Annotated in this window: 141 protein-coding genes, 1 tRNA gene and 5 pseudogenes (1 of these 147 only partly in view); 80 read left to right on the top strand and 67 right to left on the bottom strand. The window is 58.9% G+C overall.

Annotated features, from left to right (window positions below; translation table 11 throughout):
- Nucleotides 1-217: hypothetical protein (locus AC07W5_RS03530; RefSeq protein ID WP_495022790.1), on the top strand; the 217-nt coding region annotated here is incomplete at its 5' end.
- A gap of 4 nt (nt 218-221) precedes the next feature.
- Here the strand turns inward: AC07W5_RS03530 and tyrS are convergent.
- The gene (gene tyrS / locus AC07W5_RS03525) at nt 222-1,421 is read right to left on the bottom strand and encodes a tyrosine--tRNA ligase (RefSeq protein ID WP_495022795.1); all 1,200 of its coding nucleotides are present in this window, start codon (nt 1,419-1,421) and stop codon (nt 222-224) included.
- A 210-nt stretch (nt 1,422-1,631) separates the two neighbouring features.
- On the opposite strand from tyrS, the gene AC07W5_RS03520 reads away from it, so the two are divergent.
- Entirely contained in the window at nt 1,632-3,053 is a 1,422-nt protein-coding gene (locus AC07W5_RS03520) for a peptidoglycan DD-metalloendopeptidase family protein (RefSeq protein WP_495022789.1), read from the top strand.
- A gap of 3 nt (nt 3,054-3,056) precedes the next feature.
- The gene (locus AC07W5_RS03515) at nt 3,057-4,148 is read left to right on the top strand and encodes an anhydro-N-acetylmuramic acid kinase (RefSeq protein WP_495022788.1); all 1,092 of its coding nucleotides are present in this window, start codon (nt 3,057-3,059) and stop codon (nt 4,146-4,148) included.
- 73 nt (nt 4,149-4,221) lie between these two features.
- Here AC07W5_RS03515 and erpA read toward each other — a convergent pair whose 3' ends face one another.
- Nucleotides 4,222-4,572: an iron-sulfur cluster insertion protein ErpA gene (gene erpA / locus AC07W5_RS03510; protein ID WP_007906865.1), complete on the bottom strand. Its 351-nt coding sequence runs from the start codon at nt 4,570-4,572 to the stop codon at nt 4,222-4,224.
- Nucleotides 4,573-4,781: 209 nt separating this feature from the next.
- A complete protein-coding gene (gene argC, locus AC07W5_RS03505; RefSeq protein WP_495022787.1) occupies nt 4,782-5,816 on the bottom strand; it encodes an N-acetyl-gamma-glutamyl-phosphate reductase in 1,035 nt (344 codons plus the stop codon).
- A 134-nt stretch (nt 5,817-5,950) separates the two neighbouring features.
- On the opposite strand from argC, the gene hemJ reads away from it, so the two are divergent.
- The 5 genes from hemJ (at nt 5,951) to coq7 (ending at nt 9,635) form a co-directional block, all read left to right on the top strand.
- Nucleotides 5,951-6,382 carry a protoporphyrinogen oxidase HemJ gene (gene hemJ / locus AC07W5_RS03500; protein ID WP_494990528.1) on the top strand — a complete coding sequence of 144 codons (432 nt, stop codon included), beginning with the start codon at nt 5,951-5,953 and terminating at the stop codon, nt 6,380-6,382.
- 34 nt (nt 6,383-6,416) lie between these two features.
- Nucleotides 6,417-7,385 carry an NAD(P)H-dependent flavin oxidoreductase gene (locus tag AC07W5_RS03495; protein WP_495022786.1) on the top strand — a complete coding sequence of 323 codons (969 nt, stop codon included), beginning with the start codon at nt 6,417-6,419 and terminating at the stop codon, nt 7,383-7,385.
- A gap of 267 nt (nt 7,386-7,652) precedes the next feature.
- The gene (locus AC07W5_RS03490; protein ID WP_494990530.1) at nt 7,653-8,441 is read left to right on the top strand and encodes an SDR family NAD(P)-dependent oxidoreductase; all 789 of its coding nucleotides are present in this window, start codon (nt 7,653-7,655) and stop codon (nt 8,439-8,441) included.
- A gap of 80 nt (nt 8,442-8,521) precedes the next feature.
- A complete protein-coding gene (locus tag AC07W5_RS03485) occupies nt 8,522-8,860 on the top strand; it encodes a histidine triad nucleotide-binding protein (RefSeq protein WP_494990531.1) in 339 nt (112 codons plus the stop codon).
- A gap of 127 nt (nt 8,861-8,987) precedes the next feature.
- A complete protein-coding gene (gene coq7, locus AC07W5_RS03480) occupies nt 8,988-9,635 on the top strand; it encodes a 2-polyprenyl-3-methyl-6-methoxy-1,4-benzoquinone monooxygenase (protein WP_494990532.1) in 648 nt (215 codons plus the stop codon).
- 65 nt (nt 9,636-9,700) lie between these two features.
- Here coq7 and speD read toward each other — a convergent pair whose 3' ends face one another.
- Nucleotides 9,701-10,495, bottom strand: a complete 795-nt coding sequence (speD, locus tag AC07W5_RS03475; RefSeq protein WP_494990533.1) for an adenosylmethionine decarboxylase — start codon at nt 10,493-10,495, stop codon at nt 9,701-9,703.
- Between the two features lie 238 nt (nt 10,496-10,733).
- Entirely contained in the window at nt 10,734-11,156 is a 423-nt protein-coding gene (locus tag AC07W5_RS03470) for an OsmC family protein (protein WP_495011949.1), read from the bottom strand.
- A gap of 238 nt (nt 11,157-11,394) precedes the next feature.
- Here AC07W5_RS03470 and crp point away from each other — a divergent pair, with 238 nt between their 5' ends.
- Complete coding sequence (gene crp / locus AC07W5_RS03465; RefSeq protein ID WP_494990535.1) at nt 11,395-12,039, top strand: cAMP-activated global transcriptional regulator CRP; 645 nt, start codon at nt 11,395-11,397, stop codon at nt 12,037-12,039.
- On the opposite strand, the gene AC07W5_RS03460 is transcribed toward crp, so the two are convergent.
- The 4 genes from AC07W5_RS03460 to AC07W5_RS03445 all read right to left on the bottom strand — a co-directional run bounded on the left by AC07W5_RS03460 (nt 12,036) and on the right by AC07W5_RS03445 (nt 15,300).
- Nucleotides 12,036-12,737: a lipoate--protein ligase family protein gene (locus AC07W5_RS03460; RefSeq protein ID WP_495022785.1), complete on the bottom strand. Its 702-nt coding sequence runs from the start codon at nt 12,735-12,737 to the stop codon at nt 12,036-12,038. The two genes, crp and AC07W5_RS03460, sit on opposite strands and share 4 nt — an antisense overlap.
- A gap of 77 nt (nt 12,738-12,814) precedes the next feature.
- Nucleotides 12,815-13,651, bottom strand: coding sequence for an indole-3-glycerol phosphate synthase TrpC (trpC, locus tag AC07W5_RS03455; protein WP_494990537.1), 837 nt, complete (start codon nt 13,649-13,651; stop codon nt 12,815-12,817).
- Entirely contained in the window at nt 13,648-14,697 is a 1,050-nt protein-coding gene (gene trpD, locus AC07W5_RS03450) for an anthranilate phosphoribosyltransferase (RefSeq protein ID WP_494990538.1), read from the bottom strand. The genes trpC and trpD overlap by 4 nt, the downstream gene beginning before the upstream one ends.
- A 9-nt stretch (nt 14,698-14,706) precedes the next feature.
- Complete coding sequence (locus tag AC07W5_RS03445) at nt 14,707-15,300, bottom strand: aminodeoxychorismate/anthranilate synthase component II (protein ID WP_495022784.1); 594 nt, start codon at nt 15,298-15,300, stop codon at nt 14,707-14,709.
- Nucleotides 15,301-15,710: 410 nt separating this feature from the next.
- On the opposite strand from AC07W5_RS03445, the gene estP reads away from it, so the two are divergent.
- Entirely contained in the window at nt 15,711-17,621 is a 1,911-nt protein-coding gene (gene estP / locus AC07W5_RS03440) for an esterase EstP (RefSeq protein WP_495022783.1), read from the top strand.
- Nucleotides 17,622-17,770: 149 nt separating this feature from the next.
- Here the strand turns inward: estP and trpE are convergent, their stop codons facing one another.
- The 10 genes from trpE to AC07W5_RS03390 all read right to left on the bottom strand — a co-directional run bounded on the left by trpE (nt 17,771) and on the right by AC07W5_RS03390 (nt 30,137).
- The gene (gene trpE, locus AC07W5_RS03435) at nt 17,771-19,246 is read right to left on the bottom strand and encodes an anthranilate synthase component I (RefSeq protein WP_495022782.1); all 1,476 of its coding nucleotides are present in this window, start codon (nt 19,244-19,246) and stop codon (nt 17,771-17,773) included.
- Nucleotides 19,247-19,316: 70 nt separating this feature from the next.
- The gene (locus tag AC07W5_RS03430; protein WP_495011952.1) at nt 19,317-20,135 is read right to left on the bottom strand and encodes a phosphoglycolate phosphatase; all 819 of its coding nucleotides are present in this window, start codon (nt 20,133-20,135) and stop codon (nt 19,317-19,319) included.
- The gene (rpe, locus tag AC07W5_RS03425) at nt 20,132-20,806 is read right to left on the bottom strand and encodes a ribulose-phosphate 3-epimerase (protein ID WP_494990543.1); all 675 of its coding nucleotides are present in this window, start codon (nt 20,804-20,806) and stop codon (nt 20,132-20,134) included. Before rpe ends, AC07W5_RS03430 begins: the two co-directional genes overlap by 4 nt.
- A gap of 81 nt (nt 20,807-20,887) precedes the next feature.
- Nucleotides 20,888-22,036, bottom strand: a complete 1,149-nt coding sequence (locus tag AC07W5_RS03420) for an iron-containing alcohol dehydrogenase (RefSeq protein ID WP_495022781.1) — start codon at nt 22,034-22,036, stop codon at nt 20,888-20,890.
- Between the two features lie 192 nt (nt 22,037-22,228).
- The gene (locus AC07W5_RS03415; protein WP_494990545.1) at nt 22,229-23,053 is read right to left on the bottom strand and encodes an ABC transporter permease; all 825 of its coding nucleotides are present in this window, start codon (nt 23,051-23,053) and stop codon (nt 22,229-22,231) included.
- Nucleotides 23,054-23,066: 13 nt separating this feature from the next.
- Nucleotides 23,067-24,314, bottom strand: coding sequence for an ABC transporter permease (locus tag AC07W5_RS03410; RefSeq protein WP_494990546.1), 1,248 nt, complete (start codon nt 24,312-24,314; stop codon nt 23,067-23,069).
- A 185-nt stretch (nt 24,315-24,499) separates the two neighbouring features.
- A complete protein-coding gene (locus AC07W5_RS03405) occupies nt 24,500-25,540 on the bottom strand; it encodes an ABC transporter substrate-binding protein (RefSeq protein ID WP_494990547.1) in 1,041 nt (346 codons plus the stop codon).
- A 50-nt stretch (nt 25,541-25,590) separates the two neighbouring features.
- Entirely contained in the window at nt 25,591-26,715 is a 1,125-nt protein-coding gene (locus AC07W5_RS03400) for an ABC transporter ATP-binding protein (protein WP_494990548.1), read from the bottom strand.
- A 404-nt stretch (nt 26,716-27,119) separates the two neighbouring features.
- The gene (locus AC07W5_RS03395) at nt 27,120-27,749 is read right to left on the bottom strand and encodes a response regulator (RefSeq protein WP_494990549.1); all 630 of its coding nucleotides are present in this window, start codon (nt 27,747-27,749) and stop codon (nt 27,120-27,122) included.
- 9 nt (nt 27,750-27,758) lie between these two features.
- Entirely contained in the window at nt 27,759-30,137 is a 2,379-nt protein-coding gene (locus tag AC07W5_RS03390) for a PAS domain-containing sensor histidine kinase (protein ID WP_495011954.1), read from the bottom strand.
- Between the two features lie 74 nt (nt 30,138-30,211).
- Here AC07W5_RS03390 and AC07W5_RS03385 point away from each other — a divergent pair, with 74 nt between their 5' ends.
- On the top strand, nt 30,212-31,207 hold the full coding sequence (locus AC07W5_RS03385; RefSeq protein WP_495022780.1) for an alpha/beta hydrolase family protein: 996 nt from the start codon (nt 30,212-30,214) through the stop codon (nt 31,205-31,207).
- A 156-nt stretch (nt 31,208-31,363) separates the two neighbouring features.
- On the opposite strand, the gene AC07W5_RS03380 is transcribed toward AC07W5_RS03385, so the two are convergent.
- Genes AC07W5_RS03380 through AC07W5_RS03370 form a run of 3 tightly spaced genes read right to left on the bottom strand, consistent with a single transcriptional unit; the run spans nt 31,364 to nt 33,829 of the window.
- On the bottom strand, nt 31,364-32,131 hold the full coding sequence (locus tag AC07W5_RS03380) for a TerB family tellurite resistance protein (RefSeq protein WP_495011956.1): 768 nt from the start codon (nt 32,129-32,131) through the stop codon (nt 31,364-31,366).
- 1 nt (nt 32,132) lies between these two features.
- Nucleotides 32,133-32,807 carry an N-acetylmuramate alpha-1-phosphate uridylyltransferase MurU gene (murU, locus tag AC07W5_RS03375; protein WP_495022779.1) on the bottom strand — a complete coding sequence of 225 codons (675 nt, stop codon included), beginning with the start codon at nt 32,805-32,807 and terminating at the stop codon, nt 32,133-32,135.
- Nucleotides 32,804-33,829: an aminoglycoside phosphotransferase family protein gene (locus AC07W5_RS03370; RefSeq protein ID WP_495022778.1), complete on the bottom strand. Its 1,026-nt coding sequence runs from the start codon at nt 33,827-33,829 to the stop codon at nt 32,804-32,806. The genes murU and AC07W5_RS03370 overlap by 4 nt, the downstream gene beginning before the upstream one ends.
- Nucleotides 33,830-33,959: 130 nt before the next feature.
- On the opposite strand from AC07W5_RS03370, the gene AC07W5_RS03365 reads away from it, so the two are divergent.
- The 11 genes from AC07W5_RS03365 (at nt 33,960) to AC07W5_RS03315 (ending at nt 48,167) form a co-directional block, all read left to right on the top strand.
- Complete coding sequence (locus AC07W5_RS03365) at nt 33,960-36,773, top strand: LPS-assembly protein LptD (protein ID WP_495022777.1); 2,814 nt, start codon at nt 33,960-33,962, stop codon at nt 36,771-36,773.
- The gene (surA, locus tag AC07W5_RS03360) at nt 36,754-38,070 is read left to right on the top strand and encodes a peptidylprolyl isomerase SurA (RefSeq protein WP_495011959.1); all 1,317 of its coding nucleotides are present in this window, start codon (nt 36,754-36,756) and stop codon (nt 38,068-38,070) included. Before AC07W5_RS03365 ends, surA begins: the two co-directional genes overlap by 20 nt.
- Nucleotides 38,067-39,056: a 4-hydroxythreonine-4-phosphate dehydrogenase PdxA gene (gene pdxA, locus AC07W5_RS03355; protein ID WP_494990557.1), complete on the top strand. Its 990-nt coding sequence runs from the start codon at nt 38,067-38,069 to the stop codon at nt 39,054-39,056. The genes surA and pdxA overlap by 4 nt, the downstream gene beginning before the upstream one ends.
- Nucleotides 39,053-39,871, top strand: coding sequence for a 16S rRNA (adenine(1518)-N(6)/adenine(1519)-N(6))-dimethyltransferase RsmA (gene rsmA / locus AC07W5_RS03350; protein WP_495011960.1), 819 nt, complete (start codon nt 39,053-39,055; stop codon nt 39,869-39,871). The genes pdxA and rsmA overlap by 4 nt, the downstream gene beginning before the upstream one ends.
- A 123-nt stretch (nt 39,872-39,994) precedes the next feature.
- The gene (gene apaG, locus AC07W5_RS03345; protein ID WP_494990559.1) at nt 39,995-40,375 is read left to right on the top strand and encodes a Co2+/Mg2+ efflux facilitator ApaG/CorD; all 381 of its coding nucleotides are present in this window, start codon (nt 39,995-39,997) and stop codon (nt 40,373-40,375) included.
- Nucleotides 40,375-41,256, top strand: a complete 882-nt coding sequence (locus tag AC07W5_RS03340; RefSeq protein WP_494990560.1) for a symmetrical bis(5'-nucleosyl)-tetraphosphatase — start codon at nt 40,375-40,377, stop codon at nt 41,254-41,256. Before apaG ends, AC07W5_RS03340 begins: the two co-directional genes overlap by 1 nt.
- 33 nt (nt 41,257-41,289) lie before the next feature.
- Complete coding sequence (gene glpE / locus AC07W5_RS03335) at nt 41,290-41,619, top strand: thiosulfate sulfurtransferase GlpE (RefSeq protein ID WP_494990561.1); 330 nt, start codon at nt 41,290-41,292, stop codon at nt 41,617-41,619.
- A 297-nt stretch (nt 41,620-41,916) separates the two neighbouring features.
- A complete protein-coding gene (locus tag AC07W5_RS03330; RefSeq protein WP_494990562.1) occupies nt 41,917-43,839 on the top strand; it encodes a PrkA family serine protein kinase in 1,923 nt (640 codons plus the stop codon).
- A 209-nt stretch (nt 43,840-44,048) separates the two neighbouring features.
- Nucleotides 44,049-45,320, top strand: a complete 1,272-nt coding sequence (locus tag AC07W5_RS03325; RefSeq protein ID WP_494990563.1) for a YeaH/YhbH family protein — start codon at nt 44,049-44,051, stop codon at nt 45,318-45,320.
- Nucleotides 45,317-46,879 carry a SpoVR family protein gene (locus AC07W5_RS03320; protein WP_495022776.1) on the top strand — a complete coding sequence of 521 codons (1,563 nt, stop codon included), beginning with the start codon at nt 45,317-45,319 and terminating at the stop codon, nt 46,877-46,879. The genes AC07W5_RS03325 and AC07W5_RS03320 overlap by 4 nt, the downstream gene beginning before the upstream one ends.
- A 64-nt stretch (nt 46,880-46,943) precedes the next feature.
- Complete coding sequence (locus AC07W5_RS03315; protein WP_494990565.1) at nt 46,944-48,167, top strand: multifunctional CCA addition/repair protein; 1,224 nt, start codon at nt 46,944-46,946, stop codon at nt 48,165-48,167.
- A gap of 112 nt (nt 48,168-48,279) precedes the next feature.
- On the opposite strand, the gene folK is transcribed toward AC07W5_RS03315, so the two are convergent.
- Both folK and folB read right to left on the bottom strand, forming a co-directional pair.
- On the bottom strand, nt 48,280-48,798 hold the full coding sequence (gene folK, locus AC07W5_RS03310; protein ID WP_494990566.1) for a 2-amino-4-hydroxy-6-hydroxymethyldihydropteridine diphosphokinase: 519 nt from the start codon (nt 48,796-48,798) through the stop codon (nt 48,280-48,282).
- The gene (gene folB / locus AC07W5_RS03305) at nt 48,789-49,142 is read right to left on the bottom strand and encodes a dihydroneopterin aldolase (RefSeq protein WP_494990567.1); all 354 of its coding nucleotides are present in this window, start codon (nt 49,140-49,142) and stop codon (nt 48,789-48,791) included. Before folB ends, folK begins: the two co-directional genes overlap by 10 nt.
- A gap of 74 nt (nt 49,143-49,216) precedes the next feature.
- Here folB and plsY point away from each other — a divergent pair, with 74 nt between their 5' ends.
- Nucleotides 49,217-49,786, top strand: coding sequence for a glycerol-3-phosphate 1-O-acyltransferase PlsY (plsY, locus tag AC07W5_RS03300; RefSeq protein WP_494990568.1), 570 nt, complete (start codon nt 49,217-49,219; stop codon nt 49,784-49,786).
- Between the two features lie 54 nt (nt 49,787-49,840).
- On the opposite strand, the gene tsaD is transcribed toward plsY, so the two are convergent.
- Nucleotides 49,841-50,866, bottom strand: coding sequence for a tRNA (adenosine(37)-N6)-threonylcarbamoyltransferase complex transferase subunit TsaD (gene tsaD, locus AC07W5_RS03295; protein WP_494990569.1), 1,026 nt, complete (start codon nt 50,864-50,866; stop codon nt 49,841-49,843).
- Nucleotides 50,867-51,065: 199 nt separating this feature from the next.
- Here tsaD and rpsU point away from each other — a divergent pair, with 199 nt between their 5' ends.
- The 16 genes from rpsU to AC07W5_RS03215 all read left to right on the top strand — a co-directional run bounded on the left by rpsU (nt 51,066) and on the right by AC07W5_RS03215 (nt 71,878).
- Nucleotides 51,066-51,281: a 30S ribosomal protein S21 gene (gene rpsU / locus AC07W5_RS03290; RefSeq protein ID WP_002551877.1), complete on the top strand. Its 216-nt coding sequence runs from the start codon at nt 51,066-51,068 to the stop codon at nt 51,279-51,281.
- 486 nt (nt 51,282-51,767) lie between these two features.
- Nucleotides 51,768-53,729: a DNA primase gene (dnaG, locus tag AC07W5_RS03285; RefSeq protein ID WP_495022775.1), complete on the top strand. Its 1,962-nt coding sequence runs from the start codon at nt 51,768-51,770 to the stop codon at nt 53,727-53,729.
- A gap of 67 nt (nt 53,730-53,796) precedes the next feature.
- Nucleotides 53,797-55,647 (top strand): RNA polymerase sigma factor RpoD, encoded by a 1,851-nt coding sequence (gene rpoD / locus AC07W5_RS03280; RefSeq protein WP_494990571.1) that lies wholly within the window; start codon nt 53,797-53,799, stop codon nt 55,645-55,647.
- Nucleotides 55,648-55,769: 122 nt separating this feature from the next.
- On the top strand, nt 55,770-59,513 hold the full coding sequence (locus AC07W5_RS03275; RefSeq protein ID WP_495011963.1) for an EAL domain-containing protein: 3,744 nt from the start codon (nt 55,770-55,772) through the stop codon (nt 59,511-59,513).
- Between the two features lie 15 nt (nt 59,514-59,528).
- A tRNA-Ile gene (locus AC07W5_RS03270) sits at nt 59,529-59,605 on the top strand.
- Nucleotides 59,606-59,886: 281 nt separating this feature from the next.
- Nucleotides 59,887-60,798, top strand: coding sequence for a sugar ABC transporter substrate-binding protein (locus AC07W5_RS03265; protein ID WP_495011964.1), 912 nt, complete (start codon nt 59,887-59,889; stop codon nt 60,796-60,798).
- Between the two features lie 78 nt (nt 60,799-60,876).
- Nucleotides 60,877-61,338, top strand: coding sequence for an Lrp/AsnC family transcriptional regulator (locus AC07W5_RS03260; RefSeq protein ID WP_008067391.1), 462 nt, complete (start codon nt 60,877-60,879; stop codon nt 61,336-61,338).
- A 208-nt stretch (nt 61,339-61,546) separates the two neighbouring features.
- A complete protein-coding gene (locus AC07W5_RS03255) occupies nt 61,547-63,229 on the top strand; it encodes a flavin monoamine oxidase family protein (RefSeq protein ID WP_495022774.1) in 1,683 nt (560 codons plus the stop codon).
- Nucleotides 63,230-63,241: 12 nt separating this feature from the next.
- Nucleotides 63,242-64,036, top strand: a complete 795-nt coding sequence (locus AC07W5_RS03250; protein ID WP_494990575.1) for a carbon-nitrogen hydrolase family protein — start codon at nt 63,242-63,244, stop codon at nt 64,034-64,036.
- Nucleotides 64,037-64,084: 48 nt separating this feature from the next.
- On the top strand, nt 64,085-66,559 hold the full coding sequence (gene pqqF / locus AC07W5_RS03245; protein WP_495022773.1) for a pyrroloquinoline quinone biosynthesis protein PqqF: 2,475 nt from the start codon (nt 64,085-64,087) through the stop codon (nt 66,557-66,559).
- Between the two features lie 154 nt (nt 66,560-66,713).
- On the top strand, nt 66,714-66,788 hold the full coding sequence (gene pqqA / locus AC07W5_RS03240; RefSeq protein ID WP_020295432.1) for a pyrroloquinoline quinone precursor peptide PqqA: 75 nt from the start codon (nt 66,714-66,716) through the stop codon (nt 66,786-66,788).
- A 71-nt stretch (nt 66,789-66,859) separates the two neighbouring features.
- Complete coding sequence (pqqB, locus tag AC07W5_RS03235; protein WP_495022772.1) at nt 66,860-67,771, top strand: pyrroloquinoline quinone biosynthesis protein PqqB; 912 nt, start codon at nt 66,860-66,862, stop codon at nt 67,769-67,771.
- A gap of 137 nt (nt 67,772-67,908) precedes the next feature.
- Complete coding sequence (gene pqqC, locus AC07W5_RS03230) at nt 67,909-68,661, top strand: pyrroloquinoline-quinone synthase PqqC (protein ID WP_495022771.1); 753 nt, start codon at nt 67,909-67,911, stop codon at nt 68,659-68,661.
- Nucleotides 68,658-68,933: a pyrroloquinoline quinone biosynthesis peptide chaperone PqqD gene (pqqD, locus tag AC07W5_RS03225; RefSeq protein WP_495022770.1), complete on the top strand. Its 276-nt coding sequence runs from the start codon at nt 68,658-68,660 to the stop codon at nt 68,931-68,933. The genes pqqC and pqqD overlap by 4 nt, the downstream gene beginning before the upstream one ends.
- Nucleotides 68,905-70,077 (top strand): pyrroloquinoline quinone biosynthesis protein PqqE, encoded by a 1,173-nt coding sequence (gene pqqE / locus AC07W5_RS03220; protein WP_494990580.1) that lies wholly within the window; start codon nt 68,905-68,907, stop codon nt 70,075-70,077. Before pqqD ends, pqqE begins: the two co-directional genes overlap by 29 nt.
- Entirely contained in the window at nt 70,043-71,878 is a 1,836-nt protein-coding gene (locus AC07W5_RS03215) for a S9 family peptidase (protein WP_495022769.1), read from the top strand. Before pqqE ends, AC07W5_RS03215 begins: the two co-directional genes overlap by 35 nt.
- 50 nt (nt 71,879-71,928) lie before the next feature.
- Here AC07W5_RS03215 and AC07W5_RS03210 read toward each other — a convergent pair whose 3' ends face one another.
- The 4 genes and pseudogenes from AC07W5_RS03210 to AC07W5_RS03195 form a co-directional block, all read right to left on the bottom strand.
- A complete protein-coding gene (locus tag AC07W5_RS03210; protein ID WP_494990582.1) occupies nt 71,929-72,249 on the bottom strand; it encodes a helix-turn-helix domain-containing protein in 321 nt (106 codons plus the stop codon).
- A pseudogene (locus tag AC07W5_RS03205) lies at nt 72,242-72,597 on the bottom strand (type II toxin-antitoxin system RelE/ParE family toxin). The gene AC07W5_RS03210 and the pseudogene AC07W5_RS03205 overlap by 8 nt, the downstream one beginning before the upstream one ends.
- A 240-nt stretch (nt 72,598-72,837) precedes the next feature.
- Nucleotides 72,838-73,158 (bottom strand): annotated as a pseudogene (locus AC07W5_RS03200) (aspartate aminotransferase family protein); the annotation flags it as partial.
- Nucleotides 73,155-73,853: an MOSC domain-containing protein gene (locus AC07W5_RS03195; RefSeq protein ID WP_495011972.1), complete on the bottom strand. Its 699-nt coding sequence runs from the start codon at nt 73,851-73,853 to the stop codon at nt 73,155-73,157. The pseudogene AC07W5_RS03200 and the gene AC07W5_RS03195, both read right to left, overlap by 4 nt.
- Nucleotides 73,854-73,954: 101 nt before the next feature.
- On the opposite strand from AC07W5_RS03195, the gene AC07W5_RS03190 reads away from it, so the two are divergent.
- Nucleotides 73,955-74,884 carry a LysR family transcriptional regulator gene (locus tag AC07W5_RS03190; RefSeq protein WP_494990584.1) on the top strand — a complete coding sequence of 310 codons (930 nt, stop codon included), beginning with the start codon at nt 73,955-73,957 and terminating at the stop codon, nt 74,882-74,884.
- A gap of 249 nt (nt 74,885-75,133) precedes the next feature.
- On the opposite strand, the gene AC07W5_RS03185 is transcribed toward AC07W5_RS03190, so the two are convergent.
- The 4 genes from AC07W5_RS03185 to AC07W5_RS03170 all read right to left on the bottom strand — a co-directional run bounded on the left by AC07W5_RS03185 (nt 75,134) and on the right by AC07W5_RS03170 (nt 81,973).
- Nucleotides 75,134-76,912, bottom strand: coding sequence for an acyl-CoA dehydrogenase C-terminal domain-containing protein (locus AC07W5_RS03185; protein ID WP_495011973.1), 1,779 nt, complete (start codon nt 76,910-76,912; stop codon nt 75,134-75,136).
- Between the two features lie 193 nt (nt 76,913-77,105).
- Complete coding sequence (locus tag AC07W5_RS03180; protein WP_495022768.1) at nt 77,106-78,395, bottom strand: GGDEF domain-containing protein; 1,290 nt, start codon at nt 78,393-78,395, stop codon at nt 77,106-77,108.
- A 387-nt stretch (nt 78,396-78,782) separates the two neighbouring features.
- The gene (locus AC07W5_RS03175) at nt 78,783-80,924 is read right to left on the bottom strand and encodes a cytochrome-c peroxidase (RefSeq protein ID WP_495022767.1); all 2,142 of its coding nucleotides are present in this window, start codon (nt 80,922-80,924) and stop codon (nt 78,783-78,785) included.
- Between the two features lie 656 nt (nt 80,925-81,580).
- A complete protein-coding gene (locus tag AC07W5_RS03170; RefSeq protein ID WP_495022766.1) occupies nt 81,581-81,973 on the bottom strand; it encodes a hypothetical protein in 393 nt (130 codons plus the stop codon).
- Between the two features lie 297 nt (nt 81,974-82,270).
- Here AC07W5_RS03170 and AC07W5_RS03165 point away from each other — a divergent pair, with 297 nt between their 5' ends.
- A complete protein-coding gene (locus AC07W5_RS03165; protein ID WP_495022765.1) occupies nt 82,271-84,025 on the top strand; it encodes a hypothetical protein in 1,755 nt (584 codons plus the stop codon).
- 123 nt (nt 84,026-84,148) lie between these two features.
- Here the strand turns inward: AC07W5_RS03165 and AC07W5_RS03160 are convergent, their stop codons facing one another.
- From AC07W5_RS03160 to bioB, 7 genes are all read right to left on the bottom strand, one after another.
- On the bottom strand, nt 84,149-85,954 hold the full coding sequence (locus AC07W5_RS03160; RefSeq protein WP_495022764.1) for a phenylacyl-CoA dehydrogenase: 1,806 nt from the start codon (nt 85,952-85,954) through the stop codon (nt 84,149-84,151).
- A gap of 274 nt (nt 85,955-86,228) precedes the next feature.
- Nucleotides 86,229-86,525, bottom strand: a complete 297-nt coding sequence (locus AC07W5_RS03155) for a pyrroloquinoline quinone biosynthesis protein PqqE (RefSeq protein WP_495022763.1) — start codon at nt 86,523-86,525, stop codon at nt 86,229-86,231.
- A 107-nt stretch (nt 86,526-86,632) separates the two neighbouring features.
- The gene (bioD, locus tag AC07W5_RS03150) at nt 86,633-87,313 is read right to left on the bottom strand and encodes a dethiobiotin synthase (RefSeq protein WP_495022762.1); all 681 of its coding nucleotides are present in this window, start codon (nt 87,311-87,313) and stop codon (nt 86,633-86,635) included.
- Nucleotides 87,310-88,122 carry a malonyl-ACP O-methyltransferase BioC gene (bioC, locus tag AC07W5_RS03145; protein ID WP_495022761.1) on the bottom strand — a complete coding sequence of 271 codons (813 nt, stop codon included), beginning with the start codon at nt 88,120-88,122 and terminating at the stop codon, nt 87,310-87,312. The genes bioD and bioC overlap by 4 nt, the downstream gene beginning before the upstream one ends.
- Nucleotides 88,115-88,846, bottom strand: a complete 732-nt coding sequence (locus AC07W5_RS03140; protein WP_494990593.1) for an alpha/beta fold hydrolase — start codon at nt 88,844-88,846, stop codon at nt 88,115-88,117. Before AC07W5_RS03140 ends, bioC begins: the two co-directional genes overlap by 8 nt.
- Nucleotides 88,839-90,017 carry an 8-amino-7-oxononanoate synthase gene (gene bioF, locus AC07W5_RS03135; protein ID WP_495022760.1) on the bottom strand — a complete coding sequence of 393 codons (1,179 nt, stop codon included), beginning with the start codon at nt 90,015-90,017 and terminating at the stop codon, nt 88,839-88,841. The genes AC07W5_RS03140 and bioF overlap by 8 nt, the downstream gene beginning before the upstream one ends.
- A 151-nt stretch (nt 90,018-90,168) precedes the next feature.
- A complete protein-coding gene (bioB, locus tag AC07W5_RS03130) occupies nt 90,169-91,224 on the bottom strand; it encodes a biotin synthase BioB (RefSeq protein WP_495011980.1) in 1,056 nt (351 codons plus the stop codon).
- Nucleotides 91,225-91,314: 90 nt separating this feature from the next.
- Here bioB and AC07W5_RS03125 point away from each other — a divergent pair, with 90 nt between their 5' ends.
- The 5 genes from AC07W5_RS03125 to rarD all read left to right on the top strand — a co-directional run bounded on the left by AC07W5_RS03125 (nt 91,315) and on the right by rarD (nt 97,296).
- Nucleotides 91,315-92,055 (top strand): ComFC family protein, encoded by a 741-nt coding sequence (locus AC07W5_RS03125; RefSeq protein ID WP_495022759.1) that lies wholly within the window; start codon nt 91,315-91,317, stop codon nt 92,053-92,055.
- Nucleotides 92,056-92,119: 64 nt separating this feature from the next.
- Nucleotides 92,120-92,884 carry a TOBE domain-containing protein gene (locus AC07W5_RS03120; protein WP_495022758.1) on the top strand — a complete coding sequence of 255 codons (765 nt, stop codon included), beginning with the start codon at nt 92,120-92,122 and terminating at the stop codon, nt 92,882-92,884.
- Between the two features lie 280 nt (nt 92,885-93,164).
- Nucleotides 93,165-95,066: a PhoX family protein gene (locus tag AC07W5_RS03115; RefSeq protein WP_495022757.1), complete on the top strand. Its 1,902-nt coding sequence runs from the start codon at nt 93,165-93,167 to the stop codon at nt 95,064-95,066.
- 184 nt (nt 95,067-95,250) lie between these two features.
- Entirely contained in the window at nt 95,251-96,225 is a 975-nt protein-coding gene (locus AC07W5_RS03110) for a serine/threonine protein kinase (protein WP_494990599.1), read from the top strand.
- Between the two features lie 183 nt (nt 96,226-96,408).
- A complete protein-coding gene (rarD, locus tag AC07W5_RS03105; RefSeq protein WP_495022756.1) occupies nt 96,409-97,296 on the top strand; it encodes an EamA family transporter RarD in 888 nt (295 codons plus the stop codon).
- Nucleotides 97,297-97,520: 224 nt separating this feature from the next.
- On the opposite strand, the gene AC07W5_RS03100 is transcribed toward rarD, so the two are convergent.
- Nucleotides 97,521-98,039, bottom strand: a complete 519-nt coding sequence (locus AC07W5_RS03100; protein WP_494990601.1) for a glycine cleavage system transcriptional repressor — start codon at nt 98,037-98,039, stop codon at nt 97,521-97,523.
- Nucleotides 98,040-98,601: 562 nt separating this feature from the next.
- Here AC07W5_RS03100 and AC07W5_RS03095 point away from each other — a divergent pair.
- A complete protein-coding gene (locus AC07W5_RS03095; protein ID WP_495022755.1) occupies nt 98,602-100,779 on the top strand; it encodes a malate synthase G in 2,178 nt (725 codons plus the stop codon).
- A gap of 191 nt (nt 100,780-100,970) precedes the next feature.
- Here AC07W5_RS03095 and AC07W5_RS03090 read toward each other — a convergent pair whose 3' ends face one another.
- A complete protein-coding gene (locus AC07W5_RS03090; RefSeq protein WP_494990603.1) occupies nt 100,971-101,417 on the bottom strand; it encodes a response regulator in 447 nt (148 codons plus the stop codon).
- A 245-nt stretch (nt 101,418-101,662) separates the two neighbouring features.
- Here AC07W5_RS03090 and AC07W5_RS03085 point away from each other — a divergent pair, with 245 nt between their 5' ends.
- The 4 genes from AC07W5_RS03085 (at nt 101,663) to AC07W5_RS03070 (ending at nt 106,349) form a co-directional block, all read left to right on the top strand.
- Nucleotides 101,663-103,603 (top strand): putative nucleotidyltransferase substrate binding domain-containing protein, encoded by a 1,941-nt coding sequence (locus tag AC07W5_RS03085; RefSeq protein ID WP_495011985.1) that lies wholly within the window; start codon nt 101,663-101,665, stop codon nt 103,601-103,603.
- A complete protein-coding gene (locus AC07W5_RS03080) occupies nt 103,600-104,307 on the top strand; it encodes a 3'-5' exonuclease (protein WP_495022754.1) in 708 nt (235 codons plus the stop codon). Before AC07W5_RS03085 ends, AC07W5_RS03080 begins: the two co-directional genes overlap by 4 nt.
- Before the next feature lie 163 nt (nt 104,308-104,470).
- Nucleotides 104,471-105,100 (top strand): glutathione S-transferase, encoded by a 630-nt coding sequence (locus tag AC07W5_RS03075; RefSeq protein WP_495022753.1) that lies wholly within the window; start codon nt 104,471-104,473, stop codon nt 105,098-105,100.
- Nucleotides 105,101-105,203: 103 nt separating this feature from the next.
- On the top strand, nt 105,204-106,349 hold the full coding sequence (locus AC07W5_RS03070) for an RHS repeat-associated core domain-containing protein (protein ID WP_495022752.1): 1,146 nt from the start codon (nt 105,204-105,206) through the stop codon (nt 106,347-106,349).
- Nucleotides 106,350-106,402: 53 nt separating this feature from the next.
- Here the strand turns inward: AC07W5_RS03070 and rloA2 are convergent, their stop codons facing one another.
- The gene (gene rloA2, locus AC07W5_RS03065; RefSeq protein ID WP_495022751.1) at nt 106,403-106,900 is read right to left on the bottom strand and encodes a retropepsin-like aspartic peptidase RloA2; all 498 of its coding nucleotides are present in this window, start codon (nt 106,898-106,900) and stop codon (nt 106,403-106,405) included.
- A 312-nt stretch (nt 106,901-107,212) separates the two neighbouring features.
- Here rloA2 and yihG point away from each other — a divergent pair, with 312 nt between their 5' ends.
- Nucleotides 107,213-108,100, top strand: coding sequence for a 1-acylglycerol-3-phosphate O-acyltransferase, YihG family (gene yihG / locus AC07W5_RS03060; RefSeq protein ID WP_494990608.1), 888 nt, complete (start codon nt 107,213-107,215; stop codon nt 108,098-108,100).
- A gap of 1 nt (nt 108,101) precedes the next feature.
- Here the strand turns inward: yihG and AC07W5_RS03055 are convergent, their stop codons facing one another.
- Nucleotides 108,102-108,668, bottom strand: coding sequence for a DUF2780 domain-containing protein (locus AC07W5_RS03055; RefSeq protein ID WP_495011990.1), 567 nt, complete (start codon nt 108,666-108,668; stop codon nt 108,102-108,104).
- Nucleotides 108,669-108,903: 235 nt separating this feature from the next.
- Here AC07W5_RS03055 and AC07W5_RS03050 point away from each other — a divergent pair, with 235 nt between their 5' ends.
- From AC07W5_RS03050 to AC07W5_RS03025, 6 genes are all read left to right on the top strand, one after another.
- Nucleotides 108,904-109,497, top strand: coding sequence for a fasciclin domain-containing protein (locus AC07W5_RS03050; RefSeq protein ID WP_495011991.1), 594 nt, complete (start codon nt 108,904-108,906; stop codon nt 109,495-109,497).
- Nucleotides 109,498-109,552: 55 nt separating this feature from the next.
- The gene (locus AC07W5_RS03045; RefSeq protein WP_495011992.1) at nt 109,553-110,197 is read left to right on the top strand and encodes a sigma-70 family RNA polymerase sigma factor; all 645 of its coding nucleotides are present in this window, start codon (nt 109,553-109,555) and stop codon (nt 110,195-110,197) included.
- A complete protein-coding gene (locus AC07W5_RS03040; protein ID WP_494990612.1) occupies nt 110,194-110,868 on the top strand; it encodes an anti-sigma factor in 675 nt (224 codons plus the stop codon). The genes AC07W5_RS03045 and AC07W5_RS03040 overlap by 4 nt, the downstream gene beginning before the upstream one ends.
- A 489-nt stretch (nt 110,869-111,357) precedes the next feature.
- On the top strand, nt 111,358-111,630 hold the full coding sequence (locus AC07W5_RS03035) for a hypothetical protein (RefSeq protein ID WP_494990613.1): 273 nt from the start codon (nt 111,358-111,360) through the stop codon (nt 111,628-111,630).
- Between the two features lie 298 nt (nt 111,631-111,928).
- Nucleotides 111,929-112,108, top strand: coding sequence for a hypothetical protein (locus tag AC07W5_RS03030; RefSeq protein WP_495011994.1), 180 nt, complete (start codon nt 111,929-111,931; stop codon nt 112,106-112,108).
- 164 nt (nt 112,109-112,272) lie between these two features.
- Nucleotides 112,273-113,361: an RHS repeat-associated core domain-containing protein gene (locus tag AC07W5_RS03025; protein WP_495022750.1), complete on the top strand. Its 1,089-nt coding sequence runs from the start codon at nt 112,273-112,275 to the stop codon at nt 113,359-113,361.
- Between the two features lie 120 nt (nt 113,362-113,481).
- Here AC07W5_RS03025 and fdhA read toward each other — a convergent pair whose 3' ends face one another.
- From fdhA to glyA, 7 genes are all read right to left on the bottom strand, one after another.
- Nucleotides 113,482-114,681: a formaldehyde dehydrogenase, glutathione-independent gene (gene fdhA / locus AC07W5_RS03020; protein WP_123581242.1), complete on the bottom strand. Its 1,200-nt coding sequence runs from the start codon at nt 114,679-114,681 to the stop codon at nt 113,482-113,484.
- 199 nt (nt 114,682-114,880) lie between these two features.
- Nucleotides 114,881-115,738, bottom strand: coding sequence for a formyltetrahydrofolate deformylase (gene purU / locus AC07W5_RS03015; protein ID WP_494990616.1), 858 nt, complete (start codon nt 115,736-115,738; stop codon nt 114,881-114,883).
- A 139-nt stretch (nt 115,739-115,877) separates the two neighbouring features.
- Nucleotides 115,878-116,510 carry a sarcosine oxidase subunit gamma gene (locus tag AC07W5_RS03010; protein WP_494990617.1) on the bottom strand — a complete coding sequence of 211 codons (633 nt, stop codon included), beginning with the start codon at nt 116,508-116,510 and terminating at the stop codon, nt 115,878-115,880.
- Between the two features lie 139 nt (nt 116,511-116,649).
- Complete coding sequence (locus tag AC07W5_RS03005; RefSeq protein WP_495022749.1) at nt 116,650-119,667, bottom strand: sarcosine oxidase subunit alpha; 3,018 nt, start codon at nt 119,665-119,667, stop codon at nt 116,650-116,652.
- The gene (locus AC07W5_RS03000) at nt 119,664-119,993 is read right to left on the bottom strand and encodes a sarcosine oxidase subunit delta (protein WP_494990619.1); all 330 of its coding nucleotides are present in this window, start codon (nt 119,991-119,993) and stop codon (nt 119,664-119,666) included. Before AC07W5_RS03000 ends, AC07W5_RS03005 begins: the two co-directional genes overlap by 4 nt.
- Before the next feature lie 14 nt (nt 119,994-120,007).
- Nucleotides 120,008-121,258, bottom strand: coding sequence for a sarcosine oxidase subunit beta (locus AC07W5_RS02995; RefSeq protein ID WP_489362507.1), 1,251 nt, complete (start codon nt 121,256-121,258; stop codon nt 120,008-120,010).
- Between the two features lie 23 nt (nt 121,259-121,281).
- Nucleotides 121,282-122,535, bottom strand: a complete 1,254-nt coding sequence (gene glyA, locus AC07W5_RS02990) for a serine hydroxymethyltransferase (RefSeq protein ID WP_494990620.1) — start codon at nt 122,533-122,535, stop codon at nt 121,282-121,284.
- A 433-nt stretch (nt 122,536-122,968) separates the two neighbouring features.
- Here glyA and AC07W5_RS02985 point away from each other — a divergent pair, with 433 nt between their 5' ends.
- Complete coding sequence (locus AC07W5_RS02985; protein ID WP_495022748.1) at nt 122,969-124,009, top strand: threonine aldolase family protein; 1,041 nt, start codon at nt 122,969-122,971, stop codon at nt 124,007-124,009.
- A 255-nt stretch (nt 124,010-124,264) separates the two neighbouring features.
- Nucleotides 124,265-124,792 (top strand): annotated as a pseudogene (locus AC07W5_RS02980) (REP-associated tyrosine transposase); the annotation flags it as partial.
- 190 nt (nt 124,793-124,982) lie between these two features.
- Here AC07W5_RS02980 and gbcB read toward each other — a convergent pair.
- A complete protein-coding gene (gene gbcB / locus AC07W5_RS02975) occupies nt 124,983-126,083 on the bottom strand; it encodes a glycine betaine monooxygenase reductase subunit (RefSeq protein ID WP_494990623.1) in 1,101 nt (366 codons plus the stop codon).
- 438 nt (nt 126,084-126,521) lie between these two features.
- Here gbcB and gbca point away from each other — a divergent pair, with 438 nt between their 5' ends.
- The gene (gene gbca / locus AC07W5_RS02970) at nt 126,522-127,817 is read left to right on the top strand and encodes a glycine betaine monooxygenase oxygenase subunit (protein WP_494990624.1); all 1,296 of its coding nucleotides are present in this window, start codon (nt 126,522-126,524) and stop codon (nt 127,815-127,817) included.
- Between the two features lie 68 nt (nt 127,818-127,885).
- Here gbca and AC07W5_RS02965 read toward each other — a convergent pair whose 3' ends face one another.
- The 11 genes and pseudogenes from AC07W5_RS02965 to AC07W5_RS02915 all read right to left on the bottom strand — a co-directional run bounded on the left by AC07W5_RS02965 (nt 127,886) and on the right by AC07W5_RS02915 (nt 139,942).
- Nucleotides 127,886-128,662 carry a hypothetical protein gene (locus AC07W5_RS02965; protein ID WP_495022747.1) on the bottom strand — a complete coding sequence of 259 codons (777 nt, stop codon included), beginning with the start codon at nt 128,660-128,662 and terminating at the stop codon, nt 127,886-127,888.
- 76 nt (nt 128,663-128,738) lie between these two features.
- Nucleotides 128,739-129,509: a hypothetical protein gene (locus tag AC07W5_RS02960; protein ID WP_495022746.1), complete on the bottom strand. Its 771-nt coding sequence runs from the start codon at nt 129,507-129,509 to the stop codon at nt 128,739-128,741.
- Between the two features lie 465 nt (nt 129,510-129,974).
- Nucleotides 129,975-130,124 (bottom strand): annotated as a pseudogene (locus AC07W5_RS02955) (metallophosphoesterase); the annotation flags it as partial.
- Between the two features lie 54 nt (nt 130,125-130,178).
- Nucleotides 130,179-130,376, bottom strand: a pseudogene (locus AC07W5_RS02950) (hypothetical protein); the annotation flags it as partial.
- A gap of 1,033 nt (nt 130,377-131,409) precedes the next feature.
- Nucleotides 131,410-131,976 (bottom strand): GNAT family N-acetyltransferase, encoded by a 567-nt coding sequence (locus AC07W5_RS02945; protein ID WP_495022745.1) that lies wholly within the window; start codon nt 131,974-131,976, stop codon nt 131,410-131,412.
- A gap of 159 nt (nt 131,977-132,135) precedes the next feature.
- Nucleotides 132,136-132,906, bottom strand: coding sequence for an electron transfer flavoprotein subunit beta (gene etfB, locus AC07W5_RS02940; RefSeq protein ID WP_495022744.1), 771 nt, complete (start codon nt 132,904-132,906; stop codon nt 132,136-132,138).
- A 16-nt stretch (nt 132,907-132,922) separates the two neighbouring features.
- Nucleotides 132,923-134,143, bottom strand: a complete 1,221-nt coding sequence (gene etfA, locus AC07W5_RS02935; protein WP_495012000.1) for an electron transfer flavoprotein subunit alpha — start codon at nt 134,141-134,143, stop codon at nt 132,923-132,925.
- A complete protein-coding gene (gene dgcB / locus AC07W5_RS02930) occupies nt 134,143-136,107 on the bottom strand; it encodes a dimethylglycine demethylation protein DgcB (protein WP_495012001.1) in 1,965 nt (654 codons plus the stop codon). Before dgcB ends, etfA begins: the two co-directional genes overlap by 1 nt.
- Nucleotides 136,108-136,279: 172 nt before the next feature.
- Nucleotides 136,280-138,340, bottom strand: a complete 2,061-nt coding sequence (gene dgcA / locus AC07W5_RS02925) for a dimethylglycine demethylation protein DgcA (RefSeq protein WP_258698727.1) — start codon at nt 138,338-138,340, stop codon at nt 136,280-136,282.
- A 15-nt stretch (nt 138,341-138,355) separates the two neighbouring features.
- Entirely contained in the window at nt 138,356-138,886 is a 531-nt protein-coding gene (locus AC07W5_RS02920) for a DUF5943 domain-containing protein (RefSeq protein ID WP_007907543.1), read from the bottom strand.
- A gap of 78 nt (nt 138,887-138,964) precedes the next feature.
- Nucleotides 138,965-139,942, bottom strand: coding sequence for a dipeptidase (locus AC07W5_RS02915; protein ID WP_123426508.1), 978 nt, complete (start codon nt 139,940-139,942; stop codon nt 138,965-138,967).
- A gap of 221 nt (nt 139,943-140,163) precedes the next feature.
- Between AC07W5_RS02915 and AC07W5_RS02910 the strand changes: the two genes are divergently transcribed.
- Nucleotides 140,164-140,565 (top strand): lysozyme inhibitor LprI family protein, encoded by a 402-nt coding sequence (locus AC07W5_RS02910; protein WP_494990630.1) that lies wholly within the window; start codon nt 140,164-140,166, stop codon nt 140,563-140,565.
- Between the two features lie 164 nt (nt 140,566-140,729).
- The gene (locus AC07W5_RS02905) at nt 140,730-141,152 is read left to right on the top strand and encodes a DUF3010 family protein (protein WP_495012003.1); all 423 of its coding nucleotides are present in this window, start codon (nt 140,730-140,732) and stop codon (nt 141,150-141,152) included.
- Nucleotides 141,153-141,160: 8 nt separating this feature from the next.
- Here AC07W5_RS02905 and AC07W5_RS02900 read toward each other — a convergent pair whose 3' ends face one another.
- Nucleotides 141,161-142,108: a GlxA family transcriptional regulator gene (locus AC07W5_RS02900; protein ID WP_494990632.1), complete on the bottom strand. Its 948-nt coding sequence runs from the start codon at nt 142,106-142,108 to the stop codon at nt 141,161-141,163.
- 194 nt (nt 142,109-142,302) lie between these two features.
- Here AC07W5_RS02900 and choX point away from each other — a divergent pair, with 194 nt between their 5' ends.
- From choX to AC07W5_RS02870, 6 genes are all read left to right on the top strand, one after another.
- Complete coding sequence (choX, locus tag AC07W5_RS02895; RefSeq protein ID WP_495012004.1) at nt 142,303-143,247, top strand: choline ABC transporter substrate-binding protein; 945 nt, start codon at nt 142,303-142,305, stop codon at nt 143,245-143,247.
- A gap of 101 nt (nt 143,248-143,348) precedes the next feature.
- Entirely contained in the window at nt 143,349-144,236 is an 888-nt protein-coding gene (gene cdhC, locus AC07W5_RS02890; RefSeq protein WP_494990634.1) for a 3-dehydrocarnitine:acetyl-CoA trimethylamine transferase CdhC, read from the top strand.
- A gap of 142 nt (nt 144,237-144,378) precedes the next feature.
- Nucleotides 144,379-145,344, top strand: a complete 966-nt coding sequence (locus tag AC07W5_RS02885; RefSeq protein WP_494990635.1) for an L-carnitine dehydrogenase — start codon at nt 144,379-144,381, stop codon at nt 145,342-145,344.
- A 128-nt stretch (nt 145,345-145,472) separates the two neighbouring features.
- A complete protein-coding gene (locus AC07W5_RS02880) occupies nt 145,473-145,949 on the top strand; it encodes a thioesterase family protein (RefSeq protein WP_494990636.1) in 477 nt (158 codons plus the stop codon).
- Between the two features lie 24 nt (nt 145,950-145,973).
- Nucleotides 145,974-147,137, top strand: coding sequence for a gamma-butyrobetaine dioxygenase (locus tag AC07W5_RS02875; RefSeq protein ID WP_494990637.1), 1,164 nt, complete (start codon nt 145,974-145,976; stop codon nt 147,135-147,137).
- Between the two features lie 384 nt (nt 147,138-147,521).
- The gene (locus AC07W5_RS02870; RefSeq protein WP_347902423.1) at nt 147,522-147,785 is read left to right on the top strand and encodes a hypothetical protein; all 264 of its coding nucleotides are present in this window, start codon (nt 147,522-147,524) and stop codon (nt 147,783-147,785) included.
- 127 nt (nt 147,786-147,912) lie between these two features.
- On the opposite strand, the gene gbdR is transcribed toward AC07W5_RS02870, so the two are convergent.
- Together gbdR and AC07W5_RS02860 are read right to left on the bottom strand one after the other, a co-directional pair.
- Nucleotides 147,913-149,016, bottom strand: coding sequence for a choline metabolism transcriptional regulator GbdR (gene gbdR, locus AC07W5_RS02865; protein WP_494990638.1), 1,104 nt, complete (start codon nt 149,014-149,016; stop codon nt 147,913-147,915).
- A 474-nt stretch (nt 149,017-149,490) separates the two neighbouring features.
- Nucleotides 149,491-150,867 (bottom strand): L-serine ammonia-lyase, encoded by a 1,377-nt coding sequence (locus AC07W5_RS02860; RefSeq protein WP_495012006.1) that lies wholly within the window; start codon nt 150,865-150,867, stop codon nt 149,491-149,493.
- Between the two features lie 445 nt (nt 150,868-151,312).
- Here AC07W5_RS02860 and AC07W5_RS02855 point away from each other — a divergent pair, with 445 nt between their 5' ends.
- From AC07W5_RS02855 to choV, 3 genes are all read left to right on the top strand, one after another.
- Nucleotides 151,313-152,260: a choline ABC transporter substrate-binding protein gene (locus AC07W5_RS02855; protein ID WP_494990640.1), complete on the top strand. Its 948-nt coding sequence runs from the start codon at nt 151,313-151,315 to the stop codon at nt 152,258-152,260.
- 66 nt (nt 152,261-152,326) lie between these two features.
- On the top strand, nt 152,327-153,172 hold the full coding sequence (gene choW, locus AC07W5_RS02850) for a choline ABC transporter permease subunit (RefSeq protein ID WP_494990641.1): 846 nt from the start codon (nt 152,327-152,329) through the stop codon (nt 153,170-153,172).
- Complete coding sequence (choV, locus tag AC07W5_RS02845) at nt 153,169-154,347, top strand: choline ABC transporter ATP-binding protein (RefSeq protein WP_495012007.1); 1,179 nt, start codon at nt 153,169-153,171, stop codon at nt 154,345-154,347. The genes choW and choV overlap by 4 nt, the downstream gene beginning before the upstream one ends.
- A gap of 210 nt (nt 154,348-154,557) precedes the next feature.
- Here choV and AC07W5_RS02840 read toward each other — a convergent pair whose 3' ends face one another.
- Entirely contained in the window at nt 154,558-156,516 is a 1,959-nt protein-coding gene (locus AC07W5_RS02840) for a BCCT family transporter (protein ID WP_495022794.1), read from the bottom strand.
- 470 nt (nt 156,517-156,986) lie between these two features.
- On the opposite strand from AC07W5_RS02840, the gene betI reads away from it, so the two are divergent.
- The 8 genes from betI to dbpA form a co-directional block, all read left to right on the top strand.
- A complete protein-coding gene (betI, locus tag AC07W5_RS02835; RefSeq protein WP_494990643.1) occupies nt 156,987-157,580 on the top strand; it encodes a transcriptional regulator BetI in 594 nt (197 codons plus the stop codon).
- A gap of 107 nt (nt 157,581-157,687) precedes the next feature.
- Nucleotides 157,688-159,160 carry a betaine-aldehyde dehydrogenase gene (gene betB / locus AC07W5_RS02830; RefSeq protein WP_495012008.1) on the top strand — a complete coding sequence of 491 codons (1,473 nt, stop codon included), beginning with the start codon at nt 157,688-157,690 and terminating at the stop codon, nt 159,158-159,160.
- Nucleotides 159,161-159,313: 153 nt separating this feature from the next.
- Complete coding sequence (gene betA / locus AC07W5_RS02825) at nt 159,314-161,017, top strand: choline dehydrogenase (protein WP_495012009.1); 1,704 nt, start codon at nt 159,314-159,316, stop codon at nt 161,015-161,017.
- Nucleotides 161,018-161,323: 306 nt separating this feature from the next.
- Nucleotides 161,324-162,019: an RraA family protein gene (locus AC07W5_RS02820; protein WP_029297314.1), complete on the top strand. Its 696-nt coding sequence runs from the start codon at nt 161,324-161,326 to the stop codon at nt 162,017-162,019.
- Nucleotides 162,020-162,162: 143 nt separating this feature from the next.
- A complete protein-coding gene (locus tag AC07W5_RS02815; protein ID WP_495022743.1) occupies nt 162,163-163,605 on the top strand; it encodes a TldD/PmbA family protein in 1,443 nt (480 codons plus the stop codon).
- Nucleotides 163,605-164,942, top strand: a complete 1,338-nt coding sequence (locus AC07W5_RS02810; RefSeq protein WP_495012011.1) for a TldD/PmbA family protein — start codon at nt 163,605-163,607, stop codon at nt 164,940-164,942. The genes AC07W5_RS02815 and AC07W5_RS02810 overlap by 1 nt, the downstream gene beginning before the upstream one ends.
- A 142-nt stretch (nt 164,943-165,084) precedes the next feature.
- Complete coding sequence (gene mdtD, locus AC07W5_RS02805) at nt 165,085-166,512, top strand: multidrug transporter subunit MdtD (RefSeq protein ID WP_494990648.1); 1,428 nt, start codon at nt 165,085-165,087, stop codon at nt 166,510-166,512.
- 154 nt (nt 166,513-166,666) lie between these two features.
- Nucleotides 166,667-167,680: the 5' portion of an ATP-dependent RNA helicase DbpA gene (dbpA, locus tag AC07W5_RS02800; protein WP_494991171.1), read on the top strand. The gene runs 324 nt beyond the window's last position; only the first 1,014 of its 1,338 coding nucleotides appear in the window; the start codon lies at nt 166,667-166,669; its stop codon lies off the right edge, out of view.

Below are 167,680 nucleotides of genomic sequence, written 5' to 3'. Positions count from 1 at the left end.
CAACACCTCTTTTACACCGCTTTCGACCGAGTGGATCGAACCGTTATTAGAGCAAAACCTCACTGCCCCAGTAACTCCTTCCGGCTTCGCTGAACTGAAGCTCAAGCGCTGTCGAAAACCGCGTAACTCTTTGTTTACCAAGGAGTTTTCCGTTTCGACTGCGCCGGAAGTGGGGCGAATTATAGGCTTCCAGATTCTGTCGTCAAGGGTTAATTGACGCTTTATTCAGGCTTTAGCGTAATACGCGCAAAAGCCTTCTTACCAGCCTGACAAACATGGGTCGCACCCAATGCATATATATAGGTACGATCAACCACCTCACCATCTATACGCACACCACCAGAACCAAGAAGGTCGCGCGCCACTGCCGAATTCTTCACCAGGCCCGCCTTATTAAGGACGGCGGCAATCGGCATATCTTCGGTAGCAGTCAATTCGATCTCAGGCAGATCATCCGGCAACTCACCATCCTTCATGCGATTGCCAGCCGCGCGATGAGCATTCGCCGCAGCCTCTTCACCATGGAAGCGCGCTACGATTTCTTCAGCCAGCTTGATCTTTATGTCACGAGGATTGGCGCCAGCCTCTACATCAGCCTTAAATACGGCAATCTCATCCATCGAGCGGAAGCTCAGCAACTCGAAGTAGCGCCACATCAGCACATCCGGAATAGACACCAGCTTGCCATACATCACGCCTGGCGCTTCCTGAATCCCGACGTAGTTGCCCAGAGACTTGGACATCTTCTTCACGCCATCCAGGCCTTCAAGCAAAGGCATGGTGAGGATGCACTGCGCCTCCTGCCCATAAGAACGCTGCAACTCGCGCCCCATCAGCAGATTGAACTTCTGATCTGTACCGCCCAGCTCGACATCGGCACGCAGCGCCACCGAGTCATACCCCTGAACCAGCGGATAAAGGAACTCATGGATCGCGATCGGCTGATTGGTCGAGTAACGATTGTTGAAGTCGTCGCGCTCAAGCATGCGCGCTACGGTGTACTGCGAGGTGAGACGAATGAAATCCGCCGGCCCCATCTTGTCCATCCAGGTGGAGTTGAACGCCACCTCGGTCTTGGCCGGATCAAGAATCTTGAATACCTGACTCTTGTAAGTCTCGGCATTTTCGAGGACCTGCTCACGAGTCAACGGAGGACGCGTTACGCTCTTGCCGCTCGGATCACCAATCATTCCGGTGAAGTCGCCTATCAGGAAAATCACCTGATGCCCCAAGTCCTGGAACTGACGCAGCTTATTAATAAGCACCGTATGACCCAGGTGCAAATCCGGCGCGGTCGGATCGAAACCAGCCTTAATACGTAGTGGCTGACCACGCTTGAGCTTTTCGACCAGCTCGGACTCGACCAACACCTCTTCCGCACCACGTTTGATCAGCGCTAGCTGTTCTTCAACCGACTTCATAACAGACCCGCAAGGCTCAGATTCAAAGGGAACCAACCATACAAGATCGCGGACTAATTACAAGTTTTGCCCGGCGTACGGAGGCCAATCCACGAACAGAGTGTCCGCGGGCTTGCTTCACAGATGATTTGGTTATATTTTATACAGTTATTTCATCTTCATCATGTCATTCATCTTTTCCAATTCATCTTTATCAAAGTCAAATTACCTATGCTCACAGAACCGACTAAGGCGCCGCCGCTTTATCCGAAGACCCACCTGCTCGCCGCAAGTGGTATTGCCGCTCTTCTCAGCCTGGCGCTCCTGGTATTCCCTTCAAGCGATGTAGAAGCCAAAAGAACGACTCTGAGTCTTGACCTGGAAAGCCCGGTTCAGCAACTGACACAAGATCAAGACGCTTCCGATGCGGAACAAGCCACAAATGAAGCGCTAGCGCCCCCATTTGCACAAATCGAAAACAGCCCCGAAGACAGCAAGGAAACCGCTCAGGCACGGCCTGTTCCAGCGGTTGTAGAAGAGAAAAAAACCCCTCTTCACAGGGAAGTTATTGTTGCCAAAGGCGACACGCTCTCCACACTGTTCGAGAAAGTCGGTCTGCCAACGACATCGGTGCATGAAGTCCTGGCCAGCGACAAACAGGCCAAACTGTTTACTCAGCTCAAGCACGGCCAGAAACTCGAGTTCGAATTGAGCCCCAATGGCCAGTTGAACAACTTGCACAGCAAGGTCAGCGACCTGGAAAGCATTAGCCTGACCAAAGGTGCCAAGGGCTTTGCTTTCAACCGTGTCACCACCAAGCCCACAGTACGCTCCGCCTACGTTCATGGCGTGATCAACAGCTCGCTCTCGCAATCCGCCGCACGTGCCGGTCTGTCTCATAGTCTGACCATGGATATGGCCAGCGTGTTCGGCTATGACGTCGACTTCGCCCAGGATATTCGTCAGGGTGACGAATTCGATGTGATCTACGAACAAAAGGTCATCAACGGTAAAACCGTCGGCACCGGCCCGATCCTTTCCGCACGCTTCACCAACCGCGGCAAGACGTACACCGCCGTGCGCTACACCAACAAGCAAGGCTCCAGCAGCTACTACACCGCTGATGGCAACAGCATGCGCAAAGCCTTTATCCGTACTCCCGTGGACTTCGCCCGCATCAGCTCGCGCTTCTCCATGGGGCGTAAGCACCCGATCCTGAACAAGATCCGCGCCCACAAAGGTGTCGACTATGCAGCCCCTCGCGGTACGCCGATCAAGGCCGCCGGTGATGGCAAGGTTCTATTGGCCGGCCGCCGCGGTGGCTACGGCAACACCGTGATCATCCAGCACGGCAATACCTATCGCACGCTTTATGGCCACATGCAGGGCTTCGCCAAAGGCATCCAGACTGGCGGCAACGTCAAGCAGGGCCAGGTTATCGGTTATATCGGCACCACCGGGCTCTCCACTGGTCCACACTTGCACTATGAGTTCCAGGTCAACGGTGTACACGTCGACCCGCTGGGCCAGAAGCTGCCAATGGCCGACCCGATCGCCAAAGCGGAACGTGTGCGCTTCCTGCAGCAAAGTCAGCCGCTGATGGCGCGGATGGAGCAAGAGAAAGCCACCATGCTGGCTTCGAGTAAACGCTAAGTCATGGCGCTCTATATAGGTGTGATGTCCGGGACCAGCCTTGATGGCCTGGATATCGCGCTGATCGAGCAAGCACCGGCGATCAAGCTGATCGCCACGCATTACATCCCCATGCCTGAAACCCTGCGCGCCGAGATGCTTGGCTTGTGTGCCAGCGGCCCGGACGAGATTGCCCGCTCCGCCATCGCCCAACAGCACTGGGTGCAACTGGCCGCTCAGGGCATCCGCACCCTCCTCGCTCAACAGAAACTGAAGCCTGAAGATATTCGAGCGATTGGCAGCCACGGGCAAACCATTCGCCATGAGCCTGCACGGGGCTTCACTGTCCAGATCGGCAATCCAGCCCTGCTGACCGAGCTCACCGGCATCACCGTCGTCAGCGACTTCCGCAGCCGTGACGTTGCCGCTGGCGGGCAGGGTGCTCCGCTGGTTCCAGCCTTCCACGAAGCGCTGTTTGATGAGCGTGCAGGCAATCGCGCAGTGCTGAATGTCGGCGGATTCAGCAATCTCAGCCTGATCGAGACTGGCAAGCCCGTCGCAGGCTTTGACTGCGGCCCCGGAAACGTTTTGCTTGATGCCTGGATTCACTCGCAGCGCGGCGACAACTTTGATCGCGATGGCCAATGGGCCGCCAGTGGGAAGGTAGAGCCCGCGCTGCTGAAAGCCTTGCTCAGCGACCCCTTCTTCCTGGCGAAAGGCCCAAAGAGCACCGGTCGTGAAGTATTCAATCTTGAATGGCTCCAGCAGCATCTGCTCTGCCTGCCAGAGTTTTCCGCCGAAGACGTGCAAGCGACACTGCTTGAATTGACCGCACTGACCATCGTCGAGTCATTACAAGCAGCGCAAAGCGGGACGCAAGAGCTGCTGGTCTGCGGCGGTGGCGCCCACAACGCAGCATTGATGAGCCGCCTCGCCGCCCTGCTGCCAAACACCAAAGTCAGCAGCACCGCTGCTTACGGCGTAGACCCGGACTGGGTCGAAGCCATGGCGTTTGCCTGGCTGGCCCATTGCTGCCTGGAAGGCATTGCAGCCAATCGCCCCAGCGTCACCGGTGCTCAAGGCTTGCGTGTACTCGGTGCCATCTATCCCGCTTGATCGATAGACAGCAAAACGCCGCAGAGCTCTGAAGCCATGCGGCGTTGAGTGAAACGGGTACTGCGCTGATCGATCAGATCGAGAACGAAGAACCGCAACCACACGTCGTAGTGGCATTCGGGTTCTTGATTACGAAACGAGAACCTTCCAGACCTTCCTGATAATCCACCTCGGCGCCTGCCAGGTACTGGAAGCTCATCGGATCGACTACCAGACTGACGCCTTCGCGCTCAACGATGGTGTCGTCATCGGCCACTTCTTCATCGAAGGTGAAGCCGTATTGAAACCCTGAACAACCGCCGCCCGTAACGAATACGCGCAGCTTCAAGCGATCATTACCCTCTTCATCGACCAGGCTCTTTACCTTGTGCGCGGCACCGTGGGTAAATTGCAAAGCCGTGGGGGTGAAGGATTCGACGCTCATGCTGACTATCTCCCGGCGTTACGCCGCCATAATGCGTGATGACGCGCATTATCCGCTTCTCCTAGAAAAGCGGTCAACTATTGTTATGGTATAGCAAGTAGGAGCGAGCTTGCTCGCGATGGTCGTTAACGGTGACACGTACTTCCTGGATAAACGTGGCGCCTTGGAATCCATCGCGAGCAAGCTCGCTCCTACAGGAGATAACTCCCTTACGGCAGCATCCCGGCGTGGGACAGGCCCAAGCGCTCATCCAGACCGAACAGGATGTTCAGGTTCTGTACCGCCTGACCCGACGCTCCTTTGACCAGGTTATCGATCACCGACAACACCACCACCAGATCACCGTCTTGTGGACGATGAACGGCGATACGGCAGACATTGGCGCCGCGTACGCTACGGGTTTCCGGATGACTGCCCGCTGGCATGACATCGACGAATGGCTCATTGGCATAGCGTTTTTCAAATAACGCCTGCAGATCCACCGACCTGTCCACAACGGTCGCGTAGAGCGTCGAGTGAATACCACGAATCATTGGCGTCAGATGCGGGACGAAGGTCAGGCCGACATCCTTGCCGGCTGCGCGACGCAGTCCCTGGCGAATCTCAGGCAAATGACGATGCCCTTTGACCGCATAGGCCTTCATGCTTTCGGAGGTCTCGGAATACAGCGAACCAACGCTGGCACCGCGACCGGCGCCGCTGACACCCGACTTGCAGTCAGCGATCAAGCGTGTGGTATCTGCCAGCCCAGCCTCAAGCAATGGCAGGAAGCCCAATTGCGTGGCCGTTGGATAGCAACCCGGCACCGCAATCAGGCGCGCCTGTTTGATTTGCTCGCGATTGACTTCAGGTAAACCGTAAACGGCTTCCTCCAGCAGCTGTGGCGCGCCATGAGGCTGGCCGTACCACTTGGCCCATTCATCAGCATCCCGCAAACGGAAGTCTGCCGACAGGTCGATAACCTTGGTGCCCGCTGCCAGCAACTCGCCCGCCAATGCATGAGCAACACCGTGCGGTGTGGCGAAGAACACCACATCACAGGCAGCCAATGTCTCGATGTCCGGCACGCTGAACGCCAGGCCGTCGTAATGGCCTCGCAGGTTCGGGTACATGTCGGCAACGGCCAGGCCCGCCTCGGATCGGGAAGTGATCACTACCACTTCAGCTTGCGGATGCTGTGCCAACAGACGCAACAGTTCGACACCGGTGTAACCCGTGCCGCCGACGATACCGACCTTGACCATATACCTGCCCTCAACGAACCACTGGAAAGCCGTCGATAATAGGGGCCGCGCAGGCCTGCGACAACCGTCAAGGTGACGTACGGAGGCTCAAGCCTCTACTATTCGGACTACCGTGAACCTGGGAATAACTAAAAATGCTGTATCTGTGGCTCAAAGCTTTTCACATTATCAGTCTGGTCTGCTGGTTTGCCGGCCTGTTTTACCTGCCGCGACTATTCGTCTACCACGCGCAAAGTGAAGACAGCGTTAGCAAAGAGCGCTTCAGCATCATGGAGCGCAAGCTATACCGCGGGATCATGGGCCCGGCGATGATCGCCACGCTGGCATTCGGGATCTGGCTGATCAGTCTCAACCCGAGCACCTACTTCGGCCAAGGCGCCTGGATGCACGCTAAGTTGACCCTCGTGGTAATCCTGATTGGCTACCATCATATGTGCGGCGCACAGGTAAAACGCTTTGCCCGCGGCGAAAACACCCGCAGCCACGTTTTTTATCGCTGGTTCAATGAAGTGCCTGTTCTGATATTGCTGGCAATCGTAATTCTGGTCGTTGTGCGGCCGTTCTAAATCCTACTAGTCGCAACTATTCGGGGTACTTTCAATGTCGCTGCCCGCCCTGCTAGAAGAACGCTTGCGTCTGCCTGTCGTGGCAGCGCCGATGTTCCTGATTTCCAACCCGCAGTTGGTACTGGCTTGCTGTCGTAACGGCGTGGTCGGGAGCTTTCCCGCTCTCAACCAACGTGAAAGCAGCGGTTTCAAAGCCTGGCTCGAGGAAATTGAAGCAGGACTGGCGGCGCTGGAAAATACTGCGCCCTATGCCGTGAATTTGATCGTTCACCATAGCAACCCGCGGCTTGAGGCGGATCTGGCGATCTGTATCGAACACAAAGTGCCGATTGTCATCACCAGCCTCGGCGCGGTGAAAGAGCTCGTCGATGCGGTACACAGTTATGGAGGGCTGGTGTTTCACGATGTCACAACTCGTCGCCACGCTGAAAAAGCCGCTGAAGCTGGCGTGGACGGATTGATTGCGGTCGCCGCCGGTGCTGGCGGACATGCCGGGACCTGGAGTCCGTTCTCACTGATTGCCGAAATCCGCCAGTTCTTCGACAAGACCCTTCTACTGGCCGGTTGCTTGAACCACGGCCACGAGATTCTTGCCGCACAACTGCTCGGTGCGGATCTGGCGTATTTCGGCACACGCTTTATTGGCACAACCGAAAGCCACGCACCTGAAGCTTATAAAGAGATGCTACTGAGCTCCAAGGCCGCCGACATCATTCACACCCCAGCGGTGTCCGGCGTCCCCGCAAGCTTCATGCGCCAGAGCCTGGTAAATGCCGGTTTCGATTTGGGGGTGCTGCAGGGCAAGGGTGAAGTCAACTTCGGGTCGAAACTCAAACCCCTCAGCGACGAAGCCAAAGCCTGGAAAACCGTTTGGTCGGCTGGCCAGGGGGTAGGTGAAATTGATGATCTGCCCAGCGTCGATCAATTGGTGGCACGCCTGGACGCCGAATACCGCAGCGCGCAAGAGCTTGCCACGCGATTGCCAAAACGCTGGCCGCGCTGAGGCCGTTGGACAGCACAACAGCCAAAGCGCTGTCTTCACTCTGGCTGGTCTTGCTTGCCGCGGTGCTCATCGACGCAATCGCTGGCGGCCTTACACTCTCAAAGATGAGTACGAGAGCAGCTCGCTGAGGAGCTACGAAAACATCGAACCAGCGACAGATGCAGCCCAATCAGCTCAGCCCCCTGTAGACTCTGCGCAAGAATGAAAAGCGCTCTGCGCCTGTGACACCTTTGTCCCAGGTGCGAAGCCGTTGCGATGGAGATTTGCATGACCCGTTACGCTCTGATCACTGGTGCTTCCAGCGGCATTGGCCTGGCCATGGCCGAAGCGCTGGCAAGACGTGGCCGCAGCCTGATTCTGGTGGCCCGCCAACGTGATCAGTTGGAAAGCATTGCGATAGAACTGACCCAGCGCTTTGGCGTGGAAGTATTGTTCCGTGCCTGCGACCTCGGAGAGCCGCTGCGCCTCTCCGGCTTTTTGCTGGAGCTTGAAGAAGGTGACCGTCAGATTGATTTGCTGGTCAATTGCGCCGGCATCGGCACCTGCGGTCCGTTTCTGGCCCAGGACTGGATGACGGAACAAGACCTGATCGAAGTGAACATTCTCGCCCTCACCCGTTTGTGCCATGCCGTTGGCAACACCATGGCTCTTTATGGTGGCGGGCAGATTCTGAATGTCGCATCGATCGCGGCCTTTCACCCAGGCCCCTGGATGAGTACGTACTACGCCAGCAAGGCATATGTCCTGCATTTCTCGGAAGGTCTGCGCGAAGAGCTGAAAAAATGCGCGGTAAAGGTATCGGTGCTCTGCCCTGGGCCGACGCGCACTGCCTTCTTCCGCACCGCTCAGCTCGACGCAAGCAAGCTGGAAAGCAGCAAGCTGCTGATGAGCCCCGAGGAGGTTGCGCTCTACACCGTACGCGCTTTGGAAAAGAACCGCGCAATCATTATTCCCGGGCGTCGCAACCGCTGGCGCGCCTTTGTTCCACGCCTTGGCTCACGCTGGCTCATACGAAAAATTGCCGGTGTCATCAACAAGACTTACTGCCCGCGTTAACTCACAACCATGTAAAGGGCTGGGCGCAGGCAGGTCACCTGAGTACACTCAGCCCGGACCAACACAACGGAGCAACAGCTGTGGATACTCTGTTCACCAAGATCATCAACAGAGAAATACCCGCGAAGATCATCTACGAGGATGACCAGGTACTGGCCTTCCACGATATTGCCCCACAGGCACCGGTGCACTTTCTGGTCATTCCGAAGAAACCGGTCCGCACGCTTAACGACCTCACAGAGGATGACAAGGCGCTGGCTGGACATATGCTGTTCACCGCCCAACGTCTGGCCAAAGAACTTGGCTGCGAAGCAGGCTTTCGTGTGGTCATGAACTGCAATGAGCTGGGCGGGCAGACCGTCTATCACATTCATATGCACGTGCTCGGCCAGCGTCAGATGCACTGGCCTCCGGGCTGATTGCTCTAGAACCCACCTTTGCCGCACACCCTTCGCACCATTGCAGCCAAGGGTGTGCTGATCCAGCGCAGGCTTCGCCTCATCGATTGGGGTAAACTGGCCACCGTGATTCTTCCCGGAGGTAAGCATGACTACCCAACGTCACTACTCGCCGATTGACCGTCTTTTGCTGCAAGCCGACGCGGCCATGCGCACCCTGCTGCCTTTCAGCGGCCAGCCCTATCGCCCTTCACCGGCCATCGTGCAGCCTGACGCGCAGTTGAGCGATGCGGACGCCCGGCACGTTGCCGGCCTGATGCGCATCAACCATACCGGCGAAGTCTGTGCCCAGGCGCTGTATCAGGGCCAGGCCCTGACCGCCAAGCTGCCGCAGGTGCGGGCCGCGATGGAGCATGCCGCCGAAGAAGAGATCGACCACCTGGTCTGGTGCGAACAACGCATCCGCCAATTGGGAAGCCATACCAGCCTATTGAACCCGTTGTTCTACGGCATGTCGTTCGGCATTGGCGCGGTTGCCGGGCTGATCAGCGACAAAGTCAGCCTCGGCTTCGTGGCCGCGACTGAAGATCAGGTATGCAAACATTTGAATGAACACCTGGAGCAACTGCCTGCCGAAGACGAGAAGTCCCGGGCAATTCTCGAGCAGATGCGCATCGATGAAGAGCTGCACGCCGAAAGCGCCCTGGATGCCGGTGGTTTCCGCTTCCCGGCGCCAGTCAAGTTCGGCATGAGTCTGATGGCCAAGGTCATGACCAAGAGCACCTATCGGATCTAGTCTGTAACCAAAACTGCGGGCACAAAAAAGGGCGCTGAATAAGCGCCCTTTTTTTGCTTGGCAGATCAGCTCGACATGTTGCGAGCGTAGAAGATCTCCAGCATTTCGTGCTTCACCCGCTCAGTAACCTGAGCGCGCTGTTCGACCGACAAGTTGCTGGTGGCGTCGCCGAACAGGTAGTTATCCAGTTCGAAGTTCTTGAGCAGCATCTTGGTGTGGAACAGGTTCTCTTGGTACACATTCACGTCGGTCATCTGGTAACCGTCGCGGGTGTCCTCGGAGAGGTAATTCTGAATCGAGTTGATCTCGTGATCGATGAAGTGCTTCTTGCCTTCAACATCACGGGTGAAACCGCGCACGCGGTAATCCACGGTAACGATATCCGAGTCGAACTGGTGAATCAGATAGTTGAGCGCTTTAAGCGGTGAAATAACCCCGCACGTCGACACATCGATATCCACACGGAAAGTCGCGATACCGTCCACCGGATGAATCTCCGGATAGGTATGTACGGTGATGTGGCTTTTGTCGAGGTGAGCCAGGATGGTCTCGGGCAGTGGCCCCGGGGATTCTTCGATCTGGCTGTCGGTAGGTGTCACCGGCTGCTCGGAAATCAGAATGGTCACGCTGGCGCCTTGCGGATCGTAATCCTGACGGGCGATGTTCAGGATGTTGGCACCAATGATATCGACAACATCGGTAAGAATCTGCGTCAGGCGTTCGGCGTCGTACTCTTGGTTGATGTACTCGACGTAAGCCTGTTGGTCCTGCGGGGTTTCCGCGTAGCAGATGTCATAGATGTTGAAGCTCAAGGTCTTTGTCAGGTTATTGAACCCGTGGAGCTTGAGTTTGCTTTTCACCGTTAAAAACTCTCTTTGTATTGCGGCCCGGCCGCGTGATCAAGCATGCCCGTCAGATGCGAACGACGCACCTGCGTAGGACGGTTAACACCTCTTCGCGATGGCGATTTTGGTTGTCTGCTCGGGCAAGTGACCTGCCTTGAAAGCGATCACTGCCCTGAAAAAAGTGGCGCATTATGCAGACCTCGGCCAATGATCGCCAGAGTCTGCACTGCTTTTATGATACTTGAATGTCGATTCAACCGAGTTCGACAATCTCATAGTCGTGAGTAATGGCGACGCCGGCGGCACCGAGCATGATCGACGCCGAGCAATACTTCTCGGCCGACAGCTCGATCGCGCGTTTGACCTGAGCTTCTTTGAGGGCCCGCCCCTTGACCACGAAATGCAGGTGAATTTTGGTGAAGACTTTAGGGTCTTCAGTGGCGCGCTCAGCCTCAAGGAAGGCTTCGCAGCTTTCCACTGCCTGGCGAGACTTCTTCAAGATGCTGACCACATCGAAATTGCTGCAACCGCCAAGGCCCAGCAGGAGCATTTCCATGGGCCGCACACCCAGGTTGCGACCGCCGCTTTCTGGCGGACCATCCATTACGACCACATGACCGCTGCCCGATTCACCGAGGAACATGGCTTCGCCAGCCCATTGGATGCGTGCCTTCATCGCCAAGACTCCACTGCTAAAAAAGGGTCGCCAGCTTAGCACAGGGCTCAGAAAGGACAGCGTTTTGCATCCAGGTCAGAGACTGCCGCTTCCGATAGGTAAATTCCCGAATCTCTACAGAATGCGTCTGTTAAGCTGGCGCCAAATCAATGGCGTTTGGCCAGCTATTTGCAGCATCTTGCGCTCGATAAAAAAGCTAAAACGAAACCACACCGTGCAGTCTTTTCGGGATTCAACCATGGTTGCTATTACCCCCACACCCAAGATCAAGAACCTCGACAAGTTGTTGATGCACTGCCAGCGCCGACGCTATCAGGCCAAAAGCAACATCATCTGCGCTGGCGATCGTTCGGACACGCTGTTTTTCATCATCAAAGGTTCAGTCACCATCCTGATCGAGGACGACGATGGCCGGGAAATGATCATCGCCTACCTCAACTCAGGTGACTTCTTCGGTGAGCTGGGCTTATTTGAACAAGCCGGTCATGAACAGCAACGCAGCGCCTGGGTACGGGCCAAGATCGAATGTGACGTGGCGGAGATCAGCTACAGCAAGTTCCGCGAACTGTCCCGGCAGGACCCGGATATTCTCAACGTCGTCAGCGGCCAGATTGCCCAGCGCCTGCGCGATACCACGCGCAAGGTCGGCGACCTGGCGTTCTTCGACGTCACCGGCCGGGTAGCCCGTTGCCTGCTGGAGTTGTGCAAACAACCGGATGCCATGACCCATCCAGACGGTATGCAGATCAAAGTGACCCGTCAGGAAATCGGTCGGATCGTCGGCTGTTCACGAGAAATGGTCGGGCGCGTACTCAAGGACCTGGAAGAGAGCAACCTGGTAAATGTCAAAGGCAAGACCATGGTGGTATTCGGCACTCGTTAAGCCGGCAGCAACTTCGCCAGTAGCTGTCGATACAGGGTATCCAGCCGCTTGATTGCATCCGGGGCGGCGAATTGCTCATGTAAGGCGATGTGGCTCTGAGCACGAACACGCTGTTCAAGACCACAAGCTTCATTGAAACGGTTGACCGCCGCGACCATTGACTCGCGCTCGTTGTCCAGTAACAGCGCACCGTGCACCAACCCCACCGGACGCTGGCCGCCCTTGCTCTGACGCCAACGCTGAGCGGTGCCCACCATCTTGCGACCATCGAGATTGACGTTAAAACGCCCGTCGCAGAATGCGCCGTCGACTTCTCCCAGAGAAGGTGTGCCGCCGAGTTCAGCGAGCAGCTCACAGATCGGATCGCACAACCGGCGATAGGCGATTTCGATCCGGCCCTGATCACCTTCACTGCGTGGCGGCGCGTAGACCAGTGCAATATTGATGGTTGCCGAAGATTGCGGCACCGGCTCACCACCGGTCTCGCGCAACAACACCGGCCAGCCGCTGGCGGCCAGCTCAATACTTGCCGCCTCAAAGCCTGGCAAGCGGCTCAAACGCCTGGGCATAACCAGCGCTCGATCACTCGGCTGCCAGAACAACAGGCCAAACTCGAGTTCGCCAGCGCAAACAGAGGTCAGCAAATCCTGCTCGGCGCGCAAACCGGCTTCAACGGTCAAGGCAATGGGCTGAGTCATGGCAGTACGAATCCTTTGCAATGGCGCACGTATGTATAAAAAAAGCCGGCATCGCCGGCTTTTTCACTCAATCAGGTTTAGTCGAGAGTGGAGCCGCTCACCGGCACACCACGCTCAGGGAAAAACAACCGTTGCAGCTCAGTCCCTGGATTCTCCGCGCGCATGAACGCCTCGCCAACCAGGAACGAATACACTTCGCTGATTTCCATCAGCTCGACATCGGCACGATTGAAGATACCACTCTCGGTAATCACCAGGCGATCACGCGGGATACGCGGCAGTAGATCCAGGGTGGTTTCCAGGTTGACGTCGAAAGTATGCAGATTGCGGTTGTTAACGCCCACCAGCGGTGTGTCGAGGGTTTTCAAGGCCCGCTCCAGTTCGTCACCGTCGTGCACTTCAACCAGCACATCGAGGCCAACGCTTTTCGCCACGGAGGCCAGCTCGGCCATTTTCACGTCATCCAGAGCGGAAACGATCAACAACACGCAATCAGCGCCCAGCGCCCGGGCCTCAACGATCTGATACGGATCGACCATGAAATCCTTGCGGATAACCGGCAACTTGCACGCTGCCCGCGCCTGTTGCAGATAAGCGTCGGCACCCTGGAAGAAATCGATATCAGTGAGCACTGACAGGCAAGTCGCGCCGCCTTTCTCGTAGCTCCTGGCGATATCTGCCGGCACGAAGTTCTCGCGGATCACGCCTTTGCTTGGCGAGGCCTTTTTGATCTCGGCAATCACTGCCGGGTGTTTGAGCTTGGCCTGGGCGATCAGCGCCTTGGCAAAACCGCGAGGCGCATCAGCTACCTTGGCCAGTGCTTCCAGCTCGGCAAGCGTCACGCGAGCGCTGCGCTCAGCGACTTCTTCAACCTTGCGCGCGAGAATCTTTTCCAGAACCGTCGGCACACTCATCCTTCATTCTCCATCTTGAATACCGCGGTGAACGCGCCCAACTCTTCGAGCTTCTCCCGAGCCAGCCCGGTGTGCAGTGCATCGTGAGCCAGGGCAACACCCTCTTTGAGGCTACTCGCATGATCGGCGGCATACAGCGCGGCGCCGGCATTGAGCACGATCATTTCTGCAGCTTTGTGGCCGTTCTCGGTTTTACGACGCCCAAGGGCATCGCGAATCAATTCAAGCGACGCCGCCGGGCTTTCGACCACCAGGCCGAACAGACTCTGACTTTTTATACCAAGGTCTTCCGGCTGGACCCAGTACTCGGTTATTTCGCCATCTTTCAGTTCAGCAACAAAGGTCGGTGCCGCGAGGCTGAATTCGTCCAGACCATCCTGGGAATGCACCACCAGCACATGCTTGCTGCCCATACGCTGCAACACTTCGGCCAATGGACGGCACAACGCCTGAGTAAACACGCCAACCACCTGATGCTTCACGCCGGCCGGATTCGTAAGCGGGCCAAGCATGTTGAACAGCGTACGCAGGCCCAAATCGCGGCGTGGCCCGGCGGCGTACTTCATTGCGCCGTGATGGGACTGAGCGAACATGAAGCCGATGCCGACATTATCGATGCAACGGGCTACTTGAACGGGTGTCAGGTTCAGGTAGATGCCGGCTGCCTCCAGCAAATCGGCACTGCCGCTTTTTCCGGAAACCGCACGGTTACCGTGCTTGGCCACAGTACAACCGGCCGCGGCGACCACGAACGAGGCCGCTGTCGACACGTTGAAAATGTTCGCGCCGTCACCGCCGGTGCCGACCACATCGACCACGCCATCGAGGGTTTTCAGTTCGACCTTGTCCGCCAGCTCACGCATGACCGACACCGCCCCGACGATTTCGTCGATGCTCTCGCTTTTCATGCGCATGGCCATCATAAAGGCGCCGATCTGCGCGTCAGTGCATTGCCCGGTCATGATCTCGCGCATGACATCGCGCATCTCATCAGTACTCAGGTCCAGGTGGCCGACGATACGGCTCAGGGCAGTCTTGATATCCATGGAAAGTCCTTAGCGCGTGCCGCCGCTCTGTTTGAGGAAATTGGCGAACAGCTCGTGGCCCTGCTCGGTGAGGATCGACTCTGGGTGAAATTGCACACCCTCAATGTTCAGCGTTTTGTGGCGAAGGCCCATGATCTCGTCGATGGAGCCGTCTTCACATTGCGTCCAGGCAGTCAGTTCCAGGCAATCGGGCAGGGTTTCGCGCTTGACGATCAGCGAGTGATAACGCGTAACCGTCAGCGGATGATTCAAGCCTTCGAACACACCCTTGTCCTCGTGGAATACCGGGCTAGTCTTACCATGCATGACTTGACGGGCGCGCACCACATCGCCGCCAAAGGCCTGGCCGATGGACTGATGTCCAAGGCACACACCCAGAATGGGCAACTTGCCGGCGAAGTGCTTGATGACTTCCAGGGAAATGCCGGCTTCAGTTGGAGTGCACGGGCCTGGGGAGACAACGATGCGCTCGGGTTTGAGGGCTTCGACTTCGGCAATGGTGAGTTCATCGTTACGCACCACTTTGACGTCTGAACCCAGCTCGCCGAGGTACTGCACAACGTTGTAGGTAAAAGAGTCGTAGTTATCGATCATCAGCAACATGTGGGTTACAACCTCTTGAATTCACTGACTTTTAATACGGCCTTCGTATGATTTACCCGCAGCGTCTCCCGCTCTGTCAGTCGCTGGACTTCAACCAGCACAAGCGGTGTTTTACACGGGCAAAGAAGGCAAATCGGTACAGGTCCGGCCGGGCCGGCAGAGAAAAGTTAGGCGCGCCAACGCCAACGGGCGTGGGCCTTAACAACTCGCATCAAGAGTTTGCTGACGATCAACACAGGGAAGGTCTCATTCATACGTCCCGGCACAGTAACTTAGCTGAGCAGAGGGTGCAATATGGCGCAGCCCAAGCCTGAACAAACAATCGATGCGGCCTTTGGCCATAGCTTAAGCGCAAAAGTTTTTGGTACTGTCGTTTCGTTCTCTACAACAATAAATAAATGGACTTGCTCATGATCAAACAGACGTTGTTCGTACCGCTCGCCGGCTGTCTTCTCGCGCTGGCTTGCGCTCAAGCGATAGCGGCTCCCTCCCCCTATTCCAAATTCATCGTGTTCGGCGACAGCCTGAACGATGCCGGGCAGTTCACCGATCCGGGTGGCCCGGCCGGTGCGACGTTGCGCTTCACCAACCGCACCGGCCCGATCTACCTGGATGGCAGCGGTGAAATTCGCGCCGCCAATTCGACGCAGCTGCTGGGGGGAAAACTGGGGTTTTCGCCTGACCAGACGGCTGCCTCGACCTCGGCAGTACGCGCCAACCAGGGCCTGCCTGACGGCAACAACTGGGCTGTCGGCGGCTACCGCACCGACCAGATCCTCGACTCGATCACCACCACATCAGACACAGGCGAACGCAGCCGCGCGGGTTACCTGCCGACGAATAGCTTCCGCGCCGACCCGAATGCACTGTATTACCTCTCGGGCGGTGGCAACGACTTTCTCCAGGGTCGAGTGACCAGCCTTGACGGGGCTAACGCCGCCGCCGATCGCCTGGTCAGCAGCGTGCAAACCCTGCAACAGGCCGGTGCCCGCTACATCATGGTCTGGCTGCTGCCAGACATCGGACTGACCCCGGCTATCAACGGCACACCGCTGCAAGCGTTCACCTCCCAGCTCAGCGCCCAGTTCAACACCGAACTGGTGAGCCGACTGCAGAGCGTCAACGCCGAGATCATCCCGCTCAACATTCCGCTGCTGCTTAAAGAGACGTTCGCCAACCCGGCACAGTTCGGCTTGGCCACCGACCAGAACCTGACCGCCACCTGCTTCAGCGGCGACAGCTGCACCGAGAACGCCCGGTACGGCATCAACAGTGCCACCCCTGACCCGACCAAGCTGATCTACAACGACTCGGTCCACCCGACCGAAACGGGGCAACGCCTGATTGCCGATTACGCCTACTCCCTGCTGGCCGCGCCATGGGAGCTGACGTTGCTGCCGGAAATGGCCCAGGGCACCCTACGCGCGCATCAGGATGAATTGCGCAACCAGTGGCTGGCTGACTGGGAAAACTGGCAAGGCGTTGGCCAATGGCGAGCAATTGTCGCTGGTGGCGGCCAACACCAGGACTTCGACACCCAAAGCAGCGGCGCAAGCGCCGACGGCAACGGCTACAACCTGAACATCGGCGGCAGCTACCGTCTCGATGAAGCCTGGCGCGTCGGTGTGGCTGCCGGTTTCTACCATCAGAAGCTTGATGCAGGTCAGGACGACTCGGAATACAAACTCAACACGTACATGGGCACAGCGTTCGCCCAGTACCAGCAGAACCGCTGGTGGGCTGACGCCGCAATGACCGCCGGGCATCTGGACTACGACAGCCTCAAGCGCAAGTTCGACCTTGGCGTTAACGAACGCGGGGAAAAAGGCGATACCAGCGGCTATGTGCTGGGCATCAGCGGTCGCCTGGGTTACGACATCGCGCAACAGGCAAGCAGCCCATGGCACCTTTCGCCGTTCGTGAGCGCCGATTTCGCCAAGGTAAAAGTCGATGGTTACTCGGAAAATGGCACCGACGCTACTGCGCTGACGTTCGATGACCAGTCCCGCAACTCCAGGCGCCTTGGCGTCGGTATCCAGGGCAAGTATCAGGTTACCCCGCAGACGCAAGTGTTTGGCGAGTTTGCCCACGAACGCGAGTACAACGACGACACCCAGCACCTGACCATCAGCCTTAACAGCCTGCCGAACAACCGGTTCACCCTGGCCGGTTACACCCCGCAGACCAACCTGAACCGCCTCAACCTGGGCGTGAGTCACAAACTCACTCAGGACCTGGCACTGCGGGCCAGCTACAACATCCGCAAGGATGACGACTTCACCCAACAAGGCATCAACGTGGGTGTCAGCCTGGACTTCTAAAGGGCAAACGAAGGTTGTTGCCTGGACGGTCGACAAGATCAAAAGATCGTCCGAACGCGGCCCGAACCTCCGGCAGCTCCTACATGGGGAATTGAAGGCAATAAAAAACGCGGCGCCCTCGCAGGCACCGCGTTTTTTATGGATCAGCGTTAAGGCGTCTGTTCGGCGAGGGCAACAGCGCGGAACATTGCGCGGCGCTTGTTCAGCGTCTCTTCCCACTCCAGCGCAGGCACTGAGTCAGCGACGATACCGCCACCGGCCTGCACATGCAGTTCGCCGTTTTTGATCACCGCCGTGCGAATCGCAATCGCGGTGTCCATGTTGCCGTTCCAGGCGAAATAACCCACCGCGCCGCCGTAAACGCCGCGCTTGACCGGTTCCAGTTCATCGATGATTTCCATCGCACGGATCTTCGGCGCGCCGGACAAGGTGCCCGCCGGCAGAATCGCCCGCAGCGCGTCCATTGCCGTCAGGCCGGCTTTCAGTTGGCCGGTAACGTTGGAGACGATATGCATGACGTTGGAATAACGTTCGATGACCATTTTCTCGGTGAGCTTCACTGAACCGATTTCCGAGACCCGGCCAGTGTCGTTGCGACCCAGGTCGATCAGCATCAGGTGCTCGGCGATTTCCTTGTCATCGGACAGCAAGTCTTCTTCCAGCGCCAGGTCGGCCTCTTCATTGGCCCCGCGTGGGCGGGTGCCAGCGATTGGCCGGACGGTGATCAGATTGTCTTCGACCCGTACCAACACTTCCGGCGAGCTACCGACGACATGGAAGTCGCCGAAGTTGAAGAAGTACATATAAGGCGTCGGGTTGAAGCAACGCAGCGCCCGATACAGATCAATCGGCGCCGCCTTGAAGTCGATGGACATGCGTTGCGACGGCACGACCTGCATGCAGTCACCGGCGAGGATGTATTCCTTGATGGTGTCCACCGCCCGCTCGTAATCGTCCTGGGTGAAGCTGGAACGGAATACGGGATCTGCGGCCTGTTGCTTGCTGAAGTCCAGACCGCGACGCGGGGTGATCGGCTGGCGGAGTTTTTCCAGCAGCTCTTGCAGGCGCGCCTGCCCATTATCGTAAGCGTTTTCCTGGGAAGGATCAGCCAGGACAATCGCATGCATCTTGCCAGCGAGGTTGTCGAACACCACCACGGCATCGGAAACCATCAGCAGAATGTCCGGTACGCCCAGTGGATCCGGGTTCGGGCATTTACCCAAACGCTTCTCCACATAACGCACGCAGTCATAGCCGAAGTACCCCACCAGCCCGCCGTTGAAACGCGGCAATCCAGCGATGCTCGGCACGTTGTAGCGTGCCTTGAACGCTTCAACGAATGTCAGCGGATCTTCGGATTCATGGCTTTCGATCTCCACACCATCGTGGGTGACACTGATGTGATGATCATGGACACGCAACACGGTGCGGCATGGCAGGCCGATGATCGAATAACGCCCCCACTTCTCACCGCCCTGCACGGACTCCAATAGATAGGAGTTCGGCTGATCGGCCAGTTTCAGGTAGATCGACAGCGGTGTGTCGAAGTCGGCAAGGGTTTCACAGGCAAGCGGGATGCGGTTGTAGCCGGCAGCGGCCAAACGCAGGAATTCTTCGCGGATCATGAGTAGCCTCGTGGCTTGAGGGTCTAACGGTCAGTAATGCAAACACGCCGGATAGCCGGCCAGAATCAAGTCAGGCGCGCCAACGCCAGCGGGCCAGGGCCTTGATGACTTTCATCCAGAGCTTGCGAGTGACCACCACGATGGAATCTCTTGGAGGGGGTTGAGCAACGTCGGGCAACGTTATCTCAGCGGCAGGATCCAGGCAACCGGGAATTAAAAAGCGCAGATCATCGATCACCAGCGCCGGCGACTCTTCGGCAATCGGTCGACCGTGATTGTAGCCATAGCTAAGCGCGACACACTTCACACCTGCCGCTTTCGCCGCCAGTACATCGCTGCGCGAATCACCGATGAACAGCGATTGGGAGGCTGGCACGTTGGCCATTTTCATCACGAAAAACAGCGCCGCAGGATCGGGTTTCTTCTGCGCCAAGGTGTCGCCGCCGATGATCCAGCGGAAATACCGGCCGATCTTCATCTGATCCAGCAGCGGCGCGACAAAACGCTCAGGCTTGTTGGTGATCAGGGCCATTTCCACGCCCTGTTTGTGCAGCCATTTCAAGGTTTCGCGCGCGCCGGGGTAGACCACGGTCAGTTCATGACCGTCCGCATAGGCCTCCATGAAAATCTCCAAAGCCTGTTCGGCTTCGGCATCGTCGACGTCAGCATGATCAATGCTTTCGGCAAGCGCGCGACGAACCAGCACTTGCACGCCGTTACCGACCCACTCACGCACAGGCTCAATACCGACGGGCGAGCGTCCCAGTTTGAGCAGCATGTTATCCACAGCCACCGCGAGGTCAGGGACCGAATCGATCAACGTGCCATCCAGATCGAACATCACCAGCCGTGGCAAACGCCCGGGAAACAGCTGCTCAAAGCCATTCATGGGCGAGCCAGTGCCAGTTCGGAACGCATCTTTTCAATTACCTCCTGGTAATTCGGAGCATTGAAGATCGCCGAGCCAGCGACGAAGGTGTCAGCACCCGCCTCGGCGATTTCGCGGATGTTGTTGACGTTCACCCCACCGTCGATTTCCAGACGAATGTCACGCCCGGACGCATCGATCAGCGCCCGCACTTCACGCAGTTTGTCGAGGGTGGCGGGAATGAACTTCTGCCCGCCAAAGCCCGGGTTGACGCTCATCAGCAGGATCATGTCGACCTTGTCCATCACGTACTTGAGTACGTCCAGCGGGGTCGCCGGGTTGAACACCAGACCCGCCTTGCAACCGCCTTCGCGGATCATTTGCAAGGAACGGTCGACATGCAGTGTGGCTTCCGGGTGGAAGGTGATGTAGGTCGCACCGGCTTCGATGAAGTCGCCGATAATGCGATCCACCGGGTTGACCATCAGATGCGCGTCGATTGGCGCGGTGATGCCGTATTTGCGCAGCGCGGAACAGACCATCGGGCCGATGGTCAGGTTCGGCACGTAGTGGTTGTCCATGACATCAAAGTGGACGATGTCGGCGCCAGAGGCGAGAACGTTATCCACTTCCTCACCCAGACGGGCGAAATCGGCGGAGAGAATCGACGGAGCAATAGCGAAGGGCTGCATGACGCACCTTTTCTGAGCAGAATCACGATGGCGCGCATTGTATACCTCATGCTTTCCAACGCGCACTGTGGCCTCAATGATCTAGTACGCGGTGCGATAGATTTTCTCGATATCGACAGCGCTCAGTTTACGCGGATTGTTGCGCATCAAACGCTCGATCCCCGCGGCCTCCACAGCCATGGCCGGTATCGCCTCCTCAGGCACCCCGAAACTACGTAACCCTTGGGGTATCTCCACGGTGGCACACAACTCGGCCATCGCCTCCACGGCCCTATCGGCCGCTTGATTGGCACTCAGCCCGGCGGTTTTCACGCCCATGGCCTGGGCAATATCCTGCATGCGCTCGACGCAGGCCATCTTGTTCCAGGTCATGACATGCGCAAGCAACAAGGCATTGCTGACGCCGTGGGCGATATTGAACCGCCCGCCCAGCGGATAGGCCAACGCATGCACCGCGCCGACTCCGGCATTACCGAACGCCATACCGGCCATCAGGCTGGCGGTGGCCATGTCTTCGCGGGCCTGCAGATTGGAAGGATTGGCGTAGGCCTTGGGCAGCGCTTTGGTGATGAGTTTTATCGCGCCGATGGCCAGTGAGTCGGTGATCGGCGAAGCGTTCAGCGACAGGTAGGACTCAATGGCGTGAACCAGCGCATCCATACCGCTGGCGGCGGTGACGCTGCGCGGACAGGTCAGGGTCATCTGCGGGCTGACCAGCGCCACATCCGGCAGCAGGTAATCACTGATGATGCCTTTCTTCAATTGCGCGACCTTGTCGGAAAGAATCGCCACATTGGTGACTTCCGACCCCGTACCGGCGGTGGTCGGGATCGCGATCAGCGGCGGGCCTTTGCGCGGCACTTGATCAATGCCGAACAGATCCTCGAGGGCACCGTGGTAGCCGGCGTACGCGGCGACACTTTTGGCAATATCAATGGCACTGCCGCCGCCCAGGCCGATCAGACCGTCGTGCCCGCCTTCGCGGTAAACGCGCATGCAGTCTTCGACAATGGCGATTTCCGGGTCAGGCAGAACCCGGTCGAAAATTTCATAAGAGCGTTCACCCAGTTGCGCCAACGCAAGCTCCACCGTGCCGGATCTCACCAGCGCGGCATCGGTGACAATCAATGGGTGGTCAATGTCCAGGCGGGTCAGCTCGGCGGCCAATTGCTCGATGGCGCCAGCGCCGGTGATTAGCTTGTGGGCGATTTTGAAGGAAGACAGACTCATCGGCTCGGCCTCTTATAGTTTTGGGGGCTGGGCACAAGAGTAGCTGGGGATTGGGGTTTGTCTGCTATTGATCCGGTGAATGTAACAAAGATCCAATGCGGGGACTTGCTCGCTATGACGGCGGAACATTCGACATTTATGCCGACCGACAGACCGCTGTCGCGAGCAAGCCCGCTTGAAAAACTTCTACCTTCAGACTGGCGCCGTACGCAGCTTCTCGCTGCGCCCACGCAACCATTCCAGGGTCAGCAGCAGGATCACCGAAAAAGCAATCAGCAGCGTCGCGGCGGCGGCGATGGTCGGGCTAAGGTTTTCGCGGATGCCGCTGAACATCTGCCGAGGCAACGTTGCTTGCTCGGGGCCGGCGAGGAACAGCGTTACCACCACCTCATCGAACGATGTCGCGAAGGCAAACAGTGCCCCGCTGATCACCCCAGGCGCGATCAACGGCAACGTCACCCGACGGAAAGCCGTCAGCGGTGATGCGCCCAGACTGGCGGCAGCACGCACCAGGTTTTGATTGAAACCTTGCAAAGTAGCCGACACGGTAATGATCACGAACGGCACACCCAACACCGAATGCACGACGATCAGCGAGGTATAGCTGTTGCCAAATCCCAGCGGGGCGAAGCACAGATAGCTGGCAACACCAATGATCACCACCGGCACCACCATCGGCGAAATCACCAACGCCATCACCAACGGTTTGCCGGGGAAGTCGCCGCGCGTCAGGCCGATGGCTGCCAGCGTGCCGAAAACCATCGCCAATACAGTTGCCGCCGGGGCGACGATGATGCTGTTCTTCAGGGAGCGCATCCACTCCGCCGAGGCGAAGAAATCCTGGTACCAATGCAGCGAGAAACCTTGCAGCGGGTAAACCAGGAAGCTGCCCGAGTTGAACGACAGCGGAATGATCACCAATACCGGCAAGATCAGGAACAACAGAACCAGCCCGCAGAGAATGCGCAAGCTGTAGAACCAGACCCGCTCAACGGGCGACTTGTAAGGGCTCAACATTTCGATTCTCTCCTTAGCTCAGGCGCAGGCGACTGGCGCCCACCAGCCAGCTGTAAATCAGGTAGAGCACGATGGTCGCCAATAGCAGCAAGCCACCGAGCGCAGTCGCCATCCCCCAGTTGATACTGGTGTTGGTGTAGAAGGCGACGAAGTAACTGACCATCTGATCGTTCGGGCTGCCGAGCAGCGCCGGGGTGATGTAGTAACCAATTGCCAGGATGAACACCAACAGGCAACCGGCGCCGACACCGGCATAGGTCTGCGGGAAGTACACTCGCCAGAAGCTGGCAAACGGATGGCAACCGAGGGAAATCGCCGCCCGCATATAGGTTGGCGAGATGCCTTTCATCACGCTGTAGATCGGCAGAATCATGAACGGCAGCAGGATGTGCACCATGGAGATGTAAACCCCGGTACGGTTGAACACCAGCGCCAGCGGTTTATCAATCACACCCATCGCCATCAGCGCGCTGTTGATCAGGCCACCCGACTGCAGCAAGACAATCCACGCCGCGACTCGCACCAGAATCGAGGTCCAGAACGGCAACAGCACTAGAATCATCAACAGGTTGCTTTGCCGGGACGGCAGATTGGCCAACAGATAAGCCAGCGGATAAGCCAGCACCAGGCAGATCGCGGTAATGATCAGGCCCATCCAGAAGGTGCGGGCGAAGATATCGAGGTAAATAGCCTGGTCTGGTGTGGCCGGGGCCACTTCGCCCAGGTCGTCGATGCGGTGATCGACAGCCGCCAGCAGGTAATAGGGTGTAATGCTGCTGGTGTTGCGGCGGATCGCCTGCCAGTACGCCGGATCGCCCCAACGCTCGTCGAGACTTTCCATCGCGTCTTTATAAGAGGCCGGTTCAGTCTTGAACGGCAGCGCTCGCGCGGTTTTGGTCAGCAGGCTGCGATAGCCGGCCAACTCCATGTTCAGTCGCTTGGACAGATCGCCCAAGGTTTGATTCTTGCGGGCTTCGGCCAGGTCTTCGCTGACGGCCTTGTAAACCGGCTCAGCCGGCAAACCTCGACCATCCCAGGCAGTCACCGCCGCCACAGTGCGCGGCATACCACCGACCACTTCCGGGTTACCGACGCTCTTATAGAGCAGCGCCACAATCGGCACCAGGAACACCAGCAACAGAAACAGCACCAAGGGCGCGATCAAAGCCTGGGCCTTCCAGCGGTTGACCCGCTCGGCATGTGCCAGACGCTGCTTCAAGGTGGGGCTGGTGACCTCGTTCAGGGGAACGGTGATGGCCATAGCAAACTCCGGAAATCTTTAAACGTTTCAGAGGGCGGCATCCCGTTTCGGAATGCCCCCCCTGCTCATCTGAAAATACACAACTGTTGCAGGAGCAAGGCTAACTCGCGATCGAGATGATGCGGTCTTTCAGCAAAACCGCGTGTACCTCATCGCGGGCAAGCCCGGCTCCCACAGGAGCGTGATTACTTCGCAGCCCACGAGTTGAAGCGCTGCTCCAGTTGCTCACCGTTATCAGCCCAGAAGCTGACGTCGATCTGCACCTGGTTGGCGATGTTTTCCGGAGTGGTCGGCATGTCTTTCAGAACATCTTTGGCCAACAGCGGTACGGCTTGGGTATTAGCCGGGCCGTAGGCAATGTTTTCCGAATAAGTCTTCTGCTGCTGCGGCATGACCGAGAACGCGATGAATTTCTTCGCAGCTTCGGCACGGGCTTTATCCAGACCTTTTGGGATCGCCCAGGCGTCGAAGTCGTAGATACCGCCGTTCCATACGACTTTCAGGTTGCTTTCTTTCTGCACGGCAGCGATCCGGCCGTTGTAGGCCGAGCTCATCACGACGTCACCAGAGGCCAGATATTGCGGCGGCTGAGCGCCCGCTTCCCACCACTGAATGCTTGGCTTGAGCTCATCGAGCTTCTTGAAGGCGCGGTCCTGACCATCTTTGCCGGCCAGCACTTTGTAGACATCTTTGGGCGCGACGCCGTCGGCCATCAAAGCGAACTCCAGGGTGTACTTGGCGCCTTTACGCAGGCCACGCTTGCCCGGGAATTTCTTGGTGTCCCAGAAATCCGCCCAACTGGTCGGTGCGCTTTTCAGCTTGTCGGCGTTGTAGGCGAGCACGGTCGACCAGACGAAGAAGCCAACGCCGCAAGGCTGAATAGCACCTTTGACGTAGTCTTCGGATTTGCCGAACAGGGCTGGATCGAGCTGCTCGAACATGTCTTCGTCACAGCCGCGGGACAGCTCTGGCGACTCCACTTCCACCAGGTCCCAGGACACGCTCTTGGTGTCGACCATGGCTTTGACCTTGGCCATTTCACCGTTGTATTCGCCGGCGACGATCTTGCCGTGGCCCGCGGCTTCCCAAGGTGCGTAGAAGGCTTTGGCCTGAGCCGCCTTGTTCGCCCCGCCGAAGGACACCACCGTCAGGTCCGCGGCCGCCATTGCGTGTGCCGCACCCATCATGCCCAAAGCCAGGGCGGTGAATTTCAGGGATCTCAACATTTATTGTTCTCTCCACGTGCAGGGTTTGTGTTGGTGAAGCAAGGGGGCGATCAGTTCGCCTCTAGAAGTGGGTCGAGCGCGCGAACGTGTTCGACCTGCCAGCCAAGCGGTACCACATCACCAACCGCCAGAGCCGGATCCAGCTCGGCGATCGGTTGTTTCACGAAGAAGTCGGTCTTGCCGCAGACTTCCAGGCGAACGCGGACGTGGTCGCCCAGATAGATGAATTCCGCCACGCGCCCCGAGAAGCGGTTGACGCAGGATTCGCTGGAGCCATTGAGGCTCACGCGCTCCGGACGAATGGACAGGGTCACTGGCTCGCCGGTCTTGCCGACATTCACCGCCAGCGCTTCGACCTTTTCACCACGACCCAGCTCAACCACGCAGCGATCGCCGTTGTGGCTGTGCAAACGGCCGTTGAGACGGTTGTTCTCGCCGATGAAGTTGGCGACGAAGGTATTTTTTGGCTTTTCATAGAGCTCGCGCGGTGGCGCAATCTGCTGGATTTCGCCTTGATGGAATACCGCCACGCGGTCGGACATGGTCAGGGCTTCGCCCTGGTCGTGGGTCACGTAGACCACGGTCACGCCCAGGCGTTGGTGCAGGTGTTTGATCTCCATCTGCATGTGTTCACGCAGTTGCTTATCCAGTGCCCCCAGTGGTTCGTCCATCAGCACCAGTTGCGGTTCGAACACCAACGCCCGGGCCAGCGCCACACGCTGCTGCTGACCACCGGAAAGCTGCGCCGGATAACGCTTGGCGAATGCATCGAGCTGAACCATGCTCAGCACGCGCTTGACCCGGTCACTGACGTCGCTTTTGTTCAGGCCACGCACGGTCAGCGGGAACGCCAGGTTCTCGGCCACCGTCATGTGCGGGAACAACGCGTAGTTCTGAAACACCATGCCGATGTCGCGCTTATGCGGCGGCACGTTGTTGATCGAACGCCCGGCCAGCTGGATTTCACCGGCGGTCGGGGTTTCGAAACCGGCCAGCATCATCAGACTGGTGGTCTTGCCGGAGCCGGAAGGCCCGAGCAGTGTGAGGAATTCGCCTTTGCGAATCTCCAGGTTGAGGTCTTTGACGATCAGGTTCTCGCCGTCGTAGCTCTTTTGCACTCCACGAAAGCTGACCAGAACATCATTTGCCCCAGCACTTGAATCGACCTCGCTCATACCCACACCTTTTGTTTTTGACTGCCGTGGACTAAGCCTAGTGGAGCCTCACAACCACGCAAATCGGGGGGTATGAGAGATTCGCCTAAGCCGGATGGAAGGTTCGGGGTAGGGATTGCCCTACACAAATGGCGTGATTGGGCATGTCACGAGGGAATGGGCTCGATGACCTGCATTGGAAGCCATATAACGCGGGAATCGGACCTTACAGGCATGTCGTAAATGGGTATGGCTACACGCACTTCGTAGCAGCTGCCGAAGGCTGCGTTCGAGTGCGAAGCGCTCGCAAGTCAGGCAATCGAGATTTATCCGGGTAAATCGCGTTTGGAAGTTTTACGACCGCTTCGCGGCCGAACGCAGCCTTTGGCAGCTGCTACGGTTATGTGGCGTCCAAAGGAGACGCGTTACAGGAGCTTGTGTTTCATTGCGTATTTCACCAGCTCGGCCAGCGAAGTGATATTGAGTTTTTGCATCAGCCGCGCCTTGTGGGTGCTGATGGTTTTGCTGCTCAATGCCAATTGCTGGGCAATGTCGTTAACGTTCGCGCCTTGGGCCAGCCGTTCGAACACCGAAAACTCGCGTTCAGACAGCAACGAGTGCAACGGCCGCGAGTCAGTCAGCCCCACTTCAAACACCATCCGGTCGGCCAGATCCGGGTCGATATAACGCCCACCTGCCGCGACCTTGCGGATCGCGGTCAGCAGCAGTGCCGGATCGCTGTCCTTGGTGGCATAACCGGCAGCCCCGACTTTCAACGCACGAGCGGCCATTTGCGCCTCGTCATGCATCGACAGCACCAGAATCGCCGGAGGATTGTTCAGCGCGCGAATCCGCGGGATTGCCTCCAGGCCATTGACGCCGGGCATGGAGATATCCAGCAACACCACTTCACAAGGGACATGTCGCAAAACGTCCAATAGCTGCTCGCCATTGCACGCCTCACCCACCACCAACAGGTCCTTGGCCAGGCCAATCAACTGTTTGATGCCTTCGCGGACGATGGTGTGGTCTTCGGCTACCAGTACACGGATCACGCATCTCTCCTAATCCAACGGCACTCGCACGCTCAGTGTCGTGCCTTCGCCCAGCTCACTTTCCAGCGACAGACTGCCGCCCATGATCAACACCCGCTCGCGCATGCCCACCAGACCAAACGAAGTCGGGCGGCCTGTCGCCGGGACAAATCCCTGACCATCGTCGCTGACAGTCAGGCATAAATCGCCACCTTCGCGGGTCAGTGTCAATTCAACAGTATGCGCCTGAGCGTGGCGCATGACATTGGTCAGCGCCTCCTGAAGGATACGGAACAGGCCAATGGCCTTGGCGTCGCTAAGGACCGGCAAATTTTCCGGTACCTGGACCAGACACGGAATCTGCGTACGCGCCTCGAAACGTCGCGCCTGCCACTCGATGGCCGAGGCGATGCCTGCATCAAGAATCGGTGGGCGCAGCGCCGTGGCAACATCGCGCACCAACTGGAACAGCTGCGCGATCAGACGCTTCATGCTGTTGAGCCGTTCGTTCAAACCCGGGTCAAGATGAGCGTAAGCCAGCTCGCACATAGAGGTTTCCAGTTTGAGCACGGTCAGCATCTGCCCCAGCTCATCGTGAACCTCCCGGGCAATGCGGGCCTTTTCCTCTTCCCGCACACTTTCCAGGTGAGCGGACAACTCGCGCAGTTGCTCGCGAGAACCGGCCAACTCCAGCTCGATACGCTTGCTTTCGCTGATGTCCCACACAATCCCGTCCCAGACCGCCGCGCCATCCTCGAGACGACGGGTGATCGCCTTGATTTCCGCCCAACGCTGCTCGCCCTGACGCGTCACAATCCGCCCTTGCCAGGACCAGTCGCTATCCGTATCCAGCGCTTGATCCTGGGTCTGGTGATAGCTGGCTTTGTCGTCGGGATGGACCAGGCTGCGCAAGCCTTTGTCGCGATGGCTCAACGTCGCCGGCGAATAGCCCACCAGGTTTTCACTGCCTTCACTGATATAGGCGAAGTCGATCTGCCCGGTGACCGGCGCCCGCTCCAGGCGAAACACCAGTCCCGGTACGTTGGCGGCGATGCCTTGTAGTCGCGCCTCGCTTTCCTGCAAGGCGGCCAGGGCACGTCGACGCTCAGTGACGTCGTTGAGATAGACCACCAGATACTCACTATCGCGAAAGCGCAGGAAGCTCAGCGACACGTCAGCAGGCAGGATGCTGCCATCGGCACGAACACAGCTGGTTTCGAAGCTCTGCGGTCCATCGTCACTGGCACGGGCGCGCTTCCAAAGCGTCAGCCAACGGTCCATATGCAGGTCAGGCTCGAAGTCGATCAAGGGTCGGTCGATGACGCCGCCCGGTGCATAACCGAGCATTTCTTCGGCCGCCCGATTGGCGTAGCGGACATGGCTGTCCCAGTTGACCCAGAGGATCCCCACGGTGCTTTGGTCGATGGAAAACTGCGTCAGGCGCAAGGCTTCTTCGCTGGCCTCACGATGGGCGATGTCCTCTCTGGCTGCCAACAAACGCTGCTCAAGGCATCGTCGCTGGCGACGCAGCCAGGTGACGATGGCCATGCTGCTGAGCAACAACACCGCCAGCAATAGACAGAGGTTCTGCCAAAAACCCGGCGACTCGACCAGACGCGGGTATTTGGGTTGCAGCCAGCGACTGTGTAGCTGTTCCAGATCTCGCGCCGGAATCGCATGCAGCGCCCTTTCAACGATCCCCGCCAGCTCAGGCCAGTCACGTCGCGTGGCGACCCGCAGCAATTGCGGCAGGCCGATATCACCGACCACCGCCAGACCGGTGAACTCCGGCTCGGCCGACAAACGACTGAGCTGCGCTTCATCCACCACGGCATACCGGGCTTGCTGGCTCAAAAGCAACTGCAAGGCCTGGCGCTCCATCGGTACCCCCTGCAAATTGAGATGGCCGTAAGTGCTGCGCAGGTAGTCGGCAACCGCACTGGGCATGCGTACAGCGACACGGGACTGGCTGTCGAGCTTCTCCAGGTCCACCGCACCGGCGCCTTTACGCTCACTGACTACCAGTTGTGGTACACGCATATAAGGATCGGAAAACTGCCAGAGTCGCAGCCCCGCCGGGGTTTGAGTCAGGCCGGGGGCAATGTCGACTTCACCGTCACGCACGGCGGCCTCCAACTGTTCCTGATCTGCAAAGTTGCGCCAACTCAGCTCGACCTTGAGGGCTTGGGCCAGCCACTGCATGAGCTCGACATTGGCCCCGGACAATCGCTGCAAGCGGCGATCAAATTGGGCGTATGGCGCTTGCATCACTAGCCCGACACGCAGCTCGGCGTGTTGCTCAAGCCATTGACGCTGATCGACATTCAACTGCGCGGGCGCAGGGGCCGCCAACGCGATCAAGGGAAGGCAAAAACAGCCGATAACCAACAGGCAGCGAAAACGCATCATCTGAAGTCTCACACACTGACAAATACTGACCAACCCATTAGGCTGCCGGGATTACTTCTGGCCTGGAATATCCGATGCCCCCTGTCTACCGCTTGGCACTGCACGCATTGTGCCTGTCGCTGATCCTGCCTTGTGCCTTTTCAGTCGAAGCCGCCGATCCTCCCGGCGCCACGGCAAAAACCGCAGAAGAAAAACCGGTAGAGCGCCAGCTGCTGCTTGAGCGTAGTCAGGAAGAAGCGACGGCCCTTGAGCGACAAATCCCACAGCAGGAGCAGCAACAGTTGCAGGCCGGCAGCGACAGCTTCCTCACACTCTGGAAACCGGCCAATGCCAGTGAACCCAGCGGTGCGGTCATTATCATCCCCGGCGCCGGCGAAACCGCTAACTGGCCTCAAGCAATCGGTCCATTGCGGCAAAAATTGCCAAACGCCAACTGGGGCAGCCTGAGTATTACCTTGCCCGACCTGCAGAGCGACGCCAGCCAGCCGCGCATTGTCGAAGCCGCACCCGCGCCTGCCCCTGTGGACACTAGCAGCAAAGATGCCAGCACCGCTGCACCCAAACCCATCGAACAAGCGGCTGGCGGTGAGGCTGACATCACTGATCGTGCCGCCGCCGATAGTTCTGAGGAGAAAATCAAGGCTGACGCCGAGCGGATCTTCGCCCGAATCGATGCGGCAATTGCCTTTGCGCGGCAGCAAAACGCTCGCAGCATTGTCCTGCTGGGACATGGCACCGGGGCTTATTGGACCGCGCGTTACCTGAGCGAGAAACAACCGCCGCACGTAGAGACGTTCGTAATGGTCGCCGCGCAAACGCCACTTAACGGAAAACCTGAGCTGGCACAACTGACGCCGACCTTGAAAGTCGCAACTGCCGACTTTTTCTATAATGACAAGGAGCTGGCACGCAGCGCCGCTTTGGCACGTCTGCAGGCGAGTAAACGCTTGAAGAGCGCACGCTTCACTCAGGTGTCTTTGAAGGCGTTACCTGGAAACAGCGCCGCCGAACAAGAGCAACTGTTTCGGCGCGTTCGCGGCTGGTTAAGCCCACGGAACACCGGCAACTGAACGGCCCTATTCGCGGGCAACCCGCCAGGATCGCAGCCAGCGGCAGCTCTTGCGCCGAGCGGATCTCGACCTGGCACCGAGGATATACACCGAACCGTAGGCGATGCCAAAGGTTCGGGTCGTGCTCGGATGATCTTTTCAGGGTCACCTGAATGCCTAACGAAAATCCCGCCGCTCACGGATCAACGCATAAGCGTTGTGCAGCTCGCGAGTTTTCTCGGTTGCCTCGCGCACTTGAAACGGGGTCGCGCCAGTGCCGGCAATCTTGTCCGGGTGATGGCGGCTGAGCAGGCGCCGGTAAGCACGCTTGATCTGCAATGGCTCGCTGGTGGCCGTCACACCCAGCACCTGCAAAGCCTCTTGATAAGCCCTGCCACTGTTGGCCAGGCTTTTTTTATGCGGCTCGTAGTCACTGGCCAGCGCTTGCACCTGTTGAGGTGTCCAGCCCAGCCATTTACCCCATAGATTAATCAGCTCTCGTTCGGCGCTGCTGGCTCGACCATCAGCCCAGACCATACGCCAGCAGGCGCGCAAAACGCCCTCGGCTGCATGCGGTTGGGTACTCAAGCGGCGCAAATACCCATGCAAGCGATCATGCCCGGACTTACCCCGATTGAACGCAGCGATGGCTCGCTTTTGCGCAGGCCCACTCATATCGAGTGAACGCATTTCCTGACGAGCCTGCTGGATATGCCCCTCAACCACCTGGCCATCGCTCTTGGCCAGTCGCCCTAACAATACGAACAACAGCTCATCATTGCGCAGCGCCGAACGCCCGCTCAAACGTTGGCGCAGATGGTCCCAACTCTGCAGTTGCAAGCGCCGATCCAGCGCCTGCCCCAACAATGCACCTAACATGGCCCCCGGAATGCTGGCTATGGCAAAGCCCGCTCCGGCTCCGATCAGAGTCCCTGGCCACAACATATCAGCGGCTCGCTTCCAGCAATTGTTCTACTTGCGCCAGACGTTCAAGGGTTCCGACATCAATCCAGCATCCATGCATGTGTTCGCCCGTGACCTGCCCTTGAGCCATGGCTTCGCGCAACAGCGGCGCCAATTTGAAGGAACCGGCGACGCACGTAGAGAACAGCCTTGGATGCAAAACCGAAATACCACTGTAAGTCAGCGCGGCTGAACCCGTCCCGGCGTCGTGTATCTGACCGTCCACCAGACAAAAGTCCCCCCCTGTCGGGTGATGCGCCGGGTTGTCGACCATCACCAGATGAGCAAGTCCGGCAATCGGTTGGCGCAAAGCCGTGAAGTCGTAATCAGTCCAGATGTCACCATTGACCACCAGGAACGGTTCACCACCCAACAGCGGCAATGCCCGAAAAATACCGCCTCCGGTCTCCAGCGGTTCCCCCTCCGGCGAATACTGAATGCTCACACCAAACTGCGATCCATCGCCCAGATAGTCCTCAATTTGCTGACCCAGCCAGGCATGGTTGATGACGATCTCGGTAAAACCTGCCACCGCCAATGCCCGAATGTGGTACTCGATCAATGGCACACCCGCGGCACGAATCAATGGCTTGGGCGTCGCCAGGGTCAGCGGACGCATGCGCTCACCTTTACCGGCCGCGAGAATCATTGCTTTCATACGGGCGCTCCAACCGGCTGGCGCAGGCTCGCCAACAGCTCACCCAACTCCGCCAGCTCTGGCCTGCGGGCCAGCACCGCTTCTATATAGGCAAAGAAACGCGGTACATCGCCCAGATAACGCGGCTTACCGTCACGGTGGCAGATGCGGGCAAAGATCCCGATCACCTTCAAATGACGCTGCACGCCCATCAGATCGCTGGCACGCAGGAAGTCTTCAAAATCAGACTGTACCGGGATACCCAATTTACCCGCCTGGTGCCAATAATCTTTCAGCCAGCCATGCACGCGAGCGTCAGGCCAACTGAGGAATGCATCCTTGAACAGGCAGGTCACGTCATAAGTGACCGGGCCGTAGACTGCATCCTGGAAGTCCAGCACGCCCGGGTTCGGCTCGCTCAACATCAGGTTGCGCGGCATGTAGTCGCGATGTACCAGCACCTTGGGTTGGGCCAGAGCGCTGTCGATCAATAGATCGCTGACCCGTTGCCAGAGCGCCAGTTGTTCCTGGTCAAGCTTGATACCCAGCTCACGGCCCACGTACCACTCGGGGAAGAGTTCCAGTTCGCGGCGCAGCAACGCCACGTCATAACTGGGAAGCACGGCATCCATTGGCAACTGCTGGAAGGCCAGCAATGCCTGCAGCGCGTCCTTGAACAAATCGTCGGCATTTTCGCCGTCGATCACGTCCAGATAGGTCTTGTTGCCCAGGTCATTGAGCAAAAGAAATCCGCGCTCGAGGTCCTCGGCATAAATTATCGGGACGTTTATTCCGGATTTCGCCAGCAATAAAGCGATATCCACGAAGGGTTTACAGTTTTCCTGGGGCGGTGGAGCGTCCATCACGACGAAGCTACGACCCTCCCCTTCCCAGCGATAATACCGCCGAAAACTCGCGTCGCTGCTGGCCGCAGTCAACGTAGCCGGGGGCACGGCGCCCCAGCCGCGTGCTGTAAACAGAGTTGCCAATTGCTCATCGAGCCAAACTTTCAGGTGTTGCAAGCGTACATCTTGGTCAGGCATTGCAAGGGTCTCCGACGGCGCTAGCCGTCAAGCGGGTCATGCTTTATTATCCAGCATCTTTTTCAGACCATCGAGAGGCGTGCGGCCCACACCGCGGGCAGATGGCACGCAGGAAGCCCGGACTAATAAGATGGCATTGAAATCCCCCGCGTTTCGTAAAAAATTTCCGTTGTTGGTTACCGGCAGTTTGCTGGCCCTGCAACCTTTAGCCACTCAGTACGTGGTCGCCGCGGAACAGTATGACTGCTCAGTGTCTGCTTCGGGTGCCTGGGACTGCGCACCAAAATCCAACGCTGCTCAATTGCCTCCGCGCCCTGTGCATGACGCGAATGCAGTCAGTTCCAACGGCGAGAGCCCGGCAGCCAACAGCGCCAGCAACGAAACCGCTACCAAGACCATGCTCGTCACCGAGGCCAAGGGCCGCGGCCTGCAGTCGCGCAGTGCCGACTACAGCCACCTTGACTGGGTGCCTCGTGAGAAGCTGACTGCTGCGCAATTGGCCGAGACCGGTCCTTATTGCTCTGGTTCCTATATCGAACCGATTCGTCCGGGCATGAATGACACGACGAATAAAAGTGACGCTCCAACGTTTATCGGCGCCAAAGCATCGCGCTATGAGCAAGAGCAACAGGTCGCGACCCTGGCCGGTGACGTGGTCATGCGTCAGGGCAGCATGCAGGCCGAGGCCGACGAAGCCAGCCTGTATCAAGCTGAAAGCCGTGGCGAGCTGAGCGGCAATGTCCGCATTCGCGACAACGGCGCGCTGCTCGTCGGCGATCACGCCGATGTGCAGCTCGATACCGGCGAAGCCAAAGTCGATAACGCTGAGTACGTGATGCACAAGTCGCGCGTGCGCGGCAGTGCGCTGTACGCCAAACGTGCCGAGAACGCCATCATCCGCCTCAAGGATGGTACGTACACCACGTGCGAACCGAACAGCAACGCCTGGCAGCTCAAGGGTAACAACATCACCTTGAACCCGGCGACCGGCTTCGGCACCGCGACCAACGTGACGCTGCGGGTCAAAGACATTCCGGTGTTCTACACCCCGTACATCTACTTCCCGATCGATAACCGTCGCCAGTCCGGCTTCCTGCCACCGACCATTGGCAGCGGTACCAAAACCGGCCTGTTGCTGGTCACCCCGTACTACTTCAACCTGGCACCCAACTACGATGCCACGTTGTATCCGCGCTACATGAGCAAGCGCGGGATGTTGATGGAAGGCGAGTTCCGCTACCTGACCAAGAGCAGTGAAGGTCAGTTTGGTGCTGCTTACTTGAATGACGACGACACTGAACGCAGCAAGCAGACCGGTTACGAAAAAACCCGCTACATGCTCAACTGGCAGCACAAGGGCGGACTTGATTCGCGCACACTGACAGAAGTCGACTACACCAAGATCAGCGATCCGTATTATTTCCAGGATCTGGAAACCGATCAGATTGGTGTCAGAACTGCCGACTACGTGAACCAGCAGGGTGTCGTCACCTACCGCGGCGACGATTACGTCGCGCGAATCAACGCACAGGCCTATCAGCTGGCAACCGTCTCCAACATCACACCGTACAACCGCTTGCCGCAGATCACCTTCAACGGTGCGCTGCCGTACCATCCAGGCGGGCTGAATTTCGCGTACAACACCGAAATCGTACGCTTTGACCGTAATTTGAAAAACGGCGACTTTATCGATGAAAACGGCAATGCCTCGCCACGGCTAGATACAAACGTTGTGGGTCTGGCGCGTGCAAACGGTGACCGCCTCGATCTTGAGCCGGCTGTCAGTCTGCCGCTCAACTGGACTTACGGCTTCCTGAAACCATCGCTCAAGTACAAGTTCACCCAGTACGATCTGAGTCTCGACGGAACAGGCAAGAGCCAGATCGTTGCGCAACAGCAAGCAGCGGCAGCGGCCGGTACCGATAACATCAATGGCGACTTCAACAACAATCAGAACCGCGGCGTGCCTATCGCTAGCATCGACAGCGGTCTGTACTTCGATCGCAACACTCAATGGTTCGGCAAAAACTACCGCCAGACCCTTGAGCCGCGCCTGTTCTATCTCTATGTCCCAGAGAAAGACCAGACCGACATCCCGGTCTTCGACACTGGCGAGTACACGTTCAACTACGCTTCGCTGTTTCGCGACAACCGCTTCTCTGGCTCTGATCGTGTCGGCGACGAGAACAAGCTGTCGCTGGGCGTGACCAACCGCTGGATCGAAGACAATGGCTTTGAGCGCCAACGCATCAGCGTCGGCCAGGCCGTTTACTTCAAGGATCGCGAAGTCCAGTTGCCGGGCATCGATGCAACCACCCGCAACGATGCACACTCCAAGGTTTCGCCTTACGCGCTTGAGTACGAATACCGCTTCAACCGTGACTGGCGCACCACCGCCGACTACAACTGGGACCCGGACAGCCGCAGCCCTCGCTCCGGCAGCGCGATGTTCCATTACCAGCCGGAAGACAACCCGAACAAGGTCATCAACGCCGGTTATCGCTATCGCAATGATCAGGTCCGTTATGACCAGACCACCGGTAAGTGGACAGTGGGTGGTGGCGACTACGGCACTCCAGGCACTCCGGGATTCGTGAAAGACTATTACAAGATCAAGCAGCACGATTTCTCGGTGATCTGGCCGGTCGTGCCGCAATGGAACGCCATCAGCCGCTGGCAGTATGACTACAACCGCAACCGCACTCTGGAAGCCTTCGGTGGTTTCGAGTACGACAACTGCTGCTGGAAACTGCGCCTGATCAACCGTTACTGGGTTTCCTATGACGAGTTCAGTCAAGAAGCCCCGCAAAACGAAAAAGGCGACCATGGCATCTTCCTCCAAATTGTTCTGAAGGGTCTCGGTGGCGTTACTGGCACCAAAGTAGAGAGCTTCCTTAACAAAGGCATTCAAGGTTATCGTGAACGTGAAGACCAAGCTTTCTGATTGTCTGCGCCCGCTGATGCTGGGCGCGCTGTTACTGGGTACCGCAGCGAACGCTGCGGTGCAGTCCATCGATAAAGTGGTGGCCATCGTCGATAACGACGTAGTCATGCAGAGCCAACTGGACCAACGGGTTCATGAAGTTCAACAAACCATCGCCAAGCGCGGTGGCGGCATGCCGCCAACCGGCGTGCTGAACCAGCAGGTGCTCGAACGCCTGATCGTCGAAAACCTGCAACTGCAGATCGGCGAACGTTCCGGCATCCGTATCACTGATGAAGAGCTGAACCAGGCGATCGGCACCATTGCCCAGCGCAACAATATGACCGTGGACCAGTTCCGCGCCGCCCTGACCCACGACGGCCTGTCTTATGAAGACGCTCGTGATCAGGTTCGCCGCGAGATGATCATCAGCCGTGTACGTCAGCGCCGTGTGGCTGAGCGTGTTCAGGTATCAGAGCAGGAAGTGAAGAACTTCCTGGCCTCGGACCTGGGCAAAATGCAGCTGTCCGAAGAGTTCCGTCTGGCCAATATCCTGATTCCTACTCCGGAAAGCGCAAACTCTGAAGCGATTCAGAATGCCGGACGCCAGGCTGCCGATGTCTATAGGCAACTCAAGCAAGGCGCCGATTTCGGTCAGTTGGCAATCGCCAGGTCCGCCAGTGAAACCGCGCTGGAAGGCGGCGAGATGGGCTGGCGTAAAGCCGCGCAACTGCCACCACCGTTTGATCGCATGCTGAGTTCGATGTCTGTCGGCGAAGTGACCGAGCCGATGCGTACTCCAGGCGGCTTCATCATTCTGAAGATCCTGGAAAAGCGTGGCGGCCAGACTCAGGTGCGCGACGAAGTGCACGTGCGCCACATCCTGATCAAACCAAGCGAAATTCGTAGCGAAGAAGAAACCAAGCGTCTTGCCCAGAAACTCTACGACCGGATTGAAGCCGGCGAAGACTTTGCTGAACTGGCGAAAAGATATTCGGAAGACCCGGGCTCCGCGCTTAACGGCGGCGACCTGAACTGGATCGACCCGAACGCCCTGGTGCCCGAGTTCCGCGCAGTGATGGCCAAAACCCAACAGGGCCAACTGTCCAAACCGTTCAAGAGCCCTTACGGCTGGCACGTCCTGGAAGTCCTTGGCCGCCGCGCCACCGACAGCACCACCCAGGCCCGCGAGCAGCAAGCGATGACTGTACTGCGTAACCGCAAATACGACGAAGAGCTGCAAACCTGGTTGCGTCAGATCCGTGACGAAGCCTACGTAGAGATCAAACTCCCTGGCGCTGACCGGGCATCGCAGTGAAACCCAAACGTTTCGCGCTGACACCGGGCGAGCCTGCCGGTATAGGTCCCGACCTGTGCCTGCTGCTCGCCGCGCACCCCCAGCCGCATCCCCTGATTGCCATTACCAGCCGCGACCTGCTCCTTGAGCGGGCCGTGCAGCTGGGTGTGGTTGTCGACCTGCTACCGGTTACCCCGGATAGCTGGCCGGATCAACCCGCCCCAGCTGACAGCCTGTATGTCTGGGACACCCCACTGCAGAGCAAGGTCATCGCCGGTCAGCTGGATAAATCCAATGCATCGTTTGTACTGGAAACCCTGACCCGCGCCGGCCAAGGCTGTCTGGACGGGCACTTTGCCGGAATGATCACCGCACCTGTGCATAAGGGCGTGATCAATGAATCGGGAATCGCTTTCTCCGGCCACACCGAGTTTCTCGCAGACCTGACCCACACCCCTCAAGTGGTGATGATGCTCGCCACACACGGCTTGCGGGTCGCGCTGGTCACCACGCACCTGCCATTGCGGGAGATTGCCGATGCAATCACCCCTGAACGCCTGGAGCGGGTCACGCGGATTCTGCACACCGACCTGCAACAAAAATTCGGCATCGCCCAGCCACGCATCCTCGTCTGCGGACTCAACCCGCATGCCGGCGAAGGCGGACACCTGGGCCACGAAGAAATCGACATCATTGAACCAACCCTGGAGCGTCTGCGCGCTGAAGGCATGGACCTGCGTGGTCCCTTGCCCGCCGACACTCTGTTTACCCCCAAGTATCTGGAGCACTGCGACGCGGTGCTGGCGATGTACCACGACCAGGGCCTGCCCGTGCTGAAATACAAAGGCTTCGGCGCGGCAGTCAACGTGACCCTCGGTTTGCCGATCATCCGCACTTCAGTCGACCACGGCACCGCCCTGGACCTGGCTGGTAGCGGAAAAATCGACACCGGCAGCCTGCAAGTCGCCCTGGAAACCGCCTACCAGATGGCCGAGACCCGTTTATGACCGAGCATTACCAACACCGGGCGCGCAAGCGTTTCGGCCAGAACTTCCTGCACGATGCCGGCGTTATCGACCGCATCCTGCGCTCTATACACGCCAAAGCCGAAGACCGCCTGCTGGAAATCGGCCCGGGTCAGGGTGCGCTCACCGAAGGCCTGCTCAACAGCGGCGCCCAACTGGACGTGGTTGAACTGGACAAGGACCTGATCCCGATCCTCAACCAGCAATTCGCCGGCAAGAGCAATTTCAACCTTCACCAGGGCGATGCACTGAAGTTCGACTTCAGCAGCCTGAATGCCGCCCCCAACAGCCTGCGCGTCGTCGGCAACCTGCCGTACAACATCTCCACGCCGCTGATCTTCCACCTGCTGAACAATTCAAGCCTGATCCGCGACATGCACTTCATGCTGCAAAAGGAAGTGGTCGAGCGTCTGGCGGCAGGTCCCGGCGGTGGCGATTGGGGCCGTCTGTCGATTATGGTTCAGTACCACTGCCGGGTCGAACACCTGTTCAACGTCGGCCCCGGCGCGTTCAACCCGCCACCAAAAGTTGACTCGGCGATCGTCCGCCTGGTGCCGCACGCCGTGCTGCCGCACCCGGCTAAAGACCATCGTTTGCTGGAGCGCGTCGTTCGCGAAGCCTTCAACCAGCGCCGCAAGACCCTGCGCAACACCCTCAAAGCCTTGCTGAGCAATGCTGAAATCGAAGCCGCCGGCGTTGATGGCAGCCTGCGCCCAGAGCAGCTCGATCTGGCGGCCTTTGTCCGTCTGGCCGACAAGCTCAGCGAACAAGTCGCCGAGCAACCTGCCGACATCTGACAGGCCAGAAGCGTTATCGGGTAGGACACCGGCCCTCATGTCTGGTTTACTACCCGATACTTGGCCTAGACTGACCTCAATCAGTTACGCCCCGCGTCCCGCTTTGCTTTTAAGGCCTTTTGCATGTCCGATCCTCGTTATCAGGTCGACGTCAGCGTCGTCACTCGCTATCTGGCAGAACAGTCACAGCCCGAGCAAGACCGCTTTGCCTTCGCCTACACCATTACCGTAAAGAACAATGGCCTGCTACCGGCCAAGTTGCTCTCTCGGCACTGGGTCATTACCGATGGCGACGGGCATGTCGAAGAGGTTCGCGGTGCAGGTGTGGTTGGCCAGCAACCGCTGATCGACGTCGGCCAGAGCCACACCTACAGCAGCGGCACCGTGATGACTACCCGCGTGGGCAACATGCAGGGGACTTATCAGATGCTCGCCGAAGACGGTAAACACTTCGACGCCATCATCGCGCCTTTCCGCCTGGCGGTGCCCGGAGCCCTGCACTGATGGCGACGTACGCCGTCGGCGACCTGCAAGGCTGCCTCGAACCACTGCAATGCCTGCTCAAGCGGGTCGCCTTCGATCCCGCCAAAGATCGCCTCTGGCTGGTGGGTGACCTGGTCAACCGCGGCCCGCAGTCGCTGGAAACCCTGCGTTTTCTCTACAGCATCCGCGAATCGCTGGTTTGCGTTCTCGGCAATCATGACCTGCACTTGCTGGCCGTCTGGCAGGACATCGAGCGCCTGAAGAAAGCCGATACCTTGCGCGAGATTCTCGAAGCGCCGGATCGCAAAGAGCTGCTTGAGTGGTTGCGCCAGCAAAAGCTGATGCACTACGACGAACAGCGCGAAATAGTACTGGTCCACGCCGGCATACCGCCACAATGGACGCTGAAGAAAGCCCTGAAGTGCGCAGCCGAAGTCGAAGAAGCGTTACATGACGACAACCTCTTCGCCCCTTATCTGGATGGCATGTACGGCAACGAACCGGTGAAATGGGACAGCGACCTCAAAGGCACTGCTCGCCTACGGGTGATCACCAACTATTTCACTCGCATGCGCTTCTGCACCAGCGAAGGCAAACTCGATCTCAAAGGCAAGGAAGGCATAGATACAGCCCCGCCAGGTTATGCACCCTGGTTCCAGCACAAGGAACGCAAGACCAAAGGCCTGAAGATCGTCTTCGGTCATTGGGCCGCCCTCGCAGGCCAATGCAATGAGCCAGGCCTCTTCGCCCTCGACACCGGCTGTGTCTGGGGCGGCGCCATGACGCTGCTGAATATCGACACCGGTGAACGCCTGGAGTGCAAGTGCGATGCTCAAGGCCACGTCAAACCGCCTGCCACCGACTCCACCCCCGAACAATTACTGACCACCGAAAAGCGCTGAACCGCGCTTTTAGCCAGGCCACAGGAGCCCGCCATGAGCGAATTCAAACGCATCCCCCCCGAACAAGCCCATGCCCTGCGTGAGCAAGGTGCAGTGGTGGTCGACATCCGCGACCCGCAGACCTATGCCCTGAACCACATTAGCGGCTCACTGCATTTGGACAACCACTCCATCTCCGACTTTATCCGCGCTGCGGACCTGGATGCACCACTGGTCGTAGTCTGCTACCACGGCAACTCCAGTCAAAGCGCGGCCGCGTATTTGATCAGCCAAGGCTTCTCCGACGTCTACAGCCTGGACGGCGGCTTTGAGCTATGGCGCACAATTTACCCCTCGGAAATCGCGCAAGGCGTTTCTGAATAATTTTTTTCTAAAGCTCTAGCCCGCGCCCCCCGTGGGCTTGCGCCCTTGCTGACGAACGGTCGACCAGAACTAATTGCGCATTGCGCCTTGACCTCTCTGATTCCGAACTATCCTTAGGCACAGGCCATCCAAATTAGGGGAGAGCCGGTACACCGGCGTTCGGGTCATCGGTATTAGCTTTCAAGGTCAATAGCTTTGAAAGTGTTCTGGGGGGGTACAAGGCAACTGGATTTCAGTTGCACCAGCACTCGACTGACTGATCCGGCGTCGGCTCCACGTATCGAGCGAGGTGACGTCATGAGCATTTTTAGCCACTTCCAACAACGTTTCGAGTCCACACGCCAGGAAGAACTTACGCTGCAAGAGTATCTAGAGCTCTGCAAAAAGGATCGCAGCGCCTATGCCTCTTCAGCCGAACGCCTGCTACTGGCAATCGGCGAGCCGGAATTGCTGGATACTTCTGCCAACTCGCGGCTGTCTCGAATCTTTTCCAACAAGGTGATCCGCCGCTATCCGGCCTTTGAAGACTTTCATGGCATGGAAGAGTGCATCGATCAGATCGTCTCCTACTTCCGCCACGCCGCTCAGGGCCTGGAAGAGAAGAAGCAGATCCTCTATCTGCTTGGCCCCGTCGGTGGCGGTAAATCGTCCCTGGCCGAGAAGCTGAAACAGCTGATAGAGAAAGTGCCCTTCTACGCAATCAAGGGCTCGCCTGTTTTCGAGTCACCTCTTGGGCTGTTCAACTCCACAGAAGATGGCCAGATCCTCGAAGAAGACTTCGGTATCCCACGGCGCTACCTCAGTACCATCATGTCGCCTTGGGCAACCAAGCGCCTGGCCGAATTTGGCGGTGACATCAGTCAGTTCAGGGTGGTCAAGCTCTACCCATCGATCCTCAATCAGATCGCCGTTGCCAAGACCGAGCCTGGGGATGAAAACAACCAGGACATTTCTGCCTTGGTGGGCAAGGTCGATATCCGCAAACTGGAAGAGTTCCCGCAGAACGACGCAGACGCCTACAGCTACTCTGGAGCTCTGTGCCGGTCCAACCAGGGCCTGATGGAGTTTGTCGAAATGTTCAAGGCACCGATCAAGGTGCTGCACCCATTGCTGACGGCAACTCAGGAAGGCAACTACAACAGTACCGAAGGCTTGGGCGCCATTCCGTTTACCGGCATCTTGCTGGCGCACTCCAACGAATCGGAATGGCACACCTTCCGCAACAACAAGAACAACGAAGCGTTCATCGACCGGATCTACATCGTCAAAGTGCCATATTGCTTGCGCGTCAGCGATGAAGTGAAGATCTACGACAAGTTGCTGTTCAACAGCTCTCTGGCCAAGGCCCATTGCGCGCCCGACACCCTGAAAATGCTTGCGCAATTCACCGTTCTTTCGCGACTCAAGGAGCCGGAGAACTCCAATATCTACTCGAAAATGCGCGTGTATGACGGCGAAAACCTCAAAGACACGGACCCGAAAGCCAAGTCGATTCAGGAGTACCGCGATAACGCAGGGGTCGATGAGGGTATGAATGGGCTCTCGACCCGATTTGCGTTCAAGATCCTGTCCAAGGTCTTTAACTTCGACCCCCACGAGATCGCCGCCAACCCCGTACACCTGCTCTATGTGCTTGAACAACAGATTGAACAGGAGCAATTCCAGGCGGAAACCCGCGAGCGCTACCTGCGCTTCCTCAAGGAGTATCTGGCACCACGTTATATCGAGTTCATCGGCAAGGAGATTCAGACCGCCTACCTCGAGTCCTACAGCGAGTATGGCCAGAACATCTTCGACCGGTACGTGCTCTACGCTGACTTCTGGATTCAGGATCAGGAGTACCGCGATCCGGAAACCGGAGAAATTCTCAACCGCGTAGCCCTGAACGAAGAACTGGAGAAAATCGAGAAACCGGCCGGCATCAGCAATCCCAAGGATTTCCGTAACGAAATCGTCAACTTCGTGTTGCGCGCCCGGGCCAACAACAACGGCAAGAATCCAACCTGGCTCAGCTACGAGAAGCTACGGGTGGTGATCGAGAAGAAAATGTTTTCGAACACCGAGGATCTGCTGCCGGTTATCAGTTTCAACGCCAAGGCCAGCAAAGAGGACCAGCAAAAACACAACGACTTCGTCACACGGATGGTCGAGCGCGGCTACACCGACAAACAGGTACGACTGCTCTCCGAGTGGTACCTGCGGGTCAGAAAATCACAGTAACCCGCTGCCGGTCGCACCGGTTGTCGTTAGCCAGAGGCCTGTGTCAACGATTTCTGTTACACAGGCTTCAGGGAGGTGTTTGAAAGTCGGTAGCGAGGCTCAGACAGAGAACGGGTGGCCCGCACGACGCAGAAATGCGCGTGGCGCCACCCCACTCGACACAGCCCGACCCGCTCTCGGCTTTTCAAGACAGCTTCTAAGGAGCAGTCATGAGCTATGTGATCGACCGACGTCTCAATGGCAAGAACAAGAGCACGGTTAACCGCCAACGGTTTCTGCGGCGTTACCGTGATCACATCAAAAAGGCAGTTGAAGAAGCCGTCAGCCGTCGCTCCATCACCGACATGGAGCATGGCGAACAGATCAGTATTCCCGGCCGCGATATCGACGAGCCGGTGCTTCACCATGGGCGCGGCGGCAAGCAAACGGTGGTTCACCCCGGAAACAAAGAGTTCAGCAGCGGTCAGCATATCCCTCGCCCACCTGGTGGAGGTGGCGGAAAAGGTCCTGGCAAGGCCGGTAATTCCGGCGAAGGCATGGACGAATTTGTCTTCCAGATCACCCAGGAAGAGTTTCTCGAATTCATGTTCGAGGACCTGGAACTGCCCAACCTGGTCAAACGCAACCTGGCCGGAACCGACACGTTTAAAACCGTCCGCGCCGGCATCAGCAATGAAGGCAACCCTTCGCGGATCAATATCATCCGCACGCTGCGCTCGGCCCACGCGAGACGTATTGCGCTGTCCGGCAGCAGTCGGGCAAAACTGCGTGAGGTAAAGGACGAGCTGGAGCGCCTAAGACGCGAAGAGCCAGATAATTTCGGCGATATTCAGGAAATGGAAGCGGAAATCGAGCGTCTTAGCGCCCGCATCAATCGTGTGCCATTTCTCGACACCTTCGACCTCAAGTACAACCTGTTGATCAAACAGCCCAACCCCAGCTCAAAAGCCGTCATGTTTTGTCTGATGGACGTCTCCGGCTCCATGACACAAGCGACCAAGGACATCGCCAAACGCTTCTTTATCCTGCTGTACCTGTTCCTCAAGCGAAATTACGAAAAGATCGACGTGGTGTTCATCCGCCACCACACCAGCGCCCGGGAAGTCGACGAGGAAGAGTTTTTCTATTCCCGCGAAACGGGCGGCACCATCGTTTCCAGCGCCTTGAAGCTGATGCAGGAAATCATGGCCGAACGCTATCCAAGTAATGAATGGAACATCTACGCGGCCCAGGCTTCCGACGGCGACAACTGGAACGATGATTCGCCGATTTGCCGCGACATCCTGATCAACCAGATCATGCCATTCGTGCAGTACTACACTTATGTTGAGATTACCCCGCGCGAACATCAGGCTCTATGGTTCGAATACGAACGGATCGCCGAAGCCTTTGTCGACACTTTCGCCCAGCAACAATTGGTCTCGGCCGGAGATATCTATCCGGTCTTTCGTGAACTCTTCCAGCGCAGGTTAGTGACATGACCGCCAGAGAGCAGAAACGTATCCCTATATCCACCGGCTCAGAATGGACGTTTGAGCTGATTCAGGCCTACGACCGCGAAATCAGTCGTATCGCGAATCGCTACGCGCTCGATACCTATCCCAATCAGATCGAAGTGATTACCGCCGAGCAAATGATGGATGCCTACGCCTCTGTCGGCATGCCACTGGGCTATCACCATTGGTCCTATGGCAAACACTTTCTCAGCACTGAAAAGTCCTACACTCGCGGCCAGATGGGGCTGGCCTACGAAATCGTGATCAACTCAGACCCGTGCATCGCCTACCTGATGGAAGAAAACACCATCTGCATGCAAGCACTGGTGGTTGCCCATGCCTGCTACGGACACAACAGTTTTTTCAAAGGCAATTACCTGTTCCGCACCTGGACCGATGCCAGCTCAATCATCGATTATCTGGTGTTCGCCAAGCAGTACATCATGCAATGCGAAGAACGCCACGGGATCGATGCGGTAGAAGACCTGCTGGACTCCTGCCACGCTCTGATGAACTACGGCGTCGACCGCTACAAACGCCCGTATCCGATCTCGGCGGAGGAAGAACGGCGCCGGCAGAAAGACCGGGAAGAACACCTGCAAAAGCAGATCAACGACCTCTGGCGCACAATTCCCAAAGGGGCGGACAAATTCAGCGACAAGGATAATGCGCGCTTCCCCGCCGAACCTCAGGAAAACATCCTCTATTTCATCGAAAAACACGCGCCATTACTGGAGCCATGGCAGCGGGAAATCGTGCGCATCGTGCGCAAGATAGCGCAGTACTTCTACCCACAACGCCAAACCCAGGTGATGAACGAAGGCTGGGCTACGTTCTGGCATTACACCTTGATGAACGACCTGTATGACGAGGGGCTGGTCACCGACGGGTTCATGATGGAGTTCCTGTCCTCCCATACCAGCGTGGTCTTTCAACCTGGATTCGACAGCCCCTATTACAACGGGATCAACCCCTACACCCTGGGTTTTTCCATGTACCGCGATATCCGGCGGATGTGCGAAGAGCCCACCGAAGAAGACTACCGCTGGTTCCCGGAAATCGCCGGTACCGACTGGCTCTCCAGCATCAAATTCGCCATGAGCAGCTTCAAGGACGAGAGCTTCATCCTGCAGTACTTGTCACCCAAGGTGATCCGCGATCTGAAGCTGTTCAGCATCCTGGATGACGATCAGAAGGAAGACCTGCTGGTTCCGGCGATACACGACGAAGACGGCTATCGGATCATCCGCGAAACCCTGGCGGCGCAATACAACCTGGGCAATCGCGAACCCAACATACAGATCTACAGTATCGACCGGAGGGGAGACCGCTCGCTTACCTTGCGTCACCAGCAGCACGACCGTAAACCGCTGGGAGATTCCACCGACGAAGTGCTCAAGCATCTGCACCGGCTCTGGGGCTTCGATATCCACCTGGAAACCCTGCAAGGCGACCAGGTGATGAAAACCCATCACGTACCGCCGAAAGGCGAGCATAGCGAGGGCGATTACGGCCGACTGGACCTGGCAGTCATCCACCTTTGATTCCCCCAAAACCTCCGTAAGTTCGACGCAAGGGTTATCCTGTCGAGCTAACGGAGGTTTTTTTATGCAGATTTATAAAGTCGGCGGCGCAGTGCGTGATCGCTTGTTGGGCAGGCCTGTCACCGACATCGACTGGGTTGTGGTGGGCGCCACCACGGAAGAAATGCTCGCGAAGGGATATCGCCCGGTAGGCGCCGACTTCCCGGTATTTCTGCATCCGCAGAGCGGTGAGGAATACGCGCTCGCCCGGACCGAACGCAAAAGTGGTCACGGCTATTGCGGCTTCACTTTTCACGCAAGCCCGGAAGTCACGCTTGAAGAAGACCTGATCCGCCGCGACCTGACAATCAACGCCATGGCCGAAGATGACCAAGGCGCCTTGACCGACCCCTATCATGGTCAGCAAGATCTTGATGCCCGCGTACTTCGTCATGTTTCACCCGCATTCGCCGAAGATCCACTCCGGGTCCTGCGGGTAGCCCGCTTTGCCGCACGCTATGCCGAGCTTGGTTTCAGCGTCGCCCCCGAAACCCTCGAACTGATGCGCCAGCTCAGCGAATCAGGCGAGCTTGAAGCACTGACGGCGGAGCGCAGCTGGAAAGAAATTTCCCGCGCCCTGATGGAAAACCAGCCTCAGGTGTTCATTCAAGTGCTGCGCGATTGCGACGCACTTAAAGTATTGCTTCCCGAAGTTGATGCCCTGTTCGGCGTGCCGCAACCAGAAGCTCATCACCCGGAAATCGACAGCGGCGCGCACACCCTGAGCGTCCTCAAACAAGCTGCTCTGTATGCTCAACCACTGACAGTACGCTGGGCGTGCCTGCTACACGACCTTGGAAAAGGGCTGACACCAGAAAGTCAGTGGCCGAAACACATCGCCCATGAACACAAGGGATTGCGCCTGATCAAGGCGGTGAACGAACGCTTCAAAGCGCCAAGGGATTGCCAGGAGCTGGCCTTGCTGGTCGGCGAGTACCACACTCACGGGCATCGCGCCCTTGAACTCAAGCCCTCGACATTACTGGAGCTGCTGCAGAGCTTTGATGTCTATCGTCGACCGCAGCGCTTTGAAGAGTTCATCGCAGCCTGCGAAATGGATGCACGGGGTCGCAACGGCTTCGAGCAGAGAAGTTACCCACAGGCGCAATATTTGAGAGGCGCAGCGAACGCAGCGCGGAACGTGGCGGTTCAGCCGTTATTGGAGCAAGGTTTCAAAGGGCCGGAACTGGGCGAAGCTTTGAAACAAGAACGCCTTAAGGCGCTGAAGAATTACAAAGAGCAGCAATAAGCAAAATCAAAAGATCATCCGAACGCGACCCTAACCTTCGGTAGCCCCTACACGGATCAGCGTAGGAGCTGCTGAGGGCTGTGATCTTGTCGACCCTGCCTTGCACACCCCGTCACAACAGATTCGAAGGCGTTAGCTGCTCACCACGCCACTCAAATGCCACTGGCGCCAAAACCTGATCTATTCGCGCTTCGCTCCACAGTGAAGCAAAGCTCTTGCCGACACCCGGATGCAGTCTGTCGGGCGCGATCAACGACAACGGCCACAGTACAAACGCGTTTTTCAGGATTTCTGCGCGAGGCAGGATCAAACCGTCGAAATTGCCCACCAGATCGCCATAAAGCAGCACATCGATGTCCAGCGGCAAGCCCTTGCGATCCGGTGCATAACGACCGTTGTCCGCCTCGATGAATTTCAGTCGACGATCCAGCTCCACGAGTGGCAGATCGGTGTAGGCCGATACCACCAGATTGAAGAACGGACCGCTCTTGATGCCCACCGGCTGGCTTTCAAACACCGCCGAACAGCGCACATCCACCAGAAAACCGGCTAGAGCATCCAGCCCCGCCTGCAAATGAGGTTCGCGCGCGATATTGCTACCGAGACCTAGAAACACCTGAATTAGCGACATCCGCGCTCGATCTCCACACCCACACCCGCGGCGGCGGCAACTGCGCCTGGCTTGGTCAGCTTGAGGTGCAGCCAAGGGATTTGAAACTCACTCATCAGCACTTGCGCAAGACGCTCGGCAAAGGTTTCCACCAGCTGGAACTGCGCCTCTTCGGCAAACGCCTGAATGCGCGAGGACACACTCGCATAATCCAGCGCCAGAGTCAGGTCATCGCCTGCGGCTGCCGGGCGGTTATCCCAGGCGAAGCTCAGATCAAGACGCAGGCACTGTCGGATACCCCGCTCCCAGTCGTAGGCACCGATCACCGTGTCGACTTCCAGGCCCTCGATAAATACTCTGTCCAAGCACTCTTCTCCGCAGCACGACAAGGGCGCAATGCGCCGTTAGAATCAGGGCGTCCTCGCCCGGAATAGTTAGCATGTTTTGGTTACTGGCAATCCTCGCCTACCTGCTTGGCTCTCTGTCCTTTGCCATTTTGCTCAGCCGCCTGACCGGTAACCCCGATCCGCGAATGAGTGGCTCGGGTAATGCCGGCGCAACCAACATGCTGCGCCTGGCCGGTAAAAAGCTGGCCGTCCTGACCCTGCTCGGTGACCTCTGCAAGGGCCTGCTGCCGGTACTGATCGCCAATCTGGCCGGCTTGCCGCTACAGCAACAGGCCTGGGTCGGATTATGCGCCGTCATCGGCCACTTGCTCCCGCTGTACTTCCGCTTTCGCGGCGGTAAAGGCGTCGCCACTGCCGCCGGGATGCTGCTGGGGCTGTACCCGCCTGCTGCACTCCTGGCCATCACTGCCTGGCTGCTGACCTTCTACCTCACCCGCACCAGCTCGCTGGCCGCCTTGATCGCGACACCGCTGAGCCTGCCGCTGCTCGCCTGGCGTGAGCCTGCCGCCTTGCTGCCCATGAGCGTGCTCACAGTGCTGATCGTCTGGCGTCATCGGGGCAATCTACGCGACCTGCTTGCCGGGCGCGAACGGCATTTTTAAATCCCGATGGTGAAGCGACCCAGGATCATCGGCCGCTCCCAACAGGACACAAGCTTACAAAGGCGACAATTGCTCCATCGGCCAGCGGGCCTGCACGCTGATTGCCAGACTTTCCCGCTGTCCGGCCTGTAAACGCTGACAACCGGCAAATGCGATCATCGCGCCGTTATCCGTGCAGAACTCCGGGCGTGCGTAGTAAACATCGCCCTTCATGTCGCCGAGCATTTTTTCCAGTGAAACCCGCAACGCCGTGTTGGCACTTACGCCACCCGCGATGACCAGGCGCTTGAGACCGGTCTGCTTCAAGGCTCGCTTGCACTTGATGGTCAAAGTCTCCACCACTGCCTGCTGGAAGGCCAGCGAGATGTCGCAACGGGTTTGCTCACCGTCGTCCCCAGCGCTGACAAACTGTTGCCAGGTGTTCAAGGCAAAGGTTTTCAAGCCGCTGAAACTGAAATCCAGACCCGGGCGATCGCACATCGGGCGCGGGAACACGAAACGTCCGGCAACGCCTTGCGCCGCCAATCGAGCGATCTCCGGTCCACCCGGATAATTGAGCCCCATCATCTTCGCCGTTTTGTCGAAAGCCTCACCGGCGGCATCATCGAGCGTCTCGCCCAATAGTGCGTATTGGCCGATCCCGTCGACCCGAACCAGCTGGGTATGCCCTCCAGAAACCAACAAAGCGACGAACGGAAACTCCGGAGGCTGCTCCTCCAGCATCGGCGCCAGCAAATGACCTTCCATGTGATGCACGCCAAGGGCTGGAATACCCCAGGCAAACGCTAGCGCCTGAGCGCATGAGGCGCCGACCAGCAACGCCCCGACAAGCCCGGGCCCCGCGGTGTAGGCGATGGCATCGATCTCGGTCGGCACGCAATCGGCCTCTGCCAAAACCTGACGAATCAAGGGCAGCATGCGCTTGACGTGATCGCGTGAAGCCAGCTCTGGCACCACGCCACCATAGGCACGGTGCAGGTCGATTTGACTGAACAGCGCATCGGCCAGCAGGCCGCGTTCACTGTCGTAAAGTGCGACGCCGGTTTCATCGCAGGAGGTTTCTAATCCCAGTACTAGCATGGGTTTGCGCCTTGTAGAGGCTAAATTCGAAGGCGCGCATAATAGTCGTCACTTCCGGCCCCTACCAGCGGTTTTCGATCAGAGGCTTTGCATTCCTAGCGATGAGGGGTTAACATCCGCAACCCTTAAAAACCGACGTCTTCAAGTGCACTTTTGCCGCGAGGATGTTGACCCCGGTAATGAATGAAGGTAGCTCTGGATGCCAGCCGTCAAAGTTAAAGAGAACGAACCCTTCGACGTAGCTCTGCGTCGTTTCAAGCGCTCCTGCGAAAAAGCCGGTGTTCTGGCTGAAGTTCGTAGCCGCGAATTTTACGAGAAGCCGACTTCTGAGCGTAAACGTAAGGCAGCAGCCGCTGTTAAGCGTCACGCCAAGAAAGTTCAGCGCGAGCAGCGCCGCGCCGTTCGTCTGTACTAATACGCAGACGTTCGTAGCAAGCTTCTGCCAAGCCCGGCCCTCAGCCGGGCTATTGGCATTTGCGGATATCGCTTGATGCTTCACCGTCAAAGCCGCCGATGCGACCGAGACAAATCTGCTTCATCACGTCAGGCCTGGCTTTTTGCCAGCGGTGCACGTCTTTTCTGACGAGCCTTACAAGGCTACCGACGAGCACACCTTATCTGATTCCTCGACAGACGATCAGCCCAAGGCACGCTCTCCTGTGCCCGCTTATGAGCTATCCGAGGCCTGCCATTGGCCGCTGCCGGACTCAGAGCAACACATTCAAGTAGTCGAATACTGATTGGAACTAACGTCAGTGGATTTTCGGCAGATACACTTCCCGACAGCGATCACGCAGACGACATCCGGTCGAGCCGCATACTGTTGCGCCTCGAAACAACGACCAGACATCGACCGCCCTTCGCTTGGGTTTAATTTCCGCGCAGTGATGACGAGCACGCCATGGCCGGGCTAATTCCCCAGAGCTTTATTGACGACCTTCTGAACCGCACCGACATCGTCGACGTGGTCAGCTCGCGCTTGCAAATGAAAAAGGCCGGCAAGAATTACACCGCCTGCTGCCCGTTCCACAAAGAAAAAACCCCCTCCTTCAGCGTCAGCCCCGACAAGCAGTTCTACTACTGCTTCGGCTGCGGCGCTGGTGGCAACGCCCTCGGCTTCATCATGGACCACGATAACCTGGACTTCCCCCAGGCCGTCGAAGAGCTGGCCAAAGCCGCTGGCATGGAAATACCCCGAGAAGAAAGTGGCCGACCACACAAACCCCGGCAACCGACCGACTCACCGCTCTACCCGTTGCTCAGCGCTGCTGCCGATTTCTACCGCCAGGCGCTGAAAAGCCATCCCGCGCGCAAAGCCGCCGTCGATTACCTCAAGGGCCGCGGCCTGACTGGTGAAATTGCCCGGGACTTTGGCCTCGGATTCGCCCCGCCCGGCTGGGACAATCTGTTCAAGCATCTGAGCAGCGACACACTGCAACAGAAAGCCATGATCGATGCCGGCCTGCTGATCGAGAATGCTGAAACCGGCAAGCGCTACGACCGCTTCCGTGATCGCGTCATGTTTCCGATCCGCGACAGTCGCGGACGGATCATCGCTTTCGGCGGTCGAGTACTGGGCGACGACAAACCCAAGTACCTGAACTCACCGGAAACTCCGGTATTCCATAAAGGCCAGGAACTCTACGGCCTGTTCGAGGCGCGCAAGAACAATCGCAACCTCGATGAAATCATCGTCGTCGAAGGCTACATGGATGTCATCGCTCTCGCCCAACAAGGCTTGCGCAATGCCGTCGCCACGCTAGGCACCGCCACCAGCGAAGAACACCTGAAACGACTGTTTCGCGTTGTCCCCAGCGTATTGTTCTGTTTTGACGGCGATCAGGCGGGACGCAATGCCGCCTGGCGCGCGCTTGAAGCTGCCTTGCCGAGCCTGCAGGACGGACGGCGTGCGCGCTTTCTGTTCCTGCCTGAAGGTGAAGACCCGGACACTCTGGTCCGCTCCGAAGGCACTGACGCCTTCCGGGCGCGCATCAACCAGCACGCACAGCCTTTGGCCGATTATTTTTTTCAGCAGTTGACCGAAGAATCCGATCCGCGCTCCCTGGAAGGCAAGGCCCATATGGCCACCCTCGCAGCGCCGCTGATCGACAAGGTTCCCGGCGCCAACCTGCGCACGTTAATGCGTCAGCGACTCACTGAAATCACCGGACTCAACAGCGAGGCGGTCAGCCAATTGGTGCACAGCGCACCACAGGAAGCTCCGCCCGCCTACGACCCTGGCATTGACTATGACGCCATGCCTGATTACGCCGATTACCACCAACCTCAAGAGGCATATACACCTCAACAGGAGTGGACGCCGAAAAAATCAGGGACTGGCGGCAAGAAATGGGAAAACAAACCCTGGGACAAAAAGGGCAAGCGTCAGGACGATCGCGACCAGCCTCGCGGCCCACGTACCCCGGCAGCCGTGGAGCCGCCAACGCTGGCAGCACTGCGCACGCTGCTTCATCACCCGCAACTGGCCGAAAAAGTTGAAGACGCCGGGCACTTTGCTGCCGAGGACCACACTAATACACAACTGTTGGTAGCACTGCTCGAAGCCGTACAAAAGAATCCTAAGCTAAACTCATTTCAACTGATTGCGCGTTGGCATGGCACCGAACAGGGGCGCCTGCTCAAAGCGCTGGCAGAAAAGGAATGGCTGATTGAGGGCGATAACCTTGAACAACAGTTTTTCGACACCATTACTAGGCTATCTGCACGTCAACGCGAACGAAACCTGGAACAACTTATCAAAAAAGCGAACCAATCTGGGCTAAGTCCAGAAGAAGCAAACCAGATGCGCGACCTGCTCCGTCAAAAGGTTTCCGCATCAAACCCGACCTCAACTGGCGCGTGAGGTCATAGCTCAGGTATAATCCTCGGCTTGTTTTTTGCCCGCCAAGACCTTCAGTGGATAGGGTGTTATGTCCGGAAAAGCGCAACAGCAGTCTCGTATCAAAGAGTTGATCACCCTGGGTCGTGAGCAGAAGTATCTGACTTACGCAGAGGTCAACGACCACCTGCCGGAGGATATTTCAGATCCGGAACAGGTGGAAGACATCATCCGCATGATTAATGACATGGGGATTCCCGTACACGAGAGTGCTCCGGATGCGGACGCCCTTATGCTGGCCGACGCCGATACCGACGAGGCAGCCGCTGAAGAAGCGGCCGCAGCGTTGGCAGCGGTTGAGACCGACATTGGCCGCACCACTGACCCCGTGCGCATGTATATGCGTGAAATGGGTACAGTTGAGCTCCTCACACGGGAAGGCGAAATCGAAATCGCCAAACGTATCGAAGAGGGCATCCGTGAAGTGATGGGCGCAATCGCGCACTTCCCTGGCACGGTTGACCACATACTCTCCGAGTACACTCGCGTCACCACCGAAGGTGGCCGCCTGTCCGACGTTCTGAGCGGTTATATCGACCCGGACGACGGCATTGCGCCGCCTGCCGCCGAAGTTCCGCCGCCTGTCGATTCGAAAACCGTGAAAGCGGATGACGATTCCGACGACGACGACGCCGAAGCCAGCGCTGATGACGAAGAAGAAGCCGAAAGCGGTCCGGATCCGATCATCGCTGCACAGCGTTTCGGCGCAGTGTCCGATCAGATGGAAGTCACTCGCAAGGCGCTGAAGAAGCACGGTCGCGACAACAAGCTGGCAATCGCCGAAATGTTGCTCCTGGCTGAGCTGTTCATGCCGATCAAACTGGTTCCGAAGCAATTCGAAGGCCTGGTTGAGCGTGTGCGTAGTGCTCTCGATCGTCTGCGTCAGCAAGAGCGCGCGATCATGCAGCTCTGCGTTCGTGATGCACGCATGCCGCGTGCCGACTTCCTGCGCCAGTTCCCGGGCAACGAAGTTGACGAAAGCTGGACCGACGCACTGGCCAAAGGCAAAAGCAAATACGCTGAAGCCATTGGTCGCTTTCAAGCCGATATCGTTCGTTGCCAGCAGAAGCTGACTGCGCTCGAGGTAGAAACCGGTTTGAAGATTGCCGAGATCAAGGACATCAACCGTCGCATGTCGATCGGTGAGGCCAAGGCCCGCCGCGCGAAGAAAGAGATGGTTGAAGCGAACTTGCGTCTGGTGATCTCCATCGCCAAGAAGTACACCAACCGTGGCCTGCAATTCCTCGATCTGATCCAGGAAGGCAACATCGGCTTGATGAAAGCGGTGGACAAGTTCGAATACCGTCGCGGCTACAAGTTCTCGACTTATGCCACCTGGTGGATCCGTCAGGCGATCACTCGCTCGATCGCCGACCAGGCCCGCACCATCCGTATTCCGGTGCACATGATCGAGACGATCAACAAACTCAACCGTATTTCCCGGCAGATGCTGCAGGAAATGGGTCGCGAGCCGACTCCGGAAGAGCTGGGCGAACGCATGGAAATGCCTGAGGACAAAATCCGCAAGGTATTGAAGATCGCTAAAGAGCCGATCTCCATGGAAACCCCGATCGGTGATGACGAAGACTCCCACCTGGGTGACTTTATCGAAGACTCGACCATGCAGTCGCCAATCGATGTCGCCACTGTTGAGAGCCTTAAAGAAGCGACTCGCGAAGTACTGTCCGGCCTCACTGCCCGTGAAGCCAAGGTTCTGCGCATGCGCTTCGGCATCGACATGAATACCGACCACACCCTTGAGGAAGTCGGTAAACAGTTCGACGTTACCCGCGAGCGGATTCGTCAGATTGAAGCCAAGGCGTTGCGCAAGCTGCGCCACCCGACGAGAAGCGAGCATTTGCGCTCCTTCCTCGACGAGTGATCAAAAAACCCCCAGCCCTGCTGGGGGTTTTGCTTTCAACAGATTAAATCCCCCGCACTTCACTCCCGCCAAAATGCCCGTCTACACTCGAAACAATCCCCCCGAGCCATAACGAGACCGTTATGCCCAGAATGCTGGCCGTGCTTTTGCTGTCACTGCTTGCCTGGACCTCAACGGCCGGCGCGTTGACGCTCACCGACGAAGAACGTAGCTGGCTTACGACCCACCCGGAACTGCGTCTGGGTGTCGATGCGTCCTGGCCACCTTTCGAGTATCGCGATGAAGAGGGCCGCTACCAGGGGCTGGCGGCGGACTACATCAAGCTGATCAAGGAACGCTTGGGCATCAAAGTCATCCCCATTGAGCCAGTCAGCTGGACCGAGGTGCTGGAACAGGCCAAACAAGGCAAGCTGGACCTCTTGCCAGGGATCATGTCGACGCCTGAGCGCCAGCGCTACCTGTCCTTCACCCGCCCCTATCTGGACTTTCCGATCGTGATTCTTGCTCACGAACGTGGGGCACAACCACAAAAAATCGAAGATCTGTACGGCCTGAAAATTGCCGTGGTGGAGAACTACGCCCCTCATGAACTATTGCGCGCACACCATCCAGACCTGAATCTGGTCGCTTTGCCAAATGTCAGTTCAGCGTTGGAGGCGCTCGCTACCGATCAGGTGGATGCGGTCGTGGGCGATCTCGCCTCCAGTATCTGGAGTCTGCGGCAGCTCAAACTCGATGGGCTCTACGTCAGCGGCGAAACGCCTTATCGCTATCAATTGGCGATGGCCGTACCACAAGGCAATAAGATTCTGATCGGCATCCTCGATAAAGTAATGGCGGATATGAGCCCTGCAGAAATCAACGCCATTCAGGAACATTGGGTGGGGAACGTCCTCGACCACCGCACTTTCTGGTCCGACCTTTTGCTCTACGGCCTGCCCGGCGTCCTTCTGCTGTTCACCGTGTTGGCGGTAGTGATCCGCATCAATCACCGACTCAGCTCGGAGATCTCCCGCCGGGTTGCGCTGGAACAAGAGCTGCGCAGCAGCGAATACCATTACCGCGGGCTGGTAGAGAGCCTTTCAGCGATTGCCTGGGAAGCCCGTATCAGCGACTTCACTTATAGCTATGTATCACCCCATGCCGAAGACTTGCTCGGCTATCCCCTGTATCAATGGCTGATTCCAGGCTTTTGGCGCAACATCATTCATCCCGCCGACCTGACTCGAGCCCAGGCCTTTTGCGACCATGAGGTATTGCTTGGCCGTGATCACAGCCTCGACTACCGCGTCATCACCGCCGACGGCCGCTGCCTGTGGGTTCGCGATATCGTCAGCCTGATTGAACATGGCCATGAACCGGTTCTGCGCGGCTTGATGATCGATATCAGTGAAACCAAGAGAACCGAAGAGGCCTTGCGTCTGTCCGAGCAGAAGTTCGCGTCGGTATTTCAGCAATGTCCGGACATTCTGGTGATCGCACGGCTGTCCGACGGCTGTTTGCTGGAGGTCAATGAAGCCTTTGAGGAGCAGATAGGCCTGAGTGCCGAGGAAGTCATCGGCCAATCCGCCACCGACCTGAATATCTGGGGGATAGAGGGCGTCGGCCCCGTTCTCTTGCAGCGTTTGCAGGGCGGTAGTCTTCGCAATCTGGAGATGCCATTCAGACGTAACAATGGGCAGGTGTTCACCGGTTTGATCTCCGCCGAACCGTTCGAACTCGACACTACCCCCGCACTGGTGGTGGTGGTGCGCGACATCAGTCAACTCAAAGAAACCCAGCAACAACTGCAAACCTCCGAAGAGAAATTCGCCAAAGCCTTCCATGCATCGCCCGACGGCCTGCTGCTGAGCCGCCAGCGCGATGGCCGGTTGATTGAAGTCAATGAGGGTTTCAGTCGCATTACCGGCTTCAATAGTGCGACGTCCCTGGACCGTTCCACACTGGAACTGGGTATCTGGGTGAACCTGAACGAACGCAAACAGTTGCTGGAGATGCTGCAACGAGACGGCTTTGTACGCGACTTCAGCTGCCACATCCGCCGAAACGACGGGCAGATCCGTTTATGCGAGCTTTCCAGTCGCCCACTGCCTATTGCCGGCGAGGACTGCATGCTGACGATTGCCCGAGACATCACCGATCGCCACCTGATGCAGGAAAAACTGCAACAAGCCGCCACGGTGTTCGAGAGCACCGCCGAAGGGGTTTTGATCACCGATACGCAACAACACATCAGCGCGGTCAACCGGGCCTTCACGCAAATCACCGGCTACAGCGAAACCGAAGCCCTGGGCCATACCCCCAGGCTACTTGCCTCAGGCTTGCACGACAGCGCCTTCTATGCGGCCATGTGGCATCAACTGACCGCCGAAGGTCATTGGCAGGGGGAGATTTCCAACCGACGCAAAAATGGTGAGCTGTATCCAAGCTGGCTGACCATCAGCGCCGTGCGCAACCGGGACAGACTCATCACCCATTTCGTTGCGGTGTTCGCGGACATATCCAGTTTGAAGCACGCCCAGGCGCGTCTCGACTACCAGGCCCACCATGACCCGCTGACCGGTCTACCCAACCGCACCTTGTTCGAAAGTCGCTTGCTGACGGCGCTGAACGGCCAGCAAGAGCACGGCGGCCAGGGCGCCGTGCTGTTCCTCGACCTGGACCGTTTCAAGCATATCAATGACAGCCTTGGTCACCCGGTCGGCGACCTGCTGCTCAAAGGCATTGCCGTGCGCTTGAAAGAGCAATTGCGCGACATCGACACCGTGGCCCGACTAGGGGGCGATGAGTTCATCATCCTGCTTCCCGGCCTGCAGCAAGCCAGTGACGCTGAACACATCGCCACCAAGCTGCTCAATTGCTTTGCTGCGCCCTTCCAGGCCGGCGAGCACGAGTTTTTCATCAGTGCCAGCATTGGTACCAGCCTCTACCCCAAGGACGGCTGTGACGTCGCCACACTGGTCAAGAATGCCGACGCAGCCATGTACCGATCCAAAGCCAAGGGCCGCAACCGGGTTGAAAGCTACACTCGTGACCTCACCGCCCAGGCCAGTGAACGCATAGCGCTGGAACATGAACTGCGCCGCGCCATCGAGCGCAATGAGCTATGTCTCTATTACCAGCCAAAAATCAGCCTGAAGGACCGGTGTGTAGTGGGTGCCGAAGCCTTGATTCGCTGGCGTCACCCAAACTTCGGCGACGTACCGCCCGAGCACTTCATCCCTTTGGCCGAAGAAAACGGCATGATCCTGCAAATTGGCGATTGGGTACTGGAGCAGGCCTGTCAGCAGATGTTCGCGTGGAATAGGGACTACGACGGCTTCGGCCCGCTATCGGTCAACCTGGCCGGCGCTCAACTGCGTCAACCGAACCTGCTCAGCCGGATCGAACAGCTGCTTAAAGATAACCGCCTTAAACCCGGTTTCCTGCAACTGGAAATCACCGAAAGCTTCATCATGAGCCAGGCCGAAGAAGCGCTTGAAGTCCTGCATCAACTCAAACGACTGGGCGTGCAACTGGCTATCGACGACTTTGGAACTGGCTACTCCTCCCTGAGCTACCTCAAGCGCCTGCCGCTGGACTTCCTGAAAATTGACCAATCCTTCGTCCGCGGCCTGCCTGACGACCCCCATGATGCGGCCATCGTCCGCGCCATCATCGCGTTGGGTCGCAGCATGCAATTCACCATCATCGCCGAGGGTGTCGAGTCTCTGGCGCAGCAGGAATTCCTCGCCGCCGAGGGCTGCGAACAGATCCAGGGCTACATCGTCAGCGTTCCCCTCCCTGCCGACGAATTCGCCACAAGCTTTCTTCATATAAACGTTTCGGATTTTTCGGATAGCACAGCCGAGAAACCATCGCTATAATCCGCGGCCTACCAAGGGCCTATAGCTCAGTTGGTTAGAGCAGGGGACTCATAATCCCTTGGTCGCAGGTTCGAGTCCTGCTGGGCCCACCAAACAAAAAAGCCGCGCACTGCGCGGCTTTTGCGTTTCTGCGATTCAGCGTTTACTCAGGCAACGCATAAGCAATCACATCATGCCGACCGGGACTTGCCGCAGTCCAATTGCTGCAAGAAATCTCATGGACGGTTCCGAGATCAGCCGCAGGCACGCTCCTCACTAAAAACATAAAATTCCAGCCCGTATTGATCTGGAATATTTATTTAAATAGTGTGAGACCCATAACTCCTGAGCGCAGCTTTTCTGCACCACCCGACAATAAAAAGGATCAAACGACATGATGCGTTTTCTCGGCTGTGTATGCGCACTGCTGCTGTCCGTTTCTGCCCAGGCCGAGTTACGCATCGGAGTCACCGTGGGTCAGTACGACAATTACATTTCCTATCTGGTGCAGGCCATGCAGGACCGCGCCAAACAGGTGCCGGGCGGTGCCAGGTTGCAAATTGAAGATTCCGGCAGTGATGTGGTGCGCCAACTGAGTCAGGTCGAGAGCTTTATCAGCCAGAAGGTCGACGCGATCATCGTCAACCCCGCCGATACCTCGGCCACCAGGAAGATCAGCGAGAAAGTCATCGCTGCCGGCATCCCGCTGGTATACATGAATAGCCGTCCTGAAGTGGAAACCTTGCCGGCCGGCGTAGTTTTCGTCGGCACCGACGAGCACGCCATCGGTCGCATGCAAATGCAATACCTCGCCGAGAAGATGGGCGGCAAAGGCAACCTCGCGGTGATACTCGGGCGCCTCGCCCACAGCGATACCGGCAAGCGCACCAGCGGGGTCAAGGAGGTACTGGCCAAGTACCCGCAGATCAACATCGTCGAAGAACAATCCGGCGATTGGCAGCGCGAGAAAGGCATGGACCTGATGAACGAATGGCTGACCAAAGGCCAGACCATCAATGCCGTGGCCGCCAACAATGACGAGATGGGCATCGGCGCGGCCATGGCCCTGCGTCAGGCCGGGCGCGATGACATTCTGGTGGGTGGCATCGACGGTACGCCTGATGGTTTGCAGGCGCTGAAAAAAGGCCAACTCGCTGTCAGTGTGTTCCGCGACCCGGTGGCGATTGGCGCAGGCTCCCTCGACGCGGCCGTGAAGCTGATCAACCACGAAGCCCTGCAAGGTGATGTGTGGATCGCTACGCAACTGGTCACACCACAAAACTACGCACAATTGCAGCGCAAGTAAGCGATTCGCTCCTGTGAGCATCGGTGCGTGCGAGTCTGTAACATGCTCGTCCACTGATGCATGCTGCCGGAGAAGACCTTGCCTGACACCCGCCCTCCCGTTCTCGACGAGATCGACCGCCAATTGATCGCTGCGCTGCAGATCAACGCCCGTGAAAGCGTCGCCATGCTCGCCCGGCAGCTGGGCATTGCCCGCACCACCGTAACCTCACGGCTGGCGCGGTTGGAAAAGGCTCGGGTGATTACCGGCTACGGCGTACGTCTCGGTCAGCGGGTGGTCGATGGCGGGTTGCAGGCGTACGTCGGGATCACCGTGCAACCGCGCTCCGGCAAGGAAGTGCTGCGACGGCTCAGCGCCATGGCTCAGGTCCAGCAACTGTGTGCGGTCAGCGGTGAGTTCGATTACGTGGCGTGGCTGCGCACCGATTCGCCGGAACAGCTCGACCAGTTGCTCGACCAGATCGGCAGCGTCGATGGCGTAGAGAAAACCACGACCTCGATCATCCTCAGCAGCAAGATTGATCGTGGGCAGCCAGTTTAAGGGTTTAACCGAGCCTTTGGGGACGGCGATTATCCCCTGCGCACATTGAGCCAAACATTCATTTAGCTCAACATTCTCGTCATATTGCTAAATTAGCATCCAGATTGACGACACATTGCGTCTTATTAACGTGCTCCAGGCTCCCTAGAATGGCTGTCATCTTTTCCTATACTCAGCGCTCAACGCCGAGTCGACAGCAAGGTCAGCCATGAACAAGAAAAATCGCCATCCTGCAGACGGTAAAAAACCAGTCACTATTTTCGGCCCGGACTTCCCCTTCGCTTTCGATGACTGGATCGAGCATCCGGCAGGCCTGGGTAGCATTCCGGTGCAAAACCACGGCGCCGAAGTGGCGATCGTCGGTGCCGGGATCGCCGGGCTGGTGGCGGCTTACGAGCTGATGAAGCTGGGCCTGAAACCCGTGGTGTATGAAGCCTCGAAAATGGGTGGCCGTTTGCGCTCTCAGGCCTTTGAAGGAGCTGAAGGAGTCATCGCCGAACTGGGCGGCATGCGCTTCCCGGTGTCGTCCACCGCGTTTTACCACTATGTCGACAAACTCGGCCTGGAAACCAAACCCTTCCCCAACCCACTGACGCCCGCCTCGGGCAGCACAGTGATCGACCTCGAAGGCCAGACCCACTACGCACAAAAACTCGCCGACCTGCCGACGCTGTTCCAGGAAGTCGCCGACGCCTGGGCTGATGCACTGGAGGAAGGTTCGCGCTTCGGCGAGATCCAGCAAGCGATCCGCGACCGCGATGTGCCACGTCTCAAAGAGTTGTGGAACACGTTGGTCCCACTGTGGGATGACCGCACGTTCTACGATTTCGTCGCCACCTCCAAAGCCTTCGCCAGGTTGTCGTTCCATCACCGCGAAGTGTTCGGCCAGGTGGGCTTCGGCACCGGTGGCTGGGATTCGGACTTCCCCAACTCGATGCTGGAAATCTTCCGCGTGGTCATGACCAACTGCGATGACCACCAGCACCTGGTGGTCGGTGGTGTCGAGCAAGTGCCGCTGGGCATCTGGCGCCATGCACCCGAGCGTTGTGCTCATTGGCCGGAAGGCACCAGCCTGAGCTCGCTGCACAGCGGCGCACCGCGTACCGGGGTGAAACGCATTGCCCGCGCCGCCGATGGCCGCTTCAGCGTCACCGATAACTGGGGCGACACCCGCGAATACGCTGCGGTGCTGACCACCTGCCAGAGCTGGTTGCTGACCACCCAGATCGAGTGCGAAGAGTCGCTGTTCTCACAGAAAATGTGGATGGCACTGGACCGCACGCGCTACATGCAGTCGTCGAAAACCTTCGTGATGGTCGACCGGCCATTCTGGAAGGACAAGGACCCGCAAACCGGTCGCGACCTGATGAGCATGACCCTCACCGATCGCCTGACCCGTGGCACCTACCTGTTCGACAACGGCGACGATAAGCCGGGGGTTATTTGCCTGTCGTACTCGTGGATGAGCGACGCACTGAAAATGCTTCCGCAACCGATCGAAAAACGCGTGAAGCTGGCGCTTGACGCGTTGAAGAAGATCTACCCCAAAGTCGACATCGCGGCGCGCATCATCGGCGATCCGATCACTGTGTCCTGGGAAGCCGATCCGCATTTCCTCGGCGCCTTCAAGGGTGCACTGCCGGGTCACTATCGCTACAACCAGCGTATGTACGCGCACTTCATGCAGCAAGACATGCCCGTTGAGCAGCGCGGGATCTTTATCGCGGGCGACGATGTTTCATGGACGCCGGCGTGGGTTGAAGGCGCGGTACAGACGTCGTTGAATGCGGTGTGGGGCATCATGAAACACTTCGGTGGCGAAACTCATGCGCAAAACCCGGGCCCGGGCGACGTGTTCCATGAAATCGGCCCGATCGCACTGGCCGAGTAACGGGAGTCCGATATGCGCGTAGCTCTCTACCAATGCCCGCCGCTACCGCTGGATGTCGCGGGTAATCTGCAACGTCTGCAAAAACTGGCGATGAAAGCCAAGGACGCTGATTTGCTGGTGCTGCCGGAGATGTTCCTGACCGGCTACAACATCGGTGTCGAGGCGGTCGGCGCTCTGGCCGAGGCGCGAGACGGGGCCTCGGCGCAACACATTGCGGGCATCGCCAAGGCTTCGGGTATCGCCATTCTCTATGGCTACCCGGAGCGGGCCGACGACGGTCAGATCTACAACGCCGTGCAAGTGATCGATGCCAAGGGCCAAAGCCTGTGCAACTACCGAAAGACGCACTTGTTCGGCGAACTCGATCACTCGATGTTCAGCGCCGGCCCGGATGAATTTCCATTGGTGGAATTGAACGGCTGGAAACTCGGCTTTTTGATCTGCTATGACCTGGAGTTCCCGGAAAACGCCCGCCGCCTGGCCTTGGCCGGTGCCGAGCTGATTCTGGTGCCAACGGCGAATATGGTGCCATATGACTTTATTGCCGACGTCACCGTCCGCGCTCGCGCCTTCGAAAACCAGTGTTATGTGGCCTACGCCAATTACTGCGGCGATGAAGGTGACATCCACTACTGCGGCCAAAGCAGCATTGCCGCGCCAGATGGCACTCGCATCGCCCAGGCCGGTCTCGATGAAATGCTGATCGCCGGAACGCTGGATCGTCAGTTGATGCTCGACTCCCGCGCTGCCAATCGCTATTTCCTTGACCGCCGCCCCGAGCTTTATGGCGACCTGAACAAGCGCTGATCGGACGTTATCCGCTAGCATGAGTGCTTCTCTGTCCTGGAAGTGCTCATGCCCGCGCTGAACCACCCCCACCATCACACTGAAACCCTGGCCAACGGGCTGCAGGTTTCACTGCGTCACGCACCACATTTGAAGCGCTGCGCAGCCGCGTTGCGAGTTGCCGCTGGCAGCCACGACGTGCCGCTCGCCTGGCCCGGGCTCGCGCACTTCCTCGAACATCTGTTATTTCTTGGTACCGCGCGTTTTCCCGCAGACCAAGGATTGATGGCCTACGTGCAAGGTCACGGCGGACAAGTGAATGCGCGCACCAGCGAGCGCACCACGGATTTTTTCTTCGAATTGCCTGCACAGGTGTTTGAAGGTGGAGTCGAGCGTTTGAGCGACATGCTTGCCCACCCACGCCTGCACCAGGCCGATCAACTGCGCGAACGGGAAGTGCTGCACGCCGAGTTTATCGCCTGGTCTCGGAATGCATCGGCGCAACAACAGTTCAGCCTGTTCAATGGCCTCTCTGCGGCCCATCCGCTGCGGGCCTTTCATGCCGGGAATCGCTATAGCCTGCCGGTACCGCACCCGGCTTTCCAGCAGGCATTGAGCGCGTTCTATCAACGCTTCTATCAGACCGGTCAAATGACCCTGAGCCTGGCTGGGCCACAGCCTGTTAGCGAGTTGAAGGCCCTGGCGGAGGCGTTCAGCGCTACCCTCGCCACCGGCCAGAAGGTGATGCAGAGTGCGCCCCCTGCATTGATGGCGACCGCCGACACCCGTTATCAACAAGCTGGCGAGCACTGTCTGAACCTGCTGTTTGCCTTCGAGCAGCTACCCGACTCATCACCAGAGGCGCTGGACTTTCTGTGTACGTGGCTAAACGCCTCAAAACCCGGCGGGTTGCTCGCCGGGTTACAAGGTCGCCAACTGATCGATACCCTGAAAACCGCGCCGCTGTACCAGTTCGCCGGGCAAGCGTTGTTGAACATTGAATTCACACTCACCGCCAGCGGATCGAAACAACATCCGTTGATTCATGAGCTGTTTTTCGACTGGCTCAGCTTCTTCAACGAGAACGCTGACTGGCCTCAATTGCGCGAGGAATATGCCTTGCTGCAACAGCGCAAACAGCAGGTCAGCGGCGCACTGGAGCTGGCCCGTCTGGACAAAGAGCAATGGGAGCCGGGCTTGAGCGAACAAGGTGTCGCCGCACTCAAAGCACTCTTGAAGCAGATGCAGCCAACCTCTGTAGATAAACCAGCAGGCGCCTGGCAGCTGCCACCGCCCAACCCCTTTCTACGCCAAGTCACTGCACCCGCCCGGGCCGGGCTGATTCGCGGGCAAACCAGCGCTCACCGCGGCCTGCGGACCTTTGCCCAGGATCGCTCGCGCGGGCGGCGTGATAATTCGAGCATGCTTTTCAGCCAGCAACTGCCAGACAATACCGGCGAAGCCGCTGTTTACCTGCGCTGGCGCCTGGACTCTGCGATGCAGGCCAGCCTTCAGCCGAAGCTCGAAAGCAGCCTGTCGGACTTGCGAGAAGACGCCCGTCAGGCCGGTGTCGATTTTTCCTTCAGCGCGCAGGGCAATGAATGGCTGCTGAAACTGTCCGGCGTTCATGGGCCGATGCCGGCGATTCTCGAACAGGCGTTGCAGCGTCTGACAAAACCCGACGCCGACTTCTGGCAAGAACATGGCGAGCCAACCAGGACTCCCCCGCTGATCCCCATTCGGCAGTTGCTAAAAGCGCTGCCCGAGCATTGCCTGGGATATTCCCAGCAGCCAGCGCAGCAGGCAGTCACTGTGACCGAACTGCAACAACTCTGGTCGAGCGCTCGCTGGGATGGGTTGGCACTAGGTTTGCCTGCCCACACACAGACCGCGATCAGTGGCGCACTGAACCGAATGCCGGGCATCCCCGACAACCAGGTATCACCTGCGCGATCGATTCGCTCACAGCGTCTATGGAGTGAGGTGCCAACCGAGTCCAGCGAACACGCGCTGTTGCTGTTCTGCCCGACACCCACCCAGGACATTGCCGACGAAGCCGCCTGGCGTTTACTCGCGCAGGTTTGCCAGTCACCTTTCTACCAGCGCCTGCGGGTGGAGTTGCAACTGGGTTATGCGGTCTTCAACGCGGTGCGGCAGATCAATGGGCAAACCGGGCTAGTGTTCGGCGTGCAGTCACCAGGCACTTCATTGCGCGACATCCTCGAACACATCGAAATCTTCCTTCAGCGGATTCCTGAACTAATCTTGGCTATTGATGATTCGTCTTTCATTCACCAGCGTCAGACACTCGCGGCACAATTGGACAGCAGCGCCCTGCCCGTCGCCCAAGCCGCTGAACTGCTGTGGCAAGGCAGATTGGCCGGCCATCCGCTGGATTACCTGGAGCCATTGCAAAAGGCTGTTTTGACGCTGGACCGACGCACAGTGCTGGACGCCGCTCACCGACTGAATCAGGCCGAAGGCGGCTGGAGGTGTCTAGCCAACGGGCCGTCCCCGGATGACTCCTGGCAAGTGGCAAAATGATCATTACCGGGCTGCAATAAGCTTGCTTCAAGAGCAGAGGCTAATCACCAGCTGGAACTTGCCAAGATAGCCACCTGAGCATCTGAAATCTCCCACTGGAGGTGGACTCTATGTGTAGGTGTCAACCGTCCCACCCACCTGAAGGAGCAACACCATGTCCTGGTCCAAACCCGCTTACACCGACCTGCGTATCGGCTTTGAAGTCACCATGTACTTCGCAAACCGTTAATTTGTAGCGCAGTGCAACGCCTCGGCCAGCCGGGGCGTTTTTATGTTCAGCTTCTGTGTGAAGGAGCGGTCATGTTTGTCCGGATTCTGGGTTCCGCTGCCGGCGGTGGTTTCCCGCAGTGGAACTGCAACTGCGTGAACTGTGCAGGCTTTCGCGACGGCAGCCTGAGGGCCGAGGCGCGTACTCAATCATCCATCGCGATCTCCGATGATGGCGTGAACTGGGTGCTGTGCAACGCCTCGCCGGACATCCGCGCACAGTTGCAGAGTTTCGATCCGATGCAACCGGGCCGCGCCCTGCGCGATACCGGGATCAGCGCGATCATCCTGATGGACAGCCAGATCGATCACACCACCGGCCTGCTCAGCCTGCGCGAAGGTTGCCCGCATCAGGTCTGGTGCACCGACATGGTCCATGAAGACCTGAGCACCGGCTTCCCGCTGTTCACCATGCTCACTCACTGGAACGGCGGGCTGAGCTGGAATCGTATCGAGCTCGACGGCACACTCACCATCCCGGCCTGCCCGAACCTGCGCTTCACCCCCCTGCCACTACGCAGCGCCGCGCCGCCCTATTCGCCGCATCGCTTCGACCCGCACCCCGGCGACAACATCGGACTGATCATCGAAGACCTGCGCACCGGCGGCAAGCTGTTCTACGCCCCTGGCCTGGGCAAGGTCGACGCACCGCTGCTGGAAATCATGGCTGGCAGCGACTGCCTGCTGGTGGACGGCACGATGTGGGATGACGACGAAATGCAGCGTCGTGGCGTCGGCACCCGAACCGGTCGGGAAATGGGACATCTGGCACAGAACGGCCCCGGCGGCATGCTGGACGTGCTGGAGCGGTTGCCCAAGCAGCGCAAAGTGCTTATCCACATCAACAACACCAACCCGATACTCGATGAAGACTCGGCCGAACGTGCCGAACTTGTACGACGAAATGTCGAGGTGGCTTACGACGGAATGAGTATTGAGCTGTAACAGGGATCGTCTCACGATCAATCGCGGGCAAGCCTCGCACCTCCTGAGACCGCAATTCCCTGTGGGAGCGAGCTTGCTCGCGATGGCGCCCGACCAGACGACATAAAAATTCACGGTTGTTCCGCTGGAGAACCGAAATGCCTGACACACCGCTGTCCCCCGCCGAATTCGAACAGGCGCTACGCGCCAAGGGCGCCTACTACCACATTTATCACCCCTACCATGTGGCGATGTATGAAGGTCGGGCGACCCGCGAGCAGATCCAGGGTTGGGTCGCCAATCGCTTTTACTATCAGGTGAACATCCCGCTCAAGGACGCCGCGATCCTGGCCAACTGCCCGGATCGGGAAGTGCGCCGCGAATGGATTCAGCGTCTGCTCGACCACGACGGCGCGCCCGGTGAAGAGGGCGGCATCGAAGCCTGGCTACGTCTCGGCCAAGCCGTCGGTCTGGACCCGGATCAGCTGCGCTCCCAGGAACTGGTCTTGCCCGGCGTGCGCTTTGCCGTGGACGCCTACGTCAACTTCGCCCGCCGGGCCCGTTGGCAGGAAGCTGCCAGCAGCTCGCTGACTGAACTGTTCGCCCCGCAAATCCACCAGTCGCGACTCGACAGTTGGCCGCAGCATTACCCGTGGATCGACCCGGCCGGTTATGAGTATTTCCGCACTCGCCTGGGCCAGGCTCGACGTGATGTAGAACATGGTATGGCGATCACTCTGCAGCACTACACTACTCGGGAAGGCCAGGAGCGCATGCTGGAAATTCTCCAGTTCAAACTGGACATCCTTTGGAGCATGCTCGATGCCATGAGCATGGCCTACGAACTGAACCGCCCGCCTTATCACAGCGTGACCGGGCAACGGGTCTGGCATAAGGGAATCACCCTATGAGCTTCGATCGCGGCAAGATCCCGAGCTGGCGGGCCGGCTACCGTTACCAGTACGAACCAGCGCAAAAGGGCCACGTGCTGCTGTACCCCGAAGGCATGATCAAACTCAACGAGAGTGCCGCGCTGATAGGCGGCCTGATCGACGGTGGGCGCGATGTCGCGGCAATTATTGCCGAACTGGACGCCCGGTTCCCCGGAGTACCCGAGCTCGGTGACGACATCGAACAATTCATGGAGGTCGCCCGTGCCAAGCACTGGATCGAACTCGCCTGAGCAGGCTCAGCCGCTACCGCCCAGGCCTGAGATCGGCCTGCCATTGTGGCTGCTGGCCGAGCTGACGTACCGCTGCCCGCTGCAATGCCCCTACTGCTCAAACCCGCTGGATTTCGCTGAGCAAGGCAAGGAGCTGAGTACCGAACAGTGGATCAAGGTGTTCCGCGAAGCACGGGATATGGGCGCCGCGCAGTTGGGCTTTTCCGGTGGCGAACCGCTGGTGCGTCAGGACCTGGCCGAGCTGATCGGTGAAGCCCGTAAACTCGGTTTCTACACCAACCTGATCACCTCGGGCATCGGCCTCACCGAGCAGAAAATCAGCGACTTCAAGAAAGCCGGGCTGGACCATATCCAGATCAGTTTCCAGGCCAGCGACGAGCAGGTGAACAACCTGCTGGCCGGCTCGAAAAAAGCCTTCGCGCAAAAACTCGAAATGGCCCGTGCGGTGAAAGCCCACGGCTATCCGATGGTGCTGAACTTCGTCACCCATCGGCACAACATCGACAAAATCGACCGCATCATTGAACTGTGCATCGCGCTGGAAGCGGACTTTGTCGAGCTTGCCACCTGCCAGTTCTACGGCTGGGCGCAGCTCAACCGCGTCGGACTGTTACCGACCAAAGAGCAACTGGTTCGTGCCGAGCGCATCACCAATGAGTACCGCGCCAGACTGGAAGCCGAAGGGCATCCCTGCAAGCTGATTTTCGTCACCCCGGACTACTACGAAGAACGCCCCAAAGCCTGCATGAACGGCTGGGGCAGCCTCTTTCTCACCGTGACCCCGGACGGCACCGCCCTGCCGTGCCACGGCGCGCGGCAGATGCCGGTGCAGTTCCCGAATGTTCGCGACCACAGCATGCAGCACATCTGGTACGACTCGTTCGGCTTCAACCGCTTTCGCGGCTACGACTGGATGCCCGAGCCGTGCCGCTCCTGCGATGAAAAGGAAAAGGACTTCGGCGGCTGCCGCTGCCAGGCATTCATGCTCACGGGTGACGCCAGCAACGCTGACCCGGTGTGCAGCAAGTCAGAACATCACGGCGTGATCCTTCAGGCCCGCGAAGAAGCCGAACACGCTACCCAGACCATCGAACAACTGGCCTTTCGCAATGAACGAAACTCACACCTCATCATTAAAGGTTGAACCCATCAGCGCCGCCGAAGCCGTTGCTGCCGGTATCGACTTCGCTGAATTGCGCGTCGGCCCGCACGGCCTGTTCTGGAATGAATACCGTCCCGAAGACGCTACCTGCCGAATCTGGTACCGGCACGACGGCCAGGCCAACTGCCTGACGCCGTCGGGGTTCAGCGTACGCAGTCGAGTCTATGAATATGGCGGCAGTTCGTTCTGCCTGAGCGTTGACGGGCTGGTGTTCGTCAACGAAGCGGATCAACAGCTTTATCGGCAATCGCTGCAAGGTGAGACGCCCCAGGCGTTGACCCAGGGCGAGTGCCGCTATGGCGATTTGCAGTTCGCTGACGGCCAGGTTCTGGCCGTCGAGGAAAACCACAATCAACACCGACTGATCGCTATCGATGTCGCCAGTGGACAACGCCGGTTACTGGTTGAAGGCGCCGACTTCTATGCCGCGCCGACCCTGAGCCCAAACGGTCAGCGACTGGCGTGGATCGAATGGAGTCGCCCGCACCAGCCGTGGACCTCTACGCGATTGATGGTCGCCGAGCGTCAGGCCGACAGCAGTTGGAGCGCGCCGCGCTGTGTAGCCGGTGATGGCACTGAAGAATCCCTGCAACAACCTCGCTTTGATGAGGCCAATCGCCTGTATTGCCTGACCGATCGCGGCGGTTTCTGGCAGCCATGGATCGAATCCGAATCAGGCTTGAACCCGCTCTCCAGCGCTGAAGCGGATCACGCACCCGCGCCTTGGCAACTGGGTAGCAGCACATGGCTGCCGCTGGGTGAAGGTGCCTATCTGGCGAGCTGGACCGAGAATGGTTTTGGCCGACTCGGACTGTGCCAAGGCGATGGTTCGCTACAGGATTTCACCGGCGACTACAGCCGCTTTCGCAATCTGGCGCTGGATGAACAGTTTATTTACTGCATCGCTGCGTCACCAGTCAGCCCATCAGCGGTGGTCGCCATCAACCGCGACACTCATCGAGTCGAGGTGTTGGCTGGCGGCGTTGCGCCGTTGCCCGCCGACCAGATCAGCTGTCCGCGAACCTTGCGCTACCCAAGTGGCAAGGGTGAAGCTCATGGTTTTTTCTACCCCGCCATGAACGGCGCCACTAAACCGCCTCTGGTGGTGTTTATCCATGGGGGCCCAACCTCCGCCTGCTATCCGATGCTCGATCCACGCATCCAGTATTGGGTGCAACGGGGCTTTGCCATCGCCGACCTCAACTATCGCGGCAGCACCGGCTACGGTCGTGCCTATCGACAGGCGTTGCATTTGAGTTGGGGCGCAGTGGATGTCGAGGACGCTTGTTCGGTCGTCGCCTACCTCGCTGGACAAGGGTTGATCGACGGCGAAAAAGCCTTCATTCGCGGTGGCAGTGCTGGCGGTTACACCACCCTGTGTGCACTGGCATTTCAGAATGTATTTCGTGCCGGCGCCAGTCTGTACGGCGTCAGCGATCCGACCGCCCTGGTCCGCACCACCCACAAATTCGAGGGTGATTACCTCGACTGGCTGATCGGCGACCCCGAACAGGACGCCGAACGTTACAACGCCCGGAGTCCACTCCTGCACGCAGGCAATATCCGCGTGCCGGTGATTTTCTTCCAGGGTGAGCTCGACGCAGTGGTCGTGCCGCAACAGACCCGCGACATGATCAAGGCCTTGCAGGACAACGGCCTCCCGGCCGAAGCGCATTACTACCCCGATGAACGTCATGGCTTTCGCAAGGCCAGCAATCTGGCCCATGCGCTAGAGCAGGAGTGGTTGTTTTATCAGCGGGTGATGGAGCTGATGGATTTGTAATCAGTCGATGCCACCCAGGCGTCCCGAAAAAATCGTTCGAACGCGCCGCTTCAAGCGAGTATTTCGATACCGTACTTCTGCACGATACTCAGTAGCTTGAGCGCCATGCCACTGGGGTGCTTGTCACCCGACTCCCACTGTTTGACGGTGGAGGCGCTGGTATTCAGATAGCGCGCGAACACTGGCTGGCTGACATTGCTGCGCTCGCGCAATTGTTTGATTTGCTCCGCTGGAATTTCAGCAGGCACCGTCGCCAGGCATGATTCATCGAATTGGCGCATGGTGGTCTTGCTGATAGCCCCGACCGAAAGCAGAGCACTGGCCGAATCATGGATCGACTCAAGTGCTTCACTCTTGAATTTCCTACTCATGGTTTATCTCCACAAACTCTTTCATGTCCAACAACTGCTGGACTTGCCTGTCACTCAGGCCCTCATAGGCCTTGGCCAACTCCCGGAAAGCAACCAGCTCCGACCTGCTGATGTTGCTTTGGTTCTGCTTGGCAAACAAAAACTGAAAATCCAGTAACAACTACCCTTAGCCAAGACAATCGAGCGTTGGCGATATGCGTCCAAGCGTTTCTTCCACACTCCGCCGCCGAGATTGTCAGCCTGTCCGCTGAGCATTTCGCTGAATGCAGCAATCGGGGCTGCGTCGCAAATCAACGCTTTGCTGGCTTTAGTCGCAAAGCGTTTGGTCTTGAATAACCTGAACATCATAGACATCCATTTCAAAAACATACCACTCAGTGGTATATATCTCCAATGTCAGCCACTGTGGAAACTTTCGCAGTGGCAGCAGCCGTCCATGCCGATCCCGTTAAAAAGCCATTGTTCTAACAATCGCTCAAGCACGAGGTGGTGTTTCGCAAAACGCGGAGACAAAAAAACGCCCCATGCCAAAAGAATCAGGCATGAGGCGACGCGTTATACCGCGAGACGGTTCGGGAGTCAGAGAGGGGCCAAATTGAGCTGAGCGCGATGGTGCAGACCGGCACCCGGATTGATCAGCGCCTGGGCCTGAGAGGCAATGGCATTCACTAACACCGAAGGGCTGTGACCAAGACTGTTGGCCGCACCAGCTTGAGTGAAATCCAGATACGCGCGGTCTGCGCTGTCCCACAGCCAGGAACCCTGGCCACGAACAAAAATCTGCCGGGGTCGTTCGACACTGGGCATCAGGCACTCGCTGGAAAGGTTATCGCACCGGGATGACCAACACTGATCCGCCGTTAAATCATCAAGGCTTGGGGAATTGCGACGCAGGTTGAACAGACTCATGCACGCAGCCCCTCAAGCGGTAGGCCGAGCAAACGTGAAGACCAGTCTTCGACCCGGCCAGTGCGCATGCGCTTGATCGCAATATCGCGCCAGCGTGAGGACAGCGTCGGGCAATCCACCAGTTTCTTCAAACCTGCATGCTCCAGAGGCTCCTGATAAAAACAGCGTAAGGCCCAGGCCACGGTCAGCCCGGGGTAGCTGCGCTGGATCAGCTCGAATGGCTGATCGGCACTGACGAAACCAGGCTTGAGCACTCGATAGAACCAGCCGCAACGACCTGTGTCCTGCGCCTGTTGCGGCAGAGACTGCAACCCCCAGCGATGGCTCAGGCGATAACACGGCGAACGCGGCTGGCTGATCTGCAGCAAAGAGCCGCCCCAGCGGAACATGTCGCCCAGACACACCTGCTCCTCCGTCAAACCATGGGTCGAGAGGTTTTCGCCGAACGCCGGTGCACACCAACCGATCTGTGGATAACGTTTGCGCCAATAGACATAGTGCTCGGCCGGGTAATGATGCAGAGCGCGTTCCGGGCCGGTGTGAAAACGCGGATCGCCATGCTCATCGCTGCCCAGGCCTTGCGGCCACAGCCAGAGTCGATTTTCAACCCGGTGCTTATCCGTATCGCTGATTAAACCTTGCCCGAGGTTTTTTGCCTTGCCTATGTAAACACCATCAACGTAAACGGTATTCATCGCGCTCTATGGCCCTGTAAGCCTTGTGAAGGCGGTTAGACTAGGCTTCTGAACGGCCATGGGCCATTTCGATTTTCCAGCTTCTTCGATAAGAATTACTTATGGATTTCAAACAACTGCGTTATTTCGTCGCGGTGTATGAAGAAGGCCATGTGGGACGGGCCGCAGAGCGCTTGTCAATCTCCCAGCCGGCGCTCTCGCAACAGATTCGCCAACTGGAACAGAACCTCGACGTCAGCCTGTTCGAGCGCAGCAGCAAACGCCTATTGCCGACCCTGGCCGCCCACACCTTGTATAACCACGCCCTGCCCTTACTCGATGGCATGCAGCGGGCCCGTGAGGCGCTGCGCAACTTCAAGGGGCAGGCGCTGCGAACGCTGGCCATCGGCGTACTGCAGACCGTACACACCAGCCTGGTGCCACAAATGCTGGAGCGGGTGCGCAAAGCGCAACCGCACCTGGTGGTGCAGATCTATGAGCTGACGGGACTTGAAATCGAAAAACGGCTGCTTAACGGTTCACTGGACATTGGCATCAGCTATCTACCGCCGCGCCAACCGGGGCTGCAGGGTGTGCTGTTGTATGAGGATGAGTTGACCCTTGTCATCCCGGCCGAGCATCCGCTGCGCGAATTCAAGAAAGTCTCAATGAGCCAGGCTGCAGAATTACCAATGTTATTGCTGGGAGAGGAGTTCCAGGTGCGGCAGATCTGGCAGGCGCAATTGGCCAATCTCGGACGACGCCCGCAGGTGCAGGCAGAACTGAACAACATGGCCGGGATTCTCGACAGCCTGCCCCACACAAAACTGGCCACCGTATTGCCCGGCCGCTCCCGGCAGGAACACAGCAACAAGGCGTTGCTATGGAAACCGTTGAGTGAGCCGCGGGTACCGCTGAAAGTCGGTCTGGTGTGTCGCGATGTACAACGTCAGCAAGCCACGCTCGAACTACTGCGCACTTTGCTGGAAGAGGTGATGAATGGCCCGGACGGACGGATGGCGAGCCCGGCAACACTGGATGTGCTGGGCTGAGAGCAGGTTCCTTGCCACAACAACTTTTCTCGCCACAAAAAGAAAACCCCGCCGAAGCGGGGCTTTGCAGACTGTTTCCCTGACATCCATTTCACTCCGCCATCCTGGCAGAATCCTACGTGTCCGTGTTGTTGCTTTGCGCTTCCTGCGCGACGTCCATGTGAAGTAGATTAGCTGTGGATCCAATCCTAGGCTATGGGAGAACGACAGTACGTAATGTAAGAGAATGCTTACATTAAGTAACATTCTTCAGAACTGCGCCGCATCCAGCAGAAACAGCGATTCACTGCCCGCCTTGACCGAAGCGCTCAGCGAGTGAATCCGCGGCAACAGGCGGGCGAAGTAGAAACGTGCCGTGCCCAGTTTGCTGGCGTAGAAGTCATCCTGCGCTTCCTTTCCGAATGCCGCCTTGGCCATCAATGCCCACATGTAGGCGTAGGCCATATAGCCGAATGCCTGCAGATACTCGACCGACGCGGCACCAATCTCGTTTGGATTGTTCTTCGCGCGGTCCAGCAGCCAGGCCGTCAGCTCGTCGAGGGTATCGACGGCATCATTCAACGGTTTGCTGAACTCGGCCAGGTCGGCACTGGCGGTCGCAGTGAAATGACGAATCTCGTCGGCGAACAGTTTATAGAACGCCCCGCCACTACCGACGATCTTGCGACCCACCAGGTCCAGCGCCTGAATACCGTTGGTACCTTCGTAAATCTGGGTAATGCGCACGTCACGAACCAATTGCTCCTGGCCCCACTCGCGGATATAGCCATGGCCGCCGAAGATCTGCTGGCCATGAACGGTGGTTTCCAGCCCCAGGTCGGTGAGGAATGCCTTGGCGACCGGCGTCAGCAAGGCCACCAGATCATCAGCGCGCTTACGGGTAGCGGCGTCTTCGCTGAACTTGGCGGTGTCCAGTTGCATCGCCACGTAAGTGGAGAACGCACGGCCGCCTTCATTCGAGGCTTTCATGGTCAGCAACATGCGACGCACGTCAGGGTGGACGATGATCGGATCAGCAACTTTGTCCTTGGCTTGTGGACCGGTTGGCGAACGGCTTTGCAGCCGATCACGGGCGTACTCGACCGCGTTCTGGTAAGAGCGCTCGCCAGACGCCAGGCCTTGAATGCCGACGCCCAGACGTTCGTAGTTCATCATGGTGAACATCGCCGCGAGGCCTTTGTTCGGCTCGCCGACGATGTAACCCACCGCCTCATCGAAGTTCATCACGCAGGTGGCGGAAGCCTGGATGCCCATCTTGTGTTCGATCGAACCGCAGGTCACCGGGTTACGCTCACCCAGGCTGCCATCGGCATTGACCATGAATTTCGGCACCAGGAACAGCGAGATACCTTTAGGCCCGGCCGGTGCGTCCGGCAGCTTGGCCAGCACCAGATGAATGATGTTTTCGGTCAGGTCGTGCTCACCGCCGGTAATGAAGATCTTGGTTCCGCTGACCTTGTAGGAACCGTCGGTCTGCGGCTCAGCCTTGGTGCGGATGATCCCCAGATCGGTCCCGGCATGAGGTTCGGTCAGGCACATGGAGCCCGCCCAGACGCCGGCGTACATGTTTGGCAGGTACGTAGCTTTGAGCTCTTCGCTGGCATGGGTGTTGATCGACACACAGGCGCCAGAGGTCAGCATCGGATACAAACCGAAGGCCAGGCTGGACGAGTTGATCATCTCTTCGACCTGGGCCGAGACCGCCTTAGGCATGCCCATGCCGCCGAAAGCAGGATCGCCACCGACACCCACCCAGCCACCTTCAGCGTAGGTCTGATATGCCTGTGGGAAACCTTGCGGCGTGGTGACCACACCGTCGCTCCAACGGCAGCCTTCTTCGTCAGCATTACGGCTCAGCGGCGCGATGCTTTTGCTGGTGACTTTGCCGGCTTCTTCGAGAATCGCCTCGACGGTTTCAGCATCAACTGTGTCAGCCAGAGCAGGCAGTTCGGCCCAGAGTTTGGCGACCTCGAAAACTTCATTGAGGACGAAGCGCATATCGCGCAGGGGCGCTTTGTAGTCAGCCATGGCAAACCTCGTGAGAACTTGACAAGTGATTCGTAGGATCGGTTTTACGCTAGATCCCGAGTGTAACCGAACAACTTTTAAGACACATAGGGTCAGCTAGTGACTATTTTGTAAAGTTTAGTCATCAAGACCAGGCTATAGATTTTCAGTGTAGGTGCGTATGTTTCGCGGGCAAGCCTTGCGGCGCCGACACTCAACCCGCTGCGGCGTCCATACGCACTGCGCCACGGCGGTTTTGACCGAATGCCATGACGCAGTTACGCCCCGCACCCTTGGCACTGTACAGCGCCTGATCCGCCGATTTGAGCACTTCTTCCGGGGTTCGTTGCTCGATCCGCTCGGCCACCCCGATGCTGACCGTTACCGAAACGCTGGAGGCCGAGGCGCCGGCCCGGCGCTGTCGCCCCTGCTGATCGTCCTGAGGGCGGCTGTCCTGGTTGCGCAAATGGATGTCGTAGGTAGCAATCGATTCGCGGATGACCTCAAGGTGCGGCATGCACTCTTCCAGGGTCTTGCCGGCGAATACCAGAGCGAACTCTTCACCACCGTAGCGATAGGCGCGTCCACCGCCGCTGATTTTCGACAGTTTGCTGGCCACCAGACGCAGCACCTGGTCGCCGACGTCGTGGCCGTGGGTGTCATTGAATTTCTTGAAATGATCGACGTCACCCATCGCCAACACATAGTTGCGGCCCAGGCGCTGCAAGCGTTCGTTCAGGGCGCGGCGTCCGGGCAGGCCGGTCAGCTCGTCGCGGAAGGCCATTTGATAGGCTTCGTGAGCGACCGCCGCAGCGATCATCAACATCACCTGGCTGCACATGATGTTCAGGGTGAACGGCAAAATGAAGGTCTTTGGCAACATCCAGAACAGCCCGAGCAAACCCACCAATTGCGCCGCATGCAGCGGCCTTGGGTTGCTCCAGTACTGCACGGCCAGCAGCAGGAACGCGGCGAAGAACACCGGGTAAGACAACTGGATCAGACTTATCCAGCTGCCATACAACGCTGGCCAGCGGATCTCCGCCAACCAGGCCAGCAGCGCTTGCGGAAAACTTTGCTCCAGGCTCAGCGCGACACTGCCAAACACCAGCAACACGGCGAAGCGCGCCACCATGTCCTGAAACAAATGAGTGCGCTCCTGCCAGGCGGCGAACAATCCATACAGCAAAGGCAGCAGCAGGCAACACAGATGGAACACTACCGCAGCGTCTTCACGGACTTTTCCGTTGTCGCGGTAATAGTCGGTCTGGGTGTCGAGCAGAAAATAGGCGGTGTACACCGTGACCATCAGAAACAGTTCACGCTGACGTCGATAAACCGCGCAGTAAGAACCGCCAAGCAACAGTACCAAGGTCGGCAGCACGTTGAACAACGAGGTGAAGAAGACGTTGAGATCCTTGACGTAGGCAGCCGCAAGCCCCGCGAGCAACAACAGTAATGAGGGCAAAAAATGACTGAAACGTACAGCGCTGGAACGCGGCAAGGGTAAAACTCCGACCCGGCAAATCAATAGATGGCATTGTGCCTGCATTTCTCGCAATTAAGCACACACAGAGTGACGCGCATCACACTGCACACCCTTTAACGGCAGCAAAAGCGTTCTACTTAGCGTTTTAGTCGGGAATTTTTTGCGATTAAGTCGGTGCTGCTGGGTCCTGCAGGAGCGAGCGGTGCGGCGATCCGACTTGCCCGCGAAACAGACGCTGCGGTCCTGCAGATGGACCGCATGGTCTTTCATCGCGGGGCAAGCCGCCTTGGAACGCCGGTTTCCCGAGGTACCTCCTGACCCGGTTTCAGCTTGTCCCTGGGCCGCTGGCTCTGCCCGCAGACCTGCACGACGTGAGATCCAGCAGCACGGAGGTCATCCAGATCAAAGGTCGTTGTTGAACGGCTGCAAAGGCCCCTCTTTGATGGTGCGACCTTTTGCACCGACGGCTTTGAGCGACAACCGCGCATCTACCGCCTGCGAGCTCGTAATCTTGGGATTAAGCGGCCGTGCCACCACGGAGTTTTCGTCACCCAACTCGCCTTGTGGAATCACAAGCGACGGATGATCGAATGGCGCTCGCTCCCAGGCGACCCGCGGATCGGTCAACCCGACCTCCAGGAACTTGACCAGTGCGTCCATTTCCGTGGGGGTAAAGTTTATAGGGGCAATATCCGGATCGAGGTTCGAGGTGTTGTGCTGATTCGCGCCGGGATTATCGAATCCACTGGTGTTGTTCGCATCCTGGCCACGCCGATCACCGCCGCGGTTGTAGAACTCTACGACCTGTTGGAGCGTCGCCCGGCTGCCATTGTGGAAATACGGCCCGGTCAAAGCGATGTTGCGCAGCGTCGGCACCTTGAAGGCGCCATCGACGGCATCACGGAAGCCGATTTTGGGCGTGAGCGTCGGGTCACAGGGTATCGCCGAACTCAATGGCACTGCGAACAAGCACACGTCGACAGTAAAAGGGTCAGGCACCTGGCCGCCTTGCAGCTGGGTGTTGTATTGGCGAGTGAATGACAGCGGGTTACCCCATGGATCCTTATCGCCGACCCCCACGTCCTCAGAGGTCGGGCGCACACCTATGTTGTAGAAGGAGTTGTCATAGAGTGTGGTCAGGCCGTCAGCCATCACCATACGTTCGACGCGCTCATGGGGCGAGAGGCGCAAACGGGTGGCTGCGCCGGTCAATTCCGGCCCGCCGTGGCAATTGATGCACCTGCCCTTGCCGGTGAAAAGATTCATACCCTCGACTTGCTGGGCATTCAATGCCTGACTATTACCTTGCAAGTAGGTATCCAGCGGCGTCTGATCCGAGACCAGGGTGGATTCGTACATCTGGATCGCGAGCCCGAAGAAGAGCGGGAAATTGGCCTCCATCTGGCTATACGGCGCGCCACCCAGCGAAACCTGCTGCGTCGCGTTCCACAGCCGTGGCTGGAAGGCCTTCTGGACCAGTGCACGATAGGAAGGTCGGTGGCCGACAGTGGGGGCCAATACCGAATCGGTTAATGAGATCTGCTGCTGCTTGAGTATCAGATTGTCGAGCATGCGTCGACCGATGTCCGCGAAGGTGCGCCCGCCGCAGGACATTTCGACTGGGCTGCCGGGAGGTCCCACGGCCTGCGAGGCGGCAGAGGCATCGTTGAGTGCTAGTCGCACCTTGGTCGCAACCCCGCTGGCATCGTTGGTGACGAAGATGCCAGCATCAGGATCGCGATTGCCGAACGGCGAGAAGCCATTGAAGACGTTGTTGGCCCGACCATCCCAGAAATTGCGCACGTTGAAGGCGGCGTTGATCACCGTAGGTGCGTTGCGCCCGGTACTACGACGGACATTGATGCCATTGACCTGGAAGATACCGTCCGGCTGCCGCGTGCAATCGTCGAAACGCGATTGACGCGGCCTGACGAAGTTGGCGTCGAACACGCCTTGTGAGCCGGTCACATCGTCGGTCGAATAGAGGATCGGTGAATTGCGATCGAGCGGATCGGCCAGCACATGGGTCGGAAAGTCGGTTTTCTTGAGCGTGTAGTTCGGGCCGCCCTTGCCACCGGATCTGGTCGTGTATGAGGCCACGTCGCCAGGAATGTCGGCCGCTGCGAACGGCTTGTTGAAGAGCGACGCGACGTTCGCATTGGTGTTTCTCTGGCCGGGGTTGATCTGGTTGGTGATCCGGTGATCGGCCCCGGCGTGAAAGTGGCAAGTCGCGCAAGCGGTGGAGCCATCGCTGCCGACCTCCATGTCCCAGAAAAGGGCCTTGCCCAATTGGATCACCGCTGTGCGATTTTGCACGTAGTCGCCCATCAGAGTGACTTCACGTCCGCCTTCGGTTCCCGAGGGGTCGGGCGGTGTGATACCGCGCAACGACTGCAGGGTGGGTAGTACATCCAGCGCCGGTGGCACTGCAGGGACGATCTGTGGCACTGCTGTAGCGGCGAGGGTACTCTTGAAGGGCAGACTGACTGCAACCAGGCCGCCTGCGATCGCGCAGGTCAAACGGACAGTTCGAAAGATGTTCATGTGCTTCATCATGATCACACTCCGGGTTCGGGGGTTGTCCCGTTGCGAGATGAACTCCTGGCCAGAAATCTTGCTGCTCGCGCGAGTTATAACACCGACCCTAAGTTGGCTGGCGTGAGGCGTAGTCGAACTGGCAAAGTGCTCTCTTTCCCTAGGCTAAATTAAAACGCTCTTTGTCGCCCCGTGGCGGGCGTCTAGGTGGACTGTAGCTGTAATGGAAAATTTTAGTAGTCGAATTTCAAATATTTTTTTTGTCGAGCGAGCAATTCGTTAGTTTAAACAACAACCGAGCGCAGATGAACAGCAACAAGCAGAAAGAGCGGTTACCCCCCCTCAACTTCGGTGTGAAATTCCCCACTATTGGGTGCAATCCCCCAGTAGCATCCGCGTCTTGATTCACCCAGGATCTCAGCCAACAGCCAATGTTTACGGAGCCTTCATGGCAAATTAAATATTTTTCATACGGCTGGCAGAGTAAATGCAAAGTGGGTTCACCCATCCATAAAAGTTGGAGAGTCGGGAAATAGCAAGTGCCCAATATGCGTGATGATATGGACCGTTGGTTTGCGCCATGAATACCCTGAACATACGAGCGCCCAGGTCGCACTACATTGGTTATCGGCATTGATTATTCTATGATCATTGAGTGCCGATTCTTACGCTGCCTTATTCAATGTATCGGCAGACGTCAAACTAACCATTACCACATTGAATATTTCGATAACGACATTGCTCATACTGTTTTTTATGGCGCGTGTATGTTTGCGCTTTAACCATTTACGCAAACACTCGTCCAGGCCGGGTGAATTACCGGTCGCCTTTGTCCTGCTCTCGAGCCCGCGAGAAAGGCTTAATCGACAACTCACGACGGCCAGCGACATCAGACGGGCTATCCAAGCCAATCCCTGTACTCCCCTCCCCCACACAAAATCACAAAAAACACTGCGAGAAAAAATCACTGCTTGCTCGGTACCGGTACGAGCGATCTGCGGATGACGGTTGAGGCCGTTCGCCTGGGTTGTGGCCTGGCACAGCAGGCCTGCCCCCATCCTCAACTTCGCGCCACACTCCCCGTGTCTGGGGACATCTCCCCCCACTTCTGCGCTTCGAACAGGCCTGTGCGGAGTGCAAAAAAAAACGCCACAGCCAGCATTTCCGCGCGTTAGCGACTGATTGTGCAATTAGGCACGACAACTGCTTTACACGCTCCAGGCTCAGGGAAATATCTCTCGCGAGCCCCAATTCGACGCTGCTCTGCTCCGTATTTTTTGCGCAAGCCTTAGTGCATCACCGGGTAGGCGAGTCGATTGACCGGCAACTGGCCCAGCAAGATATTGGAGAGGACCATGAGCATACGTGAAAAAGCAAAAACGCTAGCCACACCACCGTTTCACAAACGATTCAACGGCATCATCGCTCGTCCCACACTGATCGCCGGTGCGGTCGCCTTCGCACTGGTCCTTGGGGGGGGAGGTTATGCACTTGCCAAGGGTGGGACCGCCAGGCCCCCCGCCCCGGGCGCAACAACGCAGTTCCCAACGCCCACGCTCCCTGACCCGCTATTCGCGAACCCGAATGCGGTTCACCAATTCGACGTCGTTGGCTTTATCCAGAACATGACCCTGGACACCAGCAATGCGGGCTGCCCTAACACCAGCGCCCCTGGCCGCTTTGGTGGTACGGTCCAACTGAATGGCGTCACGTATACAGTCCCTTGCAACACTGTTATCCAGATGCCGGCCAATACCCTGACGTGGGCCCAATTCGTCAACGGCGGATCGCTGGCGCTCAATAAAGTCCCGCCTGCTTACCCATCGTTCGAGATCCATGTGGTTGGCAATACCGTCGGCACCAAGCAAATCGCCGGGCTGATCACTGTCTCCCAGCAATCAGTCAACGCCGGCAGCGGCGTCATCACCAACATCGACTACGCCACTGGCAACATCCAGGTTGACAGCGGCAACCCGCTGCAGCCGACGATCATCCAGATCAACGATCCGAATGGACGCTTTGGCCGTCCCCAGAGCCCTGACCCTCGCTTCTCCGTCGATGACGCCAACCCGACTATCTACGCCGGCACCGGCTACCCGATGTGCGTGCCACGCACGGCAGGTGGGAGCGACGCACTCTGCCCAGAGAAAAACCGGCCAAAGGTCGTTTCCGCGACCAGCTCTAACAACTGCCGAAACTTCAGCCAGGCCGGCGTAGTTCCCCCTGCAAGCGGAGAGCTTCCCCCGCCGATTTTGGGCCAGCTCTATTGCAGCCAGTACGTCATGAAGAGCTTCAGCGATCCTACACGCACGGCGACGGACCCCGACCCGACCCAGCAAGCGCCGTTCGAAGTCGGCGACTTTATCAAATACGCTGGCACGCTGTTCAAGTCGACTACAGTGGGTGCCCCGGACTTCATCTCGGCGCACACGATAGAGGCCAGCATCGGGATCTACACTCAGCCTGGTACGCAGCCCAGCTACCTGGCTATCGGAGGGTTTGGCATCGGCAGCGCCGACCCCGCGGCGACGGCTATCAACGGTGCGGCGCAGGAGACGGCGAATCGGATTTTCCTCGAAGCATTGACTACCGACGTCAAGACTCCGGTCGACATTTACCTGATGGACGTCGATCCCTCGACCGGCGCGCAAACCAACCGCTGGGTGACACCTTATGAGATGACGGGTGAGTGCAACCCTGCACTGACCCTTCCAACGAGCTGTTTCGGTGCCTCGGGTGGCATCACGACCCAGAACGTTGGCCCTCAGCCGCAACGTGCCAGGATTCGGGCGACCAAGGCGCCGCTTGGGCTCCTCAGCCAGCCAACTCGTACCCTGCGCGTCATGGTGCGCTCACTCTGCGTTCCGACGGCGACCGCCAGCCAGACTGTAGTGGACAGTTGCTTGCAAAATGCCAGTAAGGTAACAGTGGCCAACGGTCTGATTGCGGGACAGTATGTGGCGCCGGTGTTTGAGTTCATCTTTCCGGAAAACATCAGACCGGGCGACCCCATCGTCCCGAACGACTTCTGGCACCTGCCGTTCCTGCGCAATGGGGAAGGTGCAAGCACCCCGACTGGCGTCGGCCCGCTGGAGCCTACCCCGTGGTGAGCATGGTCTGACTACTCAGGAGCAAAGCCTTACAAGCCCGGATGCAAGGTCCGGGCTTTTTTCATTCAAAAAAAAACCGCGGCTCCCGGAGGAGCAGCGGCTTTTGAAGGACTGCGTCAGGGCTTAGTAACCCAGACCGAAGTCTTCCTCTTTCATGCCCATCAGGTTGTTGGCACCCGACAGCATGGTTGCTACGTGAGTGCGGGTACGCGGCAGGATGCGCTGGAAGTAGAAGCGCGCAGTCTGCAGCTTGGCGGTGTAGAACGCCTCTTCGGTGGTGCCGGCAGCCAGTTTTTCCGCCGCCAGACGCGCCATGTCAGCCCAGAAGTAAGCCAGGCAGGCATAACCGGAGTACATCAGGTAATCCACCGAAGCGGCACCGACTTCTTCGCGATCTTTCATGGCAGCCATACCGACCTTCATGGTCAGCTCGCCCCACTCTTTGTTCAGCGCAGCCAGAGGTTCGACGAACTCTTTGAGCGCTTCGTTGCCTTCGTTGGTCTGGCAGAACTTGTGGACGATCCTGGTGAAGCCCTTCAGCGCCTCGCCTTGAGTCATCAACACTTTACGGCCCAGCAGGTCCAGCGCCTGAATACCGGTGGTGCCTTCGTACAGCATGGAAATACGGCTGTCGCGAACGTTCTGCTCCATGCCCCACTCGGCGATGAAGCCGTGGCCGCCGTAGATTTGCACGCCGTGGTTGGCAGATTCGAAGCCCACTTCAGTCATGAAGGCTTTGGCGATCGGCGTCATGAAGGCCAGCAGTGCGTCGGCTTTCTTCTTCTCTTCCTCGTCCACACCGTACTTGACGATGTCGACCTGTTTGGCAGTGAAGTACACCATTGCACGGTTGCCTTCGGCGAAGGCCTTCATGGTCAACAGCATGCGGCGTACGTCAGGGTGCACGATGATCGGGTCAGCGGCTTTGTCCGGCGCTTTCGGGCCAGTCAGGGAGCGCATTTGCAGGCGATCGCGAGCGTATTTCAGGCCGCCCTGGAAACCGATCTCGGCGTGAGCCAGACCTTGCAGAGCAGTGCCCAGACGCGCGGTGTTCATAAAGGTGAACATGCAGTTCAGGCCTTTGTTCGCCGGGCCGATCAGGAAACCGGTGGCCGCGTCGAAGTTCATCACGCACGTCGCGTTACCGTGGATACCCATCTTGTGTTCCAGGGAACCGCAGGTCACAGCGTTGCGCGAACCGACCGAACCGTCAGCGTTTGGCAGGAACTTGGGAACGATGAACAGGGAAATGCCTTTGGTGCCGGCCGGTGCATCCGGCAGACGTGCCAGAACGATGTGGACGATATTGTCGGCCATATCGTGCTCACCGGCCGAGATGAAGATCTTGGTGCCGGTGACTTTGTAGGAACCGTCAGCCTGAGGTTCGGCCTTGGTGCGCAACATGCCCAGGTCGGTGCCGCAGTGCGGTTCGGTCAGGCACATGGTGCCGGTCCATTCGCCGGAGACCAGCTTGGTCAGGTAAGCCTCTTGTTGCTCAGGTGTACCGTGTTCGGAAATGGTGTTCATCGCGCCATGGGACAGGCCTGGGTACATGCCCCACGACCAGTTGGCTTCGCCAACCATTTCGCTGACTGCCAGCCCCAGCGACTCCGGCAAGCCTTGGCCGCCATGCTCTAGGTCATGGGCCAGACTCGGCCAGCCACCTTCGACGAATTGCTTGTAGGCTTCTTTGAAGCCCGTCGGGGTCTTAACGCCGGTTTCGCTCCAGGTGCAGCCTTCGGTGTCACCCACACGGTTCAGCGGAGCCAACACCTGCTCACAAAACTTGGCGCCTTCCTCGAGAATGGCGTCAACCATATCCTTCGTTGCGTCCTGGCAAGCCGGCAGGCTCTGATAGTGCGCTTCGTAACCGAGCAGTTCGTCACGAACGAAGCGAATATCACGCAAGGGGGCCTTGTAGTCAGGCATAGCGATAAACCTCTGCTGATGAAACCGGGAATGAACGACCGCGTTGGTTTGTCGTGGCGGTCAAACAGTTGTTTGAAACATACGTTTACGACCAAACCTTGTCAAGCGTCGATCATTTGCCGTTCGTCATCGCCTGCCGCAACGCCACGCACGCAAAGGCCCACAGCCATTACCTGCGCAAAGACGGTGTAGAAAATATTAGTTGAAAGAGAAGGACATGCCCGACAGAACGCCATGCAACGCACGGCGCAGGAGCAGAAAAATCAGCGAGCGATCACGCGTAGGTATTGATCAGCGTACCGAGCATTTCATCGGACGCCTTGGCGACTTTGACGCCCAGTTCCGCCTGAATCTTGCCCATGGACATATCGACCATGCTGCTCGCCAGATCCGATTGCTGGCTGCGATCTAACGAGCGCAGGCGATCGACCTGGGCTTCGGAAGACTGGCTGGTGAGCGCGCGTTCGACAGTTGTGTTGGCGATCTGGCCGGCGGCCTGATCGACACGATTCTGCCCTGTCTGGAGAGTGCTCAGACCAGCGTAGAAAGCGGTATTCCCTGAGATTTCCATGGAAGAACTCGATCCTGCAGAGGATAAACAGCGTCCATTGAAGCAGACCCACCCGGAAAAGGCCCGACAAAAACACTAATGGCATAGTGCCTTATCATAGGCAAAATCTAGTCTAGAAGGTCCAGCTGCAAATACTCGGCCACCGCTTCTGCTGTGACAACCTTGAGCTTGGGCACTCGACCGAGACACGGCGCCGGCAACCGTTCGGCCAGAGTCGCGAGATTCTCCTCCAGACGCGAAGTCTTGGGGTCGATGATGTTGGCCACCCAACCCACCAACTGCAGACCGTCCCGGGCAATCGCCTCGGCCGTCAGCAACGCATGACTGATGCAACCCAGGCGCACACCCACTACCAGAATCACCGGCAAAGCCAGGGCCATCGCCAGGTCCGACAGGTTGTCCTGATCGGCCAACGGCACTCGCCAACCGCCAGCGCCTTCGATCAACGTGAAGTCGGCCTGCTTGCCCAGAATATGCCGCATCGGCGCCAACAACGACTGAACAGTGAGCGCCACACCCGCCTCGCGGGCCGCCAGATGGGGTGCGATCGCCGGCTCGAACGCCACCGGGTTGACCTCGGCGTAACTCAGCGGCAATGAGCATTCAGCCAGCAACGCCAGTGCATCGGCGTTGCGCAGCCCCTTGGGCGTCAGCTCACAGCCGGAGGCCACCGGTTTACCCGCCGCCGTGCTCAATCCCGCCGAGCGTGCAGCATGCAACAGACCTGCGGCGATGGTGGTCTTGCCGACATCGGTATCAGTGCCGGTGATGAAATAGGCTGCACTCATAAAGGTTTCTCCAATATGGCATAGACCACCTGGTAAGTCGCAGGCAGCCCTTGTGCCTGACGAAACTGTTCATAGGCCTGGATCAAACCGAGTATCCGCGCCCGGCCCGTCAAACCACCCGGCCGACCGGGGTTCAGATTGTGCGCACCCAAGGCTTTGAGCTCGTGAGTCAGGCTGCGCACGTCCGGGTAATGCAACACATGCGGGCGAGTTTCCAGGCTGACTACACGCAAACCGCTGGCAGCACACAGCTGCTGATAAGTGCTGAACTGGCGGAAGCGATTGACGTGAACCATGCCATCCACCTGGCTCCAGCTATCGCGCAATTCATACAACGTACCGACGCACAGACTGGCAAACGCCAACACGCCGCCAGGCTTCAGTACGCGATGCGCCTCACTCAGCACCGAGGTGAAGTCCGCACACCACTGCACCGCCAGGCTGGAAAAAACAAGCTCGCAACTCTGCGCCTGCAACGGTAAACGCTCGGCATCGCCGGCGATGAAATGTACTGCACCACCCAACGGCCGAGCGTGGTTGAGCATGCCTTCGGCAATGTCCAGCGCCAGCCCTTCGCTCTCGGGGAATGTCTGACCCAGAACGCGACTGAAATAACCCGTGCCGCAGCCCATATCCAGCCAGCGATCGGGGGAGAAGTCACCCGGCAAGCGGCTCAGCAATTCACCGCCAACCGCCCGCTGCAACTCGGCCACGCTGTCATAACTGGCCGCCGCGCGGGAAAAGGACGCCGCTACCTGACGCTTGTCGGGCAGGCCGCCGGGAAGATTGGGAAAGGACAAATCAGTCATCACCGGACTCATGCAAAAAGGCCTGGATCGCCCCCGCCACACCGTGGGGATCTTCCAGAAGAAACGCGTGGCTGGCCTGTTCAATCAGACCGATTTCGACATCCGGCAACAACGCCAGCAACGCCCCCGCCGCTTCGGCCGGGACCAGGCCGTCGAGCCCGGCAAACAGATGCAACTGCGGGCCACGGAAGGATTGCAAGGCCTGGCGGGTATCCAGTTGCGCGAGCAACTCCAACCCGCTCAACAGGGCTGAAGGCGGTGTATTCGGCGCACCACCGAGCAACAGACGCGCTATGCCGCGCGGGTCATTGGCGCCTTGGGCGCAGAGCAGGCCGAAGCGCTTAAGCGTCCCCCGCGGGTCGGCACCGCACCCGGCAAGAAACGCATCAAAGGTTTCCCCCTGCATCGCGCTCGGCCATTCGTCATGGGCAACAAAACAAGGATTACTGGCCATCGTCAGCAAACCGCAGCAACGATCGCCACGTCGGGCGGCCAGTTCCGAGGCGAGCATGCCACCCAGTGACCAACCACCCAGCCAGGCATTATCCGGCAGGATTGCGTCGAGTTCGTCGAGCCACTCATCCAGGTCACCCGATTCAAGCTCCGGCAACGGTTCGATATCGACCCGCAGGTGTTCGTCCAGCCCCTGCAAAGCAGCCGCCAGCGGTTCCAGCGGCGAAATGCCGAGGCCCCAACCGGGCAGCAGAATCAGTCGATCACGCATGGCTTGGCTCCGGTCCCAATTCGCTAAAGCAGTCTGCCAGTCCATTTAACAATAGCTGGACCTGAGCCTCGCTGTGGGCCGCGGACAAAGTCACGCGCAAACGTGCGCTGCCGGCCGGCACGGTCGGCGGACGAATCGCAGTGACCATCAAGCCGCGCTCGCGCAACATCTGCGAAAAGCGAACGGCGCGCCCGCTATCGCCGATCATGATCGGCTGGATCGGCGTAAAACTGTCCATCAGTTCCAGACCAATCTGCTCGGCGCCTTGGCGGAACTGGCGGATCAGCGCATTCAGGTGCTCACGTCGCCAATGCTCGCTGCGCAGCAGTTCGAGGCTTTTGAGCGTGGCACAAGCCAGTGCCGGCGGTTGGCTGGTGGTGTAGATGTACGGCCGGGCGAACTGGATCAGGCTTTCGATCAGCTCTTCGCTACCGGCGACGAACGCCCCCGCCGTGCCGAAGGCCTTACCCAGCGTGCCGACTAATACCGGCACATCCTCCTGACTCAAACCAAAGTGCTCGACGATCCCGCCGCCGTTGGCACCCAACGGACCAAAGCCGTGGGCGTCATCGACCATCAACCAGGCGCCTTTGGCTTTGGCCACCCGGGCCAGCGCGGGCAAATCGGCGAGGTCGCCGTCCATGCTGAACACGCCATCGGTCACCACCAGCGTGTTGCCGGTGGCTTTTTCCAGACGCTTGGCCAGGCTGATCGCATCGTTATGCAGATAGCGGTTGAAGCGAGCGCCGGACAACAGCCCGGCATCCAGCAACGATGCATGATTGAGCCGGTCTTCCAGCACCGTATCGCCCTGCCCGACCAGCGCCGTGACCGCGCCGAGGTTGGCCATGTAACCGGTGGTGAACAGCAGCGCCCGCGGGCGGCCGGTCAAATCGGCCAAGGCTTCTTCCAGCGCATGGTGCGGGGCGCTGTGGCCGATCACCAGATGTGAAGCGCCACCGCCCACGCCCCAACGAGCCGCCCCGGCGCGCCACGCTTCAATCACTTGCGGGTGATTGGCCAGGCCCAGGTAATCGTTGTTGCAGAACGCCAGCAACGGCTGACCGTCGACCACCACTTCCGGACCTTGGGGGCTTTCAAGCAGAGGACGATGGCGATAAAGGTTTTCGGCACGACGAGCAGCAAGGCGTGCGGCGAGATCGAAAGACATGCAGGCCTCGGGGGCAGATCACAGGATGTGGGTAATTGCCCAATCCCAATGTAGGAGCGAGCTTGCTCGCGATGACGGTCTGACATTCAACATTGATGTTGACTGTGCCACCGCTATCGCGAGCAAGCTCGCTCCTACAGGGGGGCGAGGTTCAAACAGCGGCGTTATAAAACTGCTCGCTGCTCTTCTGTTCCACCAGCGCCTGCTCGATGGCCGCCTGATGCACTTCGTCAGCATGCTCTTCGCGAGCTTCCGGCAGGATGCCCAGGCGCGAGAACAGTTGCATGTCCTTGTCAGCCTGCGGGTTGGCGGTGGTCAGCAATTTATCGCCGTAGAAAATCGAGTTGGCACCGGCAAAGAAGGCCAAAGCCTGCATCTGCTCGTTCATCGCCTCACGGCCAGCGGACAGACGCACGTGGGACTGCGGCATCAGGATTCGCGCAACCGCCAGCATGCGGATGAAGTCGAACGGGTCGACGTCATCGGCGTTTTCCAGCGGCGTACCGGCGACTTTTACCAGCATGTTGATCGGCACCGACTCCGGATGCTCTGGCAAGTTGGCCAGCTGGATCAGCAGATTGGCGCGGTCATCGAGGGACTCACCCATGCCGAGGATGCCGCCGGAGCAGATTTTCATTCCGGAATCACGCACGTACGCCAGCGTTTGCAGGCGCTCGCCGTAAGTACGAGTCGTGATGATGCTGCCGTAGAACTCGGGCGAGGTATCCAGGTTGTGGTTGTAGTAGTCCAGACCGGCCTGGGCCAGGGCTGCGGTCTGGTCCTGATCGAGACGGCCAAGAGTCATGCAGGTTTCCAGGCCCATGGCCTTCACGCCTTTGACCATTTCCAGCACGTAGGGCATGTCTTTGGCCGACGGATGTTTCCAGGCTGCACCCATGCAGAAACGGGTCGAACCAATGGCCTTGGCGCGAGCGGCCTCTTCGAGGACCTTCTGCACTTCCAGCAGTTTTTCTTTTTCCAGACCGGTGTTGTAGTGACCGGACTGCGGACAATATTTGCAATCTTCCGGGCAAGCACCGGTTTTGATCGACAGCAGCGTCGAGACTTGCACGCGATTGGCGTCGAAATGCGCGCGGTGCACCGTCTGCGCCTGGAACAGCAGGTCATTGAAGGGCTGAACGAACAGCGCTTTGACTTCGGCTAAAGACCAGTCATGACGCAGGTTGGCAGTGGTGCTGGCGCTCATTGGCAATTCCTTGTTTATGCTTGGCAAGCGGCTGCGGCATGTAATACCCACAGACGCGACACGGATGTTCGGCATATTTAAGGAAGAGACATGCACTGTCAACCACAATACAAAGGACCGGTTTACATCTGGTTAAAAAACAAACAGACCTGTTTGCTCTGTGACGAACTCACCGACACCCCTCACCCCATCTGCACACCTTGTGAAAGTGAGCTGCCCTGGCTCGGTGATCACTGCCAGGTTTGCGCCCTGCCCTTGCCCATGGCCGGTTTGACTTGCGGCCAATGTCTGAAAAAGCCCCCGGCCTTTCAACAAGTCGTGACACCCTTTACTTACGGCTTTCCGATCGACAGCTTGATTACCCGTTTCAAGCACAACGCAAAGTGGCCGTTTGGGCGCTTGCTGGCCGAACTACTCAGCCAATCGCTGCAACATCGCTTTGATGAGGACCTCGCACGGCCCGACGCCCTGGTCCCTGTGCCCTTGGCCAACAAGCGCCTGCGCGAGCGCGGCTACAACCAGGCGGCGATGCTCGCTCACTGGCTCGGCGACAGCCTGAACCTCCCCTGCGATGAACGCCTGCTGCTGCGGACTCAGGACACTGCCGCGCAACAGGACCTGGATGCCAAGGCGCGCAAACTCAACCTGCGAAGGGCATTCACCCTGCTGCCCGATGCGCAGATCAAAGGCCGGCACCTGGCTTTGATCGACGATGTACTGACCACCGGCGCCACCGCCGAAAGCCTCGCCCGCTTGTTAATGAACGCGGGAGCCCGACGGGTCGACGTCTACTGCCTGGCCAGAACCCCCAAACCCGGCGAGTTGACCTGACTTGACTCTCACGCGCCAAGGCGCCAACGTCCAACCCCATCAATACAGCCCGTAGCGCGCCGCCATGTCCTTGCCCACGCTTTTGACTCAACACATCGTCCGTCGTCCACAGCGCATCGCCTTGCTGCAACACATTGCCGAGCAAGGCTCGATCACACGCGCCGCAAAAAGCGCGGGATTGAGTTACAAGGCGGCCTGGGATGCCATCGATGAGTTGAACAACCTCGCACAGAAGCCTTTGGTCGAACGCAGCGTCGGTGGCAAGGGCGGCGGTGGCGCGAAGTTATCCACAGAGGGTGAGCGGGTATTGCGGCTCTATCAACGTCTGCAAGCCTTGCAAGCTCAGGTGCTGGAGGCCGCGGAGGATGCCAGCGACCTGGACCTGCTCGGCCGTTTGATGCTCAGGACCAGCGCGCGTAATCAACTGCACGGCAAGGTCGTGGCCATCGACAGTCAGGGGCGCAATGATCTGGTCCGCCTGGAGCTGGCCGAAGGACTGACGATCCAGGCGCAGATCACCCACGACAGCACCCTGCGATTAGAGCTGGAAATGAGCACTGAAGTGGTCGCATTGATCAAGGCTGGCTGGCTCGATTTGCTGGCCATCGATCAAGCTGCAACACCTGGACACAATTGCCTGAGCGGGATTATCGAAGAAATTCTCGACGCCGAAGACGGCCCCAGCGAGGTACGGATCGCCCTGCCTAACGGGCAAACCTTATGTGCGTTGGCCGAGCCGTTACACCTTAGAACCTTGGTGCTGACGGCTGGAAAACCCGTCCTGGTGCAGTTCGCACCGTCCAACGTATTGCTCGGCACACCGCTATAACCAAGGGCGGACGCATATCCCGTAGCAGCTGCCGAAGGCTGCGTCCGGCTGCGTGTAGCAGCTGTCGAGCCTGCGAGGCTGCGTTCGGCTGCGCAGCAGTCGTAAATTCAGGCACTGCAATTCTGACCTTTTATTGAGTTAACCGGATTGCGAGTGCTTCGCCCTCGGACGCAGCCTTCGGCAGCTGCTACGGGGGCTCGGCGCAGCTTGAAAAATTATTGAAACATTTCCTTCATCGGCGCTCGTTAAGGTGCCTGCAAAAACCTGCAGGGAGCTTGATGTGAATCTATTGGAAGAAAACCAGCCCACCGACCTCGAAAAAATTGTCGGCCTCAGCCGCCGCGGCTTTATCAGTGCCGGCGCCTTGTGTGGCGCGGCAATGTTTCTGGGCGGCAACCTGCTGAGCCGCAGCGTTCTGGCAGCCAGCGTCAGCACCGGCTCAAGCGAACTGCTGGGTTTCAACAGCATTGCCACCGCCACCAGCGACACCATCACCCTGCCGCCGGGCTACACATCGTCGGTACTGATCAGTTGGGGCCAGGCGCTGCAAAAGAACGGCCCGGCCTTCGACCCGAGCGGCAATGGCACAGCCCAGGCCCAGGAAGTCCAGTTTGGCGACAACAATGACGGCATGAGCCTGTTTGCCTTCCCCGGCGACCACGACCGCGCGCTGATGGCGATTAACAACGAATACACCAACTACCGCTACCTCTACCCCCATGGCGGCATGCCGCAGTCGGCGGAAGATGTGCGCAAGGCTCTGGCCAGCGAAGGCGTCTCGGTGATCGAAGTGCAACGCAAAAACGGCCAGTGGCAATTCGTCCAGGGCTCGCGCTACAACCGCCGCATCCACGGCAACTCGCCGCTGCGCCTGAGCGGCCCGGCCGCCGGGCATGACCTGTTGAAAACCAGCAATGACAAGCACGGCAAAAAAGTCCTCGGCACATTCCAGAACTGCGCCAACGGCAAAACGCCGTGGGGGACCTATCTGACCTGTGAAGAGAACTTCACCGACTGCTTCGGCAGCAGCAATCCCGAGCAGAAATTCGACACCGCGCAGAAACGCTATGGCGCGGTAGCGACCAGCAAAGAAATCAACTGGCATCAACACGACCCGCGTTTCGACCTGGCGAAAAACCCCAACGAACTCAACCGTCACGGCTGGGTCGTGGAGATTGACCCGTTCGACCCACAGTCAACCCCGGTCAAACGCACCGCCCTTGGCCGCTTCAAACATGAAAACGCTGCACTGGCCGAAACCAGCGACGGTCGCGCCGTGGTGTACATGGGCGACGATGAGCGCGGCGAGTTCATTTACAAGTTCATCAGCCGCGACAAAATCAATCACCGCGACCCGAAAGCCAACCGCGACCTGCTGGATCACGGCACGCTGTATGTTGCGCGTTTCGATGCCGGCGACGGCAACCCGGATCATCCAAAAGGCCAGGGCCAGTGGCTTGAGTTGACCCACGGTAAAAACGGTATCGATGCCGGCAGCGGCTTTGCCGACCAGGCGCAAGTGTTGATCCACGCGCGCCTTGCCGCCAGCGTGGTCAACGCCACGCGCATGGACCGTCCGGAATGGATCGTCGTCAGCCCCAAAGACGGCCAGGTCTATTGCACCTTGACCAACAACGCCAAGCGCGGCGAAGACGGCCAACCGGTCGGCGGCCCGAACCCGCGGGAGAAGAACGTCTATGGGCAGATTCTGCGCTGGCAGGAAAACCGTGACGACCACGCGGCCATGAGCTTTTCCTGGGATCTGTTTGTAGTGGCGGGAAATCCTGCCGTACATGCCGGTAAACCCAAAGGCGGCTCGTCGAACATCACCCCGCAGAATATGTTCAACAGCCCGGACGGCCTGGGTTTCGACAATGCTGGCCGACTGTGGATTCTCACCGACGGCGACGCCAGCAACAGTGGAGACTTCGCTGGCATGGGCAACAATCAGATGCTCTGCGCCGATCCGGCCAGCGGTGAGATCCGTCGGTTCATGGTCGGCCCGGTGGGTTGTGAAGTAACCGGTATCAGCTTCTCGCCGGATCACAAAACCCTGTTCGTCGGTATTCAGCACCCGGGCGAGAACGGCGGTTCGACCTTCCCGGAGCACTTGCCCAACGGCAAGCCGAGGTCGTCGGTAATGGCGATCACCCGTGAAGATGGCGGAATCATTGGCGCGTAACGATCGTTCCCTACGCTCTGCGTGGGAATGCAGCCAGTGAGCTCTGCGTCACTGCCGAAGCGATTGCTGCGCGTCCAGTGGGACATACCCACGCAGAGCGTGGGAACGATCAACCACTAAAGACGCTCCGTCTGCGCTACCATGTCTGGCCGGACGCGGCAGCCTGCTGCGCGCAGGAGTCAGCATGGCCCATCCGTTTGAAACCCTTACACCCGACCTGGTGCTCGATGCTGTTGAAAGCATCGGCTTTCACAGTGACGCCCGTATTCTGGCGCTCAACAGCTACGAAAACCGCGTTTACCAGGTCGGCATCGAAGACTCGGAGCCGCTGATCGCCAAGTTCTACCGCCCACAGCGCTGGACCAACGAGGCGATCCTCGAAGAACACCGCTTTACCTACGAACTCGCCGAATGCGATGTTCCAGTGGTAGCCCCCATTGTGCACAACGGCGAAAGCCTGTTCGAACACGCGGGTTTTCGTTTCACCCTGTTCCCACGCCGTGGCGGCCGTGCGCCAGAGCCGGGCAACCTGGATCAGCTGTATCGCCTCGGGCAATTGCTTGGCCGTTTGCATGCGGTCGGTGCCACCCGTCCATTCGAACACCGCGAAGCCCTCGGGGTGAAAAACTTTGGCCAAGATTCACTGACGACCTTGCTCGAAGGCAATTTCATTCCTCGCAGCTTGCTTCCTGCCTACGAGTCGGTCGCCCGCGATCTGCTCAAGCGGGTGCAAGAGGTCTACCAGGCCACGCCCCATCAGAACATCCGCATGCACGGTGACTGCCACCCCGGCAACATGATGTGCCGCGATGAAATGTTCCACATCGTCGACCTTGACGACTGCCGCATGGGCCCGGCGGTGCAGGATGTGTGGATGATGCTCGCCGGCAACCGTCAGGAATGTCTCGGTCAGCTGTCCGAATTGATGGACGGCTACAGCGAGTTCCATGACTTCGACTCGCGTGAGCTGGCGCTTATCGAACCGTTGCGCGCGCTGCGTCTGATGCACTACAGCGCCTGGCTGGCCCGACGTTGGGATGATCCGGCATTCCCCCGCAGCTTCCCGTGGTTCGGTACAGAGCGTTATTGGGGCGATCAGGTATTGGCATTGCGCGAGCAGCTTGCCGCACTCAATGAAGAACCTTTGAAGTTGTTCTGATCCCTTGTAGGAGCGAGCTTGCTCGCGATATGGACGTTAACGATAACGCGTGTTTTCTGAATAAACGCGTCGCCCTTGAGTCCATCGCGAGCGAGCTCGCTCCTACAAAAAAAGCGAACACGACACATCTATACAACCACCCTACAATCACTGCTTTGTTAGCTGCCTAAGCAAGGATTCTGCATGCAAGCCGCCAACCCGCGTCGCGGGTACACTCTGGGTCTGACCGCCTACATCATTTGGGGACTGTTCCCGCTCTACTTCAAAGCCATCGCCAGCGTGCCCGCTGTGGAAATCATCGTCCACCGGGTGCTCTGGTCTGCGCTGTTTGGCTCACTGCTGCTATTGGTCTGGAAGCACCCTGGCTGGTGGCGCGAACTGCGCGAAAACCCGCGGCGACTGGCGATTCTGGCCTTGAGCGGCATGCTGATCGCGGCCAACTGGCTGACCTATGTGTGGTCGGTGAATAACGGCCGCATGCTCGAAGCCAGTCTCGGCTATTACATCAATCCGCTGGTGAACGTGCTGCTGGGCATGCTGTTGCTGGGCGAGCGTCTGCGGCGCATGCAGTGGTTGGCAGTGAGCCTGGCGACCATTGGTGTGGCGCAGCAAGTCTGGCAAGTCGGCAGCCTGCCGTGGGTATCGCTGATACTGGCGCTGACCTTTGGTTTCTATGGACTGATCCGCAAGCAGGCACCGGTCAAGGCGTTGCCCGGGCTGGTGGTGGAAACCTGGATGCTGGTACCGATTGCCCTTGCGTGGTTGCTGCTCAACCCGGTAGCGACCAGCGCTCAGGTTGAGTTCTGGGGGACTTCCCAAGCGTGGTGGCTGGTGGCCGCAGGGCCAATCACCCTGGTGCCGCTGGTGTGTTTCAACGCGGCGGCACGACACTTGCCCTACACCACCCTGGGCTTCCTGCAATACATAGCGCCGACCCTGGTGCTATCGCAGGCAGTGCTGTTGTTTGGCGAGCATTTGTCTTCAAGCACCTTGATCGCATTCGTGTTTATTTGGGCAGGTCTGGCAATTTACAGCGTGGATGCCTGGATCAGCCTGCGCCGGCGCGCCTGATCAAAAAACACACAAAGCTCTGCAGGCCACGATTGACGTGGCCTGCAAGCATCCTTCCCAAGGTTATCCACAGCGTGATCCCCGCCGTTTGTGCACAAGCCCTTGAAACTGTTCGTTTTTTGCTCAGTTCCTGAAGAACCCCGGCCGGCCCGGGCTTGCGGTGCATCTCTACAGGTTATCCACAGGCAGGTGCACGTTTTACTTGGATAACCTTTGCCTCTGGCTTACACCTCGCTACGCAGCACCAATTCGACCATCAAGTCATCCGCCAGAGTTTCCAGGCGCGCCTGCAATACATCCAGGGACAAGGTCAACGGCACCGCCAGAATGGCTTCGGCATGGAACAGCGGTTCGCTACTCATGGGTGCCGGCCGCACATCAGTGACCAGCCGCTCCAGGTTCACACCCTGCTCGGTCAACAGCCGCGTGATATCGCGCACAATCCCCGGCCGGTCATTGCCCACCAGCTCCATAGCGATCGGCTTCCAGGTGCAGGATTGCTCGATACTGCTTTCGGCAATCATCACGCGGATACCTTGCTCTGACAGCCCTTGCAGCGCATCCACCAATTCATCATAGGCTTCGGCCGGCACGCCGACCCGCAGGATCCCGGCGAATTGCCCAGCCATGCGCGACATACGACTTTCCAGCCAGTTGCCGCCGTGCTCGGCAATACACTGGGCGATGCGCTCGACCTGACCGGCTTTATCCGGGGCGAATACGGTAAGTACGAGGTGGTCCATGGCGCAGCCCTCTTGTCATGACTTTTATTATAGAAGGGCAAGTATAGGCAAGCCTTGCATCCATGCGGTCAAACTGCCTTGCTCCTTACCCTGTAGGAGCGAGCTTGCTCGCGATGCTGTCAGAGGCGCCGCCACATTGAACTCTGCTTGTGTCTGTCCGGGCCTCATCGCGAGCAAGCTCGCTCCTGCAGAAAACTAATCGTGTACTGTTTTTATATTTATCTGGAACAATCCAATAGTTTTTTGAGAACATCCTGTCCCCCAGCGTGACCGGATAGCTGGCTTAAGTCGCTAAACGACGTATTTAGTCTAATTTTCACAACCGCAATTCATCATGTAGTATGCCGTAGCGCGCACTACATAACGTTGGATCGATGTCTGCCAAGGCGCCATCGCAACCCCGAAAAGCCCTATCAGCAAGGCTTGGAGCCGTTGATTGGACCCACCCAGCCGCCAGCAATGGCATGTACTGGTGCGGGGGTTTGTGGTTTAAATGGCCAGAGGCTTCATTGTTAAATTGAAGAGCTGAAAAGCGAAATAGCTGAGCAGAGTGAGGCAAGCAATGACTGAACACGTTCAAGTCGGTGGCCTGCAGGTCGCCAAAGTCCTGTTCGACTTCGTGAACAACGAAGCCATTCCCGGTACCGGCCTCACCGCCGATAAGTTCTGGGCCGGTGCTGACAAGGTCATTCATGACCTGGCACCGAAGAACAAAGCCCTACTCGCCAAACGCGACGACCTCCAGGCGCGAATCGATGCCTGGCACCAGTCCCGAGCAGGCCAGGCCCATGACGCCGTGGCCTACAAAGCCTTTCTGCAAGACATCGGTTATCTGCTGCCAGAAGCGGCCGATTTCCAGGCAACGACGCAAAACGTCGACGACGAAATCGCTCGCATGGCCGGTCCACAACTGGTCGTACCGGTGATGAACGCCCGCTTCGCCCTCAACGCCTCGAACGCTCGCTGGGGCTCGCTGTACGACGCGTTGTATGGCACTGACGCCATCAGCGAGGCCGACGGCGCAGAGAAAGGCAAAGGCTACAACAAGGTCCGTGGCGACAAGGTCATTGCCTTCGCCCGCGCCTTCCTCGACGAAGCCGTGCCATTGGCGGCCGGCTCCCACGTCGACTCCACCGGCTACAAGATCGTCGACGGCAAACTGGTGGTCAGCCTTAAAGGTGGCAGTAACAGCGGCCTGCGCAACGACGCACAGCTGATCGCCTTCCAGGGCGACGCCGCGGCGCCGTCCGCGATCCTGCTGAAAAACAATGGTCTGCACTTCGAAATCCAGATCGACGCCAGCTCCCCCGTCGGCCAGACCGACCCTGCCGGCGTCAAAGACCTGCTGATGGAAGCTGCGTTGACCACCATCATGGACTGCGAAGACTCGGTCGCCGCTGTCGATGCCGATGACAAAGTGGTGATCTACCGCAACTGGCTCGGCCTGATGAAGGGCGACCTGTGTGAAGAAGTGTCCAAGGGCGGCAAGACTTTTACTCGCACCATGAATGCCGACCGCCGCTACACCGCGCTCGACGGTAGCGAACTGAGCCTGCACGGCCGTTCCCTGCTGTTCGTGCGTAACGTTGGCCATTTGATGACCATCGACGCGATTCTCGACAAAGACGGCAACGAAGTGCCGGAAGGGATTCTCGACGGTCTGGTCACCAGTCTCGCAGCGATTCACAGCCTCAACGGCAATAGCTCGCGCAAAAACAGCCGCACCGGCTCGGTCTACATCGTTAAACCGAAAATGCACGGCCCGGAAGAAGCGGCGTTCACCAACGAGCTGTTCGGTCGCATCGAAGAGGTTCTCGACCTGCCACGCAACACCCTCAAAGTCGGCATCATGGACGAAGAGCGGCGTACCACGGTCAACCTCAAGGCCTGCATCAAAGCGGCCAGCGAGCGTGTGGTGTTCATCAACACCGGTTTCCTCGACCGCACCGGCGATGAAATCCACACCTCCATGGAAGCGGGCGCGATGGTGCGCAAAGCGGCCATGAAGTCAGAGAAGTGGATCGGCGCCTACGAGGACTGGAACGTCGATATCGGTTTGAGCACCGGCCTGCAAGGTCGCGCCCAGATCGGTAAAGGCATGTGGGCCATGCCCGACCTGATGGCCGCGATGCTCGAGCAGAAAATCGCTCATCCGCTGGCCGGCGCCAACACTGCCTGGGTGCCATCGCCGACCGCCGCTGCACTGCACGCGCTGCACTACCACAAGGTCGACGTGTTCGCCCGTCAGGCCGAGCTGGCCAAGCGTGGTCGCGCGTCGATCGACGATATCCTGACCATCCCGTTGGCGAGCAACACCCACTGGTCGGCCGAAGAAGTCCAGAACGAACTGGATAACAATGCCCAGGGCATCCTCGGTTATGTGGTGCGCTGGATCGACCAAGGCGTGGGTTGCTCGAAAGTACCGGACATCAACGACGTCGGCCTGATGGAAGACCGTGCCACGCTGCGTATTTCCAGCCAGCACATCGCCAACTGGTTACGTCACGGCATCGTCAATGAGGCCCAGGTACTGGAAAGCCTCAAGCGCATGGCGCCGGTGGTTGATCGCCAGAACGCCAACGACGCGCTGTACCGTCCGCTGGCACCGGACTTCGACAGCAACATCGCCTTCCAGGCGGCCGTCGAACTGGTAATCGAAGGCACCCAACAGCCGAACGGTTACACCGAGCCGGTCCTGCACCGTCGTCGCCGCGAGTTCAAGGCCAGGAATGGTCTGTGAATAAGCGTTAGCGGTAGATAACAAAAAGCCCTGATCGCAAGATCAGGGCTTTTTTGTGTTCGCTTGGATTGTGCAGTGAGTCCATCGCGGGCAAGAACTAGGCGTCCCCCCTGCTCCTACGGATTGCATGTACCTGTAGGAGCGAGGCTTGTCCGCGATGGCGATATGACAGGCAACCTAAATTTCGCCCCCTACGGCACCACTCCCAACTCATGCTTCACCAGCGCCAATAACTGGCCAGCATCGATCGGCTTGAGCAGGAAATCCACCACACTCAAGTGCATCGCATCAATGGCATCGCGGACATCGGCGTCCCCGGAAATGATGATTATTGGCAGCTCCGCCCGCTCCGACTCGCGCACCTTGCGTATCAAATCCAGACCATTGCACGGTGCCATCCGCAGATCGGTGATGAGCAGACCAATCGATTTATTCGAGTCCAATAGTTCCAGCGCCGCTTTGCCGCTGGCTGCGGTCATGCAGCGAATGCCATCCAGACCAAGAATTTCCGCCAACAGCTCGCGCGCGTCCTTATCGTCATCGGCGATCAACACGCGCTGCGGCGGCAGATCCGGTTCCAGCATGACGGCGCTCAGCGCCTCGCGCTCGGCATCACTCAAAATATCGTGGTCAGACATACGTTTCTCTACGTTTTCTAATCAATCCCCTAGCACAGTGGTCTGACATCGCTAAGCCAGCCTCCAATGTGCACTTCGTCGGATAATTTTCCAAGAGGGCTTATGAAAGGTTTTTCGCACTTATTGCGTAAGACAACTCCCACTAGTACAGCGGCTACATAGACTTACGTCCAATGGGCACCCTGCGCAGAGGGGCCGACCATGGCTAATGATCTGACAACGACAATTCAAAAAAGACTGCGGTAATGGTTATGAGTAAAGCGGATGCCTTCACCCAGGCAGGGAAAACCGCCGTGTTGCAGAACATCCACGGCACCATGCAATTCCTTCAGCGGTTCCCGCCGTTCAATCAAATGGAAAACGCTCACCTGGCTTACCTGGTCGAGCAATGCCGGCTGCGCTTCTATGCGCCGGGCGACAGCATCATCAAACCCGCCGACGGGCCGGTTGAGCACTTTTATATCGTCAAGCAAGGGCGAGTGGTCGGTGAACGCCCGCACACCGCCAAGGGCGGTACCGAAACCACCTTCGAAATCACCACTGGCGAGTGTTTCCCGCTTGCCGCACTGCTCGGCGAACGTGCGACCCGCACCGAACACCTGGCGGGGGAAGACACCTTTTGCCTGCAACTGAACAAGTTAGCCTTTATCAAGTTGTTCGCACTATCGAGCCCGTTCCGCGACTTCGCTCTGCGCGGGGTCAGCAGCCTGCTTGATCAGGTCAACCAGCAAGTTCAGCAAAAAGCCGTGGAAACCCTCGGCACCCAGTATTCGCTCAACACCCGCCTGGGCGAGTTGGCCATGCGCCACCCGGTGTCCTGCAGTCCGATGACGCCATTGCGCGAAGCGGTGACGCTGATGCACGAGCAGCAGGTCGGCAGCATCGTCGTGGTCGATGAACAAAAAGCCCCAATCGGCATTTTCACCCTGCGCGACCTGCGCCAGGTGGTCGCCGATGGCACCAGCGATTTCAACCAGGCCATCGAACAGCACATGACTCAGGCGCCGTTTTTCCTGACGCCGGATCACAGTGCCTTCGATGCTGCAATTGCCATGACCGAACGGCATATCGCGCATGTCTGCCTGGTCAAGGATCAACGCCTGTGCGGCGTGGTCTCGGAGCGTGATCTGTTTTCCCTGCAACGGGTCGATCTGGTGCACCTGGCGCGGACCATCCGCAACGCGCCTCGGGTGGAAAACCTGGTGGCGATTCGCGGCGAAATCGGCCAACTGGTGGAGCGCATGCTCGCCCACGGCGCATCCTCGACCCAGATCACCCACATCATCACCTTGCTCAACGACCATACGGTGTGCCGCGTTATCGAGTTGACGCTTGCGGACAAGGGCGACCCCGGTGTGCCGTTCAGTTGGCTGTGTTTCGGTAGCGAAGGTCGTCGCGAGCAGACGCTGCATACCGATCAGGACAACGGCATTCTCTTCGAAGCGAAAGACGCCGCACACGCCGCCGAGATCCGTAGCAAGTTGCTGCCACTGGCACAGCAGATCAATCAGAGCCTGGCGCTGTGCGGTTTCACGCGGTGCAAGGGCAACATCATGGCCGGCAACCCCGAGCTGTGTTTGTCCCGTGCCGAGTGGGCCCGGCGTTTTGCAGCGTTCATCCGTGAAGCGACACCGGAGAACCTGCTGGGTTCGAGCATCTATTTCGACTTGCGGGTGGTCTGGGGTGATGAGCAGGGCTGTGAGCAATTGCGCCGTAACATTCTCCTGCAGGTTGCCGACAACCCTCTGTTCCAGCGCATGATGGCGCAAAACGCCTTGCGCCATCGCCCGCCCGTGGGGCGTTTGCGCGAGTTCGTCCTGGCCCGCAAAGGCAACGAAAAAGCCACACTGGATCTGAAAGTTCAAGGGCTGACCCCCTTCGTCGACGGCGCACGACTGTTGGCTCTGGCCAACGGCATTGAAGCCAACAACACCCTGGAACGCTTGCGCCAACTGGTGGCCAAGGAGGTTATCGAACGGCTGGACGGTGCTGCCTATGAGGAGGCCTACCACTTCATCCAGCAAACCCGCATGCAGCAACATCAGCTGCAATCGCGCGAAAACCTGCCCTACTCCAACCGGGTCGATCCCGACAGCCTCAATCACCTGGATCGGCGAATCCTGCGTGAGTCATTGCGCCAGGCCCAACGCCTGCAAAGCAGTCTGATGCATAGGTATCAGCTATGAACCTGTTCTCCTGGCTACGTCTCAACAGCCCGACACTGACCGCCGAACAGAAACTGCGACTGGAACGCTTGGCGGTCCCCCCGGAGCCGGGCGAATGCAGCCTGCGCGAGCAGCGTTGGGTGGTGCTCGATCTGGAAACCACCGGGCTGAACCTGAACAAGGATCTGGTGCTGTCCATCGGCGCGGTGGTGATTGAGGACGGCGCTATCGATTTCAGCCAGCAATTCGAGCGAACCCTGCAGCGCCCTGAGCACAAACTCAGCCCCAGTGTGCTGATCCACGGTCTGGGTCCCAGCGCCATCGCCGCCGGGAGCGATCCGGTCGAAGCCTTGCTGGACTTCATGGAGTTCGTCGGCGACAGCCCGTTGCTGGCCTTCCATGCGCCGTTCGATCAGCACATGCTCGGGCGAGCCTTGAAGGACAGCCTGGGTTATCGCTTGCAGCATCCATTTCTGGACATCGCGGACATGGCGCCGCTGCTCTGTCCCCAGGTGCACATCCGCGAAGCCGGACTGGATGACTGGCTCAAGCATTTCAAATTGCAGGTCGGCGAACGCCACCACGCCAGCGCCGACGCCCTGGCCACCGCCGAACTGGCGCTGATCCTGTTCAGCCGTGCCCGGCAGCAGCAGATTCATAGCCCGCTGAATCTGCAACAGCGCCTGAGCCAGTGGAAACGCCGGCAACAAGCGCATTCGTTTTAACAAATAATCGCCGGCCCCTATGGGGAGGTGGTCACCCCAGGATGAAGGTGCAGGAGCGAAGCTTGCCCGCGAAGCGATTCCACCAGCGACACAGAACCCTCGCCAGCAGCCCCGGAACTTACTAGGCTAAGCCCCTGTTCCCTGATCACCGCCGAGGAAAGCCATGTTCACCCCCAGCATGACCTTGTTCCACAACCCTGCCTCGCCCTACGTTCGCAAAGTCATGGTGCTGCTCCACGAAACCGGTCAACTGAACCGTGTGGCTCTGCAAAACAGCCAACTCAGCCCGGTCAGCCCGGACGCCGCCCTCAATCAGGACAACCCGCTGGGCAAAATCCCGGCCCTGCGCCTGGCCGACGGCAACGTGCTGCACGACAGCCGGGTGATTCTCGATTACCTCGACCATCAACACGTCGGCAATCCACTGATCCCCCGTGATGGCTCGGCCCGTTGGCGGCGCCTGACCCTGGCCTCGATGGCCGATGGAATCATGGATGCCTCGGTGCTGGTGCGCTATGAAGTCGCCCTGCGCGCCCCGGAAAAACACTGGGACGAGTGGCTCGAAGCCCAACGCGACAAAATCCGCCGCGCCCTGGCCGTTCTTGAGCAAGACGCCATCGCCGAACTCACCTGCCATTTCGACGTCGCCGCCATCAGCGTCGCCTGCGCCCTCGGCTACCTGGACTTCCGCCACCCGGACCTGAACTGGCGTGAAGCCAATCCAAAACTCGATGCCTGGTATGCCGAAGTCAGCCAGCGACCGTCGATGATCGAAACTCAGCCGCCGGTTTGAAACGAGCAAGGCCAAAACCCTAGCAGTTCTGCTAGTAGGCAACGCCTGAAAAAGCTCCGATGCTGAGGGTCCGGATTTTTGGACCCTGCACGGAGCTCAATCGATGTCTGCTTCCTCTCGCGAAACCGTATTGTGTCGCTACCACTACGACCCGCTGGACCGCTTGGCCGACTGCACGCTATCCGCTCAGGCCGACATCCAGCGCTTTTACTGCAAAAGTCGATTGGCCACCGAGATACAGGGGGCGGTGCAAACTAGCGTCTTCCAGCATGACGACCAGTTGTTGGCGCAACTACAGCGCCAAAGTGCAAAGGTCGACACCACCCTGCTGGCGACCGATCAACAGCGTTCGGTGCTGCACATCCTCAGCCCCACTCAACTCAAACCCATCGTCTATTCACCCTACGGCCATCGCCCACCGGAAAACGGCTTGCTCAGCCTGCTCGGGTTTAATGGCGAACGGCCGGATCCGGTGACCGGGCATTATTTATTGGGCAATGGGTATCGGGCGTTTAACCCGGTGTTGATGCGATTTAACAGTCCGGACAGTTGGAGTCCATTTGGTGAGGGGGGGATTAATGCGTATACGTATTGCGCGGGGGATCCGGTTAATCGGAGTGATCCCACGGGACATATAATTTCGGGGCTCCTAAAACTTGCTCCGCCTCCCCCACCCAGGCCCGTGAGCCGAGGATTTGAAGGAGTAAGAAGGGTCGCAGTGCCTGTAGCGCCTATACAGGCTCCTATACCTCCGGCGAAAACGAGCCGCACTTTGACGGAAAGAAGACAATCTGATTCATTCGACTCGTTATTTGCCACTGAGCGAAAAGTTAACGACCCCATTATCAATGACACTCAAAAACATGACCTAATTGGATATCACGGATCAACAAAAGAACACACAAAGAGCTTGATGACAGGATTAAGCGCGCAACATATGGGATCAAGGAATGGCATCGATAGTGGGCGGGGATTCTACATAACTCCAGACTACAAATCGGCGGTAGGGTGGGCCAATGTCTCAAAACGAGCAGAAACCAGCACTCCACAAGTATTTGGCGTTTACGCCAAGAATTTTAGTGTCCTTAAGCTGGGCCGTGATTACAGCGCCAACACCGAACTTAATTCCGCACTAAAGGATCATATCCAAATTATTATCAAAGAATCCGCCTATCGTTCAGTTTCAATAAAAACCATCCAAAATAGACAGAAAGTCATTCGGATTAACTCATATGAGGCTCCATTTTAACCTGGGGCATTGCGTCCAAGCACAACAGCGCTGGACGCCTTAGCTCTCGTCAATCAGCAATCCGGCTTATCCGCCGTAAACCGTCGAGCCGGGTTCACCGCCGCGCCGAACTCACGCAACGCCTTGGCGCCGATCAGTAGCGGGTAGTTGAAGCTGCTGCGGTCGGTCAGGTTGACCTCGACGGTGCGTTTGACGTTGCCCAGGCACAGTTCCAGATCGACGACCGGGCGCTTGCTGACTTCGCTCACGCCGTCGTCTTCTTCATCAGCGCGGTTTTTGATTTTGCTGATCCGCGCGATCTTGTGCTCATAGACCTTGCTGCTTGCGCCCTTGGTCGCCAGGCGGAAACGCACCCAGTTTTCGCCATCACGGGTAAAGGTCTCGATGTCCTTGGCCGACAGCGATGCGGTCAGGGCCCCGGTGTCCATTTTGGCTTGAAGGGTCTCACCGAGCTCCGGCAGCTTGATGTATTCGTAGCGCCCGTAAAGGGTCGGCTCGGAGGCCATGACCGGCAGGGCCAGGAGGGACAACAGAACAAGAACGGATTTCACGGTGGGAGGGTTCCTTGGGGGAATGGGGCGATGACGTCGAATTCTAGACCGCAAAAAGCACAGTAAGTTAGATCGTTCCCACGCTCTGCGTGGTAACGCAGCCCGTGACGCTCTGCGTCACAAGAGCGGACGCAGAGCGTCCAGCGAGGCATTCCCACCCAGAGCGCGGGAACGATCATCTAAGGGATCTGCGTTGCGATTCGAAAACCACCCTACCCAACCAAAGGTGAAACATTCGTCAGTGCGTCAGCATTTGGCCTCTGACCCCAAGCTGCTTATCATGGCGCGCCCTGATGATCTCAAGAGTTATTTATGCGCCGCCTGCTCACCGGCAGTTTCGTTACCCTGCTGCTGTTGCTCAACACCCTGGCCCTGTTCGGACCGCTGATGGTGTTTGCCCTGTTCAAACTGATCCTGCCCGGCCGCTTGCGCGATTACGCTTCCTGGGCGGTGATGTGGATCGCCGAAACCTGGGCCGAAATCGACAAGCTGATCTTCGCCCGGTGCATCCCCACCCAATGGGACATTCGCGGCGGTGAAGGTCTGCGGCAGGACACCTCCTACCTGGTGATCAGCAACCACCAGTCCTGGGTCGACATCCCGGCGCTGATCCAGACCCTCAACCGACGCACGCCGTTCTTCAAATTCTTCCTCAAGAAAGAATTGATCTGGGTGCCGTTTCTCGGACTCGCCTGGTGGGCGCTCGACTACCCGTTCATGAAGCGCTACTCCAAGGCGTTTCTGGCCAGACACCCGGAGCTGCACGGCAAGGATCTGGAGATCACCAAAGTCGCCTGCGAGCTGTTCAAGCGTCAGCCGGTGACCGTGGTCAACTACCTGGAAGGGACCCGTTTCACCCCGACCAAACGGGCGCAGCAACATTCACCGTTCACCCATTTGCTCAACCCCAAGGCTGGCGGCGTGGCCTTCGTGCTGGCGGCCATGGGCGAACAACTGGATGCGGTTTTGGATGTTACTGTGGTTTACCCGCAGGAAAAGATCCCGGGGTTTTGGAGTTTGATCAGCGGTGATGTGCCCAAGGTGATCATCGACATCCAGACCCGAGAGCTGACTCCTGCGTTATGGCAGGGTGATTACGAAAACGATCCGGTGTTTCGCCAGACCGTCCAGAACTGGGTCAACCAGCTCTGGACCGAGAAGGACCAGCGCATCGACGCCTTGCGCGCCGAGCGTCGTTGAATCAGCTACCGGCGCCCCAGATCCCGCCCAGGCTTTGCAGCAGCGAACCACCAACGCCCTGCTGACCGAGGAATTGCAAAATCACCGGGGCAAACAGGCCGACCATTCCGCTGTCCATGCCCAAGGCGCCGAAGGCGTTGTTCAGGTCGTTGGTGTCTTTGACATTGCCCAGCAGGCCGTCCAGCAATGGAGATTGGCCAGACTGGCCGCCGAGCATTGTGCTCAAACCACCCAAGCCGCCCAATGCACCGTTACCCGTGAGCTGATCCAGGCCCGGCACGCTTTTGCCCAGCAGCGAATAATCACCGCTGCTCAGCTGATTTCTCGCCAGCCCGAGCATTGCGCCGGTACCGCCGATCGCCTGTTCCGGAGTGATGTTGAGCTGCGAACCGAGCGTGTCGAGCAAACCGGCCGCTTGCGGTATTGCCGCGACCGCTGCGTCGCCGCTCTGATTGCCTTGCGCACCGGAGACTGCGTTGGCCACATCGCTCAGGTTGAAAGCGGCAAAAACCGGGCTTGCCGCCAGGGTCATGAGCGAAGCCAGTGCAATACCGCGTGAAATCTTCATCGAGACAACCTCTTGGGCCATGAATGCCACCCAACGGGTGGCGCAAAACAGTCCGTTGGACTGGCAAGGACCAGGATTGTTCCCCGCGTCCGCTGCGTTGCGCCAGCCGTTCGGCAAGCCTTGTGGAATCCAGCCGAAATAAATTTTCCGCGCACCGCATCCAGTGTTCGCCCGCCTGCGTATATCAAGCACGGACAGACATTCCTGGCCGATTCTCCTAATAAGGATCATCACCATGAAACGCACTTCGATTAAAACCCCGTTGATCGCCAGCCTGCTGACCCTGGCCCTTTCCAGCGGCCTGACGATGACCATCGCACAAGCAGCCGACATGAGCCACGACAGCGTGATGGTCGGTGGCCAAAGCATGATGCCGAGCAAAGACATCATCGATAACGCCGTCAACTCAGCCGACCACACCACCCTGGTCACCGCCGTGAAAGCCGCCGGGCTGGTCGACACGCTCAAAGGCAAAGGTCCGTTTACCGTGTTCGCGCCGGTCAACTCGGCGTTCGCCGCCCTGCCCGCCGGCACCGTCGACACCCTGCTCAAACCGGAAAACAAAGCCACCCTCACCCATATCCTTACCTACCACGTGGTCGCCGGTAAGCTCGACATGACGGAGCTGACCAAACGCATCAAGGCCGGTGGCGGCAAGGCCGAACTGACCACTGTCAGCGGCGGCAAGCTGTGGATCATGATGAACGGCCCGCACAACATCGTGCTCAAGGATGAGAAAGGCGTCACTGCCGACATCACCACCTACGACGTTAACCAGTCCAACGGCGTGATCCAGGTCATCGACAAAGTGCTGCTGCCTAAAAGCTGAGCATTGATGCCGGCCCTGCGCATCAGGGCCGGCGTTTGCTTTGAGGGACCTGCCCGTGAATGGAACAACGGCGCACCGTGAACTAACCTCTGCCTGCAACCGGCACAGTGCGCAGCCAACCGTCCCTATATCGTCCACCTGGAGAACCGTCATTTCCACCGACGACGCCGATCAGCTCAAACAGCTTCTGGCTCAGTGTTCACTGGGCGATCGAGGCGCGTTTGAAACCCTCTACCGCCGCGTTGCCCCGCGTTTGCACGGCGTGGCGTTGCGCTTCATGGGACATCGCGATCTGGCTGAAGATGTGCTGCAAGAGAGCTTCGTGCGGATCTGGAACAACGCGTCACGCTACCAGGCGCACCTGTCGGCGCCACTGACCTGGATGATCAACATCACCCGCAATCAGGCCATCGACCAGTTGCGCAGGCATCGTGACCGGGCTCTGAGCAAATTCGCGGAGCAATCGCTGGTCGACGACGCCCCTTCTGCCCAGGAACTGCTGAGCAATGCGCGCGACGTCAGAGCCTTGAACCGCTGCCTGGAAAACCTCGAAGGCATGCAGCGTCAATCGATCACTGTCGCCTACTTTCAGGGCTTGTCGTGCTCTGAGCTGGCCGAACAGTTGGCCGCGCCATTGGGCTCGGTCAAATCCTGGATTCGCCGCGGTATGGAGCGCCTGCGCAGGTGCCTTGAAGCATGAACGACCTGACCCCCCGCCTGCGCCGCGCGCTGGCCGCCGATTACGCCATTGGCCTGATGCCCGCTGCGGCCCGCCGGCGTTTCGAACAACTGCTGCGCGAGGATGCCGCGCTGCGCGCTGAACTGGCCCGGTGGCAGGAAACCCTCGTCAGCCTGAACGAGCCGCTGGTCGAAGAGCCGGTGCCGGATCGCGTGTGGCGGGCCATCACCGCGCGCATCGAACCGCAGCGATTACATGTGCCCGAGAAACGCCCGTTCTGGAATTGGCTACGCGTCACGGCTGCGGTGTGCTCGCTGCTGGTGGCCGTGACCCTGGGCATTCTCTACACCCGCGACGACGCCCGTTACAGCGCGACACTGCTCAGTGCTACCGAACAACCTGCGCTGCGGATCAAGGCCCATGACGACTACCTGCAAGTCGAGCCGCTGACCCTCGCCGCCGTTACGCCTGGGCGCAGCCTGGAATTGTGGGCCATTCCGGCTGATGGCAAACCCATCTCCCTTGGCCTGCTGCCGGCTGACGGCAAAGGCCGGATCAACCTGAGCGAAGAGCAGCAAATCCTGCTCGGCACACCGATTGCGTTGGCCGTCAGCCTTGAACCCCAAGGCGGCTCGCCGACCGGACAACCGACCGGGCCAGTGTTGTATCAGGGGCCGTTGGCGGCATTGTAAGATTGATCGTTCACTCCGTGTTGATCGCGCTTGATCGTTCCCACGCTCCGCGTGGGAATGCAGCCCGTGACGCTCTGCGTCACATCCAAGAGCAGACGCAGAGCGTCCAGTGAGGCATTCCCACGCGGAGCGTGGGAACGATCAGGCCGCTCCGCGTGGGAACGATCAGGCAGCTCAGGTCTTACACCTTTCTCGGAAATCCCCTCACGCGCGCGCCTTGCACCGCCCGAAGCATGAAGCTTATAGTCCGCCCGTCGCCCACATGGCGATTCAGGTTTGGCGACCTGACATCAGAGAGAATGCAAAAAGTTGTCTGCTTGCAGGTACTTTTGCACCCGCAAAGCCGCTTGTTTTATGGCGGCTGTGCGCGGGAGACTTTCGAGTCTGCCGGTTTTCTCTGTTGCCGGTTCGCCAACCCGCGTACAGCCGCCACCCTTCGTTTGGCGACGAATAGTGACGGCATTCAGCGAACAAAATAGAGAGCAAATCATGAACCGATACATGCCCATCACCGGCATCGACAACGACTTCCACTCCCTGCTCATCGACACCCAGGCCCCCCTCGACGTGCTCCACGACACGGCCGCCTACCGCATCCGCGCCGTGACCCAGCTGCTGGAAAACCTTGCCCTGCGCGAAGAAATCAGCAGCGACGCGCTGGTCCTCCACGACTTCGCCCGAGTCCTCGCCATCCCCCTGCGCGACGGCTGCGACTTGATGGACGTGATCGGACGGCGATTGCAGGCGCAAGCTTCGGCATAAAAAACTCACGCCGATCGTTCCCACGCTCCCGCGTGGGAATGCAGCCCGTGACGCTCTGCGTCACATCCAAGAGCGGACGCAGAGCGTCCAGTGAGGCATTCCTTTGCGGTGCGTGGGAACGATCAACCCGCTTTTGAGACAGTCAACCGCCCGTCCGAAACACCAGACTCGTCGATGCAACCTGTAATTTCTGACAGTAGACGAAACATCATCCAGGACTTACAAATTTATCAACAGGGTTTCACCCCTACAGACGGACACCTTGCACATCACTGTCTAACTAATAAAAGGAACTTAAATGATTACTTACATCTACACCGCCCGCGCGGTTAATGGCACTCACAGTAACCAATATGGATCAGTGGACGCAGACACCGCCAAAGAAGCAAAAAAGAAAGTCAAAGGCAAATTCACTTATCCAGTGAAGGTCGAAGTTATAGTGTTCCCAGAAGCGGCGACAAAAAACAGACTTATTTAAAGCACTCACCTCAAACCTCGATTTAACCTCGCGGCCCATCGTCGATGGTTGATGATTTCGGCCTCTTGCGTCCCCCAACCCTAGCAGTTCTGCTAGTAGGCAGCCTTGGCCAATTCAGGGAGAGTAATAACCTGAATCGACGCACCTCTCAGGGAACTCATCCCATGCCGATGAACCGCGAAACCCTGCTCTGCCGCTACCACTACGACCCACTGGATCGCCTCGCCGCTTGCACGCCATCGGCGCAGGCCAGCACCCAACGCTTCTATCTGAAAGCCCGCCTGGCCACCGAGATTCAGGGCTCGATGCAGCGCTCGATTTTTCAGCAGGGAGATCAGCTGCTGGCGCAACAACAGCGCCAGGGCGGCACCGTTCAAACCACCCTGCTCGCCACCGATCAACAGCGCTCGGTATTGAACGCACTCGACGCAACGCAGCCGCACCCCATCGCCTACACACCCTACGGCCATCGTCCGCCGGAAGGCGGTTTGCTCAGCCTGCTCGGCTTCAACGGCGAACGACCGGACCCGGTGACCGGGCATTATGTGTTGGGCAATGGCTACCGGACGTTTAACCCGGTGTTGATGCGGTTCAACAGCCCGGACAGTTGGAGTCCGTTTGGGAAGGGTGGGTTGAATGCGTATGCGTATTGCGTGGGGGATCCGATTAATCGGAACGATCCAACGGGGCACGTCCCATCACTATTTTCGAAACTTTTTGGCCTCCTGGATGACTTTAAGCTCCCGGCAAACAAGAAAATAATTACAACTGAAGTCACTACTAATAATTCGACCTACAGCGCTGTAGAGGGAAGCGAGTCGAGTTTTATCAATGGCATTTGGACGACTATCAAGCAATCACTTCGAAGAAACTCGACAACGACACACGAATCAATGTCACCACCAAGGCAACATATACACGACGTGGTTAGTAAAGTAACTGACCCTCAACCTTTCGTTAAAAGGCTTGGGGCAGTCAACACGAATTTAGCCAGCCACGGGGATAACACCCTTCCCATGGAGCATGCCATGAAGTATGAACAGCTCGTTCAGGAAGTAAGCTCCGGAAACCTTAGTAATACCGGTGCCCATGTTGAAGCAGCGGCTATGTGGGCAGCGAAATATGCTCAAGACCGAAGACCTGGCGACTTGGTCGGCATCGCCTTCAATGGAGTTGGGGGTACTCTTTTGAGTGGTGCGCAAGACCATGCCCTCCAAAAGTCCGGGGCGGCGTTACGCCGAGCATCGCCTTAAAGCTGATTCTGGAGGAATTAACTTTTCAAGGGGTCAAATTGAGCGTTCTCATCATTACCCGCCAGATGCTATAAGAAAAAAGGGCGACATCACGTCGCCCTTTTCTCACGTCAAAACTTCTTACGCCGCACTAAACAACTTATGCGGATCGATCACAAACTTCTTCGGCACGCCGGCATCGAACTCGCCGTAACCGCGTGGCGCGTCATCAAGGCTGATAACTTCAACACCCACGATGTCGGCGATTTTGATGCGGTCCCACATGATGGCTTGCATCAGTTGGCGGTTGTACTTCATGACCGGGGTCTGGCCGGTGTGGAAGCTGTGGGATTTGGCCCAGCCCAGACCGAAGCGAATGCTCAGGCTGCCCATTTTCGCGGCGGCGTCGACTGCACCCGGATCTTCGGTGACGTAGAGGCCAGGGATGCCGATTTTGCCAGCAACACGAACCACGCCCATCAACGAGTTGAGCACGGTGGCCGGTGCTTCGTGTTTCACGCCGGCATGGCCGTGACCACGGGCTTCGAAACCGACCGCATCGACGGCGCAGTCCACTTCCGGTTCGCCCAACAGTGCAGCGATCTGCTCGTGCAGCGGGGTGTCCTGGGACAGGTCGGCGATTTCAAAACCCTGGGCCTTGGCGTGAGCCAGGCGGATCGGATTGACGTCACCGATGATCACCACTGCCGCGCCTAACAGGCGAGCGGAAGCGGCAGCGGCCAGACCGACCGGACCGGCACCGGCGATGTACACCGTGCTACCCGGGCCAACACCAGCGGTCACTGCACCGTGGTAACCGGTGGGCAGAATGTCGGAGAGGCAGGTCAGGTCACGGATTTTTTCCATGGCCCGGTCGCGATCCGGCAGTTTCAGCAGGTTGAAGTCGGCATACGGCACCATCGCGTATTCGGCCTGGCCGCCGGTCCAGTCACCCATGTCGACATAGCCATAGGCACCGCCGGGACGCGCAGGGTTAACGCTCAGGCAAACACCAGTGTGCATCTCTTTGCAGGAACGGCAACGGCCACAGGCGACGTTGAACGGCACCGACACCAGGTCGCCGATCTTCAGGTTCTCGACATCACTGCCTTTCTCGATCACTTCACCAGTGATCTCGTGGCCCAGAACCAGACCGGTCTGGGCCGTGGTACGGCCACGCACCATGTGCTGGTCCGAACCACAGATATTGGTAGACACCACACGCAGGATGACACCGTGTTCGATCTTCCTGCCGCGCGGGTCCTGCATTTTGGGATAGTCGATTTTTTGTACTTCGACCTTGCCATTGCCCAGATACACCACACCACGATTACCAGACATGCTTTCACCTCGCTGTTGTTTTTATGTAGCGCTCGCGTCGCCAATGGGAGGCAGCGCGTTGATTGCTCGGGTTTATTGCCTGTGTGTTTCTGTATTGTTTGAGAGGACGCCTCGCGGGCAAGCCTCGCTCCTACAGGGGTACGCGCTCGTCGTAGGAGCGAGGCTTGCCCGCGATGGGTCGCGAAGCAGCCCCCAAAATCTAGAGAACGACGGTTCTATTGGCGTTTAGAAATACGCGTCTTTCTATGTGATACCCAACCGCCCGCGCCAACGTCAGCCCTTCGATATCACGCCCCTTGGCGATCAGGTCTTCGGGATAGTGGCTGTGGTCCACCGCTTCCACACCCTGGGCGATGATCGGGCCTTCGTCCAGGTCGTTGTTGATGTAGTGCGCAGTCGCGCCGACCAGTTTCACGCCTTTGTTGTACGCCTGGTGATACGGCTTGGCGCCTTTGAAACCCGGCAGCAAGGAGTGATGAATATTGATCGCCTTGCCATCGAGTTTGCGGCACAGCTCCGGCGACAGCACTTGCATGTAGCGGGCAAGGATCACCAGTTCGGCACCAGACTCTTCAATGACTTGCCACACCTGACGCTCTTGCGCCGGCTTGTCGTTCGGGTCCAGCGGGAAGTGGTAGTAGGGAATTCCATGCCAGTCGGCCAGGGGCTTGAGGTCCGGGTGATTGGAAACCACCGCAGCCACGTCCATGGACAACTGGCCGATGCGTTGGCGGTAGAGCAAGTCGTTGAGGCAGTGATCGGCCTTGGAAACCATGATCACTACTTTTGGCCGGTGGTGCGGCGGTGTCAGTTCGAAAATCATCCCGAAAGCGTCGGTCCGCTCGGCCAGACCTGCGCGGAACGCCTGTTCGTCGAAGTCGTCGGGCTGACGGAATTCCACACGAATGAAGAAGCGGCCGGAAAGCCGATCATCGAAGGAGTGGTGCTCGGTGACGTAGCAACCCTGTTCGAACAGAAAACGGGTCACCGCATCCACCGTGCCCAGGACGCTGGGGCAATCGGCGGTCAAAATCCATGTGTCTGGGGCGCGGCTCATAGTGCGGTGACTCCTGTAGCGAACTGATCGTTCCCACGCTCCGCGTGGGAACGCCGCCATGGACGCTCTGCGTCCGTTTTTGTGACGCAGAGCGTCACGGGATGCATTCCCACGTGGAGCGTGGGAACGATCATCCGTATCAGGCCTGAACGCTAAGGCCGTATTCCGCAGCTGCATCCTGCAACCACAGCCACCAGTAATCGGAGAAGCTGCGGCGGATCAGCAGTTCCCAGGTGTCTTCGGCGGTGTGGCGGATCACCAGTTGCGACTTGGCGAACACGGTGCCGACGGCTTTGCCCACCGGGAAGTTGTTGGGGTGCACGTCGTAGCTGGTGGACTTCATCAGCACTTCGCGGACTTTCGGGCCACTGAGTTCGAGAATCTGTTGGCCGCCGCTGACGTTGACGATGGAGATGTGCAGAGCACCCAGCGCTTCACGCAGTTTTTTCTCGGCAGCAAATTCTTCACCACCCGGCACGATCAGCAGCCATTCGTCCGGCCCCATCCATTGCAGACTGGTTTCGCCTTTGGCGATGACGGTCAGAGCCACTGGCAATTCCAGGCCCAGGGCCTTGTGCACGCCAGCGGCGAACGCTGGGTCATGGCCGTCGCCACGAATGGTCAGATGGCCGAGGAGTTTCTTTTCACGCACGGTGACACCGGCGTTTTTACGGCCCTTGCCCACCAGGCTTTGCAGGGCTGCGTGATGCAGCGACGACTCGGCCTTTGCCCCGGTGGTTGGGCGCTGTTGGTAAACGTTGGCTGTGGTCATGTGGGACACCTGTCTGAATTCTGTATGTTGATCGTTCCCACGCTCTGCGTGGGAATGCCGCCATGGACGCTCTGCGTCCGCTCTTGTGACGCGGAGCGTCACGGGATGCATTCCCACGCGGAGCGTGGGAACGATCGACTTACACGTTCTGGCGATCGCCTTTCGGATCGAAGAACACCGAAGAAACGATTTCCGCTTCGATCACGCTGCCGTCGGCCAGAGGTGCGAAGACTCGCTCGCCCAGACGCTTGAGGCCGCCTTTGACCACAGCCAGGGCAAACGAGTAGCCCAGGGAGTTGTGGGCATAGCTGGAGGTCACGTGACCGACCATGCTCATCGGAATCGCTTGCTTGGTGTTGAACACCAGTTGCGCACCTTCCGGCAGCCATTTGGTCGGGTCGATCGGCTTCAGACCAACCAACTGTTTGCGTTGATCACGCACGCAGTCTTCCCGGTTCATGCCGCGCCAGCCGATCCAGGAGAACGGTTTGGTGCGGCCAACACACCAGCCCATGTTCAGGTCGTCCGGGGTCATCGAGCTGTCGGTATCCTGACCGACGATGATGAAGCCCTTCTCGGCCCGCAGTACGTGCATGGTTTCGGTGCCGTACGGGGTCAGGTTGTACTTTTTGCCGGCCTCGACGATTTTTTCCAGTACGCCCATGGCGTAGTCGGCCTGCACGTTAACCTCGTAGGACAGCTCACCGGTGAACGAAATACGGAACACCCGCGCCGGTACACCGCCTACCAGGCCTTCTTTCCAGGTCATGAACGGGAAGCCGTCCCGGTCCAGATCGATGTCGGTGACTTCGCTGAGCAGCTTGCGGCTGTTCGGCCCGGACAGGGTCATCGTCGCCCAGTGGTCGGTGACCGAGGTGAAGTACACCTTGAGCTCTGGCCATTCGGTCTGTTGGTAGATTTCCAGCCATTGCAGCACGCGTGCAGCGCCGCCGGTGGTGGTGGTCATCAGGAAGTGGTTGTCCGCCAGACAGGCCGTAACGCCGTCGTCGAACACCATGCCGTCTTCTTTGCACATCAGGCCGTAACGGGCCTTGCCCACATCGAGCTTGGTCCAGGCGTTGGTGTAAACGCGGTTGAGGAACTCCCGCGCATCCGGGCCCTGGATATCGATTTTGCCCAGTGTCGACGCATCGAGCAGGCCGACGCTGTCGCGCACGGCTTTACATTCGCGTTTGACGGCGGCGTGCAGGTCTTCGCCGTTTTTCGGGAAGTACCAAGGACGCTTCCATTGACCGACGTCTTCGAATTCGGCGCCGTTCTTCACGTGCCAGGCTTGCAGGGCGGTGTAACGCACCGGCTCGAAGATATGGCCACAGTGACGACCGGCTACCGCACCGAAGGTCACCGGCGTGTAGTTCGGGCGGAACATGGTGGTGCCCATTTGCGGGATGGTCACGTTCAGGGAACGCGCCGCAATGGCCAGACCGTTGACGTTGCCGAGTTTGCCCTGGTCGGTACCGAAACCCAGTGCGGTGTAGCGTTTGACGTGCTCGACCGATTCGAAACCTTCGCGGGTCGCCAGTTCGATGGCGGCGGCGGTGACGTCGTTCTGCAGGTCGACGAATTGCTTCGGCGCCCGTGCAGTGGCTTTTTCATGAGGCACCTGGTACAGCGCCAGGGTTGGCTCTTCCAGACGGGTCAGGGCTTTTGGCAACACGCCCTGGACCGATTTGAACCCGGCTTCGCTGGCAGCACGCACGCCACCTTCAAAACCATCGGCCAGCGTGTCGCCAAGGCTGTACACGCCATTCACACCACCGACGCACACGCGTTTTTGCGGTGCTTCGCCCGGTACGAAACCGAGGATGTCTTCACGCCAGATCGGCTTGCCGCCCAGGTGCGAAGCGAGGTGAACGACTGGGCTGTAGCCGCCGGAGCTGGCCACCAGATCGCACTCCAGCCATTCGCCAGGGCTGGTCACGGTGTGGGCCTTGACGTCGATGGCCGCAACGCGAGCCGCGGTCACATGTTTGCTGCCACGAGCTTCGACCACTGCGCTGCCGGTCAGAATACGGATGCCTTTGGCCCGTGCTTCTTCTACCAGCGCACCGCGTGGATTGCTCCGTGCGTCAGCGATGGCCACCACTTGCAGGCTGGCATCGAGCCAGTCCAGCGCCACGCGATAGGCGTGATCGTTGTTGGTGGAAAGCACCAGTTTCTTGCCCGGCGCTACGCCATAACGACGGACGTAAGTCGAGACTGCGCCGGCCAGCATGTTGCCCGGCACGTCATTGTTGCCGTAGACCAATGGACGCTCGTGAGCGCCGGTCGCCAGCACCACACGCTTGGCGCGGACCCGGTGGATACGCTGACGCACTTGACCGATCGGTGCGCGGTCGCCGAGGTGATCGGTGAGGCGCTCGTGAATGGTCAGGAAGTTATGGTCGTGGTAGCCGTTGACCGTGGCGCGCGGCAACAGCAGCACGTCCGGCAGGGATTTCAGTTCAGCAATGACGCTGGCGATCCATTCGGCGGCTGGTTTGCCGTCGAGGCTTTCGCGGGTGTCGAGCAGGCTGCCGCCGAACTCTTCCTGTTCGTCCGCCAGAATCACCCGGGCACCGCTGCGCGCGGCTGCCAGAGCGGCTGCCAGACCAGCAGGGCCAGCGCCGACGATCAGCACGTCGCAGTGCTGGTTCATGTAGTCGTAGGTATCCGGATCGTTCTCGGTCGGCGAACGGCCTAAACCTGCGGCCTTACGAATGTATTTTTCGTAGGTCATCCAGAACGATTGCGGGTACATGAAGGTTTTGTAGTAGAAGCCCGGCGGCATCAGCTTGCCGCCGACCTTGCCGAGAATCCCCATCATGTCGTTGTTGACGCTCGGCCAGCCGTTGGTGCTGCTGGCGACCAGGCCCTGGTACAGCGCCTGTTGAGTGGCGCGCACGTTAGGGATCTGCGTGGCTTCAGTGGCGCCGATCTGCAGCACTGCGTTCGGCTCTTCGGCACCGGCGGCGAAGATGCCCCGCGGGCGAGAGTATTTGAAGCTGCGACCGATGATATCCACACCGTTGGCCAGCAAGGCTGCGGCCAGGGTGTCGCCTTCGAAGCCTTTGTAGCTCTGGCCGTTGAAGGTGAAGCTCAAGACTTTATTGCGGTCGATCCGGCCGCCGTTGGACAGACGATTGATCTGGCTCATACCTTCTCTCCCAGAGCCGTCGCGGCCGCTTTCGGACTGTCTGCTTTACCGGTGAATTGCGGCTTGGCGCCGATCTTGTAGGTTTCGAGAATCTCGTAGGTCACGGTGTCACGGGTGGCGTTGAAGTACTGACGGCAGCCGGCGACGTGATCCCACAGTTCGTGGTGCAACCCGCGTGGGTTGTCACGGAAGAACATGTAATCGCCCCACTGCTCGTCAGTGCAAGCGTTCGGGTCCAGTGGGCGCGGGATGTGCGCCTGGCCGGATGCATGGAATTCCTCTTCGGAGCGCAGTTCGCCGCAGTGAGGACAGAAGATGTGCAACATAGGGATTTCTCCTGTTAGTGGGCGACAGCTGCAGCGCCGTGTTCATCGATCAACGCACCGCTGTGGAAACGGTCGATGGAGAATGGAGCGGCCAACGGGTGCATTTCACCCTTGGCCAGGCTTGCGGCAAACACGTTGCCCGAGCCAGGTGTCGCTTTGAAGCCACCGGTACCCCAACCGCAGTTGAAGAACATGTTCGGAACCGGGGTTTTCGAGATGATCGGGCAAGCGTCCGGAGTGGTGTCGACGATGCCGCCCCACTGACGGTTCATACGTACGCGGGACAACACCGGGAACATCTCGACGATGGCCTGAACAGTGTGTTCGATCACCGGGTACGAACCACGCTGGCCGTAGCCGTTGTAGCCGTCGATACCGGCGCCGATCACCAGGTCGCCCTTGTCGGACTGGCTGATGTAACCGTGTACGGCGTTGGACATGATCACGCTGTCGATAATCGGCTTGATCGGCTCGGACACCAGCGCTTGCAGCGGGTGGGATTCGATCGGCAGACGGAAACCGGCGAGTTTGGCCATGTGCCCGGAGTTACCTGCGGTGACCACACCGACGCGCTTGGCGCCGATAAAGCCCTTGTTGGTTTCCACACCGATGCACACACCGTTTTCCTTACGGAAACCGATCACTTCGGTCTGTTGAATCAGGTCCACGCCCAAGGCGTCGGCGGCACGGGCAAAGCCCCAGGCCACGGCATCGTGACGCGCCACGCCGCCGCGACGCTGGACGGTAGCGCCCATCACCGGGTAGCGAGTGTTTTTCGAGCAGTCGAGGTATGGGATCTCGTCCGCCACTTGCTTGGCATCGAGCAGTTCGCCGTCCACGCCGTTGAGGCGGTTGGCGCTGACCCGACGCTCGGAATCACGGATGTCCTGCAGGGTGTGGCACAGGTTGTAAACGCCACGCTGGGAGAACATCACGTTGTAGTTCAGGTCCTGGGACAGGCCTTCCCAGAGTTTCATCGCGTGTTCGTACAGGTGCGCCGATTCGTCCCACAGGTAGTTGGAGCGAACGATGGTGGTGTTGCGCGCGGTGTTACCGCCGCCCAGCCAGCCTTTCTCGACCACGGCCACGTTGGTGATGCCGTGCTCCTTGGCCAGGTAGTAGGCGGTCGCCAGACCATGCCCGCCACCGCCGACGATGACCACGTCATAGACCTTTTTCGGGGTCGGCGTGCGCCACATCTTCTGCCAGTTTTCATGGTGGCTGAGGGAGTGCTTGAAGAGGCCGAAGCCCGAGTAGCGTTGCATAGTCATTTACTCCAAAACTGCTCTCAGCGGTAAACCGGGAAGTCCGCGCACAGGGCTGCCACATTCTTCGCCACATCGGCCTCGACATCGGCATCGCCGAGGTTGTCGAGAATGTCGCAGATCCAGCCGGCCAGCTCGACGCACTGAGTGACCTTGAAGCCGCGAGTGGTGACCGCCGGGGTGCCGATTCGCAGGCCCGAGGTGACGAACGGCGACTGTGGGTCGTTCGGTACGGCGTTCTTGTTCACGGTGATGTGAGCGCGACCCAAAGCGGCGTCAGCTTCCTTACCGGTGAGGCCCTGACGGATCAGGCTGACCAGGAACAGGTGATTGTCGGTGCCGCCGGACACTACATCGTAGCCGCGTTTGATAAAGATGCTGGCCATGGCCTGGGCGTTGTCGATCACTTGTTGCTGATAAACCTTGAAGCCAGGCTCCAGCGCTTCCTTGAAGCACACCGCTTTAGCGGCGATCACGTGCATCAGCGGGCCGCCCTGACCACCAGGGAATACGGCAGCGTTGAGTTTCTTTTCCAGCTCTTCGTTGGCACGGGCCAGGATCAGACCGCCACGTGGACCGCGCAGGGTTTTGTGAGTGGTGGTGGTGACCACGTCAGCGTACGGCAGCGGGTTCGGGTACAGACCGGCAGCGACCAGACCGGCGACGTGAGCCATGTCGACGAACAGATAAGCGCCGACTTTGTCCGCGATCTGACGGAAGCGTGGGAAATCCAGGGTTTTCGAGTAGGCCGAGAAACCGGCGATGATCATTTTTGGCTTGTGCTCGACCGCCATGCGCTCGACTTCGTCGTAGTCGATCAAGCCAGTGTTGGTGTCGATGCCGTACTGCACAGCGTTATAGAGCTTGCCGGAGAAGCTGACCTTGGCGCCGTGGGTCAGGTGACCGCCGTGAGCCAGGCTCATCCCCAGTACGGTGTCGCCGGCCTGCAACAGGGCAAGGAACACCGCTGCGTTGGCCTGGCTGCCAGAGTGCGGCTGGACGTTGGCGTAGTCGGCACCGAACAGCTGCTTGGCGCGTTCGATGGCCAGGGCTTCAACCTTGTCCACGTGCTCGCAACCGCCGTAGTAGCGCTTGCCCGGATAGCCTTCAGCGTATTTGTTGGTCAGGCCGCTGCCTTGCGCTTCCATGACGCGTTTGCTGGTGTAGTTCTCCGACGCGATCAGCTCGATGTGATCTTCCTGACGTAGCTCCTCGGCATTCATGGCCGCCAGCAGTGCATCGTCATAACCCTGGATTTGGTCTTGCTTGCTGAACATCGCGTCTCTCCCAGCGGCGGCGGTGCGCCATTCGTCTCGGTGAGGCCTCTGTCCTTGGACAGTGCCCTTTGGATGCGATGGTATGACCGGCGCAGACAGGCCAAATGCCTATGGACGCCACGTAAAGGTGCGTTTACGACATAGGCTGGCGCGCAGGGATCATTGGTAGCTGATCGTTTATGCACGCAAGCCTTGCGTAGCAGCTGCCGAAGGCTGCGTTCGACCGAGAATCGGTCGCAAATCCGGTATCCACGATTTACCTGCAAGACCGCGTTTTGAGCGTTTTACGACCGCTTCGCGGCCGGACGCAGGCTTCGCCAGCTGCTACAGGGGACCGCTCGCGCATCGGGAATTATTCCTACAGAATCAGCAGATGTGCGCTTCCTGCGATTCTGGTTAAAGTGCGCACCATCATCGACCACAGGATCCGGCCATGACCGATAAGAGCCAACAATTCGCCAGCGACAACTATTCCGGCATCTGCCCTGAAGCCTGGGCGGCCATGGAACAGGCCAATCAAGGCCACCAACGCGCCTACGGCGACGATGAGTGGACCGCACGCGCTTCGGACGACTTCCGCAAACTGTTCGAAACCGACTGCGAAGTGTTCTTCGCCTTCAACGGCACCGCAGCCAACTCGCTGGCACTGTCGTCGTTGTGCCAGAGTTACCACAGCGTAATCTGCTCGGAAACCGCCCACGTCGAAACCGACGAATGCGGCGCACCAGAATTCTTTTCCAACGGCTCCAAGCTGCTCATCGCAGGCACCGAAAACGGCAAACTGACCCCGGAATCGATCCGCGAAATCGCCCTCAAGCGCCAGGACATCCACTACCCGAAACCACGCGTCGTGACCCTGACCCAGGCGACCGAAGTCGGTAGCGTCTACACCCCGGAAGAAATCCGCGCCATCAGCGCCACCTGCAAAGAGCTGGGCCTGAACCTGCACATGGACGGTGCGCGCTTCTCCAACGCTTGCGCGTTCCTCAATTGCTCGCCCGCCGACCTGACCTGGAAAGCCGGCGTTGACGTGCTGTGCTTCGGCGGGACGAAAAACGGCATGGCAGTGGGTGAAGCGATTCTGTTCTTCAACCAGAAACTCGCTGAAGACTTCGACTACCGCTGCAAACAGGCCGGGCAACTGGCTTCGAAAATGCGTTTTCTCTCGGCGCCGTGGGTCGGTCTGCTGGAAAACGACGCCTGGCTCAAACACGCCCGCCACGCCAACTACTGCGCGCAGTTGCTGAGCGAGCTGGTGAGCGACATTCCAGGGGTTGAACTGATGTTCCCGGTGCAAGCCAACGGCGTGTTCCTGCAACTGTCGGAATCGGCCGTCGCGGCGCTGACCGCCAAGAGCTGGCGTTTTTACACCTTCATAGGCAAAGGCGGCGCCCGCTTCATGTGCTCGTGGGATACCGAGGAAGAGCGGGTACGAGAACTGGCGGCGGATATTCGAGAAGTGATGTCCCGCTAACCCCCGTCACCCTGATCATTCCCACGCTCCGCGTGGGAATGCCTCTAGGGACGCTCCGCGTTCCTGCCTCACCGCCTACGTAGAGCCGGACACCGTTGTGACGCAGAGCGTCACGGGCTGCGTTCCCACGCAGAGCGTGGGAACGATTATTAGAGGCGCGTCGCAATTTCCCACTAACTCCGCGGCGCTGTCCTCTAGCACCACCCCACAACCCCGCTCACCCTGATCATTTCCACGCAGCAAAGGAATGCACCCATGGGCCGCAGCCGCTACACCATCACCGAGCCCGACAAGCCCCACTTCCTGACCTGCACCATCATGGAGTGGCTCCCGTTGTTCATCCGCCCCTACATTGTCGATCACCTGCTCAATTGCTGGCGCTATCAACAATCCCATCAGAACTTACAGCTGTATGGCTACGTCATCCTGGAAAACCACCTGCACTTTGTTGCCGAAGCTCCGGACCTGAGCAAATGCCTCAGTCAGTTCAAATCTTTCACCGCACGGAAAATCATCGACGATCTGCAAAGCAAAGGCGCAGAACGAGCCCTGCAACGCCTGCGTTTCAGCAAGCGCGCCCATAAGCTCGATCGGGTGTATCAGCTGTGGCAGGAAGGTTCACACGCGGAGTTGGTTTACAGCGAAACAGTAATGCGCCAGAAACTGGACTACATCCATCACAACCCGGTGAAACGCGGGTATGTGGATCTGGCAGAGCACTGGCGGTACTCAAGCGCTCGGAACTATGCAGGGATGGAAGGGCTTATCGAGATTCAGCGCTGGTTATTGAAACGTACTCCCCGGACGACGGCGGCGAGACAGGAACGCAGAGCGTCCCGAGAGGCATTCCCACGCAGAGCGTGGGAACGATCATGGTTGGGGGGCTCCACGTGAGCTCGTTGAGCTCATTCCCACGCTCTGCGTGGGAATGCAGCCCGGGACGCTCTGCGTCCCTTCCCCCCGGAGTAACGGGTTAAAACTCGATCCGCACATCCCCTTTCGGCACGCTGCAGCACGACAGAATGTAGCCCTCGGCTTCGTCTTCTTCGGTGATGCCGCCGTTGTGCTCCATCTCGACCTCCCCGCCCAGTTTCATCACTTTGCAGGTGCCGCAGATGCCCATGCCGCAGGCTTTGGGGATCAGCAGGCCGAGTTTGGCGGCGGCTGCGTGGACGGTTTCGCCCGGTGCGACGCGAATGCTTTTGCCGGAGGCGGTGAATTCCACCTGGTGCAGGTCGGCGGCATCGATTGGCGGCGCGTCGGCCGCTTGTTCGGCGTGTTCGACGGCGTCAGCGCGCGCTTCCGGCGGGGTCGCGCCGAAGGACTCTTCGTGATATCGCGACATGTCGAAGCCAGCGCCTTCCAGCAAGCGCTTGACCGCGTTCATATACGGCGTCGGGCCGCAGCAGAACACTTCGCGCTCCAGGAAGTCCGGCGCCATCAACTCGAGCATTTTGTGGTTCAGGTAACCGCGATAACCGGCCCACGGCTCACCCATGCCATGCTTCTCGCAGATCAGGTGCAAGCTGAAGTTGTCGATCCGCGATGCCATATGTTCCAGCTCGCGGTGATAGATGATGTCTTTGGGCGAGCGGGCGCTGTGGATAAACACCATGTCGACATTGCCGTTGGTGTCGTAGAACCAACGGGCCATGGACATCACCGGGGTGATCCCGACGCCACCGCTGAGGTAGAGCACTTTCGGCGCGGTGAAATCCATGGCGTTGAACAGCCCGACCGGGCCGTGCACCGCCAGCTCCTGGCCTTCATGCAGGGTGTCGTGAAGCCAGTTGGACACCTTGCCGCCCGGAACGCGCTTGATGGTCACCGAAAAGCTGTACGGCACCGAAGGCGAGCTGGAAATGGTGTAGGAGCGCATGATCGGCACACCGTCGATTTCCAGCTCCAGGGTGACGAACTGCCCGGGCTTGAAGAAGAACAGAATCGGCTGATCGGCCATAAAGCAGAAGGTGCGCACATCCCAGGTTTCCTGGATGACTTTGACACAACGGACGATGTGCCGACCATTGGCCCAGGTCTGGGTTGTTACCGGATTCAGGAAACTATTGGACATGCTGATCTCCACGGCCGACTGTCGGCCTCATGTTGCCGATTCTGCTCAAGGCGTGCAGTGGCCACTTACCTATCTACGACATTCACGTACTTATCGCGACCAGCCCCCAACCGCCGGGGGTTGCGCGTCGGGAACAGATTTGGCCATGTCGCCCATGGATAAGGTTCTGGCCTGCGCCGGCCCCACACTCGCTTCAACAGATAAACGCTGTTTTCTGCCTTGCGTAGCAACCGTGGCCAGTGTCACGGGGTTGTACGGAGCAAGCCCGGATGCATGAAGTTCTGAGCCAAGGCGCCGCGACGAGTCATAGCCCGCTATGGCGAGGAGCGGCAACGCAGGATCAGGACTTCAGGCGCCGGACTTGACCGTACAACCCCGTTACACTGGCCATACAGCCACTATTCGCCGGCCACACAGATGGCCATGAGGACTTAAACGATGGACGTCACCACTACCCTGAGCTTGGGCGATCCACTGGAACCCGCACGCAAGGCCACCGCGCAGATGCTGCAAGAGCGCGAGCGTACGTTCTCGCTGCCGCAGCCGTTTTACTCTGATGAGCGGCTGTTTGATATCGACATGCAGGAGATCTTCCAGAAAGAGTGGCTGATCGCCGGCATGACCTGCGAAATCCCGACCAAGGGCAACTACCTGACCCTGCAAATCGGCAAGAACCCGATCATCGTGATTCGCGGCGCAGAAGGCGTGGTTCATGCCTTCCATAACGTCTGCCGCCACCGTGGTTCGCGTCTGTGCACCAGCGAAAAAGGCAAAGTTGCCAAACTGGTCTGCCACTACCACCAGTGGACCTACGAGCTTGACGGTCGTCTGTTGTTCGCCGGCAGCGAGATGGGCGACGACTTCGACATGAAGCAGTACGGCCTGAAGCCGGTGAACGTGAAGACCGCCGGTGGCTACATCTTCATCAGCCTCGCGGAAAACCCGCCGGCCATTGATGACTTCCTGTCGACACTGAACCATTACATGGAACCGTACGACATGGAAAACACCAAGGTGGCGGTGCAAACCACCCTGGTGGAACAGGCCAACTGGAAACTGGTGCTGGAAAACAACCGCGAGTGCTACCACTGCAACGCGTCGCACCCGGCACTGCTGAAAACCCTGCTGGAATGGGACGACGTTACCGACCCACGCGCCGACCAGGCGTTCAAGGACCACGTAGCCGCTTCCGCCGCTGCCTGGGAAGCCGAGAAGATTCCTTACGCTCACGCCAGCTTCGGCCTGCGTAACCGCATCGTGCGCATGCCACTGCTCAAGGGCACCGTGTCGATGACCCTGGACGGCAAGCAAGCCTGCAAGAAACTCATGGGCCGAATCCAGAACCCGGATCTGGGCTCGATGCGCATCCTGCACCTGCCGCACTCGTGGAACCACTGCATGGGCGATCACATCATTGTGTTCACCGTGTGGCCGATCAGCGCGCAGGAAACCATGGTCACCACCAAATGGCTGGTGCACAAGGACGCTGTCGAAGGCGTGGATTACGACGTCGACCGCATGCGTGAAGTCTGGGATGCCACCAACAATGAGGACCGTCGTCTGGCCGAAGAGAACCAGCGCGGGATCAACTCCACCGCGTACCAGCCAGGCCCGTACTCCAAGACCTACGAGTTCGGTGTGGTGAACTTTGTGGATTGGTACAGCGAGCGTCTGCTGAACAACCTCGGCGCAGAACCGGCGCCGTACCTCAAAGGCGTACCGGTTCACGGCTGAGCACCTCGACTCTCTCTTCAGCAGTAAACGAAAAAGGGCGCATGCGCCCTTTTTTCGTTTCTGCCGAATCAGATATCCAGACGGTCGAGATATTGCCGGGTACCTGTGTTCGCCTGAACTTCAGGAGGAATCAGATTAGCCGGAATCAGCATAATATTTTTCCGGATATTTGTTTCGCCCAACTTATCAATGATTTGCTGCCGAATGCCCGCATAGCTTGATTCTATTAATTCGGCCCTGAACGAACTGACACTGATATTCCCCAGCAAGTCCTTGACCGCAAACTTCTGATTAAAGACATCCAGCATCACTAACTCCGACGTCTTGAAATAAACACTGCAGACAGACAATCGACTACCACCATGGATAACGCTGATTTGCAAATTGACCACGGACACGGCTTGCGGAACAGGGGATTTTTTTTCAGGAATTAGTTCGGCATGAGTCTTGGCATTAAACAAAAGCGACGGTGCACTGGACTCAGGCAAATCGAGCCAGAGACCGATACTCTCGTCAATACTATTAACCAATTCCCGATCCAGCGTTTTGAAAAATGTCGCTTCCAAAACCTTCTTCACTGTCACTGAGCGAACAAGTGCGGGAACAGGATAGCTGACGGTACTGTAATTGATAATCTGCCAAAACATATTCCCCAGCGCAGCTCGATAAAAATCCAACCACGCAGCCGGATCAATAAAACGCGAAGTCAGCTTCTTGTCAGCGGCCATTTGGCACAATAGATTGGAATGAAGAACATCTTCGACGACCGTGTGGTCCGCGACCGACGGTGTGGCTGATATTAAATTACCTGAAACGACATAAGTTTCGGCGGCAGGTAAACTCATGGCAAATCATCCTTGAATAATGACGACAGTAACGAAAGCAAGCCCGACACGCTGTGCCGGGCTGCTATCCGGCCAGTTAAATGTCCAGGTCTTTGACAAAGTTCTTGGCGTTATCGCCGAGCTTATCGATGACGGCTTGGCGAACCTGCTTGTACACTGATTCGTTCAGAACGATCTGTTGTGCAGCCCGATACATCCTTGAACTCGACGAACTCCAGTGCCAGAACAGGAAGCTCCCGCTTTGCACGGTAGTGGTGGCGTTGACGCAGGTCAGCACCATGATCACGTTGCCGCCGGAATCTTGCGCAACCGGCAAGATCTGGAAGGTACCCGTGCCGCTTTTGGTGCTGCTGTTATCGAAGAGCTTGAGGGCCCCCTGATTATTAGGGTTAGTCTTCAACGCATTGAAGGTTTGCGACACCACCAGATAAAGCGACGACTCGGGTGCAACGACTTGGGCAAGGATTTCCAGAACAACCTGGTCCATCGTTACATCGGTGTTTTTTGGTTGATAATCAGAGTAGGCGGTCGCCACACGGCCCCAGCCAAGATTCGCCAGACCGTCGGTATAATACTTGAACCAGTCTTCTTTCTGTTTATCCGGATCAAATTTTTTGTCGGCCGCCAGTTGCATCAACAAGGTGCTGTTTTGCACGTCGTCCCTGGCTTGAATGGTGAGCCCGGAGACGAAAGAAACGACACTTCCTTTCACCACGGCTGCGCCTTGTTCGTCGGCATTTGTACGAACGACAGCCGACTTCTCGCGGGCACTTACTCCAGTCGCCGCTGGAATTTCAAGGTTCGAAATCCAGGCCAGACGCTCTACATGGGTTTCAATAACACTCATGACAATGCTCCATATTGTTAATAAGTTAGTGACACAAGTTTATACCGTAACCAAGCAAGCAGACCTCACTCAAAAACCACACACCTCCAGCGCGCAGTTCAAAAAGTGGCCATTATATTTTCGATAACATAATTTAAACTTACCGCCTGTTTGACGGTAATTATTGTTTCAAGCCAGCGGCAAGGGATATCGGTTAAAGCGGGGTATGTAAACGATGCTCATGCGGTAAATATCCATTCTCTGTCTCCTTGAGAATTGCGAATACTCAGCGGTCATTCTTCCAGTACTTTTTTGCAAGTACCAGTAAAGGCCCGAAGCCATGCGCTGTCAATGCGCTGTTATAGACTCATAAGGAGTTAAGTTTTTTATTATCAGGGATATTGGCGATAACTTCAGCGGTTGCTGTGCGCCTATGTCAGAAGCACTTACCCACAGCACCGCCAAAGCACTCTCACACGCCCACTATCAACGAGATGACCATCGCACACTGCCATCCTCGCCAATAAACGTCTCTTCGATGCTCTCCCCCACCAGTCGCACCTTCACGTAACCGTTCAGCACCCGCAAAAGGTAGGCCTCATCCCGCGCGTTTTGGGTTTCCGACCACAACACCTGTCCTTGTAGTAACCATAGGCGCCGCTTTACATCTCGTGATTGGAATTGAGGGTGACCGCTGATAAAGCAGATCGGCATGCCCGGCCGATCGAAGTGCGACATGTAAACATCCTCACCCTTGAAGTTGACCAAGTAACCTTTACGCGCAGTCAGCGCCAGGTGCTCGAAGGTCTGCATGTTCGACTCGCCGAACTGCTCGTGAAGGTTGTCGTGCAGGGTTTCGTTGAGGGTGTCGTGACGATAAAGCGACGAACGAGTACCTGGCCACCGAGTGAACCCGGCGACAGCAATCTGTGTCGTTGGAAAGGGTCAGGCGCTATAGACGCGCGCGCTGATTGGCGGCTCGACGATGGGCTCGCTTACGCAGCGAAGTCTGTGGGCCGGGACGCGGGTCGTGCAGGGAATGGGGGGCGAGCGGTGTGGCTGGCTATCCTTCACACGTTCTCCCTGAACCAAATGTGGATAAGTGACGGTTGTCCTTGGTAACTGGTGAGTGAAGACAGCCCGCAGATTGAAGTCAAGGAAGTACATTAGACCTGTACGAAATCTGATCTATTGTGCTCGGGCCTATAAGCGGCGGGGCTTGCAGGGTTTAGCAAACAAGTTATCCACACCTCCACCCACAGTAAATGAGGACAAGTGTGAGTTTGCCGGGAATTCTCTTGATAAATAACCAAGAAAAACCGTGACTTATCCAGAAGCAGGGTTCTTGGCGTCGATTGGTTATTTTTTAACCTAAAGCCTGCAAGCCACGGTTTACATAGCCTGTAGAGGATGGCGAACACCTTATCCACAGAAGCGCCAACAGACTTTGGGGGCAACTTGGGTGGATCTGTGGAAAACCACCGGAGACCGCGATAAATCGGGGTTTTCAGGCGGTTTATCGGCTTGAATCGGTGATTTGGTTGTTTTTTAACCAGCGCCCTGATAAGCCCGGTTTGTATGGTCTTTAGCGGACAGCGAACATCTTATCCACAGAAAGGCCAACAGAGATTGGGGGCAAGTATTGGTATGCAAGCAAAGTTATCCCAGGGAAAAAGCTCGAAAAAACCGCAGGTTAGGCTGATTGTTTTTTGCACGAAGGGTTGCAGGGCTTGATTGGCGTAGGGTGTAGCGAGGGGTGAACATGTTATCCACAGAAGCGCTAACAGGGATTGTGGGTAAATCCAAAAGTCCCTGTAGGAGCCGAGCTTGCTCGCGATAGCGGTTTATCAGGCGACAGCGATGGTGAATGTCAGTACGCCTTCGCGAGCAAGCTCTGCTCCTACAGGGATTTGCGTTCGGCTCACGGCCGATACATCAGATAGGCTTCACCCGTGACCCGAATCATCGGATGAGGAGTGACCTGGCAGGTTTTGACGATGCCAAAGCCGTGTCGCTCATAGAAACGCAGGGCGCCGGTGTTCGCGGCGTAGTCGATCAGACTCAGGCCATTGAGACCCAACTGGCTGGCTCGCGCATGGGCATGCTCAAGGAACTGCTTGCCCAGGCCCTGGTTACGCCAGCCCTCGTGCAGCGCCAGGCTGGAAATGTAGAGCGTGTCAGGGATTTCCATATCGGCGTAGGGCGCCAGGACCGGATCGGTCACAGGCTCTGCCTCGGGATCTTGGCGCATTGTGTAGCTGTGCATCATGCCGACGACTTCGCCCTCGGACTCCGCAATCAGGCAGTTCTGGTAAGAGAAATCCACGTCGTCACGGGCGTACCGGGCGGCGCCTACATCGAGTAAATCCTGCCCCGACGCTGCCAGTTTGCTCCAGATATAGTCGGAGCAACCCTCAGAGGAAATCTGAAACAAGCGAGCAATCTCGCGCGCATCGGAGCGCAGAGCCGAACGAAATTTAACTGCCATTACCCAACCCCACAGGACATTAACAAGATCGTTCCCACGCGCAGCAAATGCAGCCCTTGACGCTCCGCGTCACAGCCGAAGCGGACGCAGAGCATCCATAGAGGCATTCCCACGCGGGAGCGTGGGAACGATCAAACGATCATCGCGTCACAGTCGGAACTAGCGAACCACGCCTTCTTCAATCAGCAGTTTGAGGATCGCTTCGGCGCCCTCTTGGACGCTGACGCCCTTGAGCACCTGCCCACCGCCGCCGCTGGCCTTGGCCGTTGCGGCCTTCATGCGATCAGCGCCGCTTTTGGCCTTGATCACTTTCAGACGCTTTGGCCGGGGTTTCGCCGGTTGCAGCGTGGCGATTGTGAGTAACTCATCGTCGACCACCTCCACCTGATCGGCCTGCAACACCCCGCGCCGGGCCGGGCCATAAGCACTTTGCCGAGGTTTCGGCGCGGCGTTATCCACAGTCGCGAGAAACGGCAGGCGGACTTTCAGCCGCCGACGTTGACCACGGGGCAAGGCTTGCAGCACCAGGGCCGAATTACCATCGATGGATTCGACCTGCGCCAGACCCACGACCAGCGGCCAACCAAGGCTTTCGGCCAGAAGGAACGGCAACATGCCCGAGCCTTCCCCGGTTTCCGCCTGGCTGCCGGTCAGCACGACCTGCGCCCCGGCATCGCGCAGATAGTCGGTCAATGCTGGAAGCGCATCCGCGCCGGGCGGCTGCTCCAGCACATGCAGCTGCTCCAGCCCCATCCCCAGGTAGGCCCGCAGTGCCGGTTCCGCGATATCGCCGGCATGCAGCACTTGCAGGTTATCCCCAGCCAGTTGCAAACCCAGTTCGACCGCCCGCGCGTCCTGTTCGGCACGCCGAGGTCGCCCGGAAGTCGGGTGGGCGCCGATGGACACCAGGCTGATCACATTCGTACTCATAACCTAAATCCTTCCCTTAAGCCGCATCGCGCTTGGCTTCGTTGCGGTAAGCCTCTACCGCCGCGATCAAGGCTTGAAGAATCGCCGCACTCTCGCCAATCACCGACAGGTCAGCGCGCTTGATCATGTCGCAACCCGGATCGAGGTTGATCGCCACCACCTTGTCGCAGGCACCGATGCCTTGCAGGTGCTGGATCGCCCCGGAAATTCCCACCGCGACATAGACCCGCGCCGTGACCCAGGTGCCGCTGGCGCCGACCTGACGATCGCGGGCCATGAAGCCATCGTCCACCGCCACTCGCGAGGCGCCTTCGGTAGCACCGAGGGCCGCAGCGGCCCTGTGGAAAAGATTCCAGTCCTTGACCCCGTTGCCGCCCGAGAAAATGAACTCAGCTTCGGCCATGGGAATCGCCGCCGGATCGACCGCCACCGCACCGAGGTCTTCGATACGCGACAGGCTGCGAGCGACCGCTGTGGATAACTCCACCGGCAACGCTTCGTGACGGGTTTCGCTGACAGGTTCGGCGCACTCGGCAGCCGCCAGAATCAGGCGCGCCACTGGTCGTGCAAGATCCTGCAGGCCAGCACCGGCGCGGCCGATGCACTCCTCGCCCTTGACCTGCCAGACCCGCGTAGCCGGGCGTTCGCCCAAGGCGGCAGCAAAGCGCCGGCCCAGTTCGCCTCCACCGCTGCGGCTGTCCGGCAGCAGCCAGTGTCGCGGGTTGAACTGGTTATCCACAGCCCGCAGGCCCTGGACTCGTTGTTCCGGTGCATAACCGCTGAACTCACTGCCATCGAGCACCAGCAAGCGGTCGACGCCAGCCGTGGCGAAAGCGTTCTCTTTGTGTTCGCCGAAAACCACGACCAGCACCGCGCCGTCGTTGCCCGCCAGCTGATGGGCCAGGCCCAGCAGGTCGCGGTCGTGGCTGCTCAGGCGGCCGCCGACCATATCCGGCACGACGCTGATGTAGAACGCCGGTTGTGCCACTTGATGCAGCGGCAATTGCACTTCAACCGTGGCCGTACGCTTGGCCGCGCCGCCCTGTTGGGCGCCGCTGCGATCGATGCGTTTGATACCGTTGGGACCGATGAATCCGATGCCGTGGGGATTCTTGCGAATGATGCCGTTAGGCCCCATCCAGCTGTGTTGCACCGGCTGCATGGCCGCGTGCAGCGGGTGCAGACGGTTGCGGGCGATCCATTCAGCGCGAGGGTCGCGGCGGATAATGTCGCTCATCAGTGCACCTCCGCAGGTTCACGTTTGGCCGGCTTCGACGGCTTGCCTGGCGCCGCGTCTTCGAGCAACGCATCAGCCACCAGCTCGGCGATGTCCTTGATCATCGGTCGCGGTTCGACCACGCCTTCAAGCATCGCGGTGCACTGTGGACAACCCACGGCCACCAGCTCGGCGCCGGTTTCGCGGATGTCTTCCATGCGCATGTCGGGGATCCGTTGCTTGCCGGGAATGTCAGTGATCGGCGCACCGCCACCGCCGCCGCAGCAGCGCGAGCGGAAACCGGAGCGTTGCATTTCCTTGATCTCGATCCCCAGCGCCCGCAGCACTTCGCGCGGGGCCTCGTATTCGCCGTTGTAACGGCCGAGGTAGCAAGGATCGTGATAGGTCACGCTGCTGCCTTTATGCTGGCCGAGGTTGAGCGCGCCGGCATCGATAATTTCTGCCATGTAGGTGCTGTGGTGCTGCACCACATAGTTGCCGTCAAAGGCACCGTATTCGTTTTTCAGCACGTGAAAACTGTGCGGATCACAGGTGACGATGCGCTTGAAGCTGTACTTGGCCAAGGTCTGAATGTTGCGTTTGGCCAGCATCTGGAACGTCGCTTCATCACCAAGACGCCGGGCCACGTCACCGCTGTCGCGTTCTTCCAGGCCGAGTACCGCGAAGTCGACTTTGGCCGCTTTCAGCACTTTGACGAAGGCGCGCAAGGTGCGCTGGTTACGCATGTCGAAAGCACCGTCGCCTACCCAGAACAGCACGTCAGTGGTTTTCTTCTCGCTGAGCAGGCTGAGGTTCAAGTCCGCCGCCCAGTTCATCCGTCCGCCCGGGGCGAAACCGCCAGGGTTGTCGGTGGCGATCAGGTTTTCCAGGACTTCAGCGCCCTTGTTCGGCGTGGCGCCTTTTTCCAGGGTCAGGTGACGACGCATGTCGACGATGGCGTCGACATGCTCGATCATCATCGGGCACTCCTCGACACAGGCGCGGCAGGTGGTGCAGGACCAGAGGGTTTCAGCGTCCACCAGACCGTTGACGATCGGTTGATGGGGATTGCCGCCGTGTTCGCCAATCGCTTTACCCTTGCCGTCAAGGGATGGATAGGGGCTACCGGCGAATTTGGCGTCGGTGCCGCCAGCGAGGCCGACCACCATGTCTTGAATCAGTTTTTTCGGGTTCAGCGGTTGCCCAGCGGCAAAGGCCGGGCACGCGGCTTCGCATTTACCGCACTGCACGCAGGCGTCAAAGCCAAGCAATTGGTTCCAGGTGAAATCCTTGGGTTTTTCCACGCCTAGCGGTGCGTTCGGATCGTTGAGGTCCAACGGCTTCAAACCGGTGGAACGACCACCCCCAAAGCGTTCGGCGCGGCGGTGCCAGGCCAGGTGCAAGGCGCCGGCGAAGGCGTGTTTCATCGGCCCGCCCCAGGTCATGCCCAGGAACATTTCCGACACGCCCCACAACACGCCCAGACCGAGCACGGCGGCCAACAGCCAGCCGCCGAAGTCCGCAGGCAGAATCCCGGCTACCGGCAAGGTCGCAAGGAAGAAGCTGATGGAAAACGCCATCAGGCTTTTCGGCAGGCGCATCCACGGGCCTTTCGACAGCCGCGCCGGCGGGTTGCGCCGACGCAGGTAGACGAAGATCGCCCCGCCGAACATCAGCAAGGAGGCGAACAGCAAGGCGTAGCCGAGGATGCGGTTATGCAGGCCAAAACCATGAACCAAAATCGCCAGTACGGCAGCCAGCACAAAGCCGCCGGCCGTGGCGACGTGGGTGTTGGCGATGTATTTGTCCCGCGCCACCACATGGTGCAGATCGACCATGTAGCGCTTGGGTATGGCAAACAGACCGCCGATCAGGTCGACCCTGGAAGCTCGGCCCTGGCGCCACATAGCCACCCGCCGCAGCGCGCCCAGGACAGCCAGGCCCAGGGCAGCGAACAACAGGATAGGAAGAAGGGTGTTCAACATGGTGGAGCTCCCAAAGACCTCGAGGTCTTGCAGGCCTAACTACCTGGATGCCTTGCTCGACTCCTTGTAGGAGCGAGCTTGCTCGCGAAAGCGGTGGGTCAGTCGACATCAATGTTGAATGTCAGTCCGCCTTCGCGAGCAAGCTCGCTCCTACAGGGTTATCCACAAGCTCTTAGAAATCCTTGCACAACCGCAGCGCGTCGTAGATCGCCGCGTGGGTGTTGCGCTGGGCCACGCAGTCGCCGATACGGAACAGCAAGTAGCCGTCACCCGCCTGGCTCAGCGAAGGCTGAGGCTTGATCGCGAACAGGGCTTCGATGTCCATCTGGCCTTTGTTGCGCGAGCCTTCCTTCAGCGCGTAGTAGATTTCTTCGTCCGGCCGCACGCCGTTCTCGACCACGACCTGGTCGACCACCCGCTCCTCTTTGGCGCCGGTGTATTCGTTCTCCAGCACCGCCACCAGCTTGTCGCCTTCGCGGTAGACCTTCTCCAGCATCATGTCCCCGGTCATGATCACTTCTTTCGGGTACATGCTGCGGTAGTAAGTCGGGAACGACGTACCGCCGATGGCCACACCCGGCTTGATGTCGTCAGTGACGATTTCGACCTGGCTGCCCTTGTCGGCGAGGAAGTCCGCCGTCGACATCCCGGTGAACTCGCAAATGGTGTCGTAGACCAGCACGTTCTTGCCAGGCGCCACCTTGCCGTCGAGGATGTCCCAGCTGCTGACCACCAAACCTTCAGCCGCGCCCCAGTGTTCGTTCTGTTCCAGGAATGGATGACCGCCGACGGCGAGTACCACCACGTCCGGACGCAAATCGAGAATAGTCGCTGCATCGGCCGCCACGCCCAGGCGCAGGTCGACTTTCAAGCGCGCCAGTTCCAGCTGGAACCAACGGGTAATACCGGCGATCTGGTCTCGTTGCGGAGCCTTCGAGGCGGTAGTGATCTGCCCACCGATGAATTCTTTCTTCTCGAACAGAGTCACGTCGTGGCCACGTTCGGCCGACACTCGTGCAGCTTCCATCCCGGCAGGACCGGCACCGACGACGACAACCTTGCGCTTCACACCCGTCGACTTCTCGATGATGTGCGGCACGCCCATGTATTCACGGGAGGTCGCGGCGTTCTGGATGCACAAAACGTCCAGGCCCTGGTACTGACGGTCGATGCAGTAGTTGGCACCAACACACTGTTTGATCTGGTCGACCTGGCCCATCTTGATCTTGGCGATCAGGTGCGGGTCCGCGATATGAGCGCGGGTCATGCCGACCATGTCGACGTAACCGCCTTCCAGAATACGCGTCGCCTGGTTCGGGTCCTTGATGTTCTGCGCGTGCAGTACCGGAGCCTTGACCACTTCCTTGATACCGGCCGCCAGGTGCAGGAACGGCTCCGGTGGATAACTCATGTTGGGGATAACGTTGGCCAGGGTGTTGTGGGTGTCGCAACCCGAACCCACGACGCCGATGAAGTCGATCATGCCGGTGTCGTCGTAGTACTTGGCGATCTGCTTCATGTCCTCATGGGACAAACCATCCGGGTGGAATTCGTCACCGCAGATACGAATGCCGACACAGAAGTCCGGACCGACTTCCTTGCGCACTGCCTTGATCACTTCCAGGCCGAAACGCATGCGGTTCTCGAAGCTGCCGCCCCATTCATCGGTACGTTTGTTGACCCGTGGGCTCCAGAACTGGTCGATCATGTGCTGGTGCACAGCCGACAGTTCAACACCGTCCAGGCCACCGGCCTTGGCCCGCGCCGCTGCGCTGGCGTAGTTGCCGATTACCCGCCAGATTTCTTCCGGCTCGATGGTTTTGCAAGTCGCACGGTGCACCGGCTCACGGATGCCCGACGGCGACAGCAGGGTCGGCCAATGCTCGCCATCCCAGCGCGAGCGACGACCCATGTGGGTAATCTGGATCATGATCTTGGCGCCATGCTTGTGCATGGCGTCGGCCAGATTCTGGAAGTGCGGAATGATCCGGTCGTCGGCCAGGTTGACCGATTTCCACCAGCCTTGCGGGCTGTCGATGGCCACGCTGGAAGAACCGCCGCAAATCGCCAGGCCGATCCCGCCCTTGGCTTTCTCTTCGTAATATTTGACGTACCGATCGGTGGTCATGCCGCCGTCGGTGGCGTAGACCTCAGCATGCGCGGTGCTGAGCACGCGGTTGCGGATGGTCAGTTTGCCGATTTGAATCGGTTGAAACATTGCTTCGAAAGCCATGGCGGGTTCCTCGACTTACAACGGCTTGACGGTGAACAAGCCGTCGTCGTGGCCTTCTTCGGAGCCACCGTAAACCTGTTCGGCCACAGTGCGGATCGAGCTGCCACGGGCCTGAAGAATCTGGTCCATGGCGCCGGCGAACCAGCCAGTGAACATGTAATCGACCTTGCGTCCGACCTTGCCGTACACATAGACGAACGCCGAGTGTTCGAGCTTGACGCTGGCGGTGCCTTTGTCCAGGTCGATGTCCTGGATCTTGAACAGGCCCCAGCCACGTTGCGACAGGCGCTTCATGTAGTGCTCGAACACCGCAACGCCTTCCAGGCCGTGGCATTCAGCTTCTTTTTCACACCAGTGCCAGGCGGATTTGTAGCCGGCCTTGTAGAGGATCTCGGCATAGGCGTCAGCGCCCAGCACTTCCTCGATGCCCATGTGGTTGTTGACGAAGAAGTGACGCGGCACATACAGCATCGGCAGGGCGTCAGAGGTCCAGACACCGGTTTCGCTGTCGACTTCGATTGGCAATTGCGGGGCGATTTTGGCCATGGAAACTTAACTCCGGAAAATTTGTTGTGTTGCCCGCTGCACAGACGGCAGCGGGAAAGGATTCAGAGGTGCGACGGCTTATTCGCCCCAAACGTCCTTGAGGACATTGACCCAGTTTTCGCCCATGATCTTGCGCACTACGCGCTCGGAATGACCGCGCTTGAGCAGTGTCTCGGTCAGGTTCGGGAACTCGCCCACGGTGCGGATGCCCAGCGGGTTGATGATCTTGCCGAAGCTGGTCAGACGACGGGCGTAGCCCTTGTCGTGGGTCAGCATTTCGAAGAAATCCTGGCCATGGCCCTGGGTGAAGTCGGTGCCGATACCGATCGCGTCTTCACCAACGATATTCATGGTGTATTCGATCGCTTCGGCGTAGTCGTCGATGGTCGAATCGATGCCTTTGGCGAGGAACGGCGCGAACATGGTCACGCCGACAAAACCGCCGTGGTCGGCAATAAACTTCAGTTCTTCATCAGATTTGTTGCGCGGGTGCTCTTTGAGGCCCGACGGCAGGCAGTGGGAATAGCACACCGGTTTTTTCGATTCGAGGATGACTTCTTCGGACGTCTTGGAGCCGACGTGGGAAAGGTCGCACATGATGCCGGCGCGGTTCATTTCCGCGACGATTTCACGACCAAAGCCAGACAACCCGCCATCACGCTCGTAGCAACCGGTGCCCACGAGGTTCTGGGTGTTGTAGCACATCTGTACCACGCCAACCCCGAGCTGCTTGAAGATCTCGACGTAGCCGATCTGGTCTTCAAACGCATGGGCGTTCTGGAAGCCGAAGATGATCCCGGTCTTGCCCTGTTCTTTGGCGAGACGGATGTCGGCAGTGGTCTTGACCGGAATCACCAGATCGCTGTTCTCGCGAATCAGCTTCTGGCTGGCGGCAATGTTGTTGATGGTCGCCTGGAACCCCTCCCACACCGAAACGGTGCAGTTGGCCGCGGTCAAACCGCCCTTGCGCATGTCTTCAAACAGCTCGCGGTTCCACTTGGCAATGATCAGCCCGTCGATAACGATGCTGTCGGCGTGCAATTCGGCTGGGCTCATCAGGCTGTCCCCTTGTTAGCGATTCATGCGCCGAATCGTCTGCCGGCGCTTTGGGGTCAGCATATGCCTGAGGGCAGTGGCAGCCGGGTGCAAAAACGACAGGGGAATTGCCGAAAGCGTCAATACGCGACAAAGGGTCTCAACACAGGGCCAAAGCCGATCTGTTCTTTGCCTTGCGCTTGAGCCAGAATTCGTCGCATTACTGGATTTAGGGCAACGCAATGAAATCGATCTTCCTGGCTTTGGCACTGATAGCGACCGGCGTACAGGCGGCTGAAGAGGCCGACACCTCGCCGTGCGACGCAGTGGAAAACGACCAACAGACCGTGGAATGCTCGGCCTATAGCAAAACCACCGCCGAACAGTTGCTCAACGACAACTACAAAAACCTGGTCGAGCGCATGCAGGCGCTCTATGCCAACAACAAAACCCAGCTCAACGACATCACCAACAAACTTAAAACCGCTCAGCAGCAGTGGCTGAAGCTGCGCGACGCCGATTGCGCGGTCGAGGCCTTCCCTGCTGCGCTGGGCAGCAAGGCTTACACCATTGCCCACAACGACTGCGTGGCGCGGATGAGCGACGAGCGGTCGGAGTTTCTGGAGTCGGTTGGGCAGGAGTAAGAGACCGCTGGGCGTCCGTTATGACGTTGGACTGGGGTTAAGAGACAACCGCTTGTCTGTTATTCATTTGGGCTTGCGATCTTGTCGCGAGTGAGACCCTTTGCGACGCTCGATGCTCGAAGGTATGCGACCATCACCGCAAATAACGCACTCCAGGTCTCCCCATGAAAATCTGCGGCATCGAAATCAAAGGCAGCGAAGCGATCATCGCGGTTGCCTCCCTCGACAATCAGGTGCTGAGTCACCTCGCCATCGCCACCAAAAAAATCGCCCTCGAAGACGACGATGACGCCGTCAACGTCAAAGCCTTCGCCACACAGGTCGCCGCGTTTATCCACAACAACGGCATCGAACGCGTCGCTATCAAAAAGCGCAGTAAAAAAGGCGAGTTCGCCGGCGGCCCGACGACGTTCAAGATCGAAGGCGTATTCCAGCTACTGGAAAACTGCGAAGTCACCCTGCTCTCGCCGCAGACCATCAATGCGCAGAACAAGAAGTTCGACTTCGCCCTGCCGGCAACGCTGAACAAGTATCAGCATGAAGCGTTCAAGGCGGCGTGTTCGGCGTTGACGAAAGGGGCGTCCTGATACCGCTGTTACGCCTTCACACTCTGCCGCCGGTCTTCGCGCGGACACTGCGCAAACCTCGCGCGATAACTGCGGGTGAAGTACGACGGCGACTCAAACCCACAGGCAATGCTCACCTCCAGCACGCTCATGTCGGTCTGACGCAGCAGTTGTCGGGCCTTCTCCAGCCGCAAACCCAGATAGAAATTGCTCGGTGTGTCGTTGAGGTGCAGGCGAAATAGTCGCTCCAGCTGACGGCGCGTCACTTTGATCGATTCGGCCAGATCCAGAGTGCTCAATGGCGGCTCGCTGTGCTGCTCCATTTCGCCGATCACATGCACCAGTTTCTTGTTGCTGATGCCGTAGCGGGTGGCGATTTGCATACGCTGGTGGTCTTTGCGCGGGCGGATGCGGCCGAGTACGAATTGTTCGGACACCTGGATCGCCAGTTCCGGGCCGTGGGCCTGGCCGATCAGGTCGAGCATCAGGTCGATGGACGCCGTGCCGCCGGCCGAGGTGATACGTCGACGGTCTATTTCGAAGAGTTCCTGGGTCACGCTCAGCTGTGGATAAGACTCCTTGAAGGCGTCGATGGCTTCCCAGTGCAGGGTCAGACGGTGGCCGTCGAGCAAACCGGCTTCGGCCAGTATGAAGCTGCCGGTGTCGATGGCACCGAGGGTCACGCCATCGTGGTCGAGTCGGCGCAGCCAATGCTCCAGCACGGGGGTAGCAAACTTCAGCGGTTCGAAACCGGCCACCACCAATAAGGTCGCGCCCTTCTTCAATGGCTCCAGCGCCGCATCGGCGTTGACCGACATGCCATTGCTTGCCAACACCGCGCCGCCGTCAGCGCTCAGCACATGCCAGCGGTACAGCTCGCCACGAAACCTGTTGGCCACGCGCAACGGTTCGATGGCCGAGATAAAGCCGATCGCCGAAAAACCCGGCATCAATAAGAAGTAGAAATCCTGAGACATGGAACGCACTCGGATGACGGGTAGCGTGGGAACCGTGATACGCCGATTCAAGGCACCATTCAAGACCACAGGTCGCTGCTGTGCAAGAGCTGGTCGCCGCTGTGCGTTTTCACACGCCTTGAGCTGCGTAACTTGGCATCACCGGCGCACAAAGACACCGGAACCCACAATAACGACCTGCCGAGGAACCCACCATGAAACGACTGATCAGCAGCTGTGTTCTTGCACTCAGCGGTACCGCTTTCTTGAGCTCCGGCGTCATGGCGGCCGAACCCGCCGCGTGCCAGAACGTGCGCATGGGCGTAGTGAACTGGACCGACGTGATCGCCACCAGTGCCATGACTCAGGTCCTGCTCGACGGCCTCGGCTACAAGACCAAACAAACCAGCGCCTCCCAGCAAATTGTCTTCGCCGGCATCCGCGACCAGCGCCTGGACATGTTCCTGGGCTACTGGAACCCACTGATGACCCAGACCATCACGCCGTTCGTCGATGGCAAGCAAGTCAAAGTCCTGGCCGAACCAAGCCTGAAGGATGCACGGGCGACCCTGGCTGTACCGACTTACCTCGCCGACAAAGGCCTGAAAACCTTTGCCGACATCGCCAGGTTCGAAAAAGAGCTGGGTGGCAAGATCTACGGTATCGAACCGGGCTCGGGCGCCAACACCCAGATCAAGGAAATGATCGCCAAGAACCAGTTCGGCCTGGGCAAATTCCAGCTGGTCGAATCCAGCGAGGCCGGCATGCTCGCCGCGGTGGATCGCGCCGTGCGGCGCGACGAAGCCGTGGTGTTCTTCGGCTGGGCGCCGCACCCGATGAACGTCAACGTGAAAATGACCTACCTCACCGGCAGCGAAAACGCTCTCGGCCCGAACGAAGGCTCGGCCACCGTCTGGACCGTCACCGCACCGAACTACGCCAGCCAGTGCCCGAACGTCAGCCGCTTGCTCAGCAACCTGACCTTCACTGCCGAAGACGAGAGCCGGATGATGCAGCCGCTGCTCGACCACAAGGACGCTTTCGAGTCGGCCAAGCAATGGATCAAGGATCACCCGCAAGACAAGCAACGCTGGCTTGAAGGCGTGACCACCTTCGACGGCAAACCGGCTGCCGAGAATCTGCAACTGACCAACAAGTAATACCGATATGAACCACCGATTCGCAGCCGATGACGGCTGCGAACGGGCCCGCTACGCCCAAAAACCACGCCCCAAAAAAACGGCCTGAAGGAAATCGCACCATGAACCACGACGTCATCATCACCTGCGCACTCACCGGTGCTGGCGACACGACCGCCAAGAGCCCGCACGTGCCGGTCACCCCGAAACAGATCGCCGCCGCTGCGGTGGAAGCCGCCAAAGCCGGGGCCACCGTGGTCCATTGCCATGTGCGCGATCCTGAAACCGGCAAGTTCAGTCGCGACGTGGCGCTGTACCGCGAAGTGATGGAGCGCATTCGCGAAGCGGACGTCGACATCATCGTCAACCTCACTGCCGGCATGGGCGGCGACCTGGAAATCGGCGCCGGTGAAAATCCGATGGAATTCGGCCCGAACACCGATCTGGTCGGCCCGCTGACTCGTCTGGCCCACGTTGAAGAGTTGCTGCCGGAAATCTGCACCCTGGACTGCGGCACCCTGAACTTCGGCGACGGCGACACTATTTACGTCTCCACCCCGGCGCAGCTGCGCGCTGGCGCCAAACGCATTCAAGAGCTGGGCGTGAAGGCCGAGCTGGAAATTTTCGACACCGGTCACCTGTGGTTCGCCAAGCAGATGATCAAGGAAGGTTTGCTGGACGACCCGCTGTTCCAGCTGTGCCTGGGCATCCCGTGGGGCGCGCCGGCAGACACCACCACCATGAAAGCCATGGTCGACAACCTGCCGGCCAATGCGGTCTGGGCCGGGTTCGGCATCGGCCGCATGCAAATGCCGATGGCCGCCCAGGCGGTATTGCTCGGCGGCAACGTGCGGGTCGGTCTGGAAGACAACCTCTGGCTGGATCGCGGCGTGCTGGCCACCAACGGTCAATTGGTTGAGCGCGTTTCGGAAATTCTCAGCCGCCTCGGTGCCCGCGTTCTGACCCCAGCCGAAGGCCGGGCGAAGATGGGCCTGACCAAGCGCGGTTAACCCCAACCCACGGCTCCCTTGTAGGAGCCGAGCTTGCTCGCGATGACGTCGGAACATCCGGAACATCTTCTGCGGCTGAAAAACCGCTATCGCGAGCAAGCTCGGCTCCTACGGGGATCACCAAACTCTTTAGGAAGTCACCATGAGTTTTATCACCGAAATCAAAACCTTCGCCGCGCTGGGCAGTGGTGTCATTGGCAGCGGCTGGGTTTCCCGCGCCCTCGCCCATGGCCTTGATGTGGTGGCCTGGGACCCGGCGCCCGGTGCCGAAGCCGCTCTGCGCAAACGCGTCGCCAATGCCTGGGGCGCTCTGGAAAAACAGGGCCTGGCACCCGGCGCGTCACAGGATCGTCTGCGCTTTGTCGCGACCATCGAAGAGTGCGTGAAAGACGCCGACTTCATCCAGGAAAGTGCCCCGGAACGCCTGGAACTGAAACTTGAGCTGCACAGCAAAATCAGCGCTGCGGCCAAACCAAATGCGCTGATCGGTTCCAGCACTTCAGGTCTGTTGCCGAGCGAGTTCTACGAGGGCTCGACCCACCCGGAACGCTGCGTGGTCGGTCACCCGTTCAACCCGGTGTACCTGCTGCCATTGGTGGAAGTGGTCGGCGGCAAAAACACCGCACCCGAAGCCGTGCAAGCGGCGATGAAAGTCTACGAATCCCTTGGCATGCGCCCGCTGCATGTGCGCAAGGAAGTCCCTGGCTTCATTGCCGACCGTCTGCTCGAAGCGCTGTGGCGTGAAGCGCTGCATTTGGTTAACGATGGCGTAGCGACCACCGGCGAAATCGACGACGCTATCCGCTTCGGTGCCGGTTTGCGCTGGTCGTTCATGGGGACCTTCCTGACTTACACCCTGGCCGGTGGCGACGCCGGTATGCGGCACTTCATGGCCCAGTTCGGCCCTGCACTGCAGCTGCCGTGGACCTATCTGCCAGCGCCGGAACTGACCGACAAGCTGATCGACGACGTGGTCGACGGTACCAGCGATCAGCTCGGCAAACACAGCATTTCGGCCCTGGAACGCTATCGTGATGACTGCCTGCTGGCGGTGTTGGAAGCGGTAAAGACCACCAAGGCCAAACATGGCATGACCTTCAGCGAGTGATGTCGATCGTTCCCACGCTCTGCGTGGGAATGCAGCCCGGGACGCTCCGCGTCCCAAAGACGTGACGCAGAGCGTCACAGGAGGCGTTCCCACGCAGAGCGTGGGAACGATCATGTCTGGAGATAAACATGCCTGCCCTCACCACCTACAACACCAAAATCATCCCCGACTGGGTCGACTACAACGGCCATCTACGCGATGCGTTTTATCTATTGATCTTCAGCTACGCCACCGACGCGCTGATGGATCAACTGGGCATGGACAGCAACAACCGCGAAGCCAGCGGCAACTCGCTATTCACCCTCGAACTGCACCTCAACTACCTGCACGAGGTGAAACTCGGTGCCGAGGTTGAGGTACACACCCAGATCATCGGCCACGACCGCAAACGCCTGCATCTCTATCACAGCCTGCACCTGGTCGGCGAAGAGCAAGAACTGGCGGGCAATGAGCAAATGTTGCTTCATGTCGACCTTGCCGGCCCACGTTCCGCCCCCTTCAGCGAACCGGTTCTGAACAAACTGCTGGCCATCACCACCCTGCAGTCCGACCTGCCAGCACCGGCCTACATTGGCCGGGTGATCGGCCTGCCTCCGGAAAAATAACAAACCAAAAACAAGGAGAGCGCCATGAACACCGCCGCCGCTTTTGCCGACTTCCGCAGCTATCCGTTGATCAGCGCTTTGACCGCCGTACAAGCCCGGACGGACGGTGTTCAAGTGCAATGGGCCGATGGCCGATTGAGCCCGTTTCACCATCAGTGGTTGCGGGACAACTGCCCCTGCCCGGCCTGCGTCTACACCGTGACTCGCGAACAGGTACTGGAAATCGTCGACGTCGCCGAAGACCTGGCACCTTCCTTGACCCATATCGATGCCGACGGATGCCTGTGCATCGATTGGCAGGACGGTCACAGCAGCCGCTTCGATCCCGGCTGGTTGCGGGCTCATGCTTATGACGACGAATCCCGGGCAGAACGTCGTGCCAGCAAACCGAAAAGCCAGCTGTGGCACAGCGACCTGAAACTGCCGGTGTTCGAGTATCAAGCAGTGATGGACGATCCCAAGGCGCTGCTGCAATGGCTCTTGGCGCTGCGCGATATCGGCCTCACTCAAATCCGTGGCCTACCCACCGAACCGGGCTCGCTGACGCAGATCGCCAAGCGGATTTCCTTTATCCGCGAGAGCAACTTCGGCGTGCTGTTCAACGTGCAATCCAAGGCTGACGCCGACAGCAACGCTTACACAGCGTTCAACCTGCCGCTGCACAGCGACCTGCCGACCCGCGAGCTGCAACCGGGGCTGCAATTCCTGCATTGCCTGGTCAATGAAGCGGACGGCGGCGAGAGTATTTTTGTCGACGGTTTTGCCATTGCCGAAGCCTTGCGCCAGGAAGATCCGGAAGCCTTTCGCAGCCTGTGCGACATCCCTGTGGAGTTTCGCAACAAGGACCGCCACAGCGACTACCGCTGCCTGGCGCCGATCATCGCCCTTGACGCACTGGGGCAAGTGTCGGAAATCCGCATGGCGAACTTCCTGCGGGGGCCGTTCGATGCATCAGTCGAGCAGATGCCCAAGCTGTATCAGGCCTATCGACGCTTTATCGCCATGACCCGCGAAGCCCGTTTCAGGCTTATCACCCGGCTCAATCCCGGTGAGATGTGGTGCTTCGACAACCGCCGCACGCTCCACGCCCGCAACGCCTTCGACCCCACCAGCGGCGCCCGGCATTTCCAGGGTTGCTACATCGACCGTGATGAATTGCTGTCGCGGATATTGGTGTTGCAGCGCTAGAGGAGATCGTTCCCACGCTCCCGCGTGGGGATGCATCCCGTGACGCTCTGCGTCACAGCCGGAGCGGACGCAGAGCGTCCATGGCGGCGTTCCCACGCAGAGCGTGGGAACGATCTCCTCTCTCCAATCCCCAGACAAAAAAAGCCCCGATCAAGCCGTGACAAGATCGAGGCAGAGGTTGTTTCTGAGGAGCTTTGCGCAGAGGGTGACCAAACCGTCGACACGTCAGCTGAGGCTCAGTGTGCCCAGTCATCGTCCCTGCAAGTTAGCCGAAAACGACCTGTTCATAGGTATCGCGGCCATTGCGACAATTCCTCCTTGCCCCCACCCATCGCCCCTACCAGAATCGAGCCACGACAATGTTCCCTGAAGAAGGATAGCGTCATGATGCACGCCGATTTGATAGACCAGGAAGACCTGTTGGGCCAGCTCAAGGCTCTTGGGTTTGAAGTCCCGAGTGGCGCCACTGCAGAGCAAGCCTGTGAATGCGCGGTACGCGGCTTGAACGATGTACGAGCCATGACCCTGAGAACCATGGTCAAGCAGATGTACACCAGCAGCGCGACGATTCTGCCCGCTGTGCGCCAGGCGATAGACAAGCAACTGCTGCCGGCATTGGCGCAATATCAGCAAAGCCGTAGCGCCTGACAGGAAGCCTTTGATCGTTCCCACGCTCTGCGTGGGAACGCAGCCCAGGACGCTCCGCGTCCCTGCCGAAGCGGACGCAGAGCGTCCATTGAGGCATTCCCACGCAGAGCGTGGGAACGATCAGCTGTTAGAGCCTTACGCTAGCAAACGTCGACTCGTTACGCGCCTGGCTCAACGCCGACAACGGTCCGGACAACGGGGCCAATACCAGTGCCTGCGGAATCGGCATCATCGCCACTTGTTGTGCAGTGTTGGAACCGACGCGTTCATCGCGTGGCGGAATGCCGAAGTATTCGCGGTAGCACTTGGAGAAGTGTGGTGTGGAGACGAAACCACAGACCGACGCCACTTCGATGATCGACATCGGCGTTTGCTTGAGCAACTGCCGGGCACGGATCAGGCGCAATTTCAGGTAGTAGCGCGATGGCGAACAGTGCAGGTATTTCTGGAACAGACGCTCCAGCTGACGCCGCGAGACGGTGACATACACCGCCAGCTCGTCGAGGTCGATCGGCTCTTCCAGGTTGGCTTCCATCAGCGCGACGATTTCCTGCAACTTCGGCTGGTTGGTGCCGAGCATGTGCTTGAGCGGCACGCGCTGGTGATCCTGTTCGTTACGAATGCGCTCGTAGACAAACATCTCGGAGATCGCTGCCGACAGTTCACGGCCGTGATCACGGCTGATCAGGTGCAACATCATGTCCAGCGGCGCGGTGCCGCCGGAGCTGGTGAAACGGTTGCGGTCGAGGGTGAACAAACGAGTGCTCATGGCGACACGCGGGAAAGCTTCCTGCATCGACGCCAGGCATTCCCAGTGCACGCTGCAATCAAAGCCGTCCAGCAGACCGGCGCAGGCCAGGGCCCAGCTGCCAGTGCAGACCGCTCCGAGGCGACGGGACTGACGTGCCTGGCTTTGCAGCCACGACACGTGCTCACGGGTCACGGTGCGTTGAATGCCGACACCGCCGCAGACGATGACAGTGTCCAGGGCGGGCGCTTTGTGCATGGAGGCGTCGGGGGTGATTTGCAGACCATCGCTGGCCCAGACCTGGCCGCCGTCGACGGTGAGGGTCGTCCAGCGATACAGCTCGCGACCGGACAATTGGTTGGCCATGCGCAGGGGTTCTACTGCGGAGGCCAAAGAAATAAGCGTGAAATTGTCCAGCAGCAAAAAGCCGATGGATTGAGGCGCACGGTTCTGGGGTTGAGCTCCAGAGTTGAACGACGTCATCGCGGTATCTCCTCACACAAAGCGGGTGATGGCCTCAGGCGGAGGCTCTTGTTATGGCCATCGTTCTCTCGCGGAGACGGGCTTTGTTATGACAGAGCAATTGCCATGCCTAAAGTTGAATGCGCATTCAATAACTCCTGAAAACGACGTCGCGATGCGTCTATATAGCCCCCGCGCGGAGTGAGGGTTATAAGCGAGGAAGAGGTGTGTAGGCGCTTTGCCCCGGGGGCTGTGAGCAAATCGGTAGCACTTGTGGGAAAAGCACTGAGAACCCTTGGGAAAGAGTGTCACCTCAAGCACGGGTGACCAACGGTCAGGGTCGAAATCGAGCCCTGACCTGAGGGTGTTTCTCTTAACTGTAAGCGACGCGCCAAAAAGCAGCGCTTATTCGAATCAGTGTTCACTTACCGCGCAGTTTTGACTGGTCTGACGCCATCGCGATGAAGGCCACTCGGTTTTACTGGTGTACTGCGCTCAACATTCCACCGCACTCACCGCCAGCCCACCGCGCGAGGTCTCTTTGTATTTGTCGTGCATGTCGGCACCGGTGTCGCGCATGGTGCGGATGACCCGGTCCAGGGAGATAAAGTGCTGGCCATCCCCACGCAGGGCCATCTGTGCGGCGTTGATGGCCTTTACTGCGGCAATCGCATTGCGCTCGATACACGGCACTTGCACCAGGCCGCCCACCGGATCGCAGGTCAGACCCAGGTTATGTTCCAGGCCGATTTCCGCCGCGTTGCACAGTTGCTCCGGTGTCGCGCCGAGAATTTCCGCCAACCCGGCCGCGGCCATGGCGCATGCCGAACCGACCTCACCCTGACAGCCGACTTCGGCACCGGAAATCGACGCGTTCTTTTTACACAGAATCCCGATCGCCGCCGCACTCAGGAAATAGTCGACGACGTTGGCATCGGTCACCGCTTCGCTGAATTTCATGAAGTAGTGCAGCACCGCCGGGATGATCCCTGCCGCACCGTTGGTCGGTGCCGTGACCATGCGCCCGCCGGCAGCGTTCTCTTCGTTGACCGCCAGGGCGAACAGGTTGACCCACTCCATGGCGCTCAACGTCGAGCCGATCACGTTGGGTTTGTTCAGCTCTTGCAGGCTGCGGTGCAGCTTGGCGGCGCGGCGTCGCACATTAAGACCACCGGGCAGGACGCCTTCGTGCTTGAGCCCTTGCTCGACACAGTCCTGCATCGCGCGCCAGAGCTTCATCAAACCACTGCGAATTTCTTCTTCCGGGCGCCAGACCTTCTCGTTAGCCATCATCAGTTCGGCGACACGCAGGTTGTGTTTCTTGCAGAGGCTGAGCAGTTCGACCGCGCTGGAGAAATCGTAAGGCAGCACAGTCCGATCAAGGTCTACCACACCGCTGCTGGCTTGCGCCTCGTCGACGACAAAACCGCCACCAATGGAGTAATAGGTGTCGCGATGCAGCTCGCCTGCCTCGCCTTCGACGACCAGGGTCATGGCGTTGGGGTGGAACGGCAGGTTCTCATCGATCAAGCGCATGTCCCGCGCCCATATAAAGGGGATCGGCAAGCGACCGTCGAGCAGCAGCGTGCCGGTTTCGCGCAGGGTGTTAATACGCACGCCGATCTGCGATGGATCAATGGCGTCCGGCCACTCACTCATCAGCCCCATGATCACCGCGTTGTCGCTGCCGTGACCGATACCGGTGGCGGACAGCGAGCCGTACAACTGCACTTCGACCCGCCGCACCTGATCAAGCAGACCTTGCTCGCGAAGCGTCTGGACGAATAGCGCCGCTGCGCGCATCGGTCCGACGGTATGAGAACTCGAGGGCCCGATACCAATCTTGAACAGGTCAAACACACTGATAGCCATTACCGCGAACCTCCTGATGAGCATACTCCAGGCGCCAAAGCACCCGGTGACGGAGCTGCTACGCTCAAATCGCAATCCGCCTGGATCGCCGCATCATCCGGCTTTTGCAGTCAGGCACGACGTCTCACACCGACTCGCTCATGTCCATCAACGTCGCAATCGGCCAACAGCAAGTTCTGGCCGTTTTTCGCGGTGCAGATGGACAAAAAGTGCGGTTGCAGGGCTGAAAAAATCTGTAAACGACGTTACCGACACTGGATGCGACCCTCCCTGTACTGGATACGACGCACCCTGTAGGCGTCAGATTTTCACTGGTACATGATCAGTCTCGACTCGATTGCAAGATGCTGTGGTAGAGCTGCTCCCCACACGTCTCCAACCGCAACACATAAGCGCGGTCATCCAGTCGGTAAACCGCCAAAAAAAAACATCCAGGAGTCCACCCATGAAAGGTTCCCCGTCGTTGTTGTTGGCCGCCATGCTGAGTCTGCCTGTTCTGGCTCAAGCCGCAGAACCGGCACAGTGCAGCACCGTAAACTTCTCCGATGTCGGCTGGACCGACATCACCGCCACTACCGCGACCACCAGCGTCGTCCTCGATGCCTTGGGTTACAAGACCAAGACCACCATGATTTCCGTGCCGGTGACCTACAAGTCCCTGGCCGACGGCAAGAACATGGACGTATTCCTCGGCAACTGGATGCCGACCATGGAAAACGACATCAAGGCCTACCGCGATGCCGGTACCGTGGAAACCGTGCGTACGAACCTCAAAGGTGCCAAGTACACCCTGGCGGTTCCACAGGCTTTGTATGACAAGGGTCTGAAAGATTTCAAAGACATTGCCAAGTTCAAAAAAGAACTGGACGGCAAGATCTACGGCATCGAACCGGGTAATGACGGCAACCGCCTGATCCAGAGTATGATCGACAAGAACGCCTTCGGCCTGAAAGACGCTGGCTTCAAAGTGGTCGAGTCCAGCGAAGCCGGCATGCTCTCGCAAGTCGAGCGCGCCCAGAAGCGCGATACCGCCGTGGTGTTCCTGGGCTGGGCACCGCACCCGATGAACAAGCGCTTCAAGATTGAGTACCTCACCGGTGGCGATGATTACTTCGGTCCGGATTTTGGCGCAGCCACTGTCCTGACCAACACCCGCAAGGGCTACACCCAGGAATGCAGCAACGTTGGTCAGTTGCTGAAGAATCTGGAGTTCACCGTCGACATGGAAAGCTCTCTGATGGGCAACATCCTGGACGACAAGATGAAGCCTGACGCGGCCGCCAAGGCCTGGCTGAAAAAGAATCCACAGGTGCTCGATACCTGGCTCGCTGGCGTGACCACCATTGACGGTAAACCAGGCCTGGAGGCCGTTAAAGCCAAACTCGCGAAGTAATCGTTGACGCCGGGCGGGCTAGCCCGCCCGGGCTGTTTTTTTCCTTGCATGCGGACGTTCACTACCATGCTGACTGATCACAAAATCCCCCTAGGCCAGTACATCGCTGCCTTCGTTGAATGGTTGACGCAACACGGCGCCAGCACTTTCGATGCGATCGCCACGACACTGGAAACGATGATCCATGGCGTGACATTTGCGCTGACCTGGTTCAATCCGCTGGCATTGATCGGCCTGATCGCGCTACTGGCTCATTTCATTCAACGCAAATGGGGCCTGACGGCCTTTGTCGTACTGTCTTTCCTGCTGATCCTGAACCTGGGTTACTGGCAGGAAACCATGGAAACCCTCGCCCAGGTGCTGTTCGCTACACTGGTCTGCGTGGTCATTGGCGTGCCGCTGGGCATCGTCGCGGCGCACAAGCCGATGTTCTATACTTTAATGCGTCCGGTACTCGATCTGATGCAGACCGTACCGACGTTCGTTTACCTCATTCCTACCCTGACCCTGTTCGGTCTGGGTGTGGTGCCCGGTCTGATTTCCACGGTGGTGTTCGCGATTGCCGCGCCCATCCGTCTGACCTACCTGGGTATCCGTGATGTACCGCAAGAGTTGATGGACGCCGGCAAAGCCTTTGGCTGCTCGCGCCGTCAGTTGCTCTCGCGCATCGAACTGCCCCACGCCATGCCGAGCATCGCTGCCGGCATCACCCAGTGCATCATGCTCTCACTGTCGATGGTGGTGATCGCGGCGCTGGTGGGTGCTGATGGCTTGGGTAAACCCGTGGTCAACGCACTGAACACTGCTGATATCGCACTGGGCTTTGAAGCAGGCCTGGCGATCGTATTGCTGGCGATCATGCTCGACCGTATCTGCAAACAACCCGACGCTAAAGTAGGGGGTGACGCATGAGCATAATCCGCTTCGACAAGGTAGATGTTGTCTTCTCCAAAGACCCGCGTGAGGCCCTGAAATTGCTGGACAAGGGCCTGACGCGTGATCAGATCCTGAAACAGACCGGTCAGATCGTCGGTGTCGAAAAAGCCAGTCTGGACATCGAAAAAGGCGAAATCTGCGTGCTGATGGGCCTCTCCGGCTCTGGCAAGTCGAGTCTGTTGCGGTGTATCAACGGCTTGAACACCGTCAGCCGCGGGCAGTTGTTCGTCGAGCACGAAGGCAGGCAAATCGACATCGCCTCCTGCACCCCGGCCGAACTGAAGATGATGCGCACCAAGCGCATTGCCATGGTGTTCCAGAAGTTCGCCCTGATGCCTTGGCTGACCGTACGCGAGAACATCAGCTTCGGCCTCGAGATGCAGGGTCGTCCGGAAAAGGAACGGAACAAACTGGTCGACGAAAAAATCGAGCTGGTGGGCCTGACCCAATGGCGCAACAAGAAGCCCGATGAACTCTCCGGCGGCATGCAACAACGTGTGGGCCTGGCCCGCGCCCTGGCGATGGACGCCGACATTCTCCTGATGGACGAACCCTTCTCGGCCCTCGATCCACTGATCCGCCAAGGCCTGCAAGACGAACTGCTGGAGCTGCAACGCAAGCTGCACAAGACCATCGTGTTCGTGAGCCACGACCTTGATGAAGCCCTGAAGCTGGGCAGCCGTATCGCGATCATGAAAGACGGTCGGATCGTCCAGTACAGCAAACCGGAAGAAATCGTGCTGAACCCGGCCGATGACTATGTTCGCACGTTCGTTGCCCATACCAACCCGCTGAATGTCCTGTGCGGTCGCAGCCTGATGCGCACGCTGGACAACTGCAAACGCATCAACGGTTCCGTATGCCTGGACCCAGGCGGTGACTCCTGGCTCGATCTGGCCGAAGGCAACACCATCAAGGGCGCACGCCAGAACGGCGCCAGCCTTGATCTGCAGAACTGGATACCTGGCCAGGCGGTGGAAGGACTGGGGCGTCGACCAACCCTGGTGGACTTCAACATCGGTATGCGCGAAGCGTTGCAGATCCGCTACCAGACCGGCAACAAGCTTGTTCTGCATGACAACCACAAGGTGGTCGGAATACTCGGCGACAGCGAGCTCTACCATGCGTTGCTAGGGAAGAATCTGGGGTAAGACAGCACACATAAAAACGCCGCGATCCTCGCGGCGTTTTTGTGTGTGCGATCTGTGCGATCGTTCCCACGCTCTGCGTGGGAATGCATCCGGTGACGCTCCGCGTCAGACTCAACAACGGACGCAGAGCGTCCAGGGCGGCATTCCCACGCAGAGCGTGGGAACGATCACCAAGCACAAAAAAGGAGCTCTATCCGAGCCCCTTATGCTTTAGCTATACACCCGGCCCAGGAGCTGCCGATGGCTTTCAAACTGATCGAGCACGTCACGGGTAATCTGCTCTGGAGTGAACCCCATCAAGTCATATTCCTGACTGCCGCTGTGCAGGTAAACCTCGGCACGGTAGTAACGACTGCGCACTTCAGGCTCCACACCTGCTCCTTCAGGCTGAACCGAATCGCTCGGCGCCGCCAGGTAACCCTCCAGGCTGACCTCGTAAAGGAACGGATTACCCTCATTCATTTCCACCCGCAGGCCAATATTGCTGCGGGATTTACCCAGGTTGCTCTGCACCGTCAGGCCCAGATTACGCAGTTGCGCGGCGGCATCTTGCAGCGCCGCACTGACGTGCTTGTCCATGTAGCGTTGCACGATGGCCTGAGTCGGTTGCAGATCCAGCGCACTCAAACGTTCGCTGAAACCACGACGACCGCGAGCGGCCAATTCGGCTTGCTCCTGCTCGATCTGCACGTCCTGGCGCATGGCCTTGTGCAAACCGAACATGAAGAACACCAACACCACCGAGAACGGCAGACCGGCCAGCACCACCATGGTTTGCATGGCTTCGAAGTTACCGGCGAACAACAGACCGATGGTCACCAGCGTGATCACCACCGACCAGAAGATCCGCAACCAGTGCGGCGCGTCTTCATCGACATTGCCGCCCTTGCAGGACAGGTTGGCCATCATCACCGCGCCAGAGTCGGCCGGGGTCAGGAACAACACGAAACCGACAAAGATCGACACGCCGATCACGATTTTCGACGCTGGGTAGTGCTCAAGCAGCTGGTAGATCGCCATGGACGGCTGCTCGAGCGCCGTCTTCCCAAGCTCCACCGCTCCCTGGTTCATCACCAGATCCAAAGCCGAGTTACCGAAGATCGACAGCCAGGCCAGGGTGAAACCCAGCGGAATCAGCAGCACGCCAGCCACCAGTTCACGCACGGTACGACCGCGGGAAATACGCGCGATGAACATGCCTACGAATGGGGCCCAGGAAATCCACCAGGCCCAGTAGAACAGAGTCCACAGGCCCAACCAGCGCTCGGATTTGGCGTTGTCGGCTTCGTACACATAAAGGTCGAAGGTTTTCAGCACCACGCCGTTCAGGTAGTCGCCGATGTTCTGCACAAAACCGTTAAGCAGGTGCAGGGTCGGGCCGAACAGCAGCACGAAAATCAGCAGACCGCTGAACAGCACGATGTTCAGGTTGGACAGACGACGGATGCCATTTTCCACGCCAGACACGGCAGCGATGGTCGCCACAGTGCTCATCACGATGATTACGATCAACAGGTTGGTGTTGTTGTGCTCCATGCCGAACAGGTTCTCAAGCCCCGACGACACTTGCAGCGAGCCAATCCCCAGGTTGGTCACCAGACCCAGCAGGGTCACGAACATGCCAAAGCCGTCGACCGCATGACCGGCCGCGCCTTTGACCCAACGCTCGCCCACCAGCGGATACAGCGCCGAACGCAGCGCCAGTGGCTGGTTATGACGGTAAGCAAAGTACGCCACGGCCAGGCCGACCAGCGCGTAGATCGCCCAGCCATGCAGGCCCCAATGCAGGAACGTCAGCTGCACTGCCTGACGCGCCGCCAGGTTGCTGCCGGCCACGCCTTCCGGCGGGTTGAAGTAGTGATCCAGAGGCTCGGAAGCACCAAAGTAGAGTAGCGAGATGCCGATGCCGGACGAGAACAGCATCCCGGCCCAGGCGCCATAGCTGAAGTCCGGGGTGTCGTCCTTGCTGCCCAGTTTGAGCTTGCCATAGGACGAAAACGCCAGACCGACGACGAATACCAGGTAGGCGGCGATCACCACCATGTAGTACCAGCCGAAGCTGCGCGACAACCAGGCCTGGGCTATCCCCAGCACTCTCCCGGCTTCTTGCGGCGCGGCGATGAGGATGGCGGTCAGCAGCAGGATCAATGCGGTCGAGGTGTAGAACACCCAACCGTTGACCGTCACCTTTTCGGGCGAGGTCTTTATAAGAGAGGCAGAACTCATTGCACAGATGCTCCAGGCAGTGCGAGAGAAGGACACAAGGCAAAGCGTTACCCGACCAATCGGTTAGTTGGCAGCCGATCAGCGGGTGATATAAAGACACCCCGAAAAAAGCCCGAACCCACAGGAACGGCGCGGAAAACCGGCGAGGGGTTTGCGCGAAAGAATGCTTGGCCATATGACCTCAAGCACTCGACACGTCCTTCCTCGGCGGTTAACGCCATGTCTTGAGTGGGTTTCGAGCTTTTTTGGATGCCGTTTTTCCGCCATCTACACGTAGGAAAAACCTGCAGACAGCGACGATTTGTCGCAGATCTTATTCTTTGTTGATTGAACGTTCAATCAAAACAAAATAGACTGGCCTCCACGCCAGTAGTCACTAGTCGACTGCTGGCAGGCCTAAGGAGATGTGCAAGATGCCCAAGGTCGGTATGCAACCCATACGCCGCCAGCAGTTGATCGAAGCCACCTTGCTGGCAGTCGATCAGGTCGGAATGGGGGACGCCAGCATTGCGCTGATCGCCCGTTTGGCCGGTGTCTCGAATGGCATCATCAGTCACTATTTTCAGGACAAGAATGGCCTGATCGCCGCCACGATGCGGTATCTGATGAGCGTCCTGAGCGAGAACGTCACCGCGCGCCGCCAGGCGCTGGAAGATAGCTGCCCACGGGCTCATCTCCAGGTGATTATCGAAGGCAACTTCGACGCCAGCCAGGTCAATGGCCCGGCAATGAAAACCTGGCTGGCCTTCTGGGCCACCAGCATGCACCACCCGTCATTGCACAGGTTGCAGCGGATCAACGATCACCGACTGTATTCCAACCTGTGTTGCCAGTTCCGCCGAGTGCTGCCGATTGACGCTGCACGCAGCGCAGCACGCGGCCTGGCAGCCCTGATTGACGGTTTGTGGTTGCGCGGCGCGCTGTCGGGAGATGCTTTCGACACCGTGCAGGCGCAACGGATTGCTTACGAATACATGGATTTCCAACTGGCTAAGCAGGAGCGCTAGAGCACACATAACCGCTCGGCCCCTGAACGGCCACTGACCAGCGATGCCCAGGCTTTACGGCACGCCCAGTGGTTAACGCCAACCACTTATGCACTTGAGAGGACACTATGGCCCGTTTCGAACTGCAAAAACTTTACATCGACGGCGGTTACTCCGACGCCAGCGGCGACGCCACCTTCGAAGCCATCAACCCGGCTACCGGTGAAGTTCTCGCACAAGTGCAACGTGCGACCTTCGCTGACGTCGAGCGCGCCGTTGTCGCCGCCGAAAAGGGCCAGAAAGTCTGGGCCGCGATGACCGCCATGCAGCGTTCGCGCATCCTGCGTCGTGCCGTTGAAATCCTCCGCGAGCGCAACGACGAACTGGCCGTTCTGGAAACCCTGGACACCGGCAAGTCGTACTCGGAAACCCGTTACGTCGACATCGTTACCGGCGCTGACGTGCTCGAGTACTACGCCGGTCTGGTCCCGGCCATCGAAGGCGAGCAGATTCCGCTGCGCACCACCTCTTTCGTCTACACCCGTCGCGAGCCGCTGGGCGTCGTCGCGGGTATCGGCGCGTGGAACTATCCGATCCAGATCGCTCTGTGGAAATCCGCTCCGGCCCTGGCGGCCGGTAACGCGATGATCTTCAAGCCAAGCGAAGTCACCTCCCTGACTACCCTGAAGCTGGCTGAGATCTACACCGAAGCCGGCCTGCCGGATGGCGTGTTCAACGTTCTGACCGGCAGCGGCCGTGAAGTCGGCACCTGGCTGACCGAGCACCCACGCATCGAAAAAATCTCTTTCACCGGCGGCACCGACACCGGCAAGAAGGTCATGGCCAGCGCTTCCAGCTCCTCGCTCAAAGACGTGACCATGGAGCTGGGCGGCAAATCCCCGCTGATCATTTTCGACGACGCCGATCTTGATCGCGCTGCCGACACCGCGATGATGGCCAACTTCTACAGCTCCGGTCAGGTCTGCACCAACGGCACTCGCGTGTTCGTTCCGAGCCACCTGAAAGCCGCTTTCGAAGCCAAAATCGTTGAGCGCGTTGCGCGCATTCGCGTTGGCAACCCGCAAGACGAAAACACCAACTTCGGCCCACTGGTCAGCTTCGCCCACATGGAAAGCGTGCTCGGCTACATCGCCAAAGGTAAAGAAGAAGGCGCCCGCGTTCTGTGCGGCGGCGAACGTCTGACCGACGGCGAATTCGCCAAAGGCGCGTTCGTGGCACCGACCGTGTTCACCGACTGCACCGACGAGATGACCATCGTCCGCGAAGAAATCTTCGGCCCGGTGATGAGCATCCTCACCTACGAAACCGAAGAAGAAGTGATCCGCCGCGCCAACGACACCGAGTTCGGCCTGGCTGCCGGTGTGGTCACCAAAGATCTGAACCGCGCTCACCGCGTGATTCATCAACTGGAAGCCGGTATCTGCTGGATCAACGCCTGGGGCGAATCGGCAGCGGAAATGCCGGTTGGCGGCTTCAAGCAATCGGGCGTGGGCCGCGAAAACGGCATCAGCTCGCTGAACAACTTCACACGCATCAAATCGGTACAGGTCGAGCTGGGCGAATACAACTCGGTGTTCTAAGACTCGAGTCTTTCACCGCTCGCGAGGCCGCCTCGCGAGCAAGCTCGCTCCTACAGGTTTTGCGCGGGCCCTGTAGGAGCGAGCTTGCTCGCGATCGAGTGCGCAGCACTCGCAACGGCCCCACCTGACCCAACATCAAAGAGGGTGCATTCAATGTCCCAAGAATTCGACTACATCATCATTGGTGCCGGCTCTGCCGGTAACACCCTGGCGACCCGTCTGACTGAAGACGAAGGCGTCACCGTGCTGCTGCTCGAAGCAGGCGGCCCGGACTACCGTTACGACTTCCGCACGCAAATGCCTGCGGCCCTGGCGTTTCCGCTGCAAGGCCGTCGCTACAACTGGGCCTACGAAACCGACCCAGAGCCACACATGGATGGCCGTCGGATGGAGTGCGGTCGCGGCAAGGGCCTGGGTGGGTCTTCGCTGATCAACGGCATGTGCTACATCCGCGGTAACGCCATGGACTACGACGGCTGGGCGAAAAACCCTGGCCTGGAAGACTGGACCTACCTGGACTGCCTGCCGTACTTCCGCAAAGCGGAAACCCGCGACATCGGCCCGAACGACTACCACGGTGGCGAAGGCCCGGTCAGCGTGACCACGCCCAAAGCCGGCAACAACCCGCTGTTCCACGCGATGGTTGAAGCAGGCGTGCAGGCCGGTTACCCGCGTACCGAAGATCTGAATGGCTACCAGCAGGAAGGTTTCGGCCCGATGGACCGTACCGTGACGCCTAAAGGTCGTCGTTCCAGCACCGCGCGCGGCTACCTGGACATCGCCAAAAAGCGTTCGACCCTGCACATCGTCACCCACGCTCTGACCGACAAGATTCTGTTCGAGGGCAAACGTGCCGTCGGCGTACGTTACCTGGTGGGCAGCGCCGAAGAGCGCGTTGAAGCCCGTGCACGCAAGGAAGTACTGCTGTGCAGCGGCGCGATCGCTTCGCCACAAATCCTGCAACGCTCCGGCGTCGGCCCGGCCCAATTGCTGAAAAGCCTGGACATCCCGGTCGTTCACGATCTGCCAGGTGTTGGCGAGAACCTGCAAGACCACCTGGAGCTTTACCTGCAGTACGCTTGCACCCAGCCGGTCTCGCTGTACCCCTCGCTGCTGCTGCACAACCAGCCGGCCATCGGTGCCGAATGGTTGTTCAACGGCACCGGTATTGGCGCCAGCAACCAGTTCGAAGCCGGTGGTTTTATCCGTACTCGCCCGGACTTCGAATGGCCGAACATTCAGTACCACTTCCTGCCGGTTGCGATTAACTACAACGGCAGCAACGGTGTGAAAGAGCACGGCTTCCAGGCGCACATGGGCTCCATGCGTTCGCCAAGCCGCGGCCGCATCCAGGTCAAATCCAAGGATCCGCGCCAGTACCCGAGCATCCTGTTCAACTACATGGCCACCGAGCAAGACTGGCAGGAATTTCGCGACGGCATCCGCCTGACCCGTGAAATCATGCAGCAGCCGGCACTCGACGCCTTCCGTGGTCGCGAACTGAGCCCGGGCATCGAGGTGCAAACCGACGAGCAACTGGACAAGTTCATCCGTGAACACGCCGAAACCGCGTTCCACCCGTCCTGCTCGTGCAAAATGGGCACCGACGAGATGGCCGTGGTCGATGGCCAGGGTCGCGTCCACGGGATGCAAGGCCTGCGCGTGATCGACGCCTCGATCATGCCGCTGATCACCACCGGTAACCTGAACGCGCCAACGATCATGATCGCCGAGAAAATCGCCGACAAGATCCGTGGTCGCAAGCCTCTGCCTCGCAGCAAGGCCAAGTACTATGTGGCGGGCAACGCCCCGGTACGTGGCAAGCCACTGCGTGAAGTGAGCCGTACCGCGCAATAACCGGCATGGCGCCAATCGCAACGGTTGGCGCCTAATCCCGTAGCAGTTGCCGAAGGCTACGTTCGGCTGCGTAGCAGTCGCAACCCGGTAAACTCGGTTCCATCCAGAAGCGGGGACTCAGGTTTTACGACTGCTGCGCAGCCGAACGCAGGCTTCGCCAGCTGCTACAGGGTTTGCGTAAACCCGCCCACACCGTTTCACCCTTGATCCCACCCCCCGCGCAGGCCTAATCTAGTCATCGCGCAAACGTTTCACCTCCCTCGCCCCCATCGAAAGCCGCCACCTGGCTGGCCACGAGGCATACTCATGTTTGATGTCGTTTCTTCGAGCAAATGGCCCACCGGCTTCCTGATCAATCCAAACGTTGAACCCCTCGATCCAAAATGGCTGAAGGAATTCAGCAAGATCCCCGCCGCTGCCGTCAGCGATTGCCTGGGCCGCAATGTCGGTGGCCTGGGTCTCAAAGCCTTCCACGGTAACGCTCCGATGCTCGGCAGCGCGCTGACCGTGCGCGTGCGCCCCGGCGACAACCTGATGATTCTCAAAGCCATGCAGATGGCCCGCCCCGGCGACGTGCTGGTGATCGACGGCAGCGCCGACCTGACTCGCGCAGTGTTCGGCGGCATCATGCGCGCCATGGCGCTGAAAGCCGGGATCGTCGGCGTGGTGATCAACGGTGCTCTGCGCGACCTCGACGAATGGCAAACCGGTGAACTGCCGGCCTACGCCATCGGCGGCGTACACCGTGGCCCGAGCACCGACGGCGGCGGTGAAATCAACGTGCCGATTTCCTGTGCCGGGATGCTCGTCGCACCAGGCGACCTGATGATCGGCGACGGTGACGGTGTGGTGGCCGCATCGCGCAGCGAACTGCCGGAACTGTTGGTGCGTTGCCACGACCTGCTGGCCCGCGAAAAAGCGACACTGGCAGCAATTGAAGCCGGCACCCTGGACCCGGATCGCTTCGACGCGATCCTGCGCGCCAAGGGTTGCCCGGTCTAACGCTAAAAGCATCGCGGGCAAGCCTCGCTCCTACGGTTTTGTGGTTGATCACACATCCATGATTCAATCTTGGCCTTGTAGGAGCGAGGCTTGCCCGCGATGAGGCCCTCAAGGTCGCCGCTACTCACAAGGAGGTTCCCCGCATGTTCGATTTCCACCCCCAGCTCAAACAGCGCTTCGCTGCGTTGCGCACGGGCGCTGAATTCTTTTCGCTGCGCTACGTGCGTGAGTCGGGCCAGTACCTGTCGGTGCGCAAGAACGTTGCAGAGCCCCCACACCTTGGCCGCGACGAAGGCGCGATGCTAACCGCACGGGTCAACGGCGTTGAAGCCTATGCCGCGACCAACGATCTTTCCCAATCCGGCCTGCAAGCCGCCCTCGAACGGGCCGAGCAGCAAGCCCGGTTGATCGCCGCCCACGCCCTGCTCGACCTGCGCCAACAGCCGGTTTCCAGCGAGCGCGGCGATTACTTGTCACCGAACTTCGAACACCCCTTCCCATCCCTGAGTGACTGCTACCAATTGCTCGGTGACGAATCCGCCGCCGTGCCAAAAGACGAGCGGTTGGTGAACTGGGAAGTGAGCATCGGCATCACCAATGTCGAGCAGATCTACCTCAACAGTGCGGGTGCCGAATTGCGCCAGGCGCAGCGTTTCGTCTACCCGAGCCTGGAGGTTACCGCCTACGACGGCAGCGACAGCCAGACCCGCAGCCTGGGCCGCGAGAACTTCGGCCAGCAGGGCGGCGCCGACGTGATCAGCCGCTGCGGGCTGGTGGGCTCCGGCCCAACAGTGGCCGACCAGGCCCTGCAACTGCTGCTGGCGCCGAACACCCCGCAAGGCCCGCGCGACCTGTTGTTGATGCCGGACCAGATGATGCTGCAGATCCACGAGTCCATCGGTCACCCGCTGGAACTGGATCGCATCCTCGGCGACGAGCGCAATTACGCCGGCACCAGTTTCGTCAAAGCCAGCGACTTCGGCAGCCTGCAATACGGCTCCAAATTGCTCAACGTGACCTTCGACCCGGACATTCCCGAACAGCTCGCCAGCTACGGCCATGACGACGACGGTACGGCCGCCAGCAAACAATTCCTGATCCGTGACGGGTTGCTGCTGCGTCCACTGGGCGGCGCGCTGTCGCAATACCGCTCCGGCCTCGACGGCGTCGCCAACAGCCGCGCCTGTAGCTGGAACCGTCCGCCGATCGATCGCATGGCCAACTTGAATATCGAGCCGGGCGATCAGCCTCTTGAGCAACTGATCGGCGGCATCGAGCACGGCGTGCTGATGTCGACCAACCGCTCCTGGTCGATCGACGATGCGCGCAACAAATTCCAGTTCGGCTGCGAATGGGGCCAGTTGATCGAAAACGGCGAACTCAAGGGCGTCGTGAAGAACCCCAACTACCGTGCCATTTCCGCGCAGTTCTGGCGCAACCTCAGCGCCGTCGGTGACGCCGGCACCTTCAAGGTCCTCGGCACGCCGAACTGCGGCAAAGGCGAGCCGAATCAGGTGATCCGCGTCGGCCATGCATCGCCCGCCTGCGTATTCAGCAACGTTGATGTGTTTGGAGGGGATGCCTGATGAGTACTGCCATGAGTCAGGAGCAACAATTCCAGGCACTGGTCGGTTGGTTGCAGGGCAACCTGCGCGAGCCAGAGCAATTCACCCTGAGCTACGACGCCGAATCCTCGGAGTTCATTCGTTTCAACCATGCCAAGGTGCGTCAGGCCGGGCATGTGCAGCAGGCCAGCCTGAGCTTCAAGCTGATTGACGATGGTCGTCATGCAAACCTCGGCATCACCCTCGCCGGCGACCCGCAAGTCGACCGTCAGCGCCTGGCCGAAGGCCTGCAACAGCTGCGCGAAACCTTGCCGCTGTTGCCGCAGGACCCGTATCTGCTGCTCAACTACAACGGCTGGCAGAGCCAGAATGTGCAGGACCACCCACTACCGGACACCGCCCAGGTCGTTGAAGCCATCAGCCGTGCCGCTGACGGGCTCGACCTGGTCGGTTTCTATGCTGCCGGTCCTGTCAGCCGTGGCTTCGCCAGCTCGGCCGGAGCCTTCGGCTGGCATCAGGCCAACAGTTTCAACTTCGACTTCAGCCTGTTTCACGCCAACGGCCAAGCGGTGAAAGCCAGCTACGCCGGGCATGACTGGAGCAGCGAGGGTTTCGCTAAACGCTTCCAGCAGGCCCGCGAGCAGTTGCAACATCTGAGCCGCCCCCTGCGCACGTTGGCGCCGGGACAGTACCGTGCTTACCTCGCGCCGGCTGCCCTTGAGGAAATTCTGGGCATGCTCTGCTGGGGCGGCTTTTCGGCCCGCTCGATCGCCAGCAAGAGCAGTCCGCTGCAACGACTGTACGGCGGCGATTGCGCGTTCAGCCCGCTGGTGTCTCTGGATGAGAAAGTGACAGGCTCGCTGAGCCCGGCGTTTTCCGGCGAGGGTTATCCGCGTAGCGATCTGACGCTGATCAATGCCGGCCAGGCTGATGCGCAACTGGTCAACTCACGCAGTGCCGCCGAATACGGCCTCACCGCCAACGGCGCCGCTAGCGGCGAAGCGCCGAGTGCATTGAACATGGCGGCGGGTTCGCTGGCGCAGGAGGACATTCTCAAGCAACTGGGAACGGGCCTGTACATCAGCAACCTCTGGTACCTGAACTACTCGGACCTGCCGGCAGCACGCCTGACCGGCATGACTCGCTTCGCCACCTTCTGGGTGGAAAACGGCGAGATACAGGCACCAGTCAGCACCATGCGTTTCGACGACAGTGCCTACAGCTTGCTCGGCTCGCAACTGGAAGCACTGACCCGCGAGCGGGAACTGATTTTGTCGGCCAGTACCTACAGCCAGCGCCAAACCGCCTCGGCGCTGCTGCCGGGAGCGCTGGTCAGCCGACTCACGTTGACCCTGTAGTGACGATCGTTCCCACGCTCTGCGTGGGAATGTATCCATGGACGCTCTGCGTCCGCTCTTGAACGGTGACGCGGAGCGTCACGGGCTGCATTCCCACGCAGAGCGTGGGAACGATCACTGACTCACACTCACAAGAGGTCCCATGCCCAACCGCCCGACGCTTGATGCAACAACCGCCCGCTGGGTGCCGTGGGTAGTGGCCATCGCGTTTTTCATGCAGTCCCTCGACGGAACAATCCTCAACACAGCATTGCCCGCCATGGCCCGGGATCTGGCGGAGGACCCGCTGCGCATGCAAGGCGTGGTCATCGCCTACATGCTCACCGTGGCCCTGCTGATTCCCGCCTCGGGCTGGATCGCCGACCGCTTCGGCACCAAAAAGATTTTCTTCGGCGCGATATTTCTGTTCAGCATCGGCTCGCTGCTCTGCGCGTTATCCCACTCGCTGAACATTCTGATCGGCGCCCGGGTCGTGCAGGGGCTGGGCGGCGCACTGATGTTGCCGGTAGGCAGGCTGGTGGTGCTGCGGGCTTACCCACGCTCTGATCTGGTGCGGATTATGGGTTTCATCACCATTCCCGGCCTGCTCGGCCCGCTGCTCGGCCCGACCATGGGCGGCTGGATGGTGCAGTACCTGACCTGGCACTGGATTTTCCTGATTAATCTGCCGGTCGGCCTGATCGGCTGCTACGCCGTCTGGCGCTTCATTCCCGACCTGCGCGGCAGCGAGCGCACGCGCTTCGACGGCCTCGGTTTCCTGTTCTTCGGCGCGGCGATGGTACTGATCACCATCGCCATGGAGGGTCTCGGCGAACTGCACCTGCCGCACTTGCGGGTGATGTTGCTGCTGTTCGGCGGCATGGCCTGCCTCGCGGCGTATTGGCTGCGGGCCGGGCACATCGACAACCCCTTGTTTGCACCGTCGCTATTCAAGACCCGGACCTTTGCCGTGGGCATCCTCGGTAACCTGTTCGCTCGTCTGGGCAGCGGCGCCCTGCCGTTTCTGGTGCCGTTGCTGCTGCAAATCGCCCTCGGTTATTCGCCGTCCCAGGCCGGGATGAGCATGCTGCCGCTGGCCGCGGCGGCGATGATCGCCAAATCCATCGCCCGGCCGCTGATCGAACGCCTGGGTTATCGGATCGTGCTCACCGGCAACACCCTGGCGCTGGGTTTACTGCTGGCGAGCATGGGGCTGGTCAGCGAACAAACGCCTTACGGGTTGTTGCTGTTTCAATTAGCGCTGCTCGGCGCAGTCAACTCGTTGCAGTTCACCGCGATGAACACCGTCACCCTGATCGACCTCGATGACGCCAGCGCCAGCAGCGGCAACAGCCTGCTGTCGGTGGTCGCGCAGCTGTCCCTGAGCCTGGGCGTGGCCTGTGCCGGTGCCCTGCTCGGCGGCTTTACCGCTGAGGTGGGCAACGACGGTGTGAACAGCGTTTTGGGCGCCTTCCAGTTGACCTTCGTGACCGTCGGCATCATGGCAATGCTGGCTGCGGCGATCTTTTTGCAGCTGTCGCCAAAAGACGGCCGGCGTATTCGCCGTCCGCAAGAGCACATCGAGCCGTAGTTTCTGACAAAAGGTGCCCGCACCTGGCTACTTTTCGTCCATAACTTGCAGGGAAAATGCTTGGGACTGGTACACTGCGCGACATTTTGTTTTGCAGGCCAGTCCCGTGACCACCATCGCCACCGCTTTTAATACTTTGCCGCTGTCCGCCGCCATGCTGGCTAACCTCGACTCCCTCGGTTATGCCCAGATGACGCCGATCCAGGCGCAAAGCTTGCCGGTGATCCTCAAGGGGATGGACCTGATCGCCCAGGCCAAGACCGGTAGCGGCAAAACCGCCGCCTTCGGTATCGGCCTGTTGAACCCGATCAATCCGCGCTTCTTTGGCTGCCAGGCACTGGTCATCTGCCCGACCCGTGAGCTGGCCGACCAGGTCGCCAAGGAAATCCGTCGCCTGGCCCGCGCCGAAGACAACATCAAGGTCCTGACCCTGTGCGGCGGCGTGTCCTTCGGCCCGCAGATCGGTTCGCTGGAACACGGCGCGCACATCATCGTCGGCACCCCGGGCCGGATTCAGCAGCATCTGCGCAAGGGTTCGCTGGTGCTCCATGGCCTGAACACCCTGATCCTCGACGAAGCCGACCGCATGCTCGACATGGGTTTCTACGATTCCATCGAAGAAATCATCGCCCAGTCCCCGGAGCGTCGCCAGACCCTGCTGTTCTCCGCCACCTACCCGGTGGGCATCAAGCAGCTGGCGTCGAAGTTCATGCGCAACCCGCAGCAAGTGAAGGCCGAGGCGTTCCACGACGACACGCAGATCGAACAGCGTTTCTTCGAGATTTCGCCGGAAGAGCGCATGGACGCAGTGGTCAAAGTCCTCGCACATTTCCGTCCGCAGTCCACTGTGGCGTTCTGCTTCACCAAGCAGCAGGTGCAGGAAACCGTTGATCACCTGACCGCCAAAGGCATTTCCGCCGTCGGCCTGCATGGCGACCTGGAACAGCGCGATCGTGACCAGGTGCTGGCGATGTTCGCCAACCGCAGTACTTCGGTACTGGTCGCCACCGACGTCGCCGCTCGCGGTCTGGACATCGATGCGCTGGACATGGTGGTCAACGTCGAACTGGCCCGTGACTCGGAAATCCACATCCACCGCGTCGGCCGTACCGGCCGTGCCGGTGAGAAAGGCATTGCGATCAGTCTGGTCGCGCCGTCCGAAGCCCAT

The sequence above is a fragment of the Pseudomonas sp. GW821-FHT01E05 genome (assembly GCF_059422425.1).
Note: the sequence above shows the minus strand (reverse complement) of the source record. Positions and strands in the feature narration are given on the sequence as shown.

Coding starts and splice junctions, on each gene's coding strand:
- tyrS (WP_495022795.1), bottom strand. CDS start 1,421: ATGAAGTCGGTTGAAGAACAGCTAGCGCTGATCAAACGTGGTGCGGAA.
- AC07W5_RS03520 (WP_495022789.1), top strand. CDS start 1,632: ATGCTCACAGAACCGACTAAGGCGCCGCCGCTTTATCCGAAGACCCAC.
- AC07W5_RS03515 (WP_495022788.1), top strand. CDS start 3,057: ATGGCGCTCTATATAGGTGTGATGTCCGGGACCAGCCTTGATGGCCTG.
- erpA (WP_007906865.1), bottom strand. CDS start 4,572: ATGAGCGTCGAATCCTTCACCCCCACGGCTTTGCAATTTACCCACGGT.
- argC (WP_495022787.1), bottom strand. CDS start 5,816: ATGGTCAAGGTCGGTATCGTCGGCGGCACGGGTTACACCGGTGTCGAA.
- hemJ (WP_494990528.1), top strand. CDS start 5,951: ATGCTGTATCTGTGGCTCAAAGCTTTTCACATTATCAGTCTGGTCTGC.
- AC07W5_RS03495 (WP_495022786.1), top strand. CDS start 6,417: ATGTCGCTGCCCGCCCTGCTAGAAGAACGCTTGCGTCTGCCTGTCGTG.
- AC07W5_RS03490 (WP_494990530.1), top strand. CDS start 7,653: ATGACCCGTTACGCTCTGATCACTGGTGCTTCCAGCGGCATTGGCCTG.
- coq7 (WP_494990532.1), top strand. CDS start 8,988: ATGACTACCCAACGTCACTACTCGCCGATTGACCGTCTTTTGCTGCAA.
- AC07W5_RS03470 (WP_495011949.1), bottom strand. CDS start 11,156: ATGAAGGCACGCATCCAATGGGCTGGCGAAGCCATGTTCCTCGGTGAA.
- crp (WP_494990535.1), top strand. CDS start 11,395: ATGGTTGCTATTACCCCCACACCCAAGATCAAGAACCTCGACAAGTTG.
- AC07W5_RS03460 (WP_495022785.1), bottom strand. CDS start 12,737: ATGACTCAGCCCATTGCCTTGACCGTTGAAGCCGGTTTGCGCGCCGAG.
- trpC (WP_494990537.1), bottom strand. CDS start 13,651: ATGAGTGTGCCGACGGTTCTGGAAAAGATTCTCGCGCGCAAGGTTGAA.
- trpD (WP_494990538.1), bottom strand. CDS start 14,697: ATGGATATCAAGACTGCCCTGAGCCGTATCGTCGGCCACCTGGACCTG.
- AC07W5_RS03445 (WP_495022784.1), bottom strand. CDS start 15,300: ATGTTGCTGATGATCGATAACTACGACTCTTTTACCTACAACGTTGTG.
- estP (WP_495022783.1), top strand. CDS start 15,711: ATGATCAAACAGACGTTGTTCGTACCGCTCGCCGGCTGTCTTCTCGCG.
- trpE (WP_495022782.1), bottom strand. CDS start 19,246: ATGATCCGCGAAGAATTCCTGCGTTTGGCCGCTGCCGGCTACAACCGC.
- AC07W5_RS03430 (WP_495011952.1), bottom strand. CDS start 20,135: ATGAATGGCTTTGAGCAGCTGTTTCCCGGGCGTTTGCCACGGCTGGTG.
- rpe (WP_494990543.1), bottom strand. CDS start 20,806: ATGCAGCCCTTCGCTATTGCTCCGTCGATTCTCTCCGCCGATTTCGCC.
- AC07W5_RS03420 (WP_495022781.1), bottom strand. CDS start 22,036: ATGAGTCTGTCTTCCTTCAAAATCGCCCACAAGCTAATCACCGGCGCT.
- AC07W5_RS03415 (WP_494990545.1), bottom strand. CDS start 23,053: ATGTTGAGCCCTTACAAGTCGCCCGTTGAGCGGGTCTGGTTCTACAGC.
- AC07W5_RS03410 (WP_494990546.1), bottom strand. CDS start 24,314: ATGGCCATCACCGTTCCCCTGAACGAGGTCACCAGCCCCACCTTGAAG.
- AC07W5_RS03405 (WP_494990547.1), bottom strand. CDS start 25,540: ATGTTGAGATCCCTGAAATTCACCGCCCTGGCTTTGGGCATGATGGGT.
- AC07W5_RS03400 (WP_494990548.1), bottom strand. CDS start 26,715: ATGAGCGAGGTCGATTCAAGTGCTGGGGCAAATGATGTTCTGGTCAGC.
- AC07W5_RS03390 (WP_495011954.1), bottom strand. CDS start 30,137: ATGATGCGTTTTCGCTGCCTGTTGGTTATCGGCTGTTTTTGCCTTCCC.
- AC07W5_RS03385 (WP_495022780.1), top strand. CDS start 30,212: ATGCCCCCTGTCTACCGCTTGGCACTGCACGCATTGTGCCTGTCGCTG.
- AC07W5_RS03380 (WP_495011956.1), bottom strand. CDS start 32,131: ATGTTGTGGCCAGGGACTCTGATCGGAGCCGGAGCGGGCTTTGCCATA.
- murU (WP_495022779.1), bottom strand. CDS start 32,807: ATGAAAGCAATGATTCTCGCGGCCGGTAAAGGTGAGCGCATGCGTCCG.
- AC07W5_RS03370 (WP_495022778.1), bottom strand. CDS start 33,829: ATGCCTGACCAAGATGTACGCTTGCAACACCTGAAAGTTTGGCTCGAT.
- AC07W5_RS03365 (WP_495022777.1), top strand. CDS start 33,960: ATGGCATTGAAATCCCCCGCGTTTCGTAAAAAATTTCCGTTGTTGGTT.
- rsmA (WP_495011960.1), top strand. CDS start 39,053: ATGACCGAGCATTACCAACACCGGGCGCGCAAGCGTTTCGGCCAGAAC.
- apaG (WP_494990559.1), top strand. CDS start 39,995: ATGTCCGATCCTCGTTATCAGGTCGACGTCAGCGTCGTCACTCGCTAT.
- AC07W5_RS03340 (WP_494990560.1), top strand. CDS start 40,375: ATGGCGACGTACGCCGTCGGCGACCTGCAAGGCTGCCTCGAACCACTG.
- glpE (WP_494990561.1), top strand. CDS start 41,290: ATGAGCGAATTCAAACGCATCCCCCCCGAACAAGCCCATGCCCTGCGT.
- AC07W5_RS03330 (WP_494990562.1), top strand. CDS start 41,917: ATGAGCATTTTTAGCCACTTCCAACAACGTTTCGAGTCCACACGCCAG.
- AC07W5_RS03325 (WP_494990563.1), top strand. CDS start 44,049: ATGAGCTATGTGATCGACCGACGTCTCAATGGCAAGAACAAGAGCACG.
- AC07W5_RS03320 (WP_495022776.1), top strand. CDS start 45,317: ATGACCGCCAGAGAGCAGAAACGTATCCCTATATCCACCGGCTCAGAA.
- AC07W5_RS03315 (WP_494990565.1), top strand. CDS start 46,944: ATGCAGATTTATAAAGTCGGCGGCGCAGTGCGTGATCGCTTGTTGGGC.
- folK (WP_494990566.1), bottom strand. CDS start 48,798: ATGTCGCTAATTCAGGTGTTTCTAGGTCTCGGTAGCAATATCGCGCGC.
- plsY (WP_494990568.1), top strand. CDS start 49,217: ATGTTTTGGTTACTGGCAATCCTCGCCTACCTGCTTGGCTCTCTGTCC.
- tsaD (WP_494990569.1), bottom strand. CDS start 50,866: ATGCTAGTACTGGGATTAGAAACCTCCTGCGATGAAACCGGCGTCGCA.
- rpsU (WP_002551877.1), top strand. CDS start 51,066: ATGCCAGCCGTCAAAGTTAAAGAGAACGAACCCTTCGACGTAGCTCTG.
- dnaG (WP_495022775.1), top strand. CDS start 51,768: ATGGCCGGGCTAATTCCCCAGAGCTTTATTGACGACCTTCTGAACCGC.
- rpoD (WP_494990571.1), top strand. CDS start 53,797: ATGTCCGGAAAAGCGCAACAGCAGTCTCGTATCAAAGAGTTGATCACC.
- AC07W5_RS03275 (WP_495011963.1), top strand. CDS start 55,770: ATGCCCAGAATGCTGGCCGTGCTTTTGCTGTCACTGCTTGCCTGGACC.
- AC07W5_RS03265 (WP_495011964.1), top strand. CDS start 59,887: ATGATGCGTTTTCTCGGCTGTGTATGCGCACTGCTGCTGTCCGTTTCT.
- AC07W5_RS03255 (WP_495022774.1), top strand. CDS start 61,547: ATGAACAAGAAAAATCGCCATCCTGCAGACGGTAAAAAACCAGTCACT.
- AC07W5_RS03250 (WP_494990575.1), top strand. CDS start 63,242: ATGCGCGTAGCTCTCTACCAATGCCCGCCGCTACCGCTGGATGTCGCG.
- pqqF (WP_495022773.1), top strand. CDS start 64,085: ATGCCCGCGCTGAACCACCCCCACCATCACACTGAAACCCTGGCCAAC.
- pqqB (WP_495022772.1), top strand. CDS start 66,860: ATGTTTGTCCGGATTCTGGGTTCCGCTGCCGGCGGTGGTTTCCCGCAG.
- pqqC (WP_495022771.1), top strand. CDS start 67,909: ATGCCTGACACACCGCTGTCCCCCGCCGAATTCGAACAGGCGCTACGC.
- pqqD (WP_495022770.1), top strand. CDS start 68,658: ATGAGCTTCGATCGCGGCAAGATCCCGAGCTGGCGGGCCGGCTACCGT.
- AC07W5_RS03215 (WP_495022769.1), top strand. CDS start 70,043: ATGAACGAAACTCACACCTCATCATTAAAGGTTGAACCCATCAGCGCC.
- AC07W5_RS03210 (WP_494990582.1), bottom strand. CDS start 72,249: ATGAGTAGGAAATTCAAGAGTGAAGCACTTGAGTCGATCCATGATTCG.
- AC07W5_RS03195 (WP_495011972.1), bottom strand. CDS start 73,853: ATGAATACCGTTTACGTTGATGGTGTTTACATAGGCAAGGCAAAAAAC.
- AC07W5_RS03190 (WP_494990584.1), top strand. CDS start 73,955: ATGGATTTCAAACAACTGCGTTATTTCGTCGCGGTGTATGAAGAAGGC.
- AC07W5_RS03185 (WP_495011973.1), bottom strand. CDS start 76,912: ATGGCTGACTACAAAGCGCCCCTGCGCGATATGCGCTTCGTCCTCAAT.
- AC07W5_RS03175 (WP_495022767.1), bottom strand. CDS start 80,924: ATGAACATCTTTCGAACTGTCCGTTTGACCTGCGCGATCGCAGGCGGC.
- AC07W5_RS03170 (WP_495022766.1), bottom strand. CDS start 81,973: ATGGGGGCAGGCCTGCTGTGCCAGGCCACAACCCAGGCGAACGGCCTC.
- AC07W5_RS03165 (WP_495022765.1), top strand. CDS start 82,271: ATGAGCATACGTGAAAAAGCAAAAACGCTAGCCACACCACCGTTTCAC.
- AC07W5_RS03160 (WP_495022764.1), bottom strand. CDS start 85,954: ATGCCTGACTACAAGGCCCCCTTGCGTGATATTCGCTTCGTTCGTGAC.
- AC07W5_RS03155 (WP_495022763.1), bottom strand. CDS start 86,525: ATGGAAATCTCAGGGAATACCGCTTTCTACGCTGGTCTGAGCACTCTC.
- bioD (WP_495022762.1), bottom strand. CDS start 87,313: ATGAGTGCAGCCTATTTCATCACCGGCACTGATACCGATGTCGGCAAG.
- bioC (WP_495022761.1), bottom strand. CDS start 88,122: ATGACTGATTTGTCCTTTCCCAATCTTCCCGGCGGCCTGCCCGACAAG.
- AC07W5_RS03140 (WP_494990593.1), bottom strand. CDS start 88,846: ATGCGTGATCGACTGATTCTGCTGCCCGGTTGGGGCCTCGGCATTTCG.
- bioF (WP_495022760.1), bottom strand. CDS start 90,017: ATGTCTTTCGATCTCGCCGCACGCCTTGCTGCTCGTCGTGCCGAAAAC.
- bioB (WP_495011980.1), bottom strand. CDS start 91,224: ATGAGCGCCAGCACCACTGCCAACCTGCGTCATGACTGGTCTTTAGCC.
- AC07W5_RS03125 (WP_495022759.1), top strand. CDS start 91,315: ATGCACTGTCAACCACAATACAAAGGACCGGTTTACATCTGGTTAAAA.
- AC07W5_RS03120 (WP_495022758.1), top strand. CDS start 92,120: ATGTCCTTGCCCACGCTTTTGACTCAACACATCGTCCGTCGTCCACAG.
- AC07W5_RS03110 (WP_494990599.1), top strand. CDS start 95,251: ATGGCCCATCCGTTTGAAACCCTTACACCCGACCTGGTGCTCGATGCT.
- rarD (WP_495022756.1), top strand. CDS start 96,409: ATGCAAGCCGCCAACCCGCGTCGCGGGTACACTCTGGGTCTGACCGCC.
- AC07W5_RS03100 (WP_494990601.1), bottom strand. CDS start 98,039: ATGGACCACCTCGTACTTACCGTATTCGCCCCGGATAAAGCCGGTCAG.
- AC07W5_RS03095 (WP_495022755.1), top strand. CDS start 98,602: ATGACTGAACACGTTCAAGTCGGTGGCCTGCAGGTCGCCAAAGTCCTG.
- AC07W5_RS03090 (WP_494990603.1), bottom strand. CDS start 101,417: ATGTCTGACCACGATATTTTGAGTGATGCCGAGCGCGAGGCGCTGAGC.
- AC07W5_RS03085 (WP_495011985.1), top strand. CDS start 101,663: ATGGTTATGAGTAAAGCGGATGCCTTCACCCAGGCAGGGAAAACCGCC.
- AC07W5_RS03080 (WP_495022754.1), top strand. CDS start 103,600: ATGAACCTGTTCTCCTGGCTACGTCTCAACAGCCCGACACTGACCGCC.
- AC07W5_RS03075 (WP_495022753.1), top strand. CDS start 104,471: ATGTTCACCCCCAGCATGACCTTGTTCCACAACCCTGCCTCGCCCTAC.
- AC07W5_RS03070 (WP_495022752.1), top strand. CDS start 105,204: ATGTCTGCTTCCTCTCGCGAAACCGTATTGTGTCGCTACCACTACGAC.
- yihG (WP_494990608.1), top strand. CDS start 107,213: ATGCGCCGCCTGCTCACCGGCAGTTTCGTTACCCTGCTGCTGTTGCTC.
- AC07W5_RS03055 (WP_495011990.1), bottom strand. CDS start 108,668: ATGAAGATTTCACGCGGTATTGCACTGGCTTCGCTCATGACCCTGGCG.
- AC07W5_RS03050 (WP_495011991.1), top strand. CDS start 108,904: ATGAAACGCACTTCGATTAAAACCCCGTTGATCGCCAGCCTGCTGACC.
- AC07W5_RS03040 (WP_494990612.1), top strand. CDS start 110,194: ATGAACGACCTGACCCCCCGCCTGCGCCGCGCGCTGGCCGCCGATTAC.
- AC07W5_RS03035 (WP_494990613.1), top strand. CDS start 111,358: ATGAACCGATACATGCCCATCACCGGCATCGACAACGACTTCCACTCC.
- AC07W5_RS03030 (WP_495011994.1), top strand. CDS start 111,929: ATGATTACTTACATCTACACCGCCCGCGCGGTTAATGGCACTCACAGT.
- AC07W5_RS03025 (WP_495022750.1), top strand. CDS start 112,273: ATGCCGATGAACCGCGAAACCCTGCTCTGCCGCTACCACTACGACCCA.
- fdhA (WP_123581242.1), bottom strand. CDS start 114,681: ATGTCTGGTAATCGTGGTGTGGTGTATCTGGGCAATGGCAAGGTCGAA.
- purU (WP_494990616.1), bottom strand. CDS start 115,738: ATGAGCCGCGCCCCAGACACATGGATTTTGACCGCCGATTGCCCCAGC.
- AC07W5_RS03010 (WP_494990617.1), bottom strand. CDS start 116,510: ATGACCACAGCCAACGTTTACCAACAGCGCCCAACCACCGGGGCAAAG.
- AC07W5_RS03005 (WP_495022749.1), bottom strand. CDS start 119,667: ATGAGCCAGATCAATCGTCTGTCCAACGGCGGCCGGATCGACCGCAAT.
- AC07W5_RS03000 (WP_494990619.1), bottom strand. CDS start 119,993: ATGTTGCACATCTTCTGTCCTCACTGCGGCGAACTGCGCTCCGAAGAG.
- AC07W5_RS02995 (WP_489362507.1), bottom strand. CDS start 121,258: ATGCAACGCTACTCGGGCTTCGGCCTCTTCAAGCACTCCCTCAGCCAC.
- glyA (WP_494990620.1), bottom strand. CDS start 122,535: ATGTTCAGCAAGCAAGACCAAATCCAGGGTTATGACGATGCACTGCTG.
- AC07W5_RS02985 (WP_495022748.1), top strand. CDS start 122,969: ATGACCGATAAGAGCCAACAATTCGCCAGCGACAACTATTCCGGCATC.
- gbcB (WP_494990623.1), bottom strand. CDS start 126,083: ATGTCCAATAGTTTCCTGAATCCGGTAACAACCCAGACCTGGGCCAAT.
- gbca (WP_494990624.1), top strand. CDS start 126,522: ATGGACGTCACCACTACCCTGAGCTTGGGCGATCCACTGGAACCCGCA.
- AC07W5_RS02965 (WP_495022747.1), bottom strand. CDS start 128,662: ATGAGTTTACCTGCCGCCGAAACTTATGTCGTTTCAGGTAATTTAATA.
- AC07W5_RS02960 (WP_495022746.1), bottom strand. CDS start 129,509: ATGAGTGTTATTGAAACCCATGTAGAGCGTCTGGCCTGGATTTCGAAC.
- AC07W5_RS02945 (WP_495022745.1), bottom strand. CDS start 131,976: ATGGCAGTTAAATTTCGTTCGGCTCTGCGCTCCGATGCGCGCGAGATT.
- etfB (WP_495022744.1), bottom strand. CDS start 132,906: ATGAGTACGAATGTGATCAGCCTGGTGTCCATCGGCGCCCACCCGACT.
- etfA (WP_495012000.1), bottom strand. CDS start 134,143: ATGAGCGACATTATCCGCCGCGACCCTCGCGCTGAATGGATCGCCCGC.
- dgcB (WP_495012001.1), bottom strand. CDS start 136,107: ATGTTGAACACCCTTCTTCCTATCCTGTTGTTCGCTGCCCTGGGCCTG.
- dgcA (WP_258698727.1), bottom strand. CDS start 138,340: ATGGCTTTCGAAGCAATGTTTCAACCGATTCAAATCGGCAAACTGACC.
- AC07W5_RS02920 (WP_007907543.1), bottom strand. CDS start 138,886: ATGGCCAAAATCGCCCCGCAATTGCCAATCGAAGTCGACAGCGAAACC.
- AC07W5_RS02915 (WP_123426508.1), bottom strand. CDS start 139,942: ATGAGCCCAGCCGAATTGCACGCCGACAGCATCGTTATCGACGGGCTG.
- AC07W5_RS02910 (WP_494990630.1), top strand. CDS start 140,164: ATGAAATCGATCTTCCTGGCTTTGGCACTGATAGCGACCGGCGTACAG.
- AC07W5_RS02905 (WP_495012003.1), top strand. CDS start 140,730: ATGAAAATCTGCGGCATCGAAATCAAAGGCAGCGAAGCGATCATCGCG.
- AC07W5_RS02900 (WP_494990632.1), bottom strand. CDS start 142,108: ATGTCTCAGGATTTCTACTTCTTATTGATGCCGGGTTTTTCGGCGATC.
- choX (WP_495012004.1), top strand. CDS start 142,303: ATGAAACGACTGATCAGCAGCTGTGTTCTTGCACTCAGCGGTACCGCT.
- cdhC (WP_494990634.1), top strand. CDS start 143,349: ATGAACCACGACGTCATCATCACCTGCGCACTCACCGGTGCTGGCGAC.
- AC07W5_RS02885 (WP_494990635.1), top strand. CDS start 144,379: ATGAGTTTTATCACCGAAATCAAAACCTTCGCCGCGCTGGGCAGTGGT.
- AC07W5_RS02880 (WP_494990636.1), top strand. CDS start 145,473: ATGCCTGCCCTCACCACCTACAACACCAAAATCATCCCCGACTGGGTC.
- AC07W5_RS02875 (WP_494990637.1), top strand. CDS start 145,974: ATGAACACCGCCGCCGCTTTTGCCGACTTCCGCAGCTATCCGTTGATC.
- AC07W5_RS02870 (WP_347902423.1), top strand. CDS start 147,522: ATGATGCACGCCGATTTGATAGACCAGGAAGACCTGTTGGGCCAGCTC.
- gbdR (WP_494990638.1), bottom strand. CDS start 149,016: ATGACGTCGTTCAACTCTGGAGCTCAACCCCAGAACCGTGCGCCTCAA.
- AC07W5_RS02860 (WP_495012006.1), bottom strand. CDS start 150,867: ATGGCTATCAGTGTGTTTGACCTGTTCAAGATTGGTATCGGGCCCTCG.
- AC07W5_RS02855 (WP_494990640.1), top strand. CDS start 151,313: ATGAAAGGTTCCCCGTCGTTGTTGTTGGCCGCCATGCTGAGTCTGCCT.
- choW (WP_494990641.1), top strand. CDS start 152,327: ATGCTGACTGATCACAAAATCCCCCTAGGCCAGTACATCGCTGCCTTC.
- choV (WP_495012007.1), top strand. CDS start 153,169: ATGAGCATAATCCGCTTCGACAAGGTAGATGTTGTCTTCTCCAAAGAC.
- betI (WP_494990643.1), top strand. CDS start 156,987: ATGCCCAAGGTCGGTATGCAACCCATACGCCGCCAGCAGTTGATCGAA.
- betB (WP_495012008.1), top strand. CDS start 157,688: ATGGCCCGTTTCGAACTGCAAAAACTTTACATCGACGGCGGTTACTCC.
- betA (WP_495012009.1), top strand. CDS start 159,314: ATGTCCCAAGAATTCGACTACATCATCATTGGTGCCGGCTCTGCCGGT.
- AC07W5_RS02820 (WP_029297314.1), top strand. CDS start 161,324: ATGTTTGATGTCGTTTCTTCGAGCAAATGGCCCACCGGCTTCCTGATC.
- AC07W5_RS02815 (WP_495022743.1), top strand. CDS start 162,163: ATGTTCGATTTCCACCCCCAGCTCAAACAGCGCTTCGCTGCGTTGCGC.
- AC07W5_RS02810 (WP_495012011.1), top strand. CDS start 163,605: ATGAGTACTGCCATGAGTCAGGAGCAACAATTCCAGGCACTGGTCGGT.
- mdtD (WP_494990648.1), top strand. CDS start 165,085: ATGCCCAACCGCCCGACGCTTGATGCAACAACCGCCCGCTGGGTGCCG.